This window comes from Oleiharenicola lentus, from assembly GCF_004118375.1.
Classification (GTDB): Bacteria; Verrucomicrobiota; Verrucomicrobiia; order Opitutales; family Opitutaceae; genus Lacunisphaera; species Lacunisphaera lenta.
The window spans coordinates 829,664-1,060,349 of record NZ_SDHX01000002.1; the positions used below are offsets into that span (position 1 = coordinate 829,664).

167 protein-coding genes, 2 tRNA genes and 1 pseudogene (2 of these 170 cut by a window edge) are annotated in these 230,686 nt (G+C 64.9%); 56 read left to right on the plus strand and 114 right to left on the minus strand.

Features of this window, described 5'->3' with window-relative positions; all coding sequences use genetic code 11:
* Nucleotides 1–305, plus strand: partial view of an exopolysaccharide biosynthesis polyprenyl glycosylphosphotransferase gene (locus ESB00_RS17265; protein WP_129049074.1) — the 3' end only. Its footprint begins 1,114 nt before the window's first position; only the last 305 of its 1,419 coding nucleotides appear in the window; the start codon falls outside the window, past its left edge; the stop codon is at nucleotides 303–305.
* Here the strand turns inward: ESB00_RS17265 and ESB00_RS17270 are convergent.
* Complete coding sequence (locus ESB00_RS17270) at nucleotides 302–1,639, minus strand: hypothetical protein (RefSeq protein WP_129049076.1); 1,338 nt, start codon at nucleotides 1,637–1,639, stop codon at nucleotides 302–304. The genes ESB00_RS17265 and ESB00_RS17270 overlap by 4 nt on opposite strands.
* Nucleotides 1,640–1,668: 29 nt before the next feature.
* A complete protein-coding gene (locus ESB00_RS17275; protein WP_129049079.1) occupies nucleotides 1,669–2,574 on the minus strand; it encodes a glycosyltransferase family 2 protein in 906 nt (301 codons plus the stop codon).
* Nucleotides 2,575–2,624: 50 nt separating this feature from the next.
* Between ESB00_RS17275 and ESB00_RS17280 the strand changes: the two genes are divergently transcribed.
* Nucleotides 2,625–3,371 carry a glycosyltransferase family 2 protein gene (locus ESB00_RS17280; RefSeq protein WP_164976283.1) on the plus strand — a complete coding sequence of 249 codons (747 nt, stop codon included), beginning with the start codon at nucleotides 2,625–2,627 and terminating at the stop codon, nucleotides 3,369–3,371.
* Here ESB00_RS17280 and ESB00_RS17285 read toward each other — a convergent pair.
* From ESB00_RS17285 to ESB00_RS17295, 3 genes are read right to left on the minus strand one after another with little or no spacing between them, the layout of a single operon-like run.
* Nucleotides 3,320–4,381, minus strand: a complete 1,062-nt coding sequence (locus ESB00_RS17285) for a hypothetical protein (RefSeq protein WP_129049084.1) — start codon at nucleotides 4,379–4,381, stop codon at nucleotides 3,320–3,322. The two genes, ESB00_RS17280 and ESB00_RS17285, sit on opposite strands and share 52 nt — an antisense overlap.
* Entirely contained in the window at nucleotides 4,378–5,334 is a 957-nt protein-coding gene (locus tag ESB00_RS17290; RefSeq protein WP_164976284.1) for a class I SAM-dependent methyltransferase, read from the minus strand. Before ESB00_RS17290 ends, ESB00_RS17285 begins: the two co-directional genes overlap by 4 nt.
* On the minus strand, nucleotides 5,331–7,028 hold the full coding sequence (locus tag ESB00_RS17295; RefSeq protein ID WP_129049090.1) for a methyltransferase, TIGR04325 family: 1,698 nt from the start codon (nucleotides 7,026–7,028) through the stop codon (nucleotides 5,331–5,333). The genes ESB00_RS17290 and ESB00_RS17295 overlap by 4 nt, the downstream gene beginning before the upstream one ends.
* Before the next feature lie 104 nt (nucleotides 7,029–7,132).
* On the opposite strand from ESB00_RS17295, the gene ESB00_RS17300 reads away from it, so the two are divergent.
* Nucleotides 7,133–7,765, plus strand: coding sequence for a class I SAM-dependent methyltransferase (locus ESB00_RS17300; RefSeq protein WP_246026516.1), 633 nt, complete (start codon nucleotides 7,133–7,135; stop codon nucleotides 7,763–7,765).
* Here ESB00_RS17300 and ESB00_RS17305 read toward each other — a convergent pair.
* The gene (locus tag ESB00_RS17305) at nucleotides 7,762–9,087 is read right to left on the minus strand and encodes a flippase (protein WP_164976285.1); all 1,326 of its coding nucleotides are present in this window, start codon (nucleotides 9,085–9,087) and stop codon (nucleotides 7,762–7,764) included. The two genes, ESB00_RS17300 and ESB00_RS17305, sit on opposite strands and share 4 nt — an antisense overlap.
* 142 nt (nucleotides 9,088–9,229) lie before the next feature.
* On the opposite strand from ESB00_RS17305, the gene ESB00_RS17310 reads away from it, so the two are divergent.
* The 3 genes from ESB00_RS17310 (at nucleotide 9,230) to ESB00_RS17320 (ending at nucleotide 13,210) form a co-directional block, all read left to right on the plus strand.
* Entirely contained in the window at nucleotides 9,230–9,922 is a 693-nt protein-coding gene (locus ESB00_RS17310) for a glycosyltransferase family 2 protein (RefSeq protein WP_129049094.1), read from the plus strand.
* A gap of 133 nt (nucleotides 9,923–10,055) precedes the next feature.
* Complete coding sequence (locus ESB00_RS17315; RefSeq protein WP_129049097.1) at nucleotides 10,056–11,000, plus strand: glycosyltransferase family 2 protein; 945 nt, start codon at nucleotides 10,056–10,058, stop codon at nucleotides 10,998–11,000.
* Complete coding sequence (locus ESB00_RS17320) at nucleotides 10,997–13,210, plus strand: hypothetical protein (RefSeq protein WP_129049100.1); 2,214 nt, start codon at nucleotides 10,997–10,999, stop codon at nucleotides 13,208–13,210. The genes ESB00_RS17315 and ESB00_RS17320 overlap by 4 nt, the downstream gene beginning before the upstream one ends.
* Here ESB00_RS17320 and ESB00_RS17325 read toward each other — a convergent pair.
* Entirely contained in the window at nucleotides 13,204–13,950 is a 747-nt protein-coding gene (locus tag ESB00_RS17325) for a class I SAM-dependent methyltransferase (RefSeq protein ID WP_129049102.1), read from the minus strand. The genes ESB00_RS17320 and ESB00_RS17325 overlap by 7 nt on opposite strands.
* A gap of 110 nt (nucleotides 13,951–14,060) precedes the next feature.
* Here ESB00_RS17325 and ESB00_RS17330 point away from each other — a divergent pair, with 110 nt between their 5' ends.
* Entirely contained in the window at nucleotides 14,061–15,977 is a 1,917-nt protein-coding gene (locus tag ESB00_RS17330) for a glycosyltransferase family 39 protein (RefSeq protein ID WP_129049105.1), read from the plus strand.
* Between the two features lie 72 nt (nucleotides 15,978–16,049).
* Here the strand turns inward: ESB00_RS17330 and ESB00_RS17335 are convergent, their stop codons facing one another.
* From ESB00_RS17335 to nadD, 8 genes are all read right to left on the minus strand, one after another.
* A complete protein-coding gene (locus ESB00_RS17335; protein WP_129049107.1) occupies nucleotides 16,050–17,849 on the minus strand; it encodes a hypothetical protein in 1,800 nt (599 codons plus the stop codon).
* Nucleotides 17,850–17,875: 26 nt separating this feature from the next.
* The gene (locus ESB00_RS17340) at nucleotides 17,876–19,405 is read right to left on the minus strand and encodes a hypothetical protein (protein WP_129049110.1); all 1,530 of its coding nucleotides are present in this window, start codon (nucleotides 19,403–19,405) and stop codon (nucleotides 17,876–17,878) included.
* A gap of 94 nt (nucleotides 19,406–19,499) precedes the next feature.
* A complete protein-coding gene (locus ESB00_RS17345) occupies nucleotides 19,500–21,338 on the minus strand; it encodes a glycosyltransferase family 39 protein (RefSeq protein WP_129049112.1) in 1,839 nt (612 codons plus the stop codon).
* 9 nt (nucleotides 21,339–21,347) lie between these two features.
* Nucleotides 21,348–23,162 (minus strand): glycosyltransferase family 39 protein, encoded by a 1,815-nt coding sequence (locus tag ESB00_RS17350; RefSeq protein ID WP_164976286.1) that lies wholly within the window; start codon nucleotides 23,160–23,162, stop codon nucleotides 21,348–21,350.
* A gap of 225 nt (nucleotides 23,163–23,387) precedes the next feature.
* On the minus strand, nucleotides 23,388–23,735 hold the full coding sequence (locus ESB00_RS20145; RefSeq protein WP_129049117.1) for a type II secretion system protein: 348 nt from the start codon (nucleotides 23,733–23,735) through the stop codon (nucleotides 23,388–23,390).
* 424 nt (nucleotides 23,736–24,159) lie between these two features.
* The gene (locus ESB00_RS20150; protein WP_129049119.1) at nucleotides 24,160–24,507 is read right to left on the minus strand and encodes a type II secretion system protein; all 348 of its coding nucleotides are present in this window, start codon (nucleotides 24,505–24,507) and stop codon (nucleotides 24,160–24,162) included.
* A 168-nt stretch (nucleotides 24,508–24,675) separates the two neighbouring features.
* A complete protein-coding gene (rsfS, locus tag ESB00_RS17365; protein WP_129049122.1) occupies nucleotides 24,676–25,101 on the minus strand; it encodes a ribosome silencing factor in 426 nt (141 codons plus the stop codon).
* 6 nt (nucleotides 25,102–25,107) lie between these two features.
* Nucleotides 25,108–25,686 (minus strand): nicotinate (nicotinamide) nucleotide adenylyltransferase, encoded by a 579-nt coding sequence (gene nadD, locus ESB00_RS17370; protein ID WP_129049125.1) that lies wholly within the window; start codon nucleotides 25,684–25,686, stop codon nucleotides 25,108–25,110.
* A gap of 319 nt (nucleotides 25,687–26,005) precedes the next feature.
* On the opposite strand from nadD, the gene ESB00_RS17375 reads away from it, so the two are divergent.
* Nucleotides 26,006–26,093 (plus strand) — tRNA-Leu (locus tag ESB00_RS17375).
* Nucleotides 26,094–27,344: 1,251 nt separating this feature from the next.
* On the opposite strand, the gene ESB00_RS17380 is transcribed toward ESB00_RS17375, so the two are convergent.
* Nucleotides 27,345–28,487, minus strand: coding sequence for a MobA/MobL family protein (locus ESB00_RS17380; protein WP_129049127.1), 1,143 nt, complete (start codon nucleotides 28,485–28,487; stop codon nucleotides 27,345–27,347).
* 277 nt (nucleotides 28,488–28,764) lie between these two features.
* Here ESB00_RS17380 and ESB00_RS17385 point away from each other — a divergent pair, with 277 nt between their 5' ends.
* Nucleotides 28,765–29,136 carry a hypothetical protein gene (locus ESB00_RS17385; RefSeq protein WP_129049129.1) on the plus strand — a complete coding sequence of 124 codons (372 nt, stop codon included), beginning with the start codon at nucleotides 28,765–28,767 and terminating at the stop codon, nucleotides 29,134–29,136.
* Between the two features lie 654 nt (nucleotides 29,137–29,790).
* Here the strand turns inward: ESB00_RS17385 and ESB00_RS17390 are convergent.
* The 4 genes from ESB00_RS17390 to ESB00_RS17405 all read right to left on the minus strand — a co-directional run bounded on the left by ESB00_RS17390 (nucleotide 29,791) and on the right by ESB00_RS17405 (nucleotide 31,943).
* Nucleotides 29,791–30,009: a hypothetical protein gene (locus tag ESB00_RS17390; RefSeq protein ID WP_129049132.1), complete on the minus strand. Its 219-nt coding sequence runs from the start codon at nucleotides 30,007–30,009 to the stop codon at nucleotides 29,791–29,793.
* A 217-nt stretch (nucleotides 30,010–30,226) separates the two neighbouring features.
* Nucleotides 30,227–30,508, minus strand: a complete 282-nt coding sequence (locus ESB00_RS17395) for an MbcA/ParS/Xre antitoxin family protein (RefSeq protein ID WP_129049134.1) — start codon at nucleotides 30,506–30,508, stop codon at nucleotides 30,227–30,229.
* 113 nt (nucleotides 30,509–30,621) lie between these two features.
* On the minus strand, nucleotides 30,622–31,242 hold the full coding sequence (locus ESB00_RS17400; RefSeq protein WP_129049137.1) for a DUF2971 domain-containing protein: 621 nt from the start codon (nucleotides 31,240–31,242) through the stop codon (nucleotides 30,622–30,624).
* Nucleotides 31,243–31,307: 65 nt separating this feature from the next.
* On the minus strand, nucleotides 31,308–31,943 hold the full coding sequence (locus tag ESB00_RS17405; protein ID WP_129049139.1) for a hypothetical protein: 636 nt from the start codon (nucleotides 31,941–31,943) through the stop codon (nucleotides 31,308–31,310).
* A 174-nt stretch (nucleotides 31,944–32,117) separates the two neighbouring features.
* Here ESB00_RS17405 and ESB00_RS17410 point away from each other — a divergent pair, with 174 nt between their 5' ends.
* Nucleotides 32,118–33,476 carry a glycosaminoglycan attachment protein gene (locus ESB00_RS17410; RefSeq protein WP_129049142.1) on the plus strand — a complete coding sequence of 453 codons (1,359 nt, stop codon included), beginning with the start codon at nucleotides 32,118–32,120 and terminating at the stop codon, nucleotides 33,474–33,476.
* 2 nt (nucleotides 33,477–33,478) lie between these two features.
* Here the strand turns inward: ESB00_RS17410 and ESB00_RS17415 are convergent, their stop codons facing one another.
* Both ESB00_RS17415 and ESB00_RS17420 read right to left on the minus strand, forming a co-directional pair.
* Complete coding sequence (locus tag ESB00_RS17415; RefSeq protein ID WP_129049145.1) at nucleotides 33,479–39,754, minus strand: HTH domain-containing protein; 6,276 nt, start codon at nucleotides 39,752–39,754, stop codon at nucleotides 33,479–33,481.
* 58 nt (nucleotides 39,755–39,812) lie between these two features.
* On the minus strand, nucleotides 39,813–40,487 hold the full coding sequence (locus ESB00_RS17420) for a tyrosine-type recombinase/integrase (RefSeq protein ID WP_129049148.1): 675 nt from the start codon (nucleotides 40,485–40,487) through the stop codon (nucleotides 39,813–39,815).
* Nucleotides 40,488–41,577: 1,090 nt separating this feature from the next.
* On the opposite strand from ESB00_RS17420, the gene ESB00_RS17425 reads away from it, so the two are divergent.
* Nucleotides 41,578–44,829, plus strand: a complete 3,252-nt coding sequence (locus tag ESB00_RS17425) for a glycosyl hydrolase (protein ID WP_281278175.1) — start codon at nucleotides 41,578–41,580, stop codon at nucleotides 44,827–44,829.
* Nucleotides 44,830–44,838: 9 nt separating this feature from the next.
* On the opposite strand, the gene ESB00_RS17430 is transcribed toward ESB00_RS17425, so the two are convergent.
* From ESB00_RS17430 to ESB00_RS17470, 9 genes are all read right to left on the minus strand, one after another.
* Nucleotides 44,839–45,669, minus strand: coding sequence for a sugar phosphate isomerase/epimerase family protein (locus tag ESB00_RS17430; protein WP_129049152.1), 831 nt, complete (start codon nucleotides 45,667–45,669; stop codon nucleotides 44,839–44,841).
* Nucleotides 45,670–45,699: 30 nt separating this feature from the next.
* Nucleotides 45,700–46,359, minus strand: coding sequence for an SGNH/GDSL hydrolase family protein (locus ESB00_RS17435; protein ID WP_129049155.1), 660 nt, complete (start codon nucleotides 46,357–46,359; stop codon nucleotides 45,700–45,702).
* Nucleotides 46,360–46,382: 23 nt separating this feature from the next.
* The gene (locus ESB00_RS17440) at nucleotides 46,383–47,588 is read right to left on the minus strand and encodes a glycoside hydrolase family 27 protein (protein ID WP_129049157.1); all 1,206 of its coding nucleotides are present in this window, start codon (nucleotides 47,586–47,588) and stop codon (nucleotides 46,383–46,385) included.
* A 13-nt stretch (nucleotides 47,589–47,601) separates the two neighbouring features.
* Nucleotides 47,602–48,729 (minus strand): amidohydrolase family protein, encoded by a 1,128-nt coding sequence (locus ESB00_RS17445; protein ID WP_129049159.1) that lies wholly within the window; start codon nucleotides 48,727–48,729, stop codon nucleotides 47,602–47,604.
* A 130-nt stretch (nucleotides 48,730–48,859) separates the two neighbouring features.
* Nucleotides 48,860–49,771 carry a nucleotidyltransferase family protein gene (locus ESB00_RS17450; protein WP_129049162.1) on the minus strand — a complete coding sequence of 304 codons (912 nt, stop codon included), beginning with the start codon at nucleotides 49,769–49,771 and terminating at the stop codon, nucleotides 48,860–48,862.
* Nucleotides 49,772–49,796: 25 nt separating this feature from the next.
* Nucleotides 49,797–50,987 carry an SGNH/GDSL hydrolase family protein gene (locus ESB00_RS17455; RefSeq protein ID WP_164976288.1) on the minus strand — a complete coding sequence of 397 codons (1,191 nt, stop codon included), beginning with the start codon at nucleotides 50,985–50,987 and terminating at the stop codon, nucleotides 49,797–49,799.
* A 34-nt stretch (nucleotides 50,988–51,021) separates the two neighbouring features.
* On the minus strand, nucleotides 51,022–52,143 hold the full coding sequence (locus tag ESB00_RS17460) for a phosphotransferase (protein WP_129049167.1): 1,122 nt from the start codon (nucleotides 52,141–52,143) through the stop codon (nucleotides 51,022–51,024).
* Between the two features lie 38 nt (nucleotides 52,144–52,181).
* A complete protein-coding gene (locus tag ESB00_RS17465; RefSeq protein ID WP_129049169.1) occupies nucleotides 52,182–53,099 on the minus strand; it encodes a DMT family transporter in 918 nt (305 codons plus the stop codon).
* Between the two features lie 15 nt (nucleotides 53,100–53,114).
* Nucleotides 53,115–54,281: a GNAT family N-acetyltransferase gene (locus ESB00_RS17470; protein WP_164976289.1), complete on the minus strand. Its 1,167-nt coding sequence runs from the start codon at nucleotides 54,279–54,281 to the stop codon at nucleotides 53,115–53,117.
* Between the two features lie 423 nt (nucleotides 54,282–54,704).
* On the opposite strand from ESB00_RS17470, the gene ESB00_RS17475 reads away from it, so the two are divergent.
* From ESB00_RS17475 to ESB00_RS17485, 3 genes are read left to right on the plus strand one after another with little or no spacing between them, the layout of a single operon-like run.
* A complete protein-coding gene (locus ESB00_RS17475) occupies nucleotides 54,705–55,388 on the plus strand; it encodes a polysaccharide deacetylase family protein (protein WP_164976290.1) in 684 nt (227 codons plus the stop codon).
* Complete coding sequence (locus ESB00_RS17480; protein WP_129049177.1) at nucleotides 55,388–56,410, plus strand: hydroxyacid dehydrogenase; 1,023 nt, start codon at nucleotides 55,388–55,390, stop codon at nucleotides 56,408–56,410. Before ESB00_RS17475 ends, ESB00_RS17480 begins: the two co-directional genes overlap by 1 nt.
* Nucleotides 56,411–56,430: 20 nt before the next feature.
* Nucleotides 56,431–58,449, plus strand: coding sequence for a DUF5107 domain-containing protein (locus ESB00_RS17485; RefSeq protein ID WP_129049179.1), 2,019 nt, complete (start codon nucleotides 56,431–56,433; stop codon nucleotides 58,447–58,449).
* A gap of 33 nt (nucleotides 58,450–58,482) precedes the next feature.
* Here ESB00_RS17485 and ESB00_RS17490 read toward each other — a convergent pair whose 3' ends face one another.
* The 3 genes from ESB00_RS17490 to ESB00_RS17500 all read right to left on the minus strand — a co-directional run bounded on the left by ESB00_RS17490 (nucleotide 58,483) and on the right by ESB00_RS17500 (nucleotide 64,684).
* Complete coding sequence (locus ESB00_RS17490; protein ID WP_129049181.1) at nucleotides 58,483–59,889, minus strand: MFS transporter; 1,407 nt, start codon at nucleotides 59,887–59,889, stop codon at nucleotides 58,483–58,485.
* Between the two features lie 121 nt (nucleotides 59,890–60,010).
* A complete protein-coding gene (locus ESB00_RS17495; RefSeq protein ID WP_129049184.1) occupies nucleotides 60,011–62,272 on the minus strand; it encodes a TonB-dependent siderophore receptor in 2,262 nt (753 codons plus the stop codon).
* 1,383 nt (nucleotides 62,273–63,655) lie between these two features.
* Nucleotides 63,656–64,684 (minus strand): LacI family DNA-binding transcriptional regulator, encoded by a 1,029-nt coding sequence (locus tag ESB00_RS17500; protein ID WP_164976291.1) that lies wholly within the window; start codon nucleotides 64,682–64,684, stop codon nucleotides 63,656–63,658.
* Between the two features lie 228 nt (nucleotides 64,685–64,912).
* On the opposite strand from ESB00_RS17500, the gene ESB00_RS17505 reads away from it, so the two are divergent.
* The 7 genes from ESB00_RS17505 to acs are packed head-to-tail and all read left to right on the plus strand — an operon-like array spanning nucleotide 64,913 to nucleotide 75,506.
* Complete coding sequence (locus tag ESB00_RS17505) at nucleotides 64,913–65,929, plus strand: Gfo/Idh/MocA family protein (RefSeq protein WP_129049189.1); 1,017 nt, start codon at nucleotides 64,913–64,915, stop codon at nucleotides 65,927–65,929.
* A gap of 4 nt (nucleotides 65,930–65,933) precedes the next feature.
* Nucleotides 65,934–68,369 carry a WD40/YVTN/BNR-like repeat-containing protein gene (locus ESB00_RS17510; protein ID WP_129049192.1) on the plus strand — a complete coding sequence of 812 codons (2,436 nt, stop codon included), beginning with the start codon at nucleotides 65,934–65,936 and terminating at the stop codon, nucleotides 68,367–68,369.
* A gap of 4 nt (nucleotides 68,370–68,373) precedes the next feature.
* Nucleotides 68,374–69,321, plus strand: coding sequence for an NAD-dependent epimerase/dehydratase family protein (locus ESB00_RS17515; protein WP_129049195.1), 948 nt, complete (start codon nucleotides 68,374–68,376; stop codon nucleotides 69,319–69,321).
* Nucleotides 69,318–71,228 carry a glucosamine-6-phosphate deaminase gene (gene nagB / locus ESB00_RS17520; protein ID WP_129049198.1) on the plus strand — a complete coding sequence of 637 codons (1,911 nt, stop codon included), beginning with the start codon at nucleotides 69,318–69,320 and terminating at the stop codon, nucleotides 71,226–71,228. The genes ESB00_RS17515 and nagB overlap by 4 nt, the downstream gene beginning before the upstream one ends.
* A 13-nt stretch (nucleotides 71,229–71,241) precedes the next feature.
* A complete protein-coding gene (locus tag ESB00_RS17525) occupies nucleotides 71,242–72,639 on the plus strand; it encodes an ROK family protein (protein WP_129049200.1) in 1,398 nt (465 codons plus the stop codon).
* An 11-nt stretch (nucleotides 72,640–72,650) separates the two neighbouring features.
* On the plus strand, nucleotides 72,651–73,505 hold the full coding sequence (locus tag ESB00_RS17530) for a PIG-L deacetylase family protein (protein ID WP_129049203.1): 855 nt from the start codon (nucleotides 72,651–72,653) through the stop codon (nucleotides 73,503–73,505).
* Between the two features lie 42 nt (nucleotides 73,506–73,547).
* Nucleotides 73,548–75,506, plus strand: coding sequence for an acetate--CoA ligase (gene acs, locus ESB00_RS17535; RefSeq protein ID WP_129049205.1), 1,959 nt, complete (start codon nucleotides 73,548–73,550; stop codon nucleotides 75,504–75,506).
* 738 nt (nucleotides 75,507–76,244) lie between these two features.
* On the opposite strand, the gene ESB00_RS17540 is transcribed toward acs, so the two are convergent.
* The 11 genes from ESB00_RS17540 to ESB00_RS17590 form a co-directional block, all read right to left on the minus strand.
* A complete protein-coding gene (locus ESB00_RS17540; protein WP_129049208.1) occupies nucleotides 76,245–76,592 on the minus strand; it encodes a hypothetical protein in 348 nt (115 codons plus the stop codon).
* Nucleotides 76,585–77,406, minus strand: a complete 822-nt coding sequence (locus ESB00_RS17545) for a metallophosphoesterase family protein (protein ID WP_129049210.1) — start codon at nucleotides 77,404–77,406, stop codon at nucleotides 76,585–76,587. Before ESB00_RS17545 ends, ESB00_RS17540 begins: the two co-directional genes overlap by 8 nt.
* 81 nt (nucleotides 77,407–77,487) lie before the next feature.
* Nucleotides 77,488–78,132, minus strand: coding sequence for a tyrosine-type recombinase/integrase (locus ESB00_RS17550; RefSeq protein ID WP_129049213.1), 645 nt, complete (start codon nucleotides 78,130–78,132; stop codon nucleotides 77,488–77,490).
* Nucleotides 78,133–78,509: 377 nt separating this feature from the next.
* Nucleotides 78,510–79,616, minus strand: a complete 1,107-nt coding sequence (locus ESB00_RS17555) for an AAA family ATPase (protein WP_129049215.1) — start codon at nucleotides 79,614–79,616, stop codon at nucleotides 78,510–78,512.
* 172 nt (nucleotides 79,617–79,788) lie between these two features.
* Nucleotides 79,789–80,526, minus strand: a complete 738-nt coding sequence (locus ESB00_RS17560) for a hypothetical protein (RefSeq protein WP_129049217.1) — start codon at nucleotides 80,524–80,526, stop codon at nucleotides 79,789–79,791.
* Nucleotides 80,510–80,905: a hypothetical protein gene (locus ESB00_RS17565; protein ID WP_129049220.1), complete on the minus strand. Its 396-nt coding sequence runs from the start codon at nucleotides 80,903–80,905 to the stop codon at nucleotides 80,510–80,512. Before ESB00_RS17565 ends, ESB00_RS17560 begins: the two co-directional genes overlap by 17 nt.
* Nucleotides 80,906–81,027: 122 nt before the next feature.
* Nucleotides 81,028–82,422, minus strand: coding sequence for a site-specific integrase (locus tag ESB00_RS17570; protein WP_129049223.1), 1,395 nt, complete (start codon nucleotides 82,420–82,422; stop codon nucleotides 81,028–81,030).
* Between the two features lie 323 nt (nucleotides 82,423–82,745).
* On the minus strand, nucleotides 82,746–84,158 hold the full coding sequence (locus ESB00_RS17575) for an MFS transporter (RefSeq protein ID WP_129049225.1): 1,413 nt from the start codon (nucleotides 84,156–84,158) through the stop codon (nucleotides 82,746–82,748).
* On the minus strand, nucleotides 84,155–85,075 hold the full coding sequence (gene bla / locus ESB00_RS17580) for a subclass B3 metallo-beta-lactamase (protein ID WP_164976292.1): 921 nt from the start codon (nucleotides 85,073–85,075) through the stop codon (nucleotides 84,155–84,157). The genes ESB00_RS17575 and bla overlap by 4 nt, the downstream gene beginning before the upstream one ends.
* An 85-nt stretch (nucleotides 85,076–85,160) precedes the next feature.
* Nucleotides 85,161–85,937 (minus strand): 3-keto-disaccharide hydrolase, encoded by a 777-nt coding sequence (locus tag ESB00_RS17585; RefSeq protein ID WP_129049231.1) that lies wholly within the window; start codon nucleotides 85,935–85,937, stop codon nucleotides 85,161–85,163.
* Nucleotides 85,938–85,950: 13 nt separating this feature from the next.
* Entirely contained in the window at nucleotides 85,951–86,778 is an 828-nt protein-coding gene (locus tag ESB00_RS17590) for a cupin domain-containing protein (RefSeq protein ID WP_129049233.1), read from the minus strand.
* 122 nt (nucleotides 86,779–86,900) lie between these two features.
* Between ESB00_RS17590 and asnS the strand changes: the two genes are divergently transcribed.
* Complete coding sequence (gene asnS, locus ESB00_RS17595; protein ID WP_129049235.1) at nucleotides 86,901–88,298, plus strand: asparagine--tRNA ligase; 1,398 nt, start codon at nucleotides 86,901–86,903, stop codon at nucleotides 88,296–88,298.
* Nucleotides 88,299–88,382: 84 nt separating this feature from the next.
* Here asnS and ESB00_RS17600 read toward each other — a convergent pair whose 3' ends face one another.
* The 7 genes from ESB00_RS17600 to ESB00_RS17630 form a co-directional block, all read right to left on the minus strand.
* Nucleotides 88,383–89,951, minus strand: a complete 1,569-nt coding sequence (locus tag ESB00_RS17600; RefSeq protein WP_129049238.1) for a glycoside hydrolase family 5 protein — start codon at nucleotides 89,949–89,951, stop codon at nucleotides 88,383–88,385.
* A 304-nt stretch (nucleotides 89,952–90,255) separates the two neighbouring features.
* Nucleotides 90,256–91,371 (minus strand): Gfo/Idh/MocA family protein, encoded by a 1,116-nt coding sequence (locus tag ESB00_RS17605; protein WP_129049240.1) that lies wholly within the window; start codon nucleotides 91,369–91,371, stop codon nucleotides 90,256–90,258.
* Between the two features lie 331 nt (nucleotides 91,372–91,702).
* Nucleotides 91,703–94,831: a thiamine pyrophosphate-dependent enzyme gene (locus tag ESB00_RS17610; RefSeq protein ID WP_129049243.1), complete on the minus strand. Its 3,129-nt coding sequence runs from the start codon at nucleotides 94,829–94,831 to the stop codon at nucleotides 91,703–91,705.
* Nucleotides 94,832–94,900: 69 nt separating this feature from the next.
* Nucleotides 94,901–95,524, minus strand: a complete 624-nt coding sequence (locus ESB00_RS17615) for a 3-hydroxyacyl-CoA dehydrogenase family protein (protein ID WP_129049245.1) — start codon at nucleotides 95,522–95,524, stop codon at nucleotides 94,901–94,903.
* Between the two features lie 54 nt (nucleotides 95,525–95,578).
* Complete coding sequence (locus tag ESB00_RS17620) at nucleotides 95,579–96,322, minus strand: RluA family pseudouridine synthase (protein WP_129049248.1); 744 nt, start codon at nucleotides 96,320–96,322, stop codon at nucleotides 95,579–95,581.
* A gap of 64 nt (nucleotides 96,323–96,386) precedes the next feature.
* A complete protein-coding gene (locus ESB00_RS17625) occupies nucleotides 96,387–96,851 on the minus strand; it encodes a hypothetical protein (RefSeq protein ID WP_129049250.1) in 465 nt (154 codons plus the stop codon).
* A 92-nt stretch (nucleotides 96,852–96,943) separates the two neighbouring features.
* On the minus strand, nucleotides 96,944–98,155 hold the full coding sequence (locus ESB00_RS17630) for an SGNH/GDSL hydrolase family protein (RefSeq protein WP_129049253.1): 1,212 nt from the start codon (nucleotides 98,153–98,155) through the stop codon (nucleotides 96,944–96,946).
* Nucleotides 98,156–98,257: 102 nt separating this feature from the next.
* On the opposite strand from ESB00_RS17630, the gene ESB00_RS17635 reads away from it, so the two are divergent.
* Both ESB00_RS17635 and ESB00_RS17640 read left to right on the plus strand, forming a co-directional pair.
* Nucleotides 98,258–98,860: a DinB family protein gene (locus ESB00_RS17635; protein ID WP_129049255.1), complete on the plus strand. Its 603-nt coding sequence runs from the start codon at nucleotides 98,258–98,260 to the stop codon at nucleotides 98,858–98,860.
* A 13-nt stretch (nucleotides 98,861–98,873) separates the two neighbouring features.
* The gene (locus ESB00_RS17640; RefSeq protein ID WP_129049257.1) at nucleotides 98,874–99,269 is read left to right on the plus strand and encodes a hypothetical protein; all 396 of its coding nucleotides are present in this window, start codon (nucleotides 98,874–98,876) and stop codon (nucleotides 99,267–99,269) included.
* A gap of 13 nt (nucleotides 99,270–99,282) precedes the next feature.
* Here the strand turns inward: ESB00_RS17640 and ESB00_RS17645 are convergent, their stop codons facing one another.
* The 15 genes from ESB00_RS17645 to ESB00_RS17715 form a co-directional block, all read right to left on the minus strand.
* Nucleotides 99,283–100,695: a Gfo/Idh/MocA family protein gene (locus ESB00_RS17645; protein WP_129049260.1), complete on the minus strand. Its 1,413-nt coding sequence runs from the start codon at nucleotides 100,693–100,695 to the stop codon at nucleotides 99,283–99,285.
* A gap of 150 nt (nucleotides 100,696–100,845) precedes the next feature.
* Nucleotides 100,846–102,390, minus strand: a complete 1,545-nt coding sequence (locus ESB00_RS17650; protein WP_129049262.1) for a TolB family protein — start codon at nucleotides 102,388–102,390, stop codon at nucleotides 100,846–100,848.
* 173 nt (nucleotides 102,391–102,563) lie between these two features.
* A complete protein-coding gene (locus ESB00_RS17655; RefSeq protein ID WP_129049264.1) occupies nucleotides 102,564–103,337 on the minus strand; it encodes an SDR family NAD(P)-dependent oxidoreductase in 774 nt (257 codons plus the stop codon).
* An 88-nt stretch (nucleotides 103,338–103,425) separates the two neighbouring features.
* Nucleotides 103,426–104,337 carry a homocysteine S-methyltransferase family protein gene (locus ESB00_RS17660; RefSeq protein ID WP_129049266.1) on the minus strand — a complete coding sequence of 304 codons (912 nt, stop codon included), beginning with the start codon at nucleotides 104,335–104,337 and terminating at the stop codon, nucleotides 103,426–103,428.
* A gap of 125 nt (nucleotides 104,338–104,462) precedes the next feature.
* Nucleotides 104,463–105,158 (minus strand): methylenetetrahydrofolate reductase, encoded by a 696-nt coding sequence (locus ESB00_RS17665; protein WP_129049268.1) that lies wholly within the window; start codon nucleotides 105,156–105,158, stop codon nucleotides 104,463–104,465.
* Between the two features lie 217 nt (nucleotides 105,159–105,375).
* Nucleotides 105,376–106,698 (minus strand): amidohydrolase family protein, encoded by a 1,323-nt coding sequence (locus tag ESB00_RS17670; protein WP_164976293.1) that lies wholly within the window; start codon nucleotides 106,696–106,698, stop codon nucleotides 105,376–105,378.
* Nucleotides 106,699–106,856: 158 nt separating this feature from the next.
* Entirely contained in the window at nucleotides 106,857–107,786 is a 930-nt protein-coding gene (locus tag ESB00_RS17675; RefSeq protein ID WP_129049273.1) for a dihydropteroate synthase, read from the minus strand.
* Between the two features lie 174 nt (nucleotides 107,787–107,960).
* Nucleotides 107,961–108,911 carry a virulence factor gene (locus ESB00_RS17680; protein WP_218938778.1) on the minus strand — a complete coding sequence of 317 codons (951 nt, stop codon included), beginning with the start codon at nucleotides 108,909–108,911 and terminating at the stop codon, nucleotides 107,961–107,963.
* Between the two features lie 136 nt (nucleotides 108,912–109,047).
* A complete protein-coding gene (locus tag ESB00_RS17685) occupies nucleotides 109,048–110,112 on the minus strand; it encodes a uroporphyrinogen decarboxylase family protein (protein ID WP_129049278.1) in 1,065 nt (354 codons plus the stop codon).
* 83 nt (nucleotides 110,113–110,195) lie between these two features.
* On the minus strand, nucleotides 110,196–110,522 hold the full coding sequence (locus ESB00_RS17690) for a hypothetical protein (protein WP_129049281.1): 327 nt from the start codon (nucleotides 110,520–110,522) through the stop codon (nucleotides 110,196–110,198).
* Entirely contained in the window at nucleotides 110,516–111,763 is a 1,248-nt protein-coding gene (locus ESB00_RS17695) for a hypothetical protein (RefSeq protein ID WP_129049284.1), read from the minus strand. The genes ESB00_RS17690 and ESB00_RS17695 overlap by 7 nt, the downstream gene beginning before the upstream one ends.
* Before the next feature lie 3 nt (nucleotides 111,764–111,766).
* Nucleotides 111,767–113,416, minus strand: coding sequence for an ASKHA domain-containing protein (locus ESB00_RS17700; protein WP_129049286.1), 1,650 nt, complete (start codon nucleotides 113,414–113,416; stop codon nucleotides 111,767–111,769).
* Nucleotides 113,417–113,564: 148 nt separating this feature from the next.
* Nucleotides 113,565–114,650 carry a mannonate dehydratase gene (locus tag ESB00_RS17705; protein ID WP_129049288.1) on the minus strand — a complete coding sequence of 362 codons (1,086 nt, stop codon included), beginning with the start codon at nucleotides 114,648–114,650 and terminating at the stop codon, nucleotides 113,565–113,567.
* Between the two features lie 53 nt (nucleotides 114,651–114,703).
* Nucleotides 114,704–115,747 (minus strand): LacI family DNA-binding transcriptional regulator, encoded by a 1,044-nt coding sequence (locus tag ESB00_RS17710; RefSeq protein WP_129049291.1) that lies wholly within the window; start codon nucleotides 115,745–115,747, stop codon nucleotides 114,704–114,706.
* 408 nt (nucleotides 115,748–116,155) lie between these two features.
* On the minus strand, nucleotides 116,156–119,068 hold the full coding sequence (locus ESB00_RS17715) for a glycosyl hydrolase 115 family protein (RefSeq protein WP_129049294.1): 2,913 nt from the start codon (nucleotides 119,066–119,068) through the stop codon (nucleotides 116,156–116,158).
* 314 nt (nucleotides 119,069–119,382) lie between these two features.
* Between ESB00_RS17715 and ESB00_RS17720 the strand changes: the two genes are divergently transcribed.
* Entirely contained in the window at nucleotides 119,383–120,693 is a 1,311-nt protein-coding gene (locus ESB00_RS17720; protein ID WP_129049296.1) for an FG-GAP repeat domain-containing protein, read from the plus strand.
* Nucleotides 120,690–122,120, plus strand: coding sequence for a tetratricopeptide repeat protein (locus ESB00_RS17725; protein ID WP_129049299.1), 1,431 nt, complete (start codon nucleotides 120,690–120,692; stop codon nucleotides 122,118–122,120). Before ESB00_RS17720 ends, ESB00_RS17725 begins: the two co-directional genes overlap by 4 nt.
* Nucleotides 122,121–122,166: 46 nt before the next feature.
* On the opposite strand, the gene ESB00_RS17730 is transcribed toward ESB00_RS17725, so the two are convergent.
* Nucleotides 122,167–122,739, minus strand: coding sequence for a hypothetical protein (locus ESB00_RS17730; RefSeq protein WP_129049302.1), 573 nt, complete (start codon nucleotides 122,737–122,739; stop codon nucleotides 122,167–122,169).
* A gap of 34 nt (nucleotides 122,740–122,773) precedes the next feature.
* Nucleotides 122,774–126,307 carry a CRTAC1 family protein gene (locus tag ESB00_RS17735; protein ID WP_246026518.1) on the minus strand — a complete coding sequence of 1,178 codons (3,534 nt, stop codon included), beginning with the start codon at nucleotides 126,305–126,307 and terminating at the stop codon, nucleotides 122,774–122,776.
* A gap of 79 nt (nucleotides 126,308–126,386) precedes the next feature.
* On the opposite strand from ESB00_RS17735, the gene ESB00_RS17740 reads away from it, so the two are divergent.
* Genes ESB00_RS17740 through ESB00_RS17755 form a run of 4 tightly spaced genes read left to right on the plus strand, consistent with a single transcriptional unit; the run spans nucleotide 126,387 to nucleotide 135,486 of the window.
* On the plus strand, nucleotides 126,387–128,714 hold the full coding sequence (locus ESB00_RS17740) for a hypothetical protein (RefSeq protein ID WP_129049304.1): 2,328 nt from the start codon (nucleotides 126,387–126,389) through the stop codon (nucleotides 128,712–128,714).
* Nucleotides 128,711–130,036 (plus strand): FG-GAP repeat domain-containing protein, encoded by a 1,326-nt coding sequence (locus ESB00_RS17745; RefSeq protein WP_129049306.1) that lies wholly within the window; start codon nucleotides 128,711–128,713, stop codon nucleotides 130,034–130,036. Before ESB00_RS17740 ends, ESB00_RS17745 begins: the two co-directional genes overlap by 4 nt.
* Nucleotides 130,033–131,820, plus strand: coding sequence for a tetratricopeptide repeat protein (locus ESB00_RS17750; RefSeq protein WP_129049308.1), 1,788 nt, complete (start codon nucleotides 130,033–130,035; stop codon nucleotides 131,818–131,820). Before ESB00_RS17745 ends, ESB00_RS17750 begins: the two co-directional genes overlap by 4 nt.
* 54 nt (nucleotides 131,821–131,874) lie before the next feature.
* A complete protein-coding gene (locus ESB00_RS17755; RefSeq protein ID WP_129049311.1) occupies nucleotides 131,875–135,486 on the plus strand; it encodes a CRTAC1 family protein in 3,612 nt (1,203 codons plus the stop codon).
* A 440-nt stretch (nucleotides 135,487–135,926) separates the two neighbouring features.
* On the opposite strand, the gene ESB00_RS17760 is transcribed toward ESB00_RS17755, so the two are convergent.
* A complete protein-coding gene (locus ESB00_RS17760) occupies nucleotides 135,927–139,667 on the minus strand; it encodes a TonB-dependent receptor plug domain-containing protein (protein ID WP_129049313.1) in 3,741 nt (1,246 codons plus the stop codon).
* Nucleotides 139,668–139,894: 227 nt separating this feature from the next.
* Here ESB00_RS17760 and xylB point away from each other — a divergent pair, with 227 nt between their 5' ends.
* A complete protein-coding gene (gene xylB / locus ESB00_RS17765) occupies nucleotides 139,895–141,388 on the plus strand; it encodes a xylulokinase (RefSeq protein WP_129049315.1) in 1,494 nt (497 codons plus the stop codon).
* Nucleotides 141,389–141,453: 65 nt separating this feature from the next.
* Nucleotides 141,454–141,530 (plus strand) — tRNA-Val (locus ESB00_RS17770).
* A 285-nt stretch (nucleotides 141,531–141,815) separates the two neighbouring features.
* Here ESB00_RS17770 and ESB00_RS17775 read toward each other — a convergent pair.
* The 4 genes from ESB00_RS17775 to ESB00_RS17790 all read right to left on the minus strand — a co-directional run bounded on the left by ESB00_RS17775 (nucleotide 141,816) and on the right by ESB00_RS17790 (nucleotide 150,457).
* Nucleotides 141,816–142,469, minus strand: a complete 654-nt coding sequence (locus ESB00_RS17775) for a hypothetical protein (RefSeq protein ID WP_218938779.1) — start codon at nucleotides 142,467–142,469, stop codon at nucleotides 141,816–141,818.
* Between the two features lie 71 nt (nucleotides 142,470–142,540).
* Entirely contained in the window at nucleotides 142,541–143,440 is a 900-nt protein-coding gene (locus ESB00_RS17780; protein ID WP_129049317.1) for a hypothetical protein, read from the minus strand.
* Nucleotides 143,441–143,469: 29 nt separating this feature from the next.
* Complete coding sequence (locus tag ESB00_RS17785; RefSeq protein ID WP_129049319.1) at nucleotides 143,470–144,174, minus strand: hypothetical protein; 705 nt, start codon at nucleotides 144,172–144,174, stop codon at nucleotides 143,470–143,472.
* Entirely contained in the window at nucleotides 144,131–150,457 is a 6,327-nt protein-coding gene (locus ESB00_RS17790; RefSeq protein ID WP_129049322.1) for a protein-tyrosine phosphatase family protein, read from the minus strand. Before ESB00_RS17790 ends, ESB00_RS17785 begins: the two co-directional genes overlap by 44 nt.
* Before the next feature lie 1,394 nt (nucleotides 150,458–151,851).
* On the opposite strand from ESB00_RS17790, the gene ESB00_RS17795 reads away from it, so the two are divergent.
* The 8 genes and pseudogenes from ESB00_RS17795 (at nucleotide 151,852) to ESB00_RS17825 (ending at nucleotide 159,433) form a co-directional block, all read left to right on the plus strand.
* The gene (locus ESB00_RS17795) at nucleotides 151,852–152,799 is read left to right on the plus strand and encodes a hypothetical protein (protein ID WP_129049325.1); all 948 of its coding nucleotides are present in this window, start codon (nucleotides 151,852–151,854) and stop codon (nucleotides 152,797–152,799) included.
* 265 nt (nucleotides 152,800–153,064) lie between these two features.
* Nucleotides 153,065–155,560 carry a Mu transposase C-terminal domain-containing protein gene (locus ESB00_RS17800; RefSeq protein ID WP_164976294.1) on the plus strand — a complete coding sequence of 832 codons (2,496 nt, stop codon included), beginning with the start codon at nucleotides 153,065–153,067 and terminating at the stop codon, nucleotides 155,558–155,560.
* Nucleotides 155,561–155,568: 8 nt separating this feature from the next.
* On the plus strand, nucleotides 155,569–156,729 hold the full coding sequence (locus tag ESB00_RS17805; RefSeq protein WP_129049331.1) for an AAA family ATPase: 1,161 nt from the start codon (nucleotides 155,569–155,571) through the stop codon (nucleotides 156,727–156,729).
* 7 nt (nucleotides 156,730–156,736) lie between these two features.
* A pseudogene (locus ESB00_RS20250) lies at nucleotides 156,737–157,195 on the plus strand (TniQ family protein); the annotation flags it as partial.
* A 93-nt stretch (nucleotides 157,196–157,288) separates the two neighbouring features.
* Nucleotides 157,289–158,044, plus strand: coding sequence for a hypothetical protein (locus ESB00_RS20060; protein WP_246026519.1), 756 nt, complete (start codon nucleotides 157,289–157,291; stop codon nucleotides 158,042–158,044).
* 2 nt (nucleotides 158,045–158,046) lie between these two features.
* Nucleotides 158,047–158,712 (plus strand): metallophosphatase domain-containing protein, encoded by a 666-nt coding sequence (locus tag ESB00_RS17815; RefSeq protein WP_129049335.1) that lies wholly within the window; start codon nucleotides 158,047–158,049, stop codon nucleotides 158,710–158,712.
* Nucleotides 158,709–159,050, plus strand: a complete 342-nt coding sequence (locus tag ESB00_RS17820) for a hypothetical protein (protein ID WP_129049337.1) — start codon at nucleotides 158,709–158,711, stop codon at nucleotides 159,048–159,050. The genes ESB00_RS17815 and ESB00_RS17820 overlap by 4 nt, the downstream gene beginning before the upstream one ends.
* Nucleotides 159,051–159,100: 50 nt before the next feature.
* A complete protein-coding gene (locus ESB00_RS17825) occupies nucleotides 159,101–159,433 on the plus strand; it encodes a hypothetical protein (RefSeq protein ID WP_218938780.1) in 333 nt (110 codons plus the stop codon).
* Between the two features lie 793 nt (nucleotides 159,434–160,226).
* Here the strand turns inward: ESB00_RS17825 and ESB00_RS17830 are convergent.
* Both ESB00_RS17830 and ESB00_RS17835 read right to left on the minus strand, forming a co-directional pair.
* Entirely contained in the window at nucleotides 160,227–160,718 is a 492-nt protein-coding gene (locus ESB00_RS17830; protein ID WP_129049341.1) for a hypothetical protein, read from the minus strand.
* Complete coding sequence (locus ESB00_RS17835; RefSeq protein ID WP_164976296.1) at nucleotides 160,715–161,182, minus strand: hypothetical protein; 468 nt, start codon at nucleotides 161,180–161,182, stop codon at nucleotides 160,715–160,717. Before ESB00_RS17835 ends, ESB00_RS17830 begins: the two co-directional genes overlap by 4 nt.
* 128 nt (nucleotides 161,183–161,310) lie before the next feature.
* Here ESB00_RS17835 and ESB00_RS17840 point away from each other — a divergent pair, with 128 nt between their 5' ends.
* A complete protein-coding gene (locus ESB00_RS17840; protein ID WP_129049345.1) occupies nucleotides 161,311–161,832 on the plus strand; it encodes a hypothetical protein in 522 nt (173 codons plus the stop codon).
* Nucleotides 161,833–162,280: 448 nt separating this feature from the next.
* Here ESB00_RS17840 and ESB00_RS17845 read toward each other — a convergent pair whose 3' ends face one another.
* The 3 genes from ESB00_RS17845 to ESB00_RS17855 form a co-directional block, all read right to left on the minus strand.
* Nucleotides 162,281–164,797 carry a PAS domain-containing hybrid sensor histidine kinase/response regulator gene (locus tag ESB00_RS17845; protein WP_164976297.1) on the minus strand — a complete coding sequence of 839 codons (2,517 nt, stop codon included), beginning with the start codon at nucleotides 164,795–164,797 and terminating at the stop codon, nucleotides 162,281–162,283.
* 93 nt (nucleotides 164,798–164,890) lie between these two features.
* On the minus strand, nucleotides 164,891–165,544 hold the full coding sequence (locus ESB00_RS17850) for an endonuclease III domain-containing protein (protein WP_129049349.1): 654 nt from the start codon (nucleotides 165,542–165,544) through the stop codon (nucleotides 164,891–164,893).
* A gap of 62 nt (nucleotides 165,545–165,606) precedes the next feature.
* Nucleotides 165,607–170,805, minus strand: a complete 5,199-nt coding sequence (locus tag ESB00_RS17855) for an ExeM/NucH family extracellular endonuclease (protein WP_164976298.1) — start codon at nucleotides 170,803–170,805, stop codon at nucleotides 165,607–165,609.
* A 229-nt stretch (nucleotides 170,806–171,034) separates the two neighbouring features.
* Here ESB00_RS17855 and gcvP point away from each other — a divergent pair, with 229 nt between their 5' ends.
* Nucleotides 171,035–173,917, plus strand: a complete 2,883-nt coding sequence (gene gcvP / locus ESB00_RS17860) for an aminomethyl-transferring glycine dehydrogenase (RefSeq protein WP_129049353.1) — start codon at nucleotides 171,035–171,037, stop codon at nucleotides 173,915–173,917.
* Nucleotides 173,918–174,026: 109 nt separating this feature from the next.
* Here the strand turns inward: gcvP and ESB00_RS17865 are convergent, their stop codons facing one another.
* On the minus strand, nucleotides 174,027–174,647 hold the full coding sequence (locus tag ESB00_RS17865; RefSeq protein ID WP_129049355.1) for a GreA/GreB family elongation factor: 621 nt from the start codon (nucleotides 174,645–174,647) through the stop codon (nucleotides 174,027–174,029).
* A gap of 142 nt (nucleotides 174,648–174,789) precedes the next feature.
* Between ESB00_RS17865 and ESB00_RS19770 the strand changes: the two genes are divergently transcribed.
* Genes ESB00_RS19770 through ESB00_RS17875 form a run of 3 tightly spaced genes read left to right on the plus strand, consistent with a single transcriptional unit; the run spans nucleotide 174,790 to nucleotide 176,488 of the window.
* The gene (locus ESB00_RS19770) at nucleotides 174,790–174,966 is read left to right on the plus strand and encodes a hypothetical protein (protein WP_164976299.1); all 177 of its coding nucleotides are present in this window, start codon (nucleotides 174,790–174,792) and stop codon (nucleotides 174,964–174,966) included.
* On the plus strand, nucleotides 174,963–175,346 hold the full coding sequence (locus ESB00_RS17870) for a type II toxin-antitoxin system death-on-curing family toxin (protein WP_129049358.1): 384 nt from the start codon (nucleotides 174,963–174,965) through the stop codon (nucleotides 175,344–175,346). Before ESB00_RS19770 ends, ESB00_RS17870 begins: the two co-directional genes overlap by 4 nt.
* Before the next feature lie 59 nt (nucleotides 175,347–175,405).
* Nucleotides 175,406–176,488 (plus strand): cupin domain-containing protein, encoded by a 1,083-nt coding sequence (locus ESB00_RS17875; protein WP_164976300.1) that lies wholly within the window; start codon nucleotides 175,406–175,408, stop codon nucleotides 176,486–176,488.
* Between the two features lie 76 nt (nucleotides 176,489–176,564).
* On the opposite strand, the gene ESB00_RS17880 is transcribed toward ESB00_RS17875, so the two are convergent.
* From ESB00_RS17880 to panC, 3 genes are all read right to left on the minus strand, one after another.
* Nucleotides 176,565–178,850: an OPT family oligopeptide transporter gene (locus ESB00_RS17880; protein ID WP_129049363.1), complete on the minus strand. Its 2,286-nt coding sequence runs from the start codon at nucleotides 178,848–178,850 to the stop codon at nucleotides 176,565–176,567.
* A gap of 205 nt (nucleotides 178,851–179,055) precedes the next feature.
* Nucleotides 179,056–180,024: a 2-dehydropantoate 2-reductase gene (locus tag ESB00_RS17885; protein WP_129049365.1), complete on the minus strand. Its 969-nt coding sequence runs from the start codon at nucleotides 180,022–180,024 to the stop codon at nucleotides 179,056–179,058.
* A 447-nt stretch (nucleotides 180,025–180,471) separates the two neighbouring features.
* Nucleotides 180,472–181,314 (minus strand): pantoate--beta-alanine ligase, encoded by an 843-nt coding sequence (panC, locus tag ESB00_RS17890; protein WP_129049367.1) that lies wholly within the window; start codon nucleotides 181,312–181,314, stop codon nucleotides 180,472–180,474.
* Nucleotides 181,315–181,495: 181 nt separating this feature from the next.
* Here panC and ESB00_RS17895 point away from each other — a divergent pair, with 181 nt between their 5' ends.
* Nucleotides 181,496–182,719, plus strand: coding sequence for an LL-diaminopimelate aminotransferase (locus ESB00_RS17895; RefSeq protein WP_129049369.1), 1,224 nt, complete (start codon nucleotides 181,496–181,498; stop codon nucleotides 182,717–182,719).
* 81 nt (nucleotides 182,720–182,800) lie between these two features.
* On the opposite strand, the gene ESB00_RS17900 is transcribed toward ESB00_RS17895, so the two are convergent.
* From ESB00_RS17900 to ESB00_RS17930, 7 genes are all read right to left on the minus strand, one after another.
* Nucleotides 182,801–183,106: a hypothetical protein gene (locus ESB00_RS17900; protein ID WP_129049371.1), complete on the minus strand. Its 306-nt coding sequence runs from the start codon at nucleotides 183,104–183,106 to the stop codon at nucleotides 182,801–182,803.
* A gap of 85 nt (nucleotides 183,107–183,191) precedes the next feature.
* On the minus strand, nucleotides 183,192–183,758 hold the full coding sequence (locus tag ESB00_RS17905) for a PqiC family protein (protein ID WP_129049373.1): 567 nt from the start codon (nucleotides 183,756–183,758) through the stop codon (nucleotides 183,192–183,194).
* A 33-nt stretch (nucleotides 183,759–183,791) separates the two neighbouring features.
* A complete protein-coding gene (locus ESB00_RS17910) occupies nucleotides 183,792–184,796 on the minus strand; it encodes an MlaD family protein (protein ID WP_129049376.1) in 1,005 nt (334 codons plus the stop codon).
* A 131-nt stretch (nucleotides 184,797–184,927) separates the two neighbouring features.
* Nucleotides 184,928–185,722, minus strand: a complete 795-nt coding sequence (locus ESB00_RS17915; protein ID WP_129049378.1) for an ABC transporter ATP-binding protein — start codon at nucleotides 185,720–185,722, stop codon at nucleotides 184,928–184,930.
* A gap of 4 nt (nucleotides 185,723–185,726) precedes the next feature.
* Nucleotides 185,727–186,854 carry an MlaE family ABC transporter permease gene (locus ESB00_RS17920; protein ID WP_129049381.1) on the minus strand — a complete coding sequence of 376 codons (1,128 nt, stop codon included), beginning with the start codon at nucleotides 186,852–186,854 and terminating at the stop codon, nucleotides 185,727–185,729.
* 48 nt (nucleotides 186,855–186,902) lie between these two features.
* Nucleotides 186,903–187,598 carry a TylF/MycF/NovP-related O-methyltransferase gene (locus ESB00_RS17925; protein WP_129049383.1) on the minus strand — a complete coding sequence of 232 codons (696 nt, stop codon included), beginning with the start codon at nucleotides 187,596–187,598 and terminating at the stop codon, nucleotides 186,903–186,905.
* Nucleotides 187,595–188,086, minus strand: a complete 492-nt coding sequence (locus ESB00_RS17930) for a DUF2721 domain-containing protein (protein ID WP_164976301.1) — start codon at nucleotides 188,084–188,086, stop codon at nucleotides 187,595–187,597. The genes ESB00_RS17925 and ESB00_RS17930 overlap by 4 nt, the downstream gene beginning before the upstream one ends.
* A gap of 142 nt (nucleotides 188,087–188,228) precedes the next feature.
* On the opposite strand from ESB00_RS17930, the gene ESB00_RS17935 reads away from it, so the two are divergent.
* Together ESB00_RS17935 and ESB00_RS17940 are read left to right on the plus strand one after the other, a co-directional pair.
* Nucleotides 188,229–188,870, plus strand: coding sequence for an HAD family hydrolase (locus ESB00_RS17935; RefSeq protein WP_129049388.1), 642 nt, complete (start codon nucleotides 188,229–188,231; stop codon nucleotides 188,868–188,870).
* A 101-nt stretch (nucleotides 188,871–188,971) separates the two neighbouring features.
* Nucleotides 188,972–189,841: an NAD(P)-dependent oxidoreductase gene (locus ESB00_RS17940; protein ID WP_129049390.1), complete on the plus strand. Its 870-nt coding sequence runs from the start codon at nucleotides 188,972–188,974 to the stop codon at nucleotides 189,839–189,841.
* 110 nt (nucleotides 189,842–189,951) lie between these two features.
* Here the strand turns inward: ESB00_RS17940 and ESB00_RS17945 are convergent, their stop codons facing one another.
* The 3 genes from ESB00_RS17945 to ESB00_RS17955 form a co-directional block, all read right to left on the minus strand.
* On the minus strand, nucleotides 189,952–192,489 hold the full coding sequence (locus ESB00_RS17945; protein WP_129049392.1) for a hypothetical protein: 2,538 nt from the start codon (nucleotides 192,487–192,489) through the stop codon (nucleotides 189,952–189,954).
* A 64-nt stretch (nucleotides 192,490–192,553) separates the two neighbouring features.
* Entirely contained in the window at nucleotides 192,554–192,976 is a 423-nt protein-coding gene (locus tag ESB00_RS17950; protein ID WP_129049394.1) for a VOC family protein, read from the minus strand.
* Nucleotides 192,977–193,033: 57 nt separating this feature from the next.
* Nucleotides 193,034–193,714: a hypothetical protein gene (locus tag ESB00_RS17955; protein ID WP_129049396.1), complete on the minus strand. Its 681-nt coding sequence runs from the start codon at nucleotides 193,712–193,714 to the stop codon at nucleotides 193,034–193,036.
* 215 nt (nucleotides 193,715–193,929) lie between these two features.
* Between ESB00_RS17955 and ppnP the strand changes: the two genes are divergently transcribed.
* The 3 genes from ppnP to ESB00_RS17970 all read left to right on the plus strand — a co-directional run bounded on the left by ppnP (nucleotide 193,930) and on the right by ESB00_RS17970 (nucleotide 196,031).
* Nucleotides 193,930–194,253: a pyrimidine/purine nucleoside phosphorylase gene (gene ppnP, locus ESB00_RS17960; protein WP_129049398.1), complete on the plus strand. Its 324-nt coding sequence runs from the start codon at nucleotides 193,930–193,932 to the stop codon at nucleotides 194,251–194,253.
* Between the two features lie 93 nt (nucleotides 194,254–194,346).
* Entirely contained in the window at nucleotides 194,347–195,495 is a 1,149-nt protein-coding gene (locus ESB00_RS17965; protein WP_129049400.1) for a peptidylprolyl isomerase, read from the plus strand.
* A gap of 14 nt (nucleotides 195,496–195,509) precedes the next feature.
* A complete protein-coding gene (locus ESB00_RS17970) occupies nucleotides 195,510–196,031 on the plus strand; it encodes an FKBP-type peptidyl-prolyl cis-trans isomerase (RefSeq protein ID WP_129049402.1) in 522 nt (173 codons plus the stop codon).
* A gap of 61 nt (nucleotides 196,032–196,092) precedes the next feature.
* On the opposite strand, the gene ESB00_RS17975 is transcribed toward ESB00_RS17970, so the two are convergent.
* Complete coding sequence (locus tag ESB00_RS17975) at nucleotides 196,093–196,758, minus strand: M48 family metallopeptidase (RefSeq protein WP_246026520.1); 666 nt, start codon at nucleotides 196,756–196,758, stop codon at nucleotides 196,093–196,095.
* Nucleotides 196,759–197,034: 276 nt separating this feature from the next.
* On the opposite strand from ESB00_RS17975, the gene ESB00_RS17980 reads away from it, so the two are divergent.
* Both ESB00_RS17980 and ESB00_RS17985 read left to right on the plus strand, forming a co-directional pair.
* Complete coding sequence (locus ESB00_RS17980; RefSeq protein ID WP_129049406.1) at nucleotides 197,035–197,544, plus strand: type II secretion system protein; 510 nt, start codon at nucleotides 197,035–197,037, stop codon at nucleotides 197,542–197,544.
* Nucleotides 197,541–198,344 (plus strand): hypothetical protein, encoded by an 804-nt coding sequence (locus ESB00_RS17985; RefSeq protein WP_129049408.1) that lies wholly within the window; start codon nucleotides 197,541–197,543, stop codon nucleotides 198,342–198,344. The genes ESB00_RS17980 and ESB00_RS17985 overlap by 4 nt, the downstream gene beginning before the upstream one ends.
* 12 nt (nucleotides 198,345–198,356) lie before the next feature.
* Here the strand turns inward: ESB00_RS17985 and ESB00_RS17990 are convergent, their stop codons facing one another.
* A complete protein-coding gene (locus ESB00_RS17990; protein WP_129049410.1) occupies nucleotides 198,357–198,800 on the minus strand; it encodes a metallophosphoesterase family protein in 444 nt (147 codons plus the stop codon).
* Nucleotides 198,797–200,854 (minus strand): carbon starvation CstA family protein, encoded by a 2,058-nt coding sequence (locus ESB00_RS17995; protein ID WP_129049412.1) that lies wholly within the window; start codon nucleotides 200,852–200,854, stop codon nucleotides 198,797–198,799. The genes ESB00_RS17990 and ESB00_RS17995 overlap by 4 nt, the downstream gene beginning before the upstream one ends.
* 238 nt (nucleotides 200,855–201,092) lie before the next feature.
* Here ESB00_RS17995 and ESB00_RS18000 point away from each other — a divergent pair, with 238 nt between their 5' ends.
* Nucleotides 201,093–201,434, plus strand: a complete 342-nt coding sequence (locus ESB00_RS18000; protein ID WP_129049413.1) for a cupin domain-containing protein — start codon at nucleotides 201,093–201,095, stop codon at nucleotides 201,432–201,434.
* Between the two features lie 87 nt (nucleotides 201,435–201,521).
* Here the strand turns inward: ESB00_RS18000 and galK are convergent, their stop codons facing one another.
* The 17 genes from galK to ESB00_RS18075 all read right to left on the minus strand — a co-directional run bounded on the left by galK (nucleotide 201,522) and on the right by ESB00_RS18075 (nucleotide 223,538).
* The gene (gene galK / locus ESB00_RS18005) at nucleotides 201,522–202,649 is read right to left on the minus strand and encodes a galactokinase (protein WP_246026521.1); all 1,128 of its coding nucleotides are present in this window, start codon (nucleotides 202,647–202,649) and stop codon (nucleotides 201,522–201,524) included.
* Between the two features lie 380 nt (nucleotides 202,650–203,029).
* Nucleotides 203,030–203,173, minus strand: coding sequence for a hypothetical protein (locus ESB00_RS19775; RefSeq protein WP_164976302.1), 144 nt, complete (start codon nucleotides 203,171–203,173; stop codon nucleotides 203,030–203,032).
* Nucleotides 203,174–203,294: 121 nt separating this feature from the next.
* Complete coding sequence (locus tag ESB00_RS19915; protein ID WP_218938781.1) at nucleotides 203,295–203,612, minus strand: hypothetical protein; 318 nt, start codon at nucleotides 203,610–203,612, stop codon at nucleotides 203,295–203,297.
* 54 nt (nucleotides 203,613–203,666) lie between these two features.
* The gene (locus ESB00_RS19920) at nucleotides 203,667–203,882 is read right to left on the minus strand and encodes an ORF6N domain-containing protein (protein ID WP_218938782.1); all 216 of its coding nucleotides are present in this window, start codon (nucleotides 203,880–203,882) and stop codon (nucleotides 203,667–203,669) included.
* 271 nt (nucleotides 203,883–204,153) lie between these two features.
* Nucleotides 204,154–205,683: a glucuronyl esterase domain-containing protein gene (locus ESB00_RS18015; protein WP_129049417.1), complete on the minus strand. Its 1,530-nt coding sequence runs from the start codon at nucleotides 205,681–205,683 to the stop codon at nucleotides 204,154–204,156.
* 588 nt (nucleotides 205,684–206,271) lie between these two features.
* Nucleotides 206,272–208,974 carry a TonB-dependent receptor gene (locus ESB00_RS18020; protein WP_129049419.1) on the minus strand — a complete coding sequence of 901 codons (2,703 nt, stop codon included), beginning with the start codon at nucleotides 208,972–208,974 and terminating at the stop codon, nucleotides 206,272–206,274.
* Nucleotides 208,975–209,367: 393 nt separating this feature from the next.
* On the minus strand, nucleotides 209,368–210,840 hold the full coding sequence (locus tag ESB00_RS18025; protein WP_129049421.1) for an FGGY family carbohydrate kinase: 1,473 nt from the start codon (nucleotides 210,838–210,840) through the stop codon (nucleotides 209,368–209,370).
* 103 nt (nucleotides 210,841–210,943) lie between these two features.
* On the minus strand, nucleotides 210,944–211,900 hold the full coding sequence (locus tag ESB00_RS18030; RefSeq protein WP_425465756.1) for a transketolase family protein: 957 nt from the start codon (nucleotides 211,898–211,900) through the stop codon (nucleotides 210,944–210,946).
* Between the two features lie 41 nt (nucleotides 211,901–211,941).
* Nucleotides 211,942–212,775 carry a transketolase gene (locus tag ESB00_RS18035; RefSeq protein ID WP_129049423.1) on the minus strand — a complete coding sequence of 278 codons (834 nt, stop codon included), beginning with the start codon at nucleotides 212,773–212,775 and terminating at the stop codon, nucleotides 211,942–211,944.
* Nucleotides 212,776–212,979: 204 nt separating this feature from the next.
* Nucleotides 212,980–214,404 (minus strand): L-fucose/L-arabinose isomerase family protein, encoded by a 1,425-nt coding sequence (locus tag ESB00_RS18040; RefSeq protein WP_129049425.1) that lies wholly within the window; start codon nucleotides 214,402–214,404, stop codon nucleotides 212,980–212,982.
* A gap of 289 nt (nucleotides 214,405–214,693) precedes the next feature.
* The gene (locus ESB00_RS18045; RefSeq protein ID WP_129049427.1) at nucleotides 214,694–216,112 is read right to left on the minus strand and encodes a nucleoside hydrolase-like domain-containing protein; all 1,419 of its coding nucleotides are present in this window, start codon (nucleotides 216,110–216,112) and stop codon (nucleotides 214,694–214,696) included.
* Between the two features lie 19 nt (nucleotides 216,113–216,131).
* Nucleotides 216,132–217,550, minus strand: coding sequence for a DUF1593 domain-containing protein (locus tag ESB00_RS18050; RefSeq protein WP_129049429.1), 1,419 nt, complete (start codon nucleotides 217,548–217,550; stop codon nucleotides 216,132–216,134).
* Nucleotides 217,547–218,809 (minus strand): nucleoside hydrolase-like domain-containing protein, encoded by a 1,263-nt coding sequence (locus ESB00_RS18055; RefSeq protein WP_425465757.1) that lies wholly within the window; start codon nucleotides 218,807–218,809, stop codon nucleotides 217,547–217,549. The genes ESB00_RS18050 and ESB00_RS18055 overlap by 4 nt, the downstream gene beginning before the upstream one ends.
* A gap of 20 nt (nucleotides 218,810–218,829) precedes the next feature.
* Complete coding sequence (locus ESB00_RS18060; RefSeq protein WP_129049433.1) at nucleotides 218,830–220,893, minus strand: hypothetical protein; 2,064 nt, start codon at nucleotides 220,891–220,893, stop codon at nucleotides 218,830–218,832.
* Entirely contained in the window at nucleotides 220,890–221,873 is a 984-nt protein-coding gene (locus ESB00_RS18065) for an ABC transporter permease (RefSeq protein WP_129049435.1), read from the minus strand. The genes ESB00_RS18060 and ESB00_RS18065 overlap by 4 nt, the downstream gene beginning before the upstream one ends.
* Nucleotides 221,870–222,529: a DUF2291 family protein gene (locus ESB00_RS18070; protein ID WP_164976303.1), complete on the minus strand. Its 660-nt coding sequence runs from the start codon at nucleotides 222,527–222,529 to the stop codon at nucleotides 221,870–221,872. Before ESB00_RS18070 ends, ESB00_RS18065 begins: the two co-directional genes overlap by 4 nt.
* Before the next feature lie 10 nt (nucleotides 222,530–222,539).
* On the minus strand, nucleotides 222,540–223,538 hold the full coding sequence (locus ESB00_RS18075) for a D-ribose ABC transporter substrate-binding protein (RefSeq protein ID WP_129049439.1): 999 nt from the start codon (nucleotides 223,536–223,538) through the stop codon (nucleotides 222,540–222,542).
* Between the two features lie 512 nt (nucleotides 223,539–224,050).
* On the opposite strand from ESB00_RS18075, the gene ESB00_RS18080 reads away from it, so the two are divergent.
* Complete coding sequence (locus tag ESB00_RS18080) at nucleotides 224,051–227,203, plus strand: TonB-dependent receptor (protein ID WP_129049441.1); 3,153 nt, start codon at nucleotides 224,051–224,053, stop codon at nucleotides 227,201–227,203.
* A gap of 365 nt (nucleotides 227,204–227,568) precedes the next feature.
* On the plus strand, nucleotides 227,569–228,459 hold the full coding sequence (locus tag ESB00_RS18085) for a helix-turn-helix domain-containing protein (RefSeq protein ID WP_129049443.1): 891 nt from the start codon (nucleotides 227,569–227,571) through the stop codon (nucleotides 228,457–228,459).
* A gap of 96 nt (nucleotides 228,460–228,555) precedes the next feature.
* Here ESB00_RS18085 and ESB00_RS18090 read toward each other — a convergent pair whose 3' ends face one another.
* Nucleotides 228,556–230,686, minus strand: partial view of a glycoside hydrolase family 95 protein gene (locus tag ESB00_RS18090; RefSeq protein ID WP_129049446.1) — the 3' portion only. It continues 380 nt past the right edge of the window; only the last 2,131 of its 2,511 coding nucleotides appear in the window; its start codon lies beyond the right edge, outside the window; the stop codon is at nucleotides 228,556–228,558.

A 230,686-nucleotide genomic window follows, 5' to 3' on the forward strand; every position in this document is an offset into this window, starting at 1 on the left:
GCCGCTGGAACCTCGACGAGCTGCCGCAATACTGGAACGTCCTGTGCGGCGACATGAGCCTCGTGGGCCCGCGGCCCGAGCGCCCGCACCATGTCGAGCAGCTCTCCGCCGTCATCCCGCACTACTTGCCGCGCCACCTCGTGAAGCCCGGCATGACCGGCTGGGCGCAGGTCAACGGCCTGCGCGGCGACACCGATCTCGCGGAGCGGATCCGCTACGACATTTTCTACATCGAGAACTGGTCGCTCTGGTTCGACGGGCAGATCCTGCTGCTGACCTTCGTGCGCTGGCGCAACGGCGCCTAGCGCCCTAACAGCGTCCGCACTCCGCGTGAAAGCGGCCCCATGGGCTGCCCCGGCTGCAACGACGGCGGCAGCGCTTCTCTCATCCGCGGGTCCGTCAGCACCGCGCGCACCGATTCCGGATTCGGATGCGGCACGAGCAGCCGCGGCTGTCCGATGAAAACCGCCGCATCACCTGTGCGTTGAAACTCCCGCACCAGCCGCACCGGCGTCTCGCGGTCGCTCGCTCGCGGCAGGATAATGCCGCGCATCACCTCAGCCGAGATCCCCGCCCAGCCGACGAGAAGAAACCCACCCCAAGCCGCCGCCAGCCATCGTTGCCGGGCCGTGTGCACCAGCGCGATCACGCAGCCGAGGTTCGCCAACGGCAACAACAGCATGAAATCCGCGTAACGCGAAGGCACCCCGGAGCCGAATTCTCCGCCCCCGCCACGAGACCACGCAGCACCAGCCGCAATGAGAATGGTCCAGAACGCCAGCAACAGCGCGAAGTCAGCGGCGACCGCCGTCGGCGCTTTTTGCACCACGCGACGAAAGAGCACGATCGCCACCGGCAGGTTCAGCACCAGCGCCGCCCACGGCTGCCCCGTGTGCGGCCATGCCAGCATCCGCCCGAATGCGATGACGAATCCCGTCGGCGTGACGGATTGCAGCTCCGCATGGACCGGCACCGGCGCGTGCAGCCACCAGCCGCCAACCGAGAACAGCCCGGCCAACGCCAACAGCGACCAGCGGACCGCACCCTCACGAATGCGCAGCAGGCAAAAAACACCCAACGCCACGGGCGCCAGCAGGCCCGGGCCCATGGCGAGCATGGACGCGCCGACGGCCAGCCAGCCGGCGATGTTTCTCCCCAAGGTGGATTCCCGCGAAGCCAGCAGGCCGAAGCCACCCACCGCGAATCCGACCGCGAAATAAACCTGCGACTGGAATCCCCACAGCGCGTTGTGCCAACCGACCAGCGGCAACGAGAACAGCCCCACCGCCGCCCCGGCGAGCCAGACCGGCCGGGCACTCAAACCAACTGTCAGAAACCAGACCAGCAAACCTGCGATCACCGCATGCAGTCCGGCGCCGGCCGTTTGCTGCACCAGCGGGTCCCATTGCCCATTCGCGGCGAAGATCCCGCGGTTGAGCAGATGCGTCCACACGATGCGGTGTTCGTTGTGCGGAGCAATGACCGCCACCAGCGGCGCGCCGCCCTCGCGCATCGCCGGGTAAAGCCCCCGTCCTTCCACGTCCCACTGGTCGTGAAACGGGATGTCGGTGCCGGCAACAGTCACCAACGCGAGCTGCGCCACCAGCACGACCAGCGCCGCCAGGAGCGCGGCCGCCACGCGCACAGGCTGTCGCGTCCGCTCCCCGCTCATACCGGCCGCACCTGCCGGTGCCCCCGCTGCCGCGCCCGCCAGAGCGCCACCCGTTTCCACAGTCCGAACGCCGTCCGCCACTTCCAGCGCGCGAAGGCCGAGCGGCCAAAATGCTTCAGATAGACGTCGCGATTGGCATCGAAGATGACGGTCGCCATCCGGTCGTAGTCCTTGGCGACGCTGAGGCCCTTGAGGTGCGTGAGGCTCACGCGGCCGTCGTAAACCACGCGTTGGCCCGACCGGGCGACGCGAATGCACAGGTCGAGGTCGTCGCCATACATGAAGAAATTCTCGTCGAAGACCGCGCCGGCGCCGCCCGCAACCTCATCGAGCACGGCGCGACGCCCGAGCATGAAGGCACCGTTGATCGCGCCGACCTCGTAGGTGCCACCGACCGGCAGATGGGTGAGGTTGTAGCCGGCAAACCGCGCCGAGTTGGGAAACGCCGCCGCGAGACCGCTCGCGCGACAGAAACCATCCCACAATGTCGGGATTGAGCGCCGGCAGGCGGCGTCGAGGGTTCCGTCAGCCTGCACAAGCCGCGGTGAGATCAGCCCGATCTCCGGTTCGGCCAGCACCCGGCGCACACAGTGCTCCAGCGCCGCCGCGTTGCCGACCGTGTCGGGATTCAGAAACAGCACGCACTCGCCGGAAGTGGCGCGGAAACCGGCGTTGTTGGCGCGGCCGAAGCCGAGGTTCGCGCCGGATTCCAGGAACTTCACGCCCGGGAAGGCACCGGCGATCCACGCCGCCACGCCGTCGCCGGGCGAATTGTTCACCACGCACACTTCCACCGATCGCCCCAGCAATTCACGCGGCAGCGAACCGAGGCAGGCCGGCAGTTCGTCCCGTGACCGGTAGGCCACGATGATGACGGAGAGGAGGGGCGGAGCGGCGGACACTCACTCCAGCCTTGTCGCTCCCCATGGCGACCGCAACGCTGCGCTGTCCCATGCCCGCCCCCCTGATCAGCGTCATCATCGTATGCCGGAATCCGGGGCCGGCCCTGCGCACGGCCCTCGGCAGCGTGTGGCAGCAGGAAGCCGGTGACCACGAGGTCGTGGTCGTGGACGGCGCCTCGACCGACGGGACCCGCGAGTGGCTGGCGGAACAATCCGCCCGACTCGGCGCCTGGGTCAGCGAGCCCGACGGCGGCGTTTACGACGCCATGAACAAGGCGTTCCGCCTCGCGCAAGGCGAGTGGGTATTGTTTCTCGGGGCCGACGACCGGCTGGCCGACCGCGGCGTGCTGACCGCCGTGAAGCCCGATCTGAAAAACCCGACCGCCGGCGTGGTCGTGGGTGAAGCAGCCTACGATGACGGGCGCGTCTATCGCTCCGGCGCCACGGGCTCGGCGGTGCAACGCAACTTCGTGCATCACCAGGCGGCGTTCTACCGGCGCACCCTTTTCGAGAAACACGGCGGTTTTGACGCCACGCTCCCCACGCGTGCCGACTACGATTTCAACCTGCGCCTGATGCAGGCCGGCACCGTCTTCCAAAGCGTCCGCGCGCGCATCGCCGTCTGCGGCAGCGGCGGCCTGAGCGACAGCGGCCGCTGGAGCGGCTACCGCGAGGAAATCACGGTGCGGCACCGCCATTTTCCCGCCTGGCGCTGCTGGCTCTGGGATGCCGGTTCCGGCGTGCGCTATCTGCGCAAGAAAATCGTCCGCAGCTTCGCCAGCACCCGGCCCGAGTAACGGCCCAGACCGAGCCGGCCCGAAACGAAGCGGTCGCCCAGCCGCAGCCAGTCGCTGCCGAACAGCAAACGCAGCGGCAAGGAGCGCCAGAAGTCCCGGTCGTAGCGCGCCGCCCGCACGGGTTGACGCCACGCCGGCTCCGCCTGCCGGATCTCCGCCCGCGCCGCGACCAAGGCCCGCCAATAGGACCCATACACGGCCTGTCGCAGCGCCCAGGGCATGACACCGTAGTCGAGTTGTCCTGACTGCCACCACCAGTCGCCCGTGATCGCGCGGAAGCGCGCGAAGTGAAACAGCACGAGCGGACGACCGTCCACCGCAACGCTTCCCGGCCCGACGGCGCAAGGCTGGGCCGTCCAGTTCCACGGAGCCAGATTCACGCCCGGATCGTCCAGCACCAGCACGGCCGCGCCGAATTTTTCGGGCCAGGCATCGAGATACTTTTGGTCGGCGTATTTCCCGTCCTCCAGCCGGTCATGGCACCAGGCCAGACATTGCGTCCGCCAGTCGTCGAGACAGGCCCGTCCGGAGTCGTCGTTGCGAAACGACAGCAGGCCCACGTTGTAGCGGCCGTGCTTTTCGTAGTGCCGAAGCCACTCGGGAAAGCGGTGGCCGGTGACCAGGATGCTCGCCCCGGCGGCGTCCATCGCGGTGAACACGCCCTCGGGGTTGGCGAAGAAGAGCATGTCCGCGTCGAGGTAGGTCACGCGCCCGAGGTCCGGCCGCTTGCGGAGCAGGTAACGCGGCCAGGAGGGCGAGAGTGTGAAATAGTATTCGGCGCGCGTGCGGGTGGATTTCACGCGTGCGAGTTCCGGATCGGCGGACTCGAGTTCGGCGAGTGTCACCACCTTCAGGAAGCTGCCGCCCAACCCACCCAGCACCCGCGCCGTCGTTTCATCCAGAGCCAGCACCCAGAGGACCGAGTCCGGATCATGCTTCGCCAGTGAGCGCCACAACGCGAGCCCCTGCGGAAGAAAACCGCCGTCGAAGTAGGTGCAGTAGTGGTTCATGACCGGCCGGTCAGCCGCCGCCACAACCACCCGGGCAACCCGAGCAGCATGGACCGGCGCAGGTGGCGCACGCTGGCCCTTGCCATCTCCGGGAAAAGGTCGCCGCCGAACCGCGCACCACCCTGTTCCGCCAGATCGAGCGCGGCACCGTGCTGCCCCAGGAGCGTGGCGAACACCCAGCCCAGGAGCCAGGCGCGCCGGTCAAGCGAGTCGGCAAGCCGGGAGAAATCCCGCAAATACCGGAGATTGCCCCATGCAGAAGCGGTCGGCGCCAGCCGGCGCACCCAGGGCAGCCAGCGGGGCCCGAGGTGCCGGGCGAACAAGTCGCGCCGACCGCGGACCGTGCCGACCACGTCCAGCCGCGCCAGCCAGAAGGGTTCCCGTTCCATCGCCGCCAGCACTTCGGCCAGCTTGTCCTCGCCCTCGTAGGCATCGATGAGTCCCGGTTCAAAATCCACCGCCAGCAGGCGTTGCCGCCACGCCGGCGGCAGGCTGAGAAAGATGCCCAGATCCAGGCCCTGCGTGTCGCACTTCAGCCAGTCCACCCGGTCGATCCCGTTGGCCGCGAGGGCGGCCGGCAGGGTGACCGCCGGCACCGCCACGACTTTCTCCACCGTGAAGAAATCGGCGAACACCCAGTCCTGCAGACGGTCGGCCCGCGGCGTGAGCAGGCTGGAGCAATGTGGTGACTGGGTAAGGTTGAAGTTTTTGCGGCCGCCTTCCTCCACGGTCGGCGCCACCAGCCCCTCGCAGTAGATCCAGCGGCCGAAGGCCCCGTGGGCCCGCCCCAAGCGCTCGGTGTCACGCGCGTCGGGCTCAAAACCCACGCCGATGGAGTGGCGCGCGATGCTGCGCCACACCGGTGCCACGCCGCCCGCCGCCCCGATATCGACCAGCACCGGCGGCGTGGCCCGCAGCTCGGGTTCCTGTAAAATCCGGTCCACCAGACTCACGCGTCCGCCCTCCGTTTCAACAGCATGCCCGTTGATTGCAGCATGCCCCAGCCAACGGGCCAGCGCGCTTCGGCGTCAAACTCCTTCACGATTTCGTAGTGCGCAGCCACCCGGCGCCGGAAGTCCGCGCGGTTGAAAAACCACACGGGATAACTGGCCGCATAGATGGAGGGCGGCACATGCTGGACACACAAGCGGTCGGGACCGTGGTCGTGGAGCGGCAGGTTGTTGAGCAGCAGGCAGGGTATGCCGAGGCGGCTCCACTGCGCGAGGCAGCGAAACGGTTCATCCAGATACTGGAGGGCGCAGGAGCACAGCAGCACATCATGCGGCCCCGCGGCCTGCGCGGACGACACGTCGTGATAAAAGCCCAGCGGGGTGTCGGCGAGGTGTCGTCGGCCCGCCTCCACGTAGTCCGGCTGCTCGACCACATCCCAGCGCAGGTTTTCTCCCGACGGTAATTGGAACCGGTGCCGCCAGTAAGTGGAACCGAGCGAGCCGCCAAAATCCAGCACCCGCAGCCTGCCAGCGGAATTGGCGGCGATTGACTGCAAAATCCCAAGTAACGCCACGTCGGGCTCCGGCTGCGCAAACAGCACGCTGTCCCGCTCGAAAGCTGCACGCCCGGCCTTAACCTCCAGCGTGGCGGCGAGCACCTTCCGGAGAATGGCCCGATCGTCATATCCTCCGGAAACTGCGCGAGCCTCGACCCAAGTGCGGTAGTCGCCGCGAAACCAGCGCCAGCCGAAGATCGCCCGGAGGGAAGTTCGCAACGACAAGGGTGTGACGGTCCTGAACAGTCGGCGCAGACCGCCCTGTGCCCGGCGGCCCAACCGGGTGACCAAGCCGGTCGGTGGATAAGCGGCCCGCCACAAGGCCTGGCAACCCGGATGCACCTCCGGCGACGGCCAGACATCAGGCTGTCGCGGAGCCTTGCGCAAAGGCGGATTCTGCCATTCCTCCGCACCACCGGCATTCGTCGCACCCGCGTCGAAACCAATGTGCTCAACCATCGACCAAGGCGGTCGCAGACAAAGCCCACCCGACTGGAGATGGTGATACAGCCAGCGAACCGCCCAGACATTTCGCCGTTTTTCGCGGGCCGCCTGCATTGGGAGATCCGCCCCGTGCGCATCCGCAGCCACGCCCCTTCGCGCGGCCGAACGCATTTTATCCATGGCGCTTTCCTGATTCATACCCGTCCACGAACGGCTCCACGCCCCCCACACCCAGCAATCGGCGCGGGCATCGAAGTAGGGCCAGTCGCCCACATCCGCCGGCGTCACCCGCGGATGGGTCCAAGCCGACACGCTCATCACCCGCGGATCCGTCGCGTAGTGCCGGAGAGCGGCACGCATCCAATCATAGGTGCCCGGGACGCAAATCAGGTCATCCTCCCACACGACGAAGGCCTCATGCTTGGCCGCCACCTCATCGACCCCGGCCAGCACATTGCGCCCCAGGCCGAGATTCTCCGGGCGCTCGGTCAACCGGAGGTCGCACCAGGCAACATCGCGCAACAGGGCGCGCACCTCGGCCACCTTCGCGGCATCCTCCGGCCCTTTGGCCCCGTCGGAAAAGGCGTAGATCAGCGGAACCGCATTTTCGCGCAAACATGCCAGCACCCGCGCCAGATGGGCGGGGCGGGCATAGGCAAAGAGCACCACCGGAATAAGTGCCGGTCCCTGGCTCATGCTCCGGCGGGCGAGCGCGCGTGCTCGCTTGCCATGCCATCCGCGTTCTGTTGCATGACGGCATCAAAAGCATCCCCCTGCCATTGGGAAGTCTGTTTGCATCCTTGCGCCGCATCCTGCTCCGTCCCGGGACTCTGCTCCAAACCCGGCGGGACATCCGGCGTTTGCAGCAGGAAGTCACGGCCGGGCGGCCCCTGCGCATCGTGGTCGGGAGCGCCGGCATCACGCCCGAGGGCTGGATCCAGACCGACATCGAATTCCTCGACCTGCTCAAGCCGTCCGACTGGGAACGATTCTTCCGGCCTAACTCGATCGATGCGATTCTCGCCGAGCATGTGTGGGAACACCTGACGCCGGATAACGGCGCCCGGGCCGCCGCCGTCTGCTTCACCTACCTGAAGCCGGGAGGCTACCTGCGGCTGGCCGTCCCGGATGGCTTCAATCCCGATCCCGCCTACTTGAACTGGGTGCGCCCCGGCGGCAACGGCCCGGGGGCCGATGATCACAAGGTGCTCTACGACCACGAAAGCCTGGTCGCCCTGCTCACGGCCGCGGGGTTCGCGGTGGAGTTGCTGGAGCACTTTGACCGGACGGGGAAGTTTCATCACCGCGACTGGGCCCCCGCCGACGGGATGATCCACCGTTCCCGCCGCTTCGATGAGCGCAACCAGGGCGGCCGCCTCGCCTACACGTCACTCATGGTGGACGCCCGGAAACCCGCAGCCCGCACCGCCTAGCGACGACGCAAATAGGACCAGGCCCGCAGGGGGATGAGCAAAGCCAGGGTCTGGGCCCGGGCGGCCACCCGCACGGCGGGGTGGCAATACGAGGCCAGCCATCCGGCCAGCGCGTAGGAAACCACGGTCGCATAAGCCGCCCCGAGCCCGCCCCAGCGCGGAATGAACAGGCAGTTGAGCAGCACATTGGCGACCGCCCCGCTCAGGGTGGCGGCGAGATAGAACTTCTGCAGACCCTCGTTGACCAGCCATTGCCCGCGCGCGACGCCCAGGAAGACAAACACACTGGCCCAGATGTGAACCGACAGAATGGGTGCGGCATCCGCGAACTTTTCGCCATAGGCAAGACGGACGATCCACGGCGCCGCCAGCGCAATGGGCACGGAGAGCAGATAAGCCACCCCCGCGCTGAGATCATAGTATTGCTGCTGCCGGGCCGCGTAAACCGCCGGGGCCTGCTCGCGGGCGCGCAGGAGGGCGGGCAGCACGCTGGCGGCAAGGGCCGTAGGCAGGAAATAGCAGAGTTCGCTCAGCTTCACCGCCGCAGCATAGACGCCCACCGCCTGCGCGTCGGCCAGATACCGCAGCATGACCTCGTCAATGCGCAGATAAATGATTACGGCGAGATTGGCGAACATCAGCGGCCAGGCCTCGGTGAGCAGCCACCGCGTGGTCGCCCCGTCGGCCGGGCGGAGCGGCCAGCGCAGGCCCAGTCCGCGGGCCGCCCAGTAGTACCCGGCCGTGCAGAGCACCAGTTCACCGATAATGACCCAGGCAAACGCCGGGACCGAGGCCCCGGAGGAAACCAGCCACAGCCGCAGGCACGCCGACACGGACAATGCGCCCAGTTGGACGATGGTGCCGCGTTTCGCCTGGAGCTGCACTTGCAGCCAAAGCTCGTTCAGGTAGGCCGCCGGCTGAAACAAGATGAGCCCGACGATGAGCAGCAAACGGCGCTCCACGCTGCTCCCGCCGAATCCGAGCGCGACCAAACCCACCAACCCGGCATAGGCCAGCGTCCCCGCACCCAACCGCAGCAGGAGAGCGGTGCAGAGGAGGGCAGGCGTGCGGTCGGGTGTCTTGAGCAGCTCGCGCCGCAGGACGGAATCCAACCCGAGCTCCGGCAGGAATCCCAACAGCGTGACCATCGCGATGGCATAGGTCAGGGAACCAAGTTCGGCCGGACCGAGGTAACGCGCCACGACCAAGCCCACCAGCACGCCGAGCACCAGGCGCCCGATGCGCTCGACCACCAGCCAGCCGAAATTCCGCACCGCTTTTTGCGCGAGCGGTTTCGCCAGCAGGGCCCGGACTGATTGCATGCCGAATGCGATGCCGTGCGCAGGTGGAACAGTCAAGGTTGCCGCCCGCCACCGGCCGCTGCAAGGCGCCCGCCAGTTCCGGGGCAAACCCGCGCAAATGTGCTTTCCCCCCACCCGGGTTGCCCTAGCCTGCCCGCGCTTCATGAAGCTCTCCGTCGTCATCCCCTGCTACAACGAGCGGAACACCATCCGCAGCATCGTGGAGGCGGTGCGTCATGCGCCGGTGAAGGCGAAGGAAATCATCGTCGTGGACGACTGCTCGACCGACGGCACGCGCGACATCCTCAAGGCCGAGATCGAGGCGCTCGTGGACCGGGTGATCTACCATTCCGTCAACCAGGGCAAGGGCGCGGCGCTGCGAACCGGTTTCGCGGCCGCGACGGGCGACGCCGTGATCGTGCAGGATGCCGATCTCGAATACGATCCGCAGGAATACCCGAAGCTGCTCAAGCCGATCCTCGACGGGAAGGCCGACGTCGTCTTCGGCTCGCGCTTCATGGGCGCCGACGCGCACCGCGTGGTCTATTTCTGGCACATGGTGGGCAACCGCTTCCTCACCCTCTGCTCGAACATGATGACCAATCTGAACCTCACCGACATGGAAACCTGCTACAAGGTGTTCCGCCGGGAAGTGCTGCAACAGATTCGGATCCAGGAGAACCGCTTTGGCTTCGAGCCCGAGATCACCGCCAAGGTCGCGCGCCTTGAGGGCTGCCGGATCTACGAGGTCGGCATCAGCTATTACGGCCGCACCTACGCCGAGGGCAAAAAGATCGGCTGGCGCGACGGCATCCGCGCGCTCTACGCGATCGTGCGCTACAATTTCGGGGCCTGAGCCGGCCCGCGGCCCGGACAACTGAGCGCGAACAGCGGGGAAGCGACCACGGCTCACCGGCCTTTCCCTCACCGCCCAGACCGGCCCCTCCTTGCATCCCGCCGCCGAATCTGTCATCGCTGCGCCTGCTCCCATGACTCCTGCCGCCGTCAGCATTGTGATCCCGGTGTTCAACGAGGAAGCCGTGCTGCCCGAATTGTTTGCCCGGCTCGGCGCGTGCTTCGCCGCCCAGCCGGCGCTGCGCTGGAGCGCCGTGTTGGTGAACGACGGCAGCCGTGACCGTTCGGCGGAGCTGATCCGCCGGCAGGCGGCGACCGACCCGCGCTTCGTGCTGGTCGAGCTTTCCCGCAACTTCGGTTTCCAGGCGGCGATCTCCGCCGGGCTCGCCGAGGCGCTGGCCCGCGGGAGCGACGCCGCCGTGACGATGGACGCCGACCTGCAGGACCCGCCGGAACTGATCGGCGAGATGGTCACCCGCTGGCAGCAGGGGGCGGAGGTCGTGCTCGCGGTCCGGCGTTCCCGCCAGGAAACCGGCCTGCGGCGTCTGGGCATGGACCTGTTTCACCGGACCTTCGGCGCGGTGGCCGACCTGCGCATGGACGCCAACACCGGCACGTTCAGCCTGCTCGACCGCGCCGCGGCCGAGGCGCTGTGCCGGCTGCCCGAACGCAACCGCTTTTTCCCGGGCCTGCGCTCGTGGGTCGGATTCCCGACCGCCGAAGTGCTTTACGACCGGCAGGAACGCGCGGCCGGCCAGCCGCAGCAGACCTTCGGCCGCCTGCTGCGCTACGCCCTCGACGGGGTTTTCAGCTTTTCCTACCTGCCGCTGCGGCTCCTCACCTACGCCGGGTGTTTCATCGCGGTGATGGGTTTCGCCGCGGCGATTTTCTATGCCGTGCGGCGCATCCTGGGCATCGAGACCGCGCCCACCGGCTACACCACGCTGGTGACGCTCGTGCTGTTTCTCGGCGGCGTGCAACTGATCGGCATCGGCGTGCTCGGTGAATATCTGGCCCGGGTTTACGACGAGGTGAAGCAGCGGCCGCCCTACATCGTGCGCAGGCCCCGGCGCGAATGACGCAGCGGATCACCAGGATTGCGCTCTGGTCCGGCGTGGGGCTGGCGCTGACCGTCTGCGGCTACCTGCTCATCAGCACGACCTTCATGCCCTACGACGACGAGGGCTACGTGCTGATCTCCATCCGGAACTACCTGGCGGGACTGCGGCTCTACGACGACATCTTTTCCCAATACGGTCCGTGGCCCTTTGTTTACCATGAGCTGGCGACCACGCTGACCGGCCAGCCGCTGACACACGGCTTCGGCCGGATGCTGACGCTGCTGCACTGGGTGCTGGCCTCGATCCTCGGCGGAGCGATTTGCTGGCGGCTGATCCGCAGCCAGGTCGCAGCGGTCGTGGCGAGCCTGCTGATCTTCTCGCTCTGCTGGCAGAACACCTCGGAGCCCTCGCACCCCGGCAGCCACATCATGCTGCTGGTCGCGCTGGCCGCCACCCTGGTGGGCGGACTGCCGGGAGCGCGGCATCCTCGCACGCTCTATGCCGCGCTCGGCGTCATCACGGCGCTGCTGCTGTTAACCAAGATCAACGTCGGCTTGCTGCTCGCCGCGGGCCTGGGCTGCTTCGCGCTCCGTCACACGCCCTGGCCGGCGCGCGCGCAAGCGGCCGCCGCCGGAATCGCCCTCGCGGGCATGGTCGCCCTGCCCTGGGTGCTGATGGGGCGTCAGCTCGACCGGGGTTGGGTGCAGGTCTTCACGGGGCTGTTCACCGCCGCCGTCCTCGGTGTGTGGTGGACCCATCCGGTCAAAAGCGACGACCGCCGGCTGCCAGCGCGGGCGTGGCTCGGACTGCCGGTCGCTGCTCTCGTGACGGGCGGCGTGATCTGCCTGCAAGTGTGCCGCCATGGCACCGAGGCCGGATCGCTGCTGGAGGCGATCCTGCTGAATCCGTTGCGCATGCCCGCCCATTTCACCGTGGGCCTGCACTGGTATCCCGAGGTCTGGGTGCTGTTCGCCTTCGGTGCTGCGGTCGTGACCAAGGCCGGTTTTGAAATCCGCCGCTCCGGGGAAATCGCCCGGTTCACATGCTTGGCGGTGATCGCCTGCCGAATCGCGGCGCTGGTCGTGTTGGCCGGGCTGGCCCGTCACTGGCCCACCCATGCCGGCATCTTTCACTTCTCGGCCTACTGTCTGCCGCTGCTGCCGGTATTTCTGCTGCCACTCACTCCGTCCGCGGAAAACGACTGCAACCTCGCGCGGCAAGGAGTCGCGTGGGTGGCGTTGCCGCAAATCCTGCATGCCTTTCCGGTCGCCGGCAGCCAGCTGGCCTGGGCCACCTTTCTGTGCGTGCCGGTTTTTGTCGCCGGGTTGTTCGAGGCGGGTGGCGCGCTGACCGAACGCTGGGGACCGGCCGGTCGCGCAGTCGCGCGGGGCACGGCCGCGGTGGCGCTGCTGGTGGCGGTGTTCCTGCTGGGGCTGCTGGGGCATACGGGCTGGCAACGCTACACGCAGTCACGCCCGCTCGATCTGCCCGGCGCGGGAGACATCCGGCTCGACGGCAAAACCCGCCAGGCGTTCCGCCTGCTGCACCTCAACGCCCAGGTCCACGCAGACCTGCTGTTTTCCCGTCAGGGCATGTTCAGCCACAACCTCTGGAGCGGCCTCCCGACCCCGACGGCGCAAAACGCCACGCACTGGTTCTGGCTGCTCAACCCCGCGCAGCAGCAGGCCATCATCGCCCGGCTGGCGGCGACACCCCGCACCGCGCTCATCACGTCGCAGTCGCTCGACGAGTTCATGGTGCGCGAGAAAATTCCCTTCGGCGGACCGCTGCAGGATTTTGTGCGCGGCCACTACCAGCCGCTGTTCCGGTACGCGGACTTCACTTTTCATGTGCCGGCGGGCAGCCGGGCGGTCACGTTCGGACGCTTTGAGTTGCTCGAATCGGCGCAGGCAGCCGGCACCATGTTGCTGCGCACTCTGGTCCGCCTCGACGGCCAACCTGTTCGCATCCGGCTCGAAGGCATGGAGGCGCCCTGGGCCATTGGCCCGGAGCTGCTGACCCCGCCGTATCGCGGAGTGGCCGAACCGGTTGACCCGACAGGACAGCCGACCGGGCCCGCGGTGCCGCTGCCGGCCGTCCAAGCGCTCCACGGGCTTTATCGACTCTCGGTGATCTGCCCCCGACCGCCCGCCGGATTGCCGTGGCAGGACTACCTTGTGGTGGTGAGAGACCCCACCGGCCGCACGCTGAGCGATTCGGCCTACTGAGGACCGGCCCTGCGCCGGGCCACGAGCAGCAGGCTGACCCCGAACGGTAGCGGCAGGCGCCAGAAGGCCATGGAAACGAACACGCGGCGCAGCAGGGCGTTGAGCCAGCCCGCGGGAACTTTGTCCTCGGACCGCAACTGGCCCGCGCGCGCCGGAAAGATCTTCCGCCACTTGCGCACCAGCCAGACCGCCGGATACACGACAACGTTGGTGTAGTTCACATGCAGGATTTCCCAATCCGGCTCGGGAAAGAGCGCGCGCAGTTGCGGACGGGAATAGCGGCGGAAGTGGTGCAGCACGACATCCCAGTCGCTCCACAAGGCCATGCCCGCCGGCACGGTCACCAACGCCACGCCGCCCGGTTTGAGCAGGCGGTGAAAGCCCTGCACCACCGCGCGATCGTCCGGCGTGTGTTCCAGCACATCGAGGGCCGTCACATAATCGAGCGATCCGTCGGGCAAAGGCACCCGGTCCCCGGCGATGCTCAGAATCTGCTCCGTGCGGAATTTCCTCCGCAGCAGCCGCAGGGCCTCCTCGTGATCATCCAGCACCATCACGCGGCAATGTGACTCCATCTCCGTGGCAAAACGGCCGGTGCCGGCTCCACAATCCAGCAACAGGTCCGACGCGCGCGGAGGCCCCACGCGCTCCAGCCAGCGGATCGCGATCTCACGCTTCCCGGTGTAATACCAGTGCGTGGCCTCCCGCTGCTCCAGATTGGCGTATTCCGCGGCGTTCATGCGCGCGAAGTAGTGAGGCCAGCCCGGCACCGGCGGCAAGGCTAACCACCGGAGGCCGGGCCGGAAGTAATCTTGCCCGGCCGTTGCGTTCACCCAAAGTCGGCCCGCGCATGGATCGCCCGCCGCCCACCCGACAACCGCAACCCGGCGGACCGTCCGCGCACCTGCCCGGCTGGCCGATGGTGGTGATGCTGGCGGCCGTGCTGATCCTGCATGCGGCGCTCGCCCGGTGGGCGATCACGGACAAAAGCGTGACCGCCGACGAAATCCTCCACGTCACGCAGGGGCATTTCGCGAACCGGCACGGCGACTTCCGCGTGCAGCCCGAGAACGGCATGCTGCCGCAGCGCCTGCATGGCGTGGCCGCCTGGCTGACGGGCGCCCCCACGCCGGAACTGCGGGGCAACGAGGCCTGGCGGACCGCCTCGGGCACGATGATCAGCCACCAGTTCTTCTATGAGACCGGGCACGATCACTTCCCCATGCTGGTGCTCGCCCGCACGCTGAACCTGCTGTTTTCTCTGGGCACAACCCTGCTGGTGTTCTGGTGGGGCCGGCGGTTGGGCGGGCCTGCGGCCGGGCTCGTCGCGGCGGCATGCTACGCGCTCGACCCGAATGTGCTCGCCCATGCCGCCCTGGCCACTTCCGACCAGGCCGCCGGCTTTTTCCTGCTCACCAGCGGCACGCTCTTCTGGCTGCAACTGCTGCAGCCGCGCCGGGCCGCCATGCTCGCCAGCGCCGCGGTCTTCGGGCTCGCCTGCGTGGCCAAGTATTCCGCCGTGCTGCTGCTGCCGCTGATGGCCGGGCTGATCGCGATCCGCATTCTCGGCGACGATGACCGCCGCCGCTGGTGGCGGCTGGTGCCGTGCATGCTCCTGGTGCACGGGTTGGTGGCGATGGCGCTGATCTGGGCCTGCTACGGTTTCCGCTACACGGGATTCTCCGCGAACGTCCCGCCCGCCGCCCATTACGCCGCCCGCTGGGAGCAGGTGCTGCCTCATATCGGCATCCATGGAACCGTAGTGGAAGTCTGCCGCAAGCTGCAGCTGCTGCCCGAGGCCTTCCTTTACGGCTATGCCTGGGTGGTGCAATCCGCCCGCGCCCGGAGCGCTTTCCTCGCCGGCGAATACAGCATCTTCGGCTGGGTGTCCTTTTTCCCCCTGACCTTTCTGTGGAAATCCACCCCGGCCCTGCTGCTCGCGCTGGTGTCCGCTTTGATTGGCCTGACTTTGCGCTGGAAACGGCGGACCACCCCGATCCGGACGGACCTGTGGAGCATCGCCCCGCTGCTGCTGTTCCTTGTTCTCTACTGGGGGTTGTCACTGACGAGCCGCCTCAACATTGGACACCGACACATCCTGCCCACGTATCCAGTGCTGTATGTCCTGCTCGGCGTCGCATTCGTCCGGCTTCCGTTTGCGGGCATGGTCCGGGCCGGCGCCATCGGCCTGTTGGTCGCCGGCCAGGCGGTGTCGGCCGTGACGAGCGCGCCCCATTTTCTCGCGTATTTCAACTCCTTCGCCGGCGGCCCGGCCAACGGCTATCGCCTCCTCGTGGACAGCTCCCTCGACTGGGGCCAGGATCTCGCCGGTCTCGATCGCTGGCTGAAAGCCCACAACTCCGGTCCCTCGGCCGAACCGGTTTATCTCTCCTACTTCGGCTCCGGCGAGCCGAACTACTACGGCATCCGCGCCACGCGCCTGCCGTTCATCAACGGATTCAAGTTCATGCACCCGCGCTATGAGCCGCGCCCCGGGCTCTACTGTATCAGCGCAACGATGCTGCAGCAGGTTTACAGTCGATACCGCGGACCATGGACGCCGGAATTTGAACAAACCTACCGGCGGCTGCGGCAGCAGACGCCCGATCTCGCGGCCTGGCCGCAATCCCAATGGCAGGAATACGACGAGCTGCGATTTGCACGGCTCTGCCATCAATTGCGCACCCGTGCGCCGGATCACACTGTCGGGTATTCAATCCTCATTTACCGCGTCTCAGCGGAGGAACTCGCGGCCGCGCTGGACTGAGAACACGCGCCGCTTGGCGCCATCCTCACCGGCGCCGAGCATCCGCTCGCGTTGCCGCCCCGGGCCATCGTCTCACGGAGCCGCAGGCGGTGCCCGCAGCGCCAGCAGGATGTAGGTCTCGTTGGCCATCACGGGCGTCAGCTGCCCCTGCAGTTTTTTCCACGCGCCGGTGCGCTCAAGGAAATCAATGCTCGACTGGGCGCGCTTGAGCAGAAGGTGGCTGTAACCGAGCCGCCGGAGCCGCCCTCCCGCATCGCTGTCCGCCTCATTCGCGAACAAAAACCGCACATCCGGACTCCAGAGCGGCACAAAGTCGCGATCTCCCTCCTGAAAGAGGTGCTGCAATCCCGCGGAATCCGAGAGCACCCGCCCCTCGATGTGCGGTATTGCCGCCGCCACGAATGCCGCCGCCTCCCGCGCAAACTCGACCTGATAGGTGCCGCCGGCATCGGGCCAAGCGCGCACGGGTGTGCGGTAGGGGTTCAGCGGAATGGTGAGAGCCCGCAGGCTCGCATCCAGGCTCCAAACCACCAGCACCAGGCCGCAGGCCACACGGAGCCCTTTCCGCACCACGAGGGTGGCGAGCACCGCACCGCCCCAGGCACAGCCCAGCAGCAATACCGGACTCAGCACGCGCATCGAATAGAACAGGCCGCCTGCCGTGTAGGGGATGGAGATGATCCAGGTGCAGAGACCGGCGGCAACGAGCAGCAGACCGAGGCCGGCTTCCGGGCGCTTGCGCATGACCACGATACCGGCAGCCACACCGGCGGTCGCAGGCAACGCGCTGACGACGATCAGCCGACCCAGTTCCCGCCACCCCACCGCCTGCGCGAGAACCCCGCCATACGCTTCCATGTAAGCCTGCATCCACGCCGAGAAGACCGGGTTGCCGGGAAAGAGGCTCCCGAGATCGTGGGCATAAAGCGGGTTGCCAGTGATGATCCACACCCGCAGGTGCCATAAGCCCGGCAACAGCAACGCCGCCGCCACAAAACGCCCGCAGGTTCTCCAGCCCGACCCGCGCCACAGCAGCCACAGTGCGGAGACCCCGGGATACAGCGGGCCATATTCCCGCGCGCATGCCACCAACCCGCCACACAGGGCCGCCAGGAGGAGCAAGCCTTCTCCCTCCCCTCGCTGCCATCGGGTCAGGTAATACATGAGGCCACCGACCCCGAGCGCGGTCAGTCCGGTTTCCTGCCCCAGGTTGAAGGCGAACTGCAGGAGCATGCAGCACCCCGCCAACGCGACCCCGATCCAACCGGAGCGATGATCCGAAGACCACAGGCGGGACAGGGCCTGCACCAAAAAAACCAAGCCCAGCATCTGGGCGACCACCGGGATGGCGGTCCACACCTTAGCCGTGCTGCCGGCCGCCAGGTAGGTCCAGGCATAGAGGCCCGCCACCAGCGGAGAGATGCCATCGGCCCAGAAATAACGGGTGAAGTCCGGCGGCGAAACCGGCGGATAAAAATCCAGCCCCTGCTGCGCCACCAGTTGGAGGGCCAGATGGTTCCAGCGAAAATCCACATCCACGCCCGAAAGCGGCTGGGTCAGGGCCCGCCAACACGCCACGATCAGCATCGGCAGCACCGGCAGAGCCAGCCAGCAGTCCTGCCAATTCGTCCGGCTGGCCGGCGCAGAAATCCCGGGCCGGCTCCGCCAATACCATCCACCCGCCAAGCCGACCCCTGCCAGCCACAGCGAAAGGGAAACGAGGCTGATCGGGACGTGCGCAGCCGACAAACCGATCACGCCCGCCAACAACACCAGGGCGGAGATAATTCCGGCCGCCAGCCAAGGCAACGGCAGCCGAGCCCCGAAAGCCCAGCCCGCCCCCGGCAGGAGCAGTCCGGAGAGAACCAACATTCCCCGCAGAATCTGCTCAAGCACGCTCATGGCGGTGAGCGCCGACGCCACACACTGTAGTAGGCGTCGAAAAGCAGGAAGTCCCGCCCGGGCAGCCAGGCCACGGCTTCGATTTCAGGCCGTCGGTCGATGACTTGCCACAATTCATACTGTCGCTCGAACACCACCCTCTCGTCGGCGCCAAACCGCAGAAACTCCATGCCCCGCAGCACGACCCAATCCGCCTCCAGCTTGACCGCCAGGCCGCTCAGCGAGAGGAGCCCGCCCTTGCGCAAAGCGATAACCTCGGGCGAGCACAGTCCGGGCGTGTCGCGCATCGCGAGTCCGGAGAAAAACCCGATGTAGCCGAGCGGCTCCAGAAAGACCGTGTCGCCCGGCCCGCGGGCGGCTTGGGCGATCGAGCGGCCGAGCGGAGCGCGCAGCCCCCACTCGACCAGCCGCTGCTGCTCGCGCAACTGCACGGAAACCGCCACAAACAGCCAGGCTTGCAAAGCGATGACCCCCGCGACCGGCATGATCACCCACCAGCGTCGCGCGCCTCGCAGGGCCGGCAGTTCCAGCAAAGCGGCCACGCCTCCGCCGATCGCGATGTAGGCCAGCACCTGCCAGGCGGGAAAATACCACGGCGCCCGTGCCGTCACCGTGAGGTAGGCGCCGCCCAGCACGAACGCCAGTCCGGCAACCCGCGCCGGGCGGACGCAACGCGGCCAAAATGCGACGGCGGCCGCTGCGACCGCCATTATCCGGCCAAACCATTCCAGCCAGACCGGCCAGCCGCCGAAAAAGAAGTAAGGCGGCAGAAACGCATCGTGAACCGTACTGTGACCGAAAACGTAGCGCCATGGATAGGTAAACAGCGCCCCCAGATTTTCGCTGCTGAGCAAGTGTGCGCCCTTGGCCCGGATAGTGTTGGGCACCGGTGTGCCGTAATATTGCCAGGCCCACAGAAACCACGGGGTGTAGAGCACGGCCGCGGTCAGCGCCATGACCGCCCAGCCGCGCCAACCGGGTCGGTGCCCCGGGGAAAAGTGCCACACCCCGGCCGCCACGGCGCCGACAAACACAAATCCGTCGGGCCGGGTCCACATTGCCCCACCCAGTGCCAGACCGGCCAGCAGCATCCGCCCGTCTAGCATCGCCCTCCAGGCCATCACCACAAACAGGACCAGCAGCGCGGTCTCCATGCCGTTGGTGGAAAAGGCCGCGAGTTTCGCATCCAGAATCCAGAACAAGCCCGTCACCAACAAGGCCCGCATTTCGCTCAGCCGGCCCGCGGCCAACCACCAGGCGCCCGCCAAGGCCGCACAGGATACCACACGGAAGGCAATCATGACCACGTGGGGATCTTCGGTGCCACAAAGCCGGGCGAGTCCGGCCGGCAACAGCACGCCGAGCGGCGAGGTGAACACGTGCAACGGCCGGCCCGCCTCATACACCAGCCCGTTTCCATTCAGCAGATTCAGGCTGCACCGATAGGTGATGAAAAAGTCTTCCCAGATGTTGCCGGACACGAAGGCGAAAACCGCCGGCGCCGCCGCCGCGAGCAGAGCCAGCATCAGGGAAAAATTCCGCATCGAACCTTGGCCCGGGGCAGAGGGGCTTTCAACCGCAGCAGAAACAACCAGATCGTGGGCGGACATGGACCGGTGATCAGTTCGGGGACCGGCCGGCGCCCGCTTCTCCACTAACCATGGGCGGCGGGGTGGACGGTTTGAAATCCGGCGGCAAATCCACCGCCACCAGTCGGCTGATGCGGGCCAGTTTTGTGCCGAAGCGGCGCTCGGCGAGCGGCTCGGTCTTGAACCACTCTGGCAGGGCATCGCCCGGCTCGATCTCATAATCGCCCTCGCGCGTGGTCGGGCGCAGGCTCTGCGTCACCAGGATTTCCTGAAAATCCGGCATGCCCAGCTGCCAAGCCAGCCGGTCGGCAACGGCGCGGGATCGTTCCAGGAGAATGGACGGGGTCTTCTCAATCAACCAAGGCAGCGTGGATTTATTGCTGACGATCAGCCGGCTGCCGGCCGGTCGGGAGGCCACGAAGCGGCGCTCCCACTCGAGCTCGTCATTGCCAATATGGGAGTAGAAATGATAGGCCTGCTTGGGCACCGCCGAGCCGAGGGTGAAGAGCCCCGCCAGCACCAGCAGAACGCGGCTGACCGGCCAACGGCGGTCCAAGGATGCAGCCGCCACCACAACCGCCAGCACCAGCAGCAGATGAAACGGCAGGGCAAACCGCGAGGCCATCGGGTCGTTTAACGCGGCCCAATAGTAGAACATGATCAGCGAGGTGACCCCCAGAATGCCGCCGCCGAAGAGCAACAGCGCCCACCGGTCCGGGTTCAGGAAACCGGGGAGCCGGACACAGCGTACCAGCCGCCAGCCAATCCAGCCAAGAGCCGCGGCCCCAAGCGCCCCCAGCAACAGGGAGTTCCCGTGGGCGATGCCCGTCGAGCTAAAGAAGCCCCAGGCGCCCGAGAGATTTTCCGCCAGGTATTCCACACTGAAGCGGGTGGTCTGATTCTGCTTCAGCTCCCACATCACGGGGCTGCTGGAAATGACCTTCTGCAGGAGAGCCACCGGCACGAGCAGGAGCGGAGCCGCCACCGCGCTGAACGAAAGGACGATCCGCCGCGCCCGCCACCACCCCAGTGCAATCGCGAGGGCGGCCGGCAGCACATAGGCGGCTGATTCGTAGCGCGACTGGCAGAACAACACCATGGACAGGACGAAGACGGAGAGTCGCGTCTCATCGGGCCGCGTCAGCCAGGCTCGCGCCGCATGCAACGCCACCAGCAGCATGCCCAGGTTGAGCAGCTCCATCCCGGCCCCCGTGGCGTTTTGCGCGAAGAGTGGGAGCGAACCGAGCAGCACCACGGCCAGCACTCCCCCCAGCCGCCGATTGAGGCGCCAGCCGATCCGCCACACCAGGGCGAGCGCGCCCGCGCAAAGTGCTGCATTCAGCCAGAAGACATTCTGCGTCCTGAACCCGGTCAGGTCATGCACTGTGGCCAGAAGAAACGAGAAGAACACGGGGCGCTTGTCCACGTAGCTGTCGGTCGAGAGGAAGATACCCTGGAGTTCATAGCCGCGCACCATGGCGGAGTTGTCCCGGAAGTAGTGCAGGTTGTAGGCCGTGGATTGCAGCACATACTCGTCGTAGAGGATCTTGCTCCGGAAGGTTTCGTGCGCGAGCGCCAGGCCGGTCATCAGGCCGATCGCCCCGAGGGCCAGGAGCCAGTCGGTGCGCGTCATGCATTCGTCGGTCTCCGGCTGGTCCGGATCCCGGGCCTGCCACAGCGACCAGAGCCAGAGCGAGAAGGTCGTCAGGATGAAGTAATAACCTCCCTGCCGCAGGATCTGGCGGGATTCTTCCGGCGTGAAGCAGACAAATCCAAGATAGCCGGCGGCCAATCCCGCCCCGACAAAGGCCCCCAACCGGGGCCAGGGCACGGCCATCCGAAGGGACTGTGACTCAGGGGGCACGCTCATGAAACGGGCTCAGGGCAGGCGCCTGATCAGGTTGTCGAAATATTCCTGCCGGATCTTCTCCCTCTGCGCCGGCGTGAGGGTATCGGCCTTGACCGGCGCGGGCGGCATGGTGGTGGGGCCACCCTTGATCGCCACAACCCGGCTGATTCGGCTGACGGTCATGGGCGTGAACCGCCGCTCCCACACGGTCTCGAGCTGATAATCCGGCCCCAGGTCGTAATCAGGCTGAACGTTCAGATGGCCGGTGTCCGGATCCACCTGGTAGCGTTGAAACACATAGAAGGCGGTGAACGTGTGATTGCGGAAATTGAATTCCAGGATGTCCTTCCGCTCCAGCGCCTGGCGCACCGGCGTGGCCGATACCTTGTGGGTGATCCAGATCAGCGCCTCGGGATCGATGAAAAGATAGTCCTTTTCCGGATGGGCGCTCATGAACTCCCGGCGCCACTCCGTTTCCCTTCCGACATAGTAGTCCAGCGAGTAGTCATGCCGGGCCATGGCCGGCAGCGAGAAAGAAAAATAGCCGACACCCGTGAGCCCGAGCAGGACGGGCCAGAGCCACTTGAAGCGGGCGAACTGGGTTGCCACCGTGACAATCGCAAACACGAGCCAGAGGTTCAGCGGCAGGCTGAGGCGGCGGATGACCGGATCGTCGAAGCGGCCCCAGAAATAGAAAAGCATCAGGAGGGTGTGCGCGGCAAATCCCGTGGCGAAGATCGCATGCGCAACCGGAATCGTGGGCCCAGTCGTGCGGGCTGCGCTCAGCGTGCGCCACCACCAGAGCAGGAGGAAGGGCAGCGCCACGAACCCGAGAGCCGACAAGATGAGGGCGTTGGAATGCTCACCGGTCGTGTCAAAAAAGAAGTTCAGCCAATGCGGCAGGTTCACCGCCGCATACCCCAGGGAGAAGGGGCGATCGAATCCCGGCTGGCTCGCCAATTCCCAGGCCGATTCACGGGCGCTGAAAATCTTCTGGTGCAATGCGACCGGCACAAAGAGCAAAGGGACAAAGACCGTTTCCCAACTCAGCAGCGGCCGACCTTGCCGCCACCAAACCCACCCCAGCATGATCCCGACCGGAATCAGGAAGAGCACCGATTCATAGCGGGTCTGAGACAGCAGGACCACGGATAGCAACATGGCTTGCTGGCTCAATTGGTCCGGCCGGACAAAATAGCGCACGGCCAGCGTCAGCGTCAGGGTGATCATCACCAGGTTCAAAAGATCAAAACCTCCGCCCGTCGCGCTCTGCGCCAGCAGCGGCAGACTGCTCAGCAACAGAACCGCGAGCACCGCCCCCATCATCCCGGCCAGCTTGCGCACCACGGCATAGACAAGAAACAGCAATCCGAAGCCCAACCCGGCATTCAGCACGAAGGCGTTTTCCGGCCGGTAACCGGTCAGATCGTGCAACACGGAAACCAGGAACGGATGCAACAGCGGTCGTTTGTCCAGCTGGCCGTCCAGCAACTGGAAGGCCCCCTGAAGATCGTGGGCCCGAACCGGCACATAGGCCTGCTTGTCGAAGTGCATGCCCATCGACGTGCCAAGCAACATGATCTCATCCATCAGGATCTTGAAGCCGAACCGCTCGTGCACGAGGAGCAGGGACCCGCAAGCCAACAACAGCAGAAGGATGCCCGGAGGGAATTCACTTCGCCACGAGGTCCAGGGTCGATCGGCCCGCAAAAGCTGAAACAGCGACCAACCAAACCAGGCGAACGTGCCCAGCATGATCCAGTAACCGCCCTTGGTCATCACCTGGAGCGCGACAGCCGGTGGCACCACCACGAAGCCCAAAATAATCGCCAGCAGACCGGCCAATAGCAGGACACCCATGCGGCGGTCTTCTCGAACCAGTTGGAGTAGTTTCATAGGCGGTTCTGCATGCACTCTTCCGAAACGGCGTGTTTAAAGCCACAATGAAAGCCTTGGACAATAGTCCCTTTGAACAATCTTGTGCCGCTATTCGTCAGCCAAATCCGATACACCGGCAAAAAAAAGGCCGCCCCCGGAAGGGCGGCCGAAATAGCTTCTCAAGTGAGATAATCAGGGAGCGTAGGTGATGGTGCGGAGACCAGCCACACCGGTGATCGTGATCGTCTCGCCCTGCTGGTAGGTGGCAGGATAGCTCTCGCTGGCGACGGTGTTGAGCGCCTTCACGTAGTTGGTCGCGCCAACGAGGTTGCTAACGCCGACGGACGAACCACCGTATTCCAGGTAATACTGGTCAGCGGCAGCGGACAGCTGGCGGGCGTTGTTCAACACGGCCTTGTCCTGGGAGGCCTGACGGACCTTCTGGAAGGCGGGAATGGCCATGGCGGCGAGGAGGCCGATGATGACCACGACGATCATGATTTCAACGAGCGTGAAGCCCTTGGAGGAACGAATGTTCATGGATTTAACTTTATGATGTTTATCCGCACAGATCGTGCGATTAACGCCCATCTCAGCCGAGTGTATCTTCCGTAACAAGGCTCATCTCATCTAGGCGTCGGTAAGAAAATGTAACGTTGGCCAATCAGGGCATTTCTACTCTACTGGCCCTCATCGCATACAGAGACTGCGAGCCGCAGCGAATCCAGATGGTCCTGAAACAGCAAAGGCTCATCTCTATTAGCCGATGCTGAGAATTCTCTAGCTTGGTTGTCCAACCTCCGTTGAGGCTCACCATTCCTGCCAAGGCGGGGCACGCACTGGAATTTCTACCCCTTGTTGGTTACCAACGGCAATCTGCCGCACATTTGGTCAGTCACGATACACCGGCAAAAAAAAGGCCGCCCCCGGAAGGGCGGCCGAAATAGCTTCTCAAGCGAGATGATCAGGGAGCGTAGGTGATGGTGCGGAGACCGGCCACGCCCGTGATGGTGATCGTCTGACCCTGCTGGTAGGTGGCAGGATAGCTCTCGCTGGCGACGGTGTTGAGCGCCTTCACGTAGTTGGTCGCGCCAACGAGGTTGCTGACGCCGACGGACGAACCACCGTATTCCAGGTAATACTGGTCAGCGGCAGCGGACAGCTGGCGGGCGTTGTTCAACACGGCCTTGTCCTGGGAGGCCTGACGGACCTTCTGGAAGGCGGGAATGGCCATGGCGGCGAGGAGGCCGATGATGACCACGACGATCATGATTTCAACGAGCGTGAAGCCCTTGGAGGAACGAATGTTCATGGATTTAACTTTATGATGTTTATGTATGAGATGCTCGCACAATACATGCGAGCGGTTTGCATCTGAATCGATGAAGGGACCCAAGACAAGATTCATTTCCCTTACGGGTCGGTAAATAAATGTAATGCTGACAATCTCCCCGCACGGCCTACGCAAGGAAACAAAAGATTACTTAAGTAACTTGATAACAGGAATATCCACGGCGTCCTTCCAAAGGCTCTCCATGCGATACTTGTCGCGATTTTCGGCGGTGAACAGATGTATCATGATCTCAAACGCATCCACGACCGTCCAGCCACTGCCCTTGGCGGCATCCATGCCGAGGATCTTGGCCCGATTTGAGTCCAACACCTTTTCCAACTCGACCCGCAACGCCCGCAGGTGCGGCTCGGAGGTCGCGGTGCCGAGCACCAGGTAGTCGGTGATGCTCGATTGGTCGCTGACATCCAAGACCTGGAGGGATTCGGCCTTTTTGGCGTCCATCGCCTGCACCACCAGCTTGAGCAGCTGCAGCGCGGGATCGGCCTTGCGGGCCGGCTTGGTTGACTTGGTCGGTTTCTTGGCGGCGGGCTTGCGGACGGTTTTGGATTTCATCGGGCTTCAGCGATAGAGTTTCCGGCTCTCAATATACGCGATCACTTTCTGCGGACAGAAATAATGCAGCGAAAGACCGTTTTTGACGCGCTCGCGCAGTTGGCTGGAACTGATTTCGATCAGATGGCCGTCGCAACGGTGCAGTCGGAGGCCGTCGATTTCGACGTGGGGCTTCACCGGGTGCTTGGGCCGCTCCAGGAAAATGAACTCCACCAACTGCACCAACTCGGAAATATCCTTCCACCGGTGCAGCAGTGGCAGCTGGTCACCACCAATAATCCAGAAAAGTTCATCCTGCGGATACTGCGCCTTGAAATGCCGCACCGAGTCCACCGTGTAACTGATGCCGCCTTTGCGCAGTTCGTAGTCGGAGATTTCCAGCCTTCGGTCCCACTCGGTGGCCGCCTGCAGCATGGTCAGGCGATCCTCGATCGTGGACTGCACATCGTTGGGTTTGAGCGGGGCCTGGGCCGCCGGCACGAGGAAAAGCCGGTCGAGGTGAAATTGTTCGAGCACATCCTGAGCGGCGATCAGATGACCGAAGTGGACCGGATCGAAGCTGCCGCCCAGAAAGCCGATTTTCATGCGCGCTGACGCTTCGCTGGTTTAAGCAGCCCGCTTTGCCGGAGGGTGAAGTCTCTTGCCACGTCCCCACTTCATGCCGCTATCCTCCCTCGGCAATCCCAAACCTCGCCCGGGTGGTGGAATGGTAGACACTGGGGACTTAAAATCCCCTTTCCGAAAGGAAGTGTGGGTTCGAGCGCAGTAAGAACAAGCTACTTAGGTAAACGTCGCTGACGGTCTTGTCCACAGTCTTGTCCACTTTTTCAGGACGTGATTGCGCCTCCAAATCTTGTGCTGGCCAACCTCCTCAAACACCGGAAATCTCAGGCTCATAAGCTTTGCCTGGGTGGCGGAATTGGTCAGACGCAACGGACTTAAAATCCGTTGGCCGAAAGGCCGTGTGGGTTCGATTCCCACCCCGGGCACCAACTGCGTCATCAGGTCGATGCGTGCAGTTAAGCCGCCTTATTCGGAAGAACTGAGACCGTGGAGGCCTTGCTCCGGTTTAAGTAACGTGCGAGCTCTGACGGCCGGATGGCAGCACGCGACGCCACCTCTTCGAGGTGGAGCTGCCCCTCCGCTCGTGCCTTAAACGCCGCCGACCTTGAGATCACGAGCTTGAAAAGCTCCAAGGGGACCGGGACGTCATACATGAGGGCAAACGACATGATAGCCCCCGAAGATGCGTGTGGAGCAATCTCGTCGACCGAAGTGGTCGCCACGAGAGTGGCGCTGACTGACTTGCTTGATGGAATGGTGCTCATGGCATTCTTGAATATAGCACGGCCGATTTCACGGGCTGATCGGCCTTCCTGATGCTAGCCTTTGGCATGCCCGACCCATGTATGCGTTGGGTCTAAGTCTTGGGACGAAGCCTGCTGAATCGTGAAAGATCTTTCTGTCGAATCCCTGCCCCCGTGTCTGCGATCCGCTGTTCGAGGTCGATCGGCAACAACGAGGCGTCTTCCCCATTACTATCTTTGTATAGTATAGAGATCGAACTGGTTGCTCCGGCGGTAGCACAATGAAAATCAATGAGGGTCTAAGATGCTGCTTCAAGCGCCTCGGACGCCTGATCAATCAGCTCAATGGGCTCCGCCAGATTACCGTCCTCGGCCAACGACTCGCGCGCAAGAACGAGATACTTGGCACCCCGCTGCCGCGGGGTGCTCTTCACCGGCTTTTCGGCCTTAATGCGTGCGGCAGGAGTCGCCGAATTCTTTGACACCGCCAGTTTAGCCAAGAGCGCATTCACGGGCTTTGTGGCAGTGGTAGGGCCTGTCAAGACCTCCTGGCAACGGACGCACAAAAGGCTGTGAATTCCCGCAATCCGACTATCCTTGGGGGTGACTCGCCGACCCAGACGGACCTGTTCCTCCACCCAAGCGCCCCGGCGAATCACGAATGCGGCGCATGATACCGCCCACGACCAGTCGGGGTCCTTAGCATATGCTCCGCCGGCAGGATCAGATGCCGCTGTCACAAGCTCGCGCACTAAGGTGTCGCTGGGCTGACTGAGGATGCGTTGCACACTACGAAGGGCTCCCGAGAAGCTCTCCCCGGTGTGCTTACGGTTCAGTTTATTGATGCTCTTCTTGGCCATAGTCGCATAATTCTAGCACGCGATTTTTTTACCCGAGCAGCCCAAAGAGGCCTCTACTGCCCTCGGAACGATTAGCTCATAACGGCGGCAAAAGATCTTTTTCGGGCCCCGTCGCACCATCGAGAGCCTCCGAAGCAAGCCGCAGTTCCTCCTCCAGTGATAGCGGTAGCAACTGGCTAGGAATTGCTGGGCCGCCGTCCCCAGATACCTCAGGCGGTTGGGTTTTATCGCCGTTTTGGGGTGGTGCCTGGTCGATGATAGGCAAGTTACTCGGCTGGGGGCTCTCATTTCGCTCAGAGCCGGCGCCTACGGTTTTCCCGGTATCAAACTGCTTGGTCTGATTGGCCACGACTGGGGTATTGGCCGGGGGATTCCGACGCATCGGGGACAAATCCGCGATCAGCGCATCCGCTATCGCCAGCTCACGCTGCAGCCCTAGCTCACGTTGCCGATCAGCACGGCTTAGAATCGAGGCAGGATTCAACTGGTTCTCGACTTTCATCCGCCGTTCGGCGATACGATCCAGTTTGTCGATTCTGCGATTGAAATTTCCGTAGCGCGTGGGAATCCCCTTGCGCTCCAGCTCTGTCGCCCGCTCACCGAGGTGGCGCCGCGGAATCCGGTTCCGGCCCGCCCGCGTGTGGGACAACCGACTCACTTTCGGCACTCCTGCTGGTAGCCCCGCGTTGACGATGTCCTCCCATTTTTTCCGGATACTCTCGATGATTACGGAGCCGGTCGTCGCCACATCGAGGGCGCGAGTCTTTCCACCGAACGACTGCCCCCTTTCATTCCAGACCCGGGTAGCAAAGATTAGGTGACCGTGAGGGTTGCGCGGCTTGTCCAGCTCGCCGGCATTATCGTGGAGTGCAACCACCACCGGCACACCCAGCAACCGGCTGATCACCTCCGCCATAGCCACCAGCATTTTCCACTGTTCCTCTTGGGAATTTTCTCGAGGCAGGGCCACGATCTGGTGACGTCCCTCGATGGAATTCTTCCGCCGCTCGGCGGACTCTGCCTTCTGCCAAAGGTCCTGAATCGGGAGATTCGACCCGACGCACGCGAACCTGACCACATCACCGCGGGTGCGCCGGCGATAGGTCCTGCCGGTGCGCGTGCTCCGCAGCTTTAGCCCGGTTATGTAGCCAAGGAGTTGGATGACGCTCCGGCCCTTGCTGCGCTGAATCGGACGGATTTGGCAATGATAGTTGGCCATACCCTCCCATATAGCACAGCTCCCGGCGGCAGGGCTTTGGCCGCGAACGGAGCAGATTGCTTAAGGTTGCGCAGGCACAAGTGCGCACCCTCCCGACCCCGAAAAATTCCCGAATCCACCTCACGCCAATCCCCGACCGTTCCACAGCCTGCCATCCCCCCCACCCCCTCATGCCCAACCCGTCATCTTGATTTATCCATCCGGCCGAACCCCACGCCACATGGGACCAACCTCCCGTCAGCGAGTGCTATGATGAAAGCGAACCAATCCAATCATCATGAAAAAAACCGCCCAAACACTCGCCCTACTCCAGCAGAAGAAAGCCCAGCTCCGGATCCGGGAGAAGCAGCTCAAGGCCGATCTCGAGGCCCAGATCGCAAACGAAAACCGGAAACTACGTCTCGCCATTGGTGGCTGCATTATCGAACAACTCACGGAGCCGGCCATCCGACGCGCACTGAGCAAGGTCCTGCCCAGCCTTCGTCCTGATTACCGCGAGAGGCTGTCGGGCCTGATGACCGCAGCGGTCAACACCAAGCAGGGACAGGCTCAGATCAACTTCTCAGAACCAGCCCAGCCGGCGACCCCAGCCCTTCCCAAACCCCCACCCGCCGCTGCATCCGGCGTGGCCCCGGATCCCGGAACCTGAACGTCCCCCCCAGCCCGGCTCTACCCCACCCCCGCTTCCCTCTCCGCTACCGGACCCTAACCAACGGCCATCCCCCTTCAGACCGCAGCCTTCGGTTCCGTCCGGCCCCGGCAAGCCTGCCCAAAGAGGGAAAACGGCAGGGTTGGCCGGTGGGGGATGGAGGGCGGGGCGCGGGCGGAGGTGGTCATGGGGGAAAGATGCTATCCAGGCGGACAGGGTCACAGGGGCCGCAAGCGGGTCGGCGGGAGCCGCGAACGGGACCGGTGCGGTCCCGACCCGCGAGTCCACGGTGACCCGGGTCGGGAAAAGATCTTTTCGCCTGCCGGCGGCACTACTGCTGGAGCCATGCCTGCCGGGATAGTTGAGACCGCAGCGACTCCAAGGCCCTGATCCGGCGGCCCAAGGCAGTATATAAACGTTTCAGTTGTTCCGAGGTAAGGCCCTCCGCCGGCACTCAATTCGGCGTCGACCATTCTGTAGCACCTGATCATTGCCAACCCCGCCAGAGTCTTGTTCGGGCGTTCCCACCCAAGGCATGGGCCAGCCTACCCCGAAGGTAACAAAAATAGGTGTATCGTGCCGGTGGGGTGGGCGGCGCCCGTGTAGGTGACTGGGAGGAGGACACAAGAATGGCGCGTGTCTCGCCGAGTGAACTCACTCCGAGGCCAGTTTCTCCTGCCTGTTGGCCCAGAGCTCGAGTTCCGCGCCCTCATCGATGGGACCGAAGGGATCGTCCCCGTTGGAATCTTTCCAGTTGAGTATCAATTCACGCCCGGCCGCTTCGATGACCGCACCCTCCACGCTGCCAAGCGTGATATTGCGAATGGCTGCGATCAGATCGTTGATGGCCGTATCCAGGTTGGGATGGTTCATTTTCATAGGTGAGTAGCGATAGATGCGAATCCGGCCTTCGCCCAAGCCGCCCCGCCCACGCTAGCCTCACCTTGGCGCCGCATCAGGAGCCGTGGACGCCGACCCAACCATCCGCCTGTGGCCCAAACCGAGACCTATGGCTGCACGTAGCTGGTGATCGTATCCCATCCGTGGCCTCGGCCAGTGTGGCGAAATATGGAAAACGCACTACTCGCGGTCAGAGGCAGCCGTGTGTGATGCGAACGAGGGCGGTGGCGACCGCGGCGCGGCCCTTGGCGGTGCACATGATCTTCAGCGGCACCTTGCCGCCGAGCGACGGGGCGGGTTCGCAGAGCCAGAGGGCCAGGATTGGTGCGCTTTCGAAGAGATCCTTCCCGGCCGAAAAGATCTTATCGTCGACCAGGTGGAGCTGCTTCTTGAAATACTGAAGCTGCTTGATGTGGGCTGTAATGCCGGCCTCGAGACGGCAGCGTTGGTTTTGAGCGAGGGTGCTTTTCATGCTTTGGATTGGCGCGGCCTTGGCGGGATTGCCGGCCTGCGCATCACATAGATGCGCACTCACCCATTCTGCGCCTCGCCCGCCGGCCCAGATTCTAGCGGCAACGCATGAACCTACACCAGCACCTTGAACTTGGTAAGGCAACGCCTGGCCCGCACGACCGCCACTTCACCCAATCCTCCCGCCCACAAGGCCTCCTGCACCTCGACTTCCCGAACCGGACACGCGATCCCCAGCACCACCTGCACAAGGCAATCCGCAGGAATCCGGTGAAAGTAATGACCGTTCTCCAGCCGCGAACTTGGCAGATCCACGAACACCCGCTGTTCGCGTTCGTATCTCCAGCTCGGTGCTTTTGCCGCCAGAATCCGGTGCACCATGGCCTTTGCCTCCTCCAGTGTCATCCCTGGAAACTTCTGGACATCGAAGGTCGGCCGTTCTTCCGGGTACGCCATCGGCCACAGGCTGTCGTCCCGGATCACATCGAATGCCAAGGCCATGCCCCGATGCTTGTCGGCGTAGTGACTCCACAATACCGGATCGCCGATCTCCTCTGAAAAACTCACGATCCCCATCTTCGGGTTGAACTCCCGCACCAGGAACCCGAGGAATTGGTCCACCACTCCATGTGGAAAAACCGGGTTCACCCACGCCAGCGCCGGCCGGAATTCAAACGGGTCGTTCAACTCCGCCAGCCGGCTTACGTGCAGTTCCCCTTGCTCGAGCGTCTTCATGGCCCACTCCGCCGCAAGATACCGATAAAGCCTCACGATTCCCGGGCCCCCGGCTGTTCCTCCGTTCACTGCTGCTCCTCCCTAAAATTCCTTGGCCGGTTCCGCCGCCGCCAGCCCGACTCCCGCCTCGGGTCCGAGTGGATGTAAAAATCCCGGCAGTGCATGAACACCTGTGCGATCGTGTCCGCATACTTCGACTCGAACCCGGCCTTTCTGAGGAAAAACGCCACGTCCTCCTCATGCGGGCTGTTTCCCGTCGCGTAGCACACCCGCACAAAGCGGTAGAACCTTTGCCAGTCCAACGGATGCAGGCACCGCTGGTTGGCGCCGTGCGCAAATTGGTGAAAGGCCTTTTGGGCCGCGGGAGACAGCTTCGGGAGCGTCTCCTCCTGTGTCTCGATCCGCACCCGATACCGCGTGCGATTCCGCCGGTTGTATTCCTTTATCACCGGCAAAAACAACTCCTCCGCCGCCGTGCGCACCACCTGATACGTGGGCCATTCAGGCTGCCACCGGCTGGCAATGATCTGCAGCCGGATCACCGGATATTCGTGGGCCCAGTTCACGAAAATCCCGACCAAACCCTCATGCGTCTGCTTCGCCTTCGGCGCAAACCCAACGCATGAGCAATGCGTCTCGCTCGGTTCCTCCAGCGTGATCCGCGCATCGTATCCCCCGGTTTGATCGATCTGCGTCTTCATTTTCCGCAGGAAGTCGTGCGCTTCCTCCCGTATTCTCATTTCGATCGCCGGGAACATTCACCCCAAGCTATCTTCCCGCCGCTACTCGGCAAGCCGTTCCAGTTCCACCCCGTCCCGGCAAGCACACCCTTTGCCTCCTTGATTTCACCCTCCTCCCCGCCGTTGATTGCATTCATGAGCGCCCCACTTCCGACCATCAAGCCGCTAACCCGCGCACGCTTCAATGCGTTGTGCTACAAACGCCGCCCGCTCGCTGCCATGATGTCGCGTGAAACCGAATGGTGGTCCGATGAGCAGGAACGCGTGCTGGGCCTCGTGCTCCTGGACCTGTCCGACGACGACTGGGTCTGGATCGTCCTCGGCCGCGACGAGCAGGGCCTCTTCCGCGCCATCGACGTCCAGGCTTCCATCCCGACCCAGGCCGAGGCCCGCACCGGTCTTCACGCCTCCCTCGCGAAGCACGCCCAGTCCGGGGCCGTCTTCCCACAGGAGGACAACTCCGGCCGGCGCCACGAGATCTTCCGCGTCCAGGTTCCCGCCACCAAACTGCACCGCCACTTTCCACTCATCGCCACCGGCGATCATCATGCCGCGGCCCGCCGCATGATGGAGGAACTTGCCCTCGCCTTCGTCGACATCGACGGCAATTACGCCAAGGACTTTCAGACCACCGGCTTCAACGCCCGCCTCTGGGAACTCGCCCTCTTCGCCTTCCTCCACGAGCAGCAGTTTACTTTCAACCACGAGCACGACCGCCCCGATTTCCTCGTGGACAAGCACGGGAAGTCCCTCGCCATCGAGGCCACCACGGTCAACCCCACCGACGGGGAAACCCCGCCCAACCCGTCCACCCGCGAGGAGGTCGAACTTCTCCGCCGTGATTTCATGCCGGTCAAGTTCGGCAGCGCCCTCTACTCCAAGCTGCAAAAGAAGTATTGGGAACTGGATCACGTGAAGGGCCTGCCCGTGGTCCTCGCGGTCCACGATTTCTGCGGCGAAGGTTCGATGACCTGGTCCTCGCCGGCACTCAGCGACTACCTCTACGGCACCCGCGCCACCGCCAGACGGCTGCCGAATGGCGCCCTCGAAGTGACCGAGACTCCCGTCGCCGAGCACTCCTGGGGCACCAAGCGCATCCCCTCGGGCTTCTTCAACCTGCCTGGCGCGGAGCACATCAGCGCCGTGCTCTTTTCCAATTCAGCGACCGTCGCCAAGTTCAACCGGATGGGTGTTCTCGCCGGTTTTGGTCTCGATAACATCAGAATTCACCGCGCCGGCGCCCGCCACGATCCCAATCCCAATGCCGCCGTCCCGATCCCGTTTCTGGAGGAGGTTGTGCCCGGTACCTACGACGAAGACTGGACCGAAGGCATGCAGCTTTTCCACAATCCGAGGGCCGCGGTTCCCGTGCTTCCCGCCCTCTTTCCCGGCTGCGCCCACCACACCTTCAACGGCCGCAATCGCGTCGCCGCACTCCCTGTCGGGTTCATCCACAATTCCACGACTCACGTAGCGCGGCTGGTTCCGGACTGAGCCTACCGCTGCGCCCGCAGCTGATACCACAACGCCCGCAATCCCTTCTGCTGCTCGAAGGGCAGTCGGGCAAGCCAATGCCGAAGCGGCCGCTCCAATAGCGCCGCCACCCCGGGCCTCACCCGCATCAGCCGCCCGATCCGCACGAAATACCTCTCCGCGGTCTTCGCCTGGTCGCCCGGCTCGATCGCCAGCGACAGCAGGCATTGCAGCAAGTGCAGGTCGCACTGGCTCGCCTCCTTTTCATCGGCCTGCGCCCTCGCCGGACTCGTGGCGAACCGGAACACCGTCTCCTCGAATTCCTCCTGAAATTCCTTCTCCAGGAATCTCGCCTGCGCCGCCGCGAAGTTCATCACGACCCGCGACCAGTCCTTGTTCTTCACCGCAAATTCCTCCCAATCGAGCGAACGGATCAACTCCCGGAACGAATCCTGATTCTCCGCCGGCAGCGGCAGTTCTCGCACCGCGGCCAGCAAGGCCGACCACCAGCCAATTCCGTACGGGTCTTTCGCCACGCTCTGCAAGATATCCGCCAGCGGCGCATATCCTCCCGCCTCTTTGAGGAGCCGGTCCCAGCCTTCACCGAATAACCGATCCCGTGCCGCCTGTGGCGGCCTGGCCAGGAACGCTCCCAATGCATCCGTCGCCAAGTCGGTCCGGCGACACAAATCGAGGAGGATACCCCCGGCATACGGCGCATCCTTGTCCACCAAGGCCTGCCATTTCGCAGGCAGGCCGAGGTCGGCTTCCGGCAACTCCCGCAACAGGTTCGCCAAGCCATTCAGCAGCAGGCTGCCTTCGCCCGCCAGGCTGGGATGACTCACGTCCCGCGCATAAGCCGGCTCGTAGTCCATCACGCCGTGGTGCCAACTGGAGGTGTTCGCTCGGAAAAATTCCTCCATCTTCGGCAGGTCCACCCGCGTCGCGCGGAAGATCCCATGCACCTTGCCGGCATGATACCAGACGAGCACCAGTCGCTGCCACGGCGGCAGCGCGGCATGCTGCGGCCAACGGATGAACTCCCGTTCCACCCACCGCAGTGTTGCGAAGAACGAATCGAGCAATGCCTCGCCCTTTTCCCTGTCAAATAAGTCTCCCAACGACCGGTCCACGATCGCCCGGTCAACGTCGTTGCGCAGCAGGCCCAGTCGCACCAAGTGCAAATCCGTGACGACCGATCGCGGGAACCTCGGCAGTTTAACCCACAATTCCTTCGCCTCCGCTGCCGGCAGCTCGCGCCACGCGGTTTCCAGCACTTCGGGCAGCTTTCGCGGGATCGCCATGAAACAACGCAAAGCGGACTTCAGCCCGTCCTCCTTCAGCCGGGAAGCGGCGGCGGTCGCAAGATCGTCCCCCGGGTTCCCAGCCGTCTCAGGCAAATGCAAATGCCGGAGTAAGCGCCTCCAGTCGGGGATTTCCACGTCCTCCAGTCCCACGCCTTTCTCGGCCGCCAACAAGCTGTTCAATTCCCGGTAAAGCACTTCCGGCGATCCCTTCCGCCATTCATGCAGCCGCAGCACCCGGTTGACCGGCTTATCGAGCCCGGCGGTTTCCTCGATCGCCGTCCGCCGGCCCGCCCGGTCACAATCGAACAGGTAGCCCAGCGATTCCATCCGCCGGATTCTTTCCGCCCCGTCGGGCAGCAACGCCGCGAACTCGGGGTCCCGCCACTCCTTCACCACGCCATCAGGCAATGTGACCCGCAGCGTCAACTCCTTCTCCCCGTCACGCGCCACCTTCCAAGTTACCTGGCGGTCGCGGCTGGACAGTTCGGCCGTACCGCCATCCAGCGCCAGCGCCTGAGCCGCGCTGAATTCGGCGAGGTCGAACTCCACGCCTTCGACCGTGACGGTCGGCCCGTGGATCGTGACTCCCAGCGCCGCCAACACGTCCGCCGGCAGGTTCACGTGCTGCCTCACCTCCACCGGAAGGTCCATGAACAGCTTTGCCATCACGAGCAACTGACCCTTGCGCTCGTTGCCCGCCGCGAGCTTCAGGCTTCGCCGACTGCTCCGCTCGAGATCCTTCGCCACTATATGCGCGACCGATTCGATGAAGCCCGGGTTGGCGTGTTCCAATGGCGCGACCAGCCCGTCGGACAGCCATTTGAAATACCTTTCCCGCGCCGAGGGCTCGCCCTTGCGTGCCGACCGGAACGGGACGGCAATCGACATCGTGAACATCGAGCCGATCTGGAACGCCATCAGTTCCTTTTCCTCCTTCGCCGTGAGTTCCGGGTTCACCGTCAGGCGCAATCCCACCATGTCGACATACAGCCAACGCCACAGCCAGTTGGACCGGACCACGACAATGTCCGCCAGCAAATCGCTTTCCCAAAGTTCCCGGAACGCGGTGTCCACCGCCTGCCGCAACTGGAGGATGAAATTCCACTCCTGCAAATCCGTCGTGCCCGGCCGCGGTCCGATCATCCGCCCGCGCTCCAGCAGGCAGGCCGCATAATACCGGCGCAACGTCGACAGCTCCCTCGTTTCGATCACCACCCCGTTCTTCACCTCCGCCCGTTCCAAGGCCGCCTGGATTTCCTCCGCTCCCGTGGGCACATACCGGACGTTGCTGCGGCGCAAGTGCCCCAGCTTTTCCCGCCAGTTCGCCTCGGTCAGCGCCCCCTTTGCCCGCAACATCGCCAGCACCTCGAGAATGTCCACCGACGGCCGGGAACCCGCCAGTGCATGCCGGTTGACCGAGCGGTCATCGCACCAAACCGCCGCGTCTGGCTGGCCCTCCACGGCCCGCAACAAACTCGCCAGTCCCTTCGCATCGAGGCTCATGCCTTTCGTGCGCGCCGCCGGGATCGTTTGCGGCAGAATCTGGTAGCGCCCGGACTCAATGCCCGACTTGAGGCGATCCAGCACGCCCTGCGTCCAGTCGGCCAGCGCCATCCGCCGGCCGTGGGCGGCCTCTTCCGCCGCCACCCGCTCGACGTCTTCCCGCAGAATGTAGACCTTGAACGCCTGCGCGACTGTCTTCAGGAGATCTTGGTTCGCCAGCACCTCGAGAGGCACTCCGGAAAGCAGCACCGCTTTTCCCGGCGCCAAATCCGGTGTCCCTTCGTTCCTGACCGGATACTGCCGGAAAGCCCCGTGCGGGCCGACGTGGTCTGCCAGTTTCGCTTCTTCTAAGGCACCAGCGGCTACCGCAGCCACCAGCAACTCCCGCAGGTTGGCCGTTTCCTTCGCCACCTTCTCCGGCAGGTTCACCGGTAGATTCAGATCCTCGGACAGCAGGGGCCAATCCGTCGCCAACACCGCATTCCGCAGCTTTGCCGCCGACCACGCCGCCTGCCGGTCGGAACCGAGCGCCGATCCGGATGGCTCTGCCACCACCGGCACCGTTTCAACCACGACGATTTCCCCCGAGGCTACCATCTGTTGCAACTGGGCCCGCCAGGCATGTTGGCTCGGCTGTCCCGGCCGACATTCGCCGATCTGCTGCACCAGACTCTGGATGGTCTCCTGGGCAAGATGGATGGGGCCCAGATGCTCCTCGACCAAATCCAAAACTTCCAGGTCCGCTGCCAGCAGGAGCCCGGTGATATCGGCATACAAGATGCGCTTCGCGGGGTTCACCGCCAAGGAACGTCCGCCATACCGTGCTAGGAGCGCCGACACCCGGGTGAGATCGGTCGCCGCCCGGTTTTCTTCCAACCTGCCATGATAGAGCTGAACCAACGGAGCGCCCACCTGGCGCGCGACCAAATGGATCGGCACCTCCGAACGGTCATAGCGGTTCGACAGCTGGGCCTGCTGAACCTGCCGCTCCTGCATCATCGTCTTCACTTCCTCCAGTGTTTTCCACTGGAGCGGGCCCTTCTTCTTCGCCCGTTTGAACAGCCGCACCTGCAGTTTTGCCGCCTCCCGGTCCAATCCCAATGAGAAGGCCATATGGACCACCCCCATCAACAGCGCCGTCTGCTTCAGCGGCTTGCCGGCCGCTTTCCGCCACAGGTCCTGGGCGAGCTTCAGGTCCTGCAGCCGGGTGAGATTGGCGACCTGCAGCAGCAGCGGCACCTCCGCCTTCGGCATGGTGAGCAAATCCCGGGCGAGCACGGCCGCACGCGGCATGTCACCGGCATCCGCCAGCATCCGGAAGAATTCCGCGAACGAGCCTGGCGCGGGCCTCTCGCGATAGGCGGTCTCCACCGCTTGGATCGCCTCTCCCAGCCGGCCGATCTTCTGGAGGCAGTTCGCACGCAGCTGCGCCAGTTCCGGCGTCATTCTTCCGTCCTGCAGCAGCGCCTGCTTGCCGCGCAGCAGTTCAAGGCAAAGCTCCGGTTTCTCCGCGGCGTAGGCCCCGAACACTGCCATGCGCAGCGCGGCATGGGTCGGCACCTTCTCAACGAGCTCCTTCGCGTGCGCCGCCACAAACTCCGGCCGTCCCGCCCGCAGGTGGGCGTCGCACGCCTGGAACAACTGCATCGGCGTCCCGCTCTTCTCATACTCTTTCGCAAATGTTTGCCCAAGCTTCCTCAGCGAGGCCTTCGTAACCTTTCCGCTGAAGACCGCGGCGATCCGGGCCTGACCCTGCAGATTGGCATCCTTGATCGAACCCACCAGCCGGCCCGTCGCGCCTCCCCTTCGCGCTAGGAACTGCACTTTCTGCAGCTTCCAGACATCATGCTGTCCGGCCTCCTTGAACCGCGCCTCGGCCTCATCCCAGGCCCGTTCGGCAGCCTTCGTCTTCCGGTCCGAGATCAGCACCTCGCATCGCGCCGAATACGCATCCAGGTCGATGGCTTGGTCCTGCTTGATCGCCGTCCCCATGGCCGCCGCCACGGCCGCCCGGTCAAATTTATAGTCTCTCTCCACCGCCCAGGCCGCCACCCGGTAATCGTCCGGCGCCGCCTTGAGCCGCTCCTGCGCGAACGCCTCGGCCTCCGCTGTCCGCGAGGGATCACACGCCAGGCAACCCAACTCCCAAACGCGAAAGATCGCTGCCTCGCCGGGATTCGACAGCGCCCTGATCGCCGCGAACTCCGCCGCCGCCCGGCGAAGTCGCGCCATGCTCGCCGGATCCCTTCGCACCAGTGCCCAGCGCACCGGTACCGGCCAGTTCAGGTTCACTCCGCCATCGACTCCCGGCACCAGGCAACTGCGGTAGTCGATCGTCGCTGCCGCCAGCCGGACGCCGCGGTGCTTGGGTCCCATCGCTTGGGCTTGGGCAATCTCCGTCTGGGCCGTCGCTAGGTCACCGTTGAGCAATGCCGCGAGCGCCAGCAACCTCCGGGTTTCCGCATTGGCCGTGAGCGCCGGTTCCTGTGCCTTGAATTCTCCCGCGATCTCTCCGGATCGCCCGGTCTCCAGCATGAAGGCCCAGCGCATGTTCCAAGCGTCCAGCGATGTCGGTCGGTCGAGCGTCGCGAGGGCCCGCGCCATGCCTTCCCGATGCGCCATGATGTAGCAATCGATGACCTGGTAGTCCAGGGAGGGATGCAACTTCTTCGCCTGATCCACCAATGCCACCGGCACTGACACCTCCTCACCCAGATTTAAACGCATCGAGGCTTCCAGCCGCAGAAACCTGGCCCGCAGTTCCGTCGTGTAACCCCACCACGCTCCGCCGGCCTTGATTGCCAGCACCTGCTGCAGGGCCTCGCCATGCCGGCCCTCCCGGCTCAATTCCCGCATGGCCTCGAGCTGCGCCGTCCGCTCCTCCTCGAGTTCCACGATCGCGCTGCCGGCTACCTCCTTCATCACGCGCGTGGCCGCCTGCCAGGCGGGCGTCTCCGGCACCTCGCCGCAGATCCGGTCAGCTCCGACCCCGCCGTAAATATCCTGCACCGCGCCCCGGTAGGGATTCAGCTTCGAGCACAAGCCCGCCTCACCCCACAGCTCGAAGATGATCTTCTTTTTCTTAAACCGCTTCTGGGCCGCCATCACCGCATCCTGCAGGTGGCGGTCGGTGACATCCGCCGCGGTGATCACGACAAACCTCCGCACCTTCTCCTTCTGCCACCGCTTGCCCTTCTCAAAATACTCCCTGATCGCTTCCGCCAGATCTTCCTTTCCGAACTGCCGGTATCTCCGGCACTGCGCCAATTCCTTCTCCTTTCCGTTCTGGCAATACGCGATCACATCGATCCCGTCCTGCCGTTGTCCGCGGGTGCCATAGACCGTGGCGTTCGCAATCCCCGGCTCATGGTTGAAAGCCTCCGCCGAAACCCGCTGGAACGCATACTCGTCCTCCCGCAAGTAGGCTTCGGTAGCAGGCGACAACGGTGCCGGCGCGGTCTTGCGTTTTTTGTATTTGGAAGGGGCCATCGCGCAACCCTCTTCATATGCGCAGATCCTCCCCGTCATTCCATCCTGAAATGCAGAACTACGCCGCAGCAGTTAGCGGCTTTCCAACTGGTGCCAACGCGGTCCGCGGCACCCGCGGCTTCCGCGTGAAGTCGCACTTCTGAATAGCCGCCATCACATCGTCCTCGTCGGCCTCGAGGTATTTCTGGGTGACCGAAACGTCGCTGTGATTCAGGGCCGCCTTCAAAATCATCAGGTCATTCCCGCTATTCTTATAGACCTTCCGGGCCCAGGTCTTTCGAAGCGTGTGCGTGCCGAGGCGGCCATCGTTTTCGATGGCGGCGGCGGTGAAGGCCGCATGGATGATGCGCCGGGCGCTTTCGCGGGAGAGCGGGCGCAGGTTCTCTGCCGCATCCCCCTCGCGTGAGATGAAGAGCGGCATGTCGGGCGCCAGTTCGAGGCGGCGGCGCAACCAACCGATGTAGCTCTCCAGCGCACGGTGCAACTCCGGTAGGACCGGGATCCAACGCGTGCGGCCGTAGCCGCCCTTCATGTTGCGCGGCGCGATGCCGATCTTGCTCACGATTTCTCCGGAGCGGAGGACGGAGCCGATGGTGAGCGACAGGATTTCCGAGATGCGGAATCCGGTGAACCATTGCGCCGTGACGAGGGTGCGGTCACGCGGTGACAATTCGCGGACGACGGAGAGGAGCATGCGTTCTTCGAGAGGAGTGAGGGAGCGACGACCAGCCATGCCCCAAAGATGCAACTCCGCCGTGACCTCCCCCGCCCCACCGCTGGCCGCCTACCCACTCTCCGCCGGTGTGGCGTTTCATCCCTTTTGGCACACTTGCCGGGGCGATGGGGGCCAAAGCCGTTGCGAACCGTCACTGAATCAAACCTCTGTTTCAGCTGAACCAAGACCCTATGCAGGAACTCACCAAGTAATTGACCACCTTCAACCGAAGGATCCATCACCTTGGGTATCTCGAATGCTGCTTTACTAGAGAGCCCAGCAACCAATGCGCCGATAAGCCGCGTCCTTTGCTCTAATTCGCTAATTACAGACTCACACAACGCCGGGCTATTAGGGGAAGTGGTCGTGCGGGAATGCGGCCGTCGATGGTTCATCAATTTTCCCGACTCGATCGCCGGCATCAAATGCGAGAGCATTGCCAGCACACTCGCGTGTTCTTGGATGAGGTAGCAGATTTGTGCGTCGGACAACTCCTCCCGTATTTCGTTCACCACCGTTAGTATCCTCTGTTCCGCCTGAAGACAGAATCTTGCAAAAGCTTCCGCCAATATACCCTCGTTGCCACTAGCTTCGAACTCGAGCAATGCAGCAGCAGAACGATATCGAGAAAAAAACCTGCCCGCTCGGCCAAGGAAAGCTACCAATGCGGATTGAAACCGGCGAACTGGACGCGATTAGTGTATGCACATGGGCGGCCCGACAGGCAAACAATCGATCAGAGCCCGTTGACTCAAGCCGAAGTTTGATCCCACTCGCCGTAAACGGTGCGGTGAAACAGGTGGTTATCGGTAACGTGAGAGGCGGCCAAAAATGATATCCGCAAGGGCAGTGGACGCAAGACCGACACGGGATAGGAAATTACAATCGGCGTGGCAACCGCCGTGCTGGTCAGCGCACCAAGCGTGCGGACGGAGTGACGGCGATTCATTCGGCGCGGGTATGGTGAAAACGATGTTTGGCCGCCAAAACGTCGCTAGCACGGTAACGAATGCTAGCCCGAAGCCGGACAGATTACTGCATTCTTCGGCGCGGGCGACGGCCGCTTGCTACGCACCGGCGGTTCTGGCCACATGGCGGCGCCCCCATGATGCAGCCCGCACGCCGCCTTCTTGTCTGCCTGTGGCTCCTCGCGTGCCTTTTGCCACTCCCGTCGGTCGCGACCGCGCCCACGTTCGATGCGGTACTGTTCGCCGAGCCGCCGGCGGAATCCAGGCCACGCGTATGGATGCACCTCATGAACGGCAACATCTCCTCGGCAGGCCTCACAAAGGACTTCGAGGCGCTGGCCGCGGCTGGCGTGGGCGGCGTGATTCTCTTCAGCGTGGACTACGGCATTCCCGCTGGCGACGTCGCCTTCAACTCCGACCGCTATCGCGCGCTGCTAACGCACGCCGCCCGCGAAGCCCGGCGCCTCGGCCTCACGCTCGGCCTGCACAATTGCGATGGCTGGTCCTCCAGCGGCGGGCCGTGGATCCAAGTCGAAGATTCGATGAAACGCCTCGTGTGGAGCGAGTCCGTGGTGCGCGGCGGCACGGCCCAGCGACTCCGTCTCCCCCAGCCCACGACCCAACTCGGCTTCTACCGCGAAATCGCGGTGCTCGCCTGCCCGGCAGAGGAAAGCGAACTCGCCGCTCGCGCTGCGCCCCTCACGCTGCGCTCGTCGCCGTCCGTCGCCGCGCTCGACCGCCTCCGCGCAGACGATGGCGATCAGGTCGTCGCGCTCTCCGCCTCCGACGGCCAGACACCGTGGCTCGAGTTTGCCGCCAACACTCCGTTCACTGCCCGCTCGCTCACGCTGGAACATCGCTCGCGTCACGCGACGGCCCAGCTGCTGGCTTCCGACGACGGGGAAACTTTCCGTCCAGTCACCGCGCTGGCCTCCTATCGCACCGGCAAAAGCACGGGCGTGTTCACGGCCAGTTTCGCGCCGGTCACCGCACGGGTGTTCCGCGTCGTTTTCTCGCGCACGGTCGAACTCACCCACGCCGAGCTTTCAACCTCTCCCCGTTTGCCAGACTGGCCGGCACGCAACGGCATGGCGCGTCTCCCCGCCGATCAGCTCGCGCCACTCGTCTGGTCGGCCACGCCAGATAAGCCGACGCGTGTGCTGCCGGGGCAGCCGGACAAGGACGGCCATTTCACGGTCGATCTGCCCGCCGGCGTCTGGCGCATCCTGCGTTTCGGCTACACCACGACTGCCGCGACCAATTATCCCGCGACCGCCGCGGGGCGTGGTTTGGAGTGCGACAAGTTCGACCGCCGCGCGCTGGAAAAACACTTCGCCGCCTACCTCGATCGCGTCGCCGCGGACTGCGGTGACCTCACCAGCACGACGCTGAAGGATGTGGCGCTCGATAGCTACGAGATGGGCGGGCAGAACTGGACTGCGGATCTCGCCGCGCAATTCAAGGCCGAGCACGGCTACGACCTGTTGCCCTATCTGTCGCTGTTGGCGGGCTATTGCCAGGGCGACGCCACCGAAGCCGACGCGGTGCTGCGCGATTTCCGCGGTTTCCTCGCCGGACTGATGCAGCGGAATTACTACGCCGCGTTCACAGAGCTCTGCCATCGCCGCGGACTGCAGTCGTATATCGAGCCCTATGGCTTTGGGCCTTTCGATCACGTGACCGCGGGCGGCGCGGCGGACGTCCCGATGGCCGAATTCTGGCTCGATCTGAAGGAGGGCACGAACTTCGAGGCCGCAATATCGGCCGCCCACATCTACGGCAAGTCGGTCGTCTCAGCGGAGGCGTTCACGTCGTGGAGCGACGTCAACTGGAAGGTTCATCCTGCCCGACTCAAATTCCCCGGCGACTACGCGTGGGCGCGCGGCGTGAACGAATTCTGCCTGCACCGCTTCGCGCATCAGGCCAACACCCACGTCGTCCCCGGCATGACGATGGGCGACATCGGCTCGCAACTGGACCGGACGCAGACGTGGTGGCCGACCGCAGGCCGTGAGTGGCTCCGCTACGTGGCCCGCGGCTCTTATCTGCTACGGCAGGGGCAGCCGGTCGCCGACGTGCTCATCTACACCGGCGAAACCTCGCCGCAACCGACGCCCACGCGCGAACAGCTCGCGCTGCCCGCGGGCTATAACTTCGACCTGCTCGACACGCCCGCCCTGCTGCATCGGCTCTCGGCGCGCGCCGGCCGCCTCGTTTTTCCTGAGGGCACGTCGTATCGCCTGTTGCTGCTGCGGAACTCCGCCCAACTCAGTCTGCCCGTGCTGCGCCGGCTGCGGGAATTCGCCGCGGCGGGCGTGCCCATCCTCGGCGATGCACCGACAGCCTTGCGCGGTCGCGCGCCGTCATCTGCCGAGCGCGAGGAATTCGCCGCCCTCGTGGCTGCGCTCTGGCCGCCCACGAACGTCGGTCCGGGCCAAGTGCCACTCGCCACCTCGCCCACCGAGCGAGCGGCCCAGTTTTCCCGCTGCGGGCTGACGCCCGATCTCGTCATCGCAGACGCGCCCGACGCGCCCTTCGCGCACCGGCGCACAGACGACACCGACTTGTTCTTCGTGCTGAATCCGGCAGCGGACGCGCGGGTGCTCCGCTGCTCGTTTCGCGTCACCGACCGCCGGCCCGAACGCTGGCACGCGGAGACCGGCGAGATTCAACCGCTCGACACCTACGCCAACCGCGGCGACCGCACCGAGCTTGAGCTCGCCCTGCCGGCGCATGGTTCGGCGTTCATAGTGTTTCGCTCCGACAGCGGTTCGCGAGATTCCGCCAGCGCGGTGAAGTCGTCCGTCGCTTCCGCCACGCCGCGTCCGCCGCTCGCGCTCGCGGGTCCGTGGCAGGTTACCTTCGAGCCCGTCGGCGCCGCGCACTGGCAGACGTCATTGGCTCGCCTGAGCGATTGGAGCGAGGACCCGCGTCCCGCCGTCCGCTACTTCTCCGGCACCGCCGAATACCGCACCGAGTTCACCGTGCCAGCTGACTGGCTGGCGGACGGGCTTGCGGTGTCGCTTGATCTCGGCCGCGTGGAAATTTCCGCCGAAGTCACACTCAACGGCCACCCGCTCGGCCTGCGCTGGTCCGCGCCCTACGCGTTCGACGCCACCCGCTGGCTGCGACCGGGCGAGAACACGCTGTGCGTGCGCGTGACCAATCTTTGGACGAACCGACTTATCGGCGACAATCAACTGCCGCGCACGGATGGCTACGCGCCGGACGCGCCGATGCCGCGCTGGTATGTCGAGAACCAGCCACCACCGCCCAGCGCGCGCACGACGTTCACGACCGTCGATTTCTACGAGACCGAAACCGCGCTGCTTCCGTCCGGCTTGCTCGGTCCGGTGACGCTGGTGCAGGAGCGTGCCGCGACGCGACGTTGAGCCGGCGCCTCACCACCAGCCGTTGTTAGCCGCAGCGAGCACTTCCTCGAGTGGGGGCAGCTCAGGAATCCAGCCGCGCTCCCATTCGAGGCAGACGACCCCGGAGAATCCATCCCGCGTCAGCAGCGTCCGCAACTCGGACATCGGAAACTCACCGAACCCCGGCAGCACGTAACGAAATTCGCGGCCCATGATCGCCACGCTGTCCTTCACGTGCACATGTGCTGTGTGGCGGCTGATCGCCGCCCAAGTCGTCGCCAGCGACTCGCCCCCGCGTTTCCACGTGTGATGCGCATCCCACAGCAGCCGGCAGCGCGGCTCCGCCGCAAGCAACCGGCTCAGCGGCGCCGCCCGCAGCAGGGAATCGTGCGTCTCCACGATCAGATCGACGTGCAGAGCCCCGCGATCGCGCCACTCGTGCCACCAGCGGAGCGTGCGCAACGCGGTGCCCAGTTCCTCGTCGTCGGCCCGCGCGCCACCGTCGAAGACCCGCAGGAACGGCACCTCGCACGCTTCGGCGAAGACGGCGTGCGCCAGCAATTTTTCGCGCTCCTCCGCAGTGTGGCCGATCAGGTGAAATGACGTGTCGAGGACCGCGACCGACGCACCAAGCGAGCGGATGCGCGCCGCGAGCGCAGCCGGACCGAGGCCTTGCTGCGCCCAGAGCGCCGGCAAATCGACCGCGCCCTGCAGCATCCGGAGCTCGATCGCATCCACGCCGAAGCGCCGCGCGAGCGCCCATGCCTCCGGCAAACCAAGCGCCGGACATCCCAGCGTGGAGAAGCCGCGCCGATACGTGCGCGCGACGTGCGAGGCGAAAACCGCGTGACGTGCAGCCAAGAAGAAGCGGGGCGGCGATTCAGGCACGGCTCAGATCCCCACGGCGGCGAGCCAGGCCTGCGCCATCAATTCGTGGCCGAGCGGCGACGGATGGACGCCGTCCGGCGCCAGCTCAGCGGCCGTGTATTCCGCGAGCGCGGCATCGAAGCACGTCTGATAGGCGACAAAGGCGGCGCCAAATTCCTGCGCGAGCCGGCGCACGACGACGCTGCGTTCACGCAACTCCGGCATCCATTCGGCCGCGAACTCGCCACCGGGCAGGGCAAAGGGCTCGCCGAGCACCAGCCGGCACTGCGGACGCGCCGCGCGCACATCGCGCAGGAGCAGACGGTAAATCTCCTCGTAGCGCGCGACACTGACGCCGTTGTGATGGTTGTAGGCGTGCCAAGTGTCATTCACCCCGACTAGCACGCTGACAAGATCGGGTTGCAGATGGAGCGTATCGCGCGGCCAGCGCGCCAGCAGATCGACGACGCGATCTCCGCTCACGCCGCGATTGACCAGCCGCCAACCCGCGCGCGGATGCCGGCCGAGCAGCACGCCCGCAATCCGCGTCACGTAGCCCGCGCCCAGCCCCGCCGCGTCGTTCGGCGCGGGACGGTTGCGGTCGCGACCGGCATCGGTGATCGAGTCGCCCTGGAACAGGAGCAGCGGAGCGGTGGGTAGCGATGCTGCAGCGGGAGAAGTCATGACGCGGTCGCCAGCAGGGCGGTTCAGGGTTGGAGCGGTTTCAAACGCAGCAGGGCGACGTCGTGCGATTCGAGGTGGAAAACCGAGGGCTGGCGCGTGTCGCCCGCCGCCTTGCCGGTCCACACGTCGGTGATGGTGTATTGCCCGGTGACGGTCCAAAAGCGACCCCACTCGACGGTGAGGTCAGCAGCGACGGCGCCGGTGTTGAGCACGCAGGCGGCGAGTTCGCCGTTGGAGAGTTCCTTGATCCAGACCTCGATGTTTTTCTCGGGCTCGGAGAGCGCGCGGTAGCCTTGCTTGCCGAGCGGATCCTGGTCGATGGCGAGAGCGCCCTTGTGCGTGAGGAGTGCGGTGATCTCCGGCTTCTGGGCGCGGACATCGTTGCCGGCGATGAGCGGCGCGGCGACCATGCACCAGAGCGCGAAATGCGCGCGCGATTCGGCGTAGGTCAGGCCTGGGTTGCCGACTTCGAGCATGTCGGGGTCATTCCAGCCGTCGGGGCCGGCGAATTTGTTGATGCCGTTGTCGCCGTTGGTGCGGATGTTGTTGTATTGACTGTCGAGCGTGCGCTTCCAGCCGGAGCTGCCAAGCGAGGTGCCGTTGTAGGAATCGTAGATGTCCCACGTCGTGCGCCAGAGATGGCCGATCTCCGCGCCCCATTCCCAGGGTTTGTTCTCACCCCATTCGCAGATGGCCAGCACGACGGGGCGGCCCGCGGCGTAAAGCGCGTCGCGCATGCGCATGTAGGCGTCCTTCGGGTCGGCAGTGCCGTGGTTGCACCAGTCGTATTTCAGGTAATCGACGCCCCATGAGGCGAAGAGCCGCGCGTCCTGAAACTCGTGGCCCCAGCTGCCGGGATAATCCGCGCAAGTGCGCGGGCCGGCGTCGGAGTAGATGCCGAACTTGAAGCCGCGCGCGTGCAGGTAATCGCCCAGCGCTTTCATGCCACTGGGGAATTTCACCGGATCGGGCACGAGGTTGCCGTTGGCGTCGCGTTGTTTCATCGACCAGGTGTCGTCGATGACAATGTAGACGTAGCCCGCATCGCGCATGCCGTTGGCGACCATCGCATCGGCAGTCTGCTTGATAAGGTCCTCGTTGATCTTCTCCTCGAAGTTATTCCAGGAGTTCCAACCCATGGGCGGAGTGAGCGCGAGGCCCTTGAATTTCTGGGCGATCGCCGGAGTGAGCGCGCCGAGCGCGAGCAGGATCAGGAGGATTTTTTTCATAGGGTAAAGGGCGTCAGGGTTTCGCGGGCGGCGCTGGGTAGTTGGCCGGCTGGAGTCGGTGCATGAGCTCGAGCGCGTTCGTGCGGTAGAGTTTCTCGAGCGTCTCCCGGCGCAGGCCGAAGCCGGAGAGATTCCACACGTAACAGAACTGATCGACGCCGTAGAAATGCTCGTCGGTCGTCTCCAGGATGCGGAACGTCATCTGATACATCTCGGGCGTCAGCTCCATGTCGGTGCCGTAGAAGAGCCGGTCGCGATGCTTCTCGATGAACGCCGCCGCCGTGCGCGGGATCGCCGCCGTCTCCGCGAGCCGGCCCGCGAGGTCGGCATAGAGATTCGGATAACGGGCCAGCAGACCGTCGAGTCGCGTGAGATCGTAATCGAGGTTCGCCAGATGGCAGGCGATGATGGTCGTGCGCGGATGGCGGCGCAGCGTCTCCTCAAGCTGGCCGATCATGCCGTTCAAGTCGATGCGTTCGGGCTCGGAGCCGATCTTCCAGATCGCGGCGTTGGGGATGCCCTCGTTTTTCTCGTCGAGCGGATGATACATCCAGATCGGATCAGCCACGTGCAGATTCACCGGCAGGCCGAGTTCCGCACATTTCTCCCAGAGGGGATCGAGCCGCGGGTCCGCGGGATGCACGGGCTTCGGCAGCGGACGGCCCGGGATGGCGCGCACGAGGCCGAGGCCTTTGTCGCTTTCCTCGCCGACGCCGCGCGCGCCCATGCGCATGCAGCGTTCGAGTTCCGCCGCCGCCGCCGGGCCGTAGCCAGGCTCCTCGATTCCGGTGTAATCGAAACCGCACCACAGCTCGAAGCGGTTCTTGAACGGCGCAAAGCGAGCGACCAGCGCATCGAACGCCGGGCCGCTTTCGCCCGTGAGCACGATGGTGCGCTCGATGTTGGCCTCGTCCATCAGCTGCACCCAGCGGCGGATTTCCGCGTCGTTTTGCACGAAGAACGAATGCGAGTGCATGTCGATCACCGGCACGGCGGCGCGGCGCACCAACGTCTGCTGGATGCGGTAGAGCGACACCGGATGATAGTTTTTCAGCAGCAAGCGGTCGAACTCCGGCTCGGCACCGAACGACGCTCCGGCGAGGAAAACGCCGGCAAGGAGAGTGAGAAGGGGCTTGTTCATCGCGAAAGGCGGGGTGACGGCGGGGCGACGCGAGACCGGCTCGCCGCGTGCACGCAGAATGATTTCCGGAGGCTGGGGGTGGCAAAAGCGTTCAGGGGGCTTTTTGTTTGGCAGTAAACCGGTCCGTGGCTCACACCGCGCCCCACAACGGCGCGGGATAACGTCCGGTCCGGATCAGTTCGCTGATCGCCGTCTGCGCCGCGGCCAGATCCTGCCGATACGTGAGCCCGAACCACGCCTCGGGACTGCGCAGCAACTCGATACGTGCGGCTCCGCGCTCGTTCAAGGCACTGAGCGTAGTCGGAAGATAAAACTCGGCCTTCGGGTCGGCGCCACGCGTCCGCAGAAACTCCGCCAGCATCGTTTCGATCTGCCCAAACACCGCCGGCGTGAAGCCCCAGAAGTTCATCGACACGATCTCGTCGCCGGTCAGCCGCTGCACTGCGCCCGCGGCATCCACATAGCGCGCGCCACCGGCGGCGGCTTCGATGTTCGTGATCTCGGTGATTTGCTGCAGACGGTCATCTGCGCCGACCCGGCAAACGCCACGACTGACCGCGCCGTGCTCGGACAGCGTCTGGCGCAGTTGATAGCCGACCAGCGCATAACCCGAACCCGGCCGCGTAAAATGCCCCGCCAGCACCCGATAGCCCGCGGCACCGTAGAAATCGTCGGCGTTGATCACCGCGAAGGGACGCGAGACCGCCTTCCGCGCCACCCAGACCGCGTGCGCCGTGCCCCAAGGTTTCGCGCGCGCGGCAAACGCGGCGGACGATACCGGAACATCGGCGAGATCCTGAAAAACGTAGTCCACCGCGATGCGCCGCTCGAGGCGGCGGCCGATGGTGGCGCGGAACTCGTCCTCGATTTCCCTCCGGATGACGAACACCACGCGATCGAAGCCCGCGCGCAACGCATCGAACACCGAGTATTCGATGATCAGTTCGCCCGCCGGACCGACGGGCTGCACCTGCTTGAGTCCGCCGAAGCGGCTGCCCATCCCCGCAGCGAGGATGACGAGATCGAAGGATTTGCTGTCCATAGAAATTCCGTTCTGCGCGTGCGCCTCACTTGAACCAGTCGAGCGGCACGGCCCGCGCCATCGCGGCGTAGCCGGCGTCGTTGGCGTGGAGATGATCGCCGGAATCGTATTCCGCGCGCAGCCGCTCGGGATGCGTCGGATCGCGAATGATCTGATCGAAGTCCACGACTCCATCGAAGCAGGTGCTGGCGCGGATCCAGGCATTCAGCGCCTGACGCTGCGCCTCCTTCTCCGCGGAGAAATAGCCCGCCCCGGAAAACGGCAGCAACGTGCCGACATAAACCTTGAGGCCGCGCTCGTGGCCACGCGCCGCGATCTGCTGCAAGGCGGCGATCAAGGCACCGACGCGTGCCGGATCGACGGCGTGTGTGCCGATGTCGTTGGTGCCCTCCAGCACCAGCAGCGCCGACACTCCGGGGGCGGCGAAGACATCGCGCTCCAGACGCGCGAGTGCGTTTTCCCCATCGGACAACCAGCGCGCGGGATCGGTCAGCAGGCAATTGCCGCTGATACCCGCGTTCACCACCCCGCGCCCCCGACCGGCCGCATTCAACCGATCCGCGAATTGGTCCGGCCAGCGGCGATTCGCATCGAAGGTCGAGCACGCGCCGTCGGTCAGCGAATCGCCAAGCAGCACGATGGCCGAAGCGCGCGCCGGAGCGCGCACGCTGAGACCGGAGAGAAAAACCCAGCCGGTAACCTTGCGCGCATCGTCCGGAAAAATTTCCGCTGCGGTCCGGTCGCCGCGCACCGCGTAAACGGCCTGCAGTGTATCGTAGTGCACGCCGCCCCCGAACGACCGACCGGCCACGTGGAGGCTGACCAGCAGCTCCGCACCGGCCGGCGCCGTGAGCAGGATCGGATCGCTGAGCACGCGCGCGTTGGGCGTGAGCGTGATTGCGGTCCGCCCACCGAACGTCACCACGCGATCCGATCCAGGCAGCAATCGGCTCCCGCGGTCGCGACGCGCGAGATGCACGGCGTCGAGCGTCACCGGCTCCGGATTGTAGGCGTTGGACAGGCACAGGCGGAATTCTTCACCGCCGAGCGAAATGCGCACCGCCTGCCGCAGCGTTTCGTCATGGAACAGGAAGCCCTCCTTCTGCATTTCCGCCGCGCTCCCGAGTCGCAGCCCGGGACTCGTGCCCCAAGTGCCGACCCAGTGTGTCGCCGCGCGCACCGAGCCGCTCAACGTCGGAGCCAGCCACACCAGCACGAGAAGAAGCCGGATTTTCATCGCGAAAACGCGCTCAGCGTCCGGGGCGCATTTTATCCACCACGGTCTGCATTGCCGCCTCCTGTTCCTCGATGCTGCGCACGAGCGCGAACTGGTTGCGGCAACGATCGAGATTGTGGCGCGGGTGCTTCGTCTTGAAGTAAACGTCGCCCTCGAGAAAGTCGGTCAGGAAGCGGATGCCGATCTCGAACGTGATGAGTCGGCCCGAGAACGCGAGGTGCGCGCGCTCCGTCGGATTGAGAAACGCACCGGCCGCCGAGAGGTAGCCCGAGACCAGACCCTCGAAAATTTCCATGCGCATCCGGACGTTGCGCGGCTCGGGATCGTCCTCCGCCGTGGAGTTGGTCGCCGAGCGCACCATGTCACCGAAATCGTAGAGCGCGAGGCCGGGCATCACGGTGTCGAGATCGATCACGCACAGCGCGCGTCCGGTCGCGTCGTCGAGCATGACGTTATTGAATTTCGTGTCGTTGTGCGTGATGCGCTCCGGCATCTGTCCCGCCGCGTGCAACGCCAGCAGCCGGCCCACGATCGGCTCGCGCGCGAGCGCGAACTCGATTTCTGCGGCGGCGGCCGCAGCGCGACCGTGCGGATTCCGCTCAACGGCGGCGCGCAGCGTGGCGAAGCGCCTAGGCGTGTCGTGAAAATGAGGAATCGTCTCGCGCAACCGCTCGCCGGGGAGATCGACGAGCAGATGCTGGAATTGTCCCACTGCCGCCGCGGCTTCACTCGCCTGGTGCGCGTCGCGCACGAGGTCGTAGGTCGCCGCCTTCTCGATGAAGAGATAGCAGCGCCAGTAAGCACCCGCAGCATCCCGGTGATAGGGCTCACCGGTGCGGGCCGGCAGGAGTGTCAGCGCCCGGCGCGCACCGTCCTCGCCTGCGGCGGTGCGACGTGCAGTGTGCGCGGTCACGCGCTGGATGTTGTCCATCAGCGCGGGCACGTTCTTGAAGATCCGGTGATTCACGCGCTGCAGAATGTAGCGCACGGTGGTGCCCGCCTGGTCGAAGGTGACGGCGAAGGTGTCGTTGATGTGGCCGCTGCCGTAAAGTGCGCCCGAGACGAATTTCCCGTGGAGCGGGAACGCGGCGGAGACGGCAGCAAGTTCGACGAGAGAGGCGTTGCGATCAGACATGGTGCGAAGGGTTGGAAAACGAGGGCGCGGCGCGCGGTTTACGGGGCTTTCGTCTGGGCGGGCGGCGCCGTCGGCTCGGGAGTGAGGGCCATGATCAGGGTCGCGATCAGGGCGGCGGCGATGCCGACGAGGTTCACCCAGTTCGGCACGGTGCGATAAAGCAGCAGCGACAGAAAAACCGTCATGACCGGCGCACCGGCGTTGATCAGCGGCGCGACCACCATCGCCTTGCCGTAGCGGAAGGCATAGACGAGCAGCAGCGCACCGATGGAGTTTAGGCTTTGAATGCCGACGGCTGCCCAGAAACCACTCAGCCCCCAATTGATAGGCTGGTGTCCATCGACCATCCGACACGCCACAGGCAGGAACGGGAGACTGCCCACGACCATGTAGAAGAAAATGCTTTCGGCACTCATTCGACGGTTGGCGTGCGAAATCACGTAGCCCTGCACACCCCACGTCAGGAAGACGAACAGGGTGAGCAACAGCCAGCCGGCGCCGCTCGCCCCGCCCGCGGGCGGTGTGTAAGCTAGCAACGCGCCGGCCACGAGCGACAACCCGATGCCGACCCAGTCCTTGCGCGCCACGCGCTCACGCAGGAGCAGAAACGCCAGGGCCACCGTCACGACCGGCGAGAGCGAGACGATCGGGAAAACCAGATAAGCCGGCGCAAGCCGCAGCACTTTGAACAACACCAGTTGTCCGCTCGCCCCGAGCACGCCGGCCAGCAGGCCCAGCGTCACGGAAACCGCATCGCGCTCGACCTTCCAACCCGCGCGCCACAGCGCGAAAAGCGCAGGCGGAAGCAGCGTAAAGGTCCACACGATGTAGCCCAACGCCTCCGGAAACCCGGCGCGCGCCGTCGTGTCGATCAACGCGCCCCAGACGCCCCACGCCGCCATGGTCAGCACCGCATAGTAGAACCACCAACGCGAAGGATTTGCCGCAGCATTCATGGCATGCGATTCGGGTCAGGAGTTCCGGGCGCGTCCTGCACCGCTCAGCGCGGCGGAGAGCGCACGGGCTTTCTGGCGGTCCGGCACGCGCGCGGGCCGGAGCACCGCCCCGGCGGCCTCGGTCTCGACACGTTGCCGCACCGCCTGCACCAGCTCACGCACGAGAGCCCTGCGCCGGCGCAACAGGCCGGGCACGCAGTAGAAATCGACTTCGTAGGCCCGACGCGCGGGCACACGGCGCGCCGCGCAGACCGCAACCAAGCCCAAGCGCGAATCGCGCAGGACCACGCTGAGGTCTTCCGGCGGACTGCCGCCGGCCAGCGCCGGACGGATCTGCACGACGAACTCGCGTTCGCACTCCGGTCCGTCGAACACGCGCCAAGGCACCAGTCGTCCGGTGAAATCCTGCGGCGGGTGCAGATTCAGCAGCAGGAAAAGACCGCCGAGATCGCCGGCCCGCACGCGATCGATCTTCAATCTCCCGAGGGGCGCGGCATACTGCGTCCGCAAGGCCGTCAACAGCCGCGCCTGCTCTCGCCGGAGCCGCGCCCTGGCTTGTTCACTCGGAGCCGCGGTGGAGTTCAGCTTTTGCCCGAGCGAGAAAATCCGGGCATTGATCACCATGATCCAGCCGGTCGAATCGGTCCCGCGCCTCTCTCGCAGCACCACATAGCCGATGCGCTCATACATGCCATAGGCGGCACGCTCACCCTGCTTGGAACGGAAAAGCCGGTCGTCGGTCTCGAGCACGACGAACGGCACGCCCGCCGCCAACGCCGCGCCGGTCACCGCCTCGGTCACGAGCGTGCCCAAGCCGTAACCGCCCCACCCTTGCGCCGCGCGCACGTGGGCCAGCAATCCCGCGCCGGCCTCGCCGGCGGAGCTGAATACCGAAGCGTGCGCCACGAGGCGGCCGCTTTTCTTTTCCGTCACGAGCGCGAACGCCGCACGCGATTCGCCGTAGAGCCCGAGATACTCATTCAGGATCGTGCCGGTCCAATCGACACCCTTCTGGACCAGCAGATCTTTCACGACTTCCTCGAGCACCGAAAGCGCGGTGCGTCCGGTGGCCAGCGCAGCGGACTCGAGCACCGCGACGCCGCACCCGACATGGAGCGCGCCCTCAAAAAGCTGTCGGGTCTGGTGGTGGCGCAGGCGCACGGGGCGGGAACTCGATCTCACAGAAGGTGACTGGCAGGACATGGGGAAACGACCGACGAGGTCTTTCGCCACCTCATGAAACCAAAGCCGGAGACTGTCGAGCTGCCGGCCTGCAGATATGGCTTTGCAGTAAACTTGCCCGCGGACCTGGCCGGCAGATTTAGTCAGCGGGTCCGCCACGTCCGCCGGAAGCTTCCGCGTTTCCTCGCCGGCTTTTTATCTATGCAGTAAAGTGAGCGACGCGGCGCGCCTTCGGCGCGTTTCTCCTCTGAAATTCGCGTCGTAGACAAAGCCGCCTGTCGGCGTTGGTCGCGTTTGCGCGCACACGCTTCGCTTCCCACTTGCGAGCGCGGCGCGGCACTGCGAAGAGCGTCGGCAATTTCGCGCCCCGCCACCGCAACTCCGGCGAGGCGCACTCACTCCCAGTTTCGCCAAGCCTCCATGATGAAGATTGTTCAATGTTGGGATGACGGTGTCGTCGACGACATCCGCCTGTGCGCACTACTGCGCACACGTGGCGCGCGCGCGACCTTCAATCTCAACCCCGGCCTGCACGGCGCCCGGCGCGGACATGATTGGATTTACCAGCATACGAAGGTCGTGCAGCGACTGGCGCTCGGCGAACTGTGCGAGACCTATCAGGGATTCACAATCGCCAACCACACCCTCACGCATCCGTTTCCGTCCCGGCTGTCGCTCGCCGAATGGCGTCGCGAGGTGAGCGACGGGCGGAAGCAGCTACAGGATCACTTCCAGCAGGAGGTGCGCGGCTTCGCTTATCCCTACGGCGAGCACGATGCCGCTTTGGCGGAGGTCCTCCGCGAGACCGGACACTGCTACGCTCGCACCTGTCTCAACGCCACGCCTTGTCTGCCCGCGCGCGACGATTTCATTTTGGCGACCGATTGCCACCATGCCGACCCGGCGTTCTGGGAACGCTATGAGGCCGCAAAGGCCGCGCGTTCGCCGGTGTTCTACTTCTGGGGCCACAGCTACGAGCTAATGACCGAAGCGGACTGGGCCGGTTTCGATGCGAAGCTGCAACGGATCAACGCCGACCCGGAGGTCCGCTGGGCCGACCTGCCTGAGCTTTTCCCTTCTTCCGCCCCCCAACGCTCAGCCCCCTGATGCAGACCACTCCCAAGATCAAAGCGGCGTTCTTCTCCGGCCCCGCCAACTGGCTCCCGAGCTCGCCGATCGATTACACCTACGGCCACGGCCGACGGGCGCGGCTCGCGACACTCTGCGACCTGCATCCTCGCATCGTCACTGCGGAGAACTTCACCGCGGAACAGCCGGCTCTGCAGGGTCTGGAAGTCATCTTCTCCACCTGGGGCATGCCGTGTCTCAGCGCGGCTCAGCTGGAGCTCCTGCCGAAGTTGCGCGTGGTGTTCTACGCGGCCGGTTCCGTGAGCCACTTCGCGTCCCATTATTTGGAGCGCGGCATCCAAATCGTGAGCGCGAAGGAGGCTAACGCCGATTCAGTCGCGGAGTTCTGTCTCGGGCAAATCCTGCTCGGCACGAAGGGTTATTTCCGCAACTCCCGCGAATATCGCATGCCTGCGCGATGGGATTCCTGCTTCCGCGGCCCGGGCAATTACGAGGAGACCGTGGCGCTGATCGGCGTCGGCGCCGTCGCACGCAAGACGGCCGCGATGCTGCAGCACTTCAAGCTCAAGCTCCTGCTGGTGGAAGATTATCTCTCCGATGTCGAGGCTCGCACACTCGGCGGCACGAAGGTCTCGCTGGAGGACGCGTTTGCGTCCGCCTTCGTGGTTTCAAACCATCTCGCGGATTTTCCCCACACGCGCGGCGCGATCCGGGCGCGACACTTCCGGGCGCTGCGTCCCGGCGCCGTCTTCATCAATACCGGCCGCGGTCAGCAAGTCGACGAGGCCGACCTCGCGGTGGTCTTTGCTGAGCGCACCGATTTGACCGCGCTGCTCGACGTGACCGAGGCCGAGCCGCTGCCGGCCGAGTCGCCGCTGTATGCGCTCCCCAACGTGCATCTTTCCACGCACCTCGCCGGCGCGCTGAACAACGAGGCGCCGCGGCTCGCGGATCTCGTGATCGACGAATTCCTCGCCTACCGCGCCGGCCAGCCGCTCCGCCACAGCGTCACCATGGAAAGCCTGTCTCTGCGCGCCTGAAATTCTCCGCTTCCACGTCCATGACTACGCTTTCTTCCGCACCCTACATTTTGCCGGCCGGACGTTTCGGCGGCGAGAATCCGCTGCCGGTCTTCCGCTCGCTCAACGAGAATTTTCCGCTCCACCTCGATCCCGAGCTGCCGGACGAAGAGCGTCGCTACGCCGGCTGGAAAGCCCAGTTCCGGATGCTGCCGCACCGGCTCCAGGACGACTACGACCGCACGCGCCAGCCGCGCACATTTCGCTCGCTCGTGCTGCAGAACGAGCACCTTCGCGCCATATTTCTGCCGGAGCTGGGCGGGCGGCTCGTTTCGTTGGTGCATTTGGCCGAGCAGCGCGAGCTGCTGGATCGCAACCCGGTGTTCCAGCCGGCCAATCTGGCGATCCGCAACGCGTGGTTCAGCGGTGGCATCGAGTGGAACATGGGCTGTTTCGGTCATCATCATCTGACTTGTTCGCCGGTGTTCGCCGCCCGTGTGCACGCGCCGCAAGGCTACGATTTTCTCCGCCTCTACGAGTTCGACCGCACCAAGGTTTTCCCCTGGCAGATCGATTTCCATCTGCCGCCGGGCTCGCGCTGCCTGCTCGTGCGTGTCCGGCTGCTCAACCCACATGCCCACGAGATCCCGATGTATTGGTGGTCGAACATCGCCGTGCCGGAAACGCGGGGCACGCGCGTGCTGGCGCCCGCCGACACCTGCCTGCACAACGTCGGCGATCAGCCGCTGAGCATTGCCAAGATGCCGGCGCTCTTCGGTCAGGACGCGAGCTACAGTTCGTCCCTGCCGATCACGCACGAGTTTTTCTATCGCTTGGAGGACACGCGCCGGCCGTGGATCGCGGCCGTGGCGGAGGACGGCAAGGGCCTCGCGCAGATGTCCACCTCGCGGCTGAGAGGCCGCAAGATGTTCTGCTGGGGCATGGGCAGCGGCGGGCGGAATTGGCAGACTTATCTCTCCGAACCAGGCCGCGCCTACATCGAGATCCAAGCCGGGCTCGGTCGGCTGCAGGCCGGCTGCCTGCCGATGCCGGCGCACGCCGAGTGGTCGTGGACCGAAGCCTACGGCCTGCTGAGCGGCGATCCGCGGACGTTGCACTCGCCCGATTGGTCCGTCGCGCGCAGCGCGGCGGAGCAGGACATGGAGCGTCTGCTGTCCGCGCGCGAACTCGAGAGCTGGCATCAGGCGAGCGCCGCCACCGCCACGCTCCCGCCGAGTGAGATGCTGCACACCGGGTCCGGTTGGGGCGCGCTCGAGCGATTGCGCGCCGAGCGCCAAGGCGCGCATTGCTATTTGCCGCCCGAGATGGAGTTTCCCGTCTCGAGCCTCGGAGCGGAGCAACAGCCGTGGCTCGAGCTGCTCGAGACCGGCACGCTGCCCGCCCGCTCCGCCACCGCGGCGGATCCCGGCGCCTACCTGATCCAGGATGAATGGCGTTGGTTGCTCGAGCGCGCGCTCGCCGCGGGACGCGGCGATCATTGGCTGAGCTGGTATCACCTCGGCGTCGCCCGGCTGGAAAATCACGAGCCGCTCGGTGCGCGCAGCGCTTGGGAACGCTCGCTTGCCCTGCAACCGACTGCGTGGGCGCATCGCAACCTCGCACAACTTGCGCGCCAGCAGAGCCAGTCTGCCGAAGCGCTCGAACACTACACGCAGGCGTGGGCGTGCGGGCCGCACACCAGCGCGCTCGCAATCGAATACGCGCAATACCTCGCCGACTTGCAGCTCTACGAACGGCTCGACGGCTTCGTCCGCACGCTCGCGCCGGCATTCGCCGCACACGAGCGGATGTCGATCTTCCGCGCGCTCGCCGCACTGAAGGCGGGACGGCTCGCGGAGGTCGAACCGGTCTTCTCCCATCCCTTCGCCACCATCCGCGAGGGCGAGCTCACCCTCACGAATCTCTGGTTCGAATGGCATGCCCGACAACTGGCCGCGCGAGAGAATGTGCCGTTCGATGCCGCACTGCTCGCGCGCGCGCAGCGGGAATTCCCGCCGCCGCACAACATCGACTTCCGTCTGCTGGCCGGCGGCTCCTGACTCGCGAAGGCGTGCCGCGCCCTCACGGCACGCTCAAGTGCTCCGCTCAGGCGGCGTTTCGCCAGGCGGCTGGTAACCAGCATAGCCGCCGAAGCGGCGGATTTTGCGCGCCACCACGACGCCCACGGCCAGCACCGCGATGTTCACGATGAAACCGAGCGTGTAAGTGTGGCGGTAAATGTGACCGAAGGCGTCGAGAAACCAGCCCACCACCGGAGCAAAGACGATCTGCAGCAAAGCCAGCAACATGAGCGCCGCGGAAGAGAACTGCGCAAAGCGCGAGCGCGGGAACAACCGCTGTCCCAGCGAGGAGACGGCCGTGATGATCATGCCGACAAGGAACGTGTGCAGGACAAAGACCACCGAGAACGTCGCGCCGCTCGTGGTGACGAAGCCCGCCACGAGACAGAAAATCGCATACAGCGCCACGCACACCCAGCTGACGCGGAACGGATGGTAGCGATCCGCGAGCGCACCGATGGGATACGACATCACCAGCGACAGCAGATAGGAGAACGCGAGCAGCTTGCCGTAGAAGGCCATGTCGACATCGAGACTGCGTGCGAGGTAGATATTGTAGAGGTTGGTCGGAAAGAACGCGACGTTGACCAACGCGAAGTAGGCGAACACCCAGCGGTAGAACGGCTCCGTGAAGCACTCCGAGAAATAGCGCCGCGCCGCGCCCCAGCCGCCACCGGGCGGAGCCGCCGCCGGTGGCGGATACTCGCCTTCGGTGACGCGCAGGCACATCAGCGAGAAGCCGACGCCATAGAGCCCGGCCATGCCCGCGAAGATCAAGGTGTGGTGCGACTCCGCAGCGCCGAGCAGCCAGAGGTTGAAACCCATGCCCGCGAGCAGCGCGAGAATGCGAAAGAGCCCGAAAAAACGGCCCAGCAGATTGGCCGGCACCACGTCGTTGATGAGTCCGAGAAAAATCACGTTGGCCGTCACAGCGGAGAATTCGAAGACGGTCCAGAAGAGCCCGAGCAGACAGAGCATCAGCACGTCCTCGCTCCAGTGACCGCCGGTCGGAAGCAGCCGGACCAACCAGGGCGACGCCGCGAGCCCAGCCATGGCCAGCACCGCAATCGGCGTGGTGATCATCAGGAACGGAATGCGGCGGCCGTGTTTGCCGCGGTGACGATCAGAGTAGTAGCTCACGATCGGCGCAGCGAAGACGCTCATCAAACTCGGAACGGTGCCGAGCAGGAGCCCCGTCACGAGATCGGAGGCACCGTGCTTCTTTAGCAGCAGCTGAACGATAACGGGGATCGAACGATCTTTGATTAGTGTGAACGTAAAATCACCCCAGAGCAGCCAGAAAAACAGCAGGACCAGGGCACCCTTGCTGTAGCTCAGCGTGCCTATGCGCCACCGCGGGACGGGAGTGTCGTGGGCCATCTCGGGCGACGCGGAAGGCAAAGAGGAAGGTGGCGACATGCGGAGGCCAGAGCGGAAATTAGTCAATAATGGCACTCAGGCAAAACAGCCCAAGAGCAAAAGCGAACGGCGGCCCACAGCCCCCTGCTGCAAGCCGCCGTGACACTTACACACTAGAGCTTCAGAGGCGCGTGGTGATAGTCAGGATAACCATGCGCGGATCGCCCCGCGTGTTGACCGAAGGCGTATATTCCTTGTTGGCGATGTTCTTCACCGACAGCGCGAACTCGGTGTTGCGACCGATGATCTTGGTCGAATAGCCGACCGTCATGTCGAAGAGCGCGTACGGACGGAAATACAGCGCGTTATTTTGGTCGGAGGCTTTCTGGAATCCCTGCCAAGTCATGCCGCCAGCAATGTAGGCGCTCTTCAGAGGGCCTGAGGGGAAGAAATACTTCGTCCACACACTGCCCATGTTGCCCACCGAGCCGAGGAGCGGCACGCCTTCGAGCGCGGTGTTCTCGGGATTCCGATAGTAAATGGCGTTTTGGTGGCTGTAGGCGAGGTAGGTCTGCCAGTTGGGAATCGGGCTGAGCACGACATCGAACTCGATGCCGCGACTCTGCGTCATGCCGGTCTGCACCGTGCGGAAGGCGAGTTCGCCTGCAGAGTTGAAGGCGGCGATGGACTGGATCAGGTTGTTGTTACGAATCTGATAGGCGCTGATCGTGCCGGAGAGCTTGCCGTCAAGGAAGGCAGCTTTCAGTCCAATGTCGTAGCCTTCTCCGATCGGATCCTTTGCGGGTCCAAGGTAGTTTTCGTCCGCGTCGTAGAGGTCTGCGGAGTTCGGTACGAAGGATTTACTGTAGGCGGCGTAGGCGGATACCTCCGGAGTGATCTTGTAAAGCACGCCGACCTGGGGTGTGTTGGCGGAGGAGACATAGGCTGGTAGCACCTCACCGGTGCGCATGTTGGTGGATACGGTCTCCGTTTCCGTGTGACGGAGGCCGGTGAGGGCGACCAGGTGATCATCAAGGAAGCCAAGGGTCAGACCGCCCCAATATGACTTGATACTGACGTCGTCGTGCCAGTAGGAGATAGTGGGCATGATGGGCACTGGCTCGTCGCGGTTCCACGTGGAGGGATTGGAGAGGTCCCAAGCGCGGGGATAGTCGACGGTCGAGGCGCGGTGCTTTTCGTTGTCTGAATTCTGACTATCCTCTTGGACGCCGAAAAGGAATTTGGCGGAAACGCCTCCAAACTGATATTTGCCGATCGCCTCCGCGTTGTAGGTTTGGGTGTCGCCCCAATAGTGGCCGGTGTTGGGGCGGCGCATGAGGGCGTTCTCGGGCTGAATGGCCGGCAGTGTCGCGGTGGCCGCGATGGGCGCGGTGGTAAAGACGCCGTAGCCGACGATGAAGCGCGCGCTGGTGTAATACTCAATGTCACGCTTGGAGGAGGCGTAGACGAGGCGGGTGTTCCAGTGTTCGCCTATGCCCTGATTGTATTCGGCGACGAGATTCCTGTTTTTCGTCTGGCGGTAGTTGGCGTTGGCTGAGGTGTTGAAAGTCCGCGGGAGGCCCGGATAGAAGAGGCCGTTTTTGCTCCCGTCCGGCAGGCGACTGTCGTAAACGGTCGGCAAGGGATTGAGCAAGGGGCCCTCGTCCTTATCGAATCTCTCGTAGCTGACCATGATCTGTCCGGTCTTGTTGACCTGCCAGGCCAGGGCCCCGGCGGCGGCCCACCGATTGGCATCGTAAGCATCATAGTAATGTGAGTCCTGACCGGTGGTCAGGCCGAGGCGATAGCTAAGGCCCTTGGCAATCGGACCGGTGCTATCGAGATTGGCCACGAAGTAATCGTAGCTGCCTCCGCTCAGCGTGAGCGTGTTCAGTTTGTAGCTCAGCGGCCGCTTCGAGATAACGTTCACGATACCCCCCGGAGAGAGCTGGCCGTAGAGGAACGACGACGGGCCCTTCATCACCTCGACGCGCTCTACCAGAGTTGGGTCCAGGACCTGCGGACCCGTGAAACCGTTGCGAAGCGGCTGGGTGCCAGCGTCGAAGCCACGAATGGTGAAGTGACTGTTGCCTTCGTCGAAACCGCCACCTATGAACGTCACGCCCGGACTGTATTTCACGATGTCGTAGAGGCCGGAGGCGTGCTGATCCTGGATAAATTCATTCGTGAACGCATTCAGCGCGAAAGGAAGGTCCTTGATCGGAGTGTCGAAGCGGGATCCGGAAACGGAGTTCGAGGCGCGGTAGCCCTGGTCTTTGGAGGAGTTGACGACAAAGGGCGAGAGCACGACGGTGTCGTCTGGGCTCGTACTGTCATTCGATGAGGGGTCTTTTTCCGGCGCGGCGGGCTGCACCGATTGGGCGGGCAACTGGATCATCAGCAGCACGGCCAACGGCAAGCATCGGGTAGTCAGGTGTTTCATTGGTATGTTGGGTTAACTTGATTCCAAGGTGGCCTTGGGAAACGTGGGCACTAAAACAGCTGCCGTTTGCCCCACCGGTGAGGTGACTTCAATGCCTTCGCCGGTATGCAGTAATCCAGGGGATTATATGCTTAGTCCGGTTCGGTTGGTCAGGTAAGAGTCGCTATCGCGTCTATCGTTTCAGATCAACGGCACCGCTTAGGTGCCACCATTGCAGACCAGGCATTACCCTCTGTATCATCTGGCCCTCGGTTTCCAGGGTGTTGAGGTCGCCGCCGCCGCGTCCACGAAGCAGGGCGCGGCATCCCGAGGAAAGCTCCATCCGGCAATGCCTGTTGGAGACGTGCAGTGCATGAGATCGGCTGATTCTCTAAGCCCCAAGAAATCGAAAAGCTTCCTCATCCTGATTCTCTACTATCGCTCTCTGCCGCGACTTGTTAAGGCATAAAAATCTGCGTTCGGTCCTATCGACACCAACCCGACTGAGTCGCCGACAAGGATTACATGAGACGACGCAAATAGGGTCATAGCGACTGTCTGCAGCGGCTCCGGTGCCACATTTAAGTATTCATGGCGCCGCTCACGAGCGTGCGCACCGAATCTGCTTGGGTAGATTGTGCTCATGCAAGCTGAGAGCGAAGGCGTCGCAGGATGATGCGGAAAGATCGACATCCAAGCGCGGAACTCCGCCTGTTGGTCGACCGGAATGTCTCGAATTTGAATCACTGGGAGTAAGTGCCGACCTATGTGGATACTTTCATGCCTTCGGTAGCGTCTGATGCCTCCGCATGAGCCGAGCAGAGGATTGCCGATGAGACATAGTCATGCTGGTTAGCCCATGTGGATTTGCTTAATCGATCCGTCACCACGATGAAGAGCCACGGTCAGCCATGTTGTGTCGACGACGATTTGATTGGGGACACTCGAAGAGCAACCCTGCTCGGGGTTTAGGTTCCATGTGCGTTCAATACACCACAACCAGTGGCTTGGGTGATGTTGATGACCAGACTAGACCATCGTCGGGCCCTTTTTGGCGTAGCATACCTCTCGCAACATCTCGTCACCCACATCTTCGCCACAACGAACGAAAGCCGATAACATTTTCAACTCCGCGGCCCGCGATGGGCTACGCGATCACGAAACTGGTGCTTAATTTCCTGCACTCAAGGTGCGTAATCGTTTAGAAGCTTCAAGCTCGTCCTGTCGGTCTGACTAAGGTCGTGCACCGCGATAGTTCGCGGCAACCCCGCCAAGGGAGCCGAGCTGCTGCACGACCATCACCCCAAGGAAGAGCGGCGCCGTCAGTTCACCAGGGACGAGTTGGATAAGATCTTTTCTGCAGCCACTGGTGAGAGCGCGGGATCATCCTCTTCAAGGGCTACACTACCGAGTGGAGCGGCCAGCGATTTCGCTGAAACACGCGAGGGCGCCCGGTACAAATGACCCTTGAATGAGCATGTTTTTCGTGACCTCGGGCACCCCCCTTTCGCCACGCAGGATCATTCCGGACAGTAATTCCATAGCTGTCCGGCCGATACAGTCTCCGCGCTCGTCTATGCCGCCATCAGGACGATTTTGTCCGACGTCGACCAACGCGTAGGCGAAAGGCGGCGGCTCACCGCGGTAGATCCGGCTGACCGCCTCCTGCAAGCGATCAATATAGGGAGTGATGATAACATCGGGTTTTTCGCGCTCGAGCCAGTTCACCAGCAGTCCGCGATAGTCGAAATTGCCAGGCGGCGTAACCAATGGATGCACGGTCTCAGTGCCGCCGTAGGCGTTGTGCCAAGCGAGCGCCGCAGTGAAATTATGCCGCACGCGCTGCTCCATTTCATGGGTGATATCGAGCCCGATGCGGCGGTAACCGCGGATCGTGAGTTCGCGGCAAAGCAACATCATGTTGTTGAATTGATCGGAAACCACCCGGCAGAACTCCGGACTGATCACCGAGTGGCTGGTCGAGACGACAGAGAACTTGTTCCACGCCAGCACATCATCGCATACCATGGGGATGCGCAGCGGCAACAGCAACAATCCCTCGACGCCTCGGCTCAGCAGCACGCGTTCGAGCCGGTCCGGGCTACCGATGTAATCGGCAAGGTTGATCAGATTGAAACCGAAACCCAACTCCGCGGCGCGAGCCCGGGCCCCCTCGGCGATGCGTCCGACCCACTCGGTGCGGCGCAACCGGTCCTGATCAGTGAGACCGCAGATCATCGCCTGCAGACGATGCGAGCGCTGAACGCGCAGGTGAGACATGAGTCGCGACACCGTCGGATCGGGCTTGTAGCCGCGCTTCTTAGCGAGACGTTGGATGCGCTTGCGGGTGGCGACTGAGATCTTGGGGTTGTTGCGTAGGGCGAGCGAGACAGTCATCGACGTCACGCCGGCCTCCTTGGCCAGCGAACGCATGGTGGGGGCGGGCGAAGAGCACATTGTTTACTGCATAGTTAGTTGTAGGCCAGAGACGCAAGCCCGGCGTTGCCAATGACCGGGACGAAACGTTGTGTGCGGGCAATGGCAAGCCCCACCCTTTCTCCTTTCCCCCAGAGCTCCACCCATGTGCGCGTGGAGCAAGCCCGGTCTGCAATTCCGGGAAGCGTACGAGGCCTAGTAGCGGCGCGAGTCAGGTAATCTCTCATGTCTCTCAGATTTTGCATGGTCGGCTGCGGATGGTTCGCGAACCATCAGTATGGTCCTGCAATCAAGCAACTGATCGCCCGACATCCGGCCTGGGAGTTTTCTGCCTGTTGCGATGTGATCGAGCAAAAGTCGCATAGCTTCGCCGTCGAGTTTGGCGCCAAACGATCCTACCCCGATCTGCTCGCAATGTGCCGTGCGGAGCGACCGAATGTCATCCTTATGGCCGTGCCGAGTGGCGTAATGTACGAAGGCGCGCTTGCCGTATTGCGCGAAGGCCTGCCCTTGCTGCTGGAAAAGCCGCCGGGGCTCACGGTGGACCAGTGGTCCAGCTTGGAGGCCGTGGCCACGCAGAGCCGCGTGCCCAATCTAGTGGCATTCAACCGGCGTCACATGCCGGCGGTAAGCCGGGCCCGCGCTGTGCTGGAGGAAAAGTTCGAGCGTACCCATATTAGCCGTATCAGCTACACGATGCTACGGAGCGGCCGGCTAAACGAGGATTTTTCCACCACGGCGATTCACGCCCTCGACACGCTCCTGTTTCTCGGCGGCAGTCCTTACAAAGAGGCGCAGTTCCGATTCGGCCCGGTGGAGCGCGGCCAACCGGTGCGAATCACGATGGATGCAGTCAGTCACGGCGGCATCCGTTCTCACTTGGACATCCTGCCCGACGCCGGGCGCAGCGTGGAGATGATCTCCGTCGATGCACCGGGGCAGACCTTGGAAATCAGGCTCGCCGCCACGCCCGAAGCGGAGCTGCAGGGTGAGGTCGATTATTGGCGGAAAGGCGTGCGGCATGCAGTGTATTCCGATGCCGCCTCGCCCGTGCATTTGCGCAGCGGCGTCTATAACGAGATCGAGTCGTTTTGCTTGGCCATCGAGCACGCCGCCACGTGTCCCTCGCCCACACTCTCAGAGTGCGGACAGCAGGTCGCGCTGATGGAAGCCATCCGAGCCCAACGCACGAAGCGCCTGGTCTGGGACATGCAGGAACGCAAGCTGGTCACAGTCCACTAGGGCCATGGAACCTCGCACCGACTCACACACGGGCGTATGTCACGCCACCGGCATACGCTTCACCAGACAGGGCGCTGTCCATCGTTGGCGGCGAGCGTCCATCGTCGTTGCCGCCCTGCTTATCGGGGTCGCTGGCGGCCGGGCTGAAGATCCAATCCGCAGCCCTGAGCGCGGCGGTGGCTGGCGAGTGATCGGACCAGGCGGCGGCGGCGCGATGTTTTGCCCGGCGATCAGCCCGCACGATCCACAACTGGTCTTCGTCGCCTGCGACATGACCGGCACCTATGTTTCGCGTGACGCGGGTGAAAGCTGGCGGATGATCAATCTGCAGGAAATCGTGCGGGAGTTCACATTTGACGCCCAGGAAGCGGACACGATCTACGCACGGGGTAACTGCCTGTGGGTGAGCCGAGATCGCGGTGGCTCGTGGACCAAGCTGCTGCCACAATTGACTGAAGCGGCGGAGCCAGTCGCAGTTGGTGATCATGCCGATATCATGCAGTTCACTCGTGACGGCCGCAGTTATCAGGTGACCATGATAGCTGCCGATCCGGCGATATCGGGCACGGTATATGCCACCGCAAAGATCGGGACAGAGGCGCGGTTACTTTCCTCTCGCGATGGCGGTCGCACCTGGCTCCAACACAGCACCACAGTCCGAAGTCCGTTGTCACTGCTCGTCGACCCGACTTCTCCAACGACCTCGCGTAAACTGATCGTCGCGCACGCCGGCGGCTTGGTGCTAGTGCATCAGCAGGAGGTGGTTGAATACCCCGCACCTAACAATACGATTTTCAAAGAAGTTGCGCTGGCAATGGATCGGACTGGGGATCGCCCCATACTTTACGCCATCACTGCTGGCGAAAATTCCCGGCTGCTCGTCTCATCTGACCTGGGCTCTCATTGGGAGGATCTCTCCGCGCACGTTCAGGCCAACTTCCCCGGTACGCGCGGCGTTGACTTCCGGACCCTGGCGGCGGCTCGCGATTACCCAGGCGTCATTTATCTTTCATTCAAGGGCCTGGTCACCTCGGACGGCCGCGAGCGTCTGGGCGTGGCGCGAAGTGACGATGCGGGGGCCACCTGGAATTTCTCGTGGCTGGATCCCGTCGTGCAGCACACGATGGCCGGCAGCAAGGAAGCCGGTGCGATTCCCGGCTGGATTGATGCTCACTTTGGCCCGGACTGGGGCGAAAATCCCCTATCCATGGCGGTGGATCCGCGAAATCCAAACCGCGTGTTAGCCACCGATTTTGGCCGCACCTTGCAAACGACCGACGGCGCCCGCACTTGGCAGCAACTCTATACGCGGGCCCAAGGAAATGGCGGCTGGGTGTCACGCGGATTGGATGTCACCAATGTTTACGGCCTGATGTTCGATCCCTTCGACGCGCAGCATGTCTTCATGGCCTGCACAGACATCGGGCTGCTGCATAGCCATGACGGCGGCGAAAGCTGGAGTCCGGCGACCTCGGCGCCAGGACTGCCCGCCCAGTGGAAAAACACCACTTACGACCTGATCTTCGATCCTGATGTACGCGGCAAAGTATGGGCCGCGATGAGCGGCACACATGATCTGCCTCGAGAAAAAATGTGGAGACGGCGCCCGCCCACCCAGTTCGGGGGCGGCATCTTGTGGTCGGAGGACGGAGGTCAGCACTGGCAAACCGCACGCCTCGCCATCGGAGAGGCTGCGGTGACGGACCTTCTCCTCGACCACCAGAGTCCCACTGCACAACGCACGCTATTTGCCTGCGCGTTTGGCTACGGCGTACTGAAATCCGTCGACGGTGGCCAAACTTGGCAGACGCGAAATCAAGGCCTGGAAGATGCTGAGCCGCTAGCCTGGCGGATCTATCGCCGGACGCACGACCGCGCCCTTTTCCTCGTGATCTTCCGCCGCAGCGATGCCGTCGATCCAGCCTCGGAGCAAATAGGCGCGATCTACCGCTCGGACGACGATGCGGATTCGTGGCACCGCCTCGAGTTGCCCACCAATGTGACGGGCCCGACCAGTCTCATCGTCGAACACCTTCCACGCGGGACGCTGCTCCTCGCGGCGTGGGGCCGCCGCGCCCATCAATCCGCCACCGGAGACATCCACGGTGGAATCTTCCGCTCTACAGACGACGGTAAAACCTGGGAACCCGTGCTCAACACTGATGCCCATATCACGACGCTGACGACTGATGCGCGGAGCGGCGCTCACTACGCCAGTGGATTCAACGGCAAGGCGTATCGCTCCCTTGATCAAGGCGGTCACTGGCAGATTATCGCGGGCTTCGATTTCAAATGGGGACAACGCGTTGAGCCCGATCCAAAGGATCCTGGCCAAATCTATATCCTGACCTACGGCGGTGGCGTCTGGCACGGCCCGAGCGACGGACCTGAAGCCTCAGCTGAGGGTCGCACCACAACCTACAACCCGCCCCACCCCTAACGCCATGGCAACCGATGAAACCCCATCCGGAAGCACCGTCCTGATCACTGGCGGAGCCGGCTTTATCGGCAGCCACTTGGCTGCATATTACCAAGGTAAGGCGAGGGTGCGGATTCTTGATAATTTGCGCACAGGGCGCATCGAGAACCTTGCAGGTCTGAATATTGATTTCATCCGGGGGTCCATTCTGGACCGTGCGCTTGTCCGACAGGCGATGCAGGGCGTGGATTACGTTTTTCATCTCGCGGCACAGGTGAGTGTACCCGAATCGGTTCGCGACCCCCACACCTGCATGGAACTCAACATCAATGGCCTGCTAAACGTACTTGAGGCCGCGGCGACCGCTGGCGTGAAAAAGCTGTGTTTCGCATCATCTGCCGCGGTTTACGGAAACAACCCAACTGTCCCCAAGCATGAGGACATGGAACCGGAACCTTGTAGTCCATACGCCGCCTCAAAACTTGATGGCGAATATTTCTGCCAGCATTTCAGTGAAAGCGGCCGATTGCAGACTGTCGCGCTTCGGTTCTTCAATGTCTTCGGGCCCCGCCAGGATCCGGCGGGTCCCTATGGTGCCGCCATCCCAATCTTCTTCCGCGAGGCTCTCGCTGGCCGGCCTATCACCATCCATGGCGATGGCGGTCAAACCCGCGATTTCATATATGTTCGGGATATTGTCGACGCCCTTGCGTTCGTCGCCAGTAGTCCGAGCCTCACTGGAGTTTACAATGCCGGATACGGCCAGCAGACCACCATTTTCGACGTGGCCTATCGGATCATCAAGCTGACCAAGTCCCATTCCCCGATTAAGCACACGGCGGAACGGCCCGGCGATGTGCGTCACTCGCGCGCCAAAGTTGACCGCCTTTTTGCAGCCGGCTGGCGTCCGTCGGGATCCCTCGAGTCCGGCCTGGTGGCGATGCATGCCGCGCTACTATCCACTTCACAATGAACGAATCCTTGTCCGAAAACCAACAGCGCGAGCGAATCCCGACCGAGATATATGCAACGGCCGATCTCGCCGCGCGAAGTCTAGCGGATCATATTGCGGCCCTGATTCGCTCGCGGGATGCGGAGGGCCGGCCGACCGTCTTGGGATTGGCGACCGGTTCGACCCCAGTTCGACTGTATCGCCAGCTCATTAGGCTGCACCGAGAGGAGCACCTCAGCTTCAAGAACGTCATAACGTTCAATCTCGACGAATACTACGGCCTCAGTCGTTCGCATTCCGAAAGCTACTGGCGCTTCATGCAGGAGCAGCTTTTCACGCACATTGACATTCGTAGCGGCAATATCCACCTGCCTGACGGCACGGTAAGTCGAGGAGAGGTTTTCTCCTCGTGCCGAAAATATGAGGAGCAGATAGTCGCGGCCGGAGGACTTGACCTTCAGGTGCTCGGTATCGGTCGAACCGGGCACATCGGTTTCAATGAACCTGGCTCGACCCGCGATTCACGCACCCGTCTGGTCACGCTAGATCAATTGACCCGGAGGGATGCAGCCCGTGATTTCTTGGGGGAAGCGAATGTCCCGCGCCACGCGATCACAATGGGCGTCGGCACCATCCTGAGCGCAAAAGAGATCGTGCTGCTTGCCTGGGGGACTGGCAAAGCCGAAGTCATCGCCCGAGCAGTGGAGGATCCGGCGAACGACTCGCTTCCGGCCAGCTTCCTGCAAGGACACCCCCGAATTCGCTTCCTCATTGACGAGTCAGCGGCCTCGCTCCTCACCCGTCGCCTGCACCCTTGGTTGGTCGGTCCAGTTGAATGGACGCCGTCTCTCACCCGCCATGCCGTCGTCTGGCTGGCACAGAAGGTCGGCAAGCCGGTGCTCAAACTGTTGGATGAGGACTACAGCGAGCATGGGATGGCCGACCTACTGACTGAAAAGGGCCCGGCCTACGGACTGAATATCCGCATCTTCAACGAGCTGCAGCACACTATTACCGGATGGCCTGGCGGCAAACCGGATGCTGATGATGCTCATCGTCCCGAGCGGGCGTCTCCCTTTCCCAAACGGGTCGTTGTCCTCAGCCCCGAACCATCCCATGATGTCATTGGCTTGGGGGGCACGCTGCGCCGGCTGGTTGAACAGGGCCATGACGTTTCGGTCATCTACCTGACCTCGGGCAACCTTGCGGTGCCTGACGAGGAAGCGGCCATGGCCACCGATTTGGTGGCCGATGTTGCCCGGACGCTGGATGCCGCGTCCGCACCGGTCGACACTTTTGCGGTAAATGTTCGCATGCAGCTGGATCGAAAGACCGCAGTCGAGAGCGATTCGCTGCAAGTGCGCAAACTGAAGGGCCTGATTCGCCGGGGAGAAGCCCGAGCCTCGATGTTCGCATGCGGTCTGCCCGTCAGCCGCATCCGTTTTCTTGATCTACCTTTTTACGAAGCTGGGCGGTATCGGCAGTTTTCGCCGGGGAATGCCGACCTCACGCCCCTGATCAACTTGCTGAGGGAGCTCACTCCTAACCAGATTTTCGCCACAGGGCGGCAGGACGACCCTTCGGCCGTTACCGCAGTCTGCTTCGAACTCATTCAAGAGGCGCTGCGGCAACTGGCCAGTGACGACTGGATGGCATCCTGTCGTCTATGGCTATATCGGGGCGTGGATACCCCTTGGAATGCAGCGGATATCGATATGGCCGTGCCTTTCAGCCCACGCGAGCTGACGCAGAAAATCCAAGGGATTTATCAGCACAAAAGTCAGCGCAGCCAAACCGCGTTCAAGTCGGGCCACCACGAACTCTGGCAGCAAGCCGAACATCACAACCGCACTCTCGCTGAGACCTTTGATCGGCTCGGTTTTGCCAACTATGAGGCCATCGAGGCCTTTCAGCGATGGATTCCTTGAACTGCACAACGACATGACCTCGATTCCTGCCGTTTCCATCCCGCCGCTGGAGCCCAGCTTCATTCCCGCAGCCCGGTGGAACCGTAACTATCACCACCTTGTGACTCAAGATAAGGGCGCTCGGCCCCTTACCATCGCCCTTCTCCGGCCCGATGGAACAGTTCTCCGCCACGAAACCCGCGTCCTGTCCGATTCCCATCCTCACGCGCTGCAAACCACCCAATACGCCGAGCGTTTGTTGAAGTTTTTGCTCTGGCAACAAGGCGGCTCCCGGGTGCTGCTCGCGGGAGCGGATGAAGTCGGCAGGCGGTTAGCCCGTCTCTACCGGCCACGTGGCAAGCGTGCCTTCGATAGCACGTTTATGGGCCGCAAGGTCTATGGTGCCGCCTTTGCGGTGGATACGGTCCGGATGGAGGATGTCCCTGCCAGCCACGAGGCCGGGTTCACGCTAGGTCGACATCTTGACGGGTGCCGCATCGGGTTCGACCTGGGCGGCAGCGATCGCAAGGTGGCCGCCCTCATTGACGGCAAAGTTGTTTTCTCGGAAGAAACGCGTTGGGATCCCTATTTCCAGAATGATCCCTCTTACCACCTCAACGGTATCCAAGAATCGCTGGAGCGAGCCGCAGCCCATCTGCCAAGAGTGGACGCCATTGGCGGGAGTTCCGCGGGCGTCTATGTCAACAACGAGGTCCGGGTGGCATCGCTTTTCCGGGGGGTTTCCCCGGCCCGGTTTGAGCGTGACGTCCGCCACATGTTCTTGGTCCTTCGTGAACGCTGGGGCGGCATTCCCTTTGAGGTCGCCAATGACGGTGAAGTCACCGCTCTGGCGGGCTCCATGGCTCTTAACGAAGGCGCCGTTCTTGGCCTCTCCATGGGCACCAGTCAGGCCGGCGGCTATGTGCGCGGATCGGGCGAAATCACGACGTGGCTGAACGAACTGGCCTTCGCGCCGATTAACTTTGCGCCCGACGCTCCTGTTGACGAATGGTCGGGCGACATCGGTTGCGGCGTCCAGTATTTCTCGCAGCAAGGTGTCTCCCGGCTTGCCCATTTGGCAGGCATGGCGTTTCCCCCGGAAGTCGCGCTCCCGGAAAGACTGGTGGCCGTTCAGGATGCCCTCGAACGTGGTGATACCCGCGCTGTTCAGATTTTCACCACCATCGGACGCTGTTTCGGGCACGCGCTCGCCCACTACGCCGACCACTATGAGATTCGCCATGTCCTGGTCTTGGGCCGGGTGACGTCAGGCACGGCAGGATCGATCATACTGGACGAGGCCCGCACTGTTCTGCGCACCGAATACGGCCCCTTGGGCGACCTACTCACTATCAGCATGCCGGATGAACAGACCAAGCGCCACGGTCAGGCAATCGCCGCCGCCAGCCTGCCTGCCTTATCCAATCTTTAGCCCCCTTACCCATGCTATTTTCCAGACCCAACGCTGATGTTTTCGTGCCGGTCGGCACACTCGACCCGGCTACCGCGCTGTCCAAGGTAACCCACCTCTGTATTGCCGCCCATCAGGACGACATCGAAATCATGGCCCACTCGGGCATTTGCGACTGTTTGGATTCACCCGAACAGCACGCTTTTGGCGGAGTGATTGTCACCAACGGCGCCGGATCCCCCCGAACGGGAGCCTACGCCCATATGACCGACCAGGAGATGCAGGAGGTGAGGCGCAGCGAGCAGCGCCTTGCCGCCAAGCTTGGACACTATGCCGTGCAGATCCAGCTCGCTCATCCGAGCGCGGATGTGAAAGCACGCGAGCATCCCGGCGTTACCACAGATCTTCATGCCATCCTATCCCAATGCCGTCCCGAGGTCCTTTACCTGCACAATCCCGCAGACAAACATGACACGCATGTCGCGGTGCTGGCCCGTTGCCTTGAAGTACTTCGCCTCCTTCCGGCCGATAAACTACCGTCTCATGTTTTAGGCTGCGAGGTTTGGCGCGATCTAGACTGGCTGGTGGATGATGACAAGATCGCCCTTGATTCCGGGCGCCGCCAGGATCTCTCCGCAGAAATGCTCAAGGTCTTCGACTCGCAGATTTCGGGTGGCAAACGTTACGATCTGGCGACCTTGGGACGTCGCTCTGCCAACGCGACCTTCCACACCTCCCACGCCACGGATCGTAGTCAGGGAATCACCTGGGCGGTGGATCTGACCGAACTGCTATCCAACCCCCAAATGTCCCTAGCTGACTTTGCCGCCGCCCGGGTGAACCGACTCAAGCAAGATGTGGTCAACCGAATCAAGCGATACACCTAATAACCATCCTGTATTCGTCCGTCTGCACCTCGAGCCTACTCCATGGATTCCCAGAACATTACCTCCGTCTCTCAGGAAAAAAGAACCTTTTCGCCATCCGCCGCATTTAAGCGTCAGGCCAACCTACAAACGCTCTCCAAATACCAACGGCTCTACTCCGAATCGATCAACACTCCCGATAAGTTTTGGGCAAAACAGGCCAATGAGCAGCTCGTGTGGCGCAAGCCGTTCAGGCAGGTTTTGCAATGGAAACCGCCGCATGCCAAGTGGTTTGTGGGCGGAAAGTTAAATGTCTCCGAGAACTGCCTCGACCACCATCTCGGCACGGCACGGGAAAACAAGGCGGCATTAATTTTCGAAGGTGAACCTGGCGACGTCCGCACGATCACCTATAGACAGCTGCATTTTCACGTTTGCCGCATGGCCCACTTCATGGAGAATCTCGGCATCAAGGCTGGAGATCGCGTCGCGATCTATATGCCGATGATTCCCGAGGCCGTCATCGCGATGCTCGCCTGCGCGCGCGTCGGCGCAGTCCACACCGTGATCTTCGGTGGCTTCAGCGCCGAAGCGATCAAGGATCGCATTAATGACTGTCACGCAAAACTCGTCATCACCGCCGACGGTGGCTGGCGCCGCGGCAAGATCATCGAGCTCAAGGCCAACGTGGACAAGGCCATCGCCGGTGCACCCTGCGTGCACAGCGTGATGGTCGTCAAGCGCTGCGGCAACCCGGTGACGATGGTCGAGGGCCGCGATGTGTGGTGGAAAGAAGCCTGGGAAGGCGCGCCGAATTGCCACGACGCGAAGGCCTTCGATTCCGAGCATCCGCTGTTCATCCTCTATACGTCAGGATCGACCGGCAAACCGAAGGGCGTGCTGCACACTTCGGCCGGTTACCTGCTCGGCGCGAAGCTCAGTTCGCACTACGTCTTCGATCTGAAGGAAAACGACCGTTATTTCTGCTCCGCCGACATCGGCTGGATCACCGGCCACAGCTACGTCGTTTACGGCCTGCTCTCGAACGGCTCGACCGTGTTTCTCTACGAGGGCGCGCCCAACCACCCGGAGCCCGACCGTTTCTGGCAGATGATTGATCGTCACGGCCTGACCATTCTCTACACAGCACCCACCGCCATCCGCGCGTTTATGCGATGGGGCGACAACTACGTGCTGCGCCACCGTCTCGATTCGCTGCGCTTGCTCGGTTCGGTTGGTGAGCCAATCAATCCCGAGGCCTGGATGTGGTACCACAAGATGATCGGCAAGAAGAAGTGCCCGATCGTGGACACCTGGTGGCAGACCGAGACCGGCTCGATCATGGTGACACCGCTGCCTGGCTTCACCCCGACCAAGCCTGGCTCTGCCACACTGCCGTTCTTCGGCGTGAAGCCCATGGTCGTCGACTCCGATGGCAACGAGGTGCCGCGCAATTCCGGTGGCAAGTTCGTCATCACTCAGCCCTGGCCGTCGATGCTCCGCACACTCTGGGGCGACGACGAGCGCTACAAGAAGGCCTATTATTCCGAGTTCGCGAGACACCCACACTATTACTTCACGGGCGACGGTGCCCGGCAGGACAAGGACGGCTACTTTTGGATCATCGGCCGCATCGATGACGTGCTAAACGTATCCGGCCACCGCATCGGCACGGTCGAGGTGGAGAGCGCGCTCGTATCGCACCCGGCCGTCGCCGAGGCCGCCGCCGTCGGCCGCCCCGACGAACTCAAGGGCCAGTCGCTCGTGGTGTTCGTGACGCTCAAGTCCACGGCCGTAGCCAGCGAGGAACTGAAGGAGGCCCTGCGTGCCCACGTCGGCAAGGAGATCGGCTCGCTCGCCAAGCCCGACCAGGTGCGCTTCGCAGCCAGTCTGCCCAAGACCCGCTCCGGAAAAATCATGCGCAGGCTCCTCAAGGAGCTGGCCACGAACGGGGAGGTCAAAGGGGACACCACAACTCTGGATGACCTGTCGGTCATCGCGACACTCCAGACCGAGGAATGATATTCGCCACAGCAGGTTGCTGAAAAACCGCTCAATTTGAGGCTGTCGTCTCCCAGATCATGTTTTTCGGATGGCAGCCGGCGCCACGGATTCTTCGCGCCTGTCGGTTTCGGCGCAGTCCGCATCGCGGGGGCGGCTTTTCGTGGTGTGCGGACACACCGCGACTCCGGCGGGCGCTCACGCCCTCGCTAGTCCGGGCGGCCTGCTGCTGATGTGCATGCTATCGGCTGTAACTTTGTCCAGCACGGCACGGAGCTTGAACCACCGATATTTCATCACAGTGCAAGCGGTCTTGCTGGTCCGGTCCTGGAAGATTCAAGAACCACCTTAGAAATCCACTCAACGCCGCGTCTCCTGCCCGGTAGTATTCAGACAGCAGCGGATACTGCTGCTCAAGGGCCGCTCCCAGAGCCTCCGCGCCATAGCAGATTCCAAACACACGGAGCATGAATGCCGCTTGAAACCGGAGTCCGTAGGCTAGGTCCCATTTACGGCTTTGCAGTTCATCGAACTTTTCCTGCCCTCGCCTGTTCATACACTCTTGGCGCCGGGCCGCCCGCTGTAGAATCCGTAAAACCGACCAGCGGTTCCGCAACTGCCGGCCAAGCTCATCCCAAGCGAGCGCCCGTTCGTAGTCTTTCGCTACGACGATACGATCGTCCGCGACCGGAGCGAGCGGCAGACACACCATGACGACGAGTCCGCAGGCCATGGCGCAGAGAGTGCAGAAGATGGATTTCAGGAAGTGCATTCGCGTTTGAGCAGGATGATGGTGCTTCGCACCAGGTAGGCGGCCGCGAGCACGTCAAAGATGACGTGTCGCATGCCATAGAAGGTGGAGGCCCCGGGAGCCCGCGAGGCGATGGCCCACAGGCATGCCAGATACCATCCGATCCGCAGCCAGCCGAACCCGCGCGAGACGAAGTCGGCGAATAGGGCGAAACCGACACTCACCCAAAGCGCCCCCCAGTAGCAGTTGGGCGCAGCCGCACTTTGCTGCTGCTGGGTGGCCATGAGCCGAAAACGGGCTTCGTTGATGTCGTGGCGCCGGCGACGCCAGTCGCGCGGGGATGGCTCCTTATTCATCGCCGAAAGCGAGTTTGCGGAGACGACGGCGCACCTCGGCGTTTTCCTCGGCCGTGAGCACGTGGCCCTCGGCTTTCTGGTTCTGCACGGTGAGATCAAGCAGACGATCCAGGTCCTGCGGAGAGCGCTTGCGCAGGATATCCCGCGCCGTCGGCCGCTCGATCTGGACCGCGGCAGGCGGACGGCCCAGATAATGTCGGATAGCGACGCCCAGCGACAGATCGAGGACGATGTGAGCAGGCTCAGGCGCATTGGTGGCATGCCCGGGATTGAAGGCCTGCGTCCGGCCCACCAAGGCGGTCCACCCGGGCGGCGTATGCGCATGCCCGCAAAGCGCGATCCGCGGGCCGCGCATCGCCCGGCACACCAGGGCGAACTCGTGGTCGCCCAGATCGCCGCCCCTACCACCCCAACTCACCACCGACCATTCCGGTGGAGCATGGGTGATCCAGATCTCTTCCGACTCCGCATGGGGGATCGGTTCATTCCAGCGGTGGCAGTAGAACTTCTCGCCACCGAGTTCGAAGCGGTCGCCGTCCACCCAGACGCCGTCCCGCTTCAGGTCACTCACCCAGAGTGCCCCTCCGCCTTGAGCCCGAGCATGCACCATGTCGTGATTGCCCGAGCAGATCGCCAGCGGGGTGCGGATGCCCGCCAGGACTTCCGTAATCGCCGCCATTTGCTGCGGCGCCGAATCGTTCAGCTCGATCAAATCGCCGGACAGGCAGATCAAATCATAACGGTGGGCCTCACGGGCGAGCCAGTGATACCACGGCAGGTTGCCGTGGAGGTCAGTCACATGCAGGATCTTCATTTTGTATCTTTGGTTTGGGTTGGGTTGTGGGCGACGTGGGTCGCCCGATGGGAAGAGTTGCGATCTCGATTCCTGCGCAGGTCAGCCCGCCCGCCGGGGACATGATTCGCCGGCAACGGCCGGAGGCACTTCGCCGATGGCCAGGATCGCCGCCTCGGCTGCTTCGCCGGCCAAATCCAGATAGGCCTGCGTGGTTGCAATCCACCGATGGCCCACCGCCGCGCGGGCCACATTGATGTCCCGCGTCCGGTCGAACACCCGTCGCACGAAGCGACGGCGCAACGAGTGCCCGCCCCACACCCGGGAGGGATCGCAGCCGGCCAGAAGAAAGATCTTTTTGATCACGCGCAGGGCTTGCTGGCGGGTGATGGCCCGGCCTGCACCTTGCCGGCTGGGAAAGAGGGCTTCCCGCGGGAGGTGGGAAGATTCGCCCAGCACTTCGCGCAGGATGGCCCCGGCCCGGGCGTTCAGGGGAATCTGCCGACCGCTCACCGCCCGGGCGCGGAGCCCCGCGCCACCCTTGAGCCGGGCCCGGGTCAGCCGGAGCACTCGCACGGGAGAATCCGCCTGCCAGACCTCACCCACCTTGAGTCCCACCAGTTCCGAGATCCGCAGCCCGGTCTCGAGTCCCAGGACCACCAGCAAGCGATCCCGTGGGACCGCCGCCGCCAGCACCGGCTCCAGCCGGACCTCGTCCAATTCGCTCGGGCAATCGCATCTATTCATGCCGCAGAGATGCAACTCCACGCGTCACACGTCCCCACCCGCCGCTACCATCCCATCACCCCCGCCCCGCCAGCGTCCCACCACCGATCTTGTGGGACACTGGACCGGCGGCGAATCGGACCCAAGCATGCCTGATCCTTCCCGGCCTCACCCTGCACTCAAACTACCACCCGGACGCATAGTAGCGGCGCGTGTCGCGGTCTTCGTGAATCTTGCGCGAGGCGCAGAAACGCTCGCTGAACTTCGGGATGAATGACTTCAAGATGTGTATCGGATTATGGGTTGATGTTGGTGACTGTCCGCCACCGACAAAGGATGGCTCCTCATTGAAGGAGCTTCTCGTCGGTCGTCGGGCAGCCAGGTCGAAAGGTGCAGTGTCAAAACTCCCCGGCCATCTGCCTGAGGGCATGTGCGGTCAGGGCCATTTCCACCGCTCGGAAATTGTAGCCGGACTCGGCTGCGGCAATCGGGTCCAAGACCCCGGGAGGGAGTTTCAGACCCTCGGCGATCTCGGCGAAGTCCTGCTCGGTGTAAGGTTCAAGCACGATCCAATCCGAGTTGAAGCGATTGAGCAGCTCGATGGGGATGACGTTTGCCCGACGGATTCGATCCGTCACGTCGGCCGGTTGCGTCCGTCCACCGAAGCCAACCACCCCACTGGATCCCCGCCACAGGTCCTGCCATGTGCCAGCCCCGATAATGAAAACTCGTTCCCTGAATTTGGTGAGAAGCTCATTTGACCAAGCGGTGCGACTCCCCTCGACCACCCCGAGCTGCCGATCGATCACCCCGAATAATTCTGTGAGGAGCGCACGCGACCAGGGGTCGGAGGTGGCATGCACCTTATCGAGTTCGTCGATGAAGATGATCTGGCGATCATGTTTTTCTAGCGCGACCCGAAGGCGCTGCAGGGTGGTCATGTCCGTCCGAGCCCCTGAGACCAGCCATTCGCCATAGGAGAGCTTGGTGACCGGCAACCCGCCCAATTCCGATGCCAGTCGTCTGGCTAGGTTGGATTTGCCCACGCCCGAGGGTCCAACCAAGAGGGGCCAAGTGCGCAATTGCACCCCATGCCGAGTGCCTCCCTCGAAATGCAATTTGGCCAGAGCCAACATCCGCTCAAGTCCGGCTTGTTGAGAACGCGTCAGAAACTCCGGCTCCTTGGCCTTGGGCTTGGCAAACAGATCGAAGTAGCCCGCTGCCATAGCATGCTCCTCGACTCGCACACGACCGAGGTCAGTTGCCCGTTCATGAGCCCGGCGGAGGATCGCTTCAATCTCGCCGGGATGAGTGTCAGGAAGCCCCTTATCGAGCATCAGGGTGGCAAGCGCCAAGGGGTTGGATCCGACAAACTCGAGCACTGCCTCGTCCAAGGTCCGCTGGGCGTCGGAATCGAGGTCCGCCCGACGTTTGACCATACTCTCAACAATGTGGAGGAGACGGTCGACACCGACCGCTTCGATAATCGGAGTGAATGATTTCATCCCCTCAGAGCTGCGAATCCGGCGAAAAGATCTTTTCTCCGGATCTATATTTCCACTGCCGTATCCTATGGCCTGAAAGTCAGCATGGGCAAACCGTGCGGTCAGCGAACATGTTTCCCTCGTACGCGGTCACTCGAGCACGGGCGGGGCTGCAATAGACGGACTCGGCCGCCTATTTCAAAACCCGTGGCAGCCGCTCGGTGAGGAAAGCGCTCACTTTCGGTAGTCCTGTCGGATCGAGGTCGCTGTAAAAATCACGGGCCTGAAGTTTGAGGTCGGCACAGGCATCTTGTCCCTGATCGGAAATGAGAACAGCCAACAGCTGTTCCAAAATGGCGACCAGCTTCCGCTCCTCCAGCCTCCCGGCGGCGGCGGATGAACGCAAATCGGCAAGGTAGACGGGGAGTATCCGCGCAAGGATCAGGATGTGTCGGGCATCCTGGCGCCCCTTCTGGTTGATCTCGGAAAGGTTCGCGATCTTGGCCTTCAACAGGGCCATCGGGCCAGGAGCCCGAACCCGCACCTGCTGCTCACCGATAGCAAATTCGTAGACGGGATCCCGGAGCTCTTCGTTGCTGACACCCCTGACGTAGCGCAGCACCTCAATCAGCATGGCCCCGCCTGCGGTATCGGTGCCGACCACCACACCGACCTCGTTGGATGGCGGTTTCATCGGGAAAAACTGCGGCTTCGCACCGGATAGCCGCCCGAGCAATTCGAGGGTATCGCGATCACCGAGCACGTCGGCATCGCGCGACACGAACGGCGCCAGGTCACGGGTCTGATCCTGATAATACAGCGCCCACAGGTTGATTGCCTGCCCACCTACGAGGAGCATTGGTTCTGGCGCCGCCAGCATCCGGGCGAAATCATCCGGTGGCCGCGGCGCGGAGTCAGACGGATGCGGCATGAGCGTGGTCGAAGTTCAGCAGCCGCACGGGACGACTTGAGGTGATGGAATTGCGTGCCTGCACTTCCTCCGGCGCGGCAAGCTGCATGTCCAGAACCGCCCGGTCGAACTCTCTCTGCGCGCGCTTGAAACGCGCCAATTGGGCCGGAGTTCTGAAACTCGCAGGCATCTGGGGTGCCAGTTTCCACACCGCCGTCCGCAACGCGTCGGCGTGGTCAGCAGATTGGGCACGTCGGCGCACCACTTCCCGGGCAGACTCGCGCAGAAGGTCCATGACCGTGGTCTTTTCCCGCTTCGCGATCAGAGCAAGCGCCGCCAACACCGCAGCGTGCTCTGCGAGACTCTGTCTGCGCTTGGACTGTGAGAGTTGGTTGGGCATTAATAGGTTGATTCAACCTTTAGTATATCGGCCAAGAATTTCAACACATAGATCTTATATCGTTTATATTTGCTTATTTAAACATCACTCACAGGCCCCAGCTACACAGAATCCGCCCAGCACTAGAAATTGGCCGCCTGCTGGGCATGTCGCTTCACGGGGAAGCCCAACGCATCGCGTTCGATGCCGTCTCCGACGCCATTCGGTCGGTCAAGAAGGGCCAGCAGCTCAGGCAAGGCCGCGGACAAGGCAGGCTCAAACCAGATGATGCGCAGCGCCGGATGGAAGTTGATGCCGGCATAGTGGGCGTTGGTGACCATCGGGGTGCTGTGCCCGAGCTGCCGCTGCGCGGTGGTGATGCTGTATTCGGTGGCAAAGAAGCTACCGAACCACTTGCGCAGCTCATGGATCGGCTTGATCGCCGTGACTCCGTGAGCCTTCAGCCAGGCAACCAGCCGGGTAACGATGTCCACGTTGTGGTCGCGCGCATAGTCAGGCAGGATGCAAGCCTCCTTCTTGGACTTGAAGCGGAGGAGTTCGGCGTGCAACCAGCGCGACACCTTGACCTTCCGCTCGAGACCAAACTTGGGGGCAAACTCGTCCTCCGGTCGCACATGAACGACCAAGCCGGTCGGTTCGTCGATGAACCAGTCCCACTTCGCATGGACGATCTCTTCGCGCCGGAGCCCCGCGTGCAACGCCAACAGCGTCGCGCAATACATCGCGGAGTCCTCGTTCGCGAGGTCGGTCATGATCTGTTTCACCAAGGTAAGCATGAAGGCGGCAGGCGGCAGGTTATACCGTTCCGTCGCGTGCTGAAACATCGGCACCGACCGAAACGGCTCCATGTCCGGAATGTGCAGCTCCTTGTCGCGCAGGAAAGCAACGCGGTCGGGCATGAACAGAGCCTGCGCATTCCGCATGTGGCGGTTGGCAGTAAGTTTCGCCTTCCGCCCCTTGCTGGTGTGCTCCCGCAAATGCGGTGGAAGACGCAGGCCCTTGAAATCGAACAGCAGGCTGGCGTTCAGCAGCCCAACGGGTTGGGCCATCACTTTGTCCATGCTGGGCTTCTTCGGAAGATTTTCCCTGGAGCGGAGCACATCGCGAACAATGGTGCCAATGCTCCGGAAATACTCCTTCGCCGTCTCCTGCGTGACTCCGAGGTTACCAGCATTCAACTCCACGACATCACGGAGCTGCCCCAGGGTGGAGGTCTTACGGAACTGATTCGGTCGGATGGGAGGGCGCTGATCACGCTGCTCGAGCACTTTCAACGCTTCAGCTATCGTCATACTGTGACCGTCCGAACTGTCGAGGATCCCCACAATGTCATTGGCCATGCCCTCGGCTGTCTTGGGGTTCTCAGCCAAGGGAATCCAGCGGCGCACCCCGTTGTGCTGGACGCGGAGATGCCACTTCTTGGAGAGGTAGCGTTCCCCATCCTTGAAGCGGACGAGCTTTTGGAGCATGAGCCCGGAGCGGGTCATGAACTTGAGGGAGGTGTCGGTGGATCGCATAGGTCGTAGTGAATCGCGGTTCTGACATTATAGTGTATTGCTGATGCGGACATGAGCGCCCTCTGTCCCTCCAACGGCACCCATGGATTCAGCGTTCTAGAGCTGCGAAATGGGCATCGTTTCAGGCCAAAAGTCTTGTCCACTTCTTGTCCACTTGCCCTCGAATCGCAGGGGTGTCCCAAATCGTCCCCAAGCGTCCAATAGCGTATCTTCAACAGTTTAGGTAACTGCTGGGGACGCTATGGGACGGTCGTTTTCGACTTAAAATCCCCTGGCCGCAAGGCCGTGTGGGTTCGAGCCCCACCCCGGGCACTCCGCGCCGCTCAAGCCGGGGTCTGGGCCCGACGGACCGCCAAAGCCTGCTCGACTTCGTCCACGCGCTTCTGGTCCAGCGGGTAGACCCAGATCGCCACGCCCTTCAGCATCGCGAACAGGCCGGGCACGAGCGTGAAAGCCAGCGTGATGCCAAGGATGGCCGAGGCGGACTGCGCCTCGTTGCGCACGAAGCCGAAGCTGCCGAGGAACACCGGCACCATCGCTCCGCCGATCATGATGCCGGTCTTGATCGAGAACAGCGACGCCGAATAAACCAGCGCAGTCGAGCGCCGGCCGAACTTCCACTCGCCGTAATCCGCCACATCGCCATACATCGCCCAGGTCAGCGCCGAGGTCGGCCCCATGCAGAAGGTGCCGAGGGCGTTCACGGCCACCAACAGCCAGTAGTTGTCCGTGGGCAGGAAGAAAAATGCCGCGAAACACAGACCCGTGGCCCAGCTCAACACCGCGGCCAGCTTCTTCTTGTCCACCCGGCGCACGACGAAGCCGAGCGCCGCGGTTCCGATAATCTGTGCGAGCATCCCGCTCGACAGGAACACCGTGCTGCGGTCCAGGGTGCCGAAAAGGATCGGCGTGCCATTATCACCCACGACGTATTTGAAATAGAACAGCGTGCTGCCCTGGCGCAACGCCATGAACGTCGTCGAAAAAATCGTGGCGACGAGCAGCATCACCCACGGGTAGTTGCGAAGGAGTTCGCCGAGCTCGGCGCGAACGTCGGTCTTTTGCGCCGGGGGCGGCTTCACGCGTTCCTTCGTCGTGGCGAAGCACAGCCAGAACATCGCAATCGAGGCCACCGCGAAGATCGCGATCGTGTATTGGAAGCCGAGCACCTGGTCGTCCCCGCCGAGCGCCTTGACCAGCGGCCGGGCCAGCAGCGAGACGAGAAATCCGCCCGTGAAGGCGCCCACAAAACGGAAACTCGACGCCACGCCGCGCGTGCGCGAGTGCGGGCTGATCACGCCCAACATCGAGGAATACGGCACATTGATGACCGTGTAGGCCACCAGCATGAGCGTGTAAGTGGCATAGGCATACACGAGCTTGCCCGTGGCCTCGAGATCAGGCCCGGCGAACATGAGATAGCCGCAGATGCCGTAGGGCACCGCGCCCCAGAGCAAATAGGGACGGAACTTGCCCCACTTCGTGTCGGTGCGGTCGGCGATCAGGCCCATGACCGGATCGTTGACCGCGTCGAAGAACCGCACCGCGAGCATCATGAACGAAATCGACGCCGCCGGGATCGCCCATACGTCCACGTAGTAGTAGATCAGGAAGATGTTGAACGTGACGAAAAAGAGGTTCGAGGCCATGTCGCCGAGCGCATAGCCAACGTATTCACGCACCTTGAGTCCCTGGTCTTTCTCGGGCGGGGCGGGGGCTGGGATGGGCTGGGTCATGGTTTTTGCAGGGTGTTTTCCCGGGCGAGGATTTCCCGGAAAGTCTTTTCCGCGCCGGCCACGAGCTGCTTCCAGCCCTCCGGGTCAACGAACGCCGCGATGCCGTCGCCCCGGTCATGCCGGGCGAATTTATCGGCCATGGCAAACTGCCCGCCGTGCGGGGCGAAAAAGATGTCGCACGGCAGCGACTTGAAACGCGCAAAACTCCCCTCCAGGTCCGCTACGATTTCGGGATAGTGCGGGTTGCCGAGCAGGCGCGTGCCGTCGTTGATCGAGGCACTGCTGAAAAACACGACCCGGTAGGCTTTGCCCGCGTCGGTCAGACTCATGGTCCAGGTGGTAGCGCCGCGCGTGTGCCCTGGGGTGAGGTGCGCGGTCAGTGTGGTGCCGCCCAGCGTGACCTCCTCCCCATCCGCGATGATCCGGTCCACCTTCACCGGCTGGTAGAGCAGGGTGTCCTTCGGCCAGGTCAGAAAATCGTCGGCCCCGCCGGATTCGAGCGTGCGGGCGTCGGCGGCGCTGGCCAGCACCTGCGCGCCGGTCAGCCGCTTCATGGCCGCATGCCCGCCCGTGTGGTCGATGTGGGCATGGCTGCTGAGGATCAGCTTGATGTCGGTCAGTTTGAAGCCGAGCTGCTCCACGCTGCGTCGGATAATCGGGACTGTGTCCGCAAAGCCCGTGTCGAGCAGGATATGACCTTCCGGCGTGGAAAAGAGCCACGCGCTCACACCGCTCGCCCCGACATAGTAAAGGTTGCCGCCGAGATGACGGGGCGGCACGGGGGCGCGCCACGAATCAAACAGCTGCGTCACCCAGGATCGCGTCGGCGTCGCCGACAACGCGGGGACGGGGGCCGCCTCGGCGCTGGCGGGCAGCCAAAATCCGGCCAACAACAACGCGAAGCGTGGGGCGCGCATGCAGGCATCAAGGGAAAACCTCTGCCCCGCCGGCAGCAAATTCCATCCCGCTCGCACCATAGAATGAGAGGCGGCGGGCACCGGCTTAATCGGTGAAATCCGTGTCGGGTGCGGTGAGGTCCAGCTCCTTGATCCAGACGTTGCGGTAGCGCACGTCGTGGCCCTCGGCCTGGAGCTTGAGCGGGCCGGGCACGTCCGTGATTCCCTTGCCGCCGTCGTTCCCGCCATCAAGGCCGGAATTCGGTCCGCCCCAGACCTGGTTGATCAGCTGGTTGTGATGCACCTTCACACCGTTGAAATACATCGTCACCATCGCGGGCTGCACGCGCCGGCCGCCCTCGAAGCGCGCCGCGCGGAAAACGAGGTCGTAGGCGTTCCACTTCCCGAGCCCAGCGTAGAGGTGGTAGGGCGATTCGGTCTCGTTTATCACAGCGCCCATGCCGTGCTTGGTTTTGTCGCCGTCGCAGATCTGGATCTCGTAACGGTTCTGCAGATAGACGCCGCTGTTGCCGCCGGGATTGTTGGCGAGGAACTCGATGTGCAAGCGGAAATCGCGGTAGGTCTTCTTCGTGATGATGTCAGCCGCGCCGTATTTGCCCCCGGCCGCGGCGGGGTCGTAAGTCTGCACCACCGAGCCTCCATCCACCGGATCTTCGACGATCTTCCACTTGATGGGCAGCGCGGACCCGAAGCGCGGCCCTTCCCAGTAGGTCCATTTCGCGTCCAAAAGCTCGCGCGAGCCGTCGAGGATCACCTCGGCCCCGGGAAGGGGCTTGGCGCCGAGACCCACGGCGGCGAAAACGGAGGGAGCGGAACAGACCACCAGCAGGAGGGCCGAGAATAGACGACGGTTCAGAGACATGGGGAAGAGCGGCTCAATTTTGCGCGACCACCGCCGGCGTGGCCTCGGTCTTCACGCGGATCACATAGTAGGTCGCGTCGGTCTCGCCGACATTCTTCCAGCCATGCTCGTCGTTCGAGGCCAGGAACAGCACCGCACCGGGACCGACGCGCGTGGTGACGCCGTTGACCGTGACGTCGAGCCTGCCTTCCTTCACGAGCACGATCTCCTCGTCGGGATGGCGGTGCGGCGGATGCGGCGCGAGGCCGGCTCGGATCGTGGTCACATGGACGGAGAAATTGGCCATCGTCGCCGTCGGCAGACTGGTGAGCGCGCGGCGCTGGCCGACCTTGGTCTCGGACACTTCCAACTTGTCCCACGCATAGATCGCCGAGCCCAGTCGCGCCGGGTCGGCCGGCAGCGGCGCCTTGCCGCGCATCTCCGCGGTCACGGCGGTCGTGAAGTTGAACACAAAGTAGGTGGCCGGCTTGTCGCCGGCGTTGCGCACAGCGTGCGGATCGTTCGACGCGAAAAAGAAAACCGAACCAGGGCCGACGCGCGTGTTTGTGCCGTTGATATGCACGTCGAGTTCGCCCTCGCGCAGGATGATGAGTTCCTCCTGCGGATGCGTGTGCGGCGGGTGCGAGGCGAGCCCGGGGTTCAGCGTACTGATGTGCGACTGAAACTCCCGCAGTGTGGCGGAAGGCAGGCGCGCGACCTCGCGCCGCTCACCCACGGCCGTGAGCTTCGCCGTGAAACCCTCCCAGGTGAAGATTGTGGAACCGAGCGCAGGGGATTCAGCAGCGTTGAGAAGCATGGGCAACAACAGGACCGGCCACAGCCGGCAGAATCGGGGGGTCATGGGGTAGCGAATGTCAGTCTGCTCAGCAGGCCGGGATTGGCAAATGGCAATCCATGCAGCCGGAAAAAGCTTCTGCCGCCAGCGTCGTCCCTGTAATCCGTTGACCAAACAAAAACGCCCCCATGCAACGCACTCTTGTCAAAGACGCCCACAACGCCACCGCCGCGGCCGATGCCATTTTACTCCAAGGCTGGGTCCGCACACGTCGCGACTCCAAGGCCTTCTCCTTCGTCGAACTCAACGACGGCTCCTGCCTCAAGGGCCTGCAGATCGTCGTGGACGCCTCCCTCCCCGACTACGCGCAGGTTGCCCGCGCCCACACCGGCGCCTCCATCGAGGTCCGCGGCAAGCTCGTCGCCTCGCAGGGCCAGGGCCAGAAGTGGGAAGTCGTCGCCACGGAGTTTAAAGTAGTCGGCGAGGCCGACGGCACTTACCCGCTTCAGAAGAAGGGTCACACGCTCGAATTCCTCCGCGAGATCGCCCACCTCCGGCCGCGCTCGAACCTCTTTGGTGCCGTCTTCCGCGTCCGCAGCCGCCTCGCCTACGCCGTCCACCAGTTCTTCCAGGAACGCAGCTTCCACTACGTCCACACCCCGATCATCACGGCGAGCGACGCCGAGGGCGCGGGCGACATGTTCCGCGTGACCACCCTCGACCTTGAGAACCCGCCGCGCGGCGAGGACAAGCACGTGGACCACACCAAGGATTTCTTCGGCAAGAAAACTTTCCTCACCGTCTCCGGCCAGCTCGAGGGCGAGATCTTCGCCTGCGCGCTGAGCAACATCTACACCTTCGGTCCGACCTTCCGCGCCGAGAACTCCAACACCTCGCGCCACGCCGCCGAGTTCTGGATGATCGAGCCGGAGATGGCGTTCTGCGACCTGCAGGGCGACATGGACCTCGCCGAGGCGTTCGTGAAACACCTCATCCGCGACGTGCGCACGCACTGCGCCGCCGACCTGGAGTTCTTCAGCAAGTTTGTGGACAAGGACCTGCTCCCGCGCCTCGACTTCGTTCTCGAGAAACCCTTCGTCCGCTGCAGCTACACGGAAGCCGTCGAGATCCTCGAAAAGTCCGGCAAGACCTGGGAGCACCCAATCTCGTGGGGTGCCAATCTCCAGGCCGAGCACGAACGCTACCTCACCGAGGAACACTTCAAGTGTCCGGTCACCGTCTACAACTACCCGCGCGCGATCAAGGCGTTCTACATGCGCGTGACCGACGGCTGCGCGCCCGACCGCCAGACCGTGGCCGCGATGGACCTGCTCGTGCCCGGCATCGGCGAGATCATCGGCGGCAGCCAGCGCGAGGAGCGCCTCGAGCTGCTGCGCGAGGGCATGGCTCTGCACCACCTCGACGAGAAAGCCTACTGGTGGTATCTCGACCTCCGCCGCTACGGCACGGTGCCGCATGCCGGCTTCGGCCTCGGCTTCGAGCGCATGCTCATGTTCGTGACCGGCATCGGCAACATCCGCGACGTGATCCCCTTCGCCCGCACCCCGGGCACGGCCGATTTCTGATCACCCGGGACAACCCGAACTTGCTGTCGGCCAGCACGACGGCGCAGCCAGAGCAGGAAAGGCGGCGTCGCGACTGAGTCGCTCTCAGGTGCCGGCGGAGCGCAGCGCGGATCGCGATGCCTGTTTTCTGCGCAACAAGGCTGCCATCGCCAAGGCGCCCAGAAACCAGCGGCTCGGAGCCCCGCCACCTCCCCCGCCACCGCCCGAGGCCGGAGGTGAAACGCTGGGCGGAGGGACGACGACGGCATTCTGGGTCGTGACGCTGGCGGTGCCGGAGTAGGCGCTGGACCCTGCGCTGCTCACCGCCCGCACCCGGAAATAATAGGTGGTCGCGGCGCTCAGCCCGCCGACCGTGCGGCTGGTGGTGTTGGCCGCCAAGGTGGCTGTGACCAGGCCGCTGGTGAATGTGGAGTTGGTGGCTTGATCCAGTTCGAAGCCATCCTCGTTGGCGGCGTTGTCGGCCCACGTGAGTCCTACCTGACTGGACGACGTCGCGGTGGCCGCCAGCCCGCTCGGCGCATTGGGCCCGGCCCCGGGCGGCGGCAGCGCCTGCCCGCCGGTCAGGGCATTGATGTTGTCCGGATCAATCATGGTCCCGGTGGAGCGATCGAACAGCCACATGGTGTTGCTACCCGTGCCACCGGCGTCCCACCAGATCGGCTTGAGTCCGAGGGCGTTGGCCTTGTCCGTGATTGTTTTGCTGAAGAAGGTTCGGGAGGCGAGGTGCCGGCTCAGCTCCGTGCCCGTCAGGTCGGCGTAGCCCGTGCGCTTGACCGCGCCCCACTCGCCAATGATCACCGGCACGCCCTTGCTGACGAACTTGGTCGCCATTTTTTGAAACTGCTCATCCGCGTAGGCCTCCTCGCCCCACGTCGAATTGCGGTCGAGCATCGTGGGGGAGTGGTAGCCCTGTCCCCAAAAGTAGAACATCTTCCCCCAGGTCTCGTCCTTGGTCATCAGGGTCCACTGATAGGGATAGTAATGCACTTCGACCATAAGACGGCTGGCCGTCACATCGGTCGGCAGCGTGTTCACCCAGTCGTAGGTCTTGTCGATGTTGGTGTCGGGCCCCTGGATCACGAGCCAGCGGGAGGCGTTGTTGCCACCGGTGGAGCGGACGGCACTGATGAAAGTGTTGTAGTAGCTCCGCAAAGTCGCCCACTCGGCCGCCGTCTTGCAGTTGGGCTCGTTGGCGCCGGCGAAGAGCAGATGGTCATCGTAGCCGGCAAAGGCCGTCGCGATCTGGGTCCAATAGGACTGCATCTTCGCGTTGATGGTCGGGTTCACCGTGTCGGTGATGTTGTTCTCCAGCCACCCGCCGTCCCAGTGGATGTTGATGATGACGTGGAGCTTTTTCGCGTAACACCAGTCCACCACCTGTTTCACGCGGGCCATCCACACGGGATCGATCTGGTAAGTGGACTGATTCGCATGGATGTCCCACGCCACCGGGAGACGGATCGTGTTGAAGCCCGCATCGGCGACGGCGTTGATCAGGTTCTGGGTGGCCGCCGGGCCCCAGGAGCCCTCGCTGGGGACGGCTTCCAGCGTATTGCCGAGATTCCAGCCGTAGGTCGGGGTCGGGAGTTGGGCTGATGCGGGCGCGATCAGCAGCACAGGAAGCAACAGCTTAAGGAGCGAGAGGGAGCGCATGTTGGGGGGAGCGAGCGGACGCTTTCATCTACTGGCAGAAAAATAAGACAGTGAGCCCCGAATCAGGGCATCACCGGGGCTTATGAATGAAGGCCATAGCTGGCGGCGGGCACGGTGGTAAGTTTTTTCCCACCGCATGACGCACGACGCGTGCTGCCGGAGAAAACCCGTATCACTCCGACGAGCGCGGATGGCGCCAAGGCCCGGCAGACCCGCGAAAAGGCGTTGATCAGCGGATGCTGAAAAGGGGGCTGCCGTTTCGCTCCCCCTATCGGTGATTGGGGAGAAGTCGCTGAGGGCCACTTTAGAATTTCAATTCGACCCGCTTCCCGCCGGCAGCAGCGGAGGCGTAAATGGCTTCGACCACGACCATGTCGCGGCGACCCATTGCGCCGGGCACGAGATTGGGCGCGCCGTCGCGCACATGGAGCGCGAAGGCGTCCATCTGCAACGCCTGCTGGCTGGCGGGCGGTGTCACCGTGACCGGACCCTTGCTCGTGGCGGCACGCAGGCCGCGGTAGCTGTAGGCGGGGCCGACCTCGAACCAGCCGCCCTTCGCCTCGGCGCGGAAATCGTTCCGGTTGCTGTTGTAACTGGTGTAACCCTGGCCCTTCGCGCCGTTGGCGAACTCCATCGTCCACTCGATGCTTTCCTCGACATCCACGAAAAACTCCGGCCGCGCTTTGGGCAGCTCACGCGCCGTGATCGCCACTGCCGGAGCCGCGCCGGCCGCCATGAAGGTTTCCTGGATCACATAGACGCCGAGATCCATGAGCGGGCCGCCGCCGGCGAGTGCCTTCTGCGCGCGCCATTGGTGCCGCCCCATGGTGAACGCGAAACCGCCGTTCATGTTCATAAAGGGCCCGAATTCCTGTGTGCGCACCAGGCGCCGCAACTCCTCGTGGAAGGGGTCGTAGTGCAGCCGGTAACCCATGCCGAGACGCACGCCGGCCTGCTGGCAGGCCGCCATGATCGCGTCGCACTCGGCGACGGTGTTGGCCATGGGCTTCTCGCAGATGACATGCTTGCCGGCCCTCGCCGCCGCGATCGAGTGCTCGGCGTGCAGGCCGTTGGGCGTCACGACATAGACGATGTCGATGTCGGGGTTGTCCGCCATCTTCGCCATCGTGTCGTAGCCGTAGATGCTCGTCTCGGGGAAACCGTAATCCGCCGCCCACTTCCGGCCCTTCTCGGGCGAACCGGTCACGACGCCCGCCAGGCGGCAGTGCTCGGTGATCTTCAATGCCGGCCCCAGCTGACCGGCGCTGTAGCCGCCGAGGCCAACGAGGGCGACGCCGAGTTTCTTCGGCGCGGCAATCGCCAAGGCGGCGCGGGGCGCCAACGCCAGTGCGCCGGCGGCGGAAAGTTGACCGAGAAAACGGCGACGGGAAACGGCTGGGAGGGGGCGTGGGGTGCTCATGGGGGTGCTCTACCTATGGACACGAGCCGGTTCACCGCAAGCGGGCCTTCCGGTCTAACATACGTCACGTCGCCAGCGGCAGCTCTATGCTCGCCCTCACTCCGACTGCCGGCGGCCACGGATCCAGGGCAAACGATCCGTGGTAGAGCGCCACCCCATTGCGCACGATGGCCAGTCCGATGCCGAAGCCTCTTTGTTCGCGACGATTTCGGCCAAATTGCCGGAAAGCGACGACCGCGCCGCGCTCCTCCGCCCTCATCCTCGCATCCGGGCGGCTCTGACCGGATGCACCTTGGAGATTATCCAGAACCTTTTCTCCGTCCAATAACCCTCAGCCCGGTAGCCGGAAGGATTCGAACTGGCGCTTCAGCTCCATCATGAAGGCGGCGGCTCCGGCTCCGTTCACAACGCGATGGTCAAAGGTCAGGGACAGCGTAACCACTTCCTGCGGATAAACTACGCCGCCATCCTTGATCATTTTCTCGTGCGCCGAGCCGATGAACAGCGTGCTCATGGCGGGCGGCACGACGATCGGCGTGGCGCTCTCAACGCCGAAGGCGCCAAGGCTGCTGATGTTCAGCGGCGCCTGCACCTCGACGAGTTTGCCCGAGCGGGTCTCCTCGATGGCACGGTTATAGCCGACCACGAAGTCCGACCACGCCAGTTTGTTGGCGGTGGCGATGGCCGCGGTGCCGAGCCGGTCGCCCTCGAGTGCCACCGCGACGCCAAGTTCAAAGTCACCGAGCTCGGTGATCACGCCGTCCTTGTTCACCACCCGGCGGAAACCGGCGTGCAGTTCCATCGCCCGCGTCACGCACCACGCCATCATGGCCGAGGGCGAGGCGGCGGACTTGCCGTGCAGCGACTTCGACTGCTCGCGGGCGAGACGGATCGGCTCCCAGCGGCAGTCCATGAGCAGATTGGCCGGCACGACCGTGTCGAGCCGCTTGGTGATCGCGGGAGAGAGGGCGGGCGGGCGGACGTTGCCTTGCATAAGCTTGGAGGGTTGGGCCGCGAGCGCGGGCGCGGAAACGGTCTGCACGGAAGCGGTCACCCCGGCTGCGACCACCGTGGGGGCGGGTTTCTTGTTGGCCGCACCCTCAACCGGCAGGCCGGCGACACTGGCGGCGTCGCCGGTGACCAGCGCGATGTCCTGGCCGATCAGCACGGTTTCCTCGAGCTTGATGCGCCACGCCTTGAAGGTGCCGGCAAACGACGCCTCGACGGGATACACGGCCTTGTCGGTCTCCAGTTCGCACAGCACCTCGTCGTGTTTCACGGCGTCACCGGGCTTCTTGTTGAGGCTCACCACGCGGGCCGAGCGCAAGCCCTCGCCCATGATCGGCACGCGCACGATGATGTCGCTCGTGCCGGGAATGACGGTGTTCTGGGGCGCATGGGCCTCGGCGACGGCAAAAGGCGCGGTCGAGCCGGTGGACGGCGGCGGCACCGGGGCGGTCAGCGCCACGACCTCCTCGCCGCGGGCCACGTCCAGTGCGAGCGTGCGGCGGAGAGCGTCGAGGATGCGCGGCACGTCGGGCAGCGCGGCGTATTCGTAGATCGGGTTGTAGCCGATCATCACGTTGCCCTTCGACACCAGCAGGGGCGGGGCCTTCAACGCGGCCCACAGGTCGGGCCGGCCCATGAGGTGGGTGATGATCATCTGGCCGACGGAGCAGTTCTCCGTGTCCTCCTGCACGATGACGAGGCGGCCGGTCTTGCGGACGGATTCCTCGACGGCGGTCTTGTCCCACGGGGCGATGGAGCGCAGGTCAATCAGTTCGACCGAGGCGCCGTCCTTCAGCTCGGCGAGTGCCTCCTGCGACTTTTCCACCGTGTTGCCCCAGGCCACGAGCGTGAGATCGGTGCCCTCGGTGAGGCGCCGGGCGGAGCCAAAGGGAATCGCGGTGATGGGCGCGCTCGTCTCGCGTTCGGCCCAGAGCATGTGCTTGGGGAGCAGGAACAGCGTGATGTCCTCCGCGTGCATCGCGGTCCAGAGCAGGCCGGCGGCGTCCTCCGGCGTGGACGGAATCACGACGTTGATGCCGGGAAAATGCGCGAAAACCGCCTCGTTGGCCTGCGAGTGCCAGAGCGCTCCGCCCGGCAGGTAGGCGCCGTAGGGCGCGTAGAACACGACCGGCACCTTCCACTCGCCGTTGGAGCGCCAACGGAGATTGGCGAGGTTCTGCACCAGCTGGTTGAAGCCGGGGTAGATGAAGTCGATGAACTGGATCTCGAAGACCGGCCGCCGCCCGTAGAGCGCGAGGCCGCCGCCCAGACCGATGATGGTGGACTCAGCCAGCGGCGAGTTGAACACCTGCGCCGGGAAATCGGTGGAGAGCTTCTGCGTGAGCCGGAACACGCCGCCCTTGGGATCCTCGACATCCTCGCCGAAGATCATGCGCGCGGGATCGGCGTCGAGGCCGGCGCGGAGCGTCCGGTTGATCAGGTCGCCCATGCGGTATTTGCCGGGCTGGAAGAGCTCACCGGTCAGCTCGGGCGCCGGGCCCATCGACTCGAGCAGGAGCTCGCTGGCGCGGGGATTGTCGGCCTTCTCGGCGGCGGCGTAATCACGGCGCACCTTCTCCTTCAGGTCGGTGTCGAGCTTCTCGTAGTCCTGTTCCGTGAGATCGCCGTCGCGGATCATCTGCCGCTTGAGATTGCGGATGGGGTCGTGCTGCTCGATGCGGGCGATGTCCTCCTTCGAGCGATAGAGCGTGTGATCGTCCGAACTGGTGTGGCTGGAGAGACGCTCCGTCTTCACCCAAAGGAAGGCCGGACCGTGGCCGGCGCGGAGCGCCGCCAGCGCCTGCTGCGTGGCCGCATGCACCGCCAGCGGGTCGGAACCGTCCACCACCTGCCACTGCGCGGGGTTGATCACCTGCAGGGCGAGTGGGTTGATGCGGCGCGTGGGCGTCGAGATGCCGTAGGCGTTGTCCTCGACGATGAGCATCAGCGGGAGCTTCTTTTCCTGCGCGAAGCTGACCGCCTCGTAGAAATCGCCCTGCCGGGTCGCCGCGTCGCCAATCGTGGTGACAACCACGCCGTCCTTCTGGTCCAGCTGCAGGCCCCAGGCGATGCCGCAGGCAGGGACGAGCTGCGAACCCGTGGGCGTGGGCACGCTCACGATGTTCAGCTCCCGCGAGCAGTAATGGGACGGCATCATGCGTCCGCGGGAGGCGGAATCGCGCTTGGCAAAATACTCCAACGCCAGCGACCGCGTGGTCATGCCCCGCCCCATGCACAGGCCGCGGTCGCGGTAGTAGGGCAGCAGGTAGTCGCCGCCGCGCAGCTGGACGCCCAGCGCCGCCAGTCCTTCGTGGCCGCGGCCGGACACATGGAAATGTCCCTTGCCCTGCCGGTTCAGGCTCTCTTCGCGCAGGTCGGCGTGCCGACTTTCCAGCATCGTCACCAGCAGGTGACGCTTTTGTTCTTTGTTGAGGGTCTCGACCTTGGCCATGGGCGGGATTGGTCTGACATTACCCGGCAACCGGTTTGCAACTGCAACGCATTTCTCGGCGGGGGCCGGTCAACTCTTGGCCGGGCCCTGCAACAGAGGTTGCCGCCCGAGGGCCGTGACAAAGGCCAGCACCCGTTCCGCGGTCTCGCGCGATGTGGCGGGCGCGAGGGTGACCTGCACTTGGGCGGTCTCGCCCACCGGATCAAAGAATTTCAGCCCGATCAGCCGTTCGGGCGCAGGGGTGGCACCGCTGATCTCGGCGAGGCCGGTGCCCGAGGCGCAGGATGCCAGCACCATCTCCTTCGGCATGAGTTTGCCGAACCGCTCGAACCGCGCGCGCTTAGAGGCGATGTCCTCCGTGACGGTTTCGATAATGATGTCGCAAAACTCCAGGTCCTCCAGACCGGTGGTGATGCTGATGCCGCCCATCGCCTTGTGCGCGGCTGCGTGGGTGATCTCGTTGCGTTCTTCGGCGGCTCGGAACAGGTTGCGGACATTTTCCACCGCATGGGTCAGCGCACCGGCCTCGAGGTCGTGCATCATCACGCCCAGGCCCTTGGTGGCGCACCAGTGGGCGATGCCCGTGCTGGTCTTCTCGACGCCGACGATGCCGATGGCGCGCAGGGGTTTGGGCGGGGGGGTCCCCGCCGGCGGCGGTGGAAACCAGGGATGCAGCGAAACGGCGTGACTCATGACGGGGTAAGCGGAAGCAAGCTTGGCGGGCGGCTGGGTGACGGACAACTGCTTTTATCGCCGGGTGAATTTGTGCAGGTATTTCAGGGCCACCTCGAAATCCTGCGGTCGCGGCGCATGCAGCGTCGCGGGCTCACGGGTGAGCGGATGCTTGAAGGTCAGGGCCGCCGCGTGCAGGGCCAGCCGGGTGATGAGCGGGCGCTCCTCGTCGCGGCCCTTGTAACCGCGCTTGAGGTCCGAGAGCAGCAGTTGTGTCTCGTTGCCGTAGAACGGATCGCTGAGAATCGGCGTGCCTGAGGCGGCGAGATGCACGCGAATCTGGTGCGTGCGCCCGGTCTGCGGCCGGCATTCGACGTGGGCGAAACCGGGACGGCCCGCCGGCTGGGGAAAACGAGCGAGCACCCTGAAGTCCGTCACGCTGGCCTTGCCGTGCTTCTTCACCACGCACATGCGGCCGGGCTTGGCGTCGTCTTCCTTCAGCACGAAGTCCACCGTGAACTCGTCCTGCGCGGGCAGGCCCACGGTCAGGGCCTCATAGACCTTGCCCACGGTCTTGGACTGGAACTGCCCGCTGAGGAAATCTAGCGCCGGCTTCGTTTTCGCGCAGAGCACCAGTCCGCTCGTGTCGGCGTCGATGCGGTGCACGTTGGCCACCCCGTGGCCCATTTTTTCATGGACCATGTCCATGAGGTTGGCGCGCGACTTGTCCCAGCGGTCCGGCGCGATCAGCAGCCCGCTCGGCTTGTCGAACGCGATGAGGCTTTCGTCCTCGAAGATGACGGGCGGCAGGGCGGGCATGTCGGGTCAGGGTGCGTCAGCCCACGCCCGCCGCAATCCCATACCTGTCGGTCCTCGCCCCACCCTATTTCTGGATCACAAACACCTGGAACTGCATCATCGGCGCGGCCTGGGCGGAGGAAGTGGCGACTACCTTGCCGCTGGGAACTTCCACCAGTGACACGGTAAAGGTTTCCTCGTCCCGCTCGGCCCGCAGCCGGTAGTCGCGGACGGCGGGGATAACGAGGTCCACGTCGCCGGTGAACTCGCCCTCCTTGTCGCCCAGCGCCACCACGAGCCGGTGATGGCCGGGCTTGAGCCCCTCGCTGCTCGCCACCAGCGCACCGTCGATCAGCTGGATCCGGCAGGCGATCTCCTTGTCCGTCGGCACCGCGCTGGTCTTGGCGGGCTGCACCTGCAGGGTTGCGCCTTTTTCGGGCGGCGGCGGAGCGCTGGTCGGGGTCGTGCAACCCGCGAGGAGCAACAGGCCGAGTGCGGCCAGCAGGCGTGTCAGCAGTCCGGCCAAGGCATCCGTGCGCGACAGATTCATCCGGTCCATCAAGCTGTCCGCCGGAGAAAAGTCCACCCGGTTTCCCGTTACCGACGTGTGAAAACGGGGTGAACCGCCGGTTCGCACCACCCTCAGCGTGTGAACAACCCGAGATCGATGGACTCGGCGATGACCTTGTAGCCGGGGGCGGACAGATGCAGGTGGTCGCCGCCGTCAGTGGCGGCGCTGAGTCTGGCGGGATTCGCGGGATCGCGGGCCACGGCGTCGAAATCAATCACGGCGTCGAAGCGGCCGCTGCGGCGAATCCAGGCGTTGACCGTCTGCCGGGCGGCCTCGCGCTCGGGGGTGTCGTAGTTCTTGAACCCGCCGAGGGGCATGATGGTGGCGCCATAGACCTTGATGCCATGGTCGTGCGCGCGGGTGATCATCTGGTCGTAGGCGGAGATGAGCTCTTGCGCCGTGGCGGCCACGGTTTCGGGCGAGGAGGTGCCGAGATCGTTCACGCCCTCCAGGATGATGAGCCACTTCACGCCCGGCTGGGCGATGATGTCGCGGTCGAAGCGTCGCAGGGCACTGATGCCGAGCCCGTCGCGCAGCACGCGGCCGCCGCCGACACCGTGATTCAGCACGGCCACATCGGCCGTGGCGGGATTCGCGCGCAGGCGCTGCGAAAGAATGTCGGGCCAGCGGTCGTTGCCGTTGGTGGTCGAGCCACGCCCGTCGGTGATCGAGTCGCCCAGAATGGCCACCGCCGCCGCCGGGCGCCGGGTCCATACGTCGAGGCTGCACATGAAATACCAGTGGTCCGTGCGCTTGGCCTCGGGCAGGTCGGCGGCATCAGGTGCCGCGCCGCCGTAGGCAAAATACGAGGTCGTGCGCGAGCCCGGGTGGCCCGTGACATCACTGGGCGAGGCCTTGGTCACCGTCGTGATGGCCACGTCGGCCATCGGCGCGAGCGCCAGGTCCACCGGATCGGAAATCACGGTCGCACCGGAGTGGAGCGTGACGGACGCCGCGCCGCGAAACGTCAGCGCGCGACTGCTGCCCGGCTGGATCTTCGCGTCGGCGAAGCCCTCGGCCAGCGCCACGTGTGCGGCTTCGATCGTGAGCGGGCTGTTGCCAAATTCGTTGGAGAAACGCACCCGCAGCTTTTCGCCGCCGATGGAGACGCGCAGCTTCTGGCGCACCGTGGCCTCCGTGAAGCCCGGCTCGGGCGGCAGGTTGCCCTTCTCGGTGAGCTGCTGGCTCGTGGCCCAGGTGGCCACCCAGCGGCCGGTGGGTTCCGAGGCGAGAACCGAGGCGAGGCCAAGGAGCCAGCCAGTCAGAAGCAGGAGTCTTTTCATGGGGTGGAGATACAGTGACCCGACACCGGCAAGGACACACCGGTTTCGCTCTTGTTGAGATAGTCCGCGCCGCTAGTTTGGCCAACGAAACCCCATTCATACATGAGAACCACGCTGCTTTCCCTGCTTTTGTCCCTCTCCATCCTGACCGGCCTGCGCGCCCAGGAACTGTCTGCCGAGGACCGCGCCGCCGGCCTCGCCCACCTCGAGAAAACGCGCGCCGCCGTGCTCGCCGCCGCCGAGGGCCTGTCGGAAACCCAGCTCAACTTCAAATCCGCCCCCGAGAAATGGTCCGTGGCGCAGGTGCTTGAGCACATCGCGTCAGCCGAGGACATGCTTCTGGGCCTGGTCACCGGCCAGGTGCTGAAGGCGCCGCCGCCCGCCGAGGGCACGGACTTCAAGGCGACCGACGCCCTGATCCTGAAAGCAATTCCCGACCGCAGCCAGAAGCGCACCGCCCCCGAGCCACTGATCCCGACCAACCGCTACGGTTCTTCCGCCGAAGCGTTGAAACACTTCGGAGAAAGCCGCGCCAAGACCCTCGCCCTGATGAAGGATACGCCCGATCTCCGTGCCCACGCCGCCGACAGCCCGCTCGGCAAACTCGATGCCTACCAGTGGCTCCTCTTCATCTCCGCCCACACCGAGCGCCACACGAAGCAGCTGCTCGAGGTGAAGGCGGATGTAAATTTCCCGAAATCCTGAGCGCAGCAGTCCCATGAAAACCCAGGTCAGGTTTCGATCGAAGAAATTTCCGCCCTACGAAAGCGAGGAGGAGCAGCTGAACCCGGGCATCTGGGGCAAGCGTCTGGCCGAATACCTCGCCACGCGCCTGGCGGAAAAGGGCATCGAGACGGGCGAGATTAACGCCGAGGATTGGGGCTGGTTCCTGCCCATCAAGACGACAGGCCCGGCCATCGCGCTCTGCTGTGGGCACCAGGACGGGGAAGACGACGAGTTTCTGTGTTTCTCGGAGCCAAGCACCCCCGTCGTCAGGAAGCTTTTCAACAAAGTGGACCTCACGCCCCAGCTCTCCCGCTTGCTCGGTGCCATCGAGCAGATCCTCGCCTCAGATCCGGATGTTCGCGAGGTCGTCTGGGAGGAACCGCGCTGAAAACAGCCCGTACTCAGGCCCGGCCGGCCAACCGCAGCGCACCGTAGCCGGGGCGCTCCGGGCGGGTGAGCATGGCATTGGCTGCGTCGTCGTTCACGAAACGCTCAGCCTTTACATCCCACGTGAGCGGGCGGGCGGTCTTCATGGCAATCCAGCTGAGAATGCAGGCCGTGTTTGAATAGTGCGCCATGCTGGCGGGCGAGAGCGGCGTGGCGCGGCTCTTCACGCACTCGAGCCAGTTCTTGTGGTGCGAGGTGCTGGCCGGGAACGTCACCTTGACGCCGTTCGGGTCGAGCAGCTTCTCGTCGCTGGCGGCGAGCCAGTGGAGCTGGCCGGGCGTGTTGCTCTTCGGGTCGCTCGCGGTGGCGCCCTCATTGCGGGCCACGAAGATCCAGCCCTCGTCGCCGATGAACTTGATGCCGTTCTGCAGCTCGTCGGATACGCGCATCTGCACGCCGCCGGGATAGGTCAGGTGGACGTTGTATTTGCCATGCACATTCCAGATCGAGTTCGTCGGGAACTCGCCCTGGCCCTCGATCTTCGAAGGGCCGCCGTGCTCCTGGTCCATGCCCCAGTGGGCAATGTCGAAATGATGCGCGCCCCACCCGGTGATCATGCCGAGGCAGTAAGACTCGTTGCGCAGCCAGCCCGGGCGGGACCCAATGTCGAGCTGGCCCTGCGCATTGAGCTGCTGGGAGTGAACCCGCTGCTCGGTGTAATAGACCTCAGGCGTGCAGCCGAGCCAGGCATCGTAGTTCAATGTGGCCGGGACGGGCTGCTGCGGGTCGTCGGGCTTGGTCGGGTCGATGGGCAGGCCGATCTCGACGCGCTGGAGCCGGCCGACCCGGCCGCTGCGCACGAACTCGCAGGCCTTGCGGAACTGCTCGTGCGGTCCCCAGGAACGCTGCTGGCTGCCGATCTGCATGATGCGGCCGCTCTTCACGACGGCGTCGCGCAGGACCACGCTCTCGGCGTGGGTCATTGTGAAGGGTTTCTGCAGGTAAACATCCTTGCCCGCGAGCACAGCACGCAGACCGATCTCGGCATGCTGGTGGTCGGGCAGGCTGAGCACAACAGCGTCGATGTCCTTGCGCGCCAGCAGTTCCTTGTAGTCCGCGTAGGTGGCGACCTCAGGCGCCGTGAGCTTGGCCTCGCGGTAGAAGTTTTCCACCCACGCCTTGCCCGCGGCGATGCGCCGGGTGTCCACGTCGCACACGGCCACGACATCGGCGAGACCGGAGCGCAGCACGCCCGGCAGGTCGTGGCCGATCGCGATGCGACCGCAGCCGATCTGTCCCACGCGGATGCGGTTGCTGGGCGCGGCGGCACCGAACAGGCGCGACGGCACGATCAGCGGGGCGGAGATCAGGGCGGCGGCACCGGCGGCGGTGCGGATGAAGTGACGACGGGAGACGGGGGCGGTCATGGGGAATGGGGTTCGTTCCTTATCCTGAAGGGTCGGCGCTTGCGCCGACCTCGTTCGCAAGGTCGCCGCAAGCGGCGACCCTACATCAGATTTGTTGGGCAAAGCTTCGCCGCGGTCCCGCCGGAGTCCACCCCAATGCTGGTGGACAGTTCACCTGAGGTTGTCGGTGTTGCTCACAAAAGCCACGCGGGTGCTGTCGGGTGACCAAGAGGGCACGTTGATCGTGCCCTGCCCGCCGAAGACGTAGGCGATGACGCGTGGTTTGCCGCCCTCGATGGGCATGAGGCGCAGATAGCAGTGCTTGTAGTAGGGATGATCCTCGGGGCGCACGTCCTGGCCGTAGGAAATCATGACGATCCATTTTCCATCGGGCGAAATGTGGGGGAACCAGTTGTTGAACTCGTCGTTCGTCACCTGCTCCTGCTGCGCGCCGTTGGGGCGCATGCGCCAGATCTGCATCAGCCCGCTGCGCGTCGAGTTGTAGTAGATCCAACGGCCGTCGGGCGTATATTCCGGGCCGTCGCTCAACGAGCCCTCGCTCGTCAGCCGGACCTCCTCCCCACCCTCGGCGGAGATGCGATAGATGTCGTATTTGTCGGACTTCTGGTCGGGGTTGTGCTTGCGGCCGCCGGTATAGACCAGCCATTTGCCGTCGGGCGACCAGCCGTGAAAATAGGAGGGCGAATTCGGCGTGACGCGCACCGGCTCGCCGCCGGTCGAAGGCAGCTTGTAGATGACCGAACGGCCGCCGTCGGCGGGCGTGTGGATGCTCACGCCGAGCATCTTGCCATCGAAAGTGAGGACGTGGTCGTTGTTGTTCCGGCCGATGGTGCCGGTGTAGAGGTCGCCGACCTGCTTGGTGACGAGGTCGAAGGTCTTGAGCTGACCGCGGTCGGGACCCGGGCCGCTGACGTTGACGATGAGCGTGCGACCGTCGGGTTTCCAGTTGGGCGCCTCGAACTGCACCGGCGAGCTGTGGACGATCTCCAGCTTGCCCGTGTGGACGTTGAGGATCTCAAGGTGCGCGCCGATGTAGTCGCGGTAAGGCACGTAGCCGGGCTTGGGCGGCTGGATGATGCGCACATCCTTGAAGACGACCTCCTCCTTCACCTTGGCGTTGTGCGAGCAGAGGAACAGGCCGACCAACGGCTCCTCGCCGAGATCGAAGTCGGCGAGTGTCTGCGTGACGAACGGCTCGCCGTAGCGGGCCGACGAAAAGATCCAGGTATTGCCGCGGCGCTCGAGCTGCACGACGTCGCCGCCGGTCAGCGGCAGCACGACCTGCTCGGTGATGGCACCTTTCTCGCGGCGGAACTGGAGCGAGGTGAGGCCGTCGCCGGCATGGACGCAGGCGTCCACGTAGGCGGAGTCGTGGTCGAGCGACTTGCGCGCGATCCACCCGGCCTTGCGGTGCGGGTCCACCCCCTGGCCGATCCATTCGACGCGGGCGCGGACGATGAAGTCGCCCTTGAGCCTGTTCCAGGCGAACTGGAACTGGTCGGTCGTGCCCCACATGTTGATGCCGCCGGCACTCATGCGGTAATGCTGGAGCGAGGGATCGTAGGTGGTCGAGCCGGCGATCTCGGGCGCGCCGACATCAGCCGCGTCGACAAACTGCCCGACCGGGGCGGCGGGCAGGTGAAGGGTGCAAGCGAGGAGACCGGCCAGCAGGCCGGCAAGACGGGGTGGTTTCATGGCGGGGGTAACGGGGTGCGGGCAACGACCCGAGAGCTAAGCCACCCCGCCGCGTTTCGCGAATTCTAAGGCGCGGCTTTCCGGTCAATCAGTGGACTGGAGGATTCTGGTAGGGCCAGTCTCTGACCGGCCGGCTCGGCGCCGAAGCGGCCGGCCGGAGACCGGCCCTACGCTCAGAAACCCATGCTCGCGCCGCCGTCCACCGGCAGCACGGCGCCGGTGACGAATTTCGCGGCGGGCGAAGCCAGGTAAACCGCCGCCCAGCCGACATCGGAGACATCGCCGAGTTTCGCCATGGGCGTGCGGCTGATGATCTTGTTCTTGCGCGCCGGATCGCCGGCGAAGGCCTTGCGCGACATGTCGGTGTCGATCCAGCCCGGGGCGATGGCGTTCACCCGGATACCGTGGGAAGACAGCTCGGTGGAAAGCGTGCGCACCATGCCGAGCATGGCGGACTTGGCCGAGGCGTAGGCCACGACGAGCGGGATGCCAAAGAGCGAGGCCATCGAGGCCGTGAAGATGATCGAGCCGTGCTTGCGCTCGATCATGCCGGGGGCGACGAGCCGCGTGAGCTCGTGCGCGCCAATGATGTGCGTGTTAATCACGTCGAGGAACTCCTGCGGCGTGGTGTCCACGGCCGCCTTCTTGAGGTGCCGGCCGGCGTTGTTGACGAGGCACGTGATCGAACCGTGCTCCTGGGTGATGCGCTGCACGAGCGCCCCGGTTCCGGCCGTTTCCGTGATATCATGCACGGCGTAGGCGGCACCCTCGCCCATCGTCTTGACGGCAGCGGCCAGCTCGGCCTCGCGCCGACCGACGAGCACGACGCGGGCGCCGGCCGCGTGCATGGCCTGCGCGATGGCCTGGCCGATGCCGGTGCCGCCACCGGTCACGACCGCAAGTTCACCCTTGAGGGAAAAGATTCCGGGAAATTCGGAGGAATTCATGGGAATGACCGTTTAACCACCGATGGCCCCGAAAGGCACGGACAAGGGAATTCAACTGATTACTGCCATCCGGGAGCCGTTGGCGGGTTTACTGGGGCCGATTGAAGGCCTCCACCACGCCACGGATGGCCCGAGTGTGATCAGGCGTGCTGCCGCAGCAGGAGCCGATGATGGAGATGCCGGTGGCGAGCACCTCGGGCACGTCCTTGGCCATGTCGGCGGGGAGCTGCTTGTAAACCGCCTTGAGGTTCTCGAGCACGGGCAGGCCGGCGTTGGGCTGCACCATCACAGGCAGCGAACAGTTTTCCCGGTAGAGCTTCCCGACCATGGCCGCGCCTTTCATGTCCATACCGGTGCCGCAGTTCAGCGCCGCGATGTGGGCGCCGCGTTCCTGGATGAATTCCGCGGCCTGCTCGGGTGAGACGCCCATCATGGTCTTGTAGAACGTGCCATCCATCGAGAGATCGTAGGCCAGCGAGGCGATGATGCAGGAGCTGCCGGCGGCCTTCGCCGCGTCGATGGCCAGCCCGAGTTCCTCGAGGCCGGTCTGGGTCTCGATGATGATCGCGTCGGCCCCGGCCTTCACGAGCGCGGTTGCCTGCTCCTCCAGCGCGGAGCGCGCCTCGGCCTCGGTGAGTTCGCCGTAGGGTTCGAGCAGCGCGCCGAGCGGACCGATGTCCCCGAGCACATAGCCGGGGCGTCCGCCGAAGGCCTCGCGCGTGATGCGCACGGCGGCGGCGTTGATGGCCGCGAGTTCCGCCTCGTGGCCGTGGCGCCGCAGCATGATGCGGCTGCCGCCGAAGGAATTGGAGATGATGCAGTCCGCCCCGGCGTCGGCGTAGCGGCGCTGGATGGCGAGCACGCGGTCGGGATGCGTGAGGTTCCACGCCTCGCCGCAGGCCCCCGATTCGAGGCCGGCGAGGAAGAGCTGCGTGCCCATGGCCCCGTCACACACAAGGCGGCGGGTCGCGAGGGCTTCAAGGAGCGGGGGTTGGTTCATGGAGGAAGAAGACGAGTAACTTTACCACTAATGGCCACTAAGAGGACACTAATTCATACCTCGTGATCGAGAATCCGTCATTAGTGTTCATGAGTGTAGATTAGTGGTTACAGGGATTGATTGATTCAGAGTGGCGCGAAGTTGCCGAAGGCGTAAACGTGGAACCGGGCCAGGCGCGGGTGGCCTTGGAACGCCTTCACGATGTAACCGGGATCGAAGCCGAAGACAAACCTCGCGATGTTCTTGGGATTGGAGAGCATGCCGCGCACGGAGTTCTCGATGCCGCAGACCGCCGCGAAGCGCGCGAGCTGCTTGAGCGAGCAGCGATTGGGCACGCCGAGGTGAACCGGCAGCGGCGACGCATCGAGGAAGCGGGCGATGGCCGCCTCGTCGAGCGACCACTGCGTCACGACGAAACTCGCGTAGGCGGTCTTGCGGCGAAGGATATCAATGCCCTGCTCGAAAGTCAGCGGGCTGTTGCCTTCCGGGAAGCCCCCCACCCCGATCTCGAAGCCGGCGAAGGCACCTGTCGCGACAAGTTCATCCACCGTGGCAAAGGCGCCCTCCTGATGCGTGTTGCCGCGGATGAGAAAAACCTTGCGCGTCAGCGGCCGAACCGCGGCGGCGATCGCGTGGGCGTCGGCCGCGTCCTTCACCTTGAACGCCGCGATGTGTGGCACGGGCTTCAGGCCCTTGGCGTGCAGTTCGGCGCACTTGGCCAGCACAGCCTCCTTGCCCTCGGTCGGCAGCCAGGTGACGAAGATCTCTTCGTAAGCAACGTCGGCCGGGACGTCGTTGCGGGTGGTGATTTCAAGACTCATGCCCATGGGGAAAGGAAGGAACGGTATTTAACCACGGAGGGACCCGGATGCACGCCGAAGGGAATCAAAAGCTGCGCAACCTGGCATCCTGAGCGCAGCGAAGGATCCAGTGACAACCGCAGGCCATGACCGCCCGCCTCTGGATCCTTCGCTGCGCTCAGGATGACAGGCCGGGTGGAATGACCCTGATTCGTGTCTGTTCGTGTTCATCCGCAGCTCAAAGTCCGGCTCCGTCGAATTGCTCGCCTGTGCTGAACACCCGGCCGTCGAAGACCACGGTGCGGGCACGGCGCATATTCCGCACGGTTTCGAGCGGCGAATGCCGCGTCAGGATGAATCGGCTGCGCCAGCCGGGCGCGATGCGGCCGAACTTTTGGCCGAACGCCAGCCGGTCAGCCGCGGCACCGGTGGCGGCGTGGATGACGGCTGCCGCGGGCAGGCCGGCGCGCTCCATCAGTTCGAGTTCGTAGAGCAGGCCCAGGCCGTGCGCCACGCCGCAGGAGCCGGCGTCGCTGCCGGCCAGGATGATCACACCGCGGGCGTGCGCCTTCACGAGGCTGGCGGCGTGGGCGTCGAGAATGCGCTGGAGGTTGCCCGTGACACTGGCGTCCCAGTTGTAGCGGGCGGCTTCGTCCACCTGCACCTGCACGGGCGCGAAGGTCGGCACCCACGCGATACGGCGGTCGCGCATGCGCTCCAGCTGGTCGTCGCGCATGAAGAAGCCGTGTTCGACCGAGTCCACCCCTCCCTCGACGACGCGCTCGATGCCCGCGTCGCCCGAGGCATGCGCCAGCGTCTGGCGGCCGGCTCCGTTGGCCGCGGCGGCGAACTCGCGCAGCTCCGCGGTCGTCATCTGCGGCTCGGCGGTCACGGCGCCCTTCTGAAAATTGATGATCCCGGTCGGGATCAGTTTGATCCGGTCGGCGCCGCCGGCGATTCGCGCCGCCACACAATCAGCCGGCGAGGCAAACTCCTCCAACGCCCCGCCCATGAAACTGCCGTAACGGCCGCGCCGGTGGATGGCGGCGCCCGGGCTGTCGAGGTAAGGCATCAAAGTGGGGCCAGTCTCCGACTGGCCAAGCGTCCGGTCGGAGACCGGACCTGCGCGACTTTTGCACAGCCGGCTGAGCGCGAGGCCCACACCGTCCTTGTCGCCCGCATCGCGCACACCCGCAACGCCGAGGCGCACAAGTTTTTCCAAGCGCGGCATGGCAGAGGCCAAGAGTTCGGCCGGAGACTGCTTCAGATAAGCCGCGCGTTTGTCGAGGTCGAGTTCGCCGCCCTCGAGGAAGAGATGCGTATGCGCGTCGATCAGGCCAGGAAGCAGCGTCGCATCGGGCGCGACGACGTCGGGAGCCGTCTGCCCCTCACGCAGAAGTTCGGCCGGTGGCGTTTGGCCATTCCCCCCCACAAAGCGGATGCCGGCCGCATCATAGACAATATGCGCGTCCCTCGCCGGCGCAGCGTTCGAGCCGTCGAGCAAGGTGCCGACGTGCAGCCAAACCGGGTGACCGGGAGTGCCCTGGGGAATCACGCTCATGACACAGCCCGCCTTTTTGTCATCCTGAGTCCTTCTAAGGATCCAAGGGAAAGGACGCACCTCCGCCAACCGCTGGGATGCATCGCAGGGCTCAGGATGACGGGAGCGAGGACTTTTCCGGATTCGGTCATTGGACTTCTTTGGCGTTTCCGCGGACGTTAGTCGGCGGGCGCGGCCTCCGCACAGATCGCCATGATGGCCTCGGCCTGGCGGTAGCCGGCAGTTTCTTGGGATTCGCTCTCGAGCGGACGACCGGCGGCGAGGGCCTCGCGGAGCTTGGCGACCATCGAATGATCGGCGGGCAACGGAGCGGGAGACTTCTCAGGATTGGCGAGGGCGAAATCGAGGCCGACCTCCATGCCGAGCGTGAGGTAGGCGCACTCCAGCAGCTCGCGTACACCCTTCGGCGTGCCCCAGGCGAAGTTCGATAGGCCGACAATCAGGTGAACACCCTTGAGGTGCGGGTCGGTGCTGATCATCCGCATGGCATCGAGGCCGATGTTGACGAGCCCGTAGGTGTCGGCGCCGACTGGCGCGAGGCCGGGATCAATGATGATCTGGTCGTTCGTGCGATCGGCCTCGGTGACGAGCCGGTCCACGAAATGCTTGGCGGCGGCGTAGGCGTCCTGCGGATTCAGGCACTGGGCGCTCCCGCCGGGCACGAAGTGTTCCGAGGCCATGACGACGACCTTGGTGTCGTAGTCCTTCACGAGCCGGATCAACTCGTCGAGGTGCGTGCGCGACGCGGCGACCGAGTTGAGAATGGGCTGACCGCTCTTGGCGCGGTCGTAGTGCCGCAACGCGACCTTGTGGTATTCGACGGATGGGTTGTCGAAGCTGATGGGCCGGTCGGTCGCGGCCTGGATGGAGCGGATGACACCCGGCAGCAGCTCAAGCATTTCCTCCATGCGCACCGAGATGCGGGCGGTGCCGTCGAGGTTGAGCGTGAGGTATTGCACGCCCAGGTCCGCCTGAAGCTTCGCGAGGTGCGCGTAGGCGGCGGGGTTGCGCTCGGTGAAGGCCGTGCGTGCGCGGGCGTAGGAGTTGTTGATCAGCTCGCCGATGATGTTGAGGGGACGGGGGGGCATGGGGTTGTTTCGTGTCATCCTGAGCGAAGCGAAGGATCCAGCGGAACGACCGCCTGCGCGCATGCCTCTGGATTCTTCACTGCGTTCAGAATAACAGGTAACGGGGATTGAGTTTGGGTGGAGGGCTCAGCTCCAGCTGAGCCGCGGCCCATCGGGAGATGGGCCCTCCATTTCTTAGGCGGTGCTATCGAGCTCCTTCACGATCGCCTTGGCGACGTCCTCGGGGGTGCCGGGGCGCGACTGCTCCTCGCCCCAATGGAGTTCGGCCGTGTAGGCGTCGCCGGAGGTGAGTCCGAGTTTCTGCGCGGTGGCGTCGATGCGTTCGGCGAACTTCGCGGGCAGATCCATCTTCACCTCGCCGAAGTCATCCCAGACCTTCACGGAGGAAGGCAGGTCCTTCCAATAGAGGATCTGGTATTTGACGACGTTGTTGGCCGGGCGCGCGGCGGCGATGGCGCTCGCGGTGGGTTTCACGCCCGCGCGCAAAGCGGCCTTGGGCGCGGGGCCCTTGCCCACGAGATAGAGGAACAGGTCCACCGCGGACGAGGCGTCGGCGCCGTAACCGTCGGCGCCGATCTCGTCGGCGAACATCTGGCTGATCGGCGCACCGCCGATGGCCATCTTGATGTGGTCGTAGGGCGGCTTGTCGCAACCGTCGATGACGGTCTTCATGTAGGTCATCGTGGTGGTGAGCAGCGCGCTCATGCCGATGATGTCCGGCTTGAACTCGTCGGCCGCGGCCTGGAATTTTTCCACGCTCTGGTCCACGCCGATGTCCTTCACGACGAAACCGGCGCCCTCGGCCATCATGCAGACGAGGTTCTTGCCAATGTCGTGGAGGTCGCCGCGCACCGTGCCCATGAGCAGGCGGCCGGTGGACGAGGTGTCGGGGCCGTGCGCGGAGAGCAGCGGCTTGAGCACCGCCATGCCGGCCTTCATCGCACGGGCCGAGATGAGCACCTCGGGCACGTAGAGAATGTTGTGCTTAAAATCCTCGCCGACGACCGACATGCCGGCAATGAGGCCCTGTTCGAGGACCTCCTTGAAGTGGCGGCCTTCGGCCAGGGCGTCCTTGGTCATCTGTTCGACTTCCTTGGCTTTGCCCTCGTAGATGCACTGGTTCATTAACGCGTAGTCTGGCATGGGTGAATGGGGTTTGGGGTCTGGGGTTTAGGGTCTGGGGGTCTGGTTGTAGGGTCGGCGCTTGCGCCGACCTTGTGCACGAGGTCGGACCAAGGTCCGACCCTACAGGGAGGAAGTGTTACGCGCTGCCGAAGTGGGCTTTGTTGAATTCGTCGAGTGCGGCCTTCATCGCCACGATGTTCTCGCGGGGCATGCCGGGGCTGGTGCCGCCACCGACGGAGAGCACCATGTTCCGGCCGTCCTTCGCGCCTTTTTCGAGCACGTCGAGCGTGGCGGCGCGAACCTCGGCGACGGTGCCGCGCACGCCGACTTCGAGGGGATTGACGTTGCCCATGAGACACATCCGGTCGCCGATGCGCGCCTTCACGTCGGCGATGTCGGTCTGTTTGCCCCAGTTGAGCATGTTGAAACCGGCGTCGGGCAGGTGTTCGAGGCAGGCCTCGATGGAGGCGTCGTTGTGGTAGAGTTTCACCCAGTCTTTCGGGAAGGCGTCGCAGATGCGCTTCAGGTAGGGATGACAGAATTCCTGATAGTGCTCCTCGTTCACGAAGCCCACGATGTCATCGAGAAGGAATATGCCCTCGACGGTCGGGCCCATCGCTTTGCACTGGGCCTTGAGCCAGTCGATGATGATGCGGGTCGAGAGGTCGAGGAGCTTGTGGGCCCATTCGGGTTTCTCGACGAGATCGATCATGAAGTCGCTGGTGTTGCGGGCGAAGCCGGCGGTGCACATCGGGCCGCGCGCGGTGGCCATCGTCCAGATCTCACCGGTGTCGAGCACCTGCTGACGCTGCATGCGCAGGCGGTGGAGCGTCATCGCCATGAAGGCGTCGGCCTCGACCTCATACTCGGGCAGCTTGTCCACGTCCTCGATGTTGAAGAGCATGTGGTATTCGCTCGGCGTGTTGTCCTGCCAAAACTTGATCTTGGAACCGAGCACGGACGGCTCGGCAGCCATACCGTATTCGAGCCACCAGCCGGGCACAAAGATGATGTCGGGGAATTCCTTATGGATCTTCAGGTGCGACTGGAACCACAGCTGCGGATCAAGGAAGAAGTCCATGTGCTTCACGCCGACGTAGCCCGGGATCCAGGGGCTGTCGATGATCATGGCCATCGGAATTTTGGAGAGCTTCTCGCCGTGGGCGGCGCGTTTGAAAGTGTCCCATTGGGCGGGCGTCATGAGGAAGATGAAGTTGAGAGTTTAGGTTTAAGTTGGGGTCCGGGTCTTGATACTTGAATCCTGGTCCTGGTTACTTCGCGCCGTCACGGCGCGATCAGGATTTCCTTCTCGGTGACCTGGAGCTGCACGCCGGCGGCCTTGGCGGCTTCGTCAAGGCAGGCCTTGAGCATCACGACCGGATCGGGGCTGACGTCGATGCGGCGCATGAGACCGAAGCCCTTCTTGGTGCCGACGGTGAGGTTGACCTTGAGGCCGCGGCGCTTGGCGGCGACGCGCGTGCCGTCGGGCAGCGCGGCGTTCATGGGCTTGAGGAAGGCGTCCACGTAATGGACGCCGATGCCGGACTTGTCGGTGAAGCCGGGCGGCAGCTTCTCGGTGGCGGCGGGGGCGATGTCGCAGAGTTTCAGCATAAATGCAGGGTCTGGGGTTTGGGATCTGGGGTCTGGGAATTGGATTGGCTCAAGGCGTAGTGGATGGCCTCGAGCGCGAGGCCCCACTTGTGCGCGCGGCTGGCCGGCGCGCAGTGGCAGCCCGCCGGGGCGGACTCGCGCGACCACGCGAACACCTCGTCGAGCGGGCGCCCGACCAACGGGCGGTCGGCGGCGATCTCGTGCAGGTGGTCCTCGGCGTCGGCGAGGTAGGAACAGGTGAGCTTGTGCCCCTCATCGTCGGGTGCCGGCCGGCAGGAGCTCGCGAGGATGACATTTCCGTTTGCCGCTCCGCTGAGCCGCACGCGGTAGTCGAAGGCCAGCGGCTGGTGCGAACAGGTGGTGCCGTCGAAACGGAACACCGCCTCGATGCTGCCGTCGGCCTGCGGCGCGAGGCTGACCCGCTCCGCCGCCCACTTGCGCAGGGCGCGGGCGTTGACGGTGTAGCGGAGTGCGGGAGTAGGGCCAGTCTCCGACTGGCCGGTCGGCCGGTCGGTGACCGGCCCTGCGTCATGACGATACGGCGCACGCCGGTATCGGCACGGTGAAAACGAGCAACCCTCGCAGGGTGTACCGAGCGCGACCGGTCGTGCGACGGTCACCGGGGCGAGGCCGAAAACGGCGAGCAGCGACTTCTTCGGCTTCAGCATGCCACTGGTGAGCACGTCGAGCGGCCCGGGCAGCGGCCGGCTGGCGCGCGCGTTGATCAGTTCGAAAAGCTTGTTCTGCTCCGCCACGTCCCAACCGGCGTAACCCGGGCTGTAGTGCGGCACGGCCATCAGGTCGTCGCGACTGACGGCGTCGCAGAGGCGTCCGCTCGTGCGCGCGACGAGGTCCTCGACGACGGCGGAGCCGTAGATTTCGAGGAAGAAATACTCGTCGGGCTTGCCCTCGTTCCAAAGTTCGCGCGCATGTTCCTCGCACTCGCGGCCCGCGCTGACCGCCACGAGCACGGCCCCAGTGGCGCCGTGGTGCTGCAGGTGTTCACGCAGGCGCGGGGAGCCGAATTCCACGTTATCGAGCCGCAGCGTGCTCGCATCGGTCGCGAGACCCGCGCGACGGTGATAAACCCAAGGCCGCCCGTGCTGTGCATACCAGTCGCGCGCCCATGCCATCAGTTCCTTCACCCGGCCGCCGGGCTCGTGGCCGCGCGGATAACCCAGCAGGCGAAGGTATTCGGCCTCCTGCACGTGATGTTCGGGCTGTGCATCGTAAATTTCCATGGCTCAGGTTTCCGAAACCTCCGCACCACCGACCGGGGCGAACTGGCAGCCCTCGACGAAATAATCGAAAAAGCCCGGATGCGTCTCCAGCCGGCAATGCTGCACCCGCTTCACGAGCGCCTCCAGCTCCGCGCGCTTCGTGCGCGAAAGCAGCGCGATGCACGCGCCTTCGACGGAAGCGTTGCCGACCTGCACAATTTTCTCCGCGGGCAGGTTCGGAATGAGACCGATGCGCTTGGAGGATTCGAGTCCGAGGTGACGGCCGAAACCGCCAGCGAGGTAGAAGACGTCGAGTTGCGAGTAATCGAGGCCATATTCGGCAAAGGCAATCTGCAGGCCGGCGACGTTGGCGCCCTTGGCCTGGGCGAGCGCGTTGATGTCAGCCTCGCTGAAAGTCACGGGGCGGTCGCCGGCGGACGTCACGACAAACTCGTGCGAACCGTCCTCGAAGCGGCCGAGCGCGTTCATGCGGCCCGTGCGCAGCAACTCGGCCAGCAAGTCCACCAGGCCGGACCCGCAGATGCCCTCGGGCGGCACGTCGCCGATGACGCGCGTCTCGACGCGGCCGTCGTCTTGGATGGCCACTTTCTCGATGGCCCCAGGCAAGCCCGGCATGCCGAAGGTGATTTGACCGCCCTCGAAGGCGGGACCGGCGGGGCAGGAGGCGGCGAGGACCTTGTGCTTGTTGCCGACGATGAGCTCGGTGTTGGTGCCGATGTCCATCACGGCCACGAGGTGCTCCTCGTGCGCGAGGTCCACGGCGAGCATGCAAGCCGCAGCGTCAGCGCCCACATGGCCGCTGATGATGGGCAGGCCGTAGATGCGCGCCTTCGGATGAATCGGCAGGCCGAGCCGGCGCGCGGTGTTACTGAGGCTGGTCGTCGTGCGCTTGCCCTCGGCAATCTCCAGTTCGGTAAGGGACTGGTAGGGACTCTGTCCGATGGAATAGACCGAGAGCCGGAAAAACATGTCCCGCATCGTCGAGTTGCCGGCGATGATGACCTCGTAGATCGAGCGCGGATCGACCGGAAACTCCGTGATCGCGCGGCTCAGGTAGCCGGTGAGCGTGCGTTGGAGCGTCTTGGTGCGGTCCTCCGTGTCGTATTGGATGCGCGCCATCACGTCGGAACCGCCGAAGCGCTGCGGATTTTCAAACGACGAATCGGCGACGACCTCACCGGTCTCGAGATTGAGCAACCGAATGACGACGGTCGTGGTGCCAAGATCGATGGCGAGGCCGTGCAGCGGCCCGGTGCCGCGGTCGATCTCGACGCCGTCGAGGAGGATGCGGTCGCCGTCACGCGTGACGGCGGGATCGAGCTGCCAGGTGCGTGGACCGGTGGGCAGCTCAAAGGCGTGCTTCTCGATCTTCATCGTGCCGCGACGCATGGTGTGGCAGCGCACGGTCCCCTGCTCCGCCGTGACGCGGGTGCAGCAGGAGAGACGGAAATTACCCTTCAAGTGCTTTTCCTCGGGACCGGGCTTCGACAGGCAGTCCATGCCCTCAGCCACCTCGATGACGCACTCCTTGCACTTGCCCTGCTTGTTGCACGAGGTCGGCACGGGAATGCCGAGCTTCTCACCGTAAGTGAACAGCGAGGTGCCCGGCTCGGCCGGGGTGACGAGCGAGTTGAAGTGGAGCTCGACGCTCATGTCGTGATTCGGCCGACTTCCTTGCCATTTTCACCACCGTCATCCTGAGCGGAGCGAAGGATCCAAGCGGTCCTTGTGCCATGCGTCTCGCCCTTGGATTCTTCGCTCCGCTCAGAATGACGGAAGCGGGGTCTGAATGAATTCTCGCTCACCGCTTCCCCTCCAAACTCATGATCCCGGCCTTCAAAAAACCCAGCGCGTAGGCCATACCGGCGTGCCAGGGGGCGGCGCAGCTCATCTGCGGCGCGTGGTCGGGGATGATCACGCCCTCGAAGCCATTCTTCTTCAGGATCGCGAGCACACGGAGCACATCCACTTCGCCGTCGTCAATGAAGGTCTCCTTGTAGTGCGGGACCTTGTCGCGAACGTTGCGCAGGTGGACGTAGCCAAGGCGGTTTTGCCGCGAGTAGTTGTCCACCACGTCGTAGATGTCGCCCTCCGTCATCTCGGCGAGCGAGCCGACGCAGAACTCAAACTGGTTCACCGGGCTCGGGTTGAGGTCCACGACCTTCTGGTAGAGCGACGGCTGGTAAACCAGTCGCGGCTGGCCGCGAATGAAAGGCATCGGCGGATCGTCGGGATGAAGCGCGAGGCGCACGCCGGCCTTTTCCGCCACGGGCACGATCTCGTCGAGGAAGCGCTTGTAGCGGTCCCACAGCTGCTCGTGTGTGGCCGCCGGGATGTTACCGGTCGGCCGCGAGGGCGCGGTGGGATCCACGACCATGTTCCAGACGAGGCCGTTGGGCATCGGCAGGTCGTAGGCGCCCTCCATGCCGACGGACGGGGCGTCGCCGCGCGCGTAGTTGCCCTTGGTGCGGCCGGCCACGCCCGCGATGGAGAAATTGTAACCCATGATCGGGATGCCCGCCTCGCCCAGTCGGCGGATGATCGTCTTCACGTTCTCGATGTGCTGCGCGCGCTTCGGGCCGTCCAACAAGATGTCGCCCCAGTGGGCCGGATCGAAGTTCTCGATCGCCTCCAGCTTGAGGCCAGCGGCCTCGACATTGCGGCGGATGGTCGTGAGTTCGTCGAGCGGCCAGAGTTTGTCAGGATCGCCCGCGAGCCCCCAACCCCAGTCGGTGCCCAGCGGCTGGTCGTCCGTGGCGGAGTGACCGGCGCCCCCGCAGAAATAGTCCACGAGATGCGCGACGATGTGCGTGGCACCGGCCTGCTTCGCAAAGGCGAAGTTCTCCGGCGTAAGCATGTGGCGGTAAAGACCGAGACCGAGCTTCATGGGGTAAGCCGTAACGCTACCCACCCCCGCCGTCCAGACCACCCGAAGGCAGGTCAACGGTTGAGCGATGTGGCCTGCTTCTGCAACGAGTCCCCTTCGATCCACTCGCTTTCCACCATCTCCGTGCGGGGGGTGGCAGGGATGCCGAGGTCGTGGTTGACGATGCGGGCGGCGAGGAGTTCGACGGCCCAGGCGCCCATGAGGCGCTGGTTCTGCTGGAGGCCGCTGAAGCCCGAACCCTTCACCTCGTGGCTGAGCACGACGACGCCGAGGCGCTTGGGCACGCCGACCTGGAGGCGCTTCAGCACGGCGCGCAACCGGGCGATCATCTCGGGCAGGTGCACGAAAATCAGCACGTCGGGCTTTTGCCGCACGAGCCATTCGGTGAAGGGTGGCTCCTCCAGCCCCTGCAAGCGCAGGATCGGCAGCGCGGCGCCGGGACCCAGCACATGCTCGCACCAGCCGAGGTAGGCTGCGCTGTGGGCGTAGGCGCTGCGCGTGTCCTCGTACGCGCCGAGCACGAGACCCGGACGCTTGTAACCGAGCGCATGCACGCGCTCCAAGGCGTGCAGCGTGTCGTTGTAAAAATGGCTGGTCACGCGGTGCAGGGGCGTGCGGATGCTCAGTCCGACGGTGACGATAGCGTGTTTCCCCAACTCGTCAGGAAACTCCTCGCCGAAGTCCGGGCTGCCGAAACAGAGCAGCCCGTCGATGCCGCGGGCGACGAGTATTTCGTCGAACCGGCGGTGCGTCATGCCCGGGGCGCGCAGCCAGAGCGGCTCGACACGGTAGCCGAGTTCGCCGGCGCGGGCCTGCATGCCCTCGTAGATCTTGCCGAGGTGCCGCGAACGCTCCCACGGCCGCAGGGTGTCGTAGAACGAGATCACGCCGAAGCAGGCCTGCGGACGCACGTCGCGCGGTTTCCGCAGGTGGCGCATGAGATCCGCGATCCGCGCATCGGGCGCATAACCGGTCTCACGTGCGAACTTCAGCACCAGCGCCTTGGTCTTGGCCGAAATGCGCGGGCTGTCGCGCAACGCGAGCGACACGGCCGAGGGGGACACGCCGGCGAGCTTGGCGATGTAGCGGACGTTCATGCAGTCAACGGTCTAGCAGGCGGGACGACGACGGCGAGCGGGAATAGGGCGAAGCCCTAGGCCACGAAGAACACGAGAAGCACAAAAGGCGCAAAACTTGACCTGCCCAAGCCCACCTTCCCGTCTCTCTGAGGCTCATGCCAAGGCGAAGTCTGTTGGGTGGGATCACCAAAGAACCTCCATACCGTCATCCTGAGCCGTGCGAAGGATCCAGCAGCATTACCGCCTACGGACATCATCTTGGATCCTTCACTTCGTTCAGGATGACAAACAAGGGATTTCTTGGGCAGCGCAGCGAAGAATCCAAAAGTCTGCGTCGGCGGATGCAAAGTTCGCATCTCGTTCTGGATGCTTCGCTGCGCTCAGCCTGAAACGGGATGGAAATCCCGTGCAATTCGTGAGTCTGTCTCATCCGCGCGGGCTCTCCGGCGGGCCGAGGTAGCTGGGGCGCACACCCGGCGCGGGGCGCGGGCCGCGCGCGGGCGGGGCGGCGGGCGGAGGCGCGGTGTCGATGACGATGCGCTCGAGCACGACGCCGGGGTCCACGAGCCAGAACTTGAGCGTGTGCTGGCCGGGGGCGGCGAGCTTGTGCAAGGTTGCGACGCGGCGAACGCTGTCGGCGACGGCGGCATACCAGTTGGCCTGTGGCGTCCAGGTGCCGACCTTCACGACCTGCGGCGGCTCGTCGTCAATCGAGACGGCGTAGCGCAGGCCCTCGCCGGACTGGAAGTCGAGCGACGGCGCGAGATGCACCTCCACCTTCACGTCACCGGACGAGAACGCGTGCAGGTCGTATTCGAGCCGCGGTGTGGCGCCGCCGGGCGTCACCGCCGGCAGGGTCACGGGGAAAGCCGTGACGCCGCCATGCGTACGTCCGAAACCAGGCAGCTTCTGCCAGGTCGCCCCGCCGGCCTCGACGGCCCGGTCGAAGCTGAGCGCGTTGATCGCGATGTGACGGTCGGACTCCACAAATCCCTTCACAGTTTCGGCCGGTTTGTGCACGGGCAGCTGCACGGCGAAACGCCCGGCACCGCCGCCGTTGAAGGTCACGGTAGCGGCGGTCTTGCCTGCGGGCACGGCGTCCCAGTCCACGCCGAGCTTAATCCGCACGGAGCGGTCCTCGACGCGACCGGCAACGGCGGACACTTTCACCCACGGCTGATCGGCGGAGACCTTGAAGTCATAGCCCTCGGCCCCGCGGTTGAACAGCTCGACCCAGCGCGTGGTTTTCCCATGCAGCACATTCAGCTCGGGCAGCACCGGGCGAGGCGCGCCATAGACCGGCCAGCCGACCTCGGAGCCCTCGATGGCGGCGCCGAGCGAGGCGCCGGCACGCGGCAGCACCTCGTGCACCGCCGGCATGGCGTCCATCTCGGGCGATTGCCAGTAGGTGTAGCCGAACTTGATCTGGCTCATCATGTGGTTCCACTTGCCGCCGCCGAGCCGGTGATACTGCTCGGCGAGCTTTCGGTCGGCGGCGAAGAGTTCGCGGGCGCGGGCGGAGAACAGGTTGGCGTCGGTGCGGCCCTGCCGCGCGTAGAGCCGGTTGAGGCCAACGGAAACGTAGAGTTCGTGCACGCCGGCGCTGGCTTTCACCGGATAGAGCACGAGCTGGTAGAACGCGTCGCGGTATTCGGGTGCGAGGGCGGCGTTGAGTTTCTCCGCGCGGGCAACGAGGTCCGCCCACTCGGCGAGCAGGCGCTCGGCCTCGCGGTAGTTGGTCAGGCTGTAGGTGTCGGGCTCGAGCAGCTCGGGCGTGCGGCGGCGGTTGAGCTTGGAGTAGCCGTTGATGAGCGCGGCGACTTCGGCGGCGTGCTCCGCGCCGAACTCACGTGCGGCCCACTGCTGCGAGTAATCCTCCAGTTTCTCGTAGGGCCAGCGGGCGGGGTTCCACGCGTAGCGGATGAAGAACTCAAGCGGGAACTCCATCGGCTTGAGGTCGCCAACGTTGACGATCCAGATGCGGTTGGCCTCGAGCTGCCAGGCGAGGTGCATCTGCTCCCAGACCTTCGTGATTGGGGTGACATTGATCCACTTGTAGTTTCGCGGACCGCCCACGTAGTCGAAGTGATAGTAAACGCCCGCGCCGCCCGGGCGCTTGCGCTCTTCGGGTGTGGGCAGGCGGCGGATGTTGCCCCAGTTGTCGTCGCACCAGAGCAGGATCACGTCGTCGGGCACGCGCATACCGGCCTCGTAGTAGTCCTGCACCTCCTTGTAGAGCGCCCAGAGCTGGGGCTGCTGCTCGACCGGCTTGCCGGTGACGTCGCTGATGATCTTCCGCTGGTCGGCCACGATCCGCTCGAGCAGCTTGGTGTTGGTGTCGGCCGTCATGGCCTCGTCGCCGTCGCCGCGCATGCCGAGCGACATGATGTTCTCGAAGTTCTTGGTGCGCTCGACACTGGAGCGCCAGAAGTCGCGGAGCACGGCGTCGTTCTTGGAATAATCCCACGCGCCCTTGCCGTACTTGCCCCACTCGGCGTGGGCGCGCATGAGCGGCTCGTGGTGCGAGGTGCCCATGACGATGCCGTATTCGTCGGCGAGGCGCGGGTTCTCGGGGTCGTCGTCGTTGAAGGCCCGGGGCAGCCACATGGCGGGCCAGAGGTAGTTGGCGCGCAGGCGGAGCATCAGCTCGAAGAGGTCGGCGTGAAACTCGCGGCCGAAGCGGCCGTATTTTTCGTAAACCCAGCCGGTGAGGGCGGGCGCCTCGTCGTTGAGGAAGAGGCCGCGGTATTGCACGGCCGGGCTGCCGACGACGGTGCGGCCGGGGGCGAGGAACAGTCCGGCGCTCTTCTTCACCGGAACATCGGCCCAGAAATACCACGGCGACACACCGATGTGTTCGGAGATTTCGTAGATGCCGTAGATGGTGCCGCGCTTGTCGCTGCCGGCGATGACGAGGGCGCGGTCCACGCCGGGCAGCGGCTGGTCGACCGTCTCGATGACGAAGGCCTCCCACTTCCCGCGGATGGCGGCGACGTCGAGTTTGCCGGCGGCCACGAGGCCGTCGATGAGCGCGCTTTTGCCGATGGTCCCGATCAGGACGGCCACGGGGGCTTGCACGGTCATGCTCGTTGAAAATTCCGGTTTCCGCCCCGTCACGCGCTCGATGTCCTTTTGGAGGTCGCGGGCCGCGCGCAGCACGCCCGGCCAGTCGTTGTCCGCGGCAAACAGCGGAGCGGGCTGCGCGCCTGTCACGAGGGGGAGGGCTCCGGCCGTGCCGGCCGGCACAACCAGGGAGGTTTCGCTGAGCGCGGCCCAGGCCGGGGTCAGACAAAGCAACAGGCCGGACAAACAGGACAGGAGCAGCAGGCGATGGCTCATGGGGAAGACACTTAAAAAGATGAAGACCTGCCGCCCCCTAAGGCGGCAGGTCATAAAGAGAGTCCCCTAACCCATAGGAGCCAATCTTCGAGTCCAGAGTCGCCGCGTGACGACCTTCCGCAACCGACCGCCCGGTCTAACAATAGCCACATCATTCCCGAATTGTGGCGGTTGATTAACGCGAAGCGGCCGCCGCCCGGATGGCCCGCAAGTTCGCCTAATGCCAACCTCGCCGGCCGTTGATTCCTTGGCCCTTGGCCATCCGCAATTTGCCTTTGCCGGCCACCTGATGCATAGCCACACCCGTCTTCGCGATGCCCCTGCCGACCCCACCGACCGAACGCCTGATCATCGCCACCGCCGCGCTGGCCTGCCTGCTGGTTGGCGGCTGTTCGCGCCAGGAGCCCGTCGCGGCCCCGGTCGCAGCAAAGCCGGCGCAACCCGGCCTGGTGGACGACTCCCGGCTGCTTGTACCGCAAACGGTCGGCGCGCCGATCGGCCGGCCGCCGTGGATCGCCCACGTGAATGCCCTCGACCTCGACCGCGACGGCCGCACGGACCTCGTGTTCTGCGAAGCCCAGGACAGCGAGGTGCGCTGGCTGCGCCAGACCGCGCCCGGTGTGTTCGAGGAGCAACTGCTCGCCGCCAGCCTGAAGGCGCCCGTGCATGCCGAGGCCGCCGACATGGACGGCGACGGCGATCTGGACCTGCTCGTGGCGAGCATGGGCGCGGTGTTCCCCAACAACGACCGCATCGGCACGATCTTCATCCTCGAGAACGACGGCCGGCAGAACTTCACCGCCCGCGCCGTGCTGGAGAACACCACCCGCCCCGTGGATGTGCGCGCCGCCGATCTTGATGGCGACGGCGACCTCGATCTGGCCGTCGCGCACTTCGGTTACGATCAGGGCGAGGTGGCGTGGCTGGAACGCACCGGTCCCTGGGAATTCCGCCGCCATGTGCTGTCGGAGTTGTCCGGCTCGATCAACGTCTGCATCGCCGACTTCAACGGCGACGCCCGCCCCGACATCGTCGCGCTCATCTCGCAACAGTGGGAGGAGGTGCACCTGTTCGAGAACCAGGGCGCCGGAAAATTCGGCTCCCGCCGGCTGTGGGGCTCGACCAACGAGGACTACGGCAGCAGCGGCCTGACCATCGCCGACCTCAACCGCGACGGACGCACCGACATCATCTTCACCAACGGCGACGGCTTCGGCCCCGCCGCGACGCCCGGTCCGCGGCCCTGGCACAGCGTGCAGTGGCTGGAGAACAGCGGCGACGGCAACTACCGTCACCACCGCATCGCCCACCTGCCCGGCGCCTACTCGCCGATCGTCGCGGACCTCGACGGCGACGGTCACCCCGACATCATCGCCTCCACCGCCTACGCCGACTGGAACAATCGCAACCGGAACGTCATTTCGCTGATGTGGTTTCGCAATGACGGCCGCGCGCGCTTCGAGCCGCGCCTGCTCGCCCGCACGCCGAAGGACCAGATCACGCTCGCCGCGGGCGACTTCGACGGCACGGGCCGCGTGTCGCTGGCCACCGGCGGCTTCTACATCTACCCGCCCTACGACGCCATGAGCCGCCTCACGCTCTGGCGCCGCCCCACCCGCCCATGAAACCCGGCCTCAAGATTGGTTCCGGGCTGTTGCTCGGCGCCGTGCTCGCCGGCGGCGGCTTCTGGTGGTGGCAGGCCGGCGGCACGCAGCAGGCGGTTACCGGCACCCTGCCGGCGCGGCCCGACCTGGCCAACGCCCCGGCCGCAATCCGCGACCGCCTCGCCGCCGCCGAGGCACAAGCGCGCAGCCGCTTCCAGTCCGTCGACGGCCTGCGCGCTCTCACCCGCCTTTACCACGCCAACGGGTTCCCCGAGGAGGCGTTGCACGGCTACCGTGCCCTCCAACAGCTGGAGCCCGGCGAGGCGCGCTGGTTCCACCTGGCGGCGCTGCTCACAGCCGGCTACGGCGAGCTCGAGCCCGCGCTCGAACTCTGGACACGCGCCACCGCCCTCGACCCCACCTACACGCCGGCCTGGCTGCGTCTGGGTGAAACCTATCTCAAGGCTAACCGGCCCGCCGAGGCCGAGGCCGCGTTCAAGGCCGTGCTCCAGCGCACCCCCGACGACGCCTATGCGCTGTTCGGCCTCGCCCGGCTCGACTTCGAGGCGCAGCGCTGGGACGACGCGCGGCAAAAGCTCGAGACCGTCGTCAACCGCACCAATTACACCGTCGGCTACGACCTCATCGTCTCGCTCTACGAACGCCTCGGCCAGCGCGACCGCGCCACCGCCATTCGCGCCGCCGCCAAGGCCTCGGGCGCCTACCGCGATCCCGCCGACCCGTGGGCCGACGGACTGATCGAGAATTGCTTCGAGCCCTACCGCCTCGGCATTGCCGCGGGCAACCTCGCGCGCAACGGCGATCCGGCCGGGGCGGTGCGCCTGCTGCAGCGCGCGGTTGAGGTCGCGCCCGACGACGTGTCCGCCCTCTACCAGCTCGGCACCCTGCTCATCCAGCAGGGCGACCACGCCGGCGCGATCCAGCAGCTGCGGCGCTGCACCGAACTTTCCCCCGATTTCGCCGACGGTTGGGCCAACCTCAGCGCCCTGCAGGAGATGCTGGGCGAGAAATCCGCCGCCGAGCGCACCCTCGCCGAGGGTTTGAAAAACTGTCCGCAGTCTCCCGGCCTGCACCTGCAGTTTGCCCGCAACCTCCAGAAAGCCGGCCGCGTTGCCGAGGCGATCGCCGAGTTCCAGACCTCGATCCGCCTGCGCCCGAACGAGCCCGACGCCTACCTTGAGCTGGGCAACCTGCTCATCCGGCAGGGCCGCAGCGGCGAGGGCGTGGCCGAGATGCAGCGCGCCCTCGCCGCCGAGCCCGAACATCCGATGGCGCTGAGCGTGCTCGCCTTCAATGCCATCCAGACGGGCAACGAAGCCGAAGCCCGGCGCTGGATGACCGCCGTGCGCGAACAGCCGCGGGTGCCACGCGAGCAGCTGTCCCGCCTCGTCAGCGCCTACCGCGAGCAGTTCGGCCGCGCGCCGTGAACCGGGTCCCGGCGTAAAGCGGGCAGTGGGCTGCCCAGATAAGGACTCAGCGCCGCACGCGCAGGGCGACGAGGATCACCTGCATCGGCTTGGGCGTGGTCCAGTCGCCTTGCAGGTGCCAGCGCGTCACCTGGCTCCAATTCATCTGCGAGTCGGCGCCCTTCTCGACCGGGTTCAGGGTGAAATCTTCCCGTTTGGCCCGCAGCCACACCGGCTGGCCGGGCACAAGCTGCTCGACCAGCACGCGGGCGGTGAACTGGGTGCCGTCGGCGTCGTTGAAGGCGAGCGTCACCTGCGGCACCTCGTTGCCGGGCACGGTGCCGAGCGCGACCTCGACAAACCGGACATCGCCCAGGTTCACCGCCGGTGAAATCTCGCGGCCGAGGCCGCCGTTGCCCTGCGCGCCCTTGCTGCCGAGCACCGCCAGGCCGCTCTTGGTCGTGGTGACCTGATCCTTCCACGTGCCATACTGGAAGACGCCGGGCAGCTCGGCACGAAGATCTGCAATCATCATCGTGCCTTCAAGGCCGGGAGCGGGTTTGGGCGCGTCTTCCGCGCAGATCAGCCGCGAGCCGGTCAGGGCCAGCAGGAAGGACAGGGATTTTAGGGGAATTCTCATGGGGGGAAAGGGGCGAAAACCCACTCTCCCTTTTTCACCGCGGCGCGGCAATCACGAGGTGCGCGCTGCCATTAGACTCAATCGCGTGAGTCGAGACGCGGCCGTCGGGCCAGGTGACGGCGAGCGAGCGCGGGGCGACCGGCAGCCAGAAAAACGCGGCCGGGGAAGACTGGGAGTAGTAACCGGAAGCCGCCGCGACTTCGGCGGTGCGAACGGAACCGTCGGCCAGCGTGAGCGTGACCCGGGCCCCAATGGCCGTCGGGTTGCCGGACGGGCCTTGGAGCACAACGCGCAAGGGCTGGTGGCCCGTGAACCCGGAGCGCAGGAAGGCCAGCACGGGCTGCTCGCTGCGGCTGGCCACCAGCTCCGGCCGGGCATCGCCGTCAAGATCGGCCACCACAAGGGCCCGTACATCGCCCGGCACGATGAAACCGCTCTGCTGCGGGTCGAGCGCACGGAAATCGCCGCGACCGTCGTTGACGAGAATCACGCCGAGTCCACCGGTGAAGCGTCCGAGCGAAGGCGTGGGCGAATGGGAATTTTGCCCCAACGCGAGATCCGCGAAACCGTCGCCGGTGAGATCGAGCGCGACCATGCCCTGCACGGGCGCGAGCTGGACTTCCCAAGGCAGCGGCACGAAACGGTGCGGGCCCGTGGGCTGGCTCAAATAGACGCCGCTGCGCAGCTCGGTTGCGTCGAAGCGCCTGGCGCGGGCGAGGCGTTCGGCGCCGACAATCTCCGGCAGCGCGATCTTGGCGAATTCGTTGTGGCGGGGATAACGGCGGAGCAGCCCGGCGATGCGGCCGCCCAGCTCGTTGCGCGAGCGCCGCGGAAAAAGTTTTCCGTCCTCCTGGGTGGCCTCGATCACCGACGGCGGACCGCCGTCGCCGAATCGTCCGTGGAAGAGAATCGCCGGACCGGAGTGGTAGGGCGTGTTGAGTCCGAGGTTGCCCACCGCGAAATCGGGCCGGCCGTCGCCGTTGAAATCGGCGGCCACGAGCGAACTCCAGAAACCGCTCTGTGTGAAACCCTGCGCGACGGAGCGATCGGTGAAAGCCTTGCCGGCGTCGTTGTGCAGGTAGCGGACCGTCCCCCACTCCGTCGCGAGGATCAGGTCGGGCCAGCCGTCCTGGTCGAGATCGCTGAAGACCGCCGAAGTGACGAGACCCAGTTCGCCATTCTCGGGCAAGGGAAGCTCGGTGAACGTGCCGCCGTCGTTGCGCAGCAGCACGCTGCGGGGCGTGAGCGGGTAACGACCGGGCAACACGCGCGCCCCAAGGAAAGCATCGAGGTCGCCGTCGCGATCCAGGTCCGCCGCGGTCGCCGCCCCGGTGCTCTGCGGAATGGCTGGCAGTGCCGCGGGCGTGAAACCGGTGGGCGTGCCGAGATGAAGTTTGGGCTGATAGTCGGGGCCGAAGGGCCGGCTCGTGCCGGCCTTGGTCTGGAGCAGGTCGGGGACGCCGTCGCCGTTGGCCTCGAAAACGAGGAGAGGACCGTCGTCGAGGTTGTCGGCCGAGAAGCCCCGCAGGGGATCGCGGGTCGTGCCGCCGAGCAGAAGCTGTTCGCCTTTGCCCACGGGGAGCACCGCCAACGCGGGACCGCGGCGGTCAAAGGTAAACGGCTGAAACGGCTGCGCGTTGGCGTCGGCTTCGGGCTGCTCGCGGGAAACCAGGCCGAGCGAGTCTGCCTGGAAGAGCGCGGCAGGCGGAACGGAGGCGGTTGGCCGGGCCGGGCCGGCGGGTTCGATGAGGGTCAGCTTTTGATCGGCCGCGAGGTTGCCGAAACTCTGGCGGTGGCCGCTCGGCCACTCGACGGTGAGTTCCTGAACGCGCTCGGCGCTGCCCAGACCAAAGTGCAGCACGGGCTCGCTCGTGGACAGATAGCCGCGCGCGAGCACGAGCGTGCGCACCTGTTCACCCGTGGCGGTTTTGATCCGCACCGTCGCGCCGACGCCGAAGCGGTTGGAAGTCGTGCCGCGCAGCGCGATGACCAGCCGGTGGCCGGTGTCGCTGTCGTTGCGCAGCACCGTCGGGCCCGACTGGTAGTTGGCGTAGATCAGGTCGAGGTCGCCGTCGCCGTCGAGGTCGCCCGTGGCCGCGCCCAAGCTCACGCCCAGCTGACCCAGTCCCCACTCGGTGCCGACTTCCCTGAACCTCAGTGCACCTTCGTTGCGGAACGCCAAGTTTCGCTCGGCGAAAACCGGGGCCGCCTGCATGGCCCGGCGCGAATCGGCGGGATTCTCCAGCGCCATAAGCACCTGGTGCTGGTCGGCGTTGTGGTATTCGCGGATCATGCCGTTGGTGACGTGCAGGTCGATCCGGCCATCGTTGTCGAAGTCATCGAAGCGCACCGACCAGGTCCAGTCCGTGGCCGCGATCCCGGCCAGTTGTGCGCCCTCGCGCAGGCGCGCGGTGCCGGTGCCAAGGTGCAGCGCGTTGCGCATGAACTGAAAGGCTTCGCCTGTTGGATGCACTGCCGAGTCGAGCATGGCGCGGATCTTCGCCATGCCGCGCTGGTCCTTTTCCCGCGTGGTCGCGGCCATGTCGGCCACGAAGAGATCCACCCGGCCGTCGTTGTCTGCGTCGCCCAAGTCGGAGCCCATGGAGGAGTGCGGCGTCTGGGCGATCGCCTCGTTGATCACGTTGGTGAAGGTGCCGTCGCGGTTGTTGCGGTAGAGAAAATCCGGCACGGCGTAGTCGTTGGCGACGTAGAGATCGGGCCAGCCGTCGCCGTCGTAGTCCCACCACGTCGCCGAGTGGCCGGCGGTTTCGATCGGGGCGATGCCGGCCGCTGTGGTCACCTCCTCGTAGGTGCCGTCGCCCCGGTTGCGGAACAGGTAATCCTTCTGCCCCTGCGGCGCCTTCACCGTGTCGAACAGGTTGGTCTGCAGATAAACGTCGAGGTCGCCGTCGCGGTCGTAGTCGCAGAACGCGCCCATGCCGCTCGCATCGGTCACGGCAAGTCCCCGCGCCGCCGCCTCCTCGCGGAAGGTGCCGTCGCCCCGGTTCATGAACAGCTGGTTCGGCACCCCGAAGCGGCAGAGGTAGAGGTCGAGGCGACCGTCGTTGTCCACGTCGGCGAAGGCCGCGCCCTGGGTCCAGCCCGCGGGTTTGCCCGGTTCGACGATGCCGGACTTCGCCGTGACGTCCTCGAACTTCCAGTTGCCGTGATTGCGGAAGAGCCGGCTTTGCTCGGTTTTGCTGACGATGAACACGTCGGGCCGGCCGTCGCCATCGTAGTCGCCGATCGCCACACCCGTGCCCATCGGGCCGTAGATGATTTCCGAGTAGCGGTCGGTCCACATGCGCGGATCGGCGTAACGGTTTTCGGCCACGATGCCCGTGTCCCCCGGAGCCAGCGTGGCAAAGAGCGTCGGGCCGCGCACGGGACTGCGCGGAGCGAGCGGCTCGGCCACCAGGCCCTCGGCCGCCGGCGCGGTCACCACCAGCAGGGCCAGCGCCACCCAAGGCGGGACGGTCCGGAGGAGCCCGGCAACCGGGGGGCAACGGAGGTTGGAAAACGGGGGCGGCAACGCCCGCATCAGACCGGTGGAGCCCGTCGTGGTCAAGGCAGGCGCAAACCTTCCGAACCGCACTTGCTTCCCGGTGAATTGTGACCGTATTTTCGCCGGCTCCCCACCCCGACTGATGACCCTCCTGCTGCGCCCCGTTTCCCTCGCTTGGCTGACCCTGATCGTGCTGTCGGCCCTCTGGCTCGGAGGCATGAACAACCGGCGGATCCAGCAGATCGAAAAAATCAGCGGCCAGGCGCAGGTCGCGCCGGCCGCGGCCGATTCGCCCACCGGCTACCAGCACGGCACGCGAGCCCGGTTACTGCCGGTCGGCAGCAGCCGCAGCCAGGCGGTGATCATGGACGTGCAAAAAATGGCGGCCACCGGTTCCTGGTCGGTGGCGCACGCCGACTACGACAACGCGCCGGAAGGCCGGCCCGTGCAGGGCGCGGCGCCCTACCGGTGGTGGCTGCGGCTGGTCGCGCTGGCGTCCGGCGGCGCGGCCGGGCCCGCGGTCGAACAGGCGGCCCTGCACGCCGATCCCGCCCTGCTCATCCTGCTGTGCGTGGGCGGCGGATTGTTCGCCGCCTGGAGGTTCGGCGCGGTCGCGGGCGGGTTTCTGGCCCTGGGCACGGCCGCCCTGTTTTCCCATGCGCAACTTTTCTCGCCGGGCCGACCCGACGACCACGGACTTTTCCTCGTCGCCAACGCCTGCGGGATGCTCCTGCTGCTGGCCGCCTGGCACCAACCCTCGCGCCTCACCCTTCTCCTGGCGGGAGCCGCGGCGGGCTTCGGCTCCTGGCTCGATGCCGGCAGCCAGCTGGCCATGCTGGGCGCGGTGCTGACCGGCGGACTGCTCGCCACCGGCTTTTCGCCGCGTTCGCAGACCGCACTTCTGTCGTGGCGCTCCTGGGCCACCGGCGCCGGCAGCGTCGCCCTGCTCGGTTGGTGGCTCGAAGGGCGCCCCGGCGGCCTCACGGGAGCGGGGTTGGATTCCAATCATCCGCTGCTGGTGGTCGTGTGGTTCGGCGTGGCCGAGGTTTTGTCGCGGTTCCAACAGCGCCCGTGGCGCGAATCGGCCCGCGGCGAACGCCTGGCGCTCGTCGCCGGCGGACTCGCCGTGCTGCTCCCCTTGGCGTGGCTGTTTCACCGCGGAGCCGGCGGGGCGGATCTCGGGCCTGATCATCCGGTCCTGGCGGGCCGCGGCGGTCTGATCAGTTGGGTGCGGGCCGATCGGCTGAGCCTCGGCCTGACGGCCGCCCTGCTGCCGCTCCTGCTCATCGCGGCCGCATTGCGGCTGATGCGCGGCGCCCCGGCCCGGCGCGCCGCGATCCTCTTTGCCAGCGGGGGCATCGGCTTCTGCCTGCTGCTGGTTTTCTGGCAGCTGCGGTGGTGGGGCCTGCTCGACGTGATGCTGGTCGGCCTGCTGGCGGTCACCGTCGCGGCGACGCCCGGCGGTTTTGCCGCCATCGGCTGGCGGAGCGGACTGGGCCTGTTGCTGCTGCCCGCGTTGATCGCCGCCTGGCCGCGGCCGACGGCGGAAGAGGAACTCGCCCCCGCCGAGGCTCGCGCCTTGGTCGAACGCGACCTCGCCCAGTGGCTGGCCGCGCGTTCCGAGCCCGGCACGATTGCTTTCGCGCCGCCCGCCCTGTCGGGTGCGCTGGCCTACCATGGCGGCCTGCGGGTGATCGCCTCGCCCTACCCCGGCAACCACGACGGACTGGCCCTCGCCGCGCGCATCGCCGGCACGGCCTCGACCGACGAGGCGCAGGCCCTCATGCAGCAACGCGGCATCCAATACGTCGTGCTGCCCTCGTGGGATGATGCGCTGGACCGGCTCGCCCAGGCCGGCTCGGCGACACCCGAGCGCTCGCTCATCGCCCTGTTGCGCCAGTGGCTGCCCCCGCGCTGGCTGCGGCCCGTCGCCTACCAGCTGCCCGTGATCCCCGGGTTGGAAAAAGACACGCTCGCGGTGTTCGAGGTGGTCGAACCCCAGGAAAACGCGATCGCGCTGAGCCGGCTCGCCGAATACTTCGTGGACACCGGCCGGCTGGACCTGGCCGCCGCGGTCGGTGACAGCCTGGAACAATCCTTCGCCGCCGACGCCGGCGCGATGATCGCGCGCGCCAAGGTCGCGCTCGCCCGCAAGGAGACCCGCACGCTCGCGCGCATCCTGCCGGAACTGTTGCCCGCCATCGCCGACGGCCGCGACGAGGACCTGCCTTGGGAACGGCGCGCCAACCTCGCCATCGTGCTGGCGCAGACCAAGCACCCCGACCTCGCGCGCGCGCAGGTGCAGTTCTGCCTGAGCGAAGCCGACACCGAGCGGCTGCGCGGGCTGGGCCCGGTGAGCCTCTTCCGCCTGCTCACCCTCGCGCGCGCCTTCCGGATTGAATTCAGCGATCCCGCGCTGCGCTCGACGGCGCTCGGGCTGCTGCCGGTGGAATTTCAGGCCCAGCTATGAACACGTTCTCCCTTGGACGGGCCAGCCGCCACCCGGTGCGTTATGCCGGCATCGTAGCCGGACTGATCGCCGGCATCGGCCTGGCGCTGAGCGGTTGCCAGCCGCGGACACCGGCCCCGGCCACTGCAAACCGGGCCGCACCGAAGACGAACTTCCCGGCGCTGGTTTACCAGCCCGTCGCGATCGGGAGCCCGGCCGGACCCGAGGATCGTCCGATGGTGACCAACCTCCAGATCGCCGACCTCGACCAGGACGGCCTGCCCGACGTGATCTACAGCGAAGCCCGCGGCAACACCGTGCGCTGGATCCGGCAGGCCCCGCGCGGGGTGTTCACCGAGCAGGTCATCGCCCGCGACCTGCCGGCCCCGGCCAACGTCTGGGCCGCCGATGTGCAGGGCAGCGGCCGGCTCGATGTGCTCGTCGCCTGCATGGGGCAGATCATGCCCAACAACGACCGCATCGGCTCCATCGTGGTGCTGGAGAATCTCGACAACCGCACTTTCCAACCCCGCACACTCCTCGAAAAAACCGCGCGCGTGACCGATGTGCGCGCCGCCAACCTCACCGGCCACACCGACGGCAAACTCGATCTCGTGGTCGGCCAGTTTGGCTACGCGCAGGGCGAGACCCGCTGGATGAAGAACCTCGGCGGCTGGCGGTTCGAGAGCCAGATCGTCAACCGCCAGTCGGGCACCGTGCACACGCCGGTCGCCGACTTCGACGGCGACAGCCGGCCCGATTTTGCCGCGCTCGTCACCCAGGAGTGGGAGGAGGTCCATCTCTTTCGCAACCCCGGCGACGGCGGCGAATTCAAGGACACGCTCGTCTGGGGCTCGACCAACGAGGACTACGGCGGCAGCGGGCTCGCCGTGGCCGACGTGAACCGCGACGGACGCCCCGACCTGATCAGCACCAACGGCGACGGCTTCGACTACGCCGTGCGCGGCCACCGGCCGTGGCACGGCATCCAGTGGCTGGAAAACACCGGCCAGGGCAACTTCCGCTACCACCGCGTCGGGGACTTTCCCGGCGCCTATGCGCCCTGCGCCGCCGACCTCAACGGCGACGGCCACACCGACCTCGTCGCCGTGAGCGGCTTCGCCGACTGGGACGACCCGCAGTCCGTCGCGCTGATGGCCTGGCTCAACGACGGCCGCCAGAACTTCACGCCGATGCCGCTCGCGCGCAGCCCGATCAAGCTCGTCACCGCCGCGGTCGGAGACCTCGACGGTGACGGTGTGCCCGAGATCGTGACGGGGGCGCTCCACGCGTTCCCGCCCTTCGAACGGTTGAGCAACATCACGCTGTGGCGCCGACAGTGAGCAAGTCCGCCCAGTCCGTCACACCCCGCCGTCGCTTCGGGCGCACCGCCGCGCTGATGCTGGCGCTGGTCGTCCTCGTCTCGTTGGCCGGCTACTATGGATTGCGCCGGGCCCAGACCAAGCGCGTGCAAACCGCCTTGCCTGCGCTGCCGGCGAACACCCCCAACGCCACGCTCCGCGATTTGCTGGTGGACGCCCGGGCCGCCGCCACCACCGGCCGGCTCGAAGCCGTGGCGGAACTCGGGCGGCTGTTTCACGCCAACGAATTCCGGGCCGAAGCCGAAGCCTGCTGGCGGATCCTGGCCCGCGAGCAGCCCAAGGAGGCTCGCTGGCATTACTACCTGGCCGACCTGCTGCGCATGGCCGGCGACCTGACCGGGGTGGAAGGGGCGCTCGAAGCCACCGTCGCCGCCGACCCCAAGGCCGCCACCGCGTGGCTGCAGCTGGCGGAAATGAAGCTCAAGAGCGGCCGGCTCGACGCCGCGGCCGAAAACTACCAACGCCGGCTCGCCCTGTTGCCCGACGACCCCTACGCCGGGCTCGGCCTCGCCCGCGTCGCGCAGTTGCAGGGCCGCACCGCCGAAACGATCGAACGGCTCGAACAATTGCTGAAGCAGCATCCGAAATTTTCCGCCGCGCAGAATCTCTACGCCGAGCTGCAGGCCGCCGCCGGCCGGGAGGAGCTCGCCGACCTCCACCGCTGGCTGGGCCGCGAAGCCGGCCGATTCCGCGAGGCCGACGACCCGTGGATCGAGGAACTGAACACCCGCTGCCGCGAGCCGCGGCGGCTCTGTCATCTCGGCGTCATCGCCTACCAGACCAATCAGGGCGACCGTGGCCGGGCGCGCTTCGAGCAGGCCATCGCCCTCGCACCGGGCTACGCCCTCGCCCACGAGCTGCTGGGCGCGCTGCTGCTGGAAGAAGGGGCGACCGTGGCGGCCCGCGACACGCTGCTCCGCGGCATCGAGAACGCGGCACCGGACTCCGGGCCGACCGCCATGCATTTTCTCAAGCTGAACGAGGCCTACGTGGCCTTGAAACAACCTGGCCCCGCCCGCCGGACGCTCGAGGTGGGCCTGCGTCAACATCCCGATTCGGCCGACCTGCTGCACGCCTGGGGCAACCGGCTCAAGGCCGAGGGCAATCGCACGGAAGCCGCCCAAGCCTACCGCCGGGCGATCGAGGTCAACCCGGCCTTCGTCGAGGCCGACTTCGCGCTCGCCGTCTTGCTGGTGGAAGCCGAGCGGCTCCCGGAAGCCGCCCAAGCCCTGCAGCGGGCGCTCACGATGCAGCCTACCTTCCCCAAGGCGCTGCTGCTCCTCGCCCGGCTGGAGGTGGACGCCGGACGCGTCGAGGAAGCCGGCCGCTTCCTGCTGCCCCTGCTCAAGGCGAATCCCGGCGAACCCGAAATCCGCCGGATCACGGCCAGCTGGCGCCTGCGCGCGGGCCGCGCTCTTGAACAGCGCGATCCGGCCGCCGCCGAACGCCACTACCGCGCCGGCCTCGTCTTGCAGCCCGACCACCCCGACCTGAACGCGGGGCTGGGCGTGCTGCTGCTGATCAGCGACCGGCCCGGCGAGGCGGTCGCGCCGCTGGAGATCGCCCACCGCGCGCGGCCTACCCAGGCGCAGGCCGCGCTCTTCCTCGGACAGGCCTACGTGCGCAGCGGGCGTCCGTCCGATGCGCGCCGGGTCCTCACCGCCGGCCTGCATCAGGCCGAGCAATCCGGCCAGGCGGCCAGCGTCCGGAATTTCCAAGAGATCCTCTCCATCTTGCCGCCCTGAGTGGGGCGGAGGAATTCTGCTCGCCCGGCGAGGCGATTGCCTTGTGCTGGAGCCATGGCCCCCGGTCACCCCCTGGCAGCCCGCCGCCACGACCCGACTTCCGTCCGACGGACGCGAGACGCCCGCTTCGCCGGGTTCGTTCTCGCCGGATTCCTGCTGGCCGGTGCGACCGGTGGCGGCGCGGCCGAGATTGTTGCCACCGAACTAGCGCCCCGCTCAGGTCCCGCCGGGGCAACGATGTTCACCGCACTTTCTCCCGACCAGAGCGGACTCCGTTGCGAAAACCATTTCGGCGACCCGCAGATGTGGGGCCGCCGCTACACCGAACTGATGAACGGCGCCCTCGGTACCGGCGTGGCGGTTGCGGACTTCGACGGTGACGGCCGGCCGGATGTGTTCGCCGTCAGCAAGACCGGGCCCAGCCGGCTGTTTCGCAACCTCGGCGGTTGGAAATTCGCCGACGTCACGGTGGCCGCCGGCCTGATCCGGAACGAGGAACTGACCAAGACCGACCGCACCGACTGGACGCAGGGCGCCAGCTGGGCCGACGTGAACAACGACGGCCGGCCCGACCTCTATGTCTGCCACTTCAATGCGCCGAACAAACTGTTCGTGAACCGCGGCGACGGCACCTTCCGCGAGGAGGCCTTGGCCCGCGGTCTCGCCCTGACGGACGCCAGCGGCCTGGGCGTCTTTTTCGACTACGACCGCGACGGCTGGCTGGATGTTTACGTGCAGACCAACCTGCTCGACTCCGCCCAGGCGCCCAACGGCCAGCGCGACCGCCTTTTCCACAACCGCGGCGACGGCACCTTCGCGGACGTGAGCGACCGCGCCGGCATCACGGGTGAAAACCTCGCCCACGCCGCCATCGTCTGGGATCACGACGACGACGGCTGGCCCGACCTCTACGTGGCGAACGATTTCACGGAGCCCGACCGGCTCTACCGCAACAACCGCGACGGCACCTTCACCAACGTGATTCACCGCGTGGCGCCCGTCCTGCCCTACTCCGCGATGGGCGCTGACACGGGCGATGTGGACAACGACGGCCGCACGGACTTCCTCGTCGCGGACATGGCCGCGACCAGCCACGAAAAGGACCAGCGCGGCATGGCCTACTCGCGCACGCTCAAGGGCAACACCGCCGATCCGCGCCCCGGGGAAACCCCGCAGCACTCGCGCAATGTCCTGCTCCTCGGCACGGGCCTCGGGCGCCTGCGCGAGGCCGCCCATCTCGCCGGTCTCTCCGCGACCGACTGGACCTGGTCGGTGCGCTTCGAAGACCTCGACAACGACGGCCGCCTCGACCTGCACGTGACCAACGGCATGGTGCGCGAATACCAAAACGTGGACCTGCTCGACCGGATGGTGCTGGCCGAGACCCCCGCCGAGCGCATCAACCTCATGCGCACGAGCCCCCGGCTCGAGGAGGCCAACCTCGCGTTTCGCAACGCCGGCGACCTGAAGTTCGAGCCCGTCGGAGCCCCTTGGGGCCTTGATCAGCGCGGCGTGAGCTTCGGCGCGGCGTTTGCGGACTTCGACGGTGACGGGGATTTGGACCTGGTTTACGCCAATCACGAGGGACACCCAACGCTGCTGCGCAATGACAGCGGCGAGGGCCACCGCGCGATCTTCGCGCTCCGCGGCACGAACTCGAACCGCTTTGGCGTGGGCGCGACCCTCCGCCTGGAAACCGCCTCGGGGACACAGCGCCGCACCCTCGACCCGGCCCGCGGCTATCTCTCCAGCAGCGAACCCATCCTGCATTTCGGCCTCGGCGAGGCCACGGTCATCCGCTCCCTCACCGTCGAGTGGCCGAGCGGCCACGTGCAGCGGTTCACGGACCTGCCGGCGGACCGGCGGTTCACGATCACGGAGCCCGCCGGACCCGCGCGCCCGGCCGCGCCCCCCGGTGCCGTCCCGACACAATTCGTCGAAACCGGGGCCGCCCACGGGCTCGCCCTCACCGTCGAGGAAAGCTTCGACGCCGAAAACCAGCCGCTGGTCGCCACGCGCTTCGACCGGCTCGGCCCCGCCCTGGCCCTGGGCGACCTCAACGGCGACGGCCGCGACGATCTCGTGGTCGGCGGCACGGGCCGGCAACCGGCCGGCATTCATTTCAACCAAGGCAGCCGCTTCGCGCCCGGTGGAACGCTGCCGGCTTCGCCGGTGGATGACGGTCCGTTGCTCCTGTTGGATTTCGACGGCGACGGCCACACCGACCTGCTGCAGACCAAGGCCGGCACCAACCGCACCGCCAATTCCCCCTCTTTCCAACCGGTGCTGCACCGCAACAGCGGCGCCGGCCTGAGCCCGCAGCCCGACGCCCTGCCCCCGCTGCCGATCAGCGTGGGGGCGGCCGTCGCCGCGGATTTTGACCGCGATGGCCGGCCCGATGTGTTCCTCGGCGCCCGCGTGCTGCCCGGCCGCTATCCGTTGCCGCCGCGCAGCGTCCTGCTCCGCAACACGGGCGGACGGTTCGAAGACGTGACCGATGCGCTCGCGCCCGGGCTGCGCGAGGCGGGCCTGGTACGCTCCGCGCTCTGGAGCGATGCCGATGGCGACGGCTGGCCCGATCTGCTGCTCGCGCTGGAATGGGGCGGCGTGCGTTTCTTCCGCAACGACGCCGGCCGCGGCTTCACCGAGCGCAGCCAGGAAGCGGGCTTCGCCGCCGCCGGCCATGGCTGGTGGACGGCGCTGGCCGCCGCGGATTTCAACGGCGACGGCCGGATGGATTACGCCGCGGGGAACGCCGGGCTGAACACGCCCTACCAGCCGCCGGTCTTTCTTTATGCCGGCAGTTTCAAACCGGGGACCGCGATCCAGGCGATCGAGGCCCAGGCGGAAGGAACGAGCCTTTACCCCCGGCGCACGCGCAAGGAGCTGGGCGCGCAGATTCCGACGATCCTGCAACGCTTTCCGCGCAACGATGCCTACGCGCGCGCCACACTGCCCGAAATCCTCGGGGCCGACAAACTGGCCGCCGCCCGGAAATTCACGGCCACCGAGCTGCAAAGCGGCGTGTTTCTCAGCCAGCCCGACGGCACCTTCCGTTTTGCTGCCCTGCCGCGGATCGCGCAGATCGCACCCGTGCAGGGCTTGGTCGCCGGTGATTTTGACGGCGATGGCCGCGCCGATCTCGCTCTGCTGCACAATTCCCATGCCCCCAACCCGGGCTTGGGCCGCTTCGATGGCGGACTGGGCCAGCTGCTTCGCGGCGACGGCCGCGGCGGCTTCTCGCCGGTTGAGCCGGCGCACAGCGGCTTGGTGGCACCGGGCGATGCCAAGGCGCTCGTGCGGCTGGACCTCGACGACAATGGTTGGCCGGACTTTCTCGCCAGCCGCAATCACGCCACGACACTGGCCTGGAAAAACGGCGGAATTCCGAGCCGCCACGCCCTGCAGATCCGCCTCCAGGGGCCGACCGGCAATCCCACCGCGGTGGGAGCAAGCCTGCGCCTCGAATTGACCGACGGCACCGGACAACTGGCGGAGATCGCGGCCGGGGGCGGCTATTACAGCCAGTCAGCCGCCGCGGCGTTCTTCAGCTGGTCTGAAGGCAATCCGCCCCGCCGCCTGTGGGTAAGGTGGCCGGACGGCACAGTCAGCGAACACCCGCTGACGAACACCACGACCCCGACGCTCACGATCAAGCGGCCCTGATGCCGATCGGCCCGCGATGCGGGCCTGCCAATCACAAGGCCGGGGGCGTTGTGAGCATTCAATACCATGCCACACCCCGCCCTGCGGGCACCCCTCTCAAGAGGGGATTTTCGCCATCATGGCTTGAGGTCCGCTCTGGCGAAACCACCGAAGACAACCGGCTTCCTCGGCCCTCTCGCAAGGTCAAAAGCCTAAAAGCTACGGGGATCTGATTTGAGTTGTGAGGCAGCCCGGTGCGCAAGCGGCCTGACTTCGGCGTGCAGCCTTGAACTCCCGGCCCTGCTCTCGCGCGATGGACACACGTCACCGGCTTGAGCTCGGAGTCGAGGGGCCCCTGACCAGCGCGGGAGTATGCGGCAATCAGCGTCCTCGCCGTCACCCCCGCCAAAAAAAGCGCCTCTCCCGAGGGAGAGGCGCGAAGTTTGAAACCTGGACCGGGCTTAGAACCGGAAGGTGTTCGTAAGCGACCAGTATTGGCGAGGTGCGATGCGGTAGCCTGCACCACTGCCGTCTGGCTGCGCCGTGATCGGGATCAGGTCGTTGCCCTTGCCGATGCTGCGCACGTTGAGCTGGACGCGCCAGTCAACCTTGTCGAACAGCTTGCGGCCATAGCCGACCCAAGCGTCGATGTCGGTCTCGGCGGGACCCTGGTAGGGGTTGGCCAGATCGAAGGTGATCTTGCCCGCCGAGGTGATGCCCGGGGGATAGCCGATCGTGACTTCGCTCTGGTAGCGCAGGGCGACACCAGCGTTGAAGCCCTTCAGGCGGCCCTCGGAGAAGTCATAGTTGGAGATGACGTTCACGCGCCACTCACGCAGTTCCGGCACGTTGGTGCCTTCCTGCAGAGAGCGGGCAGCCCACTCGGAGCCGACGTTCTGGTTCCACTGGAACAGGGCGGTTTCGTTACCGGCACCACCCCACCAGATGCGGAGATCGCCGCCCGGACGGAAGGTCGCGCCGTTAACGTCGGTGGCGGTCTTGTTCAGGAACGCCTCATAGGCGGAGACGAACTCGGCAAGATTGGCGCCACCGATGTTCTTGCGGGTGGCGAAGCTCTTGCTGGCGTTCAACGTCAGGCGCCAGTTGCGGGTCGGCTGGGCGTTGAGCTCGATTTCGTAGCCTTCAGAGAAGCTGTCTTCCGTGAGGGCGAAGCCGGAGGGCATCGTGTTGTTAACCTGGCCCGTGCGGGTGGTCGGATTGATCTTCCAGGCGGTGTACATCTTCTGTGCGACCGCGCTCTGCTGCCACTGGCGCCAGGCGGCGATGGCGGCGACCTCACGGTCAGGCGCATCGGTCCAGTTGGCGCGGGAGTAGGTCGGGTCCGTGCTGATGCCGGAGGAGTCACCGAAGCCGGTCCAGTTGTATTCGAACACGTTCACCCAGTCACCAGACCAGGCCTGCGAGGCACCAAGGAACCAGGCGCCACCGAGACCGTTGCTGTTGGCATTGGTGACGGCGGTTTCATACTTGTTAACCTTGAGCGAGTATTTGCCATCCTTGGTCTCGAGCAGGATGCCGAGGTCCTTGGTCTCACCGGCGGGGAGCGCGATGTCCACGCCGTAGATGTCCTTACGACCGGCGAACGGCTGGAAGTTCTCGGCCTTGTTGTAGAACAGCGTCACGCGAACCGGCAGCTTCTCGGCGAGGTTCTTGATGACCGGAAGCTCATCAAGGTGGCCGACGATCGAGTAGCTGCGCGAGGTGCCGGAGAGCTCGCTGAGGGTGCGGCCATCCAGGGTGTAGGTGTTCCGGTTGAAGTTGAGGAAGCCCGGAGCGGCGATGTTGCTCACGTTCTGCGAGATCTCGGTCGCGCCAGCGGTGTCCTCACGATAACCATAGGTGCCGACGAGACCACCGTTGAACAGGTGGGCCTGCCAGACGAAGGCCTTGGACTCGGTCTTGTCACGACGGAGGCGGGCAAAGGTCGTGAGGGCGTCACGATTGGCCTGCGAAGCCTCGGAGTCGGTGATCTTGAACGGAGCGTTGATCCAGCCACGGTAGTTGGCCGAGTTTTCCGACTGGGTCGAATTCCGGCTGGCGTTGCCCACGGGATAATACGGATTCTCCCACGGATCAGCCGGATTAACATTGGTGGCGATCCAGGTGGAATCGAAGAAGCGGATGGTGCCGCTGGAGGCTTCGTTCAGGTTCTGCACCCGGGGCAGGTAGGCGCCGGAGGCGGTCGAACGGCTGGCCATCGAGTTGCCCAGGTAGATCACCCGGTTGACGGCAAAACCGTTGTCGTTGAAACGAATGCCGGTGCCACCGTCGAACAGGGTGCGGTAGGCATCATCCAGCACGGCATAGCGCTGCCAGCTGCGGTCCTCGCGATCGAGGTTATCCTCGGACCACAGACCCGTGAAGGTGTGGCGGCCGAGGAGGTTGGCGAACCAGCCATTGCTCTTCTTGGCGAAGTCATGGGTGAAGAACGCGGTGGCGCGGGTGGAATCACGCTCGGAGTCATAGCTGCGATTGCCGCCCTGACCGCTGTCGGTCACGAAGGCGCGGCCGACATTGGGATTCTTGGTGCCGTTGGCAAAGCGAACGCCGTTCGCGCCGGCGGCCGTGCCATCGGAATAGACATCCATGATGTCGATGTAGATGGCCTGGCGCTGACCGTCGAGCAGGGCGATCTGGCCGTTGCTGTAGTTCTGCTGGTTGTAGACCACCTCGAAGCCGAACTTGTCGTCCATGAAGGTCTGGGCGATGGAGGCGGACATCGAGTCGAAGTCGGACCACTCCCACTTGTTCGGACCGTCGAGCAGGTTGTTGTAGAAGTCATAGACCGTGTTGTCGGTCAGCACTTTCGACTTGTAGACACCGAATTCCGAGTAGGGCAGACCGGCCTGACGGGCGAAGGAGTCGTAGGAGTTGATACCGACCGGGCGGTGGAAGGCGAACTCGCCCACGCCGTTGTCGTCAGCGCCGGCGGCGTTGATGCCGCGGGTGGCGCGAATTTCCCAGATCCAGTAGCTCGGGATGCCGCCGTCGGTGGCGTAGAACGCATTCGGGCCGCCGAACTGCTGGCCGTAGTTGCCAAGCAAGGGCTGGAAGTAGGGGCTGAAACGGCCGCTGTCCGCGCCGCCGTTGATCTTCGGACGGGCCTGGCCGGCATTCGCCGCGCCGGAGTTGTCGTCCATCACGATGTGGGGGTTGAAAGTCTGCTTGTTCAGGGCGTTGAACACGCGGAGATCACCCTTCTTGACCGTGGTGACAACACCGGTCGAGGGATTGCGGATGCTGCCGTTCTCGATGAAGGTGCCGTTGTAGGTGCCGGTGCCGAACCAGGGCGTGATAAGATCCAGCGGGGGCAGAGTGCGGGGACGGTTGCTGTTGATGTCACCCTTCTCGTAGCTGGCCTTCACGATGGTGCGGGCGCCTCCCTTGCGGAGGAACTTGGGCTCCCAGCGGACGGCGCCCATGTAGCGCTTGTCGTCTTCGTAGGCCGGGTCCTGCTGGAACTTTTCGTTCTCGTGCAGGGCCATGATGCGGACGGCCAGCTGGTCCTTCAGGAGCACGCGGTTGATGTCAACCGTGGCGCGGGCGCTGCCCCACTGGTCGGTCTGGAAGGAGACTTCGTTGGCGTTGCGGTAGGAAGCCTGCTTGAGACCGACGTTGATGATGCCGGCGGGCGAGCCCTGACCGAACAGAATCGAGTTGGGTCCGCGCTGCAGGTCCACGCGATCGACGTTGAAGCCGTCCCACGGGATGTCGGACAGGAAGTAGTCGCGGGTGTTGTCCGCGGCCGCCAGGCCACGCACGCGCGTGTTCTGGTTCGGATTGCGGAAGCGGCTCGACTCGTCGAGGAACGCGCCGTCACCCGTGCCGGCAAAGTTGCCGTTCAGGTTGCCGACTTCGGTGCCGACGGTGTATTGGAGCAGCGTTTCGTTGCTGGTGGCCGCAATGTCCTTGAGGAATTGCGAGTTGATCACCGTGACGGCGTTGCCGATGTCACGGAGTTCGGTGTTCAGACGGTTGCCGGCCAGGGTGGTGGCGGTGGCGTAGCCCGTGTCCGACTCCGCCGAGACTTCGAACGGCGACAGCACGAGCACGTCTTCTTCTTCCGTCTGACCTGCCGCGGCGGCTGCCGGGGCAGTCTGTGCATATCCCCACGTGGAGGACAGCACGAGGGTGCCGAGCATGGATAGCCCGCACCGGAGTGTGCGTTTCTTGGTGTTCATACGAGGTAACGAGGTAAGGTTCGGGGGTAAGGATGACCTGGGTAGGTCGTGAACCTTGGGTGTAAAAGTTGAATCCATGTCGGCCGGGCTTATCAAAGGAAGGCTCAGTCTAACTGTAGTGCGAATTCGGGATAGCGGTTGTTTGGCCCCATGACAGAATGGCAGGTTCATGTTGCCCACCCTCGGGCAACTTCGCTTCTTACTCCCTCCACCCTCCCTTCTCCACCATGTCCCTCTTCATCGGCATCGACAGCGGCACCCAGAGCACCAAGGCGGTCGTTCTCGACCTCAACGAAAGGAAGATCGTCGCGGAGGCCAAGGCCCCGCATTCGCTGATCGCCGGCTTGCCCGCCGGCCATATGGAACAGCACCCGCAGGAATGGTCCGCGGCCCTCGACTCCGTGATCTCCCAGGTCGCCGCCAAGATCGACGGCTCACGTGTGCGCGGCATCGGCGTCTCCGGCCAGCAGCACGGCTTCGTGCCGCTCGATGAAAAAGGCGAGGTCATCCGTCCCGCCAAGCTTTGGTGCGACACCAGCACGACCGAGGAATGCGCCATCCTCACGAAGAAGCTCGGCGGAGAAAAGGCCGCCATCCGCACCGCCGGCCTCGCCTTCCTCCCCGGCTTCACCGCCCCGAAGATCCTCTGGCTGAAGCGCCACGAGCCGGCCAACTACAAGCGCCTGCGCCATGTGCTGCTGCCGCACGACTACCTGAATTTCCACCTCACGGGCAATTACTTCATGGAATACGGCGACGCCTCGGGCACCGCGCTGATGGACGTCCGCAAGCGCGTCTGGTCGCAGCCCGTGATCAGGGCGCTCGACAAGAATCTTGCCGACTGGCTGCCGCCGCTCTCGCCCTCGCACGCGCCCGCCGGCACGCTGCGCCCGGCGCTCGCGCAGAAATACGGTTTCTCCAGCGACGTGATCGTCAGCGCCGGCGGCGGTGACAACATGATGGGCGCCATCGGCACGGGCAACGTCACGCCCGGCGTGGTCTCCGCCAGCCTCGGCACCAGCGGCACGATCTACGCCTACGGCAGCAAGCCCGTGGTCGATCCCGCCGGCGAGATCGCCGCGTTTTGCTCCTCCACCGGCGGCTGGCTGCCGCTGCTCTGCACGATGAACGTCACGCTCGTCACCGAGCAGTTCCGCCAGCTCTTCAACTGGGACCACGCGCAGCTTGAGCAGGCCGTGGCCAGCGCACCCGCGGGCGCGGGCGGCCTCGCCCTCCTCCCCTACCTCACCGGCGAACGCACGCCCAACCTCCCGAAGGGCACCGGCGTGTTCACCGGCCTGAGCCTCAACACGCTCAATCCCGGCCACCTCGCCCGCGCCGCGATGGAAGGCGTGACGATGAACATGAACTACGGACTGCGCCGCCTCACTGCCCTCGGCATCAAGCCCAAGGAGATCCGCGTCACCGGCGGCGGCTCGCGCTCCGCCTACTGGCGCCAGCTCATGGCCGACATCTTCGGCTTGCCCGTCGTGGCCATGGTCGAGGACGAGGGGGCCGCGCTCGGCGGAGCCTTGCAGGCCGCTTGGTGCGAAGCCCTCGCACAGGGCAAAAAAGCGAAGATCACGGACTTCACCACCGGCATCGTCGCGATCAACGAAGCCACCCGCTGCACGCCCGAGGCCAAGCGCAAGTCCCTCTACCGGAAACTGCAGGACCGGCACGAGGCCCTCAGCAAGCAGATGCGCCCGCTCTTCGCCTAAAAGACGGGGCGAAGAAAAGAGGGTTGATTCGCGCGAACCGGCCCTCAACCTTTGCCCCTCGTTTCGGACGCTTAGCTCAGTTGGTTAGAGCACGTGCTTCACACGCACGGGGTCACAGGTTCGAGTCCTGTAGCGTCCACCATCCTTCGCCACGCGAAACGAGTGAGAATTGTCGAGGGAACCACGAAATGGCCGGTTGGCCACCTGATGCTTCCTTTTGGGGTAGTGACAACTCATGCTTCCCATTCCACAAGTCATTGGGAATGAAGGTTGATATAAAGTCGCCCGATGAAATCATGGGCTCAGGCTAGATCGATAGCCTGACGACCGCTCTAAACGACTCAAGTGGAGAAATGCCGTATGGCCTAGCTCATCCGAGCGCGACCTCTTCGCATGCCTTCGGCTGAGCGGCCAACTCAGCCGGGCGTTACTCCTCCCTCAGCACCGGGAGGTGTTCACAGAGGTCCATGACGGCAACAACCTCCTTCTTCGACCCGTAGTATTCACGCACATGTTCAAAAGTCTTGGGATATTTGCGGCGGAAGGCCGTCCCGAGCTTGGCATTGCCCGCAAGGATGTTGGCCAGCCGCCGACCGCTTTTGAAAAACTTCATCGGCCATTCGGTGCCGATGGTGTAAAGCTCCCGCGTCTTGTCGGTCTCGGCCTCCGCGAGGAAGAAGAAATCCTTGAATATCTTGTTCTGCCGGATGACCTCAGAACCACCCTGCCACTGAATGAAAGTGAATTCAGCGATGCGCCGGTTGGTCTCCAAGTCGAATCCCTTACCGGTATTGCCTGCGCCGAGCGACAGCGATTCGACCCTCTCGCCCTTTTCGAGGATGGAAGGCAGCGCCAGTAGAATACCAAGGGCATGCACGATTTCGTTTATCTGACTGGAATGCTTTTTGACCAAGAGCGCCGCCAGTAGGACCTCCGCCTCGATGCCCAACTCGGAAATCGCCGTGGCGGCGTCGCTGGCCTTGATTCCAACAAGGCGGCGCTCGACCCCTGCGAGGGTCTTCCCTAGCGAAGCACCGCGGAAATTCGTGATCAGGGAGGATGCGTGACGAAGGTCGCTCATGGTTGATCGGCGCTAGGGTGATTCAAAGGTGGCAGCGCCAACCGGTAATACCGAGATTAACCTATTACTGTTTATGGAGGTGGTTGCGGAAGCGCTGAGATTGGGACGACAGCAATGACATCGCCCTCCTCCTTTACTACCTGCCTAGCCTCGGCTGCGTAGGCGTCGGGCACAATAAGGCGGCGCGCTTCATGTAAGAGGTGGCGACCACCAACTTCGGAGAATATCGAACAATGGTTGACGCGGGGCTCACCACAGAAGTCGGCCATAAAGAAAATTGGCGCGATCTTGAGAAGCTCTTCACGAGCTTGGTCGCCCAATGGAGGATAGTGCCATACCCCCTTGTAGGCCATGTTGGGCACGATTTTCCATTCGCGTTGGCGGAAGAACTGAAGCGGCGAAGAGGTCGGAAGATCGGTCGGATAATACAGGTTGAGGATGGTCTCAACGGCGAAGGCGAGCGTTTCCACTGGGTGCGCGTGCGGGAAAATTTCGCTCATGACTTTGCCCCTTGCAGCGAGCAGGTCCTTGTCTGGTGATTCGCCGAGTTTCCAAAGCTTGAACAGCGCTTCGTAGGCCGAGCCTAGATGACGCAAAACCTGGTCGCCAGCATCGTGGAGCAATTCGCCGCCCCTAATTGCAGTGGTTAAGTAAGCAGCGGGCTGGGCTCCGAATCCCCGCAGGACTTGCGCGTCGAACTCGAGAGAGAAGTCGCCAAAGACTTCCTGGTGCGCACGCACATTAACTTCCTCCAATGCGGTGAAGCAGATACGTTTTTGCCGAATTGTGGCAGCCGGAAGGGCCCCTACAGCGGGTGCAGTCTGAAGCTCATCCACCATCAGCAAGCCCCTCTTGAGCATGGAGCGAAGCATCCCCATCGAGATACGTCGGTTCGCATCCTTCCCGTAGTGCCGATGGAAGCTATGGTAGAGGTAGATTTCAGCATTCGGGACAACGGCCGGGCAGCTCATGGTATTGTGGACACGAGTGAACTGGCTGGCTAGGCCTTCGACTTAGGCGACGAAAGCTCTTCCAGGCGACGCTTGAAGTCCTTCTGGACCGCCGCCGCCGCCCCAATGAAGTGCGCGAGCTGCTCGATCCGTTTTTGCAAATACTGTTTAGTTTCCTCGGCCTCCACTGCCGAGTCCAAAGTCTCGAAATACCTGCGTCGCGCCATCAGTCGGGTGACACCGATCACATCGCCTTCCTTGGCCTTCGCCTGGATACATTTCAGGTAGGCCTTGGTTCGAGGCGTCTTGGCCTGTTCGACAGCGGTCTCCAAAGCCACTTCGATAAGAATCCGAGCTGTTCGGTCCGTCCACACAATGAATCTCGCCATCTTCACCACGTCGGCCGACCTCTTATCCGTCGCACGTTTCTCGTCGAAATCCCGGATATAGTAACCATGTCGGCGATCAGGACTGATGGTCTCCAGTGCGCGTAATACGGGGTCGAATCCGGCGAAGGGATGCAACCCGCTCGGCATGGAATCCCGGTGACGCCAAAGTTGCAGAATAGCCGCAAAACACCGATCCTGCGCCTTGGCCCGCTCCTTGCCCGTTGCCTTATTCAGCTCAGTCATTTGCTCAGCCAGGTAGTGCGCCACCCAGCGGGACAGCGGGGTGGAGTGTGACTCCGATTTCAGGTCGGCGATCAGCGCCTCACCCAACTCGATAGTCTTTTTTGGGGTCTCGAAGCCAGCCATCGGCGGACAGAATGAAGATTTGGTGGGAGGATGGAACCCCGTATTCAGGGTATCGCCTTCCATAGCCGCGGTCGGTCTTGCGGTCAATCGACACGCTGAAGATCAGATGCCGTTTCGTTGCTCTGCACAGTTCGAGCAATAAATCGGGCGACGCCACCAACCGGCTGCCACTGCGGCAGAGGTTCTCTCGGTGGCCACGAGGGTGGCGCTCGCGCTCGCTCCATAGCTCCGCTCGGGCGACAAGATCGTGACGCTTGGCCCGGCGCCATTCGCGCCCTTCCAGATCGGTGGTCAATTTCAAGAGGGTCGCGAAGCTGGGTCCGATGCGAAAGCCGGGATAGCTGATTTCTCGCGCGAACGGATCCATACGGTCGAGGCGAGGATCTCCGCCGTTCCGTTCCAGTATCCACCCCTTTAGATCGAAGGGGGCATCGCCGAAACCGGCATCACGTTGCCGATAGTTGGGGAGAAAAAACCCACTGGGCTCCTCCGCCCAACGTAGGGAGTTTGCGAGCGCACTCGCCGCCTCTGGTCTGACGAGCGCGCTGCTCACCCGGACGGTTTCAACTCTTTGGGAATCATGATCGGTCCACGCTCCTTCGGCACACAGCCAGCCAGGTTGGTCGCTCGAGGCGCAGAGGCAATCGACGAAATCCGCCGTATTGACCGACCAGAGCCAGTGCTCCTCCCGCGAGTGCCGGAGCCAGGCGCGCCGCACGCGTGGCACAGGGTCTCGTCGGTCCGCCAGCCAGCGTCCATCAGTGCGGGTTAGGCGGTGACGGCGCAGCCAATAGTCCCATTCGTTCTCGTTATCATGTTGGTCCGCCGGTGTCACTACCCGCATCTTTTGCACCAGCTTGCCTGCCACGATGTGCATGGCATGGTAGGCAAAATAGAACTCCTGATCATCGGTCCGTGGGTAGTCGCACTTGTGGTAATGCACACCGCGGTCCTTGTTGAACCATTGGTGGTGGCGGGCGTCCTGCTTGAAGTCATCGCTCCCCACGCCGTTCAGGTCTTTCACGACGATTTCCTTGGCCAGCTCAATCACCTGCGCCTTGTCGGCACCGAATACATTCGCGAGTGGTTCGAGCCAGTGGTCGTCGAAATCCGTGTTAAATTGGTATTTGAGCGAGGCATCGACCTCGCCGCGCGTGTGCCACGGTGTCGAAATCGGCTTCGCGTTGGACTTCACCCGCCGACGCGGCCCGGTCGGCCGGCCGATGCGTTCGAGCCGGCGGAGGACGGAGGGTGTCAGTGTGCTCGGTTTCGCCTTAGCGACCCGCAGAGCGGCTTCCGCCGCGGTTCGCTGGATCAGGACATGCGGCAGGCCACCGTGCGCGATGCTGGCCAGTGCCTTCGCGTGGCCCACCAGCGTCTGCGGGTGGTCGACGGCGGCGCGATGCAGACCAAAGAGTAAGTAGAGACGCGCGTGCAGGTGGTAGAACAGATACGTGCGTCCTCCAAACGCCCCGCAGTTTCCGCGACGGTCCCATTCGAGGAGAGCCCGAATTAGGTGATCGCACCCGGATTCGGCCCAGCGTCGCACGCAATGCACCGCCTGCCAGCGAGTCTCGGCATAGGGCGAACCGAGCGCTGCCCACACAAAGCCGGCGAGAGACTCGGACGGGGATTCCGGGGCCCGGAGATGTTCCGTCCAGAGGCCATCGCCTCTTTCTTTACTGAGCTGACGCTCGAATCGCTGCAGACCAAAGTCCAACAGCTCACCCGCTTCCGCCGGTGACAAGCGCCAGGCGCCGCTGGCGATGAATCCGAAGAAGGCGCCGGCATGTAGCACGCCCTCCCACGCCGCCAAGCCCTCCCCGATGCCTACGCAGATCGCCTCCATTTCGGTGTCGTTGATCCCGTGGAAATCCCGCAGGGCGCCGCGGCGGTAAAAATTACAGAGCTCAAACGCGCACCGCCGTCCCACCTTGCCGAGGTAGTCGGGCCAGTAGCGGCTGACCGAAGCGAGGTGCAACCAGCGCTTCCGTGCAGCCGCGATGATATGCCCGAAAGTGACGTAACTGGCGTCGGCCTCCTCAAGCGTGAGAGCCAGGAAGGCAGTTTCGCGGCCTACAGGAACCCGGTCGAGAAGTTCGGGCAGAGAGGACCGCCACGAGCCGGCCTTGTCGAGCGCGGAGCGCGCCAGCTGTAGGCCCTCCGCCGTTGACACGTCCGCGCCCGGGATGGAAGCCCAAGCCGCCGCCCATGCTTGCTTTTCCTTTTCTTCCTCGGCCGGGTTGGGTGCGAGCGAGGGGCCGGCGTGCGCCACCATCTCGGCCTTCGCCGGCTGCGATGGCACTATCAAACCCCTCTGCGCCGCAACTGCCATTAGCTTTTCCATGGAAGTGCCATGGCCATGCTCCATTGACAGGTCAGACTCCAATCGCGCCAGCAACTCTGGCAGCCTTGAAGAATCGGTCTCGGCAGCTAAACATGAGCACGCGAATTCCTCCGAGCCCCGACAGGCTTCAAAACCGCTTAGACCCCAAGCCTCCTTGGTCGACACCGCCTTTCGCTCCAACAATTCCTCTGCGACAGCGATGACCTGCTCACCGAACCAACCGATCTCTCGGTCCCGCCATCGGCTGAGGCCCGCAATACCCGCCGCAGGGTTGAGGTGTGTCACTTCTCGGATTGCGTCGCATCTCTCGAATTTGTCGCTAGTGCCTTCGTAGTCGCCTACCTCCTCCGCGACGCGCAACATGCGATATGCGAGTTCTTGAGCGGCTGCGCCGCCTGCCGCGCGCCGCTCCGCGACGGCCATAATAGCCTGCCACCGCTCCAGCACTTCATCGCCAAACCGCGAAATCACCTGCCCCGCTTCGTCAAAATAGGCCGCAGCCTCAGCGCGCTTCGCGACCAGGACCGCGCGAGCCAGGTTCATATAGGAAGAGGCATGGTCCTGTGGGTTGCCTTCCCAAGGCCCCCGCAGTTCGGCAACACAGGACTCTTCCATTGGTGCTCGCAGGGCCTCCAAGTGCGAAAGACGCAGCGCTGCTCGAAGCACTGGGATGCGCCGTCCGAGCCAAAACTTGAAGGTCTTGCTCCTGATCGTTCCGTCGAGGAACGCCTGCAACTCTGTGTCCGAGACATTGCGTTTCCACATCAGCGTCGCGAAGCGCGCATCAGCTATCTCGAGCCTGAGGCGTCCCTCGGACCTATAGTTCGAGATATAAGCTGAGTTGGAGCGCTCCCGCGCCTTGTCTAGCGCGATGGCACAGGCATCGGGCACGCCGACTAGCAGTTTCGCTCGTAGGAAATACCACGGTATGAGCGCCGCGAGAAAGGAGTCGCCTTCCTTCTCATCGGCGGAGCGTTGGATTTTCTGCGCGGATTCGGCGGGCTCGGGCGGCAGCATGTTTCCAAGCGTCGGTTCGTCCGCGCCCGCGAGCACCGCGCGCAGCGCTGCTGCACGGAGAAAGTGCTCTCGGTGATCACCTCCGTAGTCGCTACGCACATTCCTATCCGCCGTGAGCGCAACACACCTATCGAGCGCCGCCCGGATCTCGGTCACCGGTAAACCGTGCGCCGCACAGGCTTCTAGCGTGGAAATAACGGCGGCGACGAGCGGGTTGCGCAGCTCAAATTGCGGCGCCCCCTTGGCTAAGTCGGTGTCATTGACGAGGAACTTAAGCGTGGCATCGAGTGTGCCTGCCGGTGGCAGATGCCCTACCTGGCCCAGCTCGTGCGCGACTGCGAGCATGAGGAATGGCACTTTCAGACCCTGCCGCGCGATCTCCTCGATTTCTTGGAACCGGCCGGCGTCGACCAACCGGGAAATCACAGGACCGCCCAGTCGGAATGGTAGGTCACGCGGGCGCCAACGACCCATTTCCTCGACCAGCCCCTTGGGGCCGTCCAGCGCGAGGTGAGCCCATAGCATTTCGACAAGGTGGTGGTCCTCTACCCGGCGCGGGCGCGGGCCCCAGCTTCCCTTTTCCTTTTTGTTGTCCTCGGCCACGACCGCATACAGCCAGCCCATACCGGATCGCAGGTAACCGCGACCCTCGCCCTTGAAGTCCGGCACCGAGCACAATAGAGACGCTGTATAGAGATTCTCGCAGCCTGGCCAGGCGCGGCCGAGCTTGTGCTGCAGCGCGAGCTCCTGCACCCGGTGGGGGGCCAGCAACACGGCGACCAGGTCGGTGTTTTCGGCGAACATTGCCAACTGCCGCCCGTCTCCTGCCATCTCCTCACCGGCCCTGAACGCAATCCGCATCGCGTCTGCCAGTTTTCGCTCGCCCATTGCTGCCTTGAAGGCGAATTGGAGTCGATCAATCCGCACCGCGCGTTCATCGAGCTGGTTGTTGACCGGGAGGTGTGCGTCAGACAAGGCAAGGTCGATGACCTGCTGGTAATCTCCGGCGCGGAAGAGCAACCGAGGCAACGCCTGCGCCACGTAGGTAAACTGGCCGGCGAGCGGTTTGAGCCGCGTGGCAAACTCGGCGATTCGGCTCTGATCGGCACTGAAGCGCTTCAGGAACCAGGTTTCTGTTGGTTCGTCCCGGAACTGAACTGAATTGTCCGTCAGGAGCAGCGCCCGACCCAGGTCGAATGCGAAGCTGCGTATTTCCTCAATGCTAACACCGGCGGCGCGTGCCAACACCTCCAGCGGGATAAACGGGGGCAGGTTGGCGAGGCCGTAGCAGATCGCGTCCATCTGCGCAGCGAAAGCCATGCCGTGGGTCGACTTCAGGGTCGCAGTCGCCTTGTCGAGCCGGGCGGCGATCTGGTCGTCCACGCCAGTGACACGAGGACCAAGATTGGTGAGGACTCCCGTAAGCGTGGCACCGGGCAGTCCCATCTCCTGAGCCTGAACCCGCGGGTTGCCCATCGAAAGTCGGTGAAATTCGTTTACGTCGTTGTCGGTGGCCTCTGGGAACTTGGTTCGCAGGTGAGCCGCGCTCTCCGCCCAGCTGAATTCCCGCAGCGACATAGGGCGCACCGTAGGCGCAGGCCTAAGCAGGTGTTTTCGCTCGGAACGGCAAAGCATCGTTAGGCAGCATCCAGGCGGCAGCTTCACTTGGAGCAGCTCTGCCGCGAAGCAGGGCTGGGGAGGAGGACCGGCTGCGACCATCTCCGCGTTGTCGGCAGCGTCCACGAGCAACACCAGCTTCGCGCCTGATGTCTTCTCGCGCAGGGCCGTCACCGCCTGTTGCAAGCGGAGCGCGAACGCCTTGAAAAATTCGTGGGGATCGACGCCATCGCGCGGCAGTAATGGCTGGCAAAGACCGTGAACCGCCAGCTCGTTCGCCATTTGCACCAGCGCGTCACGCGCCCGATGCCGCGGTTGCGCGGGATTGCGGTAGGTCGCGTTTCCGAAGCAATCGTAGACCAGCGCTACCGAGCCGGAGGGCACCGATCGAGCGATCTGGCAGGCGACAACCGTCTTCCCGACTCCTCCCTCGGCATGGATGATCGCCGGCGCGGAATCGTCGAGAACGTGCGCCAATAGCTCATCATGCTGTTCTCGCCTGAGCAGTTGGTCCGGCGGGTCGAAGGCGGGCAGTGCCGGGAAGAGCTGTTCCGCCGTCGCGTTGAGCCGTAGCAGCACGTCTTCCCGGCGGATCAAGCCGTCGGCACGGCCGCGCTCGTCCTTCGGCATCACCCGATCCGCGACAAGATTGACGAGCCGGTCCGCGTCATCGCTATCCACGAAGCCGACCACACACTCAGTGAGTTCGCCATGTAGCAGACGTTTCTGAGCGGCATATTCCTGCTCTCCGTCGCGGAACACGAGTTTCTTGAAGAAATTCTGCACGGCTTCACCCTTCAGTCCTGTGGCGGCCACGAGATCACGATGAAGTTTCGTAGTGGCCGCGGCGCCGGTGGCCAATTCGCCCGCGGCCGCCTTGAGGTTTGCCGCTACAGGACGGTTACTCACGAAGGCAAAGAAATGCTCGCGTTTCCTTGTATCGGTCGCGGTCGACTTCACCACTGCGCGAAACCGCTCCCCAAATCCCTCCAGCGTCCCCTTAAGTTCGCTCAATACGAAATGCTGGTCCACGCGCCGCGTCGAATGCTTGAGCTGGCTGTAGGTGACCATCTCGCTGCCATCAGGCCTGTTCTCGTATTCCGAAAGATCGATGACGTATTCGCCAGGCAGCGGCTCCGTTGAGGCCTCCACTCCGATCGCCGTGAGCGGCGAGCGCGGATGAGCCATGCGTAAACAGCGCCGGGCCGCCCAGCGATAGTGGAACATGTCTCCTGCCCGCGAATCGCGAACCTTCGTGTTCGGCGGATTGGTAAGCGGATTGGGATCTTGGTCGGGTGTCATGGACGACGCGTTGGCGGAGTCCTGTATCATCCTATTAGCCTCTGCTCCGGTGCCTCGAACGGCAACCCGCAAAGCTTCCGACAAGGATTGCCGGCTTAGATGCCAGGTGCGGAAGGATGCAACCTCACAGTCCTCCAGCTCTGCCCGATCTGCGTCGTCACGCTGCATGACTTTGCGCGAGCGCGACGCGGTGCTTGGCCCGCGCAACTCACATCGAGTTCTTCGCCTAAGCGGCCAAGCGGCTCTTCTGGCAGGCTGATTTCTTGTGGAAGCTGACTTGGTCGGGAAATGTGCGTGCCGCCCTCCGAGGTGGATCGGTTTCTTTACCTAGTCACTGTCCAGGGACGCGACGGATCGAAATCTCACATGAAGGTAAGCTTCGAGATATCTCCAACCGCAGGTATCTCCAAGATGAAGGCGAAGAGAGGAAGCCCGCCCTCAGCGAGTTTGGCCTGAACCCCAACATACTGAGTTCCGAATAGGGCGTAGAGTGAGGCGGCTTACCGTCGGTCGAATCGCGTCTCATCGATTCCATTGAGGCTTCAGCAAGGCTGCGGCGTAAACCGCATGCGTGATTTACATGCAAGCCATTGTATAACAATACGTTAAATCCTTCACCCTTTCCAGCTCTAGGGATCGAAATCGGCTCGCTACAAAACGAGGAAAGTCTAGGATGGATCGTGTATATCCTTATCTACGAGCACTTTGAATGCCGTTACCACACTCTCTTAACTGAGCGGGTGGAGTATCCCTTAATTTGGAGTCAGGACTGTTTCGCAGCCCGCGCGGCCGCCTTGGCCGCGTTGATTTTTGCTAGGGTTGCCCGCGCGGCCGCGAGCTTCCGCTCGGATTTTGACGCACCTCCCTTAGCACCCAGTTGGCCCATCACCGCCTTGACGGATGTTGCAGCTACGGGAGGTGGTGGTGGCGGCGGCGGTGCTTGCACGGCTGGCTCAACGAAGAGAGCTCTCAAGCCGGCCAAGTTCGGGCTGCCTTTGCCTCCTTTCTCCGCCCACACCGCCAAGTTCGTGATCCCCATCACGAGGTCGGCATTGAGGGGAGGTAGTCCTGGCCAGATTTCAACAGCCACGTTGCGAAACTTATACAGTGCCGATCTCGCGGCCAACGCAGTCGCCGAGAGGCTGTTCAACTTCGAGGGAGACATGCGATCACGTAACCGGGTTGGGCAGCGTGAGACAAGCGGCGGACATCTCTTCAACGTAGCTATGTCGGCACCTAATCGAGTCCAGCAGAGGGCAACGCCCGCGTCGCAGCCCGAGCTGCGGGTCCGATTTGCGATATGGATAATTGGTAAGAGAGACCGTCACGGAAGCCGCCTTGGAGGGTGGAATACGGAGGAGACCTATCTTTTCCGTGACGCCACCTCCGAGCACATGAAAGCCAACCGCAACACTCTCGACGTGCGGACCAACACGCAACCGAAACGGCTTCGGGCAACCGCCAACAGCGAGGAGATAATCTCTTCCACGATGAATGCCACTAACCGCCCGTGCGCCCTCGTGATCGTTAAGAGCAACCGCTGGGTGCTGCCGGTCCAGCTTCACCAGAGCCCTCTCTTCCCTGCCGCCGCACACTCCACGCATGAGTCGCTCCTGCGCACTCATGTGGCCGGCGCCACCACTGTGACCCGAAAGCGCCAGCAACCGAAGGGCTTCGGACGACGGGCGGAGGAGGAGACCTATCTTTTCCGTGACGCCATCCCCCAACACATGAACGCCACCCACAACAACCGCAGCACACGGACCCTCTCCCAACCGAACCCGATTCGGGCGAGCGCCAGCCGCGAGGAGATAATCTCTTCCACTATGAACGCCACCACCCGCCCCAACGCCACCGTGATCAACGAGAGCAACCGCTGGGTGCGGCCAGTCCCCTTCACCCCGGTGGGTGACCACTTCACGTATGCGTCGCCCGTGGGCACCCATGCGATTGTTGCCAATACGGACGCGCAAAAGCGCTCGCAACCGAAGCCCTTCGGACAACGGGCAGTGTGGGAGACCTATCTTTTCCGTGACGCCACCCTCCAACACATGAACGCCACCCAAAACAACTGCAGCTCACGGAACTCCTCCCAACCGAACCCGATTCGGGCGAGCGCCAGCCGCGAGGAGATAATCTCTTCCACAATGAACGCCATCACCCGCCCCAGCGCCACCGTGATCGTAGAGAGCCACCGGCATGAGCTGCCGTTCCACCTTCACCTAGCCACGTGGGTCTGCCCGGTCGCCCTGTTCGACCAGATGACGATCGTGCGCTGCGGGAAGATGATCGTCGCCACGACCAAGAGCGCATCACCGAAGCGGCTTCGGACAACGAAGTGAAGGCGAGTCCATCTATTCATTACCACCAGGAAACACGAACTCCTCCCCGAACATGAAAAACCTCTCCTCCATTCGTCGCAGCAGCACCGCCCTGCTCCGCTGGGCCGCCGGCGCCAAGCTCACCGACCGCGGCACGACCTTCTGGACAAAAGTCCCCACCTCCCGGCCCGTCCGCCGCACTCAGGGGCGCCGCTGCGTCCGCGGCTCCTACCCGAGCCAGAAGATGGGGGTGACCATCCAGTTTGAGGCTCACCGGACTGAGCTGATGCTGATCCACCACCTCGAGAACGACCACAGTGTCATCGAATACTACGACCAGCCGGTCACCCTGAAGCTCGTCTATCTCGATGCCGATGGCCGCAAGGTCGGCTGCTTCACCACCCCTGATTTTGCCGTCGCCGAAGCGGAGTGCGCCTACTTCGTGGAGGCCAAGACAGAGGAGGACCTGCGGAAGCTCGCAGAGGAAAAGCCCAACCGCTACGTGCGCCAGCAGGATGGTTCGTGGCGCTGCCCCCCGGGCGAGGAGGCCGCGGCCGGATTCGGGATGGGCTACCGGATCGTGGTCGCTGACCTCCTGAGTTCGGAGCTCACCCGCAACATCATCTACCTGGAGGACTATAGCCGGCGGAACTGCCCCGCCCCGGCGCCGAAGCTGGTGACGAAGGTGCTGGAAACCGTGAAGGACAACCAGGGCATCACCTACCCGGCGCTACTCGCAGAGCTGAGGTCGGAGGGGCTCTGCGCCGACGACCTCAATAACATGATCTACCGAGGAACTGTCTATGTCGATCTGCGGGCAGTGCTGCTCATTGACCACGAGAGCGTGAGGATTTTTTCGGACCAGACTACGGCTGTCGCGAACGAGGCGATCGAAAAAGCCAAAGCCCTGCCTGCCACGGGCACTGAGGGGCCGGTCCACTTTGTCCCCACCGCCAAGGTCCGGTGGAAAGGCACCAATCACACCATCACGCACGTGGATGACCAGATCGTCCATCTCATGCAGGATGGCGACGGCAAGCTCACCCCCGTGAAGCGTATCGACCTGGAGCTTGATGTCTTCGCAGGCAAGGCGACCGGGATTGTATCGGAACATACCCGGGAGCAGGCAGCGGCAGACAAGATCGCCACCGCGGGACCCGCACGCCTGCAAGAAGCCGTCAATCGCTGGCAGACCATTCAACCTTATCTGGAGGACCGTCGGCGGCTGAAGCGTGCGCCCAAACGGAAACGTCGCACCTTTAGCCGCTGGATCGAGGACTACCGTGAGGCGCAGGATTCGTTCGGAAACGGATTTGTCGGGCTGCTGCCTGAGATTCGCGATGGACGCGCCGGCAGCCATCTCGATGAGGCGGTCGACGAGCTGATGATCAAGATCATCAAGGAATACTTTGAAACGAACGTCAGCCCCACGATCTCCGATGCTTATGGAAAGTTGCTGGTGGCCTGCCAAGAACAGGACTTAGGGGCCCCGAGCCTGAAGACATTTGGTCGGCGCGTCCGTCTGCGCCCGCAATACGAGCAGACCCGCAAGCGCAAGGGTGGCCGACCGGCGACTCAACGTGCCAAGTTTTACTTCTTCCTGGACCAGACCACCCCGGTCCACGGAGACCGGCCCTTCGAGATCGCTCACATCGATCATACTGAATTGGACCTGGAACTGGTCTGCCCCCGAACCGGGAAGAATCTCGGACGCCCTTGGTTGACGCTCATGATCGATGCGCGGACCCGTCGCATCCTCGCCACGCACGTTTCGCTCTTCGCCGAGAACACCGAGTCGTGCATGATGGTCATGCGGGAATGCGTCCGGAGGCATCACCGGCTGCCCCAAACCCTGGTGGTCGATAACGGCAAAGGGTTCAACAGCCTCTACTTCGAGGTGCTGCTCGCGAACTTCGGGATCACCAAAAAGTCACGCCCGGCGGGACACCCGCGCTTCGGGTCGGTCTGCGAGCGCATCTTCGGCACCATTAACACCCAGTTCATCCACAACCTCCGCGGCAACACCAAGCTGATGAAAAATGTTCGTCAGGTGTCCAAGGAGTTCAATCCGAAGACCCTGGCCGCGTGGGCGCTGGAGGAGCTCGACGACCGCATGAAGTTTTACTGCCACGAGGTTTACGACACCAACGAGCATTCGTCCCTCGGGCGCAGCCCCCGGGACGAGATGGCTGCGATCATCGAGGCCACCGGCCGACGCCAGCACACGTTCATTCCCTATAACTTTCTGTTTCAGGTCCTCACGTTGCCATCAACCAAGAGCGGCGTGGCCAAGGTCCATGCCCAGAAGGGAGTTCACATCAACTATCTCGACTACTGGAACAGCGCCTTCACCGATCCCAAGCTGGAGGGCACGCAAGTGCCCGTGCGCTACGACCCGTGGGACTCGTCCGTCGCCTACGCTTTTGTCCATGGTGCCTGGCTCCCGTGCATTTCGAGTCATGCGATGCTGTTCAAGAACTATAGCCAGAGGGCACTGAAGCTGGCCGCGGAGGAATACCGGGCCAGGCGCAAGAAAAGTGGCCAGAACAAAAACGTAACGGCACTCCGGCTCGCCAAGTTCATGGCGGAGGTGAAGGAGGAGGAAACCTTCCTCATCCTTCGCGCCAAGGAGGTTGCCAGCCGCGGCGATGCGCAGCTCGTCGACGAACAGACGAAGCCGCAGGACCAGCAGCCCAAGGATCCGCCCGTCGCCGATCAGGGACAGCCGGAGGAACCCGCTGACCAGGAAACCGAACAGGAATTTGAGATCGTGAACGAATAATCACTCCTATGCAAAACCCAGACCACATCCGCGCCGCCCAGAAAGCAAAGGCGGCACTCGACAACTCGCTGGTGAAACACACCCGCTTTGACGAGGCCCTGAAAACGATCGAAGCAGCCCTCCTGTTCCCCACGGACACCCGGTTGCTTTGGGTGATCGGACCCAGCGGAGCGGGGAAAACCCGTCTCGCCCAGACCGTTGAAAAGTTGATCCACAAGATCGTCGCCGACAAGCTCGTGAGCGATCCCGGCTGCGTTCCCTGCGTCAGCTTCGAGGTGCCGTGCCCCGAGCTGGGTCATCGGTTCAGCTGGAATGAGCACCACTGGCGGTATCTCGACAAGTTGCAGTCGCCCCTCTCCCCGGATGGCGCAAACTGGCCGCCCCTGCCGCGGGTCGATCCGAAGCGCGGTCTGGAGCATGCCGTCCTCAATGCCCTGCACTACCGGAATCCCTTGGGGGTCCTCCTTGACGAGACCAATCACTTTGCGTCGGTAACCAGCGGCAAGGTGTTGTTCGACCAGACCAACCGCCTGAAGAGTTTCGCGAACCGGTCAAGGGTGCTGCACATTTGCTTCGGCACCTACGAGGTCGCTCAGATGGCATCCATTTCCGGGCAGCTGGCGCGGCGCAGCGACATCATCCACCTCTCGCGTTACCGGGCCGATGTCACAGCGGACTACGCGGCATTCAAGTCCGTGGTCCGCGCCTTCCAGAAGTGCCTTCCGGTGGTGCATCACCTCGATCTGCGCACGCAAACGGAGTATCTGCACGAACGCTCCATCGGGCTGGTCGGTGTGCTTAAGGGGTGGCTCATCAAGGCCCTGGCGCACGCCAACGGCGACGGGCGGAGCGCAATTACGATGAAGGACCTGGAGGCCACGGCCATGCCCGTCAACAAACTGCGCCTGCTGCTCCATGAGGCCACGGAGGGAGAGCATATCATGAACGATGGCGAGACTCAGCTCGATCTCTTCCGGAAGGACTTGGGGCTGGGGGGCAAGCCCCCTCGCAGCAGGGATGGGACGGGTGACCTTTTCGGCTCGCAGGATGGTGAACCTGAACCCGCTGAGAAGACTCCTTTCTCCAAGGCCAAACCATTTGAGCTCGCCCCCGAGCGCTTGCCGGTCGGTGGGGCATTCGACGGTAGCGTCGGGGCACTCGCGGGGTGACCGGACGATGACAGCCAACATACAGACACCGCCGCGCAGCACTCTGTTCAGAGTGCTGCCGCAGGGCCTCGCAACCGGTCGGATCGAAAGTCTCACGAGCTACGTCACCCGGCTGGCTGCCGCTCACCTTGTCACCCCCCTGACGCTCTTGCGCCGCGGGCTCGCCTGGTGGGACGAAGGGAACCCAAACCGGGTGGGCGAATGGGGTCGGCAGCGACCCAGTTTACGACTCAGCAACTGCATCAACGCGCACGCTTCCGGCGAGCGCTGGTGCCGCTTGCTTGAGCGACTGACCTGCATCGAAGACCTGTCGTCATGCACGATGCGGGCATGGGCGGACTTGTTCCCATCCCGCGGGCTCCTGCGCGACTATCTCGCTTGGTGCCCGGCTTGTCTGGCGGAACAAACCGAACCATACGATCCCCTGCTTTTCTGTATCCAGGAAATCAAAGCATGCAGTCGTCATCGGTGCCGGCTGGTCGAACGGTGCCCTCACTGCGGGAGCGAGGTGCCGGTGCTTCACGCGCGCTCCGCGCCCGGGGCCTGCCCCAAATGCAAGATGCCCCGCCATGCCGCGGGGCTGCACCTGAAGATCGCGCCGGAGGAGGAAGTGCAGGTCGCGCTCCTGGCGGAAGATTTCCTATTAGCGACGGCGACCAACCGCCGGCGTCAATGGAGGCGCACCTGCGAGGTGGCAGAAGTGCTGCAGAGGTGCGTGACCGCCGCGGACGTGCCAGACGCCGCTGCCCTTGGCCGCGTGGTCAATGTCAGCCGGATCACCGCATGGGGCTGGCTCAACGGCAAATCGGCCCCGGATTTCTCGTTCACGCTGCGCCTCTGTCACTGCTTTGGCCTGAGCGTGGAGGACTTCCTGAGTGGTCGCATCCCGTCGACGCTCGTGCTTCGCGTCTGGGAGGAGCTGCCGATCCGTCCAACTCGGCGCCGCCCCGGCCGTCATGATGACATCGGTTTGGCGCAGGCTGTTGTGCGTTACTGCGAAAAGCGAACGCAGCGGCCACCCAGTCTGGCTGAGGTCGCGGAGGCCGTGAGTGTCTCGCCGCGCGTGCTGCGCAAACGATTTCCGGCGCTGTGCAACGACATCAGCAGCCGTTGGCGCGAGTTCGTTCGGACGCGGCGGATCGCCCGCGAGGAAGAGCTGCGCCGGACGATCCGCGATGTCGCGCTGCGAGAGAAAATCAAGCGCGGCAGAATCCGGAGGTGCGACTTGATCAAACTGCTGCCCAAGCCGGGCGTCCTGCGTAGCGCCGCCACCCGCGACCTGGTCAAACAAACCCTGCTGGATCTGGAGAACTGACCATGCGCATCGTTGCAATTTCAGACACGCATCACCGACACGAGCAGGTCGTCGTTCCTGACGGTGATGTGTTAGTTCACGCCGGTGACCTGACCCGATCGGGCGACCCCGCCGAGGTAATCGAGGTTATGCGGTGGCTCACGCGCCTCCCGCATCGCCATAAAATCTTTATCGCGGGAAACCATGATTGGGTTTTCGAGCTCCAGCCTGCTGTCGCAGCCGGCCTCGTCCCCGCCGGCGTCACCTACTTGCAGGACTCGGGCTGTGAAATTGACGGGGTGAGATTCTGGGGTTCACCGGTGCAGCCGACGTTTCTGAACTGGGCATTCAACCGAGCGCGCGGGGAGGAGATCGACCGGCACTGGCAGCAAATTCCAATAGGTATTGACGTGTTGATCACCCATGGACCTCCCCACGGGTTACTCGATCTGGCAGGAAGTGAGCATGCCGGATGTGAAATGCTCCGGCGTCGGGTCGAGATCATCCGTCCAGTTTGTCACATCTTCGGCCACATCCACGGAGCGAGGGGCACGGACACACTCGGCTCGACGAGGCTGATCAACGCGGCGATCTGCACCGAGGACTACCGGCCCATCAATCCGCCGTTTGTGTTGGATCTCCAAGACGGCATCGCGGCGATTCACTCAGGAGCAGGGCTTTCCCCATGAATAACGATCACGACTATATCCGCCTTACGAAAATCTGGGAGCGTTCCTCGTCGGCTGCAGCGGCGTTACAAGATGCTCTCACGCACGTTCCTCCTGAGGGTGCATTCGGGCATAGGCTTGGCCTGGGCTATATAATCGACGGCTGGTTTCTCGCGAATCCCACCGTCGGGCGTCCCATGATGGTGCTGCGGTTCCGGCGGAATGGACTTTGCAATCTGGGGCTTTTCACCTCGTCCCTGATACTCAACGTAAGTGAAGCAGAAATCCGCACGGAAAATTCGATCTACAAAGTCGAGCGTCGGTGGTTCGAGACTGAAACATGCCATATCGAACATTAGCTGCGAGGGAAATGACCCCACCGCGACTCAAAGTCCTATTCGTCTGCGCCATGAATATACAGCGCAGCGTGACGGCCGAGCGCCTCTATCGAGACGATGAGCGTCTGGAGGTTCGATCGGCTGGTGTCCGCCATGGAGCAAAGCGTCGAGTGTGCGAAGCTGACCTTGAATGGGCGGATGCAGTCTATGTCATGGAGCATGATCACAAGCTTTGGATATCGATGCGTTTTGAAGGGATCGCCCTGCCTCCGATTGATGTCCTCGATATTCCGGATCGTTTCGAGCTCATGGCTGACGAGCTCCAACGGACCCTCCGGACACTACTTGATCCGAGAATTGCGCACCTGTGCAACAAGACGCCCACGAAGGGCCACCGGCCATGAATACTCATTCCCCTCGCGGACAGAAAACGCCGCAATTCGAGCACGTAAGGTCAGCAAACTTCATCGAGCCGACGCTCCTAAATGCTCCAGTCCGCCGACCTTTTGTCCAAGTTTCCGCACCACCGGCGACAACATTACAGGTTCGGATTTCCGTTGCTCCTATCCCACCGAGCCTAGGCGACTGGTTGCATGGCCGCCGAATTTAGGAGCATCCAACTAACCGATCACTTCTATGAATAAGATTACGAACCAGATAGATCGCAACGGCGCTAAGGTGCCATTCGTGTTCTCAACTGCGACATTACGCATGATTCCCATGCGTATCCGTCGGGAGATTTTCGAGGGGCGCCCGATGCTCCTCCGCTGTCCGCGAACGGGGGCCTCCCCGCTAATATACTGCCTTGTCCCGGTTTGGCGGCGCGGCATGCCGCGGGCGTATACCGCCGTTCATGTGACACCGCGCAGTTGGCCGCTGCAGTCGCCGCGCAAACGGCGGGCCGAAAGTGAGGTGTCAGACGAATGCACCAGCACCGCCCGGAAAAGGTCCCGGTAGTGCCATCTAGGGAACACGGCACCGGATCTCGATTCCCTCCCTTATCTCGTGTTGACACACCTGAGGGTTGGTAGCGCTGGAGGATACCGCTCGGTAGACAGTTAGCGGTGCGGGCGTTTCTGGCATCGATAATCAACAAACAACGGCCTGACCCCGTCCGACTTACACAATCCCGGCCCGTCCTACGACATCAATTTGGCCCGGCACATTTAGGGCAAGCCCAGCCTGACCCCGTCCGACTTACCTCTTCGGCTTGGCCCTGGCTCCGCCCTTCCAAAGTTGATTCAAAATGCCAATGCTCGGCCTTGCTAATCCGCGGCTGAGATTTGCCCATTCCGGATTGATTTCCGAGAAAGTCGTTTGGGCAAGCTTCACGATAAAAAAATCCTCGAAGCCCAAAGCTATTGACGGGAATTGCTCTCCTCCAGACATCTCCAAATGACGGATTTCCCTCCCCCGAGACAATTCGCATCGGTAAATATTCCAAATTAGATGACGATTCGTTCTGATTCCCAGTTTGAATTTTCGGAAATCATGGTGCGGAAACTTCCATGTGAAATCTCGAACTCCTACAAATTGTAGCATCCAAAGACTCCGCTTCTCATTCTGCATAATATGATCTGACAATACGTAGATGTTCACTCCGCTGTCCCATTCAGCAAAGTCGACATCTACGAGATAGGCGTCTGAGAGGATAACCTTTAGCAACTTTGTTTTTTTTGCGGCGTTCATTTCTTTGCCGGGATGTGACCGGCATTCGACGACGAGTCAACCGGATGCCCGTTTCGATCAAAACCTTGTCCGGAGGAATCATAGATATGCCAATGTGGCTTTTGATTTCCAACCAATGCGTCTCCTGAATCGTAGACAACCGTTGCCCCTGTGCGCGGATGCCGAAAAACCTTACGCCCTGTCGATGTCGTTTCAACGAGTTTGAAACCGGCTGCTTCAAGTGCTTTTCGCCCCGAGTTGTAACTCGCACCGTGCAAAGTGACTTCTCTCAGGCCCAATCTGCGCAGTTGCTGTAAGCCTTTTAGTGAAACGCTTCCTCGACGAGCACTACCATTTATTGCAGATTTCCCGCGCGTGGCCTCACGCGAGACTGCTGCGTCCATCGCGGCATCTCCCATTTTTAGTCCTGCGTTTACGAGTGCTTCAAGTCGATCGGTCCATTCCACGCCCATTGACTCAGCCATTTCCTCCAGTGCGATGCGCCTAATCCCGGCCCCCACGAAATGGGCTCAACGATAATGAGGCCTAGTGATTTTACCGGTCTGCCGTCCGAATGGTGGAAAAATTAACCTGAACATATCGTCTGCCGCACATGAATAAATTGATTCTGCTTTTAGGTCTGATCGCATTGAGCCGCTGTGATGCGAGTTCAGATTATTTTGTTCTCGGGAGAAAAAACACGGAGTTGATCACGGCATTCTCAAGAAATGAGAGATTTTCCGCCTCCGCGGAAGAGATTTCGTTCCAAGCGACAATCAATGGTGTTCAATGTACGCTTGTGTACAGAATGCAGGACGGTTTCTCCGTTTCGGCGCTGTGTTTTGTGTCTACCCAGAACCTTAAATTTGCAGAAGGACTTAAAAAATATTCAGCTTTGATGCAGGCTCTCGATTCTAGTGTAAGTCAGCGCGTGGTTCTGAGATTAAACGGAGTTCAGCTGCTAGGGGAAAGGTTACAGTTGGAGACGCCATTTAACTACATCCGTATTTCAGGAGAATGGAATACAGACTACGACTTTGAAGCTAGGCTGGATGGCTCCTTCCAAGAGGGTTCCATGGAAACATCGGAAGTCAGTAATTTAAGCATAACGATATCAAAAAAGATGAAGCTCTAGTGTAGTGCCCCGTAATTAACTCGGCATAAGGCTGCGTGAGCGCTTGGAGGGTAGCCGCCGCCGAGAGTTACTTCATCCGCGGACTTGCCGCATTTGCTCTGACGTTTCTGGCCGGCCTTTGGCTTTCGTGAAGCCCACTCGTCAGGAAGCTGGATGGCGTTTACTGGGCCGGGTGATTTGAGAGCGCCGACGTGACGGCACATGGGGAATTCGGACGGGGTCAGGCCGTTGTTTGTTGATTACGTACGGTTCCGGGTAAACGCCGCCTCGGGCGCCCCCCCGGTCTTGGCAGTAATCTAAGCCAACTCATCGTTCCCAAATGTGATTTTGGACAACTTGTGGTTCCCTCAGCCTGTTTGATTAAAAACGGGCCCGCTCGGAGCACATGCGCAACTTGTGGTTCCCGTCAGCGCGATTTGTGGTCACATCGACAAGAATGTGTCGGGGCTCACGCCGACGGTGGCTCTCCGAGGACTACCGCCAAGGCTTTCAGCAATTCCGCTTCGCTGTATGGTTTGTGCAGCACGATCCTCACGCCGAATGCCTTCCAGTCCACCTCCGTCGCCGGACGGGAGCCGCTATCCATCAGCCCGGTCACCAGGATGACCGGAACCTTGGAGCTCACCTCGCGGATGTGGCGGGCAAGGTCCCGGCCGCTCATCCTTGGCATCATCTCGTCCACGATGGCGGCGGCAAAATCACCGTGTTGCGCCTGAAACTCGCGCCACCCGTCCTGCCCGTCCACCGCCTCTACCGGACAGAATCCGCGTCCGGTGAGCACCCGGGAGGTGATAAGCCGGATGGGCTCCTCGTCGTCCACGACCAGAATTTTTCGGCCCTCCCCCTGCAATACCGGTCCTGACGCGACGACGGGGTCTCGCCGGACTTCGGTCACCGCCGCAGGGAGGATCACCTCGAAGGTCGTGCCCTCGTTTTCCTTGGTGTGCACTTGGATGACACCTCCGTGGTCACGGACGATGCCATATACCGTGGAAAGGCCCAGTCCGGTGCCCTTGCCACGCGGCTTCGTGGTGAAGAACGGCTCGAAAATGTGGTCCAACACCTCCGGTGGAATACCCGTGCCGGTGTCGGTCACCGTGATCGCGACGTATTCGCCGGGCTTGAGCGGGGCCAACGCCGGATCAACCGGGGCCACGACCGGATGGTTCCGGGCCTTGATGGTGAGCATGCCGCCCGCGGGCATGGCGTCGCGGGCGTTAACCGCGAGGTTGAGCAACACCTGATGCAGCTGGGTGAGATCGCCCACGACGGGGAAAACATCGCGGGGAGTGTCGTATTCGATCGTGATGTTGCGCGGGAAGGTCTCCTCGATAAGTCGCACGAGGTCCTTGAGCAGATGGCGCGGCTGCACCTCGGTGCGCTCGCCGCCCTCCATGCCCCGGGCAAAGGTGAGCACTTGGCGCACGATGCCGGCGCCGCGCTGCGCCGCGTTTTCCACGGTCTCGACATAGCGGCGCGCATTCGCGTCGGGATAGCGGATCTTGAGCAGCTCGATCGAGAGCAGGATCGGCGTCAGCACATTGTTCAGGTCGTGCGCGATGCCACTCGCCAGCATCCCGATACTTTCCAGACGCTGGGCTCGGGCCAGCTGTTGCCCGAGCTGTTTCTCGGCGGTGATGTCCTGCTTGATGGCGACGTAATGCGCCAGAGCGCCGTCTTCGCCGCGCACGGGAGCAATCGTCATGCGCTCATTATATTGGCTGCCGTCCTTACGCTGGTTTAAAACCTCGCCGGTCCAAACTTCTCCTCGCTTGATGGCCCCCCACATAGCGGCGTAAAACTCCGGCCGATGCCGGCCCGACTTGAGGATGCGGGGATTTTTCCCGATCACCTCCTCCGATCTGTATCCCGTGAGCACGGTGAAGCCCGGGTTGACCCACTGGATCACACCCTCTGGGTCGGTGACCAACCAGCCAACCGGCGCCGCCTGCACGGCAGTTTCCAAAAGACGCAGATTATCCAACGCGTCATGCTTTTCGGACTCGTCGCGGATGATCAACAGCAGGTGGGGTGTTCTTTCGTGAATGAACCGCACCATCCGTGCTTCCAGCCAGATTGCCTTGCCATAGACCGTGGTCACAGGGCCCCGGTGAAACGTCTCCTTTCCGGTAGCCAAGGTCTCCTCGGCTAGCGCCAGCAAGCCGTGCCGCCGCCATGATTCCAGCTGGCGAAAATTCACCTGTAGCACACTGGGCAGGCTCGCACCAACGATCCGCGCCGCCGACTCGTTGGCCAACACGGTCCTGCCATCCTGCCGGAAGACGAGGACCCCCATAGGGGAAGAATCCAGCACCGCCGTGGCAAAGGCCAGGGAGTCGGCCGAGCGGGCTTCGGCGTTTTTGAGGTCATTGATGTCGGTATGGGTGCCAAGCATACGCAGGGGCCTTCCCTGACCATCGCGCTCGACCAACCGGCCGAGCGAGAGGATCCACCGCCAGTTGCCATCGGCGGTTCTCTGCCGGAACTCCACGCGATATGCATCCAACCGGCCGGCGACGTAGTCGCTGTAAACTTGGAAGACCTTCTCCCGGTCATCCGGGTGCAACCGGTCATGCCAGGCGGCGTTGGTTTCGCGGAAAGTTTTCGGATCGTAGCCGAGCATAGCGGCATAGGTGTCGTTCACCACTGCCTCTCCGGTCTGGACGTTCAAGTCGTAGAGCCCTTGGTTGGCCGCCTCCAAGGCGAGCACCAGCCGCTGCTGACTCACCTGAAGTTCCGCCTCCACGGTGACATGGCGGGAGTCCAGGCGCTTGATCAGCGCATAAAGCAAGCCGGTGGTTACAGCGACAAACACCAAGCCCTTGGCGGAATCAAGAAGCCACCCAGCGTGTCCTTCCTCAGTCCAAAGCATCAGCAAACCGTCCCCCGCCACCACCCAGAGGGCCGAGTAGATGGCATAGAGCAGAACCACCTTGAAGGGGGAATCGGGACGGGTAAAAGCCATGATGCGTGGTGTATTCATCGGCATGACGGGCCCACATCATGCCGTTTCCGCTCCCATAATACTGCGCAGATGTTGCCCAAGCCAAGGCCCGAATCAACGGGCTGCAACCACCTGCCGGCGGCTTCTCGCCGGGAAAAGCGTGCGGCAGATTTCGCAGACCGTGCCGTCGCAACCGCGGGCGGTGCAGTGTTCGCGGCCGTAGAAGATAATCCGCAAGTGCAGCTGGTTCCAGTGCGCCTCGGGGAAAAGCCGCTTCAGGTCGCGCTCAGTCCGCTCGACGCTGCGGCCTTCACTCAGTTTCCACCGCTCGGCCAGCCGATGGATATGCGTATCCACCGGAAAGGCCGGCACGCCCCAGGCCTGGCTCATGACGACCGACGCCGTCTTGTGGCCCACCCCGGGCAACGCCTCCAGTTCCTCGAAGGTTCGCGGCACCGCGCCGCCGTGGCGCTCCATGATCAGCCGCGAGAGCTCGCTCACGGCCTTGGCTTTCTGGGGCGACAGGCCGCAGGGGCGGATGATCCCCTGGATTTTCGCCACCGGCACGCGCGCCACGCCGGCGGGATTGTCGGCCAAGGCCCACAGGTGCGGGGTGACCTCGTTCACGCGCTTGTCGGTGCACTGCGCCGACAGGACCACCGCGACGAGCAGCGTGTAGGGATCGCGATGGTCGAGCGGGATCGGCGTCTCGGGATAAAGCTCCGCGAGGCGACGATCAACGTAGGCGGCGCGTTCGGCTTTGGTCATGAACCGGGGCACGCAACCACGCGGCGGGGAAAAGGCAACCGCCCTTCCCCGCCCGGGTCCGCTCACTCGGACGGCTGAACCAGAGTGCCGTTGCCGTTGACCGTGAGCCGGTCGGCGATCACACCGCCCGTCAGCGTGCTGTTGCCGTTGACCGTGACGGTGCCGGACGGCGCCGTCACGTAGCCGGAGAGGGCGACGTTGCCGTTCAAGGTCAGACCGCCCGCGGCGAGGTTGAGTTCGAGCCACTCCGGGTGCAACGGGTCGCCGGCTGAGCCGTTGAGCGAGATGCCGTTGGCCAAATTCAGCATGACCGGGCCGACGATGACCAGTCGGCTGCTGCCGTTGAGCGTGAGGCCCTGGAGGTTGTAAACCACGGGCTCGGTGCCACCGGCGACGCCGAACACGAAGCGGCTGCTGCCGTTGGCCGTAAACGAGCCGTAGGTGCCGGGTGGCACCGCCAGCTCGCCCGCGTTGCCGTTCAACGTGAGGTTCCGGAGGGTCGCGAAGTCACCCGGAGTCTGGCCGGCCGAGTGGATCGAGACGTTACGCGTGCCGGTGGGAGCCGGCGGAGCGACGACCACGGGCAGCGTGAGCGCATCCGTGCGACGGACGACATGCCGCAGCACCGCGCCGCCGTTGAGCGTGATCGTGTGGTCCGACGGCGCAGCCGCGCCGCTACCGTCGACCGTGCCGCCATAGGCCGGCTGACCGTTGAGCCGCACGGTCGGCGTGCCCGGCACCAACAGGTCACCTGACACCCAGGCGCTACCGTTCAGCGTGACGCTTTCCGGCAACAGCACCTGCACCGAACCGTCGAGACCGCCGTTGAGCACCGGCGCGTGCCGCACGAGCGCGGTGATGCTCACCACCAGCGAATCGCTCAGCGATCCAGTGTAATCCGGATGATTGATCGTCGCGGTCACGGGATAAACCCCGGGATTGACCGGCGGCGTCAGCGAACCGTCATAGGTGATGACCACCGGAAGTCCGGCCGGAACCGTCGCGGCCGTGACGACGCGCGGGGTGCCGTCGTAAGTCTGGGTCAGACCGCTCAGCGTCAGGTTGGCCGGCGCCGGGTTCACCGTCAGCTGCACCGCGCCGCTGGTCGTGCTGCCGGCGCTGTTGGTGATCACGACATCGTAGGAGCCGGCGTCGGCCGTCACCGGATTGGCGATCGTGTAGCTCGCCCCGTCGGCGCCGGGGAGGTCCACGCCGTTGCGGCGCCATTGGTAGGTCGGCGCGGGATAACCGATGACCTCCACGCTGAAGGTCACGCTGTCACCGACGGTGACTGTCTGCGCCGCAGGCCCGGTGACAATCGTCGGAGCCGCCGTAAGGTTCAGGCCCACGAGGACGGGGTCGTGGTCGGAATAGCGGTAGGGCGTGCCGGTGTTGATCGCCTGTTGCGCGGGTGACTTGTCCTCGGTGTTGTAGTCGTAGTAGATCGGCTCGTCGGAGTTGACGTGCCAGGTGGCCGCGCCGGTGACCTGCGCCGCGAGACTCGGGCTTGCGAGCGCGTGGTCGAGGTGGCCAAAGGCACCGTCAAACGCGTAGGAATACCCCTCGGCGCCTTCGTAGAGCTCGGTCAGGTTGACATAGCCGGCGCCCTTGAGCGCGGTGATGGGATCTTCCTGCGCGTAGGCGTTCAGATCGCCGATGATCAGGAAGTCCGGATCGCCGCTGCCGGTCGGGTCGGTGGCGAGCCAGGCCGCGAGCGCCTCGGCTTCGCGCGTGCGGAGCCAGTTGTTGGCGCCCTGACCGTCGCCCTGGTCGATGTTGGGGTTGGGCACGATGCCGTCGCTCATGCTCGAGACGCTGGCCTTGGCGCGGAAGTGGTTGATCGAAACCGTGAGCACGGCGCCGGTCGCCTTTTCGCGGAAGGTCTGCGCGAGCGGATTGCGCGCGTGGTTGTTGAAGTAGGGACTGCTCAGCATCGCCGGGGCGCCGACCGTCTCGACCGTTTCCAGGCGGTAGATGAACGCGCAGTGGATAACGTCGGTGACGATGTTCACCGCCGCGGCATCAACGTAGGCGTAGGTCGTGCCCGCGGGGGCGGCGGCGTTGAGCGCCGCCACCAGCTGCGCGAGCGCGCTGGTCGGGCCGAAGCCGTCGTTCTCCACCTCGGTCAGGCCCATGATGTCGGGCGCCTGCGCCAGGATGGCGGCCACGGTCTTGGCGAGCTGACGCTGGTATTCCTCAAAGTTGGTGGCTCCGCGGCTGGTCGGGAAACCGCCGCCGGCTCCGTCACCGTTGAAGAGGTTCAACACGTTGCCGATCGTGACTTTCAACGCACCGCCGACCGCCGGCGGCGCCGCGGTCCGGGCGTTGGCGCGGCTGAAGACCGGCGCTGAGTCCGGCTGGAGCATGAACGCTCCGAACTGATAGGTGAGCACGCCGCTCGCACCTGTGGTGGTGTCGCCCGTGCGGAGCGTCGCCCCCAAGCCGTCGTCGAAGAGGTAGGGCGTCGGGTCCGGATTTGAGCGCGAGGTGCCGTCGTCGAGCAGGATCTGGTTGAGACGGTTGGCCGCGAGCCGGGCCTGCGCCGGCGCGCCGGGTGCCACGATGTTGGTGGGCTGGAAGAGCCGGCCATTGGCAAGAATCACCTGGCCGAAGCGGCCGAGATCGTAGTTGTCGGTGACCGTGAGCGTCTGCGGCAGGCTGATGCGCATGCCTTCGTAGCGCTCCAGGTGACCCGACGCGGGCAACGGCAACGTGACCGACATTGCGGCGGGCAACGCCGCCGTGCCGTCCACACCGATGGCCACGACCGAATCCACTTCGGTGAGGCTGTTGAATTCCGTGGCCTTGCCCGTGACCGTGACCACATCGCCGACGTTCAGCGCGGCGGCCGTGGCGGCCAGCGGCGAACTGGAACCGAGGAACACATAGACGCCCTCGGAGGTGGCCGGATCGGAGTCGGCGTTGGCGTCGAGTTCCTGCACGAAGAACCCGTCGCGGGTGCCGAGCGCGCCCGTGAAGAACCCGGTCACCACGCCGTTGATCGTGACCTGATAACCGACGAGCGGGCTGACCGGGCCGCTGCCCTGGATCACATGAATGCGGGTCACGCCGGTGCCGCCGTCGTCATCCACGACGCCGGCGGTGAGGGATGGAAGCGTGAGGGCGGCCGGGTAGGCGGCATCGCCGGAGGCCACGATGGCGTGGCTGATGACGCTGAAGTGCGTGGCGGCCTCGTTGACGGTGTCGTCCGCGGCCTGCACCTGCACGAGCCTGGGTTGAAGGTCGCTCAACACGATGTCCGCCGTCGGGCCGAAGATCAGGCCGTCGGAGCTGACCAGAGTCTGGCCGTCAGCGCTGGCGCGCACGGTGACCGGACCGGCGGGCACGGTGTTGAGGCGCAGCGTGTAGGTGTCAGTGGTCAGGCCAGCCTCCTGCACGAGCGTGTCGCCGCCCGTCGGCGAGGCAAAGATCCGCGCGATGCCATCGGAGACGCTGGACACGACGATATCGTCGATACCCACCCACTCGTCGTTGCCGACGGCGTTGGTGGTCAAGAAACGCACCTGCACCTTCGCCTGGTTGTCCACCTCGGCCGGCAGCGTCGCCAACACGGGGGTAACCAGGCCGTTGAGCGCCGGGCCCTGCGTGGCATCGGGCACGAAGGCCTCGGGCACGTTGGTGAACGGCCCAATGTCACCGACCCGATACTGAAGTGCGACGGGCTGCGCGGCGTTGTCGTTGGAGCCGTCGAGGTCGCGCAGGTTGGTGGCGACGCTCACATTCGTGCGACCACGGGTGTCGAGGTGGATGACGAGGTGCGGCGCATCAGCCGTGCCCGAGCCTTGGAGCGCGATGGTGGGATTGGCGATGCCGTCGAATTCGGCGACGCCGCCGCTGCTCAGACCGTTCGGATTGGCGTGGTTGGCGATCACATCCACGTCGTTGGCGACGCCGCTCGTGCCGGTGAGCGCCTGCGGGTTCGTGCCCGTGCCGGTGGTGATGTCCTGACCGAGGTAACCGATGACCGAGGGCACGGCCGACCAGTTGTCGTTGGCCGTGATGAGCGTGGTGGTGGACCAATCTTGGCTGAAATTCGCGACGGCCAGATTCCAATAGAGATCAGGCACAATGACCGTGAGCACCGCGGGCGCGCTGGTGTCGTTGCCGGCGGAATTCGTGACCGTGACCGTGTAGTTGCCGGCATCGCCGGCCTGCACGTTGGTGAGCGTCAGGCTGGAGCCGGTCGCGCTGCCGATGGGGAAGCCGTTCTTGTTCCACTGATAGGACAGCGGTGCGGTGCCGGTCGCGGCGACGTTGAAGGTCACGCTGCCTCCGGCGAGGACCGTCTGCGAAACGGGCGGCGTGGTGACGGCCGGCGCGACGGGCACGACCACCGTGAGGGTGGCCGCGACGCTGGTCGCATCGCCCGCGGCGTTGCTGATGAACACCGAATAGTCGGCTTGATCGGCGGCCTGCACATTGGTGAGCGTGAGGGTCGCAGTCGTGGCGCCGGAGACATTGCCGACATCGCTGAGCGGGTTGCCATCCTTGCGCCACTGGTAGGCCAGCGGCGCGGTTCCAGACGCAGCGACGCTGAAAATCGCGGTTTCGCCCGCCGCCACGATCACGCTGTCGGGCTCATCCGTGACCGTCGGCGCAACGGCCCCACCGCCCACGGGCGTGATGGAGAAACTGTCCACGCCCATGGCATCGTCGGCTCCGGCGGCGTTGAAATCAGTCCAGCGCAGGTAAAAGGTCGCGCCGTCCGGAATGGAGAGACCGGTGATGTTCGCAGCCACTACCGCCGAGTGCTGCTGGGTGCCGCTGCCCGTGGCGGGCTGGCCGGGGTTGGCGTAATCGAGGGCGTTGACGTCCGTCCAGGTGCCCGTCGTGAGCGAAGATGCATCCACGCTGTATTGAAAATCGAGCCGGTCGGAGCGATTGGTGGCACCCACGCGCCAAGTCTCGCCCGTGTAGCTGATCTGCAGTTCGGTCACCGTGGCCCCGGTGTTATTGGTGAACCCCGCGCCGACCGTCGGAATCAGCGAGCCGCTTTGCAGGCCGCCGAAGGCCCACTCCCCCGCCGTGCCGAGCAGATAGGTGTCGCCGGCGTTGCTGGACCCGGTGCCGCTGGAAATCGTGGCGTTGGCGTTGGTGCCAGCCTCCGCAAACAACCAGCCGCCGGGCATGGCAGCCGGGGTGGCGGTGTTGAAATCCTGAGCATAGGCGCCGGTCAGCGATACCTGCGCCGACAACGACAACGGGAGGGCGAACAAAAGGGTGGCAAGTGAAGCGGCCACCAGACGCGACAACCGGGGAAGCAGATTTGAAATGAACATAGGATGCAGTGTGTTGCGGCGAACACTGTCACCCGCAGGCGGCAAATCAACCCGCACTTGGTGACGATTTGCTGACATTTCATTCCCAAGGCCAGCAGACCGACTACCGGTCACTGCACGGCAGTTAATGTCGCCACCCCAGGCCCAAAACTCAGTTGCACGGCAGGGAGGCGGTTGCGTAGCGTCGAACATGGTTCCGCCGCGCGATCCCCTCGCCCCTCTCGACACCTTTGAACGCCGCCACACCGGCTCCCCCGACGCCGATGTCGCCGCCATGCTCGCGACCGTGGGTCAGCCCTCGGTGGACGCCCTCGCCGACGCGGCCGTGCCCGCCGGCATCCGGCTCCCCCGCCCCCTGAACCTCCCCGCCGCCGCCGGCGAATCCGCCGCCCTGGCCGAGCTCCGCAGCCTCGCCGGCCTCAACCAGGTTTACCGCAGCTTCATCGGCACCGGCTACTACGACTGCGCCACGCCGGGCGTCATCCAGCGCAACATCCTCGAAAACCCCGCCTGGTATACCGCCTACACCCCCTACCAGGCCGAGATCTCCCAAGGCCGGCTTGAGGCGCTGCTCAACTTCCAGACCCTCGTCACCGACCTGACCGGGATGCAGATCGCCAACGCCTCGATGCTCGACGAGGGCACCGCCGCCGCCGAGGCGATGATGCTCGCGCATCGCGTGAAGCTTGGCGACAGCCACGACGCCTCCGTCTTCTTCGTCTCCGACAAGTGCCACCCGCAGACGATCGATATCGTCAAGACCCGTGCCAAGCCCCTCAACGTCGCCGTCATCGTCGGTGACCACCGCGTATACGAGTTCGCCGGCAAGGTCTTCGGCGTGCTCGTGCAATACCCTGACACGACCGGCAGCATCCACGACTTCGCGGCGTTCTTTGAGAAAGCCCACGCCGCCGGCGCGCTCTGCGTCGTCGCCACGGACCTGCTCGCGCTCACGCTCCTGCGCGCCCCGGGCGAGTTCGGCGCCGATGTCGCCGTCGGCTCGGCCCAGCGCTTCGGCGTGCCCATGGGCTTTGGCGGCCCGCACGCGGGCTTCCTTGCCACCAAGGACGAGTTCAAGCGCCAGATGCCCGGCCGCCTCGTCGGCGTGTCCAAGGACGCCCAGGGCAACCCCGCCATGCGCCTCGCCCTCGGCACGCGCGAGCAGCACATCCGTCGTGACAAGGCCACCTCCAACATCTGCACGGCGCAGGTGCTGCTCGCCGTCATGGCCTCGATGTATGCCGTCTATCATGGCCCCGAGGGCCTGAAACGCATCGCCGCCCGCACGCGCCGCCTGACCAACCTCCTCGCCGCCGCGCTCAAGGCCGCCGGCGCCACGGTCAACACCGAGCCGGTCTTCGACACGCTCACGGTCGGCAACGTCGCCGCCACCCGCGTCCACGCCGCCGCCGCCGCGAAGAAGATGAACCTGCGCGTGGTGGACGACTACACCGTCGGCCTCTCGCTCGACGAGGTTACCACGGTCGAGGAAGTGCAGACCCTCCTCGCCTGCTTCAGCGAATCCGCCGTCTTGGACATCCTTGGAACCCAGGCCCCGGACCCCATTCCCCATTTCGAGCGTAACTCGAAATTCCTCACCGCCTCCGTCTTCAACCGCTACCATACCGAGCACGAGATGCTTCGCTACATCAAGCGGCTCGAGCTGAAGGACCTGTCGCTCGTCCATTCGATGATCTCACTCGGCTCGTGCACGATGAAGCTCAACGCCACGAGCGAGATGTTCCCCGTGACGTGGGCCGAGTTCGGCAAGCTCCATCCCTTCGCGCCGGCCGAGCAGACCCGCGGCTACGCGCGGCTCTTCAGCGACCTCGAGACCTGGCTCGCCGAGATCACCGGCTTCGCCGCCGTCTCGCTCCAGCCCAACGCCGGCTCGCAAGGCGAATACGCCGGTCTGCTCGTCATCCGCGCCTACCACGAGTCGCGCGGCGAAGGGCACCGCAACATCTGCCTCATCCCGACCAGCGCCCACGGCACCAACCCTGCCAGCGCCGCGATGTGCAACTTCAAGGTCGTGCCCGTCGCCTGCGACGCGAGCGGCAACATTGATGTCGCCGACCTCAAGGCCAAGGCCGCCGAGCACGCGAAGAACCTCGCCGCGCTCATGGTCACCTACCCGTCCACCCACGGCGTGTTCGAGGCGCCCATCCGCGAGATTTGCGATGTGATCCACGGCCACGGCGGCCAGGTTTACATGGACGGTGCCAACATGAACGCGCAGGTCGGCCTCACCTCGCCCGGCCACATCGGCGCCGACGTCTGCCACCTCAACCTGCACAAGACCTTCTGCATCCCGCACGGCGGCGGCGGCCCCGGCATGGGCCCCATCGGCGTGGCGAAGCAGCTCGTCCCCTTCCTGCCGGGTCACGCCGTCAGCGCGCCCGCTGGCACGCAGGCCTCCGCCATCGGCGCAGTTTCCGCCGCGCCCTACGGCAGCGCCAGCATCCTCGTTATTTCCTGGATGTATATCCGCATGATGGGCCCCGACGGTCTCACGCGTGCCACGAAGTACGCCCTGCTCAACGCCAACTACGTCGCCAAGCGTCTCGAGAATTTCTTCCCCGTGCTCTACAAGGGCGCGGGCGGGCTCGTCGCCCACGAGTGCATCCTCGAATTCCGTCCGTGGAAAAAGCACGGCCTCGAGGTCGAGGACGTGGCGAAGCGCCTGATGGATTACGGCTACCACGCGCCCACGATGTCGTTCCCCGTCCCCGGCACGCTCATGATCGAGCCGACCGAGAGCGAGACCAAGACCGAGCTCGACCGCTTCTGCGACGCGCTCGTCAGCATCCACGGCGAGATGGCAGCCGTCGCCTGTGGCGAGAGCGACAAGCTCAACAATCCGCTCAAGCACGCCCCGCACACCGCCGCCGTCGTCTGCGCCACCGAGTGGCCGCACCCCTACTCGCGCGAGACCGCCGCCTTCCCGGACAAGCACACGCGCGCCTCGAAGTTCTGGCCCGCCGTCGGCCGCGTGGACAACGTTTACGGCGACCGCAACCTCGTCTGCTCCTGCCTCGGCATGGAAGCCTACGCGGAAGCGTCGAAGGCGTGAGGATTGGGATCGATCCCGGTTCTAAGACAACGAAGCCAAGAAGCGAAGGGCTGCGTCGGTGACTTCGTTTCTTAGCTACTTCGGGTGAAATTTTCCGGTTGGTTGATCCTTACTCCTCACCCTCCATCTCCGGCGGCTTGATGGCCGTGAGCAGGCGGTCGAGCTCGCCCTGCGTCGGGTTGCGGATCGAAAGCACGGTGAGGACCGACGGACCGGCCGGCAGTTGCACTGGAGTCGGCTTGCCGGCCGCGAGACCCAGCAGCGACGCGGCCAACGGCGAGCTGTGCGGGAGACACTCGATGCCACTGTCCGGATCGGTCGCCGTCTCCCCGTAGGTTGCGACGAGAAAAACGAAACGGTGTTTCCGCTTCGTGCCCACGTCCTCCTTCTCGATCCGGATGACATGCCCGAGCTGGACGAAGTCCGTCGGCTTCGTGAGCCAGCCCGCGGGATCGACCTCGATGAACGTGTTGCGCCGGTAGAAGCGGTCGAGCTCATCCATCTTACGGTCCACGGCGCGGATCGCGTCCTTGGCCGCCTTGAAACCGAAGTTCTCGCGCAAGTCGCCCTGGCTGTGCGCCTCCATCTTGTCCTCGACGAGCGCCGCCCGCTTCACCTTCAGGGCCTCGAATTCCTCCGTGAGCCGGCGCAGGAAGCCGCTCCGCACATAGATGGTCATGGGCGGCGGCGGAGCCTGACGGAAAATGACTTTGCGACGCGGGGGAGCCATGCGTCGCCGAGTGAGCAAAGCGCCGCCCGCAACGCAAGCCGCGGAGCAACCGCAACTGTGCCGGGCGAATCCGCCTGCTGCCGTCACTTTGGCGCCCCTCGGCCCGGTTGACACCCCGACCCGACCGTCGCATCCTGCCCCCGTGAGCAAGCCGCGCAAAGTCGAAGAGCCCCAGGCCCCCTACGCCGCCAAGAAGCCGGCGAAAGTCGCGGCGCAGCCTCCGGCCGGCCCCCGCTTTGCCGACCTGGAAAAAGTCCGGGCCAACAACGCCAAGCTGATCCGGGTCCATAGCAAGGTCCTGCAAAAACTGGCCCAATGAACGACCCCGTCTTCCTGTCGAGGGAAGCCGTTGATCTGATTCACGAAGCCTCCCTGCGGGCGTTCGGTGGCGCCGATGGCGTGCGCGACGAAAATGCGCTCGAATCCGCTCTCGCCCAACCCATGCAGGAGCATTTCTACCGGCAGGCTGACTTGTTCCAGATCGCGGCGGCTTACGCGTTCCACCTTGCCGAGAACCAACCTTATATCGACGGCAACAAGCGCACCGGGCTGCTCAGCGCGCTTAACTTTCTCGCGGAGAACGGCGTCGTGGCGGACCAACCCGTGGAAGAATTCTACGACGCCATGATCGGCATCGCCGAGAAGCGCGTGGACAAGGCCGGCCTCGCCGCAATCTTCCGCCGCGCACTGCCGACGTGATGCCTTGTTCGTTTTGCGCCTTATGCGCTTCGTGTGGCCAACCCCCTGACCAAGCACCCATGATACCCGTAAACATCCGCGACGTGCCCGAGGAGGAGCAGGTCTCGCCCGCGGGGCACTTCCAATCGTTCTGCCGCAACCTCTCGCTCGCCCTCGGTGGCGTGCGCAACGCCGGCACCTGGGGCGGCGGGCATCCCTTCGACCTCCAGCTCCGCCGCATTCCGCCCGGCAAATCCGTCTGCCCGTTTCATGTCCACTTCGCGCAGTGGGAGCTGTTTCTCGTCCGCTCCGGACACGGCACCGTGCGCGTCGGACCCGACCGCCACGCCATCCGCCCGGGCGACGTCTTCCTGCAGCCGCCGGGCATAGCGCACCAACTCCTCAACACCGGCGACACCGATCTCGAAGTTCTGATCATCACCGACAATCCTCAGCTCGACGCCTGCCACTATCCCGACTCCGACAAGTGGGGACTCCGTCCGCCGGGCAAATTCTTCCGTCTCACCGAGGCCCCCTACTTCGACGGCGAGGAGCCGAGAATGCCCGCCGATGTTCGTATTACGAACATTGCCCCACCTGCCCCCGAGAGCGCCGTTGCGAGCAATGTTCGTAATACGAACATTGGCCGGGTTCCGCCCCTGACGGCGGCGGAGGCGCCTTTCTCCGCGCGCAAACTGAATCTCGACGACCTGGCGTGGGAGGACTGGGCGTCGCCCAAGGGCAAATTCGCGCAGTCCGGCAAACAGCTCTCGCTCGCGCTCGGGGCCAAGCACCGCGCGCCGCTCACCGCGGGCGGCCATCCGTTCGACCTGGAGCTCGCCCGCATTCCGCCGGGCAAATGCGCCTGCCCGTTTCATTTCCACGCCCTGCAATGGGAGTGCTACCTCTTCCTCGGCGGACGCGGCGAATTCCGGCTGGGGGACGAGCGCTTTGCGGTCGGCGCCGACGATCTCGTGATGGCCCGGCCGGGCGTCGCGCACACCTTCACCAACACCGGCAGCGAGCCCCTGTCCTACCTGCTCGTCACCGACGACCCGCCCGCCGATTACTGGCACTACCCCGACTCGGGCAAATGGGGCTTCAGCACGCCGCGGAATATTTTCCGCCCCGCCGAGGTGGACTATTTCGACGGCGAAGAGTGAGCGAACGTTGCAACCCTTGGTGGGCCGGTCTCCGCACCTACCGCGGCCGGTGCGGAGACCGGCCCACCACCACTCTTCACTTCCGCGCCGGCGCGAGGAACTTCTCCTTGGCCACGAAGTAGAGGAAGCCGCAGAGCAGGCCGTAGGGAATCAGCGACAGCAGGTCGGCGTGCGGGCCGGCGTAGAAGGGGTTGTGCGCCGCCGCCCACTTCGCCACGGCCGCGTCGAACTTGTCGGTCACGCCGGCCAGGAAGGCGATGACGATGCCTGCGATCGCACCGCCGGCAATGTAGCCGGAAGCGAGCATCACGCCGGGGCTCTTGTCGCACTCGGCGTTGAAGGTCTCCCGGTCCATTTTCGCGTAAACGGGCTTCTTCCGCATCCACGCGTCCACCGCCCAGCGGATCATGCCGCCGATGCAGATCGGCAGCGACGCCGACAGCGGCAGATAGACCCCGACAGCGAAGGCCAGCGCGGGCACAAACGAGAGCTGCACCGTCACCGTGATCATCGCGCCGAAGAGCACGAGCGCCCACGGCAGCTCCTGGTTGAGGATGCCCTTGATGATGTAGGAAACGAGCGTGGCCTTGGGCGCGTCGAATTTGCGCACCTCCGTGCCGTCGGGCCGCGTCGTGTGCGTGCCGTTGATGCCCGGGTCCACGAGCCACACGGCCTCGCCGCGGTCGTTGACGAGATATTTGCCGGCCGGACCGCCGGTCTCGTCGGTCTTGTGCCAGGCGTAGTAGGTGGCGGCGTCGGTGCGGGCCTGCGGTCCGTGGAGAGACTCGCGGGCCTCCAGGCGCGCAACCTCCGTGCGCAGGCCGGCGGGCGCGACCTGCGCCGCGGGCACATAGACCGTCGCGGATTCGTTGAGCCGCATCAGGATCGGCCCGAGCAGCACCGCCGAGGCGAGCGCGCCGGCGAGGATGGCGTATTGCTGGAGCTTCGGCGTGCCGCCGACGAGGAAACCGGTTTTCAGGTCCTGTGAGGTTGTGCCGCCGTTGGACGAGGCGATGCACACGATGCCGCCGATGGAGAGCGCCGTCACGTAGTGCGTGCCGCCGGTCCAGCCGACGAGCAGGAAGATCAGGCAGGTGAACAGCAGCGTGGCGATCGTCATGCCCGAGATGGGATTCGACGTGGAACCGATCTCACCGGTCAGGCGTGAGGAAACGGTCACGAACAGAAAGCCGAACGCCACGATGAGCAGCGCGCCGAGCAGGTTCATGTGCAGCGAGGGCGCCAGCATGATCGCGCCAAGCAGCACGAGGATGCCGATGCCCACGAACTTGAGCGAAAGATCGCGGTCGGTGCGCGGGGTTTCCTGCGCCGCCCCGTTGCGGGCGAAACCCAGGTCGCGCAAGCCGCCCTGCAGGCCGTGCCAGATGGTCGGCAGCGCCTGGACGAGGCTGACCAGCCCGCCCGCCGCGACGCAGCCTGCACCAATGTAGAGAATGTAGGCGCCGCGGATTTCGCCGATGCCCATCTCGCTGATCGGCACCGCGCCCGGGGCGATCGGGACCGTCGTGCCCTGTCCGAAAAAACTGATCATCGGAATCAGCACGAGATACGACAGCGCCCCGCCCGCGGCCATGAGGCCGCCGATGTAGGGCCCGATGATGTAGCCCACGCCGACCAGTTCCGGCGAAATCTCCGCGCCCACGGAACCGTTTTTCAAGGGCGCGCCGAAGACCTTTTCGGGAATGTCCTTCCAGCCGCGGAACGCGACGTTGAGCGTCTTGTAGAGCAGGCCGATGCCGAAGCCGGTGAAGATGATGCGCGCACCCGGCGACTTGCCCAGGCCCGCCGCCTCGGCGGCGGCCATCTCGGCCTGGGCCGAGGGCGAAGCGGCGGCGCGCGACACCTCGTCGGCGCCGGCCTTGAGCACCGCCGCGCAGGCCGTGCCCTCGGGATATTTGAGCTGGCCGTGCTGCTTCACGATGAGCGCCCGGCGCAGCGGGATCATCATGAGGATGCCGAGCAGCCCGCCGAGCACGGCCACCAGCAGGACGCGGGTGAGCTCGAGGTCGAAGCCGAGGATGAGGATCGCCGGCATCGTGACGCCGAGGCCGAACGCGATGGACTCGCCCGCCGAGCCGGCCGTCTGCGTGATGTTGTGCTCGAGGATGGTCGCATCGCGGCCGCCGGCCTTGGCCCAGCCGCGGAACAGCGCGAGCGAGATGACGGCCACCGGAATCGAGGCGCTGACCGTGAGGCCGACCTTCAGCACGAGGTAAAGCGAGGAGGCGCCGAAGACGATGCCGAGCAGGGTGCCGGTGAGCAGCGCGCGGACGGTGAATTCAGGAATCTTGGCCGCGGCCGGAATGAACGGCTCGAATTTCGGGGAAGGCTCGGTGGACATCGCGTTGGGTGAGCCGCGACGCTGGAAAGCTTATGACATGGGCGCAATCGTGAATCTGTCCGCGCAAGAGCGGAACAGCAGGCGGGTTCTCCGTACCCCGCCGGATTCCTTGATGGAGGGCACATCTCCCGATGTGCCGCGGCCCGGCTGGAGCCGGGCCCTCCACATCGAGCGGCGGGGTGCGGAGACCCCGCCCTGCATGAAGCTACCGCTTGCGCGCCTTCGCCTTCAGCGCGGCGTTGCGGGCGGCGAGGCGCTGCTTGATGAGCCAATAGAGCATCTCCATGCGCGGCACGGCGGCGCCGACGGATTTGGCACGACGCACGGGTTCGCCCCAGATCTCCTCCAGCTCCACGTCGCGGCCCTCCTCGAAATCGATCAGGCTAGACGGCCGGTAAGCGCCCATCATCGCCGTGCGCTCAAACTGCAGGTCCACGAACGACCGGGAAATCTCATGGCCGAACTTCGCGGCGGCCTCGACGATCTCCTCCATCAGGCGGCGGGCGAGCAGCTTCAGGCCTTCGTCGGCGATCAGGACATCGGTCGTGATGCCGCCGGCCACGATGGCGAGACCGTTGAAGGGCACGTTCCACACGAGTTTGTGCCAGCGTTGCGCCTCGAGGTTGTCCTGGGCGTTGCATTTCACGCCGGCCCGGCGCAGGAGCGCGGCCACGGCCTGGGTGCGCTCGCCGGCGGGTTTGCCGAACTTGCCGATCGTCATCAGCCCGGGAAACGAGCAGCTCACCACCCCGGGCGCGGTGCGCATGCAGCCGATGTAGCAGATCGCCCCGACCACGCGGCCGGGTCCGACGATGTCCGCGATGGGTTCCTCGACGCCGAGACCGTTCTGGAGCGTGAGCACGGCGGTGTCGGGCTTGAGCAGCGGCGGCAGAATGGACTTCAACGCCTCGTTGGCCGTGGCCTTGGTGGCGATGATCACCAGATCGCAGGGGCCGATCTCGTTGGCCGAGCCGTAAACCTGGATCTTGCGGGCGCTGATGCGCTCGGTGGGAGTTTTTACCTTCAACCCCTGAGCCATGAGTGCCGCCCGGTTGCTCCGGACCAAAAAGTGGACGTCCTCGCCGGCTTTTACGAGCCGCGCGCCGTAGTAACAGCCCAAGGCGCCGGCGCCGATGATTGCGATGCGGGGTTTGTCGGGGAAGGGAGTGCTCACAACGCCCCCAGTCGTCCCAAAGACCGCCCCAAAACTCAACCCCACAGTCGGAGGATTCCATTAGCGAAACTCGCATTTCTTCACACTGGCGGTTTACCGCTTCGTAAAGAAGCCGCCGCCCTGGCCGGACAGGGTCCTTGGTCTCCCTCGGTCCGCCCTAGGGGGATGCCCTCAAGCCGAAGAGCCATTTTCATTCAGCAAGGTTACGCTTCCCACCCAGCTCCACTCCGGCAGCCAGTGCGCTTGTTACCAAGCTATTATAAATAAACTTATAGTCCGCGACTCTCGCGGGCCAGCGCCTGATGCGAGCCAAACGGCCCGGCCCGACGACTTCACGACTCTGACCCACGACCTGCCCACCGGCTGTTCACATTTGCCCAAGGGCTCTTAACTCAGAGTGAGTCGCGGCGTCGGCTGACAAGTTATTCACAGCCCGCCGGGCGGTGTTCACAAGGGCATGTTGTCGGTCAGCCTCACTTCATCCACCCAGTAGGAAACCGCCATGAGGCATTGGCCGGAATTGATCTCGCGCATGGGCTCCATGGTGCGCTGGTCCACCACCGCAATGTAGATCACCCGGAGCCGGCGCTTGGCCGTGATGATATGCGTGGCCTCGGCCACGATGCGGTCGGTGCTTTTCACGCCGGAATCCACCATTTCCTTGGCCTTGCGCAGGGCGCGGACGACGGCGAGTGCTTCCTCGCGCTGCGAAGGGGTCAGGTAGGCGTTGCGCGCGCTCACCACCATGCCGTCGGCGTCGCGCACGGTCGGGCCGGTGAGGATTTCGACCGGCAGGAGCAGGTCGGCGGCGGTTTTCTTGAACACGGCCAGCAGCTGGGCGTCGCGCTCACCGAGCACGATGGCATCGGGCTGGACGATGTTCATCAGCTTCAGCCAGCAGGTGAGCGCGCCGCGGAACAAAGCCGGCCGCGTCACGCCGCACAGCGGCTTGCTGATCGCATCCTCCTGCAAAAGGGAGGAGAAACCCTTGGGAAACATCTCGTCGGCCGTGGGGGTGAAGAGAAGCTCGACGCCCTCTTTCTCGGCCAGCATCGCATCCGCTTCGGGGGTGCGGGGATACTTGGCGTAGTCCTCGCTGGCACCGAACTGCAGCGGGTTCACAAACGCCGAGACGACCACCGCGGCCCCGCTCTCCCGGGCGATCCGGATCAGGCTCGCATGCCCGGCGTGCAAGGCGCCGAGCGTCGGAAGCAGGGCCACGCGCCGGCCGCTGGCGCGCAGGGCCGCCGCAGCTGCTTTCATGGCGGAAATGGAGGTGACCTTGTTCATGACCGGGAAGACGCTTGAATAACCACACGCCGTTCCCTTTATCAAGCGCTCTCGCTGGGACCGCCAAGCCTGCGAGATCCATGACCAGAGACTAACGACCAAGGAACACCGATCTTCCAACGATCCTTGCCCGCCGGGCAGTCCTTGGTCCTTCGTCCCTGGTCCTGCCTCCCCTATTCCCATGATCCGCATCAACGAGAACTACACCAAGCTCAAGGCCAGCTACCTCTTCGCCGACATCGCGAAGCGCGTGAACGCCTATGTCGCCGCCAATCCGTCCAAGCCGATCATCCGCCTCGGCATCGGCGATGTCACCGAGCCGCTCCCGCAGGTCTGCCGCGACGCCCTGCACGCCGCCACCGACGAGCTGGGCCAGCGCGCCACCTTCAAGGGCTACGGCCCGGAGCAGGGCTACGCCTTCCTCCGCGACGCCATCGCCCAGCACGACTACGCCGCCCGCGGCTGCAAGATCGAGTCCGACGAAATCTTCATCTCCGACGGCTCCAAGTGCGACTGCGGCAACATCCAGGAGATCTTCTCTCACGACGTCCGCCTTGCCATTCCCGATCCGGTATATCCCGTTTACGTGGACACCAACGTCATGGCCGGCCGCACCGGTGCCAATGTGGACGGCCGTTACCAGGGCATTACCTACCTCGAGTGCACGCCCGCCAACGGCTACGTGCCCGCCGTGCCCTCGGTTGCCACCGACCTGATCTACCTCTGTTTCCCGAACAACCCGACCGGCGCCGTCGCCACCAAGGCCCAGCTCGCAGCCTGGGTCGCCTACGCCAAGGCCAACAAGGCCATCATCCTCTTCGACTCCGCCTACGAGGCTTACATCCGCGACCCGCAGATCCCGCACTCGATCTATGAGATCGAGGGCGCCCGCGACGTCGCCCTCGAGTTCCGCAGCTTTTCCAAGACCGCCGGCTTCACCGGCACCCGCTGCGCCTACCTCGTTGTCCCCAAGACCGTCGTGGCCTACGACGTCGCCGGCAACGCCCACCCGATCCACGCCCTCTGGAACCGTCGCCACTCGACCAAATTCAACGGCGTCTCGTATCCCGTCCAGAAGGCCGCCGCCGCCATCTACACCGAGGCCGGCAAGCAGCAGACCGGCGCGCTCATCAACCACTACCTCGCCAACGCCAAGCTCATCCGCGACGCGATGACGAAGCTCGGTTTCAGCTGCGTGGGCGGCGACAACGCCCCCTACATCTGGGTGAACACCGGCCGCGACTCCTGGCAGTTCTTCGACACGCTCCTCAACCAGGCGCAGGTCGTCTGCACCCCCGGCGCCGGCTTCGGCAAGTGCGGCGAAGGCCACGTGCGCATCAGCGCCTTCAACTCCCGCGAAAACGTCGAGACCGCCCTCGCCCGCATCGCCGCCGCGCTGAAGTGATCCAAGCCGGCGGAGGAAAAGCACGCTGACCCAAGCGCCCCCCAGACACAATTCAGGCCGCCCGTGGGCGGCCTGTTTCAATTAAGCGCCGGGGATCGCGGCGGGCGTGCTGTCGTGGACCCAGAAGCGGGAGACCACCTGGTGGTCCTTCTTCAGCTCGTAGCCCCACTCGGTGTCCTTGATCTTGATCTCGACCACGCGGCCGGGCTTGGCGGCCAGCTCGGGCTGATTCACCGCATCCTGCCACTCGCGCAGCGCCTCCATGCGGGCGGTGTCGAAGGCCTGCTCCACGTCGTTGAACTCGCCGCAGCGCCGGACTTCCTGCGTCAGCCGGCCATCGGGGGCCTGCTTGAGCGAGAAACGGAGAACGGAGAATCCGGTTTTCATGACGTGGTGACGGCGGGTCCTTGCTTAGCCGGAACCATGCCACGGCCTCGGCGCGGCTGCAAAGAATTTTTACACCGCCCGGACATCATTTTTCGACCACCGCCGCGATCGCGTCGGCCAGCTCACCGGCCGCCTCGCGCATGAGGCCGATGATGGCCCCAGGATCGCCGCCTTCCCACTTGCGCGGGGTCGCGGTGAACACGGCCGACTGGGCCTCGCCGCCCCCGGCGGGAGTGATCGCGTAGGTGGCAACCAGCTGGACCGTGTTGTCGTCGGAACGAACCAGTTCGCAGCGCTGCACCTGCACGACCACGGTGGCGCCGGTCGTCACTGCCCGCAGGCGGTTGCGCAACACCTGGGTGAGCGCCTCGTCGAGCGGCTCGGCCCAGCGGACATCTTCCAGATAAACGACTTCATGGGCCGACACGCGCACCGCCATGGTGCGGTTGCGCAGGTGCCCGGCCAGTCGCACCGGGCGCACAACCACGCCTTCCGTCGCGCGGCCCATCTGCGCCGGCTCGCTCAGCGTGAAATGGCGCACGGTGTCCGCCTGCGGCTCGGGCAGGATGCTGCAGGCGCTGAGAAAAAGACTGAGGGCGGAGAGCGGAACGCTGCGGGCCAGACAGCGGCGAATTGAAATCCGAATCTTCATTTTCGTGTCTTTCGTGTGTTTCGTGGTGATACCTCACTCCGGTTTCTTCTTCTTGCCCACGAGGAGGGATGTCGGGTTGCGTTCGAGAGAGCTCACGAGGTTCTCGAGGGCCGTGGCGGCCTCGGCGACCTGCCGGAGGGCGGTGGTGATCTCGTCACCCACATCGCCCTGGCGCTGCACGAAGCGCCGGGTGGTCGCGGCCGTGGAGTCGATCGTCTTGAGCGCGGCCTGCGCGTTAGCGAGGGTCTTCTTCAGTTCCTCGCTCACCGGGTCCACCTGCGTGTCGATCTTGGCCACGGCGGCCTTGGTGGCGACGAGGGCCTCGTTGAGGTTGGTGAAGGCCTGCTTGGCCTCGGGCGACTCGACAAAAGCGGTCATGGCCTCCGCCGCCCGGCTGATGCGTTCGCCCAGGCCCTTCACGTCGGCCTCGCCGATCTTTTTATTGGCGGTGGCGAGCAGGGTCTTGGCCTCGCGGGAGATGCCGGCGAAATCCACTTTCTTCAGGTCGGCGAGGATTTCGCTGAGGCTGGCCTGGTATTCGGAGATGGCCGAGGGCACGGCGGGAATGACGACAAATTTCGGCGGGGTCGCGATCTGCGCCGCGGGATATTCCGCGGGGTTTTCGAAATCCAGTTCCACGAACAGCAGGCCGGTCGCCAGTCCGAGCACCCCCAGCTGGGCGCGCAAGCCGTGGTCCACCATGGTCTGGATGTCGGCCGGGCCGGCAATTTTCAGCGCCGCGCCCTTCTCGTCGGTGATCACGTTGCGGTTGAGTTCGCAGGTGACGACGACCACGGACTTGGTGGCGGCCTCGTCGTAGTGGACGGCCAGGTCCACCACGCGGCCGACGCGGACGCCGCGGAGCTTGACGGGCGACCCGAGATCGAGGCCGTGGATGGACTCGTCGAAATACACCATGAACCGGTGCGGCTTGGAAAACAGACTCATGCCGCCGAAGGACAGGAGCGCGATGAGGCCGATCGCGAACGCGCCGATCACAAACACACCGACGGCGGCGGGACTGAGCTTGGTCTTCACGGGTGGATACGGTTAGCGGAGTTGGGAAAAATGGACAGGATTTTCACCGGGCTTCGCCCGTGAAAGTAACAGGTTTCAAGTTCCAAGTGCCGGGAGGTCATGGCCATTGTTTTCCTGATACTTGATCCTTGTTACTTGTTACTTCCTACCCGCGGCTGGTCGCGGCGCAGGAGGAATTCCCCGACCCGCGGGTCGCGCACACGTTCCGCCAGCCCGTTGGGCGGGCCCTCGGCGATGATACCCTGCGCGGTCCGGTCGAGCATGATCACCCGATCGGCGATGCCGAAGATCGACGCCAGCTCGTGCGACACGACCACCAGCGTCGTGCCAAAGCTGTCGCGCACCTGCAGCACGAGGTCGTCGAGCTTGCGCGAGGTGATCGGATCGAGGCCGGCGGAGGGCTCGTCGAGAAACACGATGTCGGGATCCAGCGCGAGGGCGCGGGCCAGGCCGGCGCGCTTCTTCATGCCGCCGCTGATCTCCGCGGGGTAGTAGTCCTCGAAGCCCGTGAGCCCGACCTGCGCGAGCTTGAGGCTGGTGAGCTCGGCGATCTCGCGCTTGGAGAGCGCCGTGTGCTCCTCCAGGGGCAGGGCCACGTTCTGGCGCAGCGTGAGCGAGCTCCAGAGCGCTCCACCTTGATAGAGCACGCCGAAGGTCTTGAGCAGGTTGCGCCGGGCGCCGAGGTCAGAGGCGGTGAAGGATTGTCCGAAAAACTTCACTTCGCCGGCCAGCGGAGCGTTCAGCCCGACCAGATTGCGCAGGAGCGTGCTCTTGCCGCAGCCGCTGCCGCCGATGATGAAAAACACTTCCCCGCGCTTCACCGAGAAGTTCAGGTCCTTCAGCACCGTGCGCCCCTCGTAGCCGCACTGCAGGCCCGTCACCTCGATGGCGGGGCTGGAATCGGTGTGGTTCGTGGCGAGGCTCATGGGGTCAGAGTCCGAGGATGTCGAAGACCACCGCGTAGAGGGCGTTGGCCACGATGATGAGCAGGATGGCGGTCACAACGGCCGAGGTCGCGGCCCGGCCGACGCCGGCGGCGCTGCGGTCGGCCTCCATGCCCCGCAGGCAGCCGGACAGGCCGATGATGAGGCCGAAGGTGCCGCCCTTGATCACGCCGGTCACGAGGTCGGACAGGTCCACGATGGTCAGCATCTCCACCCAGTAGGCGGTGGGCGGGATGGAGAGCACGCCGCTCGCCACCGCCATGCCGCCGACGATGCCAAGGGCGTTGGCGTAGAGCGTGAGCAGCGGCATCATCACAAACAGCGCCAGCAGCCGCGGCAGCACGAGGAAGTCGATGGCGGAGATGCCAAGGGTCTCGAGCGCGTCGATCTCCTCGTTGGCCTTCATGTTGCCGAGGGTGGCCGCGTAGGCCGCGCCGGTGCGGCCGGCGAGCACGATGCCGGTCATGAGCGCGCCCATCTCGCGCACCATCGCGAGGCCCACCAGGTCGGCCACGTAGATGTCGCCGCCGTATTGGCGGAGCACGATGGCACCGATGTAGGCCAGCGTCACGCCGACCAGGAAGCTGATGAGGCTCACGATGGGCAGCGCCATGGCGCCGCAGTTCTGCATCTCCTCGAAGGCGTCGCCCCAGCGGAAGCGGCGCGAAAGCTTCACCACCCGAATGACCCCGATGACGCATTCGCCGATGAAATGGGAAAACCCGCGCGCCTTGTGCAGGGCGTCGAAAGTCGCCTCGCCCACCGCCGAGAAGAAATTCTCCGAACGGTCGAACGGCACGGTCGTCTCGTGCGACACGGCCATCTGCTTCAGCAGGACCAGGATCTTTGGCGGCATCGCCCGGGTGTCGCAGAACGCGCCGGTGATCCGACACCATTGCTGCGCCTCGAAGAGAAAGAGGAGCAGGGAACTGTCCCAGTCGCCCAGGCCTTCGGCTGAGAGCAGCACCTGCTTGGGCTGGCGGCCGGCCAGGGTGGTCGTCCAATTCGGGCGGGCACCCGTGATGGACCAGTCGCCCGCAATCGCGACCTTCAGTGCCGCGCCCTCAAGGACGGTTTCGGCACGGGCAACGGGCGTTGACGAGGCGGGCGGCATGGACAGCCCCAGTGTGCGGGCAGGCCTCGTCCGCGCCAGACAGATTTTTCAGGCCCGTGGTTTCCGCAGCACCGCGAGCTTGGTCTCGACCAGTTCAGGGGCCACGCCGTGCTTCGCGCAAAACTCCTGCACCGCCTGCCGCGAGCCGTCATAGACGTGATCAGCCTGGCAGTCGTCCACCACGATCAGCCCGCCGGGGGCGAGCAGCGGCCAGACTTTCGCCAACCCGGCCACGGTCGGCAGGTAGAGATCCACGTCGAGCAGCACGAAGCTCAGCTGCGTGCCGGCCGGAAACGAGAAATCCTGCACCGCCGCCGCATGCGTGCTCACGCGCGTGATGCCGTTCTGGCGGAGCGTGGCCTCGAACATGGCGCGCGAGTTGACGGTGAACTTGTCGAGCGCGCGGCGTTCCTCGCGCCCGGTCTTGCCGCGCATATCCGTTTCGTGCGCGACATCCGTCGCCACGAAGCCGCCAAAGGTGTCGATGGCCCAGTACCGCTTCCCGGGCGCGATCGCGTCGAGGTGCTTGTTCAGGAAGACCGTCGTGTAGCCGCGGTAGCAGCCGATCTCGCAGAAATCCCCCGGCGCGGCCGCCGCCTCGGTGGCCAGCGTGGTCAGGCGGGCCAGCTGGGCCGGGGTGAAGGCGTAGCGGTATTTGTAGAGCAGGTAGGGACGCAGCGGCGAACGGAACATCAGCCGCTTCGCCAGGCCGTCCCAGAAAATTTCCCAGCGGGAGTTGGTCATGGCCCGCGGGGACCGCCGGTCGCCCAGGGGGCGCGCGTGGCGGGTTTCTGCCGGGCGCGCTCCACCTGCAACTGCAGCGCGTGCAGCGAGATGAAGATATCACGGAGAAAATCCACCAGCGAGGCCGTGAGCAGCACAATGCTGGCCGCGAAGAGCAGCAGCACCACGAGGCGCATGTTCCAGTCGAACATCGCCGCGGCGAACAGCGCCACAATCATCAGGCACGACACGAGCATGCTGAGCCCGTTGGCGGTCACGGCCCGGCGGATCATCAGGGTCCGCCGCCACATGATCGCCAGCTGGTCCTCCAGGTGGGTGCGCTCATCGGGATCCGAGTCGGGAATCTTCTCCGCCAGTTCGCGTGTGCGGTCCACGATGCGGGCCATGCGGTTGGTGAGCGTGATCATGAGCGCGCCCATGCCGGAAATCAGGATGACGGGCGTGATGGCAAACTGGATGATCGGCAGCAGCGAGGAGAGGGAATCCATGGCGCCGAAACCGTGGGCGGTTCGGGCCGGCAGCGCAAAACAAGAAATCCCACTGCCCGTGATTAAGATTGGTTTGGGATTTGGTTTTGGGCGTTTGGAGTTTGCGACCGCCGGCTGGCCCGCGTGATGCTGCGACCCTCCCATGCTTCCCGCCTGCGTCCTCCTCGACCTCGACGGCACCCTGATCGACCACTTCAAGGCGATCCATCGCTGCCACACGCACGCCATGACCCGCCTTGGCCTGCCCGCGCCGACGATGGCGCAGGTCCGCGCCGCGGTTGGTGGCGGCGTCGAACTCGCCGTCGAACGCCTGGTCGGGCGGGAGCGGCAGGCCGCCGCGCTCGCGATTTACCGTCCCCACTGGAACGCCACGATGCTCGAGGACGCCGAGATCCTGCCCGGAGCGAAGGAGCTGCTCACCGCCTTGCGCGCCCGCGGCGTGAAGACCGCGGTGTTCACCAACAAGCACGGTCCTTCCTCCCGCGCCGTCTGCGCCCACCTCGGCCTCGCCCCCCTTCTCGACGGCAACTTCGGCGCCACCGACACGCCGTGGCTGAAGCCCGAGCCCGCCTTCGCGCAGCACGTGCTGACGCAGCTCGGCGCCGAGGCAAAAACCACGCTGCTGGTCGGTGATTCGCCCTTCGACGTGCAGGCGGCGCAGAATGCCGGTTTCGCTTTCATCGGCGTCACCACCGGCACCCACAACGAGGCGGAACTGCGCGCCGCCGGCGCCTCGCATGTGTGCGCCGGTCTGCCGGAAGTCAGTCGCGCATTGGGTTTATAGGCCGGAGCGCAGCCGAGGGAGCGATCCTTGGTGATGGGCCGCTCGAACGTTTCGCCTGATTTTGCATCGCCCCGGACGCGGGGCGGTGCTGCGCTGGGTGCATGGCAACCATCGCATTCATCGGCACGGGCGTGATGGGCCGCAGCATGGCGGGGCACCTCCTCGCCGCCGGCCACACGCTGCATGTCCACAACCGCACGCCGGCCAAAGCCCAGCCGCTGCTCGACGCCGGCGCCCGCTGGCACGCCACGCCCGGCGCGGCCGCCGCGGCGGCGGACTTCGTCTTCACCATCGTCGGCTTCCCTCAGGACGTGGAAGCCACCTACTTCGGCCCGGCCGGTGTTATCGCCGCCGCGAAGCCCGGCACGGTGCTGGTGGACATGACCACCTCCAGCCCGGGCCTCGCGCGGCGCATCGCCGGGGCAGCGGCGGCCCAGGGGCTCGTCGCCCTCGACGCCCCGGTCACGGGCGGTGACGTGGGCGCCCGCGAGGCGCGGCTCTCGATCATGGTCGGCGGCGACGAGGCGGCGTTTGAGAAGACGCGTCCGCTCTTCGAGAAGATGGGCAAGATCGTCATCCGTCACGGCGGGCCCGGCGCCGGCCAGCTCTGCAAGCTCGCCAACCAGATCTCGATCGCGTCGGTCATGATGTCATGGTGCGAGGCGCTGACCTTCGCCCGGCGCGCCGGGCTCGACCCCGCGCGCGTGCTGGAGAGCATCGGCAGCGGCGCCGCCGGCAGCGTGGCGATGAGCGTGCTTGCGCCGCGCGCGCTCAAGGGCGACTTCGCGCCCGGTTTCTACGTGAAACATTTCCTCAAGGACCTGCGCCTCGCGCTCGACACCGCCGCCGAGCTGAAGCTCGACCTGCCCGGCACCCGGCAGGCGCAGCAGCTCTACGACGAGGTCGCCCGCCGCGGCGGCAACGACGACGGCACGCAGGCGCTGTTCCGGCTCTACGCGGAACGGGGGTGAGTGAACGTCGGAATGGAGGGCTCAGCTCCCGCTGAGCCGTTTCGACAAGCTCAAGGTCCCGAGCCTGTCGCGGGACCGCGGCCGATCAGGCGATGGGCCTTCCACCCGCCCTAACCCCGGCGCAGCGTGTTGATCCGCCCGGGGCTGTTCGGCGCCGGCGCCACCAACAACTGCTGCTGCACCTCGGCCGGCAGTGATGAGCCGCGAATCCACGTCTCGGCGGCCGCGCGGTCCTGCTGCAGCCATTGCCGGCCGATCTGCTGCATGAGCCGCGTGCGCCGCTCGGCATTGGTCACCAGGTCCAGCAGGAGCACCGCTTCCGCCGGCTGCTGATGGGCCAGCTGGTTGATGGGATTCTCGAGCATCTGGTCGCGACGCTCGCCGGCCGGCTGCGCCCCGACCCACTGCCGCGCGGTGTCGGGGTCCACGTTGAACCACTGGCCGGTGATCTGCTGGTAGATGTGAGCGGGCACCTGGCTTTCGGGCAGCGCGGCCACCCACTGGATCGCGGCCGCCGGGTCGCGGTGGCCCCATTGCATCGCCACGTTCTGAATGACCTGGCTCTGAGTGTCGCCCAGGGGCAGCGAGGTCGCGTATTCCGCCGCCAGCTCGACGTCGTGGTTGGCCACGCCGCTGATGAACGACTGCAAATAGGCATCGCGCGAGGGCCCCACCGGAATGCGCTCGACCTGCCGCAGCGCTCCGGCGGCATCCGCGTAACCCTGCTGCTGGCCGATCTGGCTGAGGAGTTGGGTCCGCGTCTGGCCGTCGGCCATGGTGACCGCGTAGTCGAAGGCCCCGGCCGGATCGCTTTGGATCCACTGGTAACCCACCTGCCCCATGACCTGCTGCTTGACCGCGCCTTCGGGCAGTCCGCGGATCCAGGTGGTGGCCGCAGACAGATCCTGTTGCGACCAGCTCAGGGCCACCTGCACCAAGGCGTTCTGCCGCGTCTGCCCCGCCGGCAAGGACTCGGCCAGAGCCAGCGCCTTCCCGGGATTTTGTCGTGCCAACTGGCCGGCCACGATGCCGGCGACCTGGTTGCGCAACGCGCCCGGCGCCAGTCCTGCAACCCAGTCGGCGGCGCCGGTTGGATCGGCCATGGCGTATTGCGAGGCGATGTTGTGATAAACCTGAATCCGCTCCTGCCCGGCCGGCATGATGGCGGCGAGGCTGAGCGCGAGCTGCGGGTCCTCCTGGATGATCGGATGGATGACGCCCTGCAGGGCGCGACTGCGTGCCGCGCCGGCCGGGAGTTTCTGCACGTAGTCGAGGGCGGCCGCGCTGTCGCGCTGGGCGAGCTGGCCGAGGGCCTGTGCCAGCAGACCGTCACGTTCCCGCCCGGCGGGCAGGAGCTCGAGCCCGCCGAGCGCGCGCACCGGGTCGTTGTGCGCCCACTGGCTGATGATGCCGTTCACCATGCCGGAACGCGCCTGGCCCGCGGGCAGCGTCAGCGCATAATCGAGGGCGGCACGCGGCTCCTTCTGGCCCCACTGGCTGACGACGGCGTTGAAGAACTGCTGCCGCTGCTGGCCGGCCGGCAACTGCTCGGCCGCGGCCAGCGCCGCGCGGACATCCTTCTGCGCCCATTGGTGGGCGATCGCCCAGATGCCGTTCTGCATGGCCTGGGGCGATGATTGCTGGCGCAACCAGGCAAACGCCGCGGCCGGATCCTTGGCCGCCCAGGCATTGGCCAGCGAATTGATCATCTGGAGCCCCGGGCTGCCTGGGCCAAATTGCGTGACGAATCGCGCGGCCTCCTCCGGGGAGGATTCGACCCAACGGTGAAGCACCGCACCCATGGCCATCATCCGTTCCTGGGTGTTGTCCAGCGAGGCGGCCCAGCGCGCGGCGGCGGCGGGATCGCGCTGCGCCCAAATCTGCGCGATGCCCACGTAGGCATCGCGCCGGGCCTGGCCCGTGAGGGAGGCGGCGCTGGCGGCCGCCTCGGCGGGATTCGACGCCGCCCACGAGCGGTAAAGTCCGCTCTGATCAAAATCAGCGCGTCCGGCGACACCGGCCTGTTCGGCGAGCGCAAACATCGCCGCCGGATCATCGTCGGCGAGCTGCGCAAGGGCGGCGGACACGGCCTGGTCGCGCGTGCGGCCGGCAGGCAGTTTCAGCGCCCAATCGGCCAGCGGCCGGGGATCGGTGTAGGCCCAGCCATGGAAGACCGCCGCCAACGCCTGCTCGCGCTCGGATTCGACCGGGGTTTTTTCGGCGTGCGCCAGCGCCGCCGCCGCATCGCACTCCGCCCAGCGCGAATAAAAGGCGACGGTCAGCTGGTTCTTGGCGAGGGAGGGGCCGTGTTTGGCCAGCACGGCCAGCAGCGGGGGAAAATCCGGCGACTCCAGCGAGTTGATGATGATTTCCCAACGCTTGTTCATGCTCCAACGCCCGGTTTGGGCGGCGTGCTCGACGAGGGGAGTCACCTCCGCCACCGACGGCCTGCGGGTGAGGTCGAGGCGCTTGAGCGGCGCGTCGGTGAGGACGGGCTTGGGCAGGGGCGTCACCGCCCGGGCCGGGGAATCAGCCGCGGCGAGCGAGGGACTGGTCGCAGTAGCCGGTTTGCGCGAGCCAAGGAAATAACCGGCACCGGCGGCGACGGTTGCCAGCAACGCCGCCAGCAGGATGATTTTGGGGTTCATGACGTTTTGGCCCGTCGCGCCGCAGCAAGGCAAAGTCCGGCACCGCGCGCAAGCCGGGGCAGCATCACAACGTTGGAACAGCCCCGCCCTTAGCCCGTTCCTCAGGCCACCGGTCTTTTTCGCACATCAGCGCAAACAGGTTCCCGTCGGGGTCGCGGAAAAACGAGGTCCACAGCTCGTGATCGGGCATCTTGGCCGTCAACCCGGGCGGGCGTTCTTCGCGGGCTCCGCGGGACTTGAGCGTTGCGTGAGCTGCGTCAATGTCGTCCACCAGGTAGTAAAACAGCGATGGCGCGTGATCGAGCTCCGGCGACGACGGCAGCGTGAGCATGAGCCGCACGCCGCCCACGTCGAAGAACGAGAGGTTCGGTCCGGCATCGAAGAGATGCTTCAGCTCCACGACATCGCGATAGAAGGCAACCAGGGCCGGCACGCTCTTCGTGGTCAGGGCGATCTGCCGGATGCTTTTGACGGGCGCGGCGTTCATGACAGACGGGAGGAACCGCAGTCTGTTCTTTGGTTGCGTGGTGCCAACCCGCAAATGTCACGCCCCGTCCAGCTCGAGCGTCATCGCGCGGACGGGCTTGGGCCGGGGATCAAGCCGGTAGAGAGAGAGCGCGACCTTGAGCGGATCCTCGGCGAGCTTCGCGGAGAGTTCCTGGTCCTTGGCGGGGTGCTCGGGATCGAACACGTAGCGCCGGCCGTCGCGCCAGTATTCCAGCACCATGTGCCCCTGGCGCGCCCGCTCCGGATAAATCGCCAGCAAGCGCGCGCGTGTGGGCGGGTTCGGCTCGGCTTGCAAACGTTGCCATCGCGCCACCGCCGCGAGGAAGCAGTGATAAGGCGGCGGACGCGCCAGCGTGCCGAAGGGCGGACCGCCGGCCACCGCCGTGTAACGCCCCAGCCCCGGCTCGACCGCGCGCAGCAACGGCGCGAGATCAGCGCGGTCGGCTTCCGTGCGCCCAGCATAACGCGAGAGCGACTGCGTGCCGTCAAACTCGGTGTAGAGCCAGAGGATGCCCTGAAATTCCACCAGCAGCCCGTGAAATTCCGCGGGATATCGGCTGCCGCGGCCGGGCCGTTCGTTTTCCAGCCGCAGGACCTGCGACCACACGCCCGGGCCGAGCATGGCCCGGGCCTGGAAGGCAGACTCCAACGACCCGGCCCCCAGCGCCGCCGGCAACAGCAGCGCGATGAGCAAACACCAGAGACGGGACGGGATCATCACCGGGCAAAACGCATTCGCCGCACCGGAGTTTTGCGTTTGCGACCGGGCGCGCCCCGGTCGCGACCAACCGCCACGTGCTCGCGATGATTCGCACGAGCGTCATAAGCCGGCCCGCCATCGGTTCCCGCCCGTGCAACCGGCCCGTCCCATCCGTGAAACCGCTTCACGCGCGATTGACTCCCGGCCGCCCTTGCACTCTCACTTGCGCTCCCATGTCCCTCCCCACCCAGTTCACCGGCGTCACCGTCCACACCAAGGCCAACGTCTATTTCGACGGCAAGGTCGTCAGCCACACCGTGCTGATGCCCGACAGTGCCAAGAAGACCCTCGGGCTCATCTACCCCGGCAGCTACCACTTCGGCACGGGCGCGCCCGAGCGCATGGAGATCGTCGCCGGCGCCTGCCGCGTGACGCTCGACGGCTCGACCGCGGTGAAGGACTACGCCGCCGGCACCTACTTTGACGTGCCCGGCAAGAGCGGCTTCACCATCGAGGTGAAGTCCGGCCTCTGCGAATACATCTGCTCGTTCCTGTAAACTGAACCGGCAGGAGGAGCCCGCGCGGAGCGCAGGCTCCTCCCCGACCCAATCCGGACTGGCCGGCCGGCCGCGTCAGGCTATGGTAACGCCATGCGCTTTCTGAAACCGCTCGCGTTCCTCGCCCTCGCCCTGTGCGCGACCCTCCTGCCGGCCACCGAACCGCTCGGCCCCGGCCTCTACGCCGAGTTCACCACGCCGCGCGGCGTGTTCGTCGCCGAACTCGACTACCAGCGCGTCCCGATGACCGTCACGAGCTTCGTTGGTCTCGCCGAGGGCACGATCGCCGCGCGCGACGGCCAGCCGTTCTACACCGGCCTCAAGTGGTTCCGCGTGGTGCCGGGCTTTGTGATCCAAGGCGGGGACCCGGACCACTACGCCAATCGCGACAACGACAAGGACACCGCGCACTACACGTTTCCCGATGAATTTGTCCCCGGCCGGCACCACGATGCCGCCGGCGTGCTCTCGATGGCCAACGCGGGGCCCGACACCAACTCGACGCAGTTCTTTGTCACACTCGGCGACAGCACGCGCCTGAACTACCTGCACAGCGTCTTCGGCCGCGTGCACCTCGGGCTCGAGGTGCTGCCCCTGGTGCAGGCGGACGATCCCTTCAGCATCCGCATCATCCGCGTCGGCGAGGCCGCGCGGGCCTTCCAGGCCGACGCAGCGACCTTCCAGGCCCTCGTGGCCAAGGCGAAGAAGTATTCCGGCGCCGCCGAGCCCGGCCCGACCGCGCACTTCGACGATCCCGACAAGCTGATCCCCGCCGAGCCCCCGCGCGCGAAGGCCTTCAACTTCAAACTCGCCAACTACGAGCGCGCCACCGGCCGGAAGATCTTCGCCCGCCTCTCCGGCTCGGCGCCGCCCGCGGCGGAGGACGAGCTGGCCGGGGCTTACATGAAAGCGCTCGCCACCAAGCTCGGCACGGTCCGCGACGGCGTGCTGGTCGCGTTCTTCGCGCCCGACGATTGGCGCGTGTGGATCGGCGACGACCTCGTGCCGGTCTTCCTCGGCCGGCCGGTCGCCGACGGCGACCTCGGCGAGGGCGGCAAGCTGCATGACGCCAAGGAGGCGCTCCTCACCGCCGCGCTCAAAGCCGGTGATGAAGCCTACGCCGCCCAGAAAGCGTCGGCGGAAAAATCCGGCCGCGAGCCGCCGCCACCGGCCCAGCACCTCAAACTGCAGGTGGACGCCCTGCTCGACGCGCTGCTGTTGCGTTTTGAGCCGAAGCGCTGAGATTGTCCGGTCGCATGCGCACCTACGGCATCCTTCTCATCCTCGGCGTTATCCTGATCTTCATCGCCTGGCAGGCCCGCACCGGTGTGTTCCGCCGCGCCGATCCCGGTGAACCCGCCAACAAATACATGCGGCAGGTGCTGGAGAACCCGCAGCTCAGCGAGGCCGACGCCGCCGTGCTCCGCGAGCAATACGGCACCGCGCATGTGAATCCCTCGGGCCTCCGCTACCTCGTGCGCCAGCCCGGCGAGGGCCAGCCCCCCTCGCTCGGTGCGCAGGTCCTCGCGCACTACGAAGGCTACCTGCTCGACGGCCGGAAATTCGACAGCTCGCGCGACCGCGGCGCGCCCTTCGCCTTCCGCGTCGGCACCGGCGCCGTCATCAAGGGGTGGGACGAGGCTTTTCAAGGCATGAAAAAGGGCGAGAAGCGCACGCTGCTGATCCCGTGGTGGCTCGGCTACGGCGAGCAGGGCAAAGGCATGATCCCGCCGCGCGCGACCCTGCGCTTCGAGGTCGAGCTGCTGGAGATCCGGTAAAGGCAGGATTGCTCTGGAACTGGAGGCGGGGTGAGGGCACCCCGCCTCCACAGGTTTCACCTCACAACCCCAGCAGCGATCCCTCGTGCTTCAGCCAGCGCTCGGCCTCGCGCCAGGCGGGAAAATATTCCTCCACCTGCGCCCAGAAACGGTCCGAGTGGTTCATCTGCCGCAGGTGCGCGAGCTCATGGCAGATGATGTAGTCGCGCACGCTTTCCGGCGCCTGCACGAGGCGCCAGTTGAGCGAAATGGTGCCGCCGACGGAGCAGGAACCCCAGCGCGAGCGCTGGTTGCGCACGGTCACCTGCTTCACGTCGGCCCCCTTCTCGGCGGCGAGCTCCCAGGTGCGCGCCGGCAGTTCGATCTTCGCCCGGCGGGCAAACTGCGCCTCCAGCACCGCGCGCAGATCACCTTCCAGCGCGCGCACGGGAAATACGTCCGACGCGAGACAGACCTTGGGCGCCTCACCCACCGCCGCGGCGCGGATTTCCGTCATCTCGCCCCGCCACAACACGGACGTGCCGATCGTCCAAGAAACCGCCGGACGCGGGCGCCGGGCTTGCCGCGCCCGCGCGCGGGCCAGCCAGTCCTGATGCTGCGCGACAAATTCCCGCGCTTCCCGTTCGGAGCCGCGCGCCGGGATCGTGACCGCGGCCACGCCGTCCTTGCGCAGCGTGAGCCGGTAGGAACGGGCCCGGACGCTGCGCTTGAAGACCATTTCCGGCATGGTCCCGCTCACCAAAGCTGCGTTTTCCAAATTCAATGCCGCGGAGATAGGGACAAACACCCAGGCTGACGAGTCCGAAGGGACTGGAGGCCGCGACTTCACCCGCAGTCTGCGTATTCTTACGCACAAGCGCGGAATATTTTTTCTTCCGACGAAACCTGGGGGTGTTTTCATCGTCGCTCTGGCATCACCGCACAACGCTTGCGCCTAGTTTTGTCGCTCCATGCTTGCGGCGGTGACCAAACCGACTCTACTCTCCCGCCTCGCTACCCACTGATGTCCGGTTTACTTCGCAATCATCCGACTTTCCGCCGTGCGCGGGCTTTCACGATCGTGGAAGTCATGGTCGTGGTTGCGATCATCGGATTCTTGGCGGCGGCGGGTTTGCCCGGCTACCGGCATCTCACGATGCGGTCAAAGGTCACGGCGCTCGAAAACGACCTGCGTCAGTTTGCGACCGTGGTTCAAACTTTCGCCCTCCAGAACGGCCGCTGGCCCGCCGACGGTGATCCGCAAACGATCCCGGCCGATCTCGTTGCCTCCATTTCGCCCAACTTTGCCCAGAAAACCCCGATCGGCGGCGTTTATAAGTGGAATTACGACATTCCCGCCGACGGCGTGACCGCCAAAGCCGCCATCGTGGTGCAGACCGCCTCCGGCAATCCCGTCACGGACGACGAGGCCCTGTTCCTGATGATCGACAAGCAAATGGACGACGGCGTCCTTGAAACCGGCAACATCCAGGTCGGCTCGACCAATTCCCTGGTGTTCATCATCGAGAAATGAGCGGTCCCTATCGCATCACCCTCATTCACCTGACCGCCGATGCCTCGGCGGTGGCGCCGGCCTCGGAACGGCTCGACCACGGCGGCAACCAGCCGCTGGAGGAAGTCATCCGCCTGACCGGGAAGCTCGCCAAGATCGACCAGTCCGCAAGTGTCGGCACGGAGCCGGGTCTGGTGGTGCAGCGCGGCGACAAGTCCTACCGCATCGTCGCCCATCAGGGGCGCATCCGCATCCACAAGAGCATTTCGCTGTTCGACGATTTCTGGACCATCGACAGCCCGGCCGAGCTGGCCAACCTCCCGCCGTTCCATCCCACGGCGCCCAGCAGCGGTTCCCGTCCGCCGATCCGTGCGCGCGGCAACGCCAAGCAGTCCAGCCCGCTGAAATCCGCCGCCGAGGTCATCGGCCTGTTCGCCGTCGCCGTGATCCTCGTCGCCGTCGGCCTGCGTTTCGGCCTCCCGCAAAAACGCCTGAGCGACCTCCCCGACGACATCACGCTCATCAGCTCGCCGAGCGAGAGCGCCTCCGTTTTCGCCACCGTTGCCGGCAGCTACGCCACGGGCAAGGCGCCCGGCAACAATCTCGTCATTATCCAGTCCGACGGTCGCGTGCTCCTGACCTCAATCGGCAAGGACGGCAAGCCGGGCCTCCCACGCGTGGACGAGCAGGCTCGCGCCGGCCGACGTGGCAGCATCGCCTGCGTGATCACTTCCTTCGGCATTATTGCCGGCACCGAGCCGCCCGAGGCCATCAACGTCGGTCGCTTCCAATACCGCCGCGCCCAGCTGGCGGTGCAGTAAGCCAGGCTGCGGTCAGAGCGCGACGCGCCGCCACTCCGGCGGCTTCCCGTCGGCCACCGTCAGCCACGCAAATCCGACCGTCGAACCGTCTCGCGGCCGGCACAGGGCCCCGGGATTCAGCCAGCGCACACCCGCCGCGTCCGTCTCGTCCCGCGGCACGTGGGTATGGCCGTGCAACACAAAGCGCACGCCGGCCGGCGCCTTGGCGGGAGGAATGTGCACCAGGTGAAAGGCGTGGCCGCCGCGCGCGAGCCGCCGTTCGAACGGCCAGAGGTTGTGCCACTCGTTGTTGCCGATGACGACCTGAACCGGGCGGCCGAGCGCCTCAAATTCCCCGAGCACCTCGGGCGCGCACACGTCGCCCAGGTGCCAGATCTCGTCCGCCGCCGCCAATCGCTCCAACAGGCCGGGCGGCACCCGGTCGTGCGTGTCGGCGATGACGGCGATGCGGGTCACTTCGTGGCCGGGGCCGGGGTCAGCGGCACGTAGGCGTCCTCGCGCAGTTCCGCCGCCCGCCGGCCCGAGAGCAGCAGCCACCAGACGCGGGCGTTGGCCGCCACCACGAGCAGCACGAGCACGAGGAAGGTGCCCGTCACGGCGGTGTTGATGTAGTTGTTCGTCACCAGATGCTCCCAGTCGGCGAGCTGCTTCGCCGTGCCGCCGCCGGCGATGCGCTCCTGGAGCGAGGCGGCCGCGCTCAGGAAGCCGACCCGCGGATCGGCCGCGAAGATTTTCAGCCAGCCGGCGCTCATCGTGACCGACAGCAGCCAGACCAGCGGGGCCAGCGTCACCCAGAGGTAGCGGGCACGCCCCATCTTGATGAGCACGGTCGTGCCGAGGGAGAGCGCGATGACGGCGAGCAGCTGGTTGGCCACGCCGAAGATTGGCCAGAGCGAGTTGATGCCGCCGAGCGGATCCACCACGCCCTGGTAGAGGAACCAGCCCCAGGCCCCCACGAAGAGCAGCGTGGCGAGCGTGTTGGCGGCGAACGAGCCCGTGTCCGCCAGGCGCTTCGACACCAGCCCGAGCAGGTCCTGCACGAGGAAACGCCCCACGCGCGTGCCGGCGTCGATGGTGGTGAGGATGAAGAGCGCCTCGAACATGATCGCGAAGTGATACCAGAGCGCGAGCGCGGCCTTGGACCCGAGCACGCCGGCGAACATGTGCGCCATGCCCACGGCAAAGGTCGGCGCGCCGCCGGTGCGCCCGACCATGGTCTTCTCGCCCACGTCGGCGGCGAGCTGGTCCATCTGCGCGACCGTCACCGGAAACCCCAGCTCGGTCACGCGCGCGGTCACCGCCGCGGCCTCGCCCTTCATGTTGATGGCGAAATATTCGCCCGGCTCCATCGCGCAGGCGGCGATGAGCGCCATCAGGCCCACCACCATCTCCGTGGCCATCGCCCCGTAGCCGATCGTGCGGATGTGGCTCTCGCGCATCAGCAGCTTGGGCGTCGTGCCCGAGGAAATCAGCGAGTGGAAGCCCGACACCGCCGCGCAGGCGATGGTGATGAACACAAACGGGAAGAGCGGCCCCGCCACGACCGGGCCGGTGCCGTCGATGAACTTCGTCAGCGCCGGCATCTTGAGCGTCGGCGCCAGCACGATGATCGCAATGCCCATGGCCGCCACGGTGCCGATCTTCATGAACGTGCTCAGGTAATCGCGGGGCGCGAGCAGCAGCCACACCGGCAGGATCGAGGCCACGATGCCGTAGCCCATGATCCACCACGCCAGCGTCGTGCCCTTCAGCGTGAGCCAGCCCTCGAGCGCCGAGCCGTGCACGTGTTGCCCGCCCCAGACCGCCGCGAGCAGGGCCAGCACCCCGAAAATGCTCACCGACCAGAGTGTGCGGGCGCCGTGCCCGCCATAACGCAGGCCGCAGCCCATCAGCACCGCGATGGGCATGGTCGCCGCGATCGTGAACAGTCCCCACGGGCTTTCGGCGAGCGCGTTGACCACCACCAGGCCGAGCACGGCCAGCAGGATGATCATGATCGCCACGATGCTCACCAGCGCCGCCAGCCCGGCGAAGGGCCCGACCTCCTCGCGCACCATCTGGCCAAGCGACTTGCCGCCGCGGCGCACCGAGCAGAACAGGATCACGCTGTCGTGCACGGCGCCGCCGAGCGTGGCCCCGATCAGCATCCACAGCATGCCGGGCATGAAACCGAACTGCGCCGCCAGCACCGGCCCGACCAGGGGGCCCGGCCCGGCGATCGCCGCGAAATGGTGGCCGAACACGATCCACTTGTTCGTCTGCACGTAGTCCTTGCCGTCCTCGCGCACGACCGACGGCGGCGCGCGCAGCTCATCGAGCGTCAGCACCTTCGCCAGCAGCCACGCCGAGTGAAACCGGTAGGCCACGGCAAACACGCACAGCGCCGCCACCACGACCCACAGCGCGCTGACCGGCTCCCCCCGCGACCAGGCAAGCACGCCGACGGCGGTAACGCCCAAGGCGACAACGAGAGACCAGACGAGGACCTTGAACCAGGCGGGGAATTTCATGGAAGGCAACCGGGCGCAGTGTCTAGGCCCCCGCCCCGCCCGCTCCAAGAGCAAAGAAGCAAATACCGAGGGGGTGAAACCTGAGGGGGTGAAGGGGTGAGGATGGCACCGCACCCCGCGGGGGATTGGGCGAATCAAACCTGAAGATTTACGAGACCCCGTATTTCCGTATCCTCCGCCTACACGGGTTATCCATTCTCCTCACACCCTCAGCTTTCACACCCTCACACCCTCTCCCATGCCTGCTTTCGCCCTGGCCCAACTTGACGCCATTCCGCCGGTTCCCTGCCCCTGCGGCCAGTCGCGCCGCGCCTTCGCCACCCCCGACAACCCCGTCGCCACGATCCACCTCGTGGACGCCAAGGTCGATACGCAGACCCACTACCACAAAAAGCTCACCGAGATTTATCTCATCCTCGAGGGCGAGGGTCACATCGAGCTCGACGGCGAGCGGCACCCGGTGCGCCCGCTGACCAGCATCCTGATCAAACCCGGCTGCCGCCACCGCCTCATCGGCCAAATCCGCTTCGTGAACATCCCCGTCCCCGCCTTCGACCCGCACGACGAGTGGTTCGACTAAAATACGAAACCTGAGGGAGGTGAAGGTGTGAAACCTGAGGATCGTAGCTCTTCTCCTCACACCTTCACCTCCTTACCCCCTCGTCTATCACCCCACGACCCGGGCCCCGTCGGCCACCTGCAGGTGGATGATCTCGGGGCGGGAACCTGCCTGGGCGGCGATTTTCTCCGCCTCGGCCTGACCAAAATTATCGCGCGTGAGCGCCATCACGGCGCCGCCGAAGCCGCCGCCGGTCAGGCGGGCGCCGAGCACGGCCGGATGCGGCTCCAGCAGATCCACCAACCGGTCGAGCGCCGGGGTGCTGTTTTCGAACAGGTGTTGGGAGCTGCGGTGCGAGGCGGTGAGCAACCGGCCTGCCGCCGCCAGATCGCCCCGGGCCAGCGCGGCCACGGTCTCGGCCACCCGCGCGTGCTCCTCGACAATGTGCTTGGCTCGCTTCGCGATCACCGGGTCGAGCTTGGTGGCCTGCGCGGCGAACTGCGCGGGCGTGAGGTCGGCGAGCAGTTTCACCCCGAGGATCTTGGCCGCGGTCATGCACTCGCGGTGCCGCGTCGCGTAAAGCCCGTCCACCAGCGCGTGCTTTTCCTTGGTGTTGAAAATCCACAGGTGGGTGTTCGCCGGCAGCGGCACCCGGGTGAAGACCGGGCCGCGGCAGTCGATGTGCACGAGGTGTCCGGCCGCGCCGAAGGCGCTCGTCCCCTGGTCGAGGATGCCGCAGGGCACGCCGACGTAGGTGTTTTCGGCGTGGCGGCCGAGGGCCGCCAGCTGGTCGGGCGTGAGGGTGCCGCCGGCCAGCTTGAGCAGGGCCAGGGCGGTCGCGAGCTCGAGCGCGGCGCTGCTGCTGAGGCCGGCCCCGGCCGGAAGGTCGGATTCCACCAGCAGGTCGAAACCCGCCGGCCGCGGCAGCTTGAAGTCACCCAGCGAGCGCCAGATGCCCAGCGGATAATTGGCCCACGCCGCTTCACCGGTCAGGCGTCCGCCGGGCAGAATCGCCAGCTCGACGGGAGCGCCGCCGCCCGTGCTGCGCAGGTGAAATTGTCCGGCCGGGGCGGCGGCCGCCGCCACCGTCACGGTGCGATTGATCGCCGCCCCGAGCACGGCGCCACCGTTGTAGTCGGTGTGGTTGCCGATGAACTCGACCCGCCCCGGCGCGCGGGCGAAAACAGCAGGGGCCTGGTTGAAATGCTTACGGAATTGTTCGCTGAAGGTGTTCACGGCGGAGCGGCCAACCTCACAGACCCCGCCCCGCAGGGCACGCCAAAAACGTGTCACGCGGCAACCCCGCCGTCTCACGCCATTCATAGCCGCGCCTGAGTCCCGCCGCGGGCCGAAAGCGGGGGCCTTTGTTGCCGCGACCAAGGACCAGGGACAAGGGACTACGGACCACAGACCACGGACAACAGACTTCTGACCAGGGACCCGAACTGCGCATGACTTTCGATCCCGTCATCCTGAGCTAAGCGAAGGAACCAAGAAAAGGCGCGAGCCCGGTTGGCCCCTTCGCTTAGCTCAGGGTGACCGATTCCAGGGAGACAACGTTTCCAGTAGCCCTGCGCGGGAGCGCAGACTAGCGAATAGGACTGGGCTACGTCCGCTTACTTTATCTCCGATGGGGCATTCCCGATCAGCTTGTTCGCCCAGGCGAGGAAGTGGCTCATGTTGCTGCGGCTTTCGTGGCCGCCGTCGTGCTGGCGCCAGGCGAGGACGCCGTCGAAGCGGCCGAAGGTGGCGGAGGGCAACAGCGCGGGGTGTGGGTCCGCGTGTGAGGCTCATTCCGCCGTGGTGCGCGGGCGCGCCGCCCGCACCTTTCTTCGGTCGGAATAGTGGGTGACAAACTTGGTCACACCAGTCGCAGTTGTATCACCGTTTCCGTTTCAAGGTCACATGAAACCCCATCTCCTTGGCCGGTGGCTCCGGCGGCGGTGTCAGCAGCGGCTTGAGCTTCTTCCATAGCGCCAGCAAAGCGCTGTTGTGCTCCAGCAACGTCTTGTCGATCTCAGCCAGTCGCTTGAGGATGGTCGCGTTGGTCGCCAGTGCCTCGCGCATTTGCACGAACGCCCGGACAATATAGAGGCTCATCTGCACTGCCCGGGGGCTGTTCAGCACCGTCGCCGCCATCAGGCAGCCGTGCTCGTTGAAGGCCCAGGGACGATACCGTGCCCCGCGTCTGGATCTCATCGCAAATTGCGATGAGTTACCTTTAACCAATTCCATACCAGCAGCATCCGAACTTCAAGCCGGAAATTGCGATATCAGGCTGGCCTGCTCTTCCCGCGTAAGTTGGAACCGGAAGTCTTCGGGAAACTTATCGGCATTGCGCTTCACCGCCTCGTTGAAACGAAAAGTCGCCACGCCATACAACCGGGCGAGGTCGGTATCGAGCATCACGCGCTGACCGCGGATCGTGAAAATGCGGCCGGCCAAGGGATCGGCATCGGGGGAGGACATGGGGCGACGTTAGTTCAAATTAACCGCGGAGACGGTCCGCCTCGTGCAAGACTTGGCGGGACAAGCGGTGTGCGTCGGCCCAACCCGAAGCAAACCATCGCGTCGCCTTGCGCCAAGACCAAAGCCGCCGGAGGGCTGAAGCGGGCTTGTCTGCGTCACGACGCTTCATGAGTTCGCGTGCAAGCACGCTCCCACCGGATTCAGCCTGAGTCACCCTCAGCCTGAGCAGGGGACTCTTCGACCCTTCACACTTGGCGCTTGGCTGTTTGCCTCACTTCGCCGCCGCAGGCGGCGGAGTGTGCCCGATCAGCTTGTTCGCCCAGACGAGGAAGTGGCTCAGGTTGCTGCGGCTCTCGTGGCCCCCGTCGTGTTGGCGCCAGGCGAGGACGCCGTCGAGGCGGCCGAAGGTGGCGGAGGGCAACAGCGCCGCGCGGTAGTTCGTGGGGTCGCCGACATCCTTCACGCCAAGGAGCCGGAAGGCTTCGCCGGCGGCGACGGTCGCCATGTAGCTGCCCTGCGCGTCGAGCCAGTGGGCGTCGCCTCTCTCGGGGACGCCGTAGCTGACGAAGGTCGGGCGCGGGGCGCAGAGGGCGAGGCGGAAGTGCGCGTCGAGCGGAATGTCGTGGGCGGTCTTGCGGCCGAAGGACGACTCCTCGGCGGCGTATTTCACGAAGTTGCCGGCCATCCAGTGGTAGGCGCCGGAGCCGGCGAGGTTCTCCACCGTCTCGCCGAAGTCGCGGCGGTGCGGCTTGGTGCCGCCTTCGCCCGACGAGGCGATCAGGCCGAAGGCGAAACGCGGCTCGAGCGCAAGCGTGACCAGCGCGGCCTTGCCGTAGCGCGACACGCCCTCGATGCCCACGCGCTTGGCGTCGGCCGCGGGCAGGGTCTCAAGGTAGTCGAGCGCACGGGCCGCACCCCAGGCCCAGGCGCGGAGGGCGCCCCATTGCTCGGGCGTGCGGCGGGCCCCCTTGTTGGTCAGGCCGATGATGCCGGACGTGAGACCGGCGCCGTTGTCGGGCTGGATGCTGGCGGGATTGAGCGCGACGTAGCCCCAGCCGGCCTGGATCAGCTGCTGATTGGACGGCGGCGCGGCGGGCTCGGCCACGCCGGGAAAACGGAACGGCGGCTCGTCTGGCATCGCGGCCGAACCAAACATGATCAGCACCGGCACGGGGCCGGACGCCTCGGCGGGCAGGACGACGGCCATCTTGATGGTCACGGCGATTTCGGGGCAGGCGGAATTGTCCACGATACCGACCAGCCGGCGGGCGATGACGGGCACGCCGCCGACCTTCGTGTTCACGGTCTCGGTGACCTCCCACTCCACCTTGGGCACGCCGGCGGGGAGGCGACCGACGATCTCACGCTCGAGGTCCTCGATGATTTCGGGGCGGCGTTTCTGCCACCACTGCTCGGGCGTGGTGATCTTCGTGCCGTCCTTCGCCACCATGAGCTCGGGCCAGTCGGGGAAAGGGTTGGCCTTGGTCGGGTCGTAGTTGGGTGGGTTGGTCGAACCGGCGTTGGGGTTGCGGCCTGGGCGGAGCTTGGTGATCCCGAGCTGCCTCAGCATATCCTGGTGATCCTCCTGCGACAGCCGGTTGACCAGCTGCCGGTCCGCCTGGCTCTGCTCCCAGAACGGCTTGGTGAAATCCGGCTTGCCCTGTCCTGAGCCTGTCGAAGGAGCCCGCGCCGCAATGGCCGTCGGGGCTGTGGGGGCCGCCGGGGCAGGCGCCTGGGCGTGCAGCAGGGTCGCGGAACAGGCGGTCAGGAGGAAAGCGGCGAGACGGGGGGTGGGATTCATTTTAGAAAAGCAGTTGAAACGCGAAGACCGCAGAGGTCGCGGAGACGGGGTGCGGCGGCAAGAAGGGGATCAAGGCAGGATTAACCACAGATGGACACGGATTCAAACCAGCCGCACACAAGGACGGAATTTTTCCGGGCTAACGTATGAACGGGATGGCCCACGGAACACACAGAATACACGGAATGGAACTGCCAGGGACCGGATCTTGGCCTTCACTTCGTAGCCCTGCGCGAAAGCGCAGGGACAGGAGTCCACAGTTTATCTCTCACGAAGACCACGAAGGAGACGAAGTCCCAACCCAACCTACCTTCGCTTCCTTCGCGAGAAATCTGTCCCGCCTTCCGTGTATTTCGTGGGCACCTTCGGGATCATTGGCTCCCCTTTTCGTGTGCTTCGTGTTTTTCGTGGTTACCCCACTGCCATACATCCTCAGCTTCCAGGTTTCAGCTTTCAGGTCTCGACTAACTCTCTGGTTTCCTCCCGCCGGCGACTGGCGCGGGTCGGACGGCGCCAAATGCCCCGGGGGTCCTGCGGTGCTGCGCGCAGAGACTCCCCGGAGCGTGGCTACCCTTAGCCAAGGATTTGTCAGAAACGCAGCGTCACGCTGGCCAGCACCTGACGACCATCGAGGTAGATGTTCGAGGGCACCATCTTGGTGCCATAGACCTGGTAGCGGAGCTTGTTCGTGAGGTTCACGCCCTGGAGCGCGAACTGCAGGTTTTTCGTGAGGCTGTAGTTGAACGAGGCGTCGAGATCGGCGTAGCCGAGCATCGTCTGGCTGAGCAGGCCGGCGTTCACGAAGTAGGCGAAGCCCGTGACGAAGTCCGCCCGGTAGTTATACGCGAGGCGGGCCGAGACCGGTCCCTTTTCATACATCGCCACGATGTTGTAGCTGCGCTTCGAGAGGTTCGTGAGCGGCGTCGTGACCGTGCCGGCGCCCGTGACGGTGGTGGGCGTGGAGCTGTCCACATAGGTGTAGTTCGCCTGCAGGCCGAGGCCGTCGAACGGTGCGGGCAGCGAGGAGAAGAAGTGCTGGAAGCCGACCTCGAGGCCCTTGATCGTCGCCGGGTTCAGGTTGCGCGACGTGCTGATCACGTAGGTGACGCCGTCATAGGTGCGCTGCTCGGAGAAGCTGGCGATGAAGCCCTTCACGTCCTTGTTGAAGGCGGCGACATAGACCAGGTCGGACTTGTTGAAGTAGTATTCCAGCGAGAGGTCCACGTTGGTGCCGCGGATGGGCTTGAGGTCGGGATTGCCCTGCGAGCCGGAGTTGAGGGCCGGGTTCACGGGGTTGGCGTTGAGCGTGAGCGAGGGCGACAGCGAGCCGAAGTTCGGCCGCGTGATCGTCTTCGAGAAGGCCGCGCGGAAGAAGAGATGGTCGTTCAGGCGGACGCGGCCGTTGAAGCTCGGCAGATAGTTCCAGTAGGAGCTCTGCAGGTTGAGCGGCACGGCGGAGGCCGAGTTGGGGCCCTGGAAGCCGTTGGTATCCTCCTTGGTCTGCACGGCCCGGAGGCCAAAGTTGCCCTCGACGGTGTAACCGCCGACCGTGCCCGAAAACTGGGGCATGACATAGAAGGCGGTCGTCGTCTCCTCGATGTCGAAGAGGCTGAGGCGGTTGACGGTCGCCGAGGTGTCCGGCGTGTTGGTGGCGCCGTAGGCCTTGTAGAAGGCGTTGGCGTCGCGCATGATCGCGGTGTCGCCCGCGAGGTAGGCGGGAATCTGGGGCTGGCTGTAACCGGCGAAGAAGTCCTGGACCGGGGTCGGACGCCAGAGGCCCGGATACTGGCTCAGCTGATTGGCCGTGCCCGGGATGGTGAAGGAGCCGAGGAAGAGGCCCGTCGGGTAATTGTCGCTGGTCGTCGTCGAGTAGCGCATGCCGCCGACGATCTTGGAGAGGAAGCCCCGCTTGATGTTATACTCGGCGTCGATGCGCGCGGCCTTGCCCTCGGAGTTGGAGGGGAAGAGGCGGTAGTTGACCTGGTTGAGGCGATAGACGCTCGGGTCCTGCAGGCTGACACCGCCGATGCGCACCGAAGGAATCTCGCCGGCGAGGTCGTAGGAGAGCGACGGGATGGTGACGGAGGCGAACACGAGGTTGTTGTGGAACCGGTTCGAGCTCTTGAAGCGGTTGGCGTCGAACAGCACGGTGAGATCGCCCTCGGCGAAGCGGCCGCCGGCGAAGACCATGTCGAGCTTGTTCTGGAGGTCACGGATGAGGCCGTAGGCGGTGCCGGTGACGTTGGCGAAGCTCGCGGCGCGCACGGCGGTGTTGCTGCCGTCGAACATCACGCCGGAGCCGGCCACGGAATTGGCGGCGGTCAGGGCGGTCGTGAATTGCATCGTGTCCTGGGTGTTCCGCCACTTGTTCGGGTTGTAGCCGACATAGAACTGCCAGCGCTCGTTGGGCTCCCACTCGAGCACCGTGTTGGAACCGTTGGTCTTGAACCGGCCGTAGGAGGAGCTGACGTTGTAACCGCTCGAGGACAGCGCGGTCGCGACGCCGGTCGTGACGGTCGTGTTGGCGATGGGGTTGCCGATGCCGATCGCGTCCTCGCGCCAGGGCGTGGCGATGTCGCTCACCGCGACGAGCAGTCCGATCTTGCCGAAGTCGGTCTTGGCGGTGGCGTTGCCAAAGACGTTGTAGTTTTGCTCGTTCTTCCGGTGGAGCGACGAGTAGGAGGTGCCGACGGTCGCGCCGCCGCCGAAGCCGTCGGGGAAGTCGAAGGGCTTGCGCATGCGGACGTTCACCAGGCCGCCAAGGCCGCCGTCGATCTGGTTCGCGGCCGCGGTCTTGTACACGTCGATGCCGGCGATCAGGGCGGAGGGAATCTGCGAGTAGTCGAAATTGCGCTGACCGACACCGACGCCGGCCGTGCCGTTGGCGATGCCGCCCGGCGTGAGGACCTGGCGTCCGTCCAGCGTGTTGGTGATCTGGTTGAGGCCGCGGATCGTCACCGCGCCGTTGCCGCCCAGGCCCGAGAAGGTGTGGGCCAGCTGCACGCCGGGCACGCGGGAGAGCGCGTAAGAAACGTTGATGTCGGGCAGCTTGTCGATGTCGCTCGCGACGATGGCGTCAACGATCTCCATCTTGGACTGCTTGATCTCGGCGGCCGAGGTAAGACTGCCGCGCAGGCCGGTGACGACGAGCTTGTCGAGCGTGACGACGCCCTCCTCGTTCTTTTTGTCGGATTCGCTCGGAGTCGTGGTCTGGCCGAACAGGGGTGTCCAGCCGACGGTCAAGAGCGCCAGGAGACCGGCGCTCGCACGTGATTTCAGTGTCGTTTGCATGGGGTTTGAGAGGTGGCGCAGGAACGATTCCGGACGCCTGGGAGTGGGTTACAGAAAAGGGCGGGGTTGAAGGGACGCGCTTCACGCCGCCTTTCCCGCACGGCATCGGGGCAACCGATGCACACGGAAAATCTGGGCGTGGCGATGGACAGTGGCGTCCACGGAAGTTGTGGTGGGGGAACGATCCAGAAGGCTCGGATCTATCCGTTGCTGGCGGGGAACAGCTGGGGGGTGAAAGGTGCCGTCAAAAAAACGCGGGGGATTCGCGGGGTAACGGCGCACATCATAGATGAATTTTCACGATAACACTCCCCATCGTTGGCCGAAATGTTACGGTATTCTAACCCATTTTGGGCGACGCACAGATCCGGCCTGATTTGCCCCGATTCGGAACTACAGCGTGCGACCTACCGCCTGCCGCCAACCGTCGTGCAGCGCCGCAACTTTTTCCGCCGCCAGTTTTGGCTGATAAATGACCTCGTCGCGCGTGAGCGCGGCGAGTCCGGCAAGGTCGCGCTGCAGGCCAAGTCCGAGCTGTCCCGCCAGCACCGCGCCGAGCGGCGAACAGTCGGGCATCGTCGCCACGCGCAGATCCACGCCGCAGAGATCGGCGCAGAATTGCATGAGAAATTTGCTGGCCGTGGGTCCACCGTCGCCGTGCAGCGCCGTGAGCGGCACGCCCGCCTCCGCGCGCATGGCGTCGAGCGCGTCGCGCACCTGAAACGCGATGGACTCAAAGGCTGCGCGCGCGACATGACGCCGGTCACTGTGACTCGAGAGGCCGAGGATCGCCGCACGCGCGTCGGGCCGCCAGTGCGGCAGGCCGAGGCCGGTGAACGCGGGCACGAGATGCACGCCGCCGTTGTCGGGCACGGCGAGAGCGAGTTGCTCGATGGCGGGCACGTCGGCCGCGAGGCCGAGCTGGTCGCGCAACCAGGTGAGCGTCGAGGCGGACGAAATGATGATGCCCTCGAAGGCGTAGGTCGGCCGGCCGGCGTGCGACCAGGCGAGCGCGGTCAGCACGCCCTGCGCCGAAAAGCGCGGTGTGTCGCCGATGTTGAGCAGGAGCGAGGAGCCGGTGCCGAAGGTGACCTTGGCCGCACCGGGCGCATAGCAGCGCTGGGCGAAGAGCGAGGCCTGCGAGTCGCCCATGACGCCGCAGATCGGCAATGGTTCGACAAGCTCACCACTCAGCGTCGTCTCTCCGAACGACGCTGAGCAGTCGCGCACCTCGGGCAGGGCGCGGCGGGGCACTTCCCAGAGCGCGCAGAGTTCGTCATTCCACGCGAGGCGGCCGATGTCGTAGAGGAGCGTGCGCGAGGCGTTGGTCGTGTCGGTGGCGAAGACCTGACCGCCGGTGAGCCGGTAGATGAGGTAGGCGTCGATCGTGCCGATGAGGGCGGAGCCGTCGGCAAGCTTAGCCTTCAGTCCGGGTTGATTATGCACCAGCCACTGGAGCTTCGAGGCGGAGAAGTAGCCGTCGATCTTCAGGCCGGTGGTCCGGTGCACGAGCGACTCGTGCCTTTTCGCCGCCGCGCAGAAGCCGTCGCCGCGGCGATCCTGCCAGACGAGCGCGCGATGCAGCGGCCGGCCGGTGCCGCGCTCGAAGACGAGGATGGTCTCGCGCTGGTTCGTGATCGAAAGCGCGGCGATCTCCCCGACTTTGTCGGGGTTGCGCGCCAACAGCGTGCGCAGGACCGTGAGCGTGTTCTGCCAGATTTCCTCGGCGTCGTGCTCGACCCAGCCCGGCTGCGGGTAGTGCTGCACGTGATCGCGGGATTCGCGATCGAGCGCGTGGCCGGCCGCGTCGAAGAGCAACGCCTTCGTGGCCGAGGTGCTTTGGTCGAGGGCGAGGAAGAGGGGCATGGGAGACTAAAGACGAAACCTGAGACCTGAAACCTGAGAGCTGAGGATGTAATCCGAGCCCCGGTATGTGGCTGCCTTCATTTCAGGTTTCAGCTTTCAGGTTTCAGGTTTTCAGCAATCCCCGCGCCGTCTCGGCCAGTCCTTCCATGCTGATCCCATAATGCCGGAAGATGTCGGCCTGGGCGCCGGTGACGGTGTCTTCGTCGGGCAGGCCGACGATTTTGAAGCGCGGGGCAAGGCCGGCGGCGAGGAGCGTGGCGGCGACGGCTTCACCCAGCCCGCCGTGGACCATGTGTTCCTCCACCGTGACGACGGCGCGGCACTCGCGTCCGGCGGCGAGCACGGCGGCGGTGTCGAGCGGCTTGATCGTGTGGAAACTGAGCACGCGCGCCGAGAGGCCGGCTTCGGCCAGATGAGCGGCCGCGAGGAGCGCGTGGATGACGGTCTCGCCGCTGGCGAGGAAGGCGACGTCCTTGCCCTCGCGCAGGGTGATGGCCTGGCCGGCTTCGAATTTCGTGCCGGCGGGAATCACATCCAGCATCGCGGCCTTGCCGAAGCGCAGGAAGACCGGGCGCTTGGCCGCCGCGGCGAACTTCACGGCCTCGCGGGTCTCGAAGTTGTCGGCCGGCGCGATGAGCGTGAGGTTGTTGATCGCGCGCAGGACCGCGAAATCGTGGAGCGAGTGGTGCGTCGAGCCAAGTGCGCCGTAGCTCACGCCGGAGCTGATGCCCACGAGCACGGCCGGGACGTTGGAGTAGCAGACGTCGTTCTTGATCTGCTCGAGCGAGCGGGCGGTGAGGAAGCACGACGGTGAGACGCCGAAGGCCTTCTTGCCGCAGGCGGCGAGGCCGGCGGTGATGCCGACGAGGTTCTGCTCGGCGATGCCCACCTCGACGATCTGCTTGGGCAGCGCCTTGCCGTAGGGCGCGAGCTTGCCGGAACCGCGCGAGTCGGAGGTGACGGCCACGAGGTTTTTGTCGGCCGTGGCGAGCTGCTGCAGCGTGTCGGCAAACTCCTCAAGGTTGGCGCGGCCTTTCTTGAGACCGAGCTTCTCGGCCATGGCCTTGGCGGCCGGCGTGAACATGGACGGGGCGGGCGCGCTCATGCGACGGCCTCCTTCAGTTTTTTCTCCGCGGCTTCCAGCTCCGCCAGCGCCTGGGCCAGCTCGGCGTCCGAGGGCACACCGTGGTGCCACTTGCCGACGTTTTCCATGAAGCTGACGCCCTTGCCCTTCACGGTGTTGGCGATGATGAAGAGCGGCTTGCCGGGGTGCGGCGTGGTGATCGCCTGCGTGAGCGCGGCGTAGTCGTGGCCGTTGACCGCGCGGACTTCCCAGCCGAAGGCGCGCCACTTTTCGTCGAGCGGTTCGTTGGACATGACGTCCTTGGTGTGCCCGGTGATCTGGAGCGTGTTGTGGTCAAGGATGGCGACGAGGTTGTCCAACTTGTAGTGGGCGGCGGCCATGGCGGCCTCCCAGTTGGAACCCTCCGCGAGTTCGCCGTCGCCGAGGAGCGTGAAGACCTTGAAAGCGTCGCCGTCCATCTTGGCCGCCAGCGCCATGCCGAGGCAGATCGGCAGGCCGTGGCCGAGCGCGCCGGTGTTCATCTCCATGCCCTTGATCTTTCGGGTCGGGTGGCCGACGTAGTAGGATTTGTAGTGGCAGACCGTGTCGAGGTCGGCGTCGGGAAAGTAGCCGCGATCGGCCATGACGGCGTAGAGCGCCTCGACGCAGTGGCCCTTGCTCTGGACGTAGCGGTCGCGCGTCGGCGAGTCCACGGTCTCCGGCGTGATCCGGAGCACGCGGTTGTAGAGCAGGCTCAGGATGTCGAGGCACGAGAGCCCGCCGCCCGTGTGCCCGGCGCCCGCCCCGTGGATGAGCGTGAGCATCCGCCGGCGCAGGGCGAAGGATTTGAGGGTGAGTTCTTGGTCAGTCATGCGGTGGGACCGGAAATCTTGAAATCGGGCATCGGGAATCGAAAACTTAAAAGGTCAGACCAGCGGTCATCCTGAGCCAGGCGAAGGATCCAGATGAATTCGTGAGCCCGCTTGGATCCTTCGCAGAGCTCAGGATGACGGTGGCGGGGGGCATGAGCATTTCGATCCTCAGGTCTCAGGTTTCAGCTCTCAGGTTTTCCACCCTCACTCCTGCGGCGCCTCGTGGTGATACACTTCCCAGCCGAGGTAGCGCTCGAAGGCTTCGGCGAGGATGGGGGCGGTGCGGGAGGCGTTCATGACGACGTGGTGCTCGAAGCCCTCGCGGCAGACGTGGCGCATGAGCTTCTGGAGCTTGGGCACGCGCGCGACGGCGCGGTTGCCGAAGGTCTTCAATTCGTCGTCGGTCAGCTCGCCCTCGCCCACGTAGGTGCGGATGACGCCGGCGGCGTCGTCGGTCGTGATGCGGCCGTAGGTGAGCGGGCGGGCCGTGGTGCGGCCGTCGAGCGCCCCCCAGGTGTTCTCGACGCCGAGCGTGGAGCCGAGGATGGGCGCGTTGAGGACCTTGATGTCGGGCAGGAAGGACTTGGCCCAGTTGCCGCAGTGGAAGAGCACGCACTTGTCGTCGGCCGCGCCGTAGTTGTTGTTCCAGTCCACGAGGGCGGACGGCGAGCTGGAGGCCAGCTGCATCGCATACATCGTGAGCACGCCGGTGACGTCCACCTCGCAGGCGCTGGGCAGGAAATTCTCGCTCATCATGCTCATCGAGGTGCAGACGTTGCAGCCGTGGTTGGCCTGCACGGAGGTCCAGCACTGGATGGCGGTGGCGTCGAGGTGGTTGGCCGCGACGAAGTCGTCGAGCACGATGCCGAGGCGTGCCATCTGCGCGAGCTTGGCGGGCGGGACGGCGGTGGCGTTGGCGTAGGCCTTGATCTCGTCCACCTTCGCCACGAGGCGCTTGTCGGCGTCGGCGATCTTGCCGGCGGCGCCGAGGATCTCGGAGAGGTCCACCGTGGTGACGCTGATGCCGTTCCGCTCGAGGATCTTTTCGGAGTAGCGGACGGTGTTGAACGCACCCGGACGCGCGCCGATGGCGCCGAGGCGCACGCCCCGCAGGCCGCGAACGACGCGGCACACGGCGACGAACTGCTGCAGGTCCGCGCGGAACGAGGCGTCGAGCGGGTGGACGACGTGCTTCGTCGTGAGCGAGTAGGCGATGCCGGCCTGGCGGAGGTTGTTGCAGACGGAAATCTTGCCGCAGAACGCGTCGCGCCGGCGGATGACGTCGAGCTTGTCGAGGTCGTCGGGGTAGCCCTGGACGAGGATGGGCACGTTGAGGCCGGAGAGCTTCATCACATCGGCCACGCCCTTCTCGTCGCCGAAGTTGGGCAGGCACACGAGCACGCCGGCGATCTGGTCGCGGTGGCGCTTGAAGAGGTCGGCGCACTTGCGCGCGTCGTTGTGGGTCTCGACGCCGCCGAGCTTGGTCTCGGCCGGATCGAGCATCACGGCCTGGAGGCCGAGCTCGCCGAAGAGCTTTACGACGTCGGCGCGCGCCTCGGGCACGAGCTTGTCGGGGAAGAAATCGCGGTTGCCGAAGATGACACCAAGGGTGAGCGGGGTGGGTTTCATGACGTTGGGGAGAGGGACCGAGGCCGGGCAGGAAGCATCCGGCAAGGGGTTTGATAGATTAGCACAGGATTACGCAATGCTTCCTCCGGACTGTGCCGAAGAATCAACCATATCATAACATGGCTTGGAATGCGGGGCGGTGCCTGCGCCGAGCCACACCCCCGCCCTGTCTGGCACCCCTCTCCAAGAGGTGACCCAGAATCGCGGCAGCGAAAGCCCCCTCTTGAGAGGGGTGGCGCGAAGCGACGGGGTGTGTAGGTGTGTTGCACCGGAACAAGTCGGCGTCGAATCATGGCACCACGTTGACTATGACACGCTGGTAACGGGTGAGCCGCGGGGTGCCGTGGTCGGTGACGGCGAGGATGATGTGCATCTCGCCGGTGCCGGGCGGCATGACGCGGGCGGTCGGCACGCTGAACCAGGCCCTGGGCTGGTCGAAATTTTTGATCTCGAGCGGCTGGCCGGAGCGGGCGCTGGAGAGCGGGAAGGTGCCGGCTTCGTTGTAGTAGAACCACGCGTAGGAGAGCGCGTCGCCGTCTGGGTCGGTCGTGCCCTCGGCGCTCAGCTCGATCCGCTGGCCGGGCTTGGCGGTGAGGCGCGCGGCGTGGCCGAGTTTCGGCGCGGGCGGGTGGTTCGCCTCCTTGTAGGGTTTGATCGTCCAATCCATGCGCGCGGCGAAGTCGTTCTGATACGCCTCGCGCCAGCGCCAGATCGTGGCGTGGTTGGTGTCGTGCCAGCGACCGTCGGCGCCCATGACTTCGTCGTCGGCGTCGGTGTAGATCGGGCGCGTCTCGGGCTGCGCGTGCCACTTCATCGGGCGCGGCGTGTAGAGTTCGTAGCGTCCGCCCCAGCCGCCGAAATCGGGCCGCTCGGGCACGTTGAGGCCGTTGGTGATCAGGCCGAGGAAGCTCGGGGTGTCGCCTTCCATGAGATATTCCCAGTGCGGATACTGCGCGCCGAGCGGGCCCTTCTTGCGGATGTTGCGCTCGAGCCACTCGTTGGTGACGAGCGTGAAATCCGCGCCCGGGCAACGGGCGTGGAAATAATCGCCGCTGATGCCACTCCACGTCGCATGGTGGTAGGCGCCGCCGGCGCTGAAGCCGGGACTGACGACGTAGAACAGGCCGGGGAACTCCTTGCGCAGCCACGGGCCGGAATCGTCCTGGTCGGAGATGGCATAGACGCGGAGCTTGGCGACGGCCTTGGCCAGCGCCTCGGGCGAACGCGTCTGGCGGATTTTCCAGAGCGCCTGGCCGAGCACGTTCGGACCGCCCCAGACCGGCACCCAGAGCGGACGCGGGTCGTCGCGGTCGATCGCGCGGATCAGCATCTCGGAGCCGGGCGAATCGTGGCCCGCGCCGACGGCGAGCATGCCGTAGGTCGGCAAACCTTCGCTGACGAGGGCGAGCAGCTGGGCGCCGGTCGGATAGCCGGGCTCGTGCAGCTCGAGGTTGTCACGGACCTTGCCGTAGGCCTCGACGATGCGGCGGATCGTCTGCGGGGCGACGTGGCTGCGCTGGTGGATGGAGGTCGTGGCGATGAGGCCCTCGATATCGAAGTGGTTGGCGTAGGTCAGAAACCGCACGAGCGACATGGCATCGTCGGGCTCGTTCTCGATGTCGGTCAGGACGAACACGCGGGGTTTCTCGGCGGCGAGCAGCGGCAGGCAGCAGGTCGCGAGCAGGAGGAAGAGACGCAGGGGTTTCATGGGGGGAAAAGCAGGAGGTTCAGGGGTTCACGGTGACGATGATGCGGCGGTAGCGGGAAAGGGCCGGGGTGCCCTTGTCGGTGACGCGGAGAATGAAGTGGAGCGTTTCGGGTTTGTTCACCTTGGGCGCGGTCACGTTGAAGCGGTCCGCGTTCTCGGCCCCGCCGGAGACGATCGGTTCGCGCCAGGTGCCGGCCTCGGGGTAATGAAACCAGAGGAAGCTGATGCTGTCGCCGTCCGGGTCGTTGCTGCCGTAGGCATCGAGGGTGAAGCTCTCGCCGGATTTCACCGTGAGGTGGTCCGGGTGCCTGAGCTGCGGCACGGGCGGGTGGTTGGCTTCGGCGTAGGGCATGGTCGTCCAATCCATGCGCGCGGCGAAGTCGTGCTGGAAGTCATCGCGCCAGCGCCAGAGCGTCACGTGGTTGCCCGTGAAGCTCTTCTCGGCGCGCTTCACCGCCCGCTTGTAGAGGTTAGGCAGGTAGGGCGTCCAGGTGTCGGAGGCGTTGGTCCAGATCGGCCGCGTTACCGGCTCGGGCACCACAATGGATGACTCGTCCTTCATCGTCTCGAAGGCCGGGATACCCAATTCGTAGCGACCACCCCAGCCACCCCAATCGGGGCGATCGGGTGTGTTCAGGCCGTTGGGGATGAGTCCGAGGTAGGCGGGCGTGTCGCCTTCCATGCCCCAGGCGGCGTCCGGGTAGGCGGCGCCGAGCGGACCGTGGCCTTGCTGGATATGCTGGGCCAGCCACGGGTTGCTGATCGTGGTGTTGTCGATGCCCTCGTAGGTGTTGTTGATCGCGATCCAGGTGGCCCGGCCGTAGTCGTCGCCCGGCGTCACGATGTAGAACAGCCCCGGAAACTCGCGACGCATCCATGCGCCGCTGTCGTCCTGGTCGGAGATGGTATAGACGCGGAGCTTGGCGACGAGGCGCGCCACTTCCGGCGCGGGGCGGGTGGCGCGCAGTTTGTGCAGGGCTTGCGCGAGGGTGTTCGCGCCGCCCCAGACCGAAATCCAAAGCGGCCGCGGGTCGTCGCGGTCGAGCTGCTGGATGATCCAGTCGGAGCCCTCGGAATCCCGGCCGTCCCCCACCCCGGTCAGACCGTATTTGGGCAGGCCGCGCTTCACCACCGCGCGCAGGGAGTCGGCGGTCGGATAGCCAGCCACATGCTGCAGCAGGTTGGGCTGCACCTTGGCGTAGGCGTCGAGAATGGTGGCGATGAAGTCCGGGCGGATGGCATGCTGCTGCCAGCACGAAGTCGTCGCCACGATGCCCTCGACGTCGATTTCGTTGGCGTAAAGTAGCAGCCGCACGAGCGATTGCTCGTCGTCGGGATCGGCGCCCATGTCGGTGAGGACGATGAGCCGGGACTTCTCGGCGGCGAAAGCGAGCGTGGCCAGGCTCGCGGTGAGCAGGATCAGACGGAGGATTTTCATGGCTTGGGGGTGCGGCAGCGTTCGAGGCGATCGGCGAAATCGCGGAGAAAATCTTCGCGCCATTGGTTGATGGTGCGGGCGCCAGGGATCGCGCCTTCGCGCAGGTCGGGCGAGGGATCATCGGTCCACCAATTCGGCAACGCGGGATCGGGGCGCAGCGCCAGGTCGGGCGTCAGCGGCGCGGAGGTGATTTCGCCCTGGAGGCCGTCGAGCGCGGGCACGTTGCTGCGGATCGTGTAGCGGTAGAGCCTGGCCTCCTTCGGACAGAAGCGGAAGCGCACGGAGCCGTTGCCGTCGAGGTGGCCGGGAAGTTTTTGGTTCTCGATCTCCATCCGGGCCTCGGGCGCGGCCGGGGCACCGGCGCCGAGAGGCAGCACGAGCTCGAGGATGCCGCAGTGCTCGACGCGGTCGGCGGCGGTCGTCAGCCGGTCGAAGCGCACATAGGGCCGCGTCCAGGCGCGCACGTAGCGTCCGCCCCAGCCCGGCTGGAAGGGCAGTTCGGGATTCCCGCGCAGCAGCCAAGCGACGGTCGGCGAGTCGCCCATCTTCACGGTCGTGCGCGTTTGCTCGTGAAAGCTGATCCCGCGGGCAAAGTAGTCGCCGAGCGCGCCGCGGCCCACGACGTGCCGGTTCACGAACTCCGCGTTGCCCCACCCGCCCGCCTGGTTGCCGCCGACGAACCAGCCATAGTAGGTCGTGTTGGACTCGATCATCCACAGCGTCGGGTGGTGCGTGGCGATGTAGAGGTAGGCGTCGGGGCTCCATTTCTTGTTGGGCCCGCCGATGAAATACACGCGCAACTTCGGCAGGATGTCCGGCGCATCGTGCAGAGCCTGCGCAAGGTCCTCGATGCCGCCCCAGACGAGCACGTGGAGCGGGCGCGGGTCGTCGCGGCGGGCGCGTTCCACGATCCAGGCGGAGCCCTCGGTGGGGCGGCGCACGCCGGCATAGGGCGCGATCTCGGTCTCGCCCTGCTTGGTGATCGCGCGCAGGGCGTCGGGCGTCGGGTAGCGGTCCGACCAGGTTTTCAGGTTCGGGTAGTCGGTCGCGTAGCGGTCGATCACCGAGAGGATGTGCGACGTGCGCCCGCCGCCGTGGGGCGACGAGATCAGTCCCTCCAGGTCGAGCACATCGGCGTAGAGCAACACATGGACGAGGGACTGGAAGTCGTCGAAATCGGTGCCACCCGCGTCGGTCGAGACGATCACGCGATGGCGGGCGGGCTCGGTGGAGGCCAGCAGCAGCGCGGGTAAAAGCAGGAGGAAGAGGACGAAAGTTTTCACAGGGAGTTGAGATAGACTTCGAGGTTGTCGTAGCGCGCATCCAAGTCGCGGTCGATGGCGCGGCTGGTGGCGGGGTTGAGGCCGTGGGCGGTTTCCCAAGTGTCGGGGATGCCGTTGCCCGTTTGGTCGGCCGGTGCCCTGGCCGGCGCATAGCGGGCGAAACCGCCGTCGGGCCAGTCGTCGGGCGTGCCGGGAATGAAGCCGGTGCCGTCCCGCGCGGTTTGCGCCACGTAGGCCGTGATGCGGTCGCGCACGGGTTTCGTCGCGCCGCCCTCGGCGAGCACGCGGCGGAATGCCTCGGCGGCGGGGTCGGTGGTAACGGGGGCGAAGGCATGCGGACGGGAAAGGACGACGCCGGCCGGCGCCTCGAACACTCCCTCGAAGTCCGGCGGCAGCCGGTTGTCCTCGCTATAGGCCTGCCACCAGGCCCCGGTTCCGGAAAAGGCCGCGGTCACCGGGTCGGTGGAGTTCGGGCCCTTCTTCAGGACGTTGCCGACGTAGTTGATCCGCCGCCCGTCGTTGTCGGAGCCGTAGCCGGTGCCGAGGAAATTATAGACGACGTTGTTGCGGAAATCGTAGTGGAGCATGTCGACGCGCGGATTGCGGCGCTCGGTGTGCGCTATGAGCGTGTGATGCACGGAAACCCAGCCCCAGCCGTCGCCGGCGGTCGTCATCGAGTGGTTGCCCTTCTCGTGGGTGGATTTTGTCGGCCCGCCATAGAGGTAGGACCACTGGAGCGTGACCGCCTGGCGCTGCACCGCGCCGTAGAAGTTGACGATCTGGTCGTTGGCGTAGGCCGCCTCGCAGTGGTCCACGATGAGGTTGATCCCGGAGAGGTCGAGGGCGTGCGTCTGCTCGCCCAGCACGCGGCGGAGCTCGCCGGGGCCCTTGATTTCCCCAACCCGGAGACGCAGGTGCCGGAGAATCACGTCGTGGGTCCGCACCCTGAGTCCCCAGTTGCGGATCTGGACACCCTCGCCGGGTGCGCTTTGTCCGGCGATCGTGATGTAGGGATGCTCGATGACCAGGTCGGCCTTCAGGCGGATGTCACCGGAGACCGCGAAGACGACGTAGCGCGGTCCCTCGGCCTCGATCGCCTCCCGCAAGGTCCCCCGGATGACCGGCTCGGCCGGCAGCGCCTCGACCGCGGGCAGCCGCGGGCGGCCTTGGCCGGGACGCGGCGTGCCGAGTGCGTCCACGTAGGGGCGCCAGTTGCCCTCGCCGAGGGTGAGGGCGTATTCGCTGGGCTGGCCATAGGTGCCCTCGCTGCGACCCGCGCGGGGTGCGGGCAGATAGTCCTCGAGCGAGGTCACCACAAAAACCTTTCCGCCGCGCCCGCCCAGGGCAAAACGCCCCGCGCCCTCCGCGCCCGGAAAGGCCGGGGTCTGCGCGCCCTCGAACCTCCGCACCGGCTCCGACGGAGTCAGCGCGATCTCGACGTAAGGCGAGCCGTTGGTCGAGCCGGTGAAGTTGGTCACGGTCATGATGAGACCGTTGGGCAGCGCGTATTCCGCCACGTGCGCATGTTCGCCCGGCCGCCGGCGGGCGCCGAAGCGCTCCAGGGATTTGGCGATGCCATCGAGCCGGGCCAGCAGCGGGGGAATCACCGCGGCATCGAGAAAGGGAAACCGGCCCACCCCCCGGCGCGAGGCCGCCCGGGCCTCGACGCGGCCGTGCTGCATGTTGAAGAGCAGCGGACGCCCGACGTGCAGCCGGATGACCGGACGCACGCGATCGAAGACGTAGAATTCCGATTCGTAAGCCACCTGGTCGAAGACCTTCTCACCGGGCCAGCCGTCGCGCTCGCGCTGGTCTTGGAAAAGGAGCGGATACGCGGCATTGCCCTGGGCCAGCCGCGGCGGGCGCGAGAAAAGGGCGCGGGCGAGATCGGCGGGCGCCTGTTCCCAAGGGGTTTCGGCGGTGAGCAGCCTGGCGAGCACAGGGAAGTCCTGCTGCAGGGCGGCGAGTTCCGCGGAGGCGCGGAGGGTCCCATCGCAAAAACCATCGCTCGCGAGGGACGTCGCGAGCCCCAGCAGGGCGGCGATGGATTTGAGTTTCACGAGGAATCGCGTTGGCGGGCGTTCAGGCGGTCGAGCGCGACGGCGAGCATGATGACGGCACCCTTGATCACCTGCTGCCAGAAGGGGGAGACGTTGAGCAGAAAGAGGCCGTTGTTCAGCACGCCGATGATGAGACAGCCAAGAACCGTGCCAAGGATGGTGCCGCGTCCGCCGGAGAGCGACGCGCCGCCGATGACGACCGCCGCGATGGAATCCAGCTCATAGCCGAGACCGGCGTTGGGCTGCGCGGAGTCGAGGCGCGCCGTCACAATCAGGCCGGCCACACCCGCCAGCGCGCCGGCAAGCGTGTAAACCGCGAGCCGGATGCGCCCGATGCGCAACCCCGAGAAGCGCGCGGCGGTCTCGTTGCCGCCGACGGCATAGACCTGGCGGCCGAAAACCGCGTCGCGCATGATCAGGGCGAAGGCGGCCGCCAGCCCGCCGGAAATCCACACCGGCAGCGGCACGCCGAGCAGGGTGCCCGTGCCCAGGAAGCCGAAGGCGTCGCCGAGGCCCGTGATCGGGAAGCCGCCGGTCCACAGCATGGTCAGCCCGCGGGCGATGCTGAGCATGCCAAGCGTCGCAATGAAAGACGGCAGGCGGAGCCGCGTGACCGCGAGGCCGTTGCCCCAGCCGAGCAGCGCACCGACCGCGACGCCGGTCACTACCGCGCCCCAGGCGGTGAACTGCAGCTTCACACCGAGTGGCGCGAGCGGCAGCCCGTTTTTAAGGAGCCCGGCGGCCACCGCCCCCGAAAGCGCTAGCACCGCGCCGATCGAGAGGTCGATGCCGCCGCTGACGATGACCAGCGTCATGCCGATCGACAGACAGAGGTTGACCGAGATCTGGCGGAGAATGTTGAGGCCGTTGTCGGTCGTGAGGAACTTGTCGGACAGCAGGCTGAGCGCGACCACCATGAGCGCCAGCGCGATGAGCGACTGGAACCGGGCGAGATTTTGCCGGGAAAACGCGGAGGTCATCGGGCCGGGTGCGCCTCCACAAACACCGGGATGAGCGTGAGCAGCGGTCCGCCGGGCGCGGGGTCGGTCGCCTCGGCGCAGCCGACGAACTCGATGCGCGCCCCCATCGTGGCGAGCCGGCGCAGGTCGGGCAGCACGCGCTCCTCGACCAGCCGGTTCAACTCGGCGGACACGGCGTTGAAGTCGGCGAGCGACGGAAAGCTGTTCATGTCCAGCAGCCCCGGGCCATCGCGCACGACGTTGCCAAAGATCGCGCCCGTCTTCAGCGCGAAAGTCGCCCCGTCAGCGCCGTCCAGGGCGAGAACGATGACATTGCGTTCCACGGCGACGACCCGTCCCCTCCCACGCACATGAAAATACGCCGTGCCCAGGCCGACCGCGCGGGCATGGAGCCGGGCGGCCTCCGCCGGGTCGCGGCGCAATGCGGACGCGAGCACGGCGGCATCCACGGCGCGGACGCGGGCCGGCGGCAGGGTTTCCGTCCAGAAGCGCATGGCGGACTCCGCCGGACTGAAGGCGGCAGCCGCCGCCGGCGCGGGTGCGACAAGCGGCACGACCCGCCAAAGCGGGAAGAACCACAGCAGCGCCCCACCTGCCAGCGTGAAGCCGGCGAGACGGGCCCAGGGGAAGGAGGGCGCCGGATTCGATGGGCTCACCGCCAACGGGTCAGGGTTGGCCCTTGCGCCCATAGTCGCCGAATTTCGCCACGTTGGCCTTGGTCACGAGCTCCACGGCAACGGGCACACGCTGCGGGAAGTTGCGCTCGCCCTTGAAATACTTGTCCGCGTTCTCCGCGGCCGTGCGCGCCATCGTCTTCGGGAACTGCATGACGGTGGCGGCGATCTTGCCCTCGGCGACGGCCTTCACGACATCGTCGGCGCCGTCGAAGCCAAAGACCTTTACCTTGTCGGCCTTGCCGGCGGCGAGCAGGGCCTGGTAGGCGCCCATGGCCATGGCATCGTTGCCGCAGAAGACGGCGTTGATGTCGGGATGGGCCTGGAGAATGGCCTCGAGGACCTCGAGGGCCTTGGTGCGGTCAAAATCGGCGCTCTGCTGTGCGACCATCTTCAGGCCGGGGAAGCGGTCCACGACGGAGTGGAAGCCCTTGGAACGGTTCCAGGTGTTGGTGTCGGCCACGAGGCCGAGCAGCTCGACGTATTTGCCCTCCTCGCCGACCACCTCGACGAAATATTGCCCGAGGGCCACGCAGCCCGAGTAGTTGTCGGAGAGGATCTGCGAGACGGCCGCGTCGTTGGCCTCGATCTCGCGGTCCATGCAGAACACGGGGATGCCCGCGGCCTTGGCACGGCGGACGTTGGCGATGGAGCCCTTGGCGTCGGTGCAGTTGAAGAGCACGGCGCCATAGCCCGAGGCGATGAGGTTGTCGAAATGCTGCGCCTCCTTCGCCGGGTCGTTCTGCGAGTCAAAGATCACGGCCTCGTAGCCGAGCTCCTTGGCGCGGTCGCGGGCGGTCTCGGCGAGCACGACGAACCAGGGGTTGTTCAGCGTGGATACGACGACCGCCACGCGGGAGGCCTTCGCCGGCTGGACGGGAGCGGCGGACGAATTTCCCGCCGGAACGGCGGGCTTGCAGGCGGTGAGGAACAGGGCGGCAAGGAGCAAGGCTCCGACGGCCGCGAAACGAAGCGGAGGGATGGGGCACATGGGGAAAGCGGGCAGGAGGTTAGGACTGGGCGTTTTGAAATGAAAGCCCCGACACCGTGGCCGAGACATTCAGTTGAACGGCCACGGTGTCGAGGAACCCTGATCCAAAGTCAGTGCGGCAGCCGAACTGCCGGGAAGCGGCCCGGCCGCCTTCTGGCAAGGCCGACGGAGAAAATTGGCAGCACTAAGCTCATGGACAAAAATCGCGATGCCCGGGTGGGGGCGGCGAGGGTTGGGGGTGACATCCACCCTAGCAGACTTCTTTCCCGCTGTTCTCCCGGTCTGAAGGAAATAACCTGCGGCATCCTAAGCCCGGACCACGACGAACCGCCAGCGAGCCGAAGAAGACCGCTGCTGCCGCGGCCCAGAGCCTGAAACACTATTATCCCGGGAGTTATTGCGAAAAGTCCGGCAGATGCCCGCGGCCGTTTTTCGTATCTTAGCGACCGTTACCCTACCCCCCACCGGCGTCTCCACACCGGCGCCTGAGTTTAGTTTTGTCGAAACCTACCATGAACCACCCCACCGTAAGCCGGTCGTTCGCGACCGCCGTTCCGTCGCGTCAGGATTCCTCCTGCCGCCTGTCCTCCCGCCCGAGCCGTCTCCTGCTGTGCGTGCTCGCCGCCGCGCTGGTCCCGGCCTCCGCCCTCGCCGCCGTCATCAGCGGCACCGTGAACAACAAGAACACCCAGAAGTACCTCGATCGCGCCGTGGTCGAGGTGGTCGGCACCGGCCTCAAGACCCTCACCACGCCCGACGGCCGTTTCTCGCTCAGTGGCGTGCCCGCCGGCACCCACACGGTGACCGCCACCTACACCGGCCTGGACCCGAAATCGCAGACGATCACCGTCACCGAGGAGCAGGCCGCGGCCGTCAGCTTCGAGCTCACGTCGGACATCTATGAGCTGGATGCGCTCGTGGTCACCTCGACGATCGAAGGCACCGCCGCCGCCATCAACCAGCAGCGCCGCTCCGAGTCCGCCCTCAGCGTCTCGACGATGGACGCCTTCGTGGACCAGTCCACCGGCAACCCCGGTGAGTTCCTGCGCAACATCTCCGGCATCCAGATGGACTACTCGCAGAACGAGCCGAACCGCATCCGCATCCGCGGGCAGGATCCCGTGCTCACCTCCGTGACGATGGACGGCAACGAGATCGCCTCGGCCGCCTCCTCCGGCACCACCCGCAACCTCGAGGTGGACCAGCTCTCCATGGCCGCCATTGAGAGCGTCGAGGTCTTCAAGGCCCCGATTCCCTCCATGTCCGCCAACGCCATCGGCGGCGCCGTGAATTTCGTCACGAAGAGCGCCTTCGACCAGAAGGGCCGCCGCGCCAGCCTGCAGCTGGGCGTGCTGACGGACTCGCACGACTTTTTCGGCCGTTACATCGGCCCCGGCCACAACGACTCGGGCCGGAAAGTGTCCGCCTACCCGATCGGCCGCCTGACCTACTCGAATTCCTTCTTCAACAACCGCCTCGGCGTCGTCGCCTCGGTCGGTCGCGATGAGTCGTTCATGCTCGGCTCCAGCACGACCCACACGTTCAACGTCTATAATGCACCCGCCGGCACGGGAGAAATCACCCCGGCCAACGCGACGATCTTCCGGAATCAGCTCCTCATCAACCCGAACCGCCAGCTGCGCACGCGCTCGGATTATTCGCTGAACCTCGACTTCCGCCTCAACGACGAGATCACGCTTTTCCTGAAGAACACCTTCACCCGCTACCACAGCACGAACCGCAACCACAGCTTCAACCTCACGCCGACCAACAGCCTCACCGCCTACACGCCCGACTCCACCCTGGAAAAATACACGACCACCAACGGGCGCGCCGACCAGGGCGTCAGCGTGTTCAGCAAATACACCGACTCCTGGCAGATCAACCCGGGCCTGAAGTTCAAGTCCGGCCTCTGGCAGGCGGAGCTTGTCGGCGGTCTCTCGAAGTCCATCAACCACTACCGCAACGACGACAACTTCGGCTCGCTCAGTATCTTCACCGCCACCGGCAACGGCTGGACCGTGACCACGCCGCGCGACAACGAGACGCCGACCGCCTTCGTGCAGAACAGCGGCCCGAGCGTCTATGACCTCTACAACTACTTCCCGAACCAGGCCAATCTCGCCTCCACCAACGGCGAGCACCGCGCCAACCACGGCGGCATGGTCACGAGCAACATTCGCAATTCCTCCGAGGTGCGCTGGTCCGGCCGCCTCGACGTGCAGCGCGACTTCCAGCTCAGCTTCCCCTTCTACCTGAAGGCCGGCCTCGCCTACAACGAGACCATCCGCGACCGCTACAACACGCCGAAGCGCTGGTATTGGGTCGGTGACGACGGCGTCGCCGGCACGGCGGACGATCTGACCACCGCCGCCCAGCTCGGCCGCTTCGCCGAGCGCGTGCCGGTCACCCAGGGCCTGCCGGACTTCCACATCCGCGAGGCGAATTACTTCAGCACGACCGAGCTCTTCCAATACTGGCAGAAGAACCCGAAGGTCCTCGTCGAGAACAAGGCCTACGCCCTAGACCAGTGGTTCCAGAACCGTCGCAAGGTGAACGAAAAGATCACCGGCTACTACCTGATGGGCAGCGGCAACCCGATCCCGAAGCTCAACGTGCTCGCCGGCCTCCGCATCGAGGAAACCGACGTCGCCGCCACCGGCATTCGCACCCTGCCCACCTCCGGCGCCACCAGCGTCCTCCCGGTCGGCGTGGACGCCAACTCCGTCGCCGGCATCAACGCCAAGTATCGCTTCATCACGAGCACCTCGAAATACCGCTCGGATCCGTTCCCCTACCTGCACCTGCGCTATGAGGTGCTGCCGAACCTCCAGGCCCGCGCCAGCTACACCGAGGCCATCGGCCGTCCCGACTTCGCGCAGATCCTCCCCTCGCTGACCCAGAACGATACGCCGACCAGCGGCTTCGCGGGCACCATCACCTCGACCCGCGCCGGCCTGCTGCCCCAGCGCTCGCAGAACTTTGACTTCAGTCTGGAGTATTACACCAAGACCGCGGGCGAGTGGACCTTCGCGTGGTTCCGCCGCGACATCGACGACTACATCGCCAGCGCCACCGTCCCGATGACCTCCGAGCTGCTCGCCGAGCTGGGCCTGGGCAGCGAGTTCGCCAACTACCAGCTGGCCACCAGCGACAACCTGGGCAACGCCAACTGGGACGGCTACGAGCTGAGCGTCCGTCAGCGCCTGAGCGACTGGGAGTTCATGCCGGGCTTCCTCCGCGGCTTCGAGATCTGGGCCAACCACACCCGCATCTACAGCATGGAAGGCACCTTCACCGGCGGCACCACCGGCGCGACCATCACCCACCTCGCCAACGTCGTGGACTCGCAGTTCAACGCCGGCGTCAGCTACCGCTCGCCGCGCGGCCGGCTCTACGTCCACCTGAAGACCAACTTCCAGGCCGGCCGCCCGACCGCCAACATCCTCGCCACCGGCCCGTCCAACCGCGCCAACCCGCGCCTGGAGGACTACCAGTTCTGGGATGGCGAGCTGACCTACGCCCTGAAGCCGAACCTCCGCCTCACGGTCACCGCGCGCAATCTGCTCGCCGAACGCCAGAAGAACACGGAATACGGCCTCGTCCGCGCCCGCCAGCAGGACACCGGCATCTCGTGGATCTTCGGAGCGAAATACGACCTCTGAGCCGGGCCACGGCTGTTCTTTTCACCGGGGCCCTGAAGCAATTCAGGGCCCCTTTATTTTTCACCCTCGCCCTCAAGTCAGGTTCGCCCCGCCCCGGGATTCGAAACGCCCCGCCAACCGAGGACCCTCGCCCCGACCCGTCGCTTGACCATCCCTCCACCCAAAATTACTAATCCGCGTCATTCCGCTCCATCCGGCCGGCCTTTGCCCGCAGCCTAACCCGGACATCACAGTTATGAGCAATCCAGTCAGCCAACAGTCCGTCCGCCCTTCGGGCGGAGCGACTTGGTCGCGGTTCGCCCCGACAAAGTCGGCCCGCCAGGGCGAATATTCCTCCATCTGGTTGTGAAAAATCCGGGCTAAGCATGCACCAGTTCGATCCCGCCCGCCCCGACTTCACGCCCTACGGTTTCACCTGCGTGCGCTGGAGCCCTTCGCCCATGCGGCGGCCGGATCACCACAACGAGATCGAGCTCAACCTGCTCTACGCCGGCTGGGTCACCTACCTGCTCGGCGGCCAGAAGGTGCGCTTCGAGATCGGCAAGCTCGGGCTGTTCTGGGCGGCGATTCCGCACCAGATCATCGATTACGCCCCGGAGACGGAATACTTCGTCGCGACGATTCCGCTCTCCTGGTTCCTGCAGTGCGAGCTGCCGGAACGCCTCACGCAGCCGCTCATGCGCGGCGAGGTCATCATGGAACCCGACAGCCGCCGGGGCACCTCCGATCAGGGCCTGTTCGCCCAGTGGGAAACCGACCTCGCCGGCGGCCGCGCCGACACCAAGGACATCGTGATGCTCGAACTGGAGGCCCGCCTGCGGCGCCTCGCGGGCAGCATCCCCTCCTCCGCGATCCAAAAACGCCGCCGCCAGCGCCTCTCCGTGCAAAGCGGCGGGCTCAACAAGGTCGAGCAGATGGCCTGCTTCGTCGCCCAACGCTACACCGATCCGCTCACTGTCACCGAGATCAGCCAGGCCGTGAGCCTGCATCCGAACTACGCGATGAACCTGTTCAAGAAAACCTTCGGCACGACGCTCATCGACTACCTCACGCACCACCGCATCTCGCACGCCCAGCGCCTGCTCGCGACCACCGACCAGAAAGTCCTCGAGATCGCCTTCGCCTCGGGCTTCAGCTCGCTGAGCCGCTTCAACGAGGCTTTCCGCCGCGCCTGCGGCTGCACCCCGCGCGAATACCGCGTCGAGCACGAGACCTCCGAGACCGACCGCGACCGCCCCGACGCCCGGGAGGATTGAGGGGGCGAAGGTGGTGCGCGTTGCTCCCCAACGCGCAAAGGACGTCCGCACCGGAAGAAGCGCCCTGGAGAGCAGGTCGCTCCACCCCCGCTTTCATCACCACCGCTGCACCCACTCGTCGCCGGCCTTCAGGTCGAGCGCCCACGACTGCTCGCCGCAGCGCACCGTCACCTTGCCGCTCTGTGTGGCGCGCACGACGGCGCTCACCAGTTTCCCGTCGCGCCAGGCAACATCCACGCTGTAGCCGCCCCGCGCACGCAGTCCGCGCGCCGCGCCCTCGCTCCACTGCGGCGGCAACGCCGGCAGCAGCCGGATCTCCGTGTAGGGCGGGATCGCTGATCCCGCCGCTGGAGGGCCGGTCTCCGCACCGGCCGTCTTTGGAGGGCTCGGCTCCCGCTGAGCCGCGGCCCGGCCGGAGCCGGGCCCTTCACTGCGGCTCTGGACGATCAGCTCCGCAATCACCGCGGGGCCGCCGAGGTTGCCATCAATCTGGAACGGCGGGTGCGCGCCAAAGAGATTCGCGTAAAGCCCGCCGGTCCACTGGCCGACCTTCTCGGTCGGCTTCGCCGGACGCAGGTGCTGCTTCAGCAGGTCGTGCGAGCGCGCGCCGTCCCCGAGGCGGGCCCACATGCCGAGCTTGAAGGCCGTGCCCCAACCGGTGCCCTCGTCGCCGCGCCCCTCAAGGGTCTTGCGCGCCGCCGCCGCCAGCGCGGGATCGGACCACGCGGTGAATTCATGGCCGGGATAAAGTCCCCAGAGGTGCGAGACGTGACGGTGATGCGGCTCGGGCTCGGCGTATTCCTCCAGCCATTCCATCACGCGGCCGTCGCTTCCGATGCGCGTCGGCGCCAGCTGCGCGCGCTTGGCATCGAGTTCGCCCGCCAGCTCCGTATCCACGCCGAGCTCGCGCGCTGCGGTCGCGGTGGCGATGAACAGCTCGCGGACGAGCTGCTGGTCCATCGTCGCCCCGAGGCAGATGTGGGCCTTGGTGCCGTCGGCCAGCTGGAAGGAATTTTCCGGAGAGTTCGACGGCGCGGTCACCAGCCAGCCGTGCTTCGGCTCGGCGATCAGCATGTCGAGGTAGAACTCGGCCGAACCTTTGAGGATCGGATAGGCAGTTTTCAGGAACTCCCGGTCGCGGGTGAACAGCCAGTGTTCCCACAGGTGCGTGCAGAGCCAGGCCGAACCCGAGCTGGTCGAGCCCCATTGCGCCGACTCGCCGGGCGAGGTGAAGCCCCAGGGATTGGTGATGACATGCGCCACCCAGCCGTCGGCGCCGTAGTAGGCGCGCGCGGTCTTCGCGCCCGGCTCCACCAGCGAGCCGATCAGGGCGAACAACGGACGATGCAGCTCCGGCAGACCCGCCACCTCGGCGAGCCAGTAGTTCATCTGGACGTTGATGTTGAGGTGCCAGTCGCCGTTCCACGGCGTGTTGATGCCGTCGGCCCAGATGCCCTGCAAATTCGCCGGCAACCCGCCCGGCCGCGACGACGAGATCAGCAGGTAACGCCCGAAATCAAAATACAGCGCGGCCAGCCCCGGGTCCGGCTGCCCCGCTTCGAACGCCAGCAACCGCGCCGGCGCGCTCAACGCCTCGGCCGCGGGATTCACCGGCCCGAGCTGCAGCGACACGCGGTCGAACCACTGGCGGTAGTCGGTGACGTGCGACGCGCGAACGGCGGAAAATCCCATCGAAGCCGCCCTCGCGACATCGTCCATTGCGACCGCCGGCAGAAATCCGGTCTTCCGTCCGGCAAAGCTGCGATTGCCGATATCGGTCACACCCGACACATAAATCACAACCTCGGTGGCCTCGCGCACTTGCAGAGTCGCTCCCGCAGCGCGCACCCTGCCGTCAGTCGGAGGCACCCAGACATTCGCCAGAAACCGCACCCCCTCGCCCCCGCGTCCATCATCCAGTGATCCCTCCATCAGCAGGGAGCTGGGTATCTTGCCAGCCAGGATTCCACCGTCTTCAGCCTTCGTGGTCGCCCGCTCCGAACGACCGAGGGTGAGATCGAACGACAACGCCTTGGGCTTGTCCGCCGTGAGCCGCAGCACGAACACCTCGTCCGGCGCACTGACGAACCCCTCGCGCGTGAAGCGCACGCCGCCCTGCACGTAGCTGAGCCGGGCCACGGCCTCGCCGAGGTCGAGTTCGCGCCGGTAGTCCGTGAACGGTTCCGCGGCCGCGGCATGGACAAACTTCAGCTTCAGGTCGCCGAGC

Coding starts and splice junctions, on each gene's coding strand:
- ESB00_RS17280 (WP_164976283.1), top strand. CDS start 2,625: ATGCCCGCCCCCCTGATCAGCGTCATCATCGTATGCCGGAATCCGGGG.
- ESB00_RS17285 (WP_129049084.1), bottom strand. CDS start 4,381: ATGAACCACTACTGCACCTACTTCGACGGCGGTTTTCTTCCGCAGGGG.
- ESB00_RS17295 (WP_129049090.1), bottom strand. CDS start 7,028: ATGAGCCAGGGACCGGCACTTATTCCGGTGGTGCTCTTTGCCTATGCC.
- ESB00_RS17305 (WP_164976285.1), bottom strand. CDS start 9,087: ATGCAATCAGTCCGGGCCCTGCTGGCGAAACCGCTCGCGCAAAAAGCG.
- ESB00_RS17310 (WP_129049094.1), top strand. CDS start 9,230: ATGAAGCTCTCCGTCGTCATCCCCTGCTACAACGAGCGGAACACCATC.
- ESB00_RS17315 (WP_129049097.1), top strand. CDS start 10,056: ATGACTCCTGCCGCCGTCAGCATTGTGATCCCGGTGTTCAACGAGGAA.
- ESB00_RS17320 (WP_129049100.1), top strand. CDS start 10,997: ATGACGCAGCGGATCACCAGGATTGCGCTCTGGTCCGGCGTGGGGCTG.
- ESB00_RS17325 (WP_129049102.1), bottom strand. CDS start 13,950: ATGAACGCCGCGGAATACGCCAATCTGGAGCAGCGGGAGGCCACGCAC.
- ESB00_RS17330 (WP_129049105.1), top strand. CDS start 14,061: ATGGATCGCCCGCCGCCCACCCGACAACCGCAACCCGGCGGACCGTCC.
- ESB00_RS17335 (WP_129049107.1), bottom strand. CDS start 17,849: ATGTTGGTTCTCTCCGGACTGCTCCTGCCGGGGGCGGGCTGGGCTTTC.
- ESB00_RS17340 (WP_129049110.1), bottom strand. CDS start 19,405: ATGCTGGCTCTGCTCGCGGCGGCGGCGCCGGCGGTTTTCGCCTTCGTG.
- ESB00_RS17345 (WP_129049112.1), bottom strand. CDS start 21,338: ATGAGCGTGCCCCCTGAGTCACAGTCCCTTCGGATGGCCGTGCCCTGG.
- ESB00_RS20145 (WP_129049117.1), bottom strand. CDS start 23,735: ATGAACATTCGTTCCTCCAAGGGCTTCACGCTCGTTGAAATCATGATC.
- ESB00_RS20150 (WP_129049119.1), bottom strand. CDS start 24,507: ATGAACATTCGTTCCTCCAAGGGCTTCACGCTCGTTGAAATCATGATC.
- rsfS (WP_129049122.1), bottom strand. CDS start 25,101: ATGAAATCCAAAACCGTCCGCAAGCCCGCCGCCAAGAAACCGACCAAG.
- nadD (WP_129049125.1), bottom strand. CDS start 25,686: ATGAAAATCGGCTTTCTGGGCGGCAGCTTCGATCCGGTCCACTTCGGT.
- ESB00_RS17380 (WP_129049127.1), bottom strand. CDS start 28,487: ATGGCCAACTATCATTGCCAAATCCGTCCGATTCAGCGCAGCAAGGGC.
- ESB00_RS17385 (WP_129049129.1), top strand. CDS start 28,765: ATGAAAAAAACCGCCCAAACACTCGCCCTACTCCAGCAGAAGAAAGCC.
- ESB00_RS17390 (WP_129049132.1), bottom strand. CDS start 30,009: ATGAACCATCCCAACCTGGATACGGCCATCAACGATCTGATCGCAGCC.
- ESB00_RS17395 (WP_129049134.1), bottom strand. CDS start 30,508: ATGAAAAGCACCCTCGCTCAAAACCAACGCTGCCGTCTCGAGGCCGGC.
- ESB00_RS17400 (WP_129049137.1), bottom strand. CDS start 31,242: ATGAAGACGCTCGAGCAAGGGGAACTGCACGTAAGCCGGCTGGCGGAG.
- ESB00_RS17405 (WP_129049139.1), bottom strand. CDS start 31,943: ATGAAGACGCAGATCGATCAAACCGGGGGATACGATGCGCGGATCACG.
- ESB00_RS17410 (WP_129049142.1), top strand. CDS start 32,118: ATGAGCGCCCCACTTCCGACCATCAAGCCGCTAACCCGCGCACGCTTC.
- ESB00_RS17415 (WP_129049145.1), bottom strand. CDS start 39,754: ATGGCCCCTTCCAAATACAAAAAACGCAAGACCGCGCCGGCACCGTTG.
- ESB00_RS17420 (WP_129049148.1), bottom strand. CDS start 40,487: ATGGCTGGTCGTCGCTCCCTCACTCCTCTCGAAGAACGCATGCTCCTC.
- ESB00_RS17425 (WP_281278175.1), top strand. CDS start 41,578: ATGCAGCCCGCACGCCGCCTTCTTGTCTGCCTGTGGCTCCTCGCGTGC.
- ESB00_RS17435 (WP_129049155.1), bottom strand. CDS start 46,359: ATGACTTCTCCCGCTGCAGCATCGCTACCCACCGCTCCGCTGCTCCTG.
- ESB00_RS17440 (WP_129049157.1), bottom strand. CDS start 47,588: ATGAAAAAAATCCTCCTGATCCTGCTCGCGCTCGGCGCGCTCACTCCG.
- ESB00_RS17445 (WP_129049159.1), bottom strand. CDS start 48,729: ATGAACAAGCCCCTTCTCACTCTCCTTGCCGGCGTTTTCCTCGCCGGA.
- ESB00_RS17450 (WP_129049162.1), bottom strand. CDS start 49,771: ATGGACAGCAAATCCTTCGATCTCGTCATCCTCGCTGCGGGGATGGGC.
- ESB00_RS17460 (WP_129049167.1), bottom strand. CDS start 52,143: ATGTCTGATCGCAACGCCTCTCTCGTCGAACTTGCTGCCGTCTCCGCC.
- ESB00_RS17465 (WP_129049169.1), bottom strand. CDS start 53,099: ATGAATGCTGCGGCAAATCCTTCGCGTTGGTGGTTCTACTATGCGGTG.
- ESB00_RS17475 (WP_164976290.1), top strand. CDS start 54,705: ATGAAGATTGTTCAATGTTGGGATGACGGTGTCGTCGACGACATCCGC.
- ESB00_RS17480 (WP_129049177.1), top strand. CDS start 55,388: ATGCAGACCACTCCCAAGATCAAAGCGGCGTTCTTCTCCGGCCCCGCC.
- ESB00_RS17485 (WP_129049179.1), top strand. CDS start 56,431: ATGACTACGCTTTCTTCCGCACCCTACATTTTGCCGGCCGGACGTTTC.
- ESB00_RS17490 (WP_129049181.1), bottom strand. CDS start 59,889: ATGTCGCCACCTTCCTCTTTGCCTTCCGCGTCGCCCGAGATGGCCCAC.
- ESB00_RS17495 (WP_129049184.1), bottom strand. CDS start 62,272: ATGAAACACCTGACTACCCGATGCTTGCCGTTGGCCGTGCTGCTGATG.
- ESB00_RS17500 (WP_164976291.1), bottom strand. CDS start 64,684: ATGCGTTCGCTGGCCAAGGAGGCCGGCGTGACGTCGATGACTGTCTCG.
- ESB00_RS17505 (WP_129049189.1), top strand. CDS start 64,913: ATGTCTCTCAGATTTTGCATGGTCGGCTGCGGATGGTTCGCGAACCAT.
- ESB00_RS17510 (WP_129049192.1), top strand. CDS start 65,934: ATGGAACCTCGCACCGACTCACACACGGGCGTATGTCACGCCACCGGC.
- ESB00_RS17515 (WP_129049195.1), top strand. CDS start 68,374: ATGGCAACCGATGAAACCCCATCCGGAAGCACCGTCCTGATCACTGGC.
- nagB (WP_129049198.1), top strand. CDS start 69,318: ATGAACGAATCCTTGTCCGAAAACCAACAGCGCGAGCGAATCCCGACC.
- ESB00_RS17525 (WP_129049200.1), top strand. CDS start 71,242: ATGACCTCGATTCCTGCCGTTTCCATCCCGCCGCTGGAGCCCAGCTTC.
- ESB00_RS17530 (WP_129049203.1), top strand. CDS start 72,651: ATGCTATTTTCCAGACCCAACGCTGATGTTTTCGTGCCGGTCGGCACA.
- acs (WP_129049205.1), top strand. CDS start 73,548: ATGGATTCCCAGAACATTACCTCCGTCTCTCAGGAAAAAAGAACCTTT.
- ESB00_RS17540 (WP_129049208.1), bottom strand. CDS start 76,592: ATGAATAAGGAGCCATCCCCGCGCGACTGGCGTCGCCGGCGCCACGAC.
- ESB00_RS17545 (WP_129049210.1), bottom strand. CDS start 77,406: ATGAAGATCCTGCATGTGACTGACCTCCACGGCAACCTGCCGTGGTAT.
- ESB00_RS17550 (WP_129049213.1), bottom strand. CDS start 78,132: ATGAATAGATGCGATTGCCCGAGCGAATTGGACGAGGTCCGGCTGGAG.
- ESB00_RS17555 (WP_129049215.1), bottom strand. CDS start 79,616: ATGAAATCATTCACTCCGATTATCGAAGCGGTCGGTGTCGACCGTCTC.
- ESB00_RS17560 (WP_129049217.1), bottom strand. CDS start 80,526: ATGCCGCATCCGTCTGACTCCGCGCCGCGGCCACCGGATGATTTCGCC.
- ESB00_RS17565 (WP_129049220.1), bottom strand. CDS start 80,905: ATGCCCAACCAACTCTCACAGTCCAAGCGCAGACAGAGTCTCGCAGAG.
- ESB00_RS17570 (WP_129049223.1), bottom strand. CDS start 82,422: ATGCGATCCACCGACACCTCCCTCAAGTTCATGACCCGCTCCGGGCTC.
- ESB00_RS17575 (WP_129049225.1), bottom strand. CDS start 84,158: ATGACCCAGCCCATCCCAGCCCCCGCCCCGCCCGAGAAAGACCAGGGA.
- bla (WP_164976292.1), bottom strand. CDS start 85,075: ATGCGCGCCCCACGCTTCGCGTTGTTGTTGGCCGGATTTTGGCTGCCC.
- ESB00_RS17585 (WP_129049231.1), bottom strand. CDS start 85,937: ATGTCTCTGAACCGTCGTCTATTCTCGGCCCTCCTGCTGGTGGTCTGT.
- ESB00_RS17590 (WP_129049233.1), bottom strand. CDS start 86,778: ATGACCCCCCGATTCTGCCGGCTGTGGCCGGTCCTGTTGTTGCCCATG.
- asnS (WP_129049235.1), top strand. CDS start 86,901: ATGCAACGCACTCTTGTCAAAGACGCCCACAACGCCACCGCCGCGGCC.
- ESB00_RS17600 (WP_129049238.1), bottom strand. CDS start 89,951: ATGCGCTCCCTCTCGCTCCTTAAGCTGTTGCTTCCTGTGCTGCTGATC.
- ESB00_RS17605 (WP_129049240.1), bottom strand. CDS start 91,371: ATGAGCACCCCACGCCCCCTCCCAGCCGTTTCCCGTCGCCGTTTTCTC.
- ESB00_RS17610 (WP_129049243.1), bottom strand. CDS start 94,831: ATGGCCAAGGTCGAGACCCTCAACAAAGAACAAAAGCGTCACCTGCTG.
- ESB00_RS17615 (WP_129049245.1), bottom strand. CDS start 95,524: ATGAGTCACGCCGTTTCGCTGCATCCCTGGTTTCCACCGCCGCCGGCG.
- ESB00_RS17620 (WP_129049248.1), bottom strand. CDS start 96,322: ATGCCCGCCCTGCCGCCCGTCATCTTCGAGGACGAAAGCCTCATCGCG.
- ESB00_RS17625 (WP_129049250.1), bottom strand. CDS start 96,851: ATGAATCTGTCGCGCACGGATGCCTTGGCCGGACTGCTGACACGCCTG.
- ESB00_RS17630 (WP_129049253.1), bottom strand. CDS start 98,155: ATGAAAAGACTCCTGCTTCTGACTGGCTGGCTCCTTGGCCTCGCCTCG.
- ESB00_RS17635 (WP_129049255.1), top strand. CDS start 98,258: ATGAGAACCACGCTGCTTTCCCTGCTTTTGTCCCTCTCCATCCTGACC.
- ESB00_RS17640 (WP_129049257.1), top strand. CDS start 98,874: ATGAAAACCCAGGTCAGGTTTCGATCGAAGAAATTTCCGCCCTACGAA.
- ESB00_RS17645 (WP_129049260.1), bottom strand. CDS start 100,695: ATGACCGCCCCCGTCTCCCGTCGTCACTTCATCCGCACCGCCGCCGGT.
- ESB00_RS17650 (WP_129049262.1), bottom strand. CDS start 102,390: ATGAAACCACCCCGTCTTGCCGGCCTGCTGGCCGGTCTCCTCGCTTGC.
- ESB00_RS17655 (WP_129049264.1), bottom strand. CDS start 103,337: ATGAATTCCTCCGAATTTCCCGGAATCTTTTCCCTCAAGGGTGAACTT.
- ESB00_RS17660 (WP_129049266.1), bottom strand. CDS start 104,337: ATGAACCAACCCCCGCTCCTTGAAGCCCTCGCGACCCGCCGCCTTGTG.
- ESB00_RS17665 (WP_129049268.1), bottom strand. CDS start 105,158: ATGAGTCTTGAAATCACCACCCGCAACGACGTCCCGGCCGACGTTGCT.
- ESB00_RS17670 (WP_164976293.1), bottom strand. CDS start 106,698: ATGAGCGTGATTCCCCAGGGCACTCCCGGTCACCCGGTTTGGCTGCAC.
- ESB00_RS17675 (WP_129049273.1), bottom strand. CDS start 107,786: ATGCCCCCCCGTCCCCTCAACATCATCGGCGAGCTGATCAACAACTCC.
- ESB00_RS17680 (WP_218938778.1), bottom strand. CDS start 108,911: ATGAACCAGTGCATCTACGAGGGCAAAGCCAAGGAAGTCGAACAGATG.
- ESB00_RS17685 (WP_129049278.1), bottom strand. CDS start 110,112: ATGACGCCCGCCCAATGGGACACTTTCAAACGCGCCGCCCACGGCGAG.
- ESB00_RS17690 (WP_129049281.1), bottom strand. CDS start 110,522: ATGCTGAAACTCTGCGACATCGCCCCCGCCGCCACCGAGAAGCTGCCG.
- ESB00_RS17695 (WP_129049284.1), bottom strand. CDS start 111,763: ATGGAAATTTACGATGCACAGCCCGAACATCACGTGCAGGAGGCCGAA.
- ESB00_RS17700 (WP_129049286.1), bottom strand. CDS start 113,416: ATGAGCGTCGAGCTCCACTTCAACTCGCTCGTCACCCCGGCCGAGCCG.
- ESB00_RS17705 (WP_129049288.1), bottom strand. CDS start 114,650: ATGAAGCTCGGTCTCGGTCTTTACCGCCACATGCTTACGCCGGAGAAC.
- ESB00_RS17710 (WP_129049291.1), bottom strand. CDS start 115,747: ATGAACGTCCGCTACATCGCCAAGCTCGCCGGCGTGTCCCCCTCGGCC.
- ESB00_RS17715 (WP_129049294.1), bottom strand. CDS start 119,068: ATGAGCCATCGCCTGCTGCTCCTGTCCTGTTTGTCCGGCCTGTTGCTT.
- ESB00_RS17720 (WP_129049296.1), top strand. CDS start 119,383: ATGCCCCTGCCGACCCCACCGACCGAACGCCTGATCATCGCCACCGCC.
- ESB00_RS17725 (WP_129049299.1), top strand. CDS start 120,690: ATGAAACCCGGCCTCAAGATTGGTTCCGGGCTGTTGCTCGGCGCCGTG.
- ESB00_RS17730 (WP_129049302.1), bottom strand. CDS start 122,739: ATGAGAATTCCCCTAAAATCCCTGTCCTTCCTGCTGGCCCTGACCGGC.
- ESB00_RS17740 (WP_129049304.1), top strand. CDS start 126,387: ATGACCCTCCTGCTGCGCCCCGTTTCCCTCGCTTGGCTGACCCTGATC.
- ESB00_RS17745 (WP_129049306.1), top strand. CDS start 128,711: ATGAACACGTTCTCCCTTGGACGGGCCAGCCGCCACCCGGTGCGTTAT.
- ESB00_RS17755 (WP_129049311.1), top strand. CDS start 131,875: ATGGCCCCCGGTCACCCCCTGGCAGCCCGCCGCCACGACCCGACTTCC.
- ESB00_RS17760 (WP_129049313.1), bottom strand. CDS start 139,667: ATGAACACCAAGAAACGCACACTCCGGTGCGGGCTATCCATGCTCGGC.
- xylB (WP_129049315.1), top strand. CDS start 139,895: ATGTCCCTCTTCATCGGCATCGACAGCGGCACCCAGAGCACCAAGGCG.
- ESB00_RS17775 (WP_218938779.1), bottom strand. CDS start 142,469: ATGAGCGACCTTCGTCACGCATCCTCCCTGATCACGAATTTCCGCGGT.
- ESB00_RS17780 (WP_129049317.1), bottom strand. CDS start 143,440: ATGAGCTGCCCGGCCGTTGTCCCGAATGCTGAAATCTACCTCTACCAT.
- ESB00_RS17785 (WP_129049319.1), bottom strand. CDS start 144,174: ATGGCTGGCTTCGAGACCCCAAAAAAGACTATCGAGTTGGGTGAGGCG.
- ESB00_RS17790 (WP_129049322.1), bottom strand. CDS start 150,457: ATGACACCCGACCAAGATCCCAATCCGCTTACCAATCCGCCGAACACG.
- ESB00_RS17795 (WP_129049325.1), top strand. CDS start 151,852: ATGAAAGCCAACCGCAACACTCTCGACGTGCGGACCAACACGCAACCG.
- ESB00_RS17800 (WP_164976294.1), top strand. CDS start 153,065: ATGCTGATCCACCACCTCGAGAACGACCACAGTGTCATCGAATACTAC.
- ESB00_RS17805 (WP_129049331.1), top strand. CDS start 155,569: ATGCAAAACCCAGACCACATCCGCGCCGCCCAGAAAGCAAAGGCGGCA.
- ESB00_RS20060 (WP_246026519.1), top strand. CDS start 157,289: ATGCCCCGCCATGCCGCGGGGCTGCACCTGAAGATCGCGCCGGAGGAG.
- ESB00_RS17815 (WP_129049335.1), top strand. CDS start 158,047: ATGCGCATCGTTGCAATTTCAGACACGCATCACCGACACGAGCAGGTC.
- ESB00_RS17820 (WP_129049337.1), top strand. CDS start 158,709: ATGAATAACGATCACGACTATATCCGCCTTACGAAAATCTGGGAGCGT.
- ESB00_RS17825 (WP_218938780.1), top strand. CDS start 159,101: ATGAATATACAGCGCAGCGTGACGGCCGAGCGCCTCTATCGAGACGAT.
- ESB00_RS17830 (WP_129049341.1), bottom strand. CDS start 160,718: ATGAACGCCGCAAAAAAAACAAAGTTGCTAAAGGTTATCCTCTCAGAC.
- ESB00_RS17835 (WP_164976296.1), bottom strand. CDS start 161,182: ATGGCTGAGTCAATGGGCGTGGAATGGACCGATCGACTTGAAGCACTC.
- ESB00_RS17840 (WP_129049345.1), top strand. CDS start 161,311: ATGAATAAATTGATTCTGCTTTTAGGTCTGATCGCATTGAGCCGCTGT.
- ESB00_RS17845 (WP_164976297.1), bottom strand. CDS start 164,797: ATGGCTTTTACCCGTCCCGATTCCCCCTTCAAGGTGGTTCTGCTCTAT.
- ESB00_RS17850 (WP_129049349.1), bottom strand. CDS start 165,544: ATGACCAAAGCCGAACGCGCCGCCTACGTTGATCGTCGCCTCGCGGAG.
- gcvP (WP_129049353.1), top strand. CDS start 171,035: ATGGTTCCGCCGCGCGATCCCCTCGCCCCTCTCGACACCTTTGAACGC.
- ESB00_RS17865 (WP_129049355.1), bottom strand. CDS start 174,647: ATGGCTCCCCCGCGTCGCAAAGTCATTTTCCGTCAGGCTCCGCCGCCG.
- ESB00_RS17870 (WP_129049358.1), top strand. CDS start 174,963: ATGAACGACCCCGTCTTCCTGTCGAGGGAAGCCGTTGATCTGATTCAC.
- ESB00_RS17875 (WP_164976300.1), top strand. CDS start 175,406: ATGATACCCGTAAACATCCGCGACGTGCCCGAGGAGGAGCAGGTCTCG.
- ESB00_RS17880 (WP_129049363.1), bottom strand. CDS start 178,850: ATGTCCACCGAGCCTTCCCCGAAATTCGAGCCGTTCATTCCGGCCGCG.
- panC (WP_129049367.1), bottom strand. CDS start 181,314: ATGAACAAGGTCACCTCCATTTCCGCCATGAAAGCAGCTGCGGCGGCC.
- ESB00_RS17895 (WP_129049369.1), top strand. CDS start 181,496: ATGATCCGCATCAACGAGAACTACACCAAGCTCAAGGCCAGCTACCTC.
- ESB00_RS17900 (WP_129049371.1), bottom strand. CDS start 183,106: ATGAAAACCGGATTCTCCGTTCTCCGTTTCTCGCTCAAGCAGGCCCCC.
- ESB00_RS17905 (WP_129049373.1), bottom strand. CDS start 183,758: ATGAAGATTCGGATTTCAATTCGCCGCTGTCTGGCCCGCAGCGTTCCG.
- ESB00_RS17915 (WP_129049378.1), bottom strand. CDS start 185,722: ATGAGCCTCGCCACGAACCACACCGATTCCAGCCCCGCCATCGAGGTG.
- ESB00_RS17920 (WP_129049381.1), bottom strand. CDS start 186,854: ATGCCGCCCGCCTCGTCAACGCCCGTTGCCCGTGCCGAAACCGTCCTT.
- ESB00_RS17925 (WP_129049383.1), bottom strand. CDS start 187,598: ATGACCAACTCCCGCTGGGAAATTTTCTGGGACGGCCTGGCGAAGCGG.
- ESB00_RS17930 (WP_164976301.1), bottom strand. CDS start 188,086: ATGGATTCCCTCTCCTCGCTGCTGCCGATCATCCAGTTTGCCATCACG.
- ESB00_RS17935 (WP_129049388.1), top strand. CDS start 188,229: ATGCTTCCCGCCTGCGTCCTCCTCGACCTCGACGGCACCCTGATCGAC.
- ESB00_RS17940 (WP_129049390.1), top strand. CDS start 188,972: ATGGCAACCATCGCATTCATCGGCACGGGCGTGATGGGCCGCAGCATG.
- ESB00_RS17945 (WP_129049392.1), bottom strand. CDS start 192,489: ATGAACCCCAAAATCATCCTGCTGGCGGCGTTGCTGGCAACCGTCGCC.
- ESB00_RS17950 (WP_129049394.1), bottom strand. CDS start 192,976: ATGAACGCCGCGCCCGTCAAAAGCATCCGGCAGATCGCCCTGACCACG.
- ESB00_RS17955 (WP_129049396.1), bottom strand. CDS start 193,714: ATGATCCCGTCCCGTCTCTGGTGTTTGCTCATCGCGCTGCTGTTGCCG.
- ppnP (WP_129049398.1), top strand. CDS start 193,930: ATGTCCCTCCCCACCCAGTTCACCGGCGTCACCGTCCACACCAAGGCC.
- ESB00_RS17965 (WP_129049400.1), top strand. CDS start 194,347: ATGCGCTTTCTGAAACCGCTCGCGTTCCTCGCCCTCGCCCTGTGCGCG.
- ESB00_RS17970 (WP_129049402.1), top strand. CDS start 195,510: ATGCGCACCTACGGCATCCTTCTCATCCTCGGCGTTATCCTGATCTTC.
- ESB00_RS17975 (WP_246026520.1), bottom strand. CDS start 196,758: ATGCCGGAAATGGTCTTCAAGCGCAGCGTCCGGGCCCGTTCCTACCGG.
- ESB00_RS17980 (WP_129049406.1), top strand. CDS start 197,035: ATGTCCGGTTTACTTCGCAATCATCCGACTTTCCGCCGTGCGCGGGCT.
- ESB00_RS17985 (WP_129049408.1), top strand. CDS start 197,541: ATGAGCGGTCCCTATCGCATCACCCTCATTCACCTGACCGCCGATGCC.
- ESB00_RS17995 (WP_129049412.1), bottom strand. CDS start 200,854: ATGAAATTCCCCGCCTGGTTCAAGGTCCTCGTCTGGTCTCTCGTTGTC.
- ESB00_RS18000 (WP_129049413.1), top strand. CDS start 201,093: ATGCCTGCTTTCGCCCTGGCCCAACTTGACGCCATTCCGCCGGTTCCC.
- ESB00_RS19915 (WP_218938781.1), bottom strand. CDS start 203,612: ATGAGATCCAGACGCGGGGCACGGTATCGTCCCTGGGCCTTCAACGAG.
- ESB00_RS19920 (WP_218938782.1), bottom strand. CDS start 203,882: ATGTCCTCCCCCGATGCCGATCCCTTGGCCGGCCGCATTTTCACGATC.
- ESB00_RS18015 (WP_129049417.1), bottom strand. CDS start 205,683: ATGAATCCCACCCCCCGTCTCGCCGCTTTCCTCCTGACCGCCTGTTCC.
- ESB00_RS18020 (WP_129049419.1), bottom strand. CDS start 208,974: ATGCAAACGACACTGAAATCACGTGCGAGCGCCGGTCTCCTGGCGCTC.
- ESB00_RS18025 (WP_129049421.1), bottom strand. CDS start 210,840: ATGCCCCTCTTCCTCGCCCTCGACCAAAGCACCTCGGCCACGAAGGCG.
- ESB00_RS18030 (WP_425465756.1), bottom strand. CDS start 211,900: ATGGCCGAGAAGCTCGGTCTCAAGAAAGGCCGCGCCAACCTTGAGGAG.
- ESB00_RS18035 (WP_129049423.1), bottom strand. CDS start 212,775: ATGACTGACCAAGAACTCACCCTCAAATCCTTCGCCCTGCGCCGGCGG.
- ESB00_RS18040 (WP_129049425.1), bottom strand. CDS start 214,404: ATGAAACCCACCCCGCTCACCCTTGGTGTCATCTTCGGCAACCGCGAT.
- ESB00_RS18045 (WP_129049427.1), bottom strand. CDS start 216,112: ATGAAACCCCTGCGTCTCTTCCTCCTGCTCGCGACCTGCTGCCTGCCG.
- ESB00_RS18050 (WP_129049429.1), bottom strand. CDS start 217,550: ATGAAAATCCTCCGTCTGATCCTGCTCACCGCGAGCCTGGCCACGCTC.
- ESB00_RS18065 (WP_129049435.1), bottom strand. CDS start 221,873: ATGACCTCCGCGTTTTCCCGGCAAAATCTCGCCCGGTTCCAGTCGCTC.
- ESB00_RS18075 (WP_129049439.1), bottom strand. CDS start 223,538: ATGTGCCCCATCCCTCCGCTTCGTTTCGCGGCCGTCGGAGCCTTGCTC.
- ESB00_RS18080 (WP_129049441.1), top strand. CDS start 224,051: ATGAACCACCCCACCGTAAGCCGGTCGTTCGCGACCGCCGTTCCGTCG.
- ESB00_RS18085 (WP_129049443.1), top strand. CDS start 227,569: ATGCACCAGTTCGATCCCGCCCGCCCCGACTTCACGCCCTACGGTTTC.